The 230,686-nt window shown below is 68.6% G+C and carries 184 protein-coding genes, 7 pseudogenes and 1 riboswitch (2 of these 192 only partly in view); of the genes and pseudogenes, 110 read left to right on the forward strand and 81 right to left on the reverse strand.

What is annotated here, in order from left to right:
• Together AB0H49_RS09590 and AB0H49_RS09595 are read right to left on the reverse strand one after the other, a co-directional pair.
• Nucleotides 1–304: the beginning of a saccharopine dehydrogenase gene (locus AB0H49_RS09590; protein WP_357249300.1), read on the reverse strand. It extends 779 nt beyond the left edge of the window; 304 of the gene's 1,083 nt are visible here — the first part of the coding sequence; the start codon lies at nucleotides 302–304; its stop codon lies off the left edge, out of view.
• Nucleotides 305–371: 67 nt separating this feature from the next.
• A complete protein-coding gene (locus AB0H49_RS09595) occupies nucleotides 372–1,337 on the reverse strand; it encodes a hypothetical protein (protein ID WP_357249303.1) in 966 nt (321 codons plus the stop codon).
• Between the two features lie 406 nt (nucleotides 1,338–1,743).
• Here AB0H49_RS09595 and AB0H49_RS09600 point away from each other — a divergent pair, with 406 nt between their 5' ends.
• From AB0H49_RS09600 to AB0H49_RS09610, 3 genes are all read left to right on the forward strand, one after another.
• Nucleotides 1,744–3,318, forward strand: coding sequence for a hypothetical protein (locus AB0H49_RS09600; RefSeq protein ID WP_357249306.1), 1,575 nt, complete (start codon nucleotides 1,744–1,746; stop codon nucleotides 3,316–3,318).
• Between the two features lie 2 nt (nucleotides 3,319–3,320).
• Nucleotides 3,321–3,956 carry a DUF305 domain-containing protein gene (locus AB0H49_RS09605; protein WP_357250061.1) on the forward strand — a complete coding sequence of 212 codons (636 nt, stop codon included), beginning with the start codon at nucleotides 3,321–3,323 and terminating at the stop codon, nucleotides 3,954–3,956.
• Between the two features lie 88 nt (nucleotides 3,957–4,044).
• A complete protein-coding gene (locus tag AB0H49_RS09610; RefSeq protein WP_357249309.1) occupies nucleotides 4,045–4,770 on the forward strand; it encodes a hypothetical protein in 726 nt (241 codons plus the stop codon).
• Between the two features lie 502 nt (nucleotides 4,771–5,272).
• Here the strand turns inward: AB0H49_RS09610 and AB0H49_RS09615 are convergent.
• On the reverse strand, nucleotides 5,273–5,557 hold the full coding sequence (locus AB0H49_RS09615) for a hypothetical protein (RefSeq protein ID WP_357249312.1): 285 nt from the start codon (nucleotides 5,555–5,557) through the stop codon (nucleotides 5,273–5,275).
• A 17-nt stretch (nucleotides 5,558–5,574) separates the two neighbouring features.
• On the opposite strand from AB0H49_RS09615, the pseudogene AB0H49_RS09620 reads away from it, so the two are divergent.
• Both AB0H49_RS09620 and AB0H49_RS09625 read left to right on the forward strand, forming a co-directional pair.
• A pseudogene (locus AB0H49_RS09620) lies at nucleotides 5,575–6,117 on the forward strand (FAD-dependent monooxygenase); the annotation flags it as partial.
• A gap of 260 nt (nucleotides 6,118–6,377) precedes the next feature.
• Complete coding sequence (locus tag AB0H49_RS09625; protein ID WP_357249313.1) at nucleotides 6,378–6,539, forward strand: LuxR C-terminal-related transcriptional regulator; 162 nt, start codon at nucleotides 6,378–6,380, stop codon at nucleotides 6,537–6,539.
• Here the strand turns inward: AB0H49_RS09625 and AB0H49_RS09630 are convergent.
• Nucleotides 6,490–7,434 carry an SDR family NAD(P)-dependent oxidoreductase gene (locus AB0H49_RS09630; protein WP_357249316.1) on the reverse strand — a complete coding sequence of 315 codons (945 nt, stop codon included), beginning with the start codon at nucleotides 7,432–7,434 and terminating at the stop codon, nucleotides 6,490–6,492. The two genes, AB0H49_RS09625 and AB0H49_RS09630, sit on opposite strands and share 50 nt — an antisense overlap.
• Nucleotides 7,435–7,561: 127 nt before the next feature.
• On the opposite strand from AB0H49_RS09630, the gene AB0H49_RS09635 reads away from it, so the two are divergent.
• The 4 genes from AB0H49_RS09635 to AB0H49_RS09650 all read left to right on the forward strand — a co-directional run bounded on the left by AB0H49_RS09635 (nucleotide 7,562) and on the right by AB0H49_RS09650 (nucleotide 10,810).
• The gene (locus tag AB0H49_RS09635) at nucleotides 7,562–8,737 is read left to right on the forward strand and encodes a histidine kinase (RefSeq protein WP_357249319.1); all 1,176 of its coding nucleotides are present in this window, start codon (nucleotides 7,562–7,564) and stop codon (nucleotides 8,735–8,737) included.
• Nucleotides 8,734–9,378 (forward strand): response regulator transcription factor, encoded by a 645-nt coding sequence (locus AB0H49_RS09640; protein WP_357249322.1) that lies wholly within the window; start codon nucleotides 8,734–8,736, stop codon nucleotides 9,376–9,378. Before AB0H49_RS09635 ends, AB0H49_RS09640 begins: the two co-directional genes overlap by 4 nt.
• Nucleotides 9,379–9,472: 94 nt before the next feature.
• Nucleotides 9,473–9,613 carry a hypothetical protein gene (locus tag AB0H49_RS09645; RefSeq protein WP_357249325.1) on the forward strand — a complete coding sequence of 47 codons (141 nt, stop codon included), beginning with the start codon at nucleotides 9,473–9,475 and terminating at the stop codon, nucleotides 9,611–9,613.
• A 930-nt stretch (nucleotides 9,614–10,543) separates the two neighbouring features.
• Nucleotides 10,544–10,810, forward strand: coding sequence for a hypothetical protein (locus AB0H49_RS09650; protein ID WP_067834619.1), 267 nt, complete (start codon nucleotides 10,544–10,546; stop codon nucleotides 10,808–10,810).
• A gap of 8 nt (nucleotides 10,811–10,818) precedes the next feature.
• Here the strand turns inward: AB0H49_RS09650 and AB0H49_RS09655 are convergent.
• Both AB0H49_RS09655 and AB0H49_RS09660 read right to left on the reverse strand, forming a co-directional pair.
• Nucleotides 10,819–11,005: pseudogene (locus AB0H49_RS09655) on the reverse strand (glycine betaine ABC transporter substrate-binding protein); the annotation flags it as partial.
• A gap of 184 nt (nucleotides 11,006–11,189) precedes the next feature.
• Nucleotides 11,190–11,774: a TetR/AcrR family transcriptional regulator gene (locus tag AB0H49_RS09660; protein ID WP_355003694.1), complete on the reverse strand. Its 585-nt coding sequence runs from the start codon at nucleotides 11,772–11,774 to the stop codon at nucleotides 11,190–11,192.
• Nucleotides 11,775–11,921: 147 nt separating this feature from the next.
• Here AB0H49_RS09660 and AB0H49_RS09665 point away from each other — a divergent pair, with 147 nt between their 5' ends.
• Nucleotides 11,922–12,941, forward strand: coding sequence for an aldo/keto reductase (locus AB0H49_RS09665; RefSeq protein ID WP_357249329.1), 1,020 nt, complete (start codon nucleotides 11,922–11,924; stop codon nucleotides 12,939–12,941).
• 7 nt (nucleotides 12,942–12,948) lie between these two features.
• Here the strand turns inward: AB0H49_RS09665 and AB0H49_RS09670 are convergent, their stop codons facing one another.
• From AB0H49_RS09670 to AB0H49_RS09690, 5 genes are read right to left on the reverse strand one after another with little or no spacing between them, the layout of a single operon-like run.
• A complete protein-coding gene (locus AB0H49_RS09670) occupies nucleotides 12,949–13,965 on the reverse strand; it encodes an STM4011 family radical SAM protein (protein WP_357249332.1) in 1,017 nt (338 codons plus the stop codon).
• A complete protein-coding gene (locus AB0H49_RS09675; protein WP_357249335.1) occupies nucleotides 13,962–15,302 on the reverse strand; it encodes an STM4012 family radical SAM protein in 1,341 nt (446 codons plus the stop codon). Before AB0H49_RS09675 ends, AB0H49_RS09670 begins: the two co-directional genes overlap by 4 nt.
• Nucleotides 15,299–16,135 (reverse strand): STM4013/SEN3800 family hydrolase, encoded by an 837-nt coding sequence (locus AB0H49_RS09680; protein ID WP_357249338.1) that lies wholly within the window; start codon nucleotides 16,133–16,135, stop codon nucleotides 15,299–15,301. Before AB0H49_RS09680 ends, AB0H49_RS09675 begins: the two co-directional genes overlap by 4 nt.
• A complete protein-coding gene (locus tag AB0H49_RS09685; protein ID WP_357249341.1) occupies nucleotides 16,132–17,265 on the reverse strand; it encodes an STM4014 family protein in 1,134 nt (377 codons plus the stop codon). The genes AB0H49_RS09680 and AB0H49_RS09685 overlap by 4 nt, the downstream gene beginning before the upstream one ends.
• A 3-nt stretch (nucleotides 17,266–17,268) precedes the next feature.
• Nucleotides 17,269–18,249 (reverse strand): STM4015 family protein, encoded by a 981-nt coding sequence (locus tag AB0H49_RS09690; RefSeq protein WP_357249344.1) that lies wholly within the window; start codon nucleotides 18,247–18,249, stop codon nucleotides 17,269–17,271.
• Nucleotides 18,250–18,404: 155 nt separating this feature from the next.
• On the opposite strand from AB0H49_RS09690, the gene AB0H49_RS09695 reads away from it, so the two are divergent.
• The 4 genes and pseudogenes from AB0H49_RS09695 to AB0H49_RS09710 form a co-directional block, all read left to right on the forward strand.
• Complete coding sequence (locus tag AB0H49_RS09695; protein WP_355003701.1) at nucleotides 18,405–18,731, forward strand: hypothetical protein; 327 nt, start codon at nucleotides 18,405–18,407, stop codon at nucleotides 18,729–18,731.
• A gap of 24 nt (nucleotides 18,732–18,755) precedes the next feature.
• Nucleotides 18,756–19,784, forward strand: a complete 1,029-nt coding sequence (locus tag AB0H49_RS09700) for a DUF6745 domain-containing protein (protein WP_357249347.1) — start codon at nucleotides 18,756–18,758, stop codon at nucleotides 19,782–19,784.
• 7 nt (nucleotides 19,785–19,791) lie between these two features.
• Nucleotides 19,792–19,884 (forward strand): annotated as a pseudogene (locus tag AB0H49_RS09705) (YciI family protein); the annotation flags it as partial.
• Nucleotides 19,885–20,040: 156 nt separating this feature from the next.
• Nucleotides 20,041–20,446 (forward strand): annotated as a pseudogene (locus AB0H49_RS09710) (hypothetical protein); the annotation flags it as partial.
• Nucleotides 20,447–20,460: 14 nt separating this feature from the next.
• Here the strand turns inward: AB0H49_RS09710 and AB0H49_RS09715 are convergent.
• Nucleotides 20,461–21,378, reverse strand: coding sequence for an AMP-binding protein (locus AB0H49_RS09715; protein WP_357249349.1), 918 nt, complete (start codon nucleotides 21,376–21,378; stop codon nucleotides 20,461–20,463).
• 180 nt (nucleotides 21,379–21,558) lie between these two features.
• Here AB0H49_RS09715 and AB0H49_RS09720 point away from each other — a divergent pair, with 180 nt between their 5' ends.
• The gene (locus AB0H49_RS09720; RefSeq protein WP_357249352.1) at nucleotides 21,559–22,875 is read left to right on the forward strand and encodes a helix-turn-helix domain-containing protein; all 1,317 of its coding nucleotides are present in this window, start codon (nucleotides 21,559–21,561) and stop codon (nucleotides 22,873–22,875) included.
• A gap of 33 nt (nucleotides 22,876–22,908) precedes the next feature.
• Here the strand turns inward: AB0H49_RS09720 and AB0H49_RS09725 are convergent, their stop codons facing one another.
• From AB0H49_RS09725 to AB0H49_RS09735, 3 genes are all read right to left on the reverse strand, one after another.
• On the reverse strand, nucleotides 22,909–23,394 hold the full coding sequence (locus tag AB0H49_RS09725) for a DUF1877 family protein (protein WP_357249355.1): 486 nt from the start codon (nucleotides 23,392–23,394) through the stop codon (nucleotides 22,909–22,911).
• A gap of 298 nt (nucleotides 23,395–23,692) precedes the next feature.
• Entirely contained in the window at nucleotides 23,693–24,178 is a 486-nt protein-coding gene (locus tag AB0H49_RS09730; RefSeq protein ID WP_355002680.1) for a hypothetical protein, read from the reverse strand.
• 162 nt (nucleotides 24,179–24,340) lie between these two features.
• A complete protein-coding gene (locus AB0H49_RS09735; RefSeq protein WP_357249358.1) occupies nucleotides 24,341–24,814 on the reverse strand; it encodes a hypothetical protein in 474 nt (157 codons plus the stop codon).
• A 179-nt stretch (nucleotides 24,815–24,993) separates the two neighbouring features.
• Here AB0H49_RS09735 and AB0H49_RS09740 point away from each other — a divergent pair, with 179 nt between their 5' ends.
• Complete coding sequence (locus AB0H49_RS09740; RefSeq protein ID WP_357249361.1) at nucleotides 24,994–26,928, forward strand: hypothetical protein; 1,935 nt, start codon at nucleotides 24,994–24,996, stop codon at nucleotides 26,926–26,928.
• 150 nt (nucleotides 26,929–27,078) lie between these two features.
• Here the strand turns inward: AB0H49_RS09740 and AB0H49_RS09745 are convergent, their stop codons facing one another.
• Entirely contained in the window at nucleotides 27,079–27,903 is an 825-nt protein-coding gene (locus tag AB0H49_RS09745) for a tachylectin-related carbohydrate-binding protein (protein ID WP_357249364.1), read from the reverse strand.
• A gap of 269 nt (nucleotides 27,904–28,172) precedes the next feature.
• Here AB0H49_RS09745 and AB0H49_RS09750 point away from each other — a divergent pair, with 269 nt between their 5' ends.
• Nucleotides 28,173–29,165 carry an NAD(P)H-quinone oxidoreductase gene (locus AB0H49_RS09750; protein WP_357249367.1) on the forward strand — a complete coding sequence of 331 codons (993 nt, stop codon included), beginning with the start codon at nucleotides 28,173–28,175 and terminating at the stop codon, nucleotides 29,163–29,165.
• Between the two features lie 39 nt (nucleotides 29,166–29,204).
• Here AB0H49_RS09750 and AB0H49_RS09755 read toward each other — a convergent pair whose 3' ends face one another.
• The gene (locus tag AB0H49_RS09755) at nucleotides 29,205–29,786 is read right to left on the reverse strand and encodes a TetR/AcrR family transcriptional regulator (protein WP_355002685.1); all 582 of its coding nucleotides are present in this window, start codon (nucleotides 29,784–29,786) and stop codon (nucleotides 29,205–29,207) included.
• 106 nt (nucleotides 29,787–29,892) lie between these two features.
• Between AB0H49_RS09755 and AB0H49_RS09760 the strand changes: the two genes are divergently transcribed.
• The 4 genes and pseudogenes from AB0H49_RS09760 (at nucleotide 29,893) to AB0H49_RS09775 (ending at nucleotide 34,129) form a co-directional block, all read left to right on the forward strand.
• A complete protein-coding gene (locus AB0H49_RS09760) occupies nucleotides 29,893–31,179 on the forward strand; it encodes an NADH:flavin oxidoreductase/NADH oxidase family protein (RefSeq protein WP_357249370.1) in 1,287 nt (428 codons plus the stop codon).
• A 4-nt stretch (nucleotides 31,180–31,183) separates the two neighbouring features.
• Nucleotides 31,184–31,513 (forward strand): annotated as a pseudogene (locus AB0H49_RS09765) (type 1 glutamine amidotransferase domain-containing protein); the annotation flags it as partial.
• A gap of 94 nt (nucleotides 31,514–31,607) precedes the next feature.
• Nucleotides 31,608–32,525 carry an acetoacetate decarboxylase family protein gene (locus tag AB0H49_RS09770; protein ID WP_357249373.1) on the forward strand — a complete coding sequence of 306 codons (918 nt, stop codon included), beginning with the start codon at nucleotides 31,608–31,610 and terminating at the stop codon, nucleotides 32,523–32,525.
• Nucleotides 32,526–32,536: 11 nt separating this feature from the next.
• On the forward strand, nucleotides 32,537–34,129 hold the full coding sequence (locus tag AB0H49_RS09775; protein WP_357249376.1) for a succinic semialdehyde dehydrogenase: 1,593 nt from the start codon (nucleotides 32,537–32,539) through the stop codon (nucleotides 34,127–34,129).
• A 121-nt stretch (nucleotides 34,130–34,250) separates the two neighbouring features.
• Here the strand turns inward: AB0H49_RS09775 and AB0H49_RS09780 are convergent, their stop codons facing one another.
• Nucleotides 34,251–36,431: a malate synthase G gene (locus AB0H49_RS09780; RefSeq protein WP_357249379.1), complete on the reverse strand. Its 2,181-nt coding sequence runs from the start codon at nucleotides 36,429–36,431 to the stop codon at nucleotides 34,251–34,253.
• 404 nt (nucleotides 36,432–36,835) lie between these two features.
• On the opposite strand from AB0H49_RS09780, the gene AB0H49_RS09785 reads away from it, so the two are divergent.
• The 4 genes from AB0H49_RS09785 to AB0H49_RS09800 all read left to right on the forward strand — a co-directional run bounded on the left by AB0H49_RS09785 (nucleotide 36,836) and on the right by AB0H49_RS09800 (nucleotide 41,164).
• Entirely contained in the window at nucleotides 36,836–37,885 is a 1,050-nt protein-coding gene (locus AB0H49_RS09785) for an alcohol dehydrogenase catalytic domain-containing protein (protein ID WP_357249382.1), read from the forward strand.
• The gene (locus AB0H49_RS09790) at nucleotides 37,882–38,520 is read left to right on the forward strand and encodes a TetR/AcrR family transcriptional regulator (protein WP_357249385.1); all 639 of its coding nucleotides are present in this window, start codon (nucleotides 37,882–37,884) and stop codon (nucleotides 38,518–38,520) included. Before AB0H49_RS09785 ends, AB0H49_RS09790 begins: the two co-directional genes overlap by 4 nt.
• Before the next feature lie 2 nt (nucleotides 38,521–38,522).
• Nucleotides 38,523–39,812, forward strand: a complete 1,290-nt coding sequence (locus AB0H49_RS09795) for an acyl-CoA dehydrogenase family protein (protein ID WP_357249388.1) — start codon at nucleotides 38,523–38,525, stop codon at nucleotides 39,810–39,812.
• A 470-nt stretch (nucleotides 39,813–40,282) separates the two neighbouring features.
• Nucleotides 40,283–41,164: a hypothetical protein gene (locus AB0H49_RS09800; RefSeq protein ID WP_357249391.1), complete on the forward strand. Its 882-nt coding sequence runs from the start codon at nucleotides 40,283–40,285 to the stop codon at nucleotides 41,162–41,164.
• 33 nt (nucleotides 41,165–41,197) lie between these two features.
• Here AB0H49_RS09800 and AB0H49_RS09805 read toward each other — a convergent pair whose 3' ends face one another.
• Nucleotides 41,198–41,890, reverse strand: coding sequence for a helix-turn-helix domain-containing protein (locus AB0H49_RS09805; RefSeq protein WP_357249393.1), 693 nt, complete (start codon nucleotides 41,888–41,890; stop codon nucleotides 41,198–41,200).
• Between the two features lie 93 nt (nucleotides 41,891–41,983).
• Between AB0H49_RS09805 and AB0H49_RS09810 the strand changes: the two genes are divergently transcribed.
• From AB0H49_RS09810 to AB0H49_RS09835, 6 genes are all read left to right on the forward strand, one after another.
• The gene (locus AB0H49_RS09810) at nucleotides 41,984–43,120 is read left to right on the forward strand and encodes an acyl-CoA dehydrogenase family protein (protein ID WP_357249397.1); all 1,137 of its coding nucleotides are present in this window, start codon (nucleotides 41,984–41,986) and stop codon (nucleotides 43,118–43,120) included.
• 72 nt (nucleotides 43,121–43,192) lie between these two features.
• The gene (locus tag AB0H49_RS09815) at nucleotides 43,193–43,735 is read left to right on the forward strand and encodes a DM13 domain-containing protein (protein WP_355002696.1); all 543 of its coding nucleotides are present in this window, start codon (nucleotides 43,193–43,195) and stop codon (nucleotides 43,733–43,735) included.
• 125 nt (nucleotides 43,736–43,860) lie between these two features.
• A complete protein-coding gene (locus tag AB0H49_RS09820; RefSeq protein WP_357249400.1) occupies nucleotides 43,861–43,986 on the forward strand; it encodes a hypothetical protein in 126 nt (41 codons plus the stop codon).
• 121 nt (nucleotides 43,987–44,107) lie between these two features.
• Complete coding sequence (locus AB0H49_RS09825) at nucleotides 44,108–44,653, forward strand: HNH endonuclease (protein WP_357249403.1); 546 nt, start codon at nucleotides 44,108–44,110, stop codon at nucleotides 44,651–44,653.
• A gap of 24 nt (nucleotides 44,654–44,677) precedes the next feature.
• Nucleotides 44,678–44,950, forward strand: coding sequence for a WhiB family transcriptional regulator (locus AB0H49_RS09830; protein WP_355002699.1), 273 nt, complete (start codon nucleotides 44,678–44,680; stop codon nucleotides 44,948–44,950).
• 192 nt (nucleotides 44,951–45,142) lie between these two features.
• Nucleotides 45,143–46,756 (forward strand): substrate-binding domain-containing protein, encoded by a 1,614-nt coding sequence (locus tag AB0H49_RS09835; RefSeq protein WP_357249406.1) that lies wholly within the window; start codon nucleotides 45,143–45,145, stop codon nucleotides 46,754–46,756.
• 112 nt (nucleotides 46,757–46,868) lie between these two features.
• On the opposite strand, the gene AB0H49_RS09840 is transcribed toward AB0H49_RS09835, so the two are convergent.
• Nucleotides 46,869–47,798 (reverse strand): virginiamycin B lyase, encoded by a 930-nt coding sequence (locus tag AB0H49_RS09840; RefSeq protein WP_357249409.1) that lies wholly within the window; start codon nucleotides 47,796–47,798, stop codon nucleotides 46,869–46,871.
• Entirely contained in the window at nucleotides 47,791–49,278 is a 1,488-nt protein-coding gene (locus AB0H49_RS09845; protein WP_357249413.1) for an ABC-F family ATP-binding cassette domain-containing protein, read from the reverse strand. Before AB0H49_RS09845 ends, AB0H49_RS09840 begins: the two co-directional genes overlap by 8 nt.
• A 60-nt stretch (nucleotides 49,279–49,338) precedes the next feature.
• On the opposite strand from AB0H49_RS09845, the gene AB0H49_RS09850 reads away from it, so the two are divergent.
• On the forward strand, nucleotides 49,339–49,923 hold the full coding sequence (locus AB0H49_RS09850; RefSeq protein WP_355002703.1) for a TetR/AcrR family transcriptional regulator: 585 nt from the start codon (nucleotides 49,339–49,341) through the stop codon (nucleotides 49,921–49,923).
• Between the two features lie 64 nt (nucleotides 49,924–49,987).
• Here AB0H49_RS09850 and gcvP read toward each other — a convergent pair whose 3' ends face one another.
• The 7 genes from gcvP to AB0H49_RS09885 all read right to left on the reverse strand — a co-directional run bounded on the left by gcvP (nucleotide 49,988) and on the right by AB0H49_RS09885 (nucleotide 57,340).
• Nucleotides 49,988–52,807, reverse strand: coding sequence for an aminomethyl-transferring glycine dehydrogenase (gene gcvP, locus AB0H49_RS09855; protein ID WP_357249416.1), 2,820 nt, complete (start codon nucleotides 52,805–52,807; stop codon nucleotides 49,988–49,990).
• 182 nt (nucleotides 52,808–52,989) lie between these two features.
• Nucleotides 52,990–53,088: riboswitch (glycine riboswitch) on the reverse strand.
• 132 nt (nucleotides 53,089–53,220) lie between these two features.
• A complete protein-coding gene (locus AB0H49_RS09860) occupies nucleotides 53,221–53,814 on the reverse strand; it encodes a MerR family transcriptional regulator (RefSeq protein ID WP_067778562.1) in 594 nt (197 codons plus the stop codon).
• A 203-nt stretch (nucleotides 53,815–54,017) separates the two neighbouring features.
• Nucleotides 54,018–54,491, reverse strand: coding sequence for a bifunctional nuclease family protein (locus AB0H49_RS09865; protein WP_067778565.1), 474 nt, complete (start codon nucleotides 54,489–54,491; stop codon nucleotides 54,018–54,020).
• Nucleotides 54,492–54,715: 224 nt separating this feature from the next.
• Nucleotides 54,716–55,519 (reverse strand): MerR family transcriptional regulator, encoded by an 804-nt coding sequence (locus AB0H49_RS09870; RefSeq protein ID WP_355002705.1) that lies wholly within the window; start codon nucleotides 55,517–55,519, stop codon nucleotides 54,716–54,718.
• A gap of 145 nt (nucleotides 55,520–55,664) precedes the next feature.
• Nucleotides 55,665–56,150, reverse strand: a complete 486-nt coding sequence (locus AB0H49_RS09875) for an FHA domain-containing protein (RefSeq protein ID WP_067839009.1) — start codon at nucleotides 56,148–56,150, stop codon at nucleotides 55,665–55,667.
• Nucleotides 56,151–56,314: 164 nt separating this feature from the next.
• Complete coding sequence (gcvH, locus tag AB0H49_RS09880) at nucleotides 56,315–56,713, reverse strand: glycine cleavage system protein GcvH (protein WP_355002706.1); 399 nt, start codon at nucleotides 56,711–56,713, stop codon at nucleotides 56,315–56,317.
• Nucleotides 56,714–56,755: 42 nt separating this feature from the next.
• Nucleotides 56,756–57,340, reverse strand: a complete 585-nt coding sequence (locus AB0H49_RS09885) for a CDP-alcohol phosphatidyltransferase family protein (RefSeq protein WP_355003084.1) — start codon at nucleotides 57,338–57,340, stop codon at nucleotides 56,756–56,758.
• A 185-nt stretch (nucleotides 57,341–57,525) separates the two neighbouring features.
• On the opposite strand from AB0H49_RS09885, the gene AB0H49_RS09890 reads away from it, so the two are divergent.
• From AB0H49_RS09890 to AB0H49_RS09905, 4 genes are all read left to right on the forward strand, one after another.
• On the forward strand, nucleotides 57,526–59,220 hold the full coding sequence (locus AB0H49_RS09890) for a GMC family oxidoreductase (protein ID WP_357249422.1): 1,695 nt from the start codon (nucleotides 57,526–57,528) through the stop codon (nucleotides 59,218–59,220).
• Between the two features lie 45 nt (nucleotides 59,221–59,265).
• On the forward strand, nucleotides 59,266–60,657 hold the full coding sequence (locus AB0H49_RS09895; RefSeq protein ID WP_357249425.1) for a DUF2252 domain-containing protein: 1,392 nt from the start codon (nucleotides 59,266–59,268) through the stop codon (nucleotides 60,655–60,657).
• 108 nt (nucleotides 60,658–60,765) lie between these two features.
• Complete coding sequence (locus AB0H49_RS09900) at nucleotides 60,766–61,656, forward strand: nuclease-related domain-containing protein (protein ID WP_355002709.1); 891 nt, start codon at nucleotides 60,766–60,768, stop codon at nucleotides 61,654–61,656.
• A 220-nt stretch (nucleotides 61,657–61,876) separates the two neighbouring features.
• Nucleotides 61,877–62,530 carry a phosphatase PAP2 family protein gene (locus AB0H49_RS09905; RefSeq protein WP_357250064.1) on the forward strand — a complete coding sequence of 218 codons (654 nt, stop codon included), beginning with the start codon at nucleotides 61,877–61,879 and terminating at the stop codon, nucleotides 62,528–62,530.
• Here AB0H49_RS09905 and AB0H49_RS09910 read toward each other — a convergent pair.
• A complete protein-coding gene (locus AB0H49_RS09910; protein WP_355002710.1) occupies nucleotides 62,515–64,449 on the reverse strand; it encodes an acyl-CoA dehydrogenase in 1,935 nt (644 codons plus the stop codon). The two genes, AB0H49_RS09905 and AB0H49_RS09910, sit on opposite strands and share 16 nt — an antisense overlap.
• 86 nt (nucleotides 64,450–64,535) lie before the next feature.
• Here AB0H49_RS09910 and AB0H49_RS09915 point away from each other — a divergent pair, with 86 nt between their 5' ends.
• From AB0H49_RS09915 to AB0H49_RS09925, 3 genes are read left to right on the forward strand one after another with little or no spacing between them, the layout of a single operon-like run.
• Complete coding sequence (locus AB0H49_RS09915; RefSeq protein WP_355002711.1) at nucleotides 64,536–65,192, forward strand: TetR family transcriptional regulator; 657 nt, start codon at nucleotides 64,536–64,538, stop codon at nucleotides 65,190–65,192.
• Nucleotides 65,189–66,121, forward strand: a complete 933-nt coding sequence (locus AB0H49_RS09920) for an ABC transporter ATP-binding protein (protein ID WP_357249429.1) — start codon at nucleotides 65,189–65,191, stop codon at nucleotides 66,119–66,121. The genes AB0H49_RS09915 and AB0H49_RS09920 overlap by 4 nt, the downstream gene beginning before the upstream one ends.
• Nucleotides 66,118–67,803, forward strand: a complete 1,686-nt coding sequence (locus tag AB0H49_RS09925) for an ABC transporter permease (RefSeq protein WP_357249432.1) — start codon at nucleotides 66,118–66,120, stop codon at nucleotides 67,801–67,803. Before AB0H49_RS09920 ends, AB0H49_RS09925 begins: the two co-directional genes overlap by 4 nt.
• Before the next feature lie 186 nt (nucleotides 67,804–67,989).
• Here the strand turns inward: AB0H49_RS09925 and AB0H49_RS09930 are convergent, their stop codons facing one another.
• Entirely contained in the window at nucleotides 67,990–68,847 is an 858-nt protein-coding gene (locus AB0H49_RS09930) for an LLM class F420-dependent oxidoreductase (RefSeq protein ID WP_355003086.1), read from the reverse strand.
• A gap of 232 nt (nucleotides 68,848–69,079) precedes the next feature.
• On the opposite strand from AB0H49_RS09930, the gene AB0H49_RS09935 reads away from it, so the two are divergent.
• The gene (locus AB0H49_RS09935) at nucleotides 69,080–70,504 is read left to right on the forward strand and encodes a threonine/serine exporter family protein (RefSeq protein WP_355003087.1); all 1,425 of its coding nucleotides are present in this window, start codon (nucleotides 69,080–69,082) and stop codon (nucleotides 70,502–70,504) included.
• Nucleotides 70,505–70,611: 107 nt separating this feature from the next.
• Nucleotides 70,612–71,274, forward strand: coding sequence for a biliverdin-producing heme oxygenase (locus tag AB0H49_RS09940; RefSeq protein ID WP_355002714.1), 663 nt, complete (start codon nucleotides 70,612–70,614; stop codon nucleotides 71,272–71,274).
• 11 nt (nucleotides 71,275–71,285) lie between these two features.
• On the opposite strand, the gene AB0H49_RS09945 is transcribed toward AB0H49_RS09940, so the two are convergent.
• Nucleotides 71,286–72,800 (reverse strand): sugar transferase, encoded by a 1,515-nt coding sequence (locus AB0H49_RS09945; RefSeq protein ID WP_355002715.1) that lies wholly within the window; start codon nucleotides 72,798–72,800, stop codon nucleotides 71,286–71,288.
• A gap of 254 nt (nucleotides 72,801–73,054) precedes the next feature.
• On the opposite strand from AB0H49_RS09945, the gene AB0H49_RS09950 reads away from it, so the two are divergent.
• Genes AB0H49_RS09950 through AB0H49_RS09970 form a run of 5 tightly spaced genes read left to right on the forward strand, consistent with a single transcriptional unit; the run spans nucleotide 73,055 to nucleotide 77,075 of the window.
• A complete protein-coding gene (locus AB0H49_RS09950; protein WP_357249435.1) occupies nucleotides 73,055–73,309 on the forward strand; it encodes a hypothetical protein in 255 nt (84 codons plus the stop codon).
• The gene (locus AB0H49_RS09955) at nucleotides 73,290–74,612 is read left to right on the forward strand and encodes a class I SAM-dependent methyltransferase (RefSeq protein WP_357249438.1); all 1,323 of its coding nucleotides are present in this window, start codon (nucleotides 73,290–73,292) and stop codon (nucleotides 74,610–74,612) included. The genes AB0H49_RS09950 and AB0H49_RS09955 overlap by 20 nt, the downstream gene beginning before the upstream one ends.
• Nucleotides 74,609–75,385 (forward strand): glucose-1-phosphate cytidylyltransferase, encoded by a 777-nt coding sequence (locus tag AB0H49_RS09960; RefSeq protein ID WP_355002718.1) that lies wholly within the window; start codon nucleotides 74,609–74,611, stop codon nucleotides 75,383–75,385. The genes AB0H49_RS09955 and AB0H49_RS09960 overlap by 4 nt, the downstream gene beginning before the upstream one ends.
• Nucleotides 75,382–76,032 (forward strand): PIG-L family deacetylase, encoded by a 651-nt coding sequence (locus AB0H49_RS09965; protein ID WP_357249441.1) that lies wholly within the window; start codon nucleotides 75,382–75,384, stop codon nucleotides 76,030–76,032. The genes AB0H49_RS09960 and AB0H49_RS09965 overlap by 4 nt, the downstream gene beginning before the upstream one ends.
• A gap of 2 nt (nucleotides 76,033–76,034) precedes the next feature.
• Nucleotides 76,035–77,075 (forward strand): SDR family oxidoreductase, encoded by a 1,041-nt coding sequence (locus AB0H49_RS09970; protein WP_357249444.1) that lies wholly within the window; start codon nucleotides 76,035–76,037, stop codon nucleotides 77,073–77,075.
• 16 nt (nucleotides 77,076–77,091) lie between these two features.
• Here the strand turns inward: AB0H49_RS09970 and rfbC are convergent, their stop codons facing one another.
• Nucleotides 77,092–77,664 (reverse strand): dTDP-4-dehydrorhamnose 3,5-epimerase, encoded by a 573-nt coding sequence (gene rfbC, locus AB0H49_RS09975; protein ID WP_355002721.1) that lies wholly within the window; start codon nucleotides 77,662–77,664, stop codon nucleotides 77,092–77,094.
• Between the two features lie 34 nt (nucleotides 77,665–77,698).
• Between rfbC and AB0H49_RS09980 the strand changes: the two genes are divergently transcribed.
• The gene (locus AB0H49_RS09980) at nucleotides 77,699–78,838 is read left to right on the forward strand and encodes a methyltransferase domain-containing protein (RefSeq protein ID WP_357249447.1); all 1,140 of its coding nucleotides are present in this window, start codon (nucleotides 77,699–77,701) and stop codon (nucleotides 78,836–78,838) included.
• A gap of 59 nt (nucleotides 78,839–78,897) precedes the next feature.
• Nucleotides 78,898–79,536, forward strand: coding sequence for an MspA family porin (locus tag AB0H49_RS09985; protein ID WP_355002723.1), 639 nt, complete (start codon nucleotides 78,898–78,900; stop codon nucleotides 79,534–79,536).
• A gap of 21 nt (nucleotides 79,537–79,557) precedes the next feature.
• Here AB0H49_RS09985 and AB0H49_RS09990 read toward each other — a convergent pair whose 3' ends face one another.
• Together AB0H49_RS09990 and AB0H49_RS09995 are read right to left on the reverse strand one after the other, a co-directional pair.
• Nucleotides 79,558–80,394: a glycosyltransferase family 2 protein gene (locus tag AB0H49_RS09990; protein ID WP_357249450.1), complete on the reverse strand. Its 837-nt coding sequence runs from the start codon at nucleotides 80,392–80,394 to the stop codon at nucleotides 79,558–79,560.
• A 9-nt stretch (nucleotides 80,395–80,403) separates the two neighbouring features.
• A complete protein-coding gene (locus AB0H49_RS09995; protein ID WP_357249453.1) occupies nucleotides 80,404–81,750 on the reverse strand; it encodes a polysaccharide pyruvyl transferase family protein in 1,347 nt (448 codons plus the stop codon).
• A 233-nt stretch (nucleotides 81,751–81,983) separates the two neighbouring features.
• On the opposite strand from AB0H49_RS09995, the gene AB0H49_RS10000 reads away from it, so the two are divergent.
• The 11 genes from AB0H49_RS10000 (at nucleotide 81,984) to AB0H49_RS10050 (ending at nucleotide 96,881) form a co-directional block, all read left to right on the forward strand.
• Nucleotides 81,984–83,060: a glycosyltransferase family 4 protein gene (locus tag AB0H49_RS10000; protein WP_357249456.1), complete on the forward strand. Its 1,077-nt coding sequence runs from the start codon at nucleotides 81,984–81,986 to the stop codon at nucleotides 83,058–83,060.
• A complete protein-coding gene (locus AB0H49_RS10005) occupies nucleotides 83,057–84,211 on the forward strand; it encodes a glycosyltransferase family 4 protein (protein ID WP_357249459.1) in 1,155 nt (384 codons plus the stop codon). The genes AB0H49_RS10000 and AB0H49_RS10005 overlap by 4 nt, the downstream gene beginning before the upstream one ends.
• Nucleotides 84,204–85,595, forward strand: a complete 1,392-nt coding sequence (locus AB0H49_RS10010) for a lipopolysaccharide biosynthesis protein (protein WP_357249462.1) — start codon at nucleotides 84,204–84,206, stop codon at nucleotides 85,593–85,595. Before AB0H49_RS10005 ends, AB0H49_RS10010 begins: the two co-directional genes overlap by 8 nt.
• Entirely contained in the window at nucleotides 85,592–86,605 is a 1,014-nt protein-coding gene (locus tag AB0H49_RS10015; RefSeq protein WP_357249465.1) for a glycosyltransferase, read from the forward strand. The genes AB0H49_RS10010 and AB0H49_RS10015 overlap by 4 nt, the downstream gene beginning before the upstream one ends.
• Nucleotides 86,602–87,975, forward strand: a complete 1,374-nt coding sequence (locus tag AB0H49_RS10020; RefSeq protein ID WP_357249468.1) for a hypothetical protein — start codon at nucleotides 86,602–86,604, stop codon at nucleotides 87,973–87,975. Before AB0H49_RS10015 ends, AB0H49_RS10020 begins: the two co-directional genes overlap by 4 nt.
• The gene (locus AB0H49_RS10025) at nucleotides 87,966–89,246 is read left to right on the forward strand and encodes a protein tyrosine kinase (RefSeq protein ID WP_355002731.1); all 1,281 of its coding nucleotides are present in this window, start codon (nucleotides 87,966–87,968) and stop codon (nucleotides 89,244–89,246) included. Before AB0H49_RS10020 ends, AB0H49_RS10025 begins: the two co-directional genes overlap by 10 nt.
• Nucleotides 89,243–90,601 (forward strand): glycosyl hydrolase family 28-related protein, encoded by a 1,359-nt coding sequence (locus tag AB0H49_RS10030; protein ID WP_355002732.1) that lies wholly within the window; start codon nucleotides 89,243–89,245, stop codon nucleotides 90,599–90,601. The genes AB0H49_RS10025 and AB0H49_RS10030 overlap by 4 nt, the downstream gene beginning before the upstream one ends.
• Nucleotides 90,602–90,604: 3 nt before the next feature.
• Entirely contained in the window at nucleotides 90,605–91,939 is a 1,335-nt protein-coding gene (locus tag AB0H49_RS10035; protein WP_357249471.1) for a GNAT family protein, read from the forward strand.
• A gap of 125 nt (nucleotides 91,940–92,064) precedes the next feature.
• A complete protein-coding gene (locus AB0H49_RS10040; RefSeq protein WP_357249474.1) occupies nucleotides 92,065–93,432 on the forward strand; it encodes a glutamate-1-semialdehyde 2,1-aminomutase in 1,368 nt (455 codons plus the stop codon).
• A 14-nt stretch (nucleotides 93,433–93,446) separates the two neighbouring features.
• On the forward strand, nucleotides 93,447–94,559 hold the full coding sequence (locus tag AB0H49_RS10045) for a glycosyltransferase (protein WP_357250069.1): 1,113 nt from the start codon (nucleotides 93,447–93,449) through the stop codon (nucleotides 94,557–94,559).
• Between the two features lie 300 nt (nucleotides 94,560–94,859).
• Nucleotides 94,860–96,881, forward strand: coding sequence for an SDR family oxidoreductase (locus AB0H49_RS10050; RefSeq protein WP_357249477.1), 2,022 nt, complete (start codon nucleotides 94,860–94,862; stop codon nucleotides 96,879–96,881).
• Nucleotides 96,882–96,887: 6 nt separating this feature from the next.
• Here AB0H49_RS10050 and sigJ read toward each other — a convergent pair whose 3' ends face one another.
• Nucleotides 96,888–97,805: an RNA polymerase sigma factor SigJ gene (gene sigJ / locus AB0H49_RS10055; RefSeq protein WP_357249480.1), complete on the reverse strand. Its 918-nt coding sequence runs from the start codon at nucleotides 97,803–97,805 to the stop codon at nucleotides 96,888–96,890.
• A gap of 174 nt (nucleotides 97,806–97,979) precedes the next feature.
• Between sigJ and AB0H49_RS10060 the strand changes: the two genes are divergently transcribed.
• From AB0H49_RS10060 to AB0H49_RS10070, 3 genes are read left to right on the forward strand one after another with little or no spacing between them, the layout of a single operon-like run.
• Nucleotides 97,980–99,089, forward strand: a complete 1,110-nt coding sequence (locus tag AB0H49_RS10060; RefSeq protein ID WP_357249483.1) for an amidohydrolase family protein — start codon at nucleotides 97,980–97,982, stop codon at nucleotides 99,087–99,089.
• Between the two features lie 2 nt (nucleotides 99,090–99,091).
• On the forward strand, nucleotides 99,092–99,478 hold the full coding sequence (locus tag AB0H49_RS10065) for a hypothetical protein (RefSeq protein ID WP_357249486.1): 387 nt from the start codon (nucleotides 99,092–99,094) through the stop codon (nucleotides 99,476–99,478).
• Complete coding sequence (locus tag AB0H49_RS10070; RefSeq protein WP_357249489.1) at nucleotides 99,460–101,031, forward strand: multicopper oxidase domain-containing protein; 1,572 nt, start codon at nucleotides 99,460–99,462, stop codon at nucleotides 101,029–101,031. Before AB0H49_RS10065 ends, AB0H49_RS10070 begins: the two co-directional genes overlap by 19 nt.
• A gap of 199 nt (nucleotides 101,032–101,230) precedes the next feature.
• On the opposite strand, the gene AB0H49_RS10075 is transcribed toward AB0H49_RS10070, so the two are convergent.
• The 4 genes from AB0H49_RS10075 to AB0H49_RS10090 form a co-directional block, all read right to left on the reverse strand.
• Nucleotides 101,231–101,893, reverse strand: coding sequence for a cutinase family protein (locus tag AB0H49_RS10075; protein WP_355002740.1), 663 nt, complete (start codon nucleotides 101,891–101,893; stop codon nucleotides 101,231–101,233).
• Between the two features lie 498 nt (nucleotides 101,894–102,391).
• Nucleotides 102,392–103,258 carry an expansin EXLX1 family cellulose-binding protein gene (locus AB0H49_RS10080; RefSeq protein ID WP_357249492.1) on the reverse strand — a complete coding sequence of 289 codons (867 nt, stop codon included), beginning with the start codon at nucleotides 103,256–103,258 and terminating at the stop codon, nucleotides 102,392–102,394.
• Between the two features lie 237 nt (nucleotides 103,259–103,495).
• Nucleotides 103,496–104,749: a bifunctional 3,4-dihydroxy-2-butanone-4-phosphate synthase/GTP cyclohydrolase II gene (locus AB0H49_RS10085; protein WP_357249495.1), complete on the reverse strand. Its 1,254-nt coding sequence runs from the start codon at nucleotides 104,747–104,749 to the stop codon at nucleotides 103,496–103,498.
• A gap of 72 nt (nucleotides 104,750–104,821) precedes the next feature.
• On the reverse strand, nucleotides 104,822–105,457 hold the full coding sequence (locus AB0H49_RS10090; RefSeq protein WP_355002743.1) for a PadR family transcriptional regulator: 636 nt from the start codon (nucleotides 105,455–105,457) through the stop codon (nucleotides 104,822–104,824).
• Between the two features lie 128 nt (nucleotides 105,458–105,585).
• Between AB0H49_RS10090 and AB0H49_RS10095 the strand changes: the two genes are divergently transcribed.
• The 3 genes from AB0H49_RS10095 (at nucleotide 105,586) to AB0H49_RS10105 (ending at nucleotide 109,116) form a co-directional block, all read left to right on the forward strand.
• Entirely contained in the window at nucleotides 105,586–107,220 is a 1,635-nt protein-coding gene (locus tag AB0H49_RS10095) for an MFS transporter (RefSeq protein ID WP_357249498.1), read from the forward strand.
• A gap of 143 nt (nucleotides 107,221–107,363) precedes the next feature.
• On the forward strand, nucleotides 107,364–108,293 hold the full coding sequence (gene hemC / locus AB0H49_RS10100) for a hydroxymethylbilane synthase (RefSeq protein ID WP_355002745.1): 930 nt from the start codon (nucleotides 107,364–107,366) through the stop codon (nucleotides 108,291–108,293).
• 241 nt (nucleotides 108,294–108,534) lie between these two features.
• A complete protein-coding gene (locus tag AB0H49_RS10105) occupies nucleotides 108,535–109,116 on the forward strand; it encodes a polymer-forming cytoskeletal protein (RefSeq protein ID WP_357249501.1) in 582 nt (193 codons plus the stop codon).
• Nucleotides 109,117–109,172: 56 nt separating this feature from the next.
• Here AB0H49_RS10105 and AB0H49_RS10110 read toward each other — a convergent pair whose 3' ends face one another.
• Nucleotides 109,173–110,012, reverse strand: a complete 840-nt coding sequence (locus tag AB0H49_RS10110) for an IclR family transcriptional regulator (RefSeq protein ID WP_355002747.1) — start codon at nucleotides 110,010–110,012, stop codon at nucleotides 109,173–109,175.
• A 241-nt stretch (nucleotides 110,013–110,253) separates the two neighbouring features.
• On the opposite strand from AB0H49_RS10110, the gene AB0H49_RS10115 reads away from it, so the two are divergent.
• The 7 genes from AB0H49_RS10115 (at nucleotide 110,254) to AB0H49_RS10145 (ending at nucleotide 116,179) form a co-directional block, all read left to right on the forward strand.
• Nucleotides 110,254–110,730, forward strand: coding sequence for a flavin reductase family protein (locus tag AB0H49_RS10115; protein ID WP_355002748.1), 477 nt, complete (start codon nucleotides 110,254–110,256; stop codon nucleotides 110,728–110,730).
• 114 nt (nucleotides 110,731–110,844) lie between these two features.
• The gene (locus tag AB0H49_RS10120) at nucleotides 110,845–111,996 is read left to right on the forward strand and encodes a Rieske 2Fe-2S domain-containing protein (protein WP_357249504.1); all 1,152 of its coding nucleotides are present in this window, start codon (nucleotides 110,845–110,847) and stop codon (nucleotides 111,994–111,996) included.
• Nucleotides 111,993–112,235 (forward strand): hypothetical protein, encoded by a 243-nt coding sequence (locus AB0H49_RS10125; protein WP_357249507.1) that lies wholly within the window; start codon nucleotides 111,993–111,995, stop codon nucleotides 112,233–112,235. The genes AB0H49_RS10120 and AB0H49_RS10125 overlap by 4 nt, the downstream gene beginning before the upstream one ends.
• A 64-nt stretch (nucleotides 112,236–112,299) precedes the next feature.
• Complete coding sequence (locus tag AB0H49_RS10130) at nucleotides 112,300–113,307, forward strand: ferredoxin--NADP reductase (RefSeq protein ID WP_357249510.1); 1,008 nt, start codon at nucleotides 112,300–112,302, stop codon at nucleotides 113,305–113,307.
• Between the two features lie 13 nt (nucleotides 113,308–113,320).
• Nucleotides 113,321–114,205: a VOC family protein gene (locus AB0H49_RS10135; RefSeq protein WP_355002752.1), complete on the forward strand. Its 885-nt coding sequence runs from the start codon at nucleotides 113,321–113,323 to the stop codon at nucleotides 114,203–114,205.
• A gap of 31 nt (nucleotides 114,206–114,236) precedes the next feature.
• Complete coding sequence (locus AB0H49_RS10140) at nucleotides 114,237–115,448, forward strand: LLM class flavin-dependent oxidoreductase (RefSeq protein ID WP_357249513.1); 1,212 nt, start codon at nucleotides 114,237–114,239, stop codon at nucleotides 115,446–115,448.
• Entirely contained in the window at nucleotides 115,448–116,179 is a 732-nt protein-coding gene (locus AB0H49_RS10145; protein ID WP_357249516.1) for an alcohol dehydrogenase catalytic domain-containing protein, read from the forward strand. Before AB0H49_RS10140 ends, AB0H49_RS10145 begins: the two co-directional genes overlap by 1 nt.
• A gap of 157 nt (nucleotides 116,180–116,336) precedes the next feature.
• On the opposite strand, the gene AB0H49_RS10150 is transcribed toward AB0H49_RS10145, so the two are convergent.
• Nucleotides 116,337–116,657 carry a cupin domain-containing protein gene (locus tag AB0H49_RS10150; protein ID WP_355002755.1) on the reverse strand — a complete coding sequence of 107 codons (321 nt, stop codon included), beginning with the start codon at nucleotides 116,655–116,657 and terminating at the stop codon, nucleotides 116,337–116,339.
• 63 nt (nucleotides 116,658–116,720) lie between these two features.
• Here AB0H49_RS10150 and AB0H49_RS10155 point away from each other — a divergent pair, with 63 nt between their 5' ends.
• The 3 genes from AB0H49_RS10155 (at nucleotide 116,721) to AB0H49_RS10165 (ending at nucleotide 119,333) form a co-directional block, all read left to right on the forward strand.
• The gene (locus AB0H49_RS10155) at nucleotides 116,721–118,130 is read left to right on the forward strand and encodes a PLP-dependent aminotransferase family protein (protein WP_357249519.1); all 1,410 of its coding nucleotides are present in this window, start codon (nucleotides 116,721–116,723) and stop codon (nucleotides 118,128–118,130) included.
• A 20-nt stretch (nucleotides 118,131–118,150) separates the two neighbouring features.
• Entirely contained in the window at nucleotides 118,151–118,318 is a 168-nt protein-coding gene (locus tag AB0H49_RS10160) for a hypothetical protein (RefSeq protein ID WP_357249522.1), read from the forward strand.
• A gap of 199 nt (nucleotides 118,319–118,517) precedes the next feature.
• The gene (locus tag AB0H49_RS10165; protein WP_357249525.1) at nucleotides 118,518–119,333 is read left to right on the forward strand and encodes an acyl-CoA thioesterase domain-containing protein; all 816 of its coding nucleotides are present in this window, start codon (nucleotides 118,518–118,520) and stop codon (nucleotides 119,331–119,333) included.
• 207 nt (nucleotides 119,334–119,540) lie between these two features.
• Here AB0H49_RS10165 and AB0H49_RS10170 read toward each other — a convergent pair whose 3' ends face one another.
• The gene (locus AB0H49_RS10170) at nucleotides 119,541–120,173 is read right to left on the reverse strand and encodes a glyoxalase (protein ID WP_357249528.1); all 633 of its coding nucleotides are present in this window, start codon (nucleotides 120,171–120,173) and stop codon (nucleotides 119,541–119,543) included.
• A gap of 274 nt (nucleotides 120,174–120,447) precedes the next feature.
• Complete coding sequence (locus tag AB0H49_RS10175) at nucleotides 120,448–121,704, reverse strand: hypothetical protein (RefSeq protein ID WP_357249530.1); 1,257 nt, start codon at nucleotides 121,702–121,704, stop codon at nucleotides 120,448–120,450.
• Nucleotides 121,705–122,258: 554 nt separating this feature from the next.
• Here AB0H49_RS10175 and AB0H49_RS10180 point away from each other — a divergent pair.
• Together AB0H49_RS10180 and AB0H49_RS10185 are read left to right on the forward strand one after the other, a co-directional pair.
• Nucleotides 122,259–124,091, forward strand: a complete 1,833-nt coding sequence (locus AB0H49_RS10180) for a long-chain fatty acid--CoA ligase (RefSeq protein ID WP_357249532.1) — start codon at nucleotides 122,259–122,261, stop codon at nucleotides 124,089–124,091.
• A 90-nt stretch (nucleotides 124,092–124,181) separates the two neighbouring features.
• Nucleotides 124,182–125,039: an NAD(P)-dependent oxidoreductase gene (locus AB0H49_RS10185; RefSeq protein ID WP_355002762.1), complete on the forward strand. Its 858-nt coding sequence runs from the start codon at nucleotides 124,182–124,184 to the stop codon at nucleotides 125,037–125,039.
• Here AB0H49_RS10185 and AB0H49_RS10190 read toward each other — a convergent pair whose 3' ends face one another.
• Complete coding sequence (locus AB0H49_RS10190; protein WP_357249535.1) at nucleotides 125,040–125,507, reverse strand: GtrA family protein; 468 nt, start codon at nucleotides 125,505–125,507, stop codon at nucleotides 125,040–125,042.
• A 147-nt stretch (nucleotides 125,508–125,654) separates the two neighbouring features.
• Between AB0H49_RS10190 and AB0H49_RS10195 the strand changes: the two genes are divergently transcribed.
• The gene (locus AB0H49_RS10195; RefSeq protein WP_357249538.1) at nucleotides 125,655–128,021 is read left to right on the forward strand and encodes a beta-ketoacyl synthase N-terminal-like domain-containing protein; all 2,367 of its coding nucleotides are present in this window, start codon (nucleotides 125,655–125,657) and stop codon (nucleotides 128,019–128,021) included.
• A 12-nt stretch (nucleotides 128,022–128,033) separates the two neighbouring features.
• Here AB0H49_RS10195 and AB0H49_RS10200 read toward each other — a convergent pair whose 3' ends face one another.
• From AB0H49_RS10200 to gmd, 8 genes are all read right to left on the reverse strand, one after another.
• On the reverse strand, nucleotides 128,034–129,383 hold the full coding sequence (locus tag AB0H49_RS10200) for a cytochrome P450 (protein ID WP_357249541.1): 1,350 nt from the start codon (nucleotides 129,381–129,383) through the stop codon (nucleotides 128,034–128,036).
• 11 nt (nucleotides 129,384–129,394) lie between these two features.
• Nucleotides 129,395–130,684, reverse strand: coding sequence for an NAD(P)-binding domain-containing protein (locus AB0H49_RS10205; protein ID WP_357249543.1), 1,290 nt, complete (start codon nucleotides 130,682–130,684; stop codon nucleotides 129,395–129,397).
• Nucleotides 130,681–132,246 carry a glycosyltransferase family 87 protein gene (locus AB0H49_RS10210; RefSeq protein ID WP_357249546.1) on the reverse strand — a complete coding sequence of 522 codons (1,566 nt, stop codon included), beginning with the start codon at nucleotides 132,244–132,246 and terminating at the stop codon, nucleotides 130,681–130,683. The genes AB0H49_RS10205 and AB0H49_RS10210 overlap by 4 nt, the downstream gene beginning before the upstream one ends.
• Before the next feature lie 57 nt (nucleotides 132,247–132,303).
• Entirely contained in the window at nucleotides 132,304–133,482 is a 1,179-nt protein-coding gene (locus AB0H49_RS10215; protein WP_355002768.1) for a nucleotide disphospho-sugar-binding domain-containing protein, read from the reverse strand.
• A gap of 5 nt (nucleotides 133,483–133,487) precedes the next feature.
• Nucleotides 133,488–134,672, reverse strand: coding sequence for a class I SAM-dependent methyltransferase (locus AB0H49_RS10220; protein WP_357249549.1), 1,185 nt, complete (start codon nucleotides 134,670–134,672; stop codon nucleotides 133,488–133,490).
• 1 nt (nucleotide 134,673) lies between these two features.
• On the reverse strand, nucleotides 134,674–135,621 hold the full coding sequence (locus tag AB0H49_RS10225; RefSeq protein WP_357249552.1) for a GDP-mannose 4,6-dehydratase: 948 nt from the start codon (nucleotides 135,619–135,621) through the stop codon (nucleotides 134,674–134,676).
• 1 nt (nucleotide 135,622) lies between these two features.
• Complete coding sequence (locus AB0H49_RS10230) at nucleotides 135,623–136,843, reverse strand: class I SAM-dependent methyltransferase (RefSeq protein ID WP_357249555.1); 1,221 nt, start codon at nucleotides 136,841–136,843, stop codon at nucleotides 135,623–135,625.
• Between the two features lie 96 nt (nucleotides 136,844–136,939).
• The gene (gmd, locus tag AB0H49_RS10235) at nucleotides 136,940–137,962 is read right to left on the reverse strand and encodes a GDP-mannose 4,6-dehydratase (protein WP_141811310.1); all 1,023 of its coding nucleotides are present in this window, start codon (nucleotides 137,960–137,962) and stop codon (nucleotides 136,940–136,942) included.
• Nucleotides 137,963–138,047: 85 nt separating this feature from the next.
• Between gmd and AB0H49_RS10240 the strand changes: the two genes are divergently transcribed.
• The gene (locus tag AB0H49_RS10240; RefSeq protein WP_357249558.1) at nucleotides 138,048–138,806 is read left to right on the forward strand and encodes a glycosyltransferase; all 759 of its coding nucleotides are present in this window, start codon (nucleotides 138,048–138,050) and stop codon (nucleotides 138,804–138,806) included.
• Here the strand turns inward: AB0H49_RS10240 and AB0H49_RS10245 are convergent.
• From AB0H49_RS10245 to AB0H49_RS10270, 6 genes are all read right to left on the reverse strand, one after another.
• Entirely contained in the window at nucleotides 138,784–139,509 is a 726-nt protein-coding gene (locus tag AB0H49_RS10245) for a hypothetical protein (RefSeq protein ID WP_357249561.1), read from the reverse strand. The genes AB0H49_RS10240 and AB0H49_RS10245 overlap by 23 nt on opposite strands.
• The gene (locus tag AB0H49_RS10250; RefSeq protein ID WP_355002774.1) at nucleotides 139,509–139,922 is read right to left on the reverse strand and encodes a hypothetical protein; all 414 of its coding nucleotides are present in this window, start codon (nucleotides 139,920–139,922) and stop codon (nucleotides 139,509–139,511) included. Before AB0H49_RS10250 ends, AB0H49_RS10245 begins: the two co-directional genes overlap by 1 nt.
• A 15-nt stretch (nucleotides 139,923–139,937) precedes the next feature.
• Entirely contained in the window at nucleotides 139,938–141,764 is a 1,827-nt protein-coding gene (locus AB0H49_RS10255) for a thioesterase domain-containing protein (protein ID WP_357249565.1), read from the reverse strand.
• A 51-nt stretch (nucleotides 141,765–141,815) separates the two neighbouring features.
• Entirely contained in the window at nucleotides 141,816–153,644 is an 11,829-nt protein-coding gene (locus AB0H49_RS10260) for an SDR family NAD(P)-dependent oxidoreductase (RefSeq protein WP_357249568.1), read from the reverse strand.
• Nucleotides 153,641–175,189: an SDR family NAD(P)-dependent oxidoreductase gene (locus AB0H49_RS10265; RefSeq protein WP_357249571.1), complete on the reverse strand. Its 21,549-nt coding sequence runs from the start codon at nucleotides 175,187–175,189 to the stop codon at nucleotides 153,641–153,643. The genes AB0H49_RS10260 and AB0H49_RS10265 overlap by 4 nt, the downstream gene beginning before the upstream one ends.
• Nucleotides 175,190–176,292: 1,103 nt before the next feature.
• Nucleotides 176,293–177,237 carry a MerR family transcriptional regulator gene (locus AB0H49_RS10270; RefSeq protein ID WP_357249574.1) on the reverse strand — a complete coding sequence of 315 codons (945 nt, stop codon included), beginning with the start codon at nucleotides 177,235–177,237 and terminating at the stop codon, nucleotides 176,293–176,295.
• A gap of 80 nt (nucleotides 177,238–177,317) precedes the next feature.
• Between AB0H49_RS10270 and AB0H49_RS10275 the strand changes: the two genes are divergently transcribed.
• Nucleotides 177,318–177,953 (forward strand): maleylpyruvate isomerase family mycothiol-dependent enzyme, encoded by a 636-nt coding sequence (locus tag AB0H49_RS10275; protein ID WP_355002779.1) that lies wholly within the window; start codon nucleotides 177,318–177,320, stop codon nucleotides 177,951–177,953.
• 1 nt (nucleotide 177,954) lies between these two features.
• On the opposite strand, the gene AB0H49_RS10280 is transcribed toward AB0H49_RS10275, so the two are convergent.
• Nucleotides 177,955–178,212 (reverse strand): three-helix bundle dimerization domain-containing protein, encoded by a 258-nt coding sequence (locus AB0H49_RS10280; protein ID WP_355002780.1) that lies wholly within the window; start codon nucleotides 178,210–178,212, stop codon nucleotides 177,955–177,957.
• A 152-nt stretch (nucleotides 178,213–178,364) separates the two neighbouring features.
• Between AB0H49_RS10280 and AB0H49_RS10285 the strand changes: the two genes are divergently transcribed.
• From AB0H49_RS10285 to AB0H49_RS10305, 5 genes are all read left to right on the forward strand, one after another.
• The gene (locus tag AB0H49_RS10285; protein ID WP_357249578.1) at nucleotides 178,365–178,841 is read left to right on the forward strand and encodes a nuclear transport factor 2 family protein; all 477 of its coding nucleotides are present in this window, start codon (nucleotides 178,365–178,367) and stop codon (nucleotides 178,839–178,841) included.
• A 127-nt stretch (nucleotides 178,842–178,968) separates the two neighbouring features.
• The gene (locus AB0H49_RS10290) at nucleotides 178,969–180,060 is read left to right on the forward strand and encodes a YncE family protein (RefSeq protein ID WP_355002782.1); all 1,092 of its coding nucleotides are present in this window, start codon (nucleotides 178,969–178,971) and stop codon (nucleotides 180,058–180,060) included.
• 250 nt (nucleotides 180,061–180,310) lie between these two features.
• The gene (locus AB0H49_RS10295; RefSeq protein WP_357249582.1) at nucleotides 180,311–180,487 is read left to right on the forward strand and encodes a hypothetical protein; all 177 of its coding nucleotides are present in this window, start codon (nucleotides 180,311–180,313) and stop codon (nucleotides 180,485–180,487) included.
• A gap of 78 nt (nucleotides 180,488–180,565) precedes the next feature.
• Complete coding sequence (locus AB0H49_RS10300) at nucleotides 180,566–181,612, forward strand: aminotransferase class V-fold PLP-dependent enzyme (RefSeq protein WP_357249585.1); 1,047 nt, start codon at nucleotides 180,566–180,568, stop codon at nucleotides 181,610–181,612.
• Nucleotides 181,613–181,698: 86 nt separating this feature from the next.
• A complete protein-coding gene (locus tag AB0H49_RS10305) occupies nucleotides 181,699–182,652 on the forward strand; it encodes an SGNH/GDSL hydrolase family protein (RefSeq protein WP_357249588.1) in 954 nt (317 codons plus the stop codon).
• A gap of 1,137 nt (nucleotides 182,653–183,789) precedes the next feature.
• Here AB0H49_RS10305 and AB0H49_RS10310 read toward each other — a convergent pair.
• Nucleotides 183,790–184,860 carry a diacylglycerol kinase gene (locus AB0H49_RS10310; RefSeq protein WP_357249591.1) on the reverse strand — a complete coding sequence of 357 codons (1,071 nt, stop codon included), beginning with the start codon at nucleotides 184,858–184,860 and terminating at the stop codon, nucleotides 183,790–183,792.
• Nucleotide 184,861: 1 nt separating this feature from the next.
• Nucleotides 184,862–185,653, reverse strand: coding sequence for an SDR family oxidoreductase (locus AB0H49_RS10315; RefSeq protein ID WP_357249593.1), 792 nt, complete (start codon nucleotides 185,651–185,653; stop codon nucleotides 184,862–184,864).
• Between the two features lie 92 nt (nucleotides 185,654–185,745).
• On the opposite strand from AB0H49_RS10315, the gene AB0H49_RS10320 reads away from it, so the two are divergent.
• Nucleotides 185,746–186,636 carry a helix-turn-helix domain-containing protein gene (locus AB0H49_RS10320; RefSeq protein WP_357249596.1) on the forward strand — a complete coding sequence of 297 codons (891 nt, stop codon included), beginning with the start codon at nucleotides 185,746–185,748 and terminating at the stop codon, nucleotides 186,634–186,636.
• 45 nt (nucleotides 186,637–186,681) lie between these two features.
• Here the strand turns inward: AB0H49_RS10320 and AB0H49_RS10325 are convergent, their stop codons facing one another.
• A complete protein-coding gene (locus tag AB0H49_RS10325) occupies nucleotides 186,682–187,293 on the reverse strand; it encodes a TetR/AcrR family transcriptional regulator (RefSeq protein ID WP_357249599.1) in 612 nt (203 codons plus the stop codon).
• A gap of 140 nt (nucleotides 187,294–187,433) precedes the next feature.
• Here AB0H49_RS10325 and AB0H49_RS10330 point away from each other — a divergent pair, with 140 nt between their 5' ends.
• Nucleotides 187,434–188,321 (forward strand): DUF1295 domain-containing protein, encoded by an 888-nt coding sequence (locus tag AB0H49_RS10330; RefSeq protein WP_357249602.1) that lies wholly within the window; start codon nucleotides 187,434–187,436, stop codon nucleotides 188,319–188,321.
• 34 nt (nucleotides 188,322–188,355) lie between these two features.
• Here AB0H49_RS10330 and AB0H49_RS10335 read toward each other — a convergent pair whose 3' ends face one another.
• The 7 genes from AB0H49_RS10335 to AB0H49_RS10365 form a co-directional block, all read right to left on the reverse strand.
• The gene (locus AB0H49_RS10335; protein ID WP_357249605.1) at nucleotides 188,356–189,111 is read right to left on the reverse strand and encodes a type 1 glutamine amidotransferase domain-containing protein; all 756 of its coding nucleotides are present in this window, start codon (nucleotides 189,109–189,111) and stop codon (nucleotides 188,356–188,358) included.
• Between the two features lie 141 nt (nucleotides 189,112–189,252).
• Nucleotides 189,253–190,248, reverse strand: a complete 996-nt coding sequence (locus tag AB0H49_RS10340; RefSeq protein ID WP_357249608.1) for a TAXI family TRAP transporter solute-binding subunit — start codon at nucleotides 190,246–190,248, stop codon at nucleotides 189,253–189,255.
• Nucleotides 190,245–192,281 (reverse strand): TRAP transporter fused permease subunit, encoded by a 2,037-nt coding sequence (locus AB0H49_RS10345; protein ID WP_357249611.1) that lies wholly within the window; start codon nucleotides 192,279–192,281, stop codon nucleotides 190,245–190,247. The genes AB0H49_RS10340 and AB0H49_RS10345 overlap by 4 nt, the downstream gene beginning before the upstream one ends.
• Nucleotides 192,282–192,350: 69 nt before the next feature.
• On the reverse strand, nucleotides 192,351–192,713 hold the full coding sequence (locus tag AB0H49_RS10350; RefSeq protein ID WP_357249614.1) for a hypothetical protein: 363 nt from the start codon (nucleotides 192,711–192,713) through the stop codon (nucleotides 192,351–192,353).
• On the reverse strand, nucleotides 192,710–193,660 hold the full coding sequence (locus AB0H49_RS10355; protein WP_357249617.1) for an alpha/beta hydrolase: 951 nt from the start codon (nucleotides 193,658–193,660) through the stop codon (nucleotides 192,710–192,712). The genes AB0H49_RS10350 and AB0H49_RS10355 overlap by 4 nt, the downstream gene beginning before the upstream one ends.
• A 10-nt stretch (nucleotides 193,661–193,670) precedes the next feature.
• Nucleotides 193,671–194,447, reverse strand: a complete 777-nt coding sequence (locus tag AB0H49_RS10360) for a glucose 1-dehydrogenase (protein WP_355002798.1) — start codon at nucleotides 194,445–194,447, stop codon at nucleotides 193,671–193,673.
• A gap of 2 nt (nucleotides 194,448–194,449) precedes the next feature.
• The gene (locus tag AB0H49_RS10365; RefSeq protein WP_097243435.1) at nucleotides 194,450–195,583 is read right to left on the reverse strand and encodes an LLM class flavin-dependent oxidoreductase; all 1,134 of its coding nucleotides are present in this window, start codon (nucleotides 195,581–195,583) and stop codon (nucleotides 194,450–194,452) included.
• A 151-nt stretch (nucleotides 195,584–195,734) separates the two neighbouring features.
• Between AB0H49_RS10365 and AB0H49_RS10370 the strand changes: the two genes are divergently transcribed.
• From AB0H49_RS10370 to AB0H49_RS10395, 6 genes are read left to right on the forward strand one after another with little or no spacing between them, the layout of a single operon-like run.
• On the forward strand, nucleotides 195,735–196,484 hold the full coding sequence (locus AB0H49_RS10370; RefSeq protein ID WP_357249620.1) for a glucose 1-dehydrogenase: 750 nt from the start codon (nucleotides 195,735–195,737) through the stop codon (nucleotides 196,482–196,484).
• 16 nt (nucleotides 196,485–196,500) lie between these two features.
• On the forward strand, nucleotides 196,501–198,183 hold the full coding sequence (gene kstD / locus AB0H49_RS10375; RefSeq protein ID WP_357249623.1) for a 3-oxosteroid 1-dehydrogenase: 1,683 nt from the start codon (nucleotides 196,501–196,503) through the stop codon (nucleotides 198,181–198,183).
• A gap of 11 nt (nucleotides 198,184–198,194) precedes the next feature.
• Nucleotides 198,195–198,926, forward strand: a complete 732-nt coding sequence (locus AB0H49_RS10380; RefSeq protein ID WP_357249626.1) for a glucose 1-dehydrogenase — start codon at nucleotides 198,195–198,197, stop codon at nucleotides 198,924–198,926.
• 16 nt (nucleotides 198,927–198,942) lie between these two features.
• On the forward strand, nucleotides 198,943–199,761 hold the full coding sequence (locus tag AB0H49_RS10385; RefSeq protein ID WP_357249629.1) for an SDR family NAD(P)-dependent oxidoreductase: 819 nt from the start codon (nucleotides 198,943–198,945) through the stop codon (nucleotides 199,759–199,761).
• A 46-nt stretch (nucleotides 199,762–199,807) separates the two neighbouring features.
• Nucleotides 199,808–200,224 (forward strand): hypothetical protein, encoded by a 417-nt coding sequence (locus AB0H49_RS10390; RefSeq protein ID WP_355002803.1) that lies wholly within the window; start codon nucleotides 199,808–199,810, stop codon nucleotides 200,222–200,224.
• 53 nt (nucleotides 200,225–200,277) lie between these two features.
• Nucleotides 200,278–201,252, forward strand: coding sequence for a DUF2332 domain-containing protein (locus AB0H49_RS10395; protein ID WP_357249632.1), 975 nt, complete (start codon nucleotides 200,278–200,280; stop codon nucleotides 201,250–201,252).
• A 228-nt stretch (nucleotides 201,253–201,480) separates the two neighbouring features.
• On the opposite strand, the gene AB0H49_RS10400 is transcribed toward AB0H49_RS10395, so the two are convergent.
• Entirely contained in the window at nucleotides 201,481–201,642 is a 162-nt protein-coding gene (locus tag AB0H49_RS10400) for a hypothetical protein (protein WP_355003098.1), read from the reverse strand.
• A gap of 22 nt (nucleotides 201,643–201,664) precedes the next feature.
• Here AB0H49_RS10400 and AB0H49_RS10405 point away from each other — a divergent pair.
• Together AB0H49_RS10405 and AB0H49_RS10410 are read left to right on the forward strand one after the other, a co-directional pair.
• Nucleotides 201,665–201,709: pseudogene (locus AB0H49_RS10405) on the forward strand (hypothetical protein); the annotation flags it as partial.
• Nucleotides 201,710–201,790: 81 nt separating this feature from the next.
• Nucleotides 201,791–202,606 (forward strand): hypothetical protein, encoded by an 816-nt coding sequence (locus AB0H49_RS10410; protein WP_357250094.1) that lies wholly within the window; start codon nucleotides 201,791–201,793, stop codon nucleotides 202,604–202,606.
• On the opposite strand, the gene AB0H49_RS10415 is transcribed toward AB0H49_RS10410, so the two are convergent.
• Both AB0H49_RS10415 and AB0H49_RS10420 read right to left on the reverse strand, forming a co-directional pair.
• A complete protein-coding gene (locus AB0H49_RS10415; protein WP_357249635.1) occupies nucleotides 202,603–203,262 on the reverse strand; it encodes a TetR/AcrR family transcriptional regulator in 660 nt (219 codons plus the stop codon). The genes AB0H49_RS10410 and AB0H49_RS10415 overlap by 4 nt on opposite strands.
• Before the next feature lie 99 nt (nucleotides 203,263–203,361).
• Nucleotides 203,362–204,330 (reverse strand): YafY family protein, encoded by a 969-nt coding sequence (locus AB0H49_RS10420; protein WP_355002806.1) that lies wholly within the window; start codon nucleotides 204,328–204,330, stop codon nucleotides 203,362–203,364.
• Nucleotides 204,331–204,393: 63 nt separating this feature from the next.
• Here AB0H49_RS10420 and AB0H49_RS10425 point away from each other — a divergent pair, with 63 nt between their 5' ends.
• The 3 genes from AB0H49_RS10425 to AB0H49_RS10435 all read left to right on the forward strand — a co-directional run bounded on the left by AB0H49_RS10425 (nucleotide 204,394) and on the right by AB0H49_RS10435 (nucleotide 209,957).
• Nucleotides 204,394–206,673 (forward strand): excinuclease ABC subunit UvrA, encoded by a 2,280-nt coding sequence (locus AB0H49_RS10425; protein ID WP_357249638.1) that lies wholly within the window; start codon nucleotides 204,394–204,396, stop codon nucleotides 206,671–206,673.
• A 264-nt stretch (nucleotides 206,674–206,937) separates the two neighbouring features.
• Nucleotides 206,938–209,187 carry a pyruvate, phosphate dikinase gene (locus AB0H49_RS10430; protein ID WP_357249641.1) on the forward strand — a complete coding sequence of 750 codons (2,250 nt, stop codon included), beginning with the start codon at nucleotides 206,938–206,940 and terminating at the stop codon, nucleotides 209,185–209,187.
• Between the two features lie 5 nt (nucleotides 209,188–209,192).
• Nucleotides 209,193–209,957, forward strand: a complete 765-nt coding sequence (locus tag AB0H49_RS10435; RefSeq protein WP_357249643.1) for a tyrosine-protein phosphatase — start codon at nucleotides 209,193–209,195, stop codon at nucleotides 209,955–209,957.
• A 147-nt stretch (nucleotides 209,958–210,104) separates the two neighbouring features.
• On the opposite strand, the gene AB0H49_RS10440 is transcribed toward AB0H49_RS10435, so the two are convergent.
• Nucleotides 210,105–210,596, reverse strand: coding sequence for a DUF4254 domain-containing protein (locus AB0H49_RS10440; RefSeq protein WP_357249646.1), 492 nt, complete (start codon nucleotides 210,594–210,596; stop codon nucleotides 210,105–210,107).
• A gap of 3 nt (nucleotides 210,597–210,599) precedes the next feature.
• On the reverse strand, nucleotides 210,600–211,073 hold the full coding sequence (locus tag AB0H49_RS10445) for a hypothetical protein (RefSeq protein ID WP_357249649.1): 474 nt from the start codon (nucleotides 211,071–211,073) through the stop codon (nucleotides 210,600–210,602).
• A 320-nt stretch (nucleotides 211,074–211,393) separates the two neighbouring features.
• Between AB0H49_RS10445 and AB0H49_RS10450 the strand changes: the two genes are divergently transcribed.
• Nucleotides 211,394–211,828, forward strand: coding sequence for an NUDIX domain-containing protein (locus tag AB0H49_RS10450; protein WP_357249652.1), 435 nt, complete (start codon nucleotides 211,394–211,396; stop codon nucleotides 211,826–211,828).
• Nucleotides 211,829–211,869: 41 nt separating this feature from the next.
• Here the strand turns inward: AB0H49_RS10450 and AB0H49_RS10455 are convergent, their stop codons facing one another.
• Genes AB0H49_RS10455 through AB0H49_RS10465 form a run of 3 tightly spaced genes read right to left on the reverse strand, consistent with a single transcriptional unit; the run spans nucleotide 211,870 to nucleotide 214,358 of the window.
• Nucleotides 211,870–212,520 (reverse strand): hypothetical protein, encoded by a 651-nt coding sequence (locus AB0H49_RS10455; protein WP_357249655.1) that lies wholly within the window; start codon nucleotides 212,518–212,520, stop codon nucleotides 211,870–211,872.
• A gap of 12 nt (nucleotides 212,521–212,532) precedes the next feature.
• Complete coding sequence (locus AB0H49_RS10460; protein ID WP_357249658.1) at nucleotides 212,533–213,681, reverse strand: radical SAM protein; 1,149 nt, start codon at nucleotides 213,679–213,681, stop codon at nucleotides 212,533–212,535.
• Nucleotides 213,678–214,358: a hypothetical protein gene (locus tag AB0H49_RS10465; protein WP_357249660.1), complete on the reverse strand. Its 681-nt coding sequence runs from the start codon at nucleotides 214,356–214,358 to the stop codon at nucleotides 213,678–213,680. Before AB0H49_RS10465 ends, AB0H49_RS10460 begins: the two co-directional genes overlap by 4 nt.
• Nucleotides 214,359–214,715: 357 nt before the next feature.
• Between AB0H49_RS10465 and AB0H49_RS10470 the strand changes: the two genes are divergently transcribed.
• The 8 genes from AB0H49_RS10470 (at nucleotide 214,716) to AB0H49_RS10505 (ending at nucleotide 222,834) form a co-directional block, all read left to right on the forward strand.
• On the forward strand, nucleotides 214,716–215,936 hold the full coding sequence (locus tag AB0H49_RS10470; RefSeq protein ID WP_357249663.1) for a helix-turn-helix transcriptional regulator: 1,221 nt from the start codon (nucleotides 214,716–214,718) through the stop codon (nucleotides 215,934–215,936).
• 5 nt (nucleotides 215,937–215,941) lie between these two features.
• Nucleotides 215,942–216,823, forward strand: a complete 882-nt coding sequence (locus AB0H49_RS10475) for a phosphotransferase (RefSeq protein WP_357249666.1) — start codon at nucleotides 215,942–215,944, stop codon at nucleotides 216,821–216,823.
• 160 nt (nucleotides 216,824–216,983) lie between these two features.
• Nucleotides 216,984–217,331, forward strand: coding sequence for a hypothetical protein (locus AB0H49_RS10480; protein WP_357249668.1), 348 nt, complete (start codon nucleotides 216,984–216,986; stop codon nucleotides 217,329–217,331).
• A 41-nt stretch (nucleotides 217,332–217,372) separates the two neighbouring features.
• Complete coding sequence (locus AB0H49_RS10485) at nucleotides 217,373–218,254, forward strand: glycosyl hydrolase family 32 (RefSeq protein ID WP_357249670.1); 882 nt, start codon at nucleotides 217,373–217,375, stop codon at nucleotides 218,252–218,254.
• Nucleotides 218,255–218,376: 122 nt separating this feature from the next.
• Nucleotides 218,377–219,795: an L-fucose/L-arabinose isomerase family protein gene (locus AB0H49_RS10490; RefSeq protein ID WP_357249673.1), complete on the forward strand. Its 1,419-nt coding sequence runs from the start codon at nucleotides 218,377–218,379 to the stop codon at nucleotides 219,793–219,795.
• A 25-nt stretch (nucleotides 219,796–219,820) separates the two neighbouring features.
• Nucleotides 219,821–221,305: an FGGY-family carbohydrate kinase gene (locus AB0H49_RS10495; protein ID WP_357249676.1), complete on the forward strand. Its 1,485-nt coding sequence runs from the start codon at nucleotides 219,821–219,823 to the stop codon at nucleotides 221,303–221,305.
• A gap of 63 nt (nucleotides 221,306–221,368) precedes the next feature.
• Nucleotides 221,369–221,821, forward strand: coding sequence for a thioredoxin domain-containing protein (locus tag AB0H49_RS10500; protein WP_357249679.1), 453 nt, complete (start codon nucleotides 221,369–221,371; stop codon nucleotides 221,819–221,821).
• On the forward strand, nucleotides 221,818–222,834 hold the full coding sequence (locus AB0H49_RS10505) for a glycoside hydrolase family 172 protein (protein ID WP_357249682.1): 1,017 nt from the start codon (nucleotides 221,818–221,820) through the stop codon (nucleotides 222,832–222,834). Before AB0H49_RS10500 ends, AB0H49_RS10505 begins: the two co-directional genes overlap by 4 nt.
• On the opposite strand, the gene AB0H49_RS10510 is transcribed toward AB0H49_RS10505, so the two are convergent.
• Entirely contained in the window at nucleotides 222,825–223,277 is a 453-nt protein-coding gene (locus AB0H49_RS10510) for a hypothetical protein (RefSeq protein WP_357249685.1), read from the reverse strand. The genes AB0H49_RS10505 and AB0H49_RS10510 overlap by 10 nt on opposite strands.
• Nucleotides 223,278–223,354: 77 nt before the next feature.
• Here AB0H49_RS10510 and AB0H49_RS10515 point away from each other — a divergent pair, with 77 nt between their 5' ends.
• Together AB0H49_RS10515 and xylB are read left to right on the forward strand one after the other, a co-directional pair.
• Nucleotides 223,355–224,359 carry a zinc-dependent alcohol dehydrogenase family protein gene (locus AB0H49_RS10515; protein ID WP_357249688.1) on the forward strand — a complete coding sequence of 335 codons (1,005 nt, stop codon included), beginning with the start codon at nucleotides 223,355–223,357 and terminating at the stop codon, nucleotides 224,357–224,359.
• Nucleotides 224,356–225,753, forward strand: a complete 1,398-nt coding sequence (xylB, locus tag AB0H49_RS10520) for a xylulokinase (RefSeq protein WP_355002823.1) — start codon at nucleotides 224,356–224,358, stop codon at nucleotides 225,751–225,753. Before AB0H49_RS10515 ends, xylB begins: the two co-directional genes overlap by 4 nt.
• An 86-nt stretch (nucleotides 225,754–225,839) precedes the next feature.
• On the opposite strand, the gene AB0H49_RS10525 is transcribed toward xylB, so the two are convergent.
• Both AB0H49_RS10525 and AB0H49_RS10530 read right to left on the reverse strand, forming a co-directional pair.
• Nucleotides 225,840–227,804: a tetratricopeptide repeat protein gene (locus AB0H49_RS10525; protein ID WP_357250072.1), complete on the reverse strand. Its 1,965-nt coding sequence runs from the start codon at nucleotides 227,802–227,804 to the stop codon at nucleotides 225,840–225,842.
• Between the two features lie 114 nt (nucleotides 227,805–227,918).
• Nucleotides 227,919–228,203: pseudogene (locus AB0H49_RS10530) on the reverse strand (helix-turn-helix transcriptional regulator); the annotation flags it as partial.
• A gap of 314 nt (nucleotides 228,204–228,517) precedes the next feature.
• Between AB0H49_RS10530 and AB0H49_RS10535 the strand changes: the two are divergent.
• Entirely contained in the window at nucleotides 228,518–230,383 is a 1,866-nt protein-coding gene (locus tag AB0H49_RS10535; protein WP_357249692.1) for a GMC family oxidoreductase, read from the forward strand.
• A 104-nt stretch (nucleotides 230,384–230,487) separates the two neighbouring features.
• Here the strand turns inward: AB0H49_RS10535 and AB0H49_RS10540 are convergent, their stop codons facing one another.
• Nucleotides 230,488–230,686 carry the end of a hypothetical protein gene (locus AB0H49_RS10540; RefSeq protein ID WP_357249695.1) on the reverse strand. The gene runs 548 nt beyond the window's last position, so only the last 199 of its 747 coding nucleotides appear in the window; its start codon lies beyond the right edge, outside the window; its stop codon occupies nucleotides 230,488–230,490.

Below are 230,686 nucleotides of genomic sequence, written 5' to 3' on the forward strand. Positions count from 1 at the left end.
GGGTGATGTCCACGAACGGCACCCCACCCGCGATCGCCGCCCGCAGAATACGGTCGTCGGGATCGTTGACCAGGCCCACCACCGCCCGCACATCGGCTCGGAATGGCACCGGATCGGCCAGATCCCACACCGTCAGCGCGGCACCAGTTTCCGTGGCCACTTCCCGGCCCCGTTCCGGCGTGCGCCCGGTGAGCAGCAGCGGAAGCGACCGAGCCGCCATCCGCGCCACCTCGGCACCGACCACCCCGTATCCACCCACCAGGAGAACCGGGCCTTGCGCATCGAACTGCAACGCGTCGCTCATGATCTCAAAAATAGGTCATATGACCTAAAAATGCGAGAGGTCGCCGCGCGTTGCCGGATTCCAGCGGCTATTGCGGAGGGGCGCACCACTCGCGGCGGTAGGTGGCCCAATCCGCCGGTGTCGCAGCGAAATCGACGTACAGCGCCACACCGAAGGCCGGTCGCCGGGGGTCGTTTCGGCTCAGTCCCAATCGGATTCCGCGCACCGCGTTGGCGACGGTCTCCGCCGCGCCGTGATGCCCGGGATCGTCCGCCCAGAAAGCGGGCACCCCCATCAGGAGATCGACACTGGCCGGGGTGACCTCGAGCGCGAGCGCGGTCTGCTGAGCGACGTACCCGCCGTACAGGGAGCCCCACGGCATAGAGGTGTCGTACGACATCAGCGCTACCTGATCCACGCGCCGCGCAACATCGGCGAAATACTCTTGCGACCACCACTTTCCGTGGTCGAACAGGGTGATTCCGACCGAGTGCAGCCCCGGCAGCGGGTCGATCTGCGGAGCCGAGACCGACAGCGGTGCGCCTCGGCTCGCGGTGACGGCGCGCACCTGGTCCAGCAGCGTCAGGTAGCCGGACGTGCCCGACCGTACCGGCTCCAGATCGAGGTGGACGCCGTCGAAACCGAGATCGAGCACCCTGGTGGCGGAAGCGGTGATGCGGTCGCGGACCGCGGCTTCGTCCAGATGGAGGCCGTCGAATTCGGGCGCGACGACGTCGCCGAGCCAGGACTGCACCCGTATCCCGGGCAGCGCACGATGTACCGCGTCGACGAACCACTGTGCGCGCGGGTGTAATTCGCCGCGCAGACTGCCGTCGTGCTCGAGCGGGCCGGTGTGCACGTAGAGGTCCTTGATGCCGGTGCCGGCCAATGTGGTCACCAATCCGGCCACGTCGGCATCGGTCTTGCGGCCGTCGACCCAGGCGTGGCCCAGCCACACCGCGTCCCGCCCTCTGGTGCGCGCGTCCGCGCTGGCTTCACCGGAGAACTCGAGTCGCAGTGCGACCGCTGCCGCTCCCACGGGAAGCAGCAGCATCGCAAGCACCAGCCCTGCGGCTACCGCGGCGCGGCGACGCCGCGACCAACCCCGCCACCGAATTCCTACCCTCAGCCACCAGCCCCACACTTTTCTGTCCCTCCCCGAGCTGAAACCGCGACTCCAGCCGCCCGTCTTGCCGCTCGCCTCGGCCGATTCCGACACTACCAACCCACGTGCCACGACCCGACGACGCGAGATCGACCGAAACACATCGGCTCACCGCCGACTGTCAGTGCTATCGCACGCTCGCGAACATCCGAGAACGAATCAGCACAGGTTTCAGAAATTCTTCCGAACCCACTCCAGAAGTTACCCGCCGTTACTACTATTCAGTCAGATCGCGTCACTGTCCCAGTCAGATGACGCGTCACGACCGCGAACAAGGAAGTGGGGGGTCGCAACGATGCACTCTCTGTCACGATTGCGCCGCATCAGACCGGTCGCACTGCTCACCGCCGCGGTCATCGCCGCGATGATGGCGCCCGGCAGCGCCTCGGCCGATCTGCAATCCGACATCGCCACCGCCGTCCAGGAATTCCTGGATGTCGGACGAAAGTCGGTGCCGCGCGCGGACTGCGGGCCGGATTCGATGCCGGAACCCGGCCTCCAGGGCGACGTGCCCGCCGCCGACCGCGACAGCGGACGCAGCACGCGGGGCTACCGGTGCAACATGTCGATGGTCGGCCAATTCGCCGGGCGCGGAGCCGGAATCACCTCCACCAGCTTCGAACACTGCGCCTACATGGGCTCGTTCTTCCCCGGCGACCTGGTCAGCGAAGGCCGCGGCGTCCAGGTGCTCGACGTCTCGGATCCGGCGAACCCGCGCCCGACGGTCACCCTCACCGAACCAGCCATGCTGGCGGGCACCTGGGAGAGCCTGAAGGTCAACGCCGGGCGCAAACTGCTGGTGGGAACTGGTGTCCCGGTCGGAATCGGCGTCGGCTACCTGTCCGTCTACGACATCTCCGACTGCGCGCACCCACGCCTGCTCAATCCCGGTCCCGGCACGAATCTGCTGATGCCTCTTCCGATTACGACGCACGAGGGCGGCTTCTCCCCCGACGGACGCACCTACTGGGCCTCCGGCATCGCGCCCGGTTTCGTCAGCGCCGTCGATCTCACCGATCCGGCCAACCCGCGCGTCGTCTGGCAGGGCCTGACCGGCATCGAAGCGCACGGCTTCGGCATCAGCCCGGACGGCAACCGCATGTACCTGTCCGCGCTCGGCGGCTTCACCGTGCTCGACATCAGCGCCGTGCAGCGCCGTGACCCGAATCCGCAGGTGCATCACATCGGCCGCACATTCTGGACCGACGGTTGGGCGACCCAGCACAGCATCCCCGTCAGCTACGACGGCAAGCCGTACCTGTTCACCGTCGACGAGGGTGGTTCCGGCGGGGTGAAACTCATCGACGTCTCCGACGACACCGCACCCAAGGTCGCGAACAAGTTGAAGCTCGAGATCAACCTGCCGCAGCACCTGGACGCGAATATCGGCTCCTCCATGGGTGGTTCGGCGTTCGCCTACGAATCGCACTACTGCGCCGCCGACCGGCAGGAGAATCCGACGGCGCTCGCCTGCGGGTGGATCTCCGCCGGAATCCGGGTCTTCGACGTGCGCGATCCGTTCGCGGTGCGCGAGATCGCCTACTTCAACCCGCCCGCGCGCACCGGCCGCAACCTCGAACTGTGGAACTCCCCGCACGCCTTGGCCTCGATCATCGGCGTCCCGCTGATGAGCGCACCGCCCGCGGCGCGCGCGGTGCTGGAGGGACAGTTCGATCCGGCCGATGCGCTCACACCCCGCACCGGGCGGCTCGCCTTCGGCGACGTCTCCACCGACTGGTGCTTCTCCCCGCCCGAATGGCGCGGCAACGATTTGTATGTCGCGTGTTCGGACAACGGCTTCATGGTGTTGCGGCTCGACGAGGCGGTCTACCGCCCGCCCGCCGACCAGCGTTCGATCGTCGGCTCGTGAGCATGCCGCTCGGGGTTCGAATCGCCGCGTTCGCCTCGGTCGCCCTGCTCCTGCTGGCGCTCGGGGCGGCGCTGCGACCGCTGGCGCTACCCGAAAAGCACACTGCCGCAGCCGTACTCGACGCCATCGAGATCGGTTTCGCCCAGGACATGACCGCGCACCATCAGCAGGCGCTGCTGATGACCCAGCGCCTCGACCCGGCCGCGGCGCCGACCGTCCGCCGCGTCGCCGAGCAGCTGGCCGACACCCAGCGCGTCGAGATCGGCACCATGCTGGGCTGGCTGCGTCTCGCCGACGCGTCGCCGCTGTCGCCGCGACCGATGGCGTGGATGGCCGATAGCGCTGCGTCGCACCACCATTCGGCGCGACCATCGGATGCGCCGATGCCCGGCATGGCGACGACGGCCGAACTCGACGCCCTCGCCGCGGCGCGCGGTCGGGACGCGGAAATCCTGTTCCTGCAACTCATGATTCGCCACCATCAAGGCGGCATCGCGATGGCGCAGGCGGCGGACCGGCAGCTGACCGAAGGGCCGGTCAAGGAGGCAGCCCGCGCGATGATCCAGTCCCAAGGTCAAGAGGTCGGGGTGATGAGTCTGTTGCTGACCCAGCTCGGCGGCGGGCTGCTCCCCCGGTGACTCCCGGCCGCTGTCGGCGCTGTCGAGACCTCTCGGTATCGTCGGTGCCGATGAACGGCCGCGGCCGGGAGAGGGTTGGTGCGGTTAGATGATTCAGGTGGACGAGATCACCATTCCCGAACACATCCACGGCTATCCGGACGTCGCCTTCGGCGGTTTCGTCGCCGGTGTGCTCGCGACCCGTTGCCCGGAGCCGACCGCGCGCGTCGATTTCCGCGCCAAGGTACCGGTCGGCACACCGCTGGCGATGACTCCCGCCGCCGTGAACGGCACCGCGCTCACCGACGCGGAGGGCGAAGTACTCGCCGAGATCGGCGGGACCACTTTGTCCCTCGATATTCCGCCCGCGCCGAGCTGGGCCGAGGCCGAGGCCCTCACGACGCGCGTCCTCGCGTCGGGCGAACGTCGCGTCACCCACTGCTACGGCTGTGGCGCGGCGTGCGAACCCGGCCGGGGGCTGCGCCTGTTCCCCTGGGCGCTGCCCGACCGCGAACTCATCGCCGCCGCGTGGGTGCCAGACCCGGCGCTCGGCGCGGCGGACGGCGCCGTCACCACCGAAAACGTCTGGTCCGCGCTCGATTGCCCCGGCGGCCACGCGGGGTTCCTGCTGTCCGGCATGCGCCAAGGCGCGGTCACCGCCGCCCTCACCGCAACCCTGCTGCGGCCGATCCAGGCTGGCGAGCCGCACATCGCTTATGCCTGGCCGATCGGACGGGACGGCCGCAAGTACACCGTGGGTGTCGCGTTGTCGACCGCGGCGGGCGAGCTCTGCGCGGTCTCCGAGGCGCTCTGGATCGAACCGCGCGGCCTGTAGGCGATCGGCGTTACTCGTAGGCGAGCCCGAAAAGGAAGAACCCCCGGCCGAATGGCCAGGGGTCCTCGTACTCGATCAGCGCGAAATCACAGCGGAGGAAAACCCGCCGAACCCGTGGCCAGCCAATTCCAGAAGGCCGCCGCACGGTTGGTGATCAGGGCGACGATGTCGAGAACGGTGCTTCCCATACTTTTCCTTACCTCTCGCATAAACAATTGCTGGTCGACCTGATTCCATCGAGCCAGGTCAGCAGCGTTTTTCACACTCCACGCCGAGCGCCGAGCACTGCCAGTGTGCCAACTGTGTGCCAACGCACGGAAACCCGGCCCCTTCCCGGGGTCTCGGCCGCGATCGACGCAGCCCCACCGGATTCCCCACCGATACCCTCGGTTTCGACCACCGAACTGGCGCCTGCCTCCGCTCACGTCATGCGTAATCCTGCGTACCGATGTCGACCTCTGCCGCTCGCTCGCGCGACGGGGGTACATCCGCCGCATCGGGGTCACTCGTCGGAATGCGGTGTGGCTTCGCCGGATCCAGCCCTCTCGGGCTCGAGGTTGTTGTCGAGCCGAATCAGCAGCTGTTCGAGGGTCTGGATCTCGGCGGGACTGAATCCGGCGACGGCCCGCTGTTCGATTTCGGCCAGTCGCCGTCGCGCTTCGGTCAGTTGCGGAGCGGTGTCGTCGGTCAGCGTGATCGTCTGCCTACGGGCATCGCGGGGATTCGGTGTGCGGCGGATCAGCCCGTCCCGGTCCATCCGGGTGAACAGTTGGGCCATGGTGGCCACAGCGCCGCGTCGCCGTCGCGGGGGCCGGGCCGACCGGCCTCATGCTCGCCGCCGAATTGCGGCTCCGCGGTATCGAAGTCGTCGTGGTGGAGCGGCGGCCTTCCCATGGCCCGAACCGGTTCGATCCGGACTGGCCGACCGCACTGATCGTGCCGCAGCACGAGACCGAGCGGATCCTGACCGCCCGCGCCGTCGAACTCGGCGTCCGGGTCTTGTGGTCGACCGCGATGGTGGACCTGCGCCAAGACGACGCCGGGGTCGAGGTCTTGCCTGACAGGCAGGACGGCCCGGCTTCGATCCGCGCCGAGTACCTCGTCGGCTGCGACGGTGGGCACAGCACCGTGCGTAGGATCTGCGGCTTCGAATTCCCCGGCGACGAGCCGGTCTCGTCCTGGGTGGTCGGCGACGTGCGGTTGGACTGCCCGCCCGACGGCAACGGCGTCTTCGGCCGCAACGAACGGATCGGCACCTACCACCGCTCTGATCGAACCCGGACACCAGAACGACGCACTACGCGACGTCATCGCCGACATCCTCACCGTGCCGGAAGTGCGCCGTGACGGCCTCGTCGCCGTCCGGCTGACCGATATGCCGCCCCGCAGGCTTTCCGCCTGGAACAGCGCCACCGCGAACCCGCTCATCCGGTCGTTCGCAACGGTCGCCACGGCGACCTATCGAAGAGATGCCGTCGAACCGAGACGCACGCCACCACGTGCCAAGTCCTGAACGCTGTTCCGTTTGTGGGTCGATCCGCTCACGCAGTTATCGGTCGCGCGCGAAAGCCACGGCCGCCTCCGCTCGGTTACGGCGCAGTCCTGCGATGAGGAGTTCGAATGCCGAGATCGCCGACCGACTGCACGTCGGCATCACGACCGTGAAGACCCACATCACCAACCTGATGACCCAAACCGGTGCCACCAACCAGGTAGCGATCAGGCGTGCGCCGTCTTCCCACCGTCGATCACCAGTTGCGCCCCGGTGAGGTACTGGTGCTCCGGCGCGGCCAGGGTGAGGGCGAACGCCGCGATCTCCTCCGGCGTCGCAAGCCTACCGAGACCGGGCACGTTGGACTTCGCCCACTGGCGCATCGCCACTTGGTAGGCGTCGTCCGGGAGTCCGCCGATCGGGCTGAGATTGCGTACCAACTCGGTGTCGGTGGTGCCGGGGACGATCGCGTTCACCCGGATGCCCGCGTCGGCGTAGTCGAGCGCGGCGGACTGCACCAAGCCGACCAGGCCGCGTTTGCTCGCGGTGTAAGCGCTGCGCTGGGAATCGGTGGCGATGGCATTCGACGACGAGGTGACGACGATGGTGCCGCCGCCCGCGCGGATCATGTGTGGCACTTGGTACTTCATCGCGAGGAAGGTGCCGCGCAGGTTGGTGTTCACGACTCGATCGAATTCGTCGACACTGTATTCGTGGAGCTGCTTCTGAATCGTGATGCCCGCGTTGTTGAAGGCGACGTGCAGTCCGCCGTATTTCGCGGCTGCCGCGTCCACGAAAGCGCGGAGGTCGTCCTCCACCAGCACGTCCGCGCGATAGTAGGTGGCTTCGCCGCCCGCGTCGCGGATCGCGCGCTCCACCGCGCGGCCACGCTCGATTCGTCTGCCGCAGAATGCCACTCGGGCCCCCTCGGCCGCGAACAACCGGGCCGCCGCCGCACCGATGCCGGAGGTGGCGCCAGTGATCACGACAACTCTGTTCTCGAAGCGGCGCAAGGCGGTCGTCGCGTGCGGCGGATTGGTGTCCGCACCGAGCGCGACCCCGGCGGCCAATCCGGCAGCGCCTGCCGCGACGCCGGTGGCGGCGATGGCGCCGAGTAGCCGGCGCCTGCTCGGCTCTGGGGCAGGAGATGGTGTGATGTCGTCATCGGTCATGCATCGACTGTGTCCGATGCCGCGGTCGGCCGGATCGACCCGCGGGACCGTTCCCGCGGCCGTCGGAACGAGCCGTCTCCTCCTCAGGGAGGAGATCAGCGCGCACAGCGAGGGGCATGATGTGAACGTGAGCAATCCGGACACCGGCGTGGCACGCTCGGAGGCGACCGGCGTGACCCGTGGCATCGAGTGGCTGCTCTCGGTGCGCTCGCTCCCGGTACGGCTGGCCGTGCTCCTGGCGTTGGCAGCCGGGTGCATGATCTGGTTGACCGAATCGGTGACGGTCCTCGATTGGGCGATTGCGGTGGCCGCGGTGGCTGCTACGGCCATCGCGCTGTGGCGACCGCTGGAGGCCTCATTGCTGACGACAGCGCTGTTGGCCGTCGGATTCGAGTTCGGGACGACGGGACCGTTGGCCGTCAAGGTGAGCGCCGCCGTGGTGCTCACGGAATTGGCGGCTCGGCATGGGAGTTGGCGGCCGTGGCTTGGCGCCGCCGCACTCGTCTGCGCCTACCTGCTGCACGATGACGGCGGGCTCGGCGCGACCGGATACCGCGCGCTGGTGATGGCCGGGGTGCCGCTGCTGATCGGCGGGCTGCTCCGCGGTGCGCTCGAAAGCGCCGTCCGAGCGCGCCAGGCCGCCGAGGAGCTCGGAATGCATCGCGCGGCGGAGGTAGCGGCGGCGCGGATGGCCGAGCGCACCGCCATCGCGCGGGAATTGCACGACCTCATCGCGCATCACGTGTCCTCGACGGTGCTGCGGGTGGGAGTGGCGCGGCATGCCATGCCGGGGGCCTCCCCGGCCGTGCGGGAAGTGCTCGACGACATTCACGCCAGCGGAAAGGAGACTCTCGCCGACCTACGAAAGCTGGTGACGATACTGCGTGATCCGGACGCCGACGGTGAATCGTTCGTCGCACCGGGCGATCTGCGCACGGCCATCGAGACAGCGGTGCTGCGCACGCGTCGACTCGGCAACGTGGTGACAAACGAGATCGGCGATGTCGCCACGGTCGACGCGCTGTCGGCGCTCACTCTGCTGCGGCTGACGCAGGAAGGACTGGCCAACGTGGTCGAGCACGGCGGACCCGATGCCTCGGCACGGCTGGTGATCGACACAATCGACGGCGTGGACTTCTCCCTGGACAGCACGATCTCGAACGGCCACCCGAAGTCGCGCCCGAGCGGCGTCGGCCTGATCGGTCTGGCCGAGCGGGTCGAACTACTCGGCGGCAGCTTCACCGCGGGGCCCAGTGCGACCGGTTGGCGGCTCGCGGCCCACCTTCCCGGACGAGCGTCGTGACCATCCGGGTGCTGCTCGTCGACGATCAGCAACTGGTGCGTGCCGGACTGCGCATGCTGTGCGAAACCGCGGACGACCTCGAAGTAGTGGGCGAGGCCGCCACCGGCGCCGACGCCGTACGCTTTGCCGGCCGCACCCGCCCCGACGTGGTGCTGATGGATCTGCGAATGCCGGGAATGGACGGAACCCGGGCCACCGCAACGATACTCGCCGAACGACCGGCCACCCGCGTGCTGGTCCTGACCACCTTCGACGACGACGAACACCTCTATCCGGCGCTGTCCGCGGGCGCCTGCGGATTCCTGGTCAAGGATGCCTCACCGACCGACCTGCTCGACGGCATCCGCCGCGCCGCCGCCGGCGACCGCCCCTTCTCCCCCGGCGTGCTCGGCCGCGTGGTCGATTCCGCGCTGATCGCCCACACTTATCGCGAAACCCCTTCCGCTCCTTCCTTTCTCGGACTGACAGCCCGGGAATCCGAGGTCCTCGAGCTGGTCACCGACGGCCTGTCGAATGCCGAGATCGCCGACCGACTGCACGTCGGCATCACGACCGTGAAGACCCACATCACCAACCTGATGACCAAAACCGGTGCCACCAATCGGGTCCGGCTGGCCGCCCTCGGGCTTCGCGGATACTAGGTAGTGTCTCCCAGCTGGCCCACTACTGCGAGCATCTGCACGGCGACCCGCAGGACCGCTTCGGCGCGCGACGGCCATGGCTGGAAATTGTTGGATGGTGGTTCTGCCGAACCTAGGCTCGCGCAGCCGAGGGATCAACAGCCTCTGGCTGATTCGCCGCGGCCGATCCAACATTGGCAACGAATACGCCAACCCCGTCACCCTGTGCGACATCTTCGAAAACCTCAACGGCTGAAGCGACAGCCCGTACTCGGCGTCGACCCGTTCGCCCAGCAGCCGGAAATTCTCGCCGACGACAGTGGTGCGGGTCGGAAGGTAGCGCTCAGGTGGCGGCTCGGACCGGTACCGCCAGCGGGCACGCACCGCGCTGCGACGTGCGCTCAGGCGGGTGGAACGTAAGGTGCGCAGCCACCAGCGGTGCACCAAGTTTTCCGCGATGATCGACGCCAGCACGCCGACCCGCAGGCTCCCGGCCACCCCGACCTTGGGATAGAGACGCACGATGTGTTGCCGCGGTGGTCGAGACATGACTTCCATTGTGCCGCTGACCGCCACACCCGCCCTGGGCGCTGCTGCCGTTGCTGTTGCCGGATGGTGCGGGGTTGGGGTGGCGTGCGCGTGAACTGGCGACGCTGGCTCAACACACACCGGCCCGAGGCCCCCCTCCACCACACCACCGCCAGCGACCAGCTGGCTGCGGCTGTCGCCGACCGCGGACGCGCGCGATTCGATGACACGGCCACGCTCTCGCATGTCGGTGTTCACGAAGATGTCCCCCCCTTCGGATTCGTTCTGTGAGTTCCACCATTGTTCGCGGTTGTAATGAAATCTTCACGCGCTCAGATGATCTGGAAGCGGCCGCCAGTTGGGCGGCCTCTAGGGCGGAGGAAAATATGACCCGATCTGTTCTGCTCACGACCGCGGCGGTCACCCTTGTGGTGGCTCTCACGGCGTGCGGCGGCGAAGGCGCCTCCGATGCCGCCCCTTCGGCATCGAGCACCGTTTCCACATCCGCTCGGGGCACAGCCCCCGCCCCCGGAACCGTCGCGCCCACGACCGACACCCATCACCTGCCGACGAGGAGCCGGAGCCGGCTACCTCGCCGGCGCCGGAGATCACGGCCGCACCGACCACGGCCGCACCGACCACGGCCGCACCGTGCGCGGTGGTTACCCGCGAATACCTCATCACCACGCTGCGAATGACGGCATCGCCCGACATTCCCTTGGCCGATCTCCAGAATGCGCGGTGCAGCGGGAACTATGCGACGGCGCTGAGCCAACCGAAAGGCACCCTGCACCCGGTCGTGTACATGTTCAAGTACTCCGCACCGGTGGGGTGGCGCCTGATGGGGGTCGACGACGCAATCGACTGTGTGAACAGGCACGGTGTTCCGCTCGAGGATGCCCGTGTGATCGGCTGCGCCCTCTAGCAGCTGCGCTATTCGACCAGCTTTTCGCTGCGGAGCCAGTCGTAGGCGACATCGGCAGGGTCTTCTCCGTCGATGTCGACGCGGTAAGTCGAGATCCTGCATGAGCTGGTCGGTGAGGCGCTCGGAGATGGTGCCGAGCAGAGCGCGCAGTGCCGGGTATTCGCCGATGATCGCGCTGCGCGCGAGTGCGTAACCGACATCTCACCCCAGCTGGTACGCCACTTCCTCGCGCCGTAATCCAGGTACCCGTCGTCGACCGCGGACGCCTTACACCCGGCCACTTCACCCGCCACTCCGGAGCACTGAACGATGTTCCGTTTGCGGGTCGGGCCGCCCACCCATTGCCAGTCGCGCCTCCGGAAATCGCAGCCACCTCGCCTCAGTTACGGCGCAGTCCTGCGATGAGGAGTTCGGCCATGCGTCGCGCGTCGTAGCGGGGGGTGTTGCCCGCGCCGATGCACAGGTTGCCGACGCCGCGCAGGAGTTCGTAGGCCTCCATGTCGGGGCGAATCTCGCCGGCTGCCGCAGCGGCGTCGAGCAACTGGGTGCATACGGGGACGAGACGGTCGAGGAAATAGCTGTGCAGCGCCTCGAAGGTGGGATCGCCGGACTGCAACGCCTCGGCCAAGCCGTGCTTGGTGACCAGGAAGTCGACGAAAAGGTTGATCCACCGCGCCAAGGCCGCGTGCGGCGTTTTGCTGTCGGCCAGCAGTGCCGGACCGGCCTCCGCGCAGGCCTCGACCTGGTGCCGGTAGACGGCGACGATGAGATCCGCGCGTGTGGGGAAGTGACGATAGATCGTGCCGACGCCGACACCCGCGCGTGCGGCGATGTCGCGCACGGGTGCGTCGACGCCGGACGAGACGAAAGCCGCCGCGGCCGCGTCCAACAGCGTCTTTTCGTTACGCCGGGCGTCGGCCCGCTTCCGCGGGGCCGACGATCCCGATCCGCCGGTATCGGCCATTACGCACCTACCTCCATGACTCCGCTTGCCAAGCGGAACAATGTTCCGTATGTTCTTTGACGGAACAAGGTTCCGTTTGTTCAGGATGCCAGCACCGGCGATCCGACACCAATCCCCCTCGCTTCACCTCTCACGGAGGAACACCTCATGCAGTACCGCACCTTGGGCCGCACCGGCGTGCAGGTCAGCACTCTCGTGCTCGGCGCGATGAATTTCGGCAGTTTGGGACGTACCACCCAAGACGAGGCCACCGCCATGGTCGACGCCGCACTGGACGCGGGGATCAACCTGATAGATACCGCCGACTGGTACAGCCAGGGGGAGTCCGAGGAGATGGTCGGCAAGGCCATCGCAGGCCGCCGCGACGACCTCGTGCTGGCCACGAAGGCGGCCATGCCGATGAGCGACGAGCGCAACCACCGGGGCGGTTCGCGCCGGTGGCTGGTCACCGCGTTGGACAACAGCCTGCGCCGTCTCGGCGTCGACCATGTCGATCTCTACCAGATCCACCGCTGGGACCCGAGCACCAGCGACGAGGAGACGCTGTCGGCGTTGACCGATCTGCAGCGCGCGGGCAAGATCCGCTACGTCGGCTCCTCGACGTTCCCCGCGTACCGCATCGTGCAAGGACAGTGGGCCGCCAGGGAGCACCACCTGAGCCGCTATGTCACCGAGCAGCCCGGCTACTCGATCTTGCAGCGCGGCATCGAGACTCACGTCCTGCCCGTGACCGAGCAGTACGGGCTCGGCGTGCTGGCATGGAGCCCGCTGGCCTCGGGCTGGCTGTCGGGCGCGATCCGCGAGGGCCGCGAAATCACCACCAGCCGTTCATCGTTCATGCCGCAACGCTTCGACACGAGCATCCCGTCCAACCGGGCCAAAATGGCGGCCGTCGAACAGCTGGCCGAACTCGCCGATGCGTCCGGTCTGACGCTGATTCAGCTCGCACTCGGTTTCGTCACCGCACACCGCGCCGTGACCAGCGCGATCATCGGCCCCCGCACCATGGACCACTTGCACTCGCAGCTCGCCGCCGCCGACACCGCGCTCTCCAGCGATGTGCTCGACGCGATCGACGCGATCGTCGCTCCCGGTGTCGACCTCGCCCCGGACGAGAAGCACGACACGCCCCCTGCCCTGCTCGACGCCACGCTGCGGCGTCGCTGATCGCCGGTCACGACCGATAGGACGAACCAGCCTTCTCGTGGTCAGCTGACAGGGAAGGCTGTCGGTTGTTTCGCGCCGACGAATGGCTTCGACGCTGTCGGGTGGGCGTTGCCGTCGCGGTTCGCGCCGGGATCGCAGGAAGTCCCAGCGCGGTTTCGGCCAGTACACGGGTAGGCCGACCGGGAATTCGTTCCAGCACTCCGCCCGCGAACACGTCGTAGAGCGGCAGGGTTTCCAGGTGCACGTAGCCGATGTGGCAGTCGCATTCGGTGCGGGGACAGGCTCGCGGGGCGAGGGCGGCTCGGTAGGAGCCGTCGTAGAGGTTGCCCAGTGCGGCCGGAACGAAATGGCAGCGGCGGACGTCGCCGTCGCCGTTCACCGAGATGACCGAGGATCCGGTGCGGCACGGGAGACCGGCCGAGGGATGGGGATGGCGGCTGAACGGGAAGAGCGGGTCGAGAGCGGTCCAGTCGGCCGCCGCGGCGTCGGTGTAGGTGTGCCCTTCGGCGGCGTTGACCCAGAGATAGATGTGTTCGGGTAGGTCCGCGCGCAGACGGCGGGCATGCTCGAGATGTTCTGGGAGCCCGACGATTCCGACACTGAAACGGACACCGGCGCTGGCTGCTCGAGCGGTCTTGTCGAGAAAGCGGTCGTACGGCGTCTGGCCGGGGTGGTAGGTGCACCAGAGTGCGACGGTCTCGAGGTCGGCGTCGGCGAGCCATTCGGTCCGGCAGCTCAGGTTGGTCTGGATGGCGACGCGGTCGATGTGCCGCTGGTGCGACAGTTCGATCATGGCGCGGCGGTACCAGGACCGCACGAGTCCTTCGCCCCACGGGGTGAAAAGGATCGAGAGACGATCACCCGTCTGCGCGCACGCCCACCGGGTGAATCGTTCGAGGGCGGCGCGGTCGGCGCGGAGCTGGGCGGTCGTGTCGCGGCGTTTGGCGAAGGGGCAGTACGGGCAGTCGTAGTCGCAGGAAGCCAGCGGTCCGCGGTAGAGAATGGTGAGATCCACCGCGGTCACCGGTGTTCGTAGGCGGCCATGGCGGCACGTACCGCCGGGGAGAAGAATTCGGGGCCGATGGCGTCGGAGTAGGCCAAACCCTCGGCGGTCAGCCGTAAATGGCCCGATCGCGGGTCGGCCAGCCACCCCCGCTCCGCGAGGGTGTCCAGTTCGGCGGCGAAGCGGTCGTGCGGTTCGTGGCCGAAACGCAGCCGGTAGTCGGCCACCGCGAAACCCTCGGCCTGGAGCAGCGATTGCAGCAGGTAGCGACGCTCGGGCTCGTCGCCGTCGATCACTCGTCCATAGGCGGCGCGGCTGAAATCCGTTGTGGCCGCGTAGGTGTCGATGATCGCGCGCACCTCGCGCGGAGCGACGGCGTAATCGAAGGAGTAGTGCGTTCCCGAGGTGTAGGAGCGCGCTCCGCAGCCGAGGCCGATCATGCCGTCGGTCTGACAGGCGTAATCGTCCGGCCCCTGGGGCGGCGCGTCGCGGCGGCGGAACATGCGCATGGAGACCTGCTCGTAGCCCGCCGCCAGGAGGTGGTCACGCCCCTCGACGTACCGTCGCAGCCGCTGTTCGTCCCAATCACGTTCGGCGACAGCAGGATCGGCGTGCCGGCCGAGCCCGGTCAGCGGGCGGACGTAGAGCGGGTAGAGGTAGATCTCCTCGGGGCGCCACGCCAGTGCGGCGTCGAGCGACTCCAGCCAGGTCGCGGCGGTCTGACCGTCGATGCCGTAGATGAGGTCGATGTTCAGCACCGGGATGGCGGTGTCCCGGATTCGACCGAGCGCGGCCTCGACATCGGCGCGTCGTTGCGGCCGCACGGCGGCGCGTGCCTCCTCTTCGATGAAACTCTGCACACCGAGACTCAGCCGGGTCGTCCCGCGCTCGGCCAAGACCGCGAGGCGATCGGCCGTCGCCGTGCTCGGCGACGCCTCCACCGAGAGCGGGATCGCGCGCAGGTCGGCGCCCATGATGTCCTCGGCGATGTCGCACAGCCGGGTCAGCTCGTCCGCTTCGAGGAAGGTGGGTGTGCCGCCACCGATCGCGGCGGTGGCGAAACGCGGGGGCTCGGCGTCACCCAGTGCCGCACGAACAGCCTCGGCTTGGCGGGTGAGCGCGTCGAGGTAGCGGCCGACGAGACCGTCGGGCGCGCCGACGCGGGTGAACAAATTGCAGAAACCGCAGCGCACCTCGCAGAACGGGATGTGCAGATACAGCGAAAGCGCCTGCCGCGATTGCCCGGCCCATAGATCGGTGAGCGCGGGCGGCGGAGCGAACGCGCGGTAGGCGGTCTTGTGCGGATAGGCGTAGACGTAGTTCTGATACGGCCGGGGCAGGATGATCGTGCGGGTCATGCGGGTGGCTCCAGGAAGAAATGACCGTAGGGGACGGTCCATACCGATTCGTGTCCGAGCCGGTGCCCGGTGAAGCCGTCGTCACCGTAGGCCGTGCCGTGATCGGAACACACGATGGCGAAACAGCGTCGCCGCGAACGCATCACGTCGAACAGCCGGCCTACGTGCCGGTCGATGTATTCCAGCGCTGCCGCGTGGGTGGCGCGGTTGTCGCCCGCCTCGCGGGTCGCGCCGGGCAGGTGGAACCAGTTGGGCTGATGCAGGGCGGAGGCGTTGACGAAGAGGAACAGTCGCCGCTCGGCGGGCAATGCCGCGACCACTCGCTCGGCGCAGGCCACCTGCGCCTCGAAGGAGGTAGGCGAGGCTACGGAAAACACTGGTTCCCAATGACTCTCGGCGAACATCCCCGGCAGGACGCTGCCGAGCGCACCCTGCTTGTTGAAGAAGCCGACGCCGCCGATGCAGACCGTGTGATAACCGCGCGCGGCCAGCGCGGTGACCAGATCGGGCTCGTCGAAGACGAAGGTGCGCTCGGCGGTGGTCTCGCTGCCCGCGAACCGCGCGGCGAACAGCCGCGGGTGCGGGCCCGGCGTCGCCGGTGTCGGCAGGAAGCCCGCGAAGATGGCGTGATGGGCGGCGTAGGTGAAATTGCCTGGGGCGTGGCGTTTCTGCCAGCCGCCGCCGGGGAGGTACGCGCTCAGATTCGGTAACCGCCCCGCTGCCGCCAGTTCGGCCGCGACGTCGTAGCGCAGGGTGTCGAGGGTGAGCAACAGGAGATCGTCCCGGCCGATCACGGCGTTCATATCCGGCTCCGTGGCCTGCGAGATCGTCACAGCGATACTCCTTCGCGCGTCTCCCGCGAATCGGGTTGCCGGGCATGGTGATAGCGAGTTGTCGCGGCGACGACCTGAGCCGTGTAGGTGTCCAGCCCGGCGGCCGGACCCTCCGGCAGTCCGGAGAGCCGGGGCAACAGATCCCCGAAGGCGTTGACCTCGGCGACCATGAACCGCCGCCACCCGACGACGGGCAGTAGATCGACGCCGACACACAGGGTCGCCGGAAAACAGGCGGCCGCCTGTTCGCAGATCGACAGTGCCGTCGCCCAGTGCTCGCCCGCGGCAGCGCGGAAGTCCGCCAGATCGCCGCGCGCGCCGCCGAGGTGCAGGTTGGTCAGCGGCGTGCGGCTCGTCCTGACGACGGCGTGAGTCGCACGCCCGCCGATCACCACGACCCGCAGGTCGGCGGATCGGCCGCCTTGGGAGACCTTGGGAATCCAGCGTTCCATGTGCAGTCCGTCCGGTGCGAGCCGGTCGACGATGTGCGCGATCTCCCGTTCGGCGGTGTAGCGACGCACGCGCAGCGAATTGTGCAGGTGTCCCTCCGGTGTGATCTCCACCGAGGTGGTCGCGCGCAGCCGTCCGTCGCGGGCGGATTCGACGGCCAGCACCCCGGATGCCGACGAACCGTGCGCGAGTTTGACGAACACGCGCGGCATCTCCGCCGCACGCATCAGACTCCGCACATCCGCCCAGCCGCGCACCGAGGCGCGTCCGCCGGAAGTGGGCGAGGACGGCACCGGCACCCCCGCTCGCGCCAGCCACGCGTGGCACCGCCTTTTGTCGAACAGCACGGCCAGATCATCGGTGTCGTCGAGCCGGAAACCGCCGCGCAACGAGCGCGCCGCGTCGAGGAAGCGCGCGTACCAGCGTGCGGAGCCCTCCACTCGCGTCGGCTCGGAACTCCCCCGCAACAGTCGATCGACTTCGAGATTCTCGCCGGGTGACTCGAGCCGCACGATCTCGTCGTCGCTGAAATCGGCGCCGCCCTCGCTCAGCACATCACACCATTCGACCACTCGGATGTCCGCCGACCCCATGGCTCGGGCGGCGTCGGTGAACATGCCGACGCGCCGGTTCTCGCCGTTACCGACGATCACCCAGCGCGGCGGTGTCGAGACGGACACGACTCATTCACCGACGGAGACGAACCGCCAGACGGTTCCGTCTTCCTCGTCGCTGTCCTCTTCCGCGTCGTCGGCGTCGAGTTCCAGGCGGACCCCGGCGGGCTCCAAGGTCTCGCGCAGCCGGGTTCGCATCTCGTCGGACAGATAGTTGTAGTGCATGTCGAGCACGTTCAGATGGCTCAACGGCTGACCGGACAGCAGCGCCGCCACGCCGTCGTCGGTGAGGACGCCCATCGAGATGTCCAGGCTCTCCAGCCGGGCCACCACGGGCGCCGCGGCGAGAGCGGCGCACACGTCGTCCTGGGTCTCGCTGTTGCGCAGGGCGAGATGCTTCAGCGCGGGCAGCCGGTCCCCCGAGAGGATGGGCGCGAGGTCGGCCACCTCGCTGTCTCCGCCGTACTCCGAGGTGCCGAGCCACAGGTCCAGGTGCGCGAGTGCGGGCAGATCGCTGGCCCCGATGCCGCGCACGACGTCGGCGGGCAGGCCGCCGGTCTCCACGACCAGCGTGTGCAGGCGTTCGTGCCGCACGGCGGAGAACTCCAGGTTCTGACCGCCGCGAACGCCGAAAACCTCCAAGCCGGAGAAGGTTTCGAGTAGTGGGGTGACCAGGCCCTGATTGATCCAGGACATCTCGCACTCCTCCATGACGATGTCGCCGAGGAACAGGGCGCGCAGCGCGGGCAGCCGGTCCTTCGCCGCGCACAGCGCGTCGATCACCTCATCGGGCCCGTTGCCGTACACGTCATCCCACGTACCGACGATCAACGTGGTGACCTTCGTCGTATCGACCGCGCCGAGGAAGCGAGCGAAGCACTCGACCCACGTCTCCTGCGCGTCATAGGTTTCCACGCTCAGACGCCACGCGACCGCGTCCGGCTCCGGCAACGCAATGCTTTTCCGCTTCTTCTTCGCGTCGGTCTCGGCATCGGGGAAGGTGAAGGCGGGCAGGCCGCCGAACTCCTGCAAATGGTCGCCGATGGTCATGTGATGTGCCCGCCCCTTCTGGCAGTGCCGTGATCGTCACGAGGTTTCTACCAAGCCGCACCGACACCGCAGCGAGCCGGGCAGTTTGTCGGTGCCCGCCGCTACGGTCTGCGGGGTGAACGGCGCCGGACTCGCGCCGGGACGGGAGGAACTTCATGTATCGGCAAGGCGATGTCCTGATCGCACCCCTCGCGGAAACGGCTGTACCGCAGGAACTTCTGCACGCCCCTTCGGTGGCGCGTGACCCGCGCGGGCGGTTGGTGCTCGCGCTGGGTGAGGTCACCGGGCACGCGCACGCCGTGCAGGGGCCGGGCAAGCTGATCCGCGAATCCGGTGCGACGGGACCGATGCTGCTGCATCTACCCGAGGGCGGACGCGTCGTCCACGAGGAACATGCGGCGATCACCTTGCCGAAGGGGTGGTTCCGGGTGGTGCGCCAGCGAGAATACGTGCCCGGCTCGGTCCGCATTGTCGCGGACTGACACGACGAAGGCGAAAGATATTCGATGACAACAGGATTCAGCGAATACACGACAAAGCGCGACGAATGGCGTTCGGTGTCGGCGGCCACCGGGCCGGGGAACCGGACGGTGACCGAGGAGGCGGTGCGGGCGGCCTACCGGCAGGCCGGGCTCGATACGCCGGAAACCATCGTGTGGGCACGCTCTCCCCTGGAGGCGGTGCGAATTCTGCGGGCCGCGCGCGACATCGGCGCATCGGTGCGCGAGGCGCTGCGCAACGTCCCGCTGGCGGCCGAACGCGCACGCGTCGACGCCGAACTCGGCCCCACGGGTTTCAGTGCGCACTGGCGCGAGACCGGCGCGGATCTCTGGGAGCAGACCGCCACCGTGGTCGACCGAATCCGAGCCGGTGTCATCGAGGAGGTGGCCGGTAACCGCAAGGAGCAGACCGCGATTCGCCTGCTGCTGCTCGATGCCGTCCTCGGTCAGCACGACGCCGCGTGGCTGTCGGCGTATGGCACCGAGCCCGGTGAGCCGTTGGCGGCGGCGGCGAGCATCGCCCGCGAAGCCGGCTGGTGGTGGCCCTACGAGAAGATCGCGGTGATCAGCGAGCGGCCTACCGCACTGCACCGCGACGAAGCGGGACGGCTCGACAATGGTGACGGCCCAGCCCTCGCCTACGCCGACGGATTCGCCCTGTTCGCCTGGCGCGGCATGCCGATTCCCGCCGAATTCCTCGACGATCTGCGCGCACTGACGGCCGAGCGCATCCGCGACGAGGAGAACGCCGAACTGCGCCGAGTGATGCTCGAGTACTACGGCTACGACCGCTACCTCGACGAATCCGGTGCGCGACCGATCCACCGTGACGAGACCGGCGTGCTCTGGCGGATCGAACTCGACGGCGACGAGGACGTGGTGATGGTGGAGGTGATCAACTCGACGCCAGAACCCGACGGCACCAGTCGCACCTACTGGCTGCGGGTGCCGCCGGATACCGAGACCGCGCGCGCCGGCGTCGCGTGGACCTTCGGACTCAGCGCCGAGGAGTACGAGCCCCTCCGGCAGACGTAGAACGCCACCACCGGTGACCGACGGCTCGTTCGCGGAGACCAAGGACCTGATCGCGGGCTGGATGATCATCGACGTCGACTCGTACGAGCGCGCCGTCGAACCTGATTCCCACCGGCGACATCATCATCCCGCCCGCCTCGCAGCGCTTCATGGCGGGCCGCATCGGGGCGAACACCACCGAGATCGCCGCCTCACACACCGTGCTACCGATCGCAGCCGAGACGATCGCCTTACAACGCCGACCCGGCGGACCTGACTGCCGCCGGAGTTGCTCGAGTGGCCGCTGAACGTTGTCGTGGTGCGTAGCGGCGACGGATTGTGCTCATCGACGCTGGGCTAGGTGTACTGACCTGAGAGGTCAGGAACGCGGCTGGCGGGCGGTTGGCCGGGCGACTGGAGGCCGCCGGAATCGCCGCCGCATCCGTGACCGACGTAGTGCTCACCAGGAGGAGTACCGCCGTCGGCTGCGGCCGTTCGAGACCGAGCACGAGGTGGCGCCGGGGGTGGTCGCCTGTCGCACCTGCGGGCACACCCCCGGCCACAGCGTGGTCCGCCTGGCGGCCAGCCGCGAGGCGCTGGTGGCCACTCACCGCCGTCCCCTCCATCTGCCACGTGGCCACCGCAACGCCTTCTGTTGCGTTCCAGCTGTCTGGGACATCTGACCCGACGGGTCGCATTATTTCGAAGGTGCTGTTGGACAGACGGAGCGTGCTCGTGCAGGTACCTCGGTCAGTCCGTGGTCGTGGATGATCGGTATGCCGTAGCGGTGTTCGAACTTGGTCCGCAGTTCGACGCCGGCTCGCGCGGCGCCGCAGATGGCGAACCGCACGGACGAGGTGTTCGGCTGTATCTCGGCGGGCAGATCGGACAGCTGTGAGTACATGATCGGGTCGGCGGTGAAGTAGGTGGCCCTGCTGCATTCGATCCGGGCGAAGAACGTGGTGGGACTGAATGGGCCGGCGACGGTGGTGCGACCACCGGCGAGCAGTGGTGACACGGCGCCCACCGCGATGCCGTTGACATGGAACAGCGGCAGGATCGACAGGCTGTGGTCGGTGTCGGTGAGTGTGAAGATCTCGATCGCCAATCGGCACAGGGCGTTGAGGTTCAGGTGGTCGAGCGTCACGACCTTCGGATCCCCGGCGGCGTTGCCGGTGTGGATGAGTAGTGCCGGTGCGTCGTCCCGAGCCTGGGCGGGCTTGGCGGTGTCGGACTGTGCTGTGGTGAGCCGGTCTGCGGGTATCACGGTTCGGACCGGAAAGGCGTAGGCAGGTTCGTCTACGGCGATGAGGACCTTGGCGCTCGTGCAGGCCATTCGGCGGCTGGCGTCTTCGGCGGGCAGCGCGGGGTCTATGGGTGTGGCAATGGCACCCAGGCGCCAGGTGGCGAACAGGGATACGACGAGGGCGGCTGTGTTGGGCAGCATGATCGCGACGACGTCGCCGGTCGAGACTCCCGCGGCGCGCAGGGATGTGGTGGCCCGCCGGACGGCGGTCAGGAATTCGGTGTTGTTCAGGTCGGCGTTGTCATCGGCGACGGCAGCGGCGTGTGGCGCGGTGGCGGCACGGCAATCCGGGAGGGTCGCGAGGTTCATGGTCGTTCCTCGGGATGGGGTGTCGGAATGGCGCCAACGGTAGGAGTACCGGGGTCGCTCGACACCGTCGTGCGTGGATGAACTTCGCGGCATCTGTTGTCGCTCGAGGACAAGCCGACGCCTTGATCTGCCCGGTGTCGATCGCGACGTAACGCCTCTTCATGGCGGCGCGGTGCCGATGTGGGGTGGGCGGAGATTAGGGTTGAGAGCGTGACCACCGCGCGTCACGACGATGTCGATACAGACCGCTTCATCGCGGCGATAGCCGCCCGGATGAACGACCGGGTGACCGATGTCAGCGCGGTCATCTGCGCCTACCTGCAAGACGGCATCACCGAGCTTCGCGGCAATCCGCGCACCGCTGATCTGCTCGCCGCCAGCGTCGAATCCAACGTCGCCACCATTCTGCGCGCCTTGCGCTACGACCTTCCCTCCGCGGATGTCCGGGCTCCGCTTGCCGCCGTGGAGTTCGCCAGACGCCTGGCCCAGCACGGGGTACCGGTCAATGCCCTTGTTCGCGCCTACCGGCTCGGGCAGCGGCGCATAACCGAGCTGATCTTCGCGGAACTGCAGACACTGGCCATTCCCCCGGCCGAGCGGATCAGCGTGATCGAACGCATCACCGTGACTCTGTTCGACTTCAGCGACCGCATCACCGAACAGGTCGTGGCGATCTACGGCGACGAGCGGGAGCGCTGGATGGAAAGCCAGAACAGCGTCCGAGCGGTGCGGGTTCGCGAGGTACTCGATGGCCGCAAGAGCGTCGATGTGGAAGCGGTGACCGAGGCGATCCGGTATCCGCTGCGCTGGCAACACCTGGCGCTCGTGCTGTGGTACCCCGAGGCTGAGACCGACAGCGATGCGATACCGCGCCTGCAGCGGTTCGTCCGCGAACTCGGGGACGCGGTTGCCGTCGCGTCCAGCCCGCTGGTCGTCGCCGCGGATCAGGTCAGCGTCTGGGCCTGGCTGCCGTACCGGACCGCGCCGGGAGACCTGGTCGCCGATGTACGCACATTCGTGACCGCCCACCGCGACCACCCGAACGTTGCGATCGGCACCATAGCCGCGGGAATCGACGGCTTCCGCAACTCCCATCACAGCGCCCGGCGCGCGTGTTCCGTCGCCCTGGCACGCGAACAGTCCTCGTCCATCGTCGTCGCCGCCGACGACCCCGGTCTGATGACTGCCGCACTACTGGGCGGCGCCGTCGCCGAGACCCGCGACTGGGTGCGCGAGGTGCTCGGCAACCTGGCCGGTGACGACGAGCACGACGAACGCCTGCGTGACACCCTGCGGATATTCCTGGGTACCGGATCCAGCTACAAAGCCGCCGCTACCGAGCTGAATCTGCATGCCAACTCCGTCAAATACCGGATCGGACGCGCCGTCGCCCGACGCGGGCGACCGATCGGCGCCGACCGGCTCGACGTCGAACTCGCGCTGCTGGCGTGCCATTGGTACGGCCCGGCTGTTCTGTGGCCGGACCCGAACCAGTAGGGCGCCCATCGGCGAGCGGCTGTCCCCGCATAGTCAGGTCGTGTACATCACGACACCGAGCTTGGACTCCGCGGTCTTGGCATAGAAAGCAGTGAGTCCCTCGAGTTCGGCGACGATGATTCCCGGACCTTCCTCGGGTGTGATCAGCTCCAGTTCGTAGATTTGGTGCTCGTCGACCAACTCGTCGAAATCGGCTCGCCTGACAGCGGTTTCGACGGCCAGCACGTCGACCGTGGCAAGACGTGCGGCGAGCGCGGTCGCCTGATCCGGCGACACCACCGAGAAAGCCCCGTTCTCCAGGGTCGAGCAGGCGATGCTGTCGGCACCGCCGACCACGGACCACAGCTCGTGGTCCTCGGGGCCGGGCCAAGCCTCCCCGGTGAGGAAGTAATTGAGCGCGGCGGCGTAGTGGGTGCGGTAGTGGCCGGGCTTGTCGAGTCTGTTGATGCTGGTCGGATCCTGCCGGAGTGCGTGGATCTCATCGCTGCTCACCGCTTGCAGCCAGGTCGCCTGTGCCACGGGCTCTCTTCCTCTTGTTCGACAGGTGCACAAGGGTCTTCGGCGCAACGCAACCGTGCCCGGACGGGCGCAGAAGACACTTCTCGCGCATCGTACGGCTGGCCGATGCTTCGGCGTGCGTTCAGGCGCGCCAGATCGAGCTTCTCGACCTGCGGCCAGCAGTCGGGCCCTTCGAGCTCGACAGCCTCCGGGTCCCACTGGAAAAGCGGCTGGGAACTGCGCCACGGCGGTCGATCGCGCAGAGCGATCGACCGCCGAGTGTGCCGTGTCCAGCGATCACCGAACACGGCACGCGTGCTCAGCTCAGGGTGAACGTCGCCGTACCCGAGATCTGCTCCATCTCCCTGTCGTTCGAGTCCAGCGCGACGATCCGCGCCTCCACCCGGCCGACGCCCGGCGCCGTGCCGAATCCGACGATCACGCCGTCCACCGTGTGTTGGACGACACCGTTCACGACGCGGTGCTGCTGCCCGTCCGCGTACCCGGTATCCAGGTTCTTGAAGCGCACGGCGACCTTCCAGTCCGCGCAGGCCTCCCCGGTCTGGGTGACCTTCACCCGCACGCCGAACGTGCCGGACTGCTCCTGCGGCACGGTGACCGCGTCGATGATCGCGGAGCAGCTGGTCGGAACCAGGCGCGTCAGGGTCGGCGTGAACGGAGCGCCTGGTTCGTGCGGAATGGCGGAAGACGGCGCCGCGAGCCCGACCGCCCCGGCGGCGGTCACCGCTGCGATCACACCGACACGGGCCGAAAACTGTTGCAGCTGCTTGCGATTGAGAGTCATGACCGCTTTGTCGGGTCACCGGCAACCGTTGTTACCACAGCAGTTGCGTTAGTGAAATCACTGTAACATTCGGAAGAGACGCTGTTGACGATCTCTCGAAGCAGATCGAAAGCCGTTACAGCTCTGCGGCTCTCAGCTTCAACGCTGATCCGGCGGCATCGGCTACGTCGCGGCGTCCGCGAGCTGCCGATAGAGCCGCGCCAGCTGCACGGCGTCCTTGCGATCGAATCCGATCATCTCGTCGATCTCGCGGGACAAGAGCTCGAGGAGGTCCGCGATCGCCGCGTGCTGCGCGGGGTGGAGGCCGCGCAGGGTCGTCTCGTCGTCGCGTCGCGCACCGCGGAGAAAGCCGCTGAGGTGGATCCAGAGCTCGAAGTCGTACGGTTCGATCAGCATCAGCTTCAGCACCGCCGGGAGGTAGTACTCGACGGCCTGCGCGGTCATGTACGCGAAATCTTCCATGTGCAGACCGGGCAGGAAGCTCTCGCGATCGATGTCCGCCCGCGTGCGGCCGTAGAAATGCGCGATGACGTACGGCGCGTCGATGCTCGGCGGTGCGAGTTCGTCCTCGGTGAGCGGCCGCGAGCCCGCGAACACCTGATCGATTCGGTGCGTGACCTCATCGCGACTCCTCATGGCCGCCAACCTATCCCACCTCACGACAGTCACGTCAGCCGCAGGTCGGCTGGGGTTCAGGCGTTCTCGCTCGTCCGGCAGAACCCCGGTCGCATGCGGCGAATCCGACGCCCGGCGCGCCGCACGAACCCACAGCCGATGTGGCTGCGAAGCTGGGCTGCAGGTGGGACGATCACGTCGTGACAACCGGTGCGGAGGGCGCTGTCGTGCGGCTCGGGGTCAGCGCGGCTCGCCCCGCGTGGAGGTGGATCAGACCGAGTGTTTCCCACTCGTCGCTGGCCGGGTACGCCGACGAACTGGCCGACGACGTCCGGCGGCGGGAGACCGCACTGCGGGATCAATTGCGGGCGGGCCCAACGGATCCCAACTTGGCCGTCGAGATCACCGTGCGAACGAAGACCGACACCACGCCGGTGGCGGTGGCGCGGATCACCGAATGTGTACAGGGACTGCGGGTTCGGCGGGTGTTGCTGCTCGGCGAGGCGGGCAGCGGTAAGACCGTCGCGGCGACCCACCTGGTTCTCGGGCTACTCGATCGCCGCCGGGAACTCGGTGACGCGGCCCGAGCGGCGGAGCCGGTTCCGGTGCGCGTCAACGCCGCAGGGTGGAACGGCGAGCAATTGTTCTCGCGGTGGCTGGCCGAACGGCTCGGCTCGGACTATCGGCTGCACCGGCGCGTGGCGAAAGCTCTGGTCGATGCCGGTCTCATCCTGCCGCTGGTCGACGGACTCGACGAGATGGAATCCGTCGAGGCCGCGCACGCGGCGCTGGCCCGGATCAATGAGGTGCCGTGGCGGCATCGGCCGCTGGTGGTGCTATGTCGCACAGAGGATTTCGAGGAACTGCGCCAGCAGCCCGGTGGTGCTCGCCTCGTCGGCGCGGCCACGATCACGATGGGATCGTTCAGCCACGAACAGATCATCGGTTACCTGAAGCAGCGGCAGACGGATGACGACGTGGCCGACGACGCGTGGAGCGAAGTGATCGGCCAGGTCGAACGGGAGTCCACCGGGCCGTTGGCGACCGCGTTGCGAACCCCTTGGATGCTCGCTCTTGCCGACACCGCCCAGCGGCACGACCCGGAGATCGCCTCTCGGCTCGCGCGGAGCACCGAAGCCGACGACGTTCGCGCCAGACTGCTCGCCGAGCAGATACCCGCGGCCGTGGACGGCAGAGACCGCGACGGACCGTATGAGCACTACGACGTCGACAAGGTCACTCGATGGCTGGCGACTCTCGCGCGGCGTCTAGATGAGCGCGGCGCCACCGGAGGCGACGGAACCACGATACGGCTCGACGAGGTGTGGGAGCTGGCTGGACCGGTCCGCTGTCGCGCCCTCTACGGACTCGTCTGTGGACTGGTAGCGCTTCTCGGCTTGCTTCCGTCGTTTCTGGTCGCGGTCGATGAGGAGCCGTCTTGGCTGGACGAGGGGTGGTGGTCCTGGCTGGGGCTCGCATTCCCTCTGGTGATCGCGATTCCCGTCGGTTGGCTGCCGGATGTCGAGGGGCGTCGGCTGGCATGGCGGATACCGGGACGATCGTGGTGGCGGCACGCACTGTCCCGGCTATGGGAGCCGACCTGGCTCGCGATCATCGTGATGGTGGTGTGTGGTGTGTTCGCGGTGTTCGCCGACATCACCGCTGTCGAAGCGGTGGTGCTGGTGGCGCTCGCTCTTCCGGGGTGTCTGGCCTACGCGCTGGTGCGGGTGTTGTCGGTGGACAGTGCGGACAAGGGCAAGTTGATCATGCACGAGACTCGCCTCGTCCGCGATGACGCGACGGCCGCGGCGGTCATCGGCGCACTCGTCGCGGTGGCGATATGGGCCGGCTTCGCGTCGGCGGACCGACTCGGCGGCGAACCCGATGGCAGCCTCCTCGCGCCGCTGTACTCGGGCGGATATTTCGGGCTGGTCGCCGTCATGGTGTACGGGGTCGCCACTGGGCGCTATCTCACCGCCGCGGTGCTCTTCTCGATCGATGAATCCTTTCCCGACCGTCCCGCTCGTTTTCTCGAGTGGGCGCGGCGCGGCGGCCTGCTGAGCGTGTCCGGTGACGCCTATCAATTCCGCCACGAGACGCTTCGTGAATGGGTGAAGGCCAACACGCCGTCATAGACCGGCACCGAATCCGATGACGTCGGACTGGCCACCTGCTCCGGGAGCGAGCGCTCCCTGGCGGCAAGCGATTTCGCTGAGCCGGTGCGGGTACTGGACAAGGCATCCGAATGACTGGTCGCCTCGGACAGGCCCGTGATCGACGGAGTCTCAGGAGAGCGCGATCATGGGTCCGGGGAAGACGACGTCACGGAATCCGCCGCCGACTTTCTTGCCGCCGTCGCCTGCGGTCCAGCTCGGCTCCCCGGCTTGCCAACCGTCGTGTCGATGCCACTCCAGGTCGTCGTGTCCCTCGATGCCGTAGATCTGGCCGCTGCCGTCGTAGGAGCCGAACACCCGGCTGTACGCGTTCCAGCCGCTACCTACCCGTCGACCACCCTCACCCGCGGTCCAGACAGGCGATCCGTCGGTCCAGCCGTCATGGCGGTGCCAATCCATCTCACCATCGGCGGTGATCCCGTAGATGATGCCGCCACCGACCGAGAACACCCTCGGATACACGTCCCATCCCCCGCCGACGTGCCGACCGCCGTCTCCCCCGGTCCACGCCGGTGACCTATCCGTCCACCCGTCGTGGCGATGCCAATGCAAATCACCCTCGGGCGTGATCCCGTAGATGACGAAACCGTTGGGCTGCCCCGCCACCGCCCGCCTGCCGCCCGCGAAAACCTGGACATACGCGTTCCAACCGCTACCGACCAAAAGACCGCCATCCCCGGCCGTCCAGGCCGCGGCACCGTCCTTGAACCCATCGTGGCTGTACCAGTACATCTCCCCCGCGGGCGTGATCGCGTAGAGGATTCCCTGCGCCCCACCGCAGAAAACGGAACTGTAGGCATCCCAGCCGGAGCCGATGTTCAATCCTCCGCCGAGCCCCGTCCAGCCGTTCGTGCCGTCCGATGTTCCGTCGTGACGGGCCCACTGCAAGCGTCCGTCGAACTTGATCCAGTAGAAGACTTGACCGAGATCACTCATCGATCCTCCATTCGGTTGCCGATTGGGGAACGCGGAGCTGCCAGTCAGCAGAAGTATTCCACGTCGGCCGAGATGCCACGGAAATTCGAGGTGAGCGGCGTTCGGTCGTTTATTCGCCCGGTCGCAGGGCATCCGTCGACGACCCCGTGATTACCCGACGCCGAAGCCGCCGCCAGGGCAGTGACATCGATAACCTTTATGTTGACACCGCTTACACTAGGGTAATGTAAGCGATGCACACATGATTGTCGACGGAAGGGAAATTCGAGATGTATGCGGTGACGCTGGACAGCTTCGGTGGACCGGAGGTCATGAAGTGGGCCCCGGTGGGCGAGCTGCCCGCGCCCGGTCCGGGCGAGGTGGCCATCGACGTGGTGGCCGCGGGGGTGAATCGCGCCGACGTCATGCAACGCTACGGCCTCTACCCGCCGCCGCCCGGCGCGAGCGACATCCTCGGCCTGGAGATTTCCGGTTTCGTCGCCGAAGTCGGTGCGGGCGTGACGGATTGGCAGCCCGGCGATGCGGTGTGCGCACTGTTGGCAGGCGGCGGCTACGCCGAACGGGTGAACGTGCCCGCCACCCAACTGCTTCCAGTGCCCGAGGGCGTGAGCATGACCGCCGCGGCGGCGCTGCCCGAGACCGCCGCAACGGTCTGGTCGAATCTGGTGATGACGGCAGGCCTGCGCAGCGGACACACCCTGCTGATTCACGGCGGCGGCAGCGGAATCGGCACGCACGCGATTCAAGTCGGCCGAGCGCTCGGCGCTCACGTAGCGGTGACGGCGGGATCGCAATTCAAGTTGGAGCGCAGCCGGGAACTGGGAGCGAGCACACTGATCAATTACCGCGAACAGGATTTCGTAGATGTCATGACCACCGAATATCGAGGCGCGGACGTAATTCTCGACATCATGGGCGGAAGTTACCTGGACAGGAATGTGCGGGCACTGGCCGAGGACGGCCACCTGACGATCATCGGACTACAGGGCGGCGCGACCGCGGAACTGAATCTCGGCGTGCTGCTGAGTAAACGAGGCTCCGTTCACGCGACGAACCTGCGTCGCCGTCCGGAACGCGGGCCGGGCTCGAAGGCCGAGATCATCGCCGAACTGCGCAAGCATCTGTGGCCGTTGATCTCCGAAGGAACGGTCGTGCCGGTCGTTTCCGCCGAAGTCCCCATCACCGATGTCGCCGCGGCGCACCCGTTGCTGGACTCCGCCGAGACCGTCGGCAAGGTGGTGCTCACGGTTCGCGAGCCCTGACCCGGCACGCCGTCCGAGCCGCCGCACCCCGGGTGGCCATCAACCGACCCGGGGCCCGAGTACCGCGTAGACCGCCGTGCGGACCCGATCGGCAACCGCCTCGGCGGGCGCGGCCTCGAACTTGCCGTCCATGTGCAGGAAGGCGAGACCGTGCACGAGCGCCCACACCGCCGTTGCCATCCCGTCGATATCGGCAGTGGGAAAGGCTTGCCGCACAATGGCTTTGAGGTACTCGTTGATCGCCTCCACCGCGGCAACCCGCTCGGAGCTGGTCGGATCACAACCCTCGGCGAACATCACCCGGAACAGCCCCGGCCGTGTCAGCGCGAACTGGACGTAGGCGATCGCGGTGGCGGCGAGCCCTTCTTTCGTGGCCGGTTCGGGATGCGCCGCGGCCAGATACGCGGCCAGTTCCCGGTAGCCCACCGCCGCGACGGCGGACAACAGGGCATTGCGGTCGGCGAAGTGCCGATACGGCGCCGCGGTGGACACACCGGCGCGCCGGGCTGCCGCGCGGAGCGACAACTCGGTCGCGCCGCCTTCCTCGAGGAGCTCCACGGCGGCGCGCACCAGCGCGTTGGGTAGATCGCCGTGGTGATACGACGTGGTCGACGTTGCCATGGCTACAACCTAACAAGTGTTGACAGCGCTTACATGCACCTCTTAATGTTAGCGCCGCGCTCACGATGTGAACGATGTATACATTACTGACCGAAGGGAGACCCCCATGGCGAGTGGTTCCGCGGGAGACGAGTTGTTCTCACCACTCCAGCTGCGATCCGGCCAGGTACTGCCGAACCGGATCGCGAAAGCGGCCATGGAAGAGGGCATGGCAGGACGGGCGCAACTGCCGGACGCGCGCCTGATCTCGCTGTATCGACGGTGGGCCGCCGGTGGCGCGGGCCTGTTGATCACGGGCAACGTGATGGTGCACGCCGAAGCGCTGACCGGTCCGGGCGGCATCGTCCTCGACGCCGAGACGCCGCTGGAGCCGTTCGCGGCATGGGCGCGGGCGGGCAAGGCCGCCGGTGCGGCCATGTGGATGCAGATCAGCCACCCCGGTCGCCAGGTCCAGGCGAACATGCCAGGAGTCGTGTGGGGACCGTCGGACATCGCGGTCGACCTAGGCCGCCACTCCAAGCGATTCGGGCGACCCATCGCGATGACCCCCGAACAGATCGCCGCTACCATCACGCGCTTCGCCACCACCGCGCGACGGGCCGAGCGGGCCGGGTTCGACGGTGTGGAAGTGCATGCCGCGCACGGCTATCTGCTGTCGCAGTTCCTTTCTCCGCTGGTCAACAATCGCACCGACGAATGGGGCGGCTCGCTCGAGAACCGCGCGCGGCTACTGCTCGATATCGTGCGCGCCATCCGCGCCGCGGTGTCGTCGAGTTTCGCCGTCGCGGTGAAACTGAACTCCGCGGACTTCCAGCGGGGCGGCTTCGACGCCGACGACGCGCACAAGGTGATCGGCATGCTCGCGACGCTTGGCGTCGATCTGGTCGAAGTGTCCGGCGGCAGCTACGAAAGCCCCGCCATGAACGGTCGCCCCGCCGACGGACGCACCGCGGCCCGGGAGGCGTATTTCCTGGAACTGGCCACCGAATTGGCCCGAACCAGCGCGCTGCCCCTGATGCTGACCGGCGGGATCTCCCGCCGCGAAACCGCCGAACGCGTACTGGCGAACAATGTCGCGGTGATCGGCGTGGGAACGGCGCTCGCGGCTACCCCGGATCTACCGAACCGTTGGCGTGAGGGTTCGGCGGCGACCGGGAGCCTGAAGCCGGTGACCTGGTCGGACAAGTCGCTCGCCTCGCTCGCCGAAATGGCGCGCGTCCGCTATCAGATGCGCCGAATGGCCACCGGGAGCAATCCCGCACTCGGTGTCCACCCGGCGTTCGCGCTGCTCGCGGACCAGCTGGTGCAGGGTCGCGCGCTGCGGCGCTACGCACGATGGCTCGCGTCGAAGGAGCGACAGGAGATCGAAAACCCGAGCGCGGCGGTGCTCTGAACACAAGACTTCCGGCGCGCTGCTGGCCCACCGGCTGACCTCCGGCAAGCCACTCGCCCTGCTGTGCCACGCGCCCGCGGCGATCCTGGCCGCGACCACACCCGAGGGCACCTCACCGTTCGCCGGTTACCGGATGACCGGGCTGTCGAACCGGGAGGAACTGCTCAACCGGTTCGCCACGACGGCGCCATGGCTGCTGGAGGACCGGTTGAAGCAAGCGGGCGTCGAATACTCCAAAGCACTGACTCCGCTGTACACCGGCCAGAATCCACAGTCCTCGGAGCAACTGGCCGAACGGCTGGTCGCCGACGTCGGCGCCCAGTCCGCGAAGTGAGCCACACTGCAGCCCGCGACCAGTGTTGACAGTGTTCACATTCGCGATTAGCCTGATGTTAGCACTGTACACATATGAGCGAGGAGCTTCATCAATGCCATCGACCTACCAGGAAACAGTCGTGGTCGACTTGGGCGGCCACGTGGTCACCGTTCCGAAAGGCGGCCTGTACGACCGGTACCGGATGAACACCGACCTCGACGAAGTCGCCCGCGATCCCCGGGTCAGTAGCGTGGACTTCTTCCGACGGCTGCCCAAGACGAAGGTCGACTCGCGCATCGGCGCCACACTGACCCCGAACTTCTACTACCGCATCTCCACCGCGCGGCTGACGATGCTGGCCCGCTCGCGGGCGATCCGTGCACGCCTGCCCGAGGAGCTGGCGCCGCTCGAGGTCGCGCCCGGGTTCGGGCTGGTCTCGGTGATGTTCTTCCGCTACGAGGTGTGCGACATCGACTTCTACACCGAAGCCGCCGTCGGCATCGCCGTGCGACCGGCACGGCACGGACGCCTGGGATTCTTCGACCTGGCCACCGGCCTGGCCAACGACCACCTGCACTCCTATGTGCTGTCGCTGCCGGTCAGCACCGACATCGCCCAGGTGCGCGGCCACGACGGCTACGGCTTCCCCAAGTGGGTCACCGACATCGATGTCGACATCGACACCGACCGCACCGCCGCCCGGGTGACCAACGACGCCGGCGGAACCGACCTGTCGCTGTCGGTGGCCACCCCCGCCCAGACCGCCCACCCGACCGGCGAACACGTCCCCTCACTCACCTCCTACACCACGATCGACGGCGCCTGGCACTCCACCCTGAGCCAGATCAACGTGCTCTCGGCCGGAACCACCCGCTTCCCACGCAAGATCGACCTCGAGATCGGACAGGGTCGCATGGCCGAGGACCTGCGATCGCTCCAACCGATCAAGATCGTTCGCCTCGACGTCACCACCGAAGGCCAACTCGCCCTGCACATGCCGGTCCCGACCTCGATCCGGAGCCGGAATTGAGGAGCCCTGCCATGCCCACCGATCACACACCCACCCTGGCCCGAGGCTCGGGCCTGCCCGCATCACTGACCTCGGCCCTGATCGAACGTCTGGCCGCACGAGTCACCGCCACCGCGGACGCCGAACGGGTCACCACCAACGCCCCCTACACCGGCGCCCCACTGGCCGACCTGCCCGTCTCGACGCCCGCGGACGTCGAAACCGCGTTCCAGCGGGCCCGCCACGCCCAGGCGGCCTGGGCCGCCACGTCCATGCGTGAGCGGCAGCAGATCATGCTGCGTTTCCACGACCTCCTGCTCGATCGGCAGAACGAGGTCCTGGACCTGATGCAGGCCGAAAGCGGCAAGACCCGCCGCGACGCGTTCCTCGAAGTGACCGACATCGCGATCACCGCCCGGTACTACGCGCGCAGCGCGGCGAAACTCCTTGCGCCCAAACGCCGTCGCGGCGCGATCCCGCTGCTGACCCACACCACCGAACTGCGCCACCCCAAGGGCGTCGTCGCGGTCATCTCACCGTGGAACTACCCCCTGAGCATGGCCGCGGGCGACGCCATCCCGGCGCTCATGGCGGGCAACGCCGTCGTGCAGAAGCCCGACACCCAGACCGCCCTCACCGCGCTGTGGGCACTCGACCTGATGCACGAGGCGGGCTTGCCGCCCGGTGTGTGGCAGATGGTGGTCGGGCGGGGCAGCTCCATCGGCGGGTCGCTGATGGACAACGCCGATTACATGATGTTCACCGGCTCCACCGCCAGCGGACGGCAGATCGCTCGCGACGCCGGGCAACGTCTCATCGGCGCCTCCCTGGAACTCGGCGGCAAGAACGCCATGCTCGTCCTCGACGACGCCGACATCGACCGCGCCGCCGACGGCGCGATCGCCGCGAGCTTCCCCTCGACCGGCCAGCTGTGCGTTTCCATCGAGCGCATGTACGTGGCCGACACCATTCGCGACGACTTCGTCGCCGCGTTCGTCGCCCGCACCCGGAAGCTGCAGATCGGCGCCGCCTACGACTTCAGCCGCGATGTCGGAAGCCTGACCAACGCGGCCCAATTGGAGACGGCCACCGCGCACGTCGAGGACGCCGTCGCCAAGGGCGCGACCGTCCTCGCGGGCGGCAAGGCGCGACCGGATCTCGGTCCCCTGTTCTACGAACCGACGATCCTCACCGACATCACCCCCGACATGACGCTCTACGACCACGAGACCTTCGGCCCGGTCGTCTCGATCTACCCGTACCGAGACCTCGACGACGCGATCGCCCGGGCCAACGCCACGCCATACGGTCTCAATGCCAGCGTCTGGACCCGCGACGGCGCCAAAGGCAGGGCTGTCGCCGCCCGTTTGCACGCGGGCACGGTCAACGTCAACGACGCCTTCGCCGCCGCGTGGGGCAGCGTCGACGCACCGATGGGCGGCATGGGCGACTCGGGACTCGGTCGCCGCCACGGCGCCGACGGCATCCTCAAATACACCGAGCCGCAAACGGTTGCCCACCAACGCATTCAAGGCTTCACCCCACCGAGGGGCGTCTCCCATAGAGCCTGGGCCGCTCTCCTGACGGTCTCGCTGAAGCTCCTGAAGGGAATCGGCGCTCGCTGAGGCCACTGCCGGGCGAACGCCGCATTCCGTCACGCGAAGGCCCGCGAGCGCCACCCGCCCCGCAACGACGAATCCCCCGGTCGACTCGGTCGACCGGGGGATTCGTTCGTCGCTCAGCGCATTACACGCAAGCCAGCGCCTTGGCCTCGCGGCGGCGGCGGTGCAGGATCGGTTCGGTGTAGCCGTTGGGCTGCTTGGTGCCCTCGAGGATCAGCTCCTTGGCGGCCTGGAAGGCGATGCTCCCCGCGAAGTCGGTGGCCATCGGGCGGTAGTTCGGGTCGCCCGCGTTCTGCCGGTCGACGACCGGAGCCATCCGCTCCAGGCTGGCCACCACCTCGTCGGCGGTGACAATGCCGTGGCGCAGCCAGTTCGCCATCAGCTGGCTCGAGATACGCAGGGTCGCACGGTCTTCCATCAGCGCGACGTCCTTGATGTCGGGCACCTTGGAACAGCCGACGCCCTGGTCGATCCAGCGCACCACGTAGCCGAGGATGGACTGCGAGTTGTTGTCCAGCTCCTGCTGCTTCTCCTCCGCGGACCAGTTCGGCTCCGCGGCGAGCGGGATCTCCAGGATCTGGTCGACGGTGGCGCGCGGACCGCCCTTGGCGATCTCGGCCTGCCGCTTGAACACGTCCACCAGGTGGTAGTGGGTGGCGTGCAGGGTGGCGGCGGTCGGCGAGGGCACCCACGCGGTGTTGGCGCCCGCCTTCGGGTGGCCGACCTTCTGGACCAGCATGTCGGCCATCAGGTCCGGCATGGCCCACATGCCCTTGCCGATCTGCGCCTTGCCGGGCAGACCCGCGACCAGACCGGTGTCGACGTTCCAGTCCTCGTACGACAGGATCCACTGCTGGGCCTTCATATCGGCCTTGCGGACCATCGGCCCGGCCTCCATGGAGGTGTGGATCTCGTCGCCGGTGCGGTCGAGGAAGCCGGTGTTGATGAACACCACCCGCTCCTTGGCGGCCTGGATGCAGGCCTTCAGGTTCACCGTGGTGCGGCGCTCCTCGTCCATGATGCCGACCTTGAGCGTGTTGCGGTCCAGGCCGATGACGTCCTCGACGCGGCCGAACAGCTCGTTGGTGAAGGCGACCTCGTCCGGGCCGTGCATCTTCGGCTTCACGATGTAGACCGAGCCCGTGCGGCTGTTCTTCAGCTCGGTGTCGCCGTTGAGCGAGTGCTTGGCGATCAGCGAGGTGATCAGGCCGTCCATGATGCCCTCGGGCACCTCGTTGCCGTCCTTGTCGAGGATGGCGTCGGAGGTCATCAGGTGGCCGACGTTGCGCACGAACAGCAGCGAACGACCGTGCAGCACCAGCTCCGAACCGTCCAGCGCGGTGTAGACGCGGTCCGGGTTCATGGTGCGGGTGAAGGTCTTGCCGCCCTTGGCGACCTCTTCGGACAGCTTGCCCGTCATCAGGCCGAGCCAGTTGTGGTAGCAGAGCACCTTGTCCTCGGCGTCGACCGCCGCGACCGAGTCCTCGAAGTCCATGATCGTGGTGACCGCGGACTCCAGCACGACGTCCTTGACGCCCGCCGTGTCGGTGCTGCCGATCGGCGAGCTCGGGTCGATCTGGATCTCGATGTGCAGGCCGTTGTGCTTCAGCAGCACCGAGGTGGGCGAGGCCGGGTCACCGAGGTAGCCGACCAGCTGCGAGGGGTCGGCCAGACCGATCTCGGTGCCGTCCTCCAGGCCGACCTCCAGCTCGCCGTCGACGATCTTGTAGGAGGTCGAGCCGATGTGCGAGCCGGTGATCAGGGTGACGGAGTCGTCGAGGAAGTTGCGCGCCCACTCGATGACCTTGTCGCCGCGCACCTTGTTGTAGCCGGTGCCCTTCTCCGCGCCGTTGGCCTCGGAGATGGCGTCGGTGCCGTAGAGCGCGTCGTAGAGCGAACCCCAGCGCGCGTTGGCGGCGTTGATCGCGAAGCGCGCGTTCATCACCGGAACCACCAGCTGCGGACCGGCCGTCGACGCGATCTCGGCGTCCACGTTCTGGGTCTCGATCTGGAAGTCGGCGGGCTCGGGGCGCAGGTAGCCGATCTCGGTCAGGAAGTTCTTGTAGGCGGTCTTGTCGTAGTTCGCGCCCGGGTTCTCGGCGTGCCAGGCGTCGAGCTTGCCCTGGATCTCGTCGCGCTCGGCCAGCAGGGCGCGGTTACGCGGAGCGAGATCGTTGATCACCTGCTCGGCGCCGGCCCAGAACGCGGCGGAATCTACGCCGGTACCGGGAAGCGCCTCGTTCTCGACGAACTCGTGGAGAACGCTGGCCACCTGGAGCCCGCCGACCTGAATCCGCTCTGTCATCTACTGCCTCACTTCTGAGAAAGCCGGGTGGAAAAGACGGTCTCATGTTACCCGTCGGTAGGCCCAATCCCTGCGGAGGGCCAGCGCCGACCGAGCGCGTCGGATGAACGCCTCGGCGGCCCAAAGTATTTCGCCACGCCGTAGATCGGGGTGGATCGATCGGCGCGTCTCACGATGTCGGCGGTCGGCCGAACAACCTCTTGATCCTAGCGCCCGGCGCATTTAATGTACTGATCGGAACATTTCTTCGACCAGAAGGCGACCGAAGGTCCGGGTGAACGCGATCGGCGGCGCCGCACTGCACTTCGCCACCGACGCGTCGTCGTTGCGCACCGGAGCCACGCTCGCACTGGACGGCGGTTGGCGAGGTCCGGCGGCACGACCGCCATCAGCAGGAGGTTTTCATGAAGGCGCTCACCTACGCCGGTCCGCAAGCGATCTCGTTCGTCGAGCTGGACGACCCGGTGCTGCCGGGGCCGGACGGGGCGATCGTGCGGGTCACCGCGGCGGGCGTCTGCGGCAGTGATCTGCACATCTACGCGGGCCACGGATTCACGCCCGGCACCGGCTACGGGGTCGGGCACGAAGCGGTCGGCGAGATCGTCGAGCTCGGCCCGCAGGCGCGCGGTCTGTCGGTCGGCGACCGGGTGCTCGTGGCCGCGTCGGCGGGGTGCGACCGCTGCGGCAACTGCAGGGCGGGCGTCGTGGCGGCGTGCGAGCGGCAGCCGCTGCCGGTCGACGCGTGTTACGGGCTGGGCGGTTCGCTGCCGGGAGCGCAGGCGCAGCTGCTCGCGGTGCCGCACGCGGGCGGCAATCTGGTGCGGCTGCCCGACGCGATCGCCGACGAGGCCGCCATCGTGCTGACCGACAACGCGCCGACCGCCTGGTACGCCGCCCGGCGGGCGCGCATCGCGCCGGGCGACACGGTGGTGGTGATCGGGTTGGGCCCGGTCGGGCTGATGGCGGTGCAGGCCGCGTTCGCCATGGGCGCGGCCCGGGTACTCGGCGTCGACCTGGTCGCGGACCGGCGCGCCAGGGCGGCCGAGCTCGGCGCGGAGCCCGTCGAGTCCGACGACCCGAAGACGGCCGTACGCGAGATGCTCGGCGGCGGAGCCGATGTAGCGCTCGAGGCGGTCGGCGCCGATGCCACGATCAAGCTGGCGATCAGCGTGGTCGGCCATCGGGGCCGGGTCAGCGTGGTCGGCGTCAGCCAGAATCGGGCCTACCCGTTCCACATGCCGCTCGCACAAGTAAAGGAGCTGGAATTCCACATCGGGCTGTGCTCCATCCAGTACGAGCTGCCCGCGCTGCTGAAGCTGACCGCGGCGGGCAGACTGCGTCCGGAAGCGGTTGTCTCACATCGTTTGCCGATGTCGCAAGGGCCCGACGCCTACCGCATGTTCGCCGCTCGCGACGACAAGGTCTGCAAGATCGTCCTGGATCCGTGGCAATGAACGACATCGCCCCCGCGCGTCGCCGAGGCCGTCCGCCCGCCTCGGAATCGTCGGCGGGCGACACCCGCGAGCGCATCGTCCGCGCCGCCGTGGAACTGTTCGCGGAGAAGGGTTTTCACGGCACCGGGGTCGCCGAGATCGGTGATCGCGCGGACGTGCAGCGTGGTGCGCTGTACTACCACATCGGGTCCAAGGAAGAACTGCTCTGGCAGATCCTGCGCGACTACACCGAACTCATGCTCACCGACGCCGAACACGTCACCAGCGGTGACGACGACCCGGTCACCAAGCTGCGCAAGCTGATTCACAGCCACGTCGGCCGGATCGTCGAGCACCGCCGCGAGGTCACCATCCAGCTGCGCGACGTGGGTTCGCTCACCGGTGACCGCGCCGCGCAACTACAAGAACTACGGGACCGGATCCAGCTGCACTGGCAGCTGACACTCGACGCTGGACACGCCGCGGGCTTGTTGCGCACCGCCGACCACGTGGTCACCAACGGTGTGCTCGGCATGCTGAACACCGTGACCCTCTGGTACCGCCCGCACGGCGGCCACTCCCCCGATGCGATCGCCGACATCCTCGCCGCCACCGTCCTCGACGGCATCGTGACCGACAACCACACGAAAGGCTGATCATGGCTTGGGATTTCGAAACCGATCCGGAGTTCCAGAAGAAGCTGGACTGGGCGGCGGAATTCGTCCGCACCGAGGTGGAGCCGCTCGATCTGCTCTACCCGAATCCCTACGACCGCGGCAACACCGAGGCCATGGCGCTGATGCGGCCGCTGAAGAAGAAGGTCGAGGAACAAGGCTTGTGGGCCTGTCACCTCGGCCCCGAACTCGGCGGCCAGGGATACGGGCAGATGAAGCTGGCGCTGCTCAACGAGGTGCTCGGCACCTCGGTCTGGGCGCCGTCGGTATTCGGTTGCCAAGCACCGGATTCCGGCAACGCGGAGATCCTCGCGCACTACGGCACCCCGGAGCAGAAGGCGCAGTACCTGGAGCCGCTGCTGGCCGGTGAGATCGGCTCCTGTTACGTGATGACCGAGCCCACCGGCGGCTCGGACCCGACGCTGTTCCGTACCCGTGCGGTGCGCGACGGCGACCACTGGGTGATCAACGGCGAGAAGTGGTTCAACTCCAACGCGCAGTTCGCCAGCTTCCACATCGTCATGGTCGTCACCAACCCGGATGTCAGCCCCTACCAGGGCATGTCGATGTTCATCGTGCCCGCCGACGCTCCCGGCCTGGAGATCGTCAAGAACTTCCACGTGCACGGCTTCAGCGAGCACGAGGGCCACCTACGCTTCACCGACGTGCGAGTCCCCGCCGACCACCTGCTCGGCGCCGAGGGCCAGGGCTTCGTCGTCGCCCAGACTCGGCTCGGCGGCGGCCGGGTGCACCACGCCATGCGCACGGTCGCCTTGGTGCGCAAGGCCTTCGACATGATGTGCGAACGCGCGGTCTCGCGGCAGATGCGCAAGGGTCCCCTCGGTGGCTTGCAGATGACCCAGGAACGCATCGCCGACAGCTGGATCGAGATGGAGCAGTTCCGGCTGCTCGTGCTGCGCACCGCGTGGCGCATCGACAAGGAGCAGGACTATCTGAAGGTGCGCAAGGACATCGCCGCCATCAAGGTGGCCATGCCCAAGGTCATGCACGACATCGCCCAGCGCGCACTGCACCTGCACGGCGCCCTCGGCGTCAGCGAGGACCTGCCGTTCGTGGACATGATGAACTACGCCGAGGTCATGGCGATCGCCGATGGGCCGACCGAGGTGCACAAGATCACCCTCGCGAAGGAGGTGCTGAAGAACTACGCGCCCGGTGATCCGGTGTACCCGAGTGGGTACCGGCCCGCGCTGCGGGAGCAGGCGCGGGAGTTGGTCGCGCGGCGGTTGGAACACGTCGTGGGGAACCTGTAGACGGATGCCTGCGCCGGAACCGTCGTGGCGTGGTCCCGGCGGGGCGCCAGTCTCGGCGATCGGTTCCGCGCGGCGAAGACCCGTGCCACAATTTCGGTGCAGGTTAGGGGTGGGACGGCGAGGGGATTTCCGATCGTGCGTAACGGTTTTTGCATCGCTGCGTCGCTGGCACTGGCCCTCCTCGCGACGGGGTGTGGCGGCAGTGAGTCCGACGCGCCGAGACCGACCGTGACGACCGGCGCGTCTTCGACAGCGCCGCCCACGACCGGCACCCCGCCCACACCCGTGCCGACGCACACGGGGTTGCTGCCGAAGACCGCCACCCCCGTCACTCGACCGACAACGGCCATCTCGACGGTCGGACCGCCTACGACGACGCCGAGCCTCATCGCGCCGCCGCCGGAAACCGGCGAGACGGCTGCTCCCGATGAGTCGACTACACCAGTCGAGCCCACGAACCCGCCCACCCAGTGACGAACGCGAATGATGAGCGCGCGTTCGCGCTGCTTCCACTGCTCGGCGCCCTTGCCTCACAGGTCGCGTTCCTCACCGGTGTTCTCTACTACTTCGGCTGGGCGTACAGCCGCGCCTTCTTCGGATACTTCGGCGTGCCTGCTGGAACGCTCGGGTTTTCGACACAGGACTATGTGCTGTTCAGTGTCGGAACGATGTTCGTGCCCCTGCTCGCCACGCTGCTCGCAATACTCGTATTGCTCGCCGCGCGGCGGCTCCCGGCCTGGCACGCGCTCGTCAGCGGGCGGCCACGCGACACCCTGAGATGGTGGGTCCGCGCCTTCGCCCTGGCCGGCACGCTGCTGATCGTGGCGGTCGCCGTCTTGGTCTACGTCCCGACGCCGTTCGCCGCGCCGCTCTCAGTCGAGGCGCCGTTCCTGCTGATCGCGGGCGCGGCGATGATCGGATACGCGAGCTGGTTGCGGTGGCGATACCCGACCGTGCTGGGTGTCCGACGGACGCCTCGCACCGTCATGCAGGTCAGAACCATCGCCCTCGTCGCCGTCGCCATGATCGGCTATGTCTGGGCCGTCGCCGCCTTCGCCGAACGCAAGGGACACGACGACGCCGTGCACCAGGAGGCGGTGCGGTTCGTCGATCGCCCCGCCATCGTCGTCTTCAGTGTCGACCGCCTCGGTATCGAGGGCTCGGGCGCCCAGGTCGGCGAGCTGACCGAACCCAACGGCAGATACCGATACGTGTACAGCGGACTGTGGCTGCTCGCACGCACTTCGGACCGTTACTACCTGCTCCCGCAGCAGTGGCAAGCCAAGCGCGACCGGGTGTTCGTCCTCGAAGACAACGATTCCATCCGCATCGATATCGCGCGGAATCCTTAGCAATGGGTAGCCGTCGCTACGGACGCGGTCCGTTCAGGCCGACATAGAGGTCAGCTCGGGTCGCGAATCCGCATACGGCGCAACGGGACTCAGTTGCAGCACGGTCGGCATCCGGCGCGTGAGGGCGGAGGGGCCGATGAATTCGAGGCGGCCGGTGCGCAGGGCGTGCAGAACCGGGATCCGGCCCAGCCACACCTGGTAGAGCGAGCCGACGTCGGAGCGAATGGTGACGTTCACCGGATAACCGGGGTCGGTGACGCACACCGAGGGCGCGCCGCGTTCGACGACGATCCAGTAGCGGCGCGGGTCGTCGGTGAACCGCACCGCGAGCACCTGCCGCGGGCCGGGAAACGAAGAGGTGTCGACGCGGGTGTGCATCCACCAGACGAGCAGATCGGCGTCGAGCTCGTCCGGGTCGGGTTCGCCGAAGGTCCAGCGCGCCCCCCAGGCGCCGAGGCCGAACAGGATCGGCTCGAGTTCCCGTCCCGCCTCGGTGAGCAGATATCGGCCGCCCAGCTTCTCGACCAACCCGGCCCGCTCGAACTGGCGCAGCCGTTTGGTGAGCAGGGTGCGCGACAGACCCGGCAGGCCGCGGGCCAGGTCGTTGAAGCGGGTGGTTCCGAGGAGCAGGTCGCGCAGGATGAGCAGCGACCAGCGCTCACCCAACAGGTCGAGTGCCCGGGAGACCGGGCAGTACTGGCCGTAGCTCGCCGTCGCTGTCGTCACACCACACCTCGCGTTCTCGTGGTCCATTTCGTGGACCGGAGGAGTCCACTTTCTGCACTATTCGGTTATCGCGTGGCTTCGTAGCTTCGAAACATGACCACTACCGCTATCCCCGCAATGACCCCCACGGACTGGATCGAGCGCGCCCGCTCGGTCGGCGAGACACTGCGCGCCGAGGTCGCCGACCGCGACCGCAGCGGCGAGATCTCCGCACCCGCCTTCGACCTGTTGCGTGACACCGGCCTGTCGGCCGCCCTGGTACCCGCCGAGTACGGCGGGGGCGGCGCGACGCACCGCGACATGGGCGAGGTGCTGCGCGAACTCGGCCGCCACGACCCGTCCACCGCGGTGGCCTTCGCCATGCACGCGCACTTGGTCGCCACCCAAGTCTGGCGGCACAAGCACGGCGCCGACGCCACGCCGCTGTTCCAGAAGGTGGTCGGCGGTGCGCTGCTGGTCAGCACCGGCGCGTCGGACTGGGTCGGCTCCAACGGCCGCGCCGAGCGGGTCGACGGCGGCTATCTGGTGCACGCGCGCAAAGCGCCCGCCAGCGGCTGCGAGATCGGCACCGTGCTGGTCACCAGCGTCCGTTACGACGAAGGCCCGGACGGCCCGCAGGTGCTGCACTGCGCGGTGCCGCTGAGCGCGCCCGGCATCCGCATCGAAAAGACTTGGGACACTTTGGGTTTGCGCGCGACCGGTTCGCACACGGTGGTACTGGACGGCGTGTTCGTCCCCGACGCCGCCATCTCGCTGATCCGGCCCGCCGACGTCTGGCCGCCCCTGCTGAACGTGGTGATCGGCGCGGCGATGCCGCTCGTCCTCGCCGCCTACCTCGGCATCGCCGACGGCGCCGTCGACACCGCGCTGGCCGTGGTGTCCGGTCGCGGCGATCCGCACATCGTGCAGCTCGTCGGCGAGCTGGCCAACGCCCACACCACCGCGGCCGATCTGGTCGAGGCCATGTTCAGCGGCTCGGCGAACCTGGAGTTCGGCAACACCGACGCCTACGCGGCCCGCACCCTCAGCCGCAAGACGGTCGCCGCGGACGCTCTGATCGAGACCGTGCGGCTCGCCATCGAGACGGTCGGCGGCGTCGGCTACTCGCGCTCCAGCGAACTCGAGATGCGTTATCGCGACGTGCACGGCTGCTTGTTCCACCCGCTGCCGCGCGCCAAGCAGATTCTCTTCAGCGGCCATGTTCTGCTCGGACACACCCCGCTCGACTGAACCGCGTGAACGATTCCCTCGTGTTCGGTGATGATGGAACAGCGACGTGCTTCGCCCGCGGGAAGGAAAACCATGGTGTCCGTGCGCAAGATCGCTCGATCCCCGATCGCCTGGGTGCTCACAGCGCTCGTCATAGTCGGTCTCGGCGCGGCGCTCGCGCTGTTCCAGCCTTGGCGGCTCGTCACCGACACCACCGTGAACGAGGCGGTCCCGACCGCGGCGCAGCCCGGCGGGATGCCGGGGATCGATACCGGGGGGCAGCCGCGCACGCTCGCCACGGGGACATTCATTTCCCATGAACACGGCACGTCGGGCACGGTGAGCGTCCTGCGACTGGCCGACGGCAGCCGGGTGCTGCGGGTCGAAGACCTGGACACCTCCGACGGACCGGATCTGCACGTCTGGCTCACCGACGCCCCTGTGCTGGAAGGCAGGGCGGGCTGGGGCGTCTTCGACGACGGCCGCCACGTCGATCTGGGGCAGCTGAAGGGCAACAAGGGCAGCCAGAACTACGCCATTCCGGCCGATGTCGACCTCACCTCTCTCACCAGCGTCTCGATCTGGTGCGACCGGTTCAACGTGTCCTTCGGCGCGGCCGCCCTGCACGCCGCCTGAGGCGTCCCGCACCCGCGAAAAAATGACCCGACAAACGCGGGTTCCCTGTGCCACCATGTGATTCCACGATGATCGCCCTAACCGACGGGGCGATCAGGCGAGTACCTGGAAGGAGGAGGTGGCCCGTGCATCCGAAGATCGCGTATTCGGCGGAAAGCAAAGCCGTACAGCGGTTCTCGATTATCGAGAACGGACAGCCCATGCGCGGCGGCGACGACGTCGCGGCGAGCCACCTCTCGGCCGACCGCTGACGCTCCGGTTCCGCGAGGAACCGCCCGATCGCTCCGCGAACTCGACAACAGAGCGCCGCGAACCAGACGGCGCCGCGCTTCGCTGAATCTTCCACTTTCTCCACGAAACATGGTGAGCCCCATGATGTTCCGACGTGCCGTCGGCCCGGCGGCGTTGACCGCCGACAACTGGATACACAGCGGCGTCCTCGTATTGAACGCCTCCTACGAGGCGCTCGACGAGGTCGCCGCCGAGCGCGCGGTCGTGCTGTTGATCAGCGGCGCCGCCGAATCCGTCGCCGACCGGGAGCCGCACTTCCCGATCCGGTCACGGAACATGGAGATCGCCCTCCCGGAGACCATTCGACTGCTTCGCTACGTCTACATCGAGCACACCGCCCGGGTGCACGACGAGAGCCGCGCCACCCTGGCGGCCGTGCTGCGGCGCGACGCGCACCGATGTGGCTACTGCGCGGGCTGGGCGCGCACCGTCGACCACATCCGTCCGCGCAGCCGCGGTGGCCCCAACACCTGGAGCAACCTGATCGCGGCGTGCGCGCCGTGCAACACGCTCAAGGCCGACCGGACGCCGGAGGAAGCGGGCATGCGGCTGCTGTGGCAGCCGAAGGCGCCCGATCCGCTGGCCAAGCGGCAACGCCAGATCTGGAAGCAGCTGGCGAGCACCTGAGAACCGAGAAAGGAGTAAGGATCCATGACCGTCCGAACATCACCGACCGGTGCCGAGCTCACGCTCGCCGACCTGCTCCCGCTCTCGGACGCCCGAGGGTGGCATCGGGCCGCGTGCCGCGGTGATCCCAATCACGAGGCCTGGTTCCCGTACCCGTCACAGGACTTCGACTACGCGCGCGGCATCTGCGCGAGCTGCCCGATCCGGTCGGCCTGTGCCGAGTTCGCCGCCGACACCGGCCAGTCCGGTGTGTGGGGTGGGCACGAGTTCGACCGCGGGCGGATGATCCGCGAATAACCGGCCGCCGAGCCGCCGACGCACCACGACGTCGGCGGCTCGCGTACGTCGAGGCGCCCGGCGCCGCGCGCGCCGATCCGGTGGACTCGCCGGGCGGGCGAACCGGCGGTGACCATACACTGTACCGCCGTGGGCACTCATCGCAGCGGGACCAGATCTCGAGGTATCAGCAAAGGTCCGGTTATCGCAGTGGTGGCCATTCTGCTACTCGGCGCCGCGGTTTTCGCCTGGGTCCAGTTCCGCGACCGGGCTGCCGATCGCGACAGCGCGGCGGCCGCGGAGTGCGTGGAGGGACCCTCGACGCTGTTCGTCACCGTCGATCCCGACCTCGAGGCGCCGGTGCGCGCCATCGCCGACAAATACAACGCCACCGAGCCGCAGGTGCGCGATCACTGCGCGCGCGTCTCGGTGACGGCGCGACCCTCGGCCGAGGTGGCCGAGGCGTTCCGTGCGGGCGGCGCGTGGAACCCGGCGCTGGGACCGCAACCCGCACTGTGGATTCCGAGCTCCTCGCGTGCCGTCGAGATCATGCGGGTGCCGGGACTCGTTGCGGGAGAACCGAGTCCGATCGCCGGCAGCCCCATCGCGCTCGGCGTGCCCGAGCAGGTACGCGCCGCGCTGGAGGACGCGCGGATCGCGTGGGGCGATCTGCCTCGCCTGCAACAGGGTTCGCTCGGCGAGCTCGGCCTGTCCGGTTGGGGCGGGTTGCGCATGGCGCTGCCGGACGGCGACGCCACCCTGGCCGCCGCGGTCGCGGTCGGTTCGGCCGTGGCGGGCGAGGAGCCGCTGACCGACGCGGGCGCGCAGTCCGGCCAGGTGGTCGCCGCGGTCTCCGGCTTGGCGTCCGGCGCGCCGGAGGCCGCGGACACCGCAGCCGCCCTCGCCGCGATCGCCGATCCGGCCCATGCCGCGAACTCCGCCATCCACGCGGTAGCCGCTACTGAACAGCACATAGCCGGGCAGCCCGGTGTCGCCGTCTTCCGACCCGCGGGCAACCCGCCGGTGGCCGATCATCCCGCCGCGCTCATGTCGGGCCCGTGGGTCGACCAGACGCAGAACCTGATCGCCGGACTGTTCGTCGATTACCTGCGCAACCCCGAACAGGCACCGTTCTTCACCAGCGCGGGCTTCACCGCGGTGCCCCCGCCCACCGGTCCCGGCGCGTCGCGCGCCGCGCTGGACAAGCTGCGGTCCACCCTCGCGCATCCGGTGCTCGGCGTGCATTCCACGGTGTTGCTCGACGTGTCGGCATCCATGTCGACCGCCGAGGGCGCGAGCACTCGACTGGCGAACACGCTCGGCGCGCTGCGATCGACCATGAACGTCATGCCGCCGGACTTCGGCCTCGGCGTCTGGACCTTCGGCAAGAGCCTCGACGGCGTCAACCCGTACCGAGTGCAGGCCCGCACCGCCGCCCTCGCCGACGGCCAGCGCACCGCGATCGACACCGCGCTGAGCGCTGTGCGCGCCACCGAGACCCGGACCGACCAGGCCTATCCGGCTCTGCTCGCCGCGTACCGCAGCGCCGTCAACGGCTACGCCGAGGGACGGACGAACTCGGTGCTGCTCATCACCGACGGACCCGACGACGACTCCTCGGTGACCGGCGCGCAGCTGCTCGCCGATCTCGCGGCGGCCGCCGACCCGGATCGCCCGGTGCGCGTCGACGTCGTCGTGATCGGCGGCAACGGCACCGACACGCTCCAGACCGCGGCCCAGCGCACCGGCGGCACCTACACCCGGCTGGCCACCTCGAACGACCTCAGCTTCGGCAGCGCGGTCGTCCAGGCGCTCACCACGCCGTAGGAGCGGCGGCACCTGCACCCGGCTCGCCACCTCGAACGACCTGAGTTTCGGCAGCGCGGTCGTCCAGGCGCCCACCACTTCGTAACGCCGGGCACCGCGGTCGATCGGGCGCTCAGCGCTCTGTAGGTGTGCCGGAGCGCGGTTCCGTCGTCGACTCGCCCCCTCGTGCGCGAAGCCGGGCGGCCTGTTCGCGGCCGTCCGGTTCGACACCTACGAGCGCGCCCGACTCCATGGCAACCCAGATCAGGCCGTCCGTGCCGACCGCCAAACCGTGTGGTTCCCCACCGGGAAGGTCGAGCTCGCCGATCTCCCCAGCGGTGGTGACCCAGCCGAGCCGGGAGCTCCCCCACTGCGTAAACCACAGCGCCCCACCGGGTCCCGCGATGATCGCGTGCGGACGCGCGGCGCGATCGGGCAGCGGGAACTCCTCGATCGCCCCGTCGACGGTGATTCGGCCGATCTGTCCCGCGCCGATCTCGACGAACCACAGCGCGCCGTCGGGGGCCGCTGTGATCCCCACCGGGTTCGCTTGCTCGGTCGGCAGCGGATACGTGGTGATCGCGCCGTCCGTGGTAGCGCGGCCGATGGCGTTGGCCTGGTTCAGGGTGAACCAGAGCGCGCCGTCGGGGCCCGGCGTGATCATCGAGGGCATCCCCTCGACCGGGTATCGGGTGATCGTCCCGTCGTCGGACAGTCGCCCGATGTGCCCGGACTGGAGTTCGGTGCACCACAGCGCGCCGTCCGGTCCGAGGCACAGACCGTACGGTGCGTCCGCGGCGACGAAGGACAGCACGCCGTCCGCGCCGATCCGGCCGATCCGGTTCCCGCGAAACTCCGTGAACCAGACCGCGTCGTCGGGCCCCGAGACGATCACCGTCGGCTGCCCGTCGGCCGGGTCGAGGGCGAAGGTCTCGATGCTCTCCCCCGCCCACCGGCCGACCGCACCCTGGGCGGCCATCGTGAACCAGAGCGCGCCCGCCTTGTCGACGGTGACGCCGTACGGCGCACCCGGCGCCTCGATTGTCGTGCGGACCTCAGGCAAATTCGTGCACTTCCTTTCGTTCTCCACGAAACCGGCGGCGCAGCGCCCGGTCGTGGCTGACCACGACCACCGCGCCCGGATACGCACCGAGCGCCTGCTCCAGGTCCTCCACCAGCGCGAGGGACAGGTGGTTGGTCGGCTCGTCGAGCAGCAGCAGATCGTGCTCGCCTGCCAGCACCCTGGCCAGCGCCAGCCTGCGGCGCTGCCCTTCGGACAACGCTCCGACAGGCACGTCGAGCGCGCTCCGATGGAACAGCCCGGTCGACACCAGCGCGTCCCTGCCGTGGCCGTAGGCCTGGGCGACGGTCTGCGCCGAATCGAACGCGACCTCCTGGCGCAGGTAGCCGACCCGGCCCGGGGTGCGGGCGTAGATCGCGTCCAGCAGAGTCGACTTGCCGGAGCCGTTGGGGCCGTCGATCAGCAGCCGGTCGCGCGGGCCAAGGGTGAGTTCGCCGATCTCGAACGACTTCGCCTGTGCCGCACCGAATCTGCCGCGAAATCGCAGCGGCTTCGGTGGCGGCGGCACGGGGTCGTCGGTCAACCTGCGCAACCGCTCGGCCGTCTGCCGCACGCGCGAGGAGATGGAACTCTGCACCCGGCCCGCGTTGCGGTCGTAGGCCATCTTGTTGTTGTCCTTCATCACCCGGCCCACCGCGACCCGGTGCGCGGTGGTCGCCGAGAACTCCTCGAGCCGCCGGATCTCCTCCCGCCACTGCGCGTAGGCCTGCTCCCAGCGCTGCCGCGCCGCGGCCTTCTCGGCGAGGAAGCCGGTGTAGCCACCGCCGAATCGGGTGACGCCGCCCTGGTCGACCTCGATGATCGCGGTCACCACGCGGTCCAGGAAGACCCGGTCGTGCGAGACCACCACGACGGTGCCTCGATGGCCGCGCAGGCGGTCCTCCAACCAGGTCAGTGCCGCTTCGTCGAGGTGGTTGGTCGGCTCGTCGAGCAGCAGGATCTCGGGGGACGCCGCCAGCAGGCAGGCCAGACCGAGCCGCGCCTGCTCGCCGCCGGACAGACTCGCCACCGCGCGGTCGCGCCCGATGCCCGCGAGCCCGAGGCCGTGCATCGCCTTGTCGACCCTGGCGTCGGCGTCGTAACCGTCCCTGGCCTCGAAGGCGGTGAGCAGCTCGCCGTAGGCGTCCACGTCCTGCGCGGCGGCGGCTTCCAGCATTCGCCGTTCGAGGTCGCGCAGTTCGGCCAAGGCCAGATCGATGGCGTCGGCGACGGTCTCACCGACCAGAGTTTGGCCGAGATAGCCGATGCCGCCCGGCGCGTCGACGGTCACGGCGCCGTCGTCGGCGCGCTCGGCTCCGATCATGAGGCGCAGCAATGTCGACTTGCCCGAACCGTTCTCCCCGACGATGCCGACTCGTTCGCCGGGCCGGATCGTGAGCGTGACGCCGTCGAGCACGCGGCGGTCGCCGTAGGACTTCGCGACACCCCGGAGGGTCAGCTGGGTGGTCAGATGGAACTCCAATCGCTACTTGTGTAGCTTTAAGCTAACAAACAGTCCGATTTAACGCAACAGGAGTTGTCTTTGGAGACGCAGAAACGTCCCGGCGGCCGCAGCGCGCGGGTCCGCGACGCGGTGCGCGCGGCCACCCTCGCGGAGCTCGCCGAGCACGGCTACCAGGGGCTTTCGGTGGACGCGGTGGCCCAGCGTTCTGGGGTGCACAAGACCACGGTCTATCGCCGCTGGCGCAGCCCGGAAGGACTGATCGCCGACGCGCTCGACCTGGCCGCCGCCGAACCGTGGCCGATTCCGGACACCGGCACGCTCGCCGAGGACCTGCGCGCGCTGACCGAACTGGTGCGAACCGGCTTCGCCGACCCGGAAGCGGGTCCGGTCGCGAGCGCGTTCATCGCCGCGGCCATGCAGAATTCCGCCGCCGCGACCGCGCTGCACGACTTCTACCAGGCGCGCCACCGGCAGTCGGCCGAACTCGTGCGGCGCGCAGTCGACCGCGGCGACCTCCCGTCCACCGTCGACGCGGAGCAGATCGTCCGCTTCGCTGTCGCGCCGATCTTCTACCGGCTGTTCATCTCCCGCGAACCGGTGACCGCCGAGGACGCGCGCGTGGCGGCCGACGCGGCCCTCGCCGCGGCACGTGCTCTGAGCTGAGTCCGAACACACGAAAGCCGCCGCGCCGAGGTGCTGTCCTCGGCGCGGCGGCTCGCGTCGCGTGTCAGTCGGTGTAGGCGTCCAGCGGCGGGCAGGAGCACACCAGGTTACGGTCGCCGTACGCGCCGTCGATGCGCCGCACCGGCGGCCACACCTTGGCCCTCGCGTGTGCGAGACCCCTTGGGTAAACGGCGATTTCGCGGCTGTAGGGGTGTTCCCAGTCGCCGACCAGGCTGGCCGCCGTGTGCGGCGCGCCGCGCAGCGGGTTGTCCTCCACCGGCCAGACGCCCGCGCCGACCTGATCGATCTCGGCGCGGATGGCGATCATCGCCTCGATGAAATCGTCGAGCTCGGCGAGGTTTTCGCTCTCGGTCGGCTCCACCATCAGCGTTCCCGCGACCGGGAAGCTCATGGTCGGCGCGTGGAAACCGTAGTCCGCGAGGCGCTTCGCCACATCGTCGACGGTGACGCCGGTGCGTTTGGTGATCTCGCGCAGGTCGAGGATGCACTCGTGCGCGACCATGCCGTTCTCGCCGGTGTAGAGGACGGGGAAGTGCTCGTTCAGCCTACGCGCCACATAGTTGGCCGAGGCGATGGCCGAAAGGGTGGCGCGACGCAGGCCCTCGGCGCCCATCATCCGGATGTAGGCCCAGGTGATCGGCAGGATCGAGGCGGAACCGTACATGGCCGCCGACACCGCGTGCGAACCGCGCTCGAGCGGGTCGCCGGGCAGGTACTTCGCCAGGTGCTCGCGCACCGCCACCGGCCCGACGCCCGGACCGCCGCCGCCGTGCGGGATGCAGAAGGTCTTGTGCAGGTTCAGGTGGCTGACGTCGCCGCCGAACTTGCCGGGACGGGCGAGGCCGACGAGCGCGTTGAGGTTCGCGCCGTCCACGTACACCTGGCCGCCCGCGTCGTGGACCAGCGCGCACAGCTCGGCCACCTCGTGCTCGTACACACCGTGCGTGGACGGGTAGGTGATCATGATGCAGGCCAGCCGGTCGGCGTGGTCGGCGATCTTCGCGCGCAGGTCGTCCAGGTCGACGTCACCGTTGTCGCGGCACTTGACCACCTCGACGCGCATGCCGACCATGGCCGCGGACGCGGCGTTGGTGCCGTGCGCGCTGGACGGGATCAGGCAGGTGTCGCGGTGCGTGTCGCCGCGGTCCAGGTGGTAGCGGCGGATGGCGAGCAGCCCGGCGTACTCACCCTGGCTGCCCGCGTTCGGCTGCAGGCTCACCGAGTCGTAGCCGGTGATCTCGCAGAGCCAGTTCTCCAGATCGGCGACGACCTTCAGCAGACCGGGCGCGTCCTCGACCGGCGCGTACGGGTGCACCCTGGCGAAACCGGGCCAGGTGATGGGCTCCATCTCGGCGGTCGCGTTGAGCTTCATGGTGCACGAGCCGAGCGGAATCATGCTGCGGTCCAACGCGATGTCCTTGTCGGACAGCCGCCGCAGGTAGCGCAGCATCGCGGTCTCGGTGTGGTAGCTGGTGAACGCCGGATGGGTCAGGAACTCGGTGGTGCGCGTCTCGACGGAGGCGGCGGGGGCGGCCGCGGCGTCGTCCAGCGACCGTGCGGTGCCGAAGGATTCGAGCACGGCGGCGACGTGCGCCGAGGTGGTCGCCTCGTCGCAGGCGATGGCGACGTGGTCGGCGTCGACGAGGCGCAAGTTGATACCACGCGACTTCGCCTTGGCCACAACGGCTTCCGCGCCACCGGGGACGTGCGCGAGCACGGTGTCGAAGAAGGTGGCGTGCACGACGGCGCCGTCCAGGCCCGCCGCGATGGCCGCCGCGTGGCCGTGCACTCGCCGCGCGATCGCCCGCAGTCCGTCCGCGCCGTGGTAGCTCGCGTACATCGCGGCCACGATGGCCAGCAGCACCTGGGCGGTGCAGATGTTCGAGGTCGCCTTCTCGCGACGGATGTGCTGCTCGCGGGTCTGCAGAGCCAGCCGGTAGGCGAGATCGCCGTCCGCGTCCACCGAGACGCCGACCAGCCTGCCCGGCAACTGCCGCGCGAACTGCCCGCGCACCGCCAGATACCCGGCGTGCGGACCGCCGAAGCCGAGCGGAACGCCGAAGCGCTGGGTGGTGCCGAAACAGGCGTCGGCGCCCTGCTCGCCCGGCGGGGTGATCAGCGTCATCGCGAGCAGGTCCGCGCCCACCGCGACCAACGCGCCGCGCTCGTGCGCCGCCGCGATCACGGCCGTCCAGTCGACTATCCGGCCGGAGGCGCCCGGCGCCTGCAACAGCACGCCGAAGAAGTCGCCCTCGGGCAGCTCGCCGGTCGACAGATCCGCCTCGACGATCTCGATGCCCAGCGGCTCGGCCCTGGTCTCCAGCACGGTGCGGGTCTGCGGGAACAGGTCCGCGTCGACGAGCAGCCGCGCCGACTTCGACCGGCCCGCCCTGCGCAGCAGCGTCATGGCCTCGGCCGCCGCGGTCGCCTCGTCCAACATGGACGCGTTGGCGACTTCCATGCCGGTCAGATCCGAGACCATGGTCTGGAAGTTGAGCAGCGCTTCGAGGCGGCCCTGGCTGATCTCCGGCTGGTAGGGCGTGTACGCGGTGTACCAGGCCGGATTCTCCAGCAGGTTGCGCACCAGCACCGGCGGGGTGAGGGTGTCGTAGTAGCCGAGGCCGATCATCGAGGCGGCCACGGTGTTGGCGTGCGCGAGCGCGGCCAGCTCGGTGAGCACCTCGTGCTCGGTGGCGGCGGGCGGCAGCGCGGCGAGCGCCCCGGCCGCGGAGTCGTCGAGGATGCTGGCGGGCAGCGCGGCGGTCGCCAGGTCGTCCAGCGATCCGACGCCGACGACGGGCAGGATCCGGGCTAGTTCGTCCCGGTCGGGTCCGATATGACGGTCGGCGAATGATCGAGTCACGGCAGCAGCTCCATGGTCGGGCGGGTCGATGCCGTGTCGAGGGACGCGGTGTCGACGGGTACCAGCCCTCCCCCTCTGTCGTGGTGCCTGAGAGATTCGGGCGACCCGGCCGGAGCCGGTCCCCTTTCCCCATGGGCGGGCGGCCCTGCGCACAGCGCAGACCACCGCTTTCCAGAGGCGCCGAAGCCCGTACGGTCCCTGTTGCCTGAGAGATTGACGGGGAGGTGCTGCTCCTTCGGCGCCCGGTCTGCTCGAGACCGGGACTCTCCCGCACGGCGGCGACGCACCGTCAGTTTATGTCGCCGCCCCGCGAAACAAGGTCTCCGCCCCGGTGTCGCCCTCGTCACTCCGCGCGAGCACGCCGAAAAAGGCCACCGTCCCTCGTGGGAGACGGTGGCCTCGATTCGCCGATATCAGCCGGTCGCTCTGTTCATCCGCGCCTTGCGCCGGAACGCCAGCTCGTCCTCCGGACGCTCGGTCGCGCTGCTGGCGCGCTCGGCGGGGAAGTTGGCGATGGCGCCGGTCAGCTCGCGCATGGCGCCGCTGACCGCGATACCGAAGACGCCCTGCCCACCCTGCAGTAAATCGACTACCTCCTCGGGCGAGGTGCACTCGTACACCGAGGTGCCGTCGGAGAACAGGGTGATGCCCGCCAGATCCTGGACGCCCCTGCTGCGCAGATGATCCACGGCGATGCGGATGTTCTGCAGCGAGATCCCCGCGTCCAGCAGCCGCTTCACGATCTTGAGGACCAGGATGTCCTTGAACGAGTACAGCCGCTGACTTCCCGAACCCGCCGCGCTGCGAATGGAGGGGACCACGAGCCCGGTCCGCGCCCAGTAGTCGAGCTGCCGGTAGGTGATTCCAGCGACCTGGCACGCGCTCGGCACACGGTAACCGACTAGTTCATCGGGTACGGAGTCATCCGGGAACAGGCCGGGCTGAACCTCTGAGCCCTCGGTCGGACGAACGTCCGGCCGCCGCACATCCTGCGATTGCTCTGCCACTGACCACTCCCTTGCTCCGCAGACGCCTAGCCTCATCGATGGCCCGGCTCCGGTGATGACCAACAACCCGTCATTCCGGACGTGGCCCAACTATCGAGATTACTCCCGTTGATTCTCTCGGGAGCGACATCGTCGGACCAAACGCGACGCGCGGTAAAAGTCTTCAGCTGTAGTTGAGGTCTAGAAGATTTTCGCGAAACCCTTCAGCTGTCGGTGGCTTTGAAGTCGTCCGGCGACACCGACTCGAGGAACTCCTTGAACTTCTCCACCTCGTCCTCGCGCTCGTCGGGCATCACCAGCCCGGCCTCCTCGAGCACCGACTCCTCGGCGTGGATCGGGCAACCGACCCGCAAGGCGATGGCGACCGAGTCCGACGGACGAGCCGAGATGCGTAGCTCGTTGTCGAAGACGAGATCCGCGTAGAAGGTGCCCTCCTGCAGATCCACGATCCTGACTTCCTTGAGGGTGTGCCCGAGCTCGGTGATCAAGATCTTGATCAGATCGTGGGTCAGCGGGCGGATGGGAGTCACCCCCTCCTGCTCCAGCACGATGGCGGTCGCCTCGGCCTGGCCGATCCAGATCGGCAGGTACCGATCCCCCGACACCTCGCGCAGCAGCAACACGGGCTGGTTCTGCGGCTGCTCGACGCGGATGCCGATCACGCGCATTTCACTCATGCCTGCGCCTCGCTAACGCTCGGCTCCGGCATGCGCGAAGCACGCTGACACATGATTCGCTCGCTGCGCTCGCTCATAGCACTGCCTCCCATATTCGCCGGCCGCCCGACCTGACCGCTGCAGAGCTCGCCGTACCACGAGTCTAGGCGAACCGACAGCGGTGCTGCGATCGGTGTGCACAGCCGAAATCGGCGTGTTGCCGGGGTGGAACACAGGCGCGGAGGTCAGCTTCCGAGAGAGTTGCGTACCGAGGCTTTCACCAGGCAGGTGTGCAGCGTCAGCGACAGTGCCGCGAGTTCGCGCACTGTTTCCTCGGCCCTTGCTCGCGCGCCCGCGTCGCGGCTCTTCGCGATCGGCGCGGCGATCTGGGCGAGCAGCGCCGCCTCCCGGTCCGCGGCCAGTTTGAAGGCGCGCAGATGCCGTGCTTCCAGACCGAATTCGGCCATGGCGCGGGCGGTTCTGGCCAACGTCACCGCCTCGCCGTCGAAGAATCCCGCGGCGCCCGGTGCGATCAGGTTGGCCCGGATCAGATCGTTGAGGAATCTCTCGTCGATCTCGGCCTGCTCCAGCAGATCGGCTCGGGTGAGCCGGATTTCGTGATCGAAGCGCAACTCGTCGGGCGAGACCTCGCCGGGCACCACGCCCAATCGGCGCGGCGCGGCCACCCGCGCGGCACGGCCGCCCTGCGCACCGACGGGGCCGGAATCGGCGGCCGCGACCGGCCCCGACTCCGCACCACCCGGACGACCGGAGTGCGCTCGGGCGCGGGCTTCCCGCACACCGAGCGTGGCCGCCCCGCTGTCGATCGCTTCGAGTTGCTCCTTGATCACCTTCAGCGGCAGGTACTGATCGCGCTGGGCGGTCAGCACGAACCTGAGCCGTTCGCAGTCCGCGACCGAGAACCTGCGATAGCCGGACGGCGTACGCTCCGGCCGGATCAGGCCCTCGGCTTCGAGGAACCTGATCTTCGAGATGGTGATATCGGGGAAGTCGGGTCGCAGCAGGTCGAGAACGGAGCCGATCGACATTCCTCCGCGCGCCCACTGCGCCGCGCCCGTCACAGCGCCGTGCCTTTCACACACATCGGCGCCCGCGGCGCGAGCGAAGGGCCCGGAGGCGGCAGCGGAGCGTGACCACGCAGGGACCCGCGAACACCGCCCTCCGAACCAGTGCTCATAGACTGCCCGCACCCGCCGACGGCTCGTTCACGGAGGCGCGCGGTCCGGTGAGGAACACGAGCCGGAACTTGCCGATCTGGACCTCGTCGCCGTTCTGCAGCTCCGAGGAGTCCACCGGTTCCCGGTTCACGTAGGTGCCGTTCAGGCTGCCCACATCCACCACCTGGAAGGTGTCGTCGTCCTGCCGGAACTCGGCGTGCCGACGGCTGACGGTGACGTCGTCGAGAAAGATGTCACTGTCGGGGTGACGACCCGCCGAAGTGGTCGGCTGATCCAGGAGGAACCGCGATCCCGCGTTCGGCCCGCGCTTGACGACCAGGAGGGCCGCGCCGACCGGCAGACCCTCGACCCCTTGGACCGGCTGTTCGCCGGTCTGCTCACCGGAGCGCGACGCGTCGACCTCGTTCAGGAAATCCGCGCGGAAGACCGACGTCGTCTCGGCCGCGGTCTCCTGGTAACCCGGGTCTTTGTTCTCGCTCACCGTTTCTCTCCTCCTCGAACCTGATTATCCATGCAAGCAGGTGATGCTTCGCCGACACGACCGGTCGTGTCGCTAGAACACCGGCATCGGATGCCGGCACATCTGTTGGCTTTGACCGTACCCTGCCGGGGCGTGCCCGTGCAGGTAGAACTGGGAAGGCCGCGTCAGGCCCCGATAACTCCTTGATAACCTGCCGCATCCAGCAGTTCACCCAGCGTGACATCGAGCCCGTCGGCGTCCGCCGCCTCCAGCTCGAACAACCACCCCGCACCGTACGGATCGGTGTTCAGCAGCTCCGGCTCGCTCGCGAGTTCACCATTCACCGCAACGACTTTCGCGTCCAGCGGCGCGTAGATGTCCGAGACGCTCTTGGTCGATTCGACCTCGGCGATGCTCTCGCCCGCGTTCGCCTCCCGGTCCGCGTCGGGCAGCTGCACGAACACGACGTCACCGAGCTGCGACTGCGCGTAGTCGGTGATGCCGACCCGCACCCGATTCGGGGCGACCCGGCGCACCCACTCGTGCTCTTCGGTGTACCGCAGATCCTCCGGGGTTAGGGGCACTGGGCGTCCTTTCGTAGTGAACGTTGCACGCAACCTTATCCGCTATGGGTGACGGTGCCCCACAGCCGGTATCGCTCGCGCCACCGCAATGGCCTTGCCCGCGTAGAGCACGCCGGTCCACAGATACACCGCCGTGCCCCAGACCAGGAAGGCCCCGCCGAAGGCCCGGCCGAAACCGTCCAGCGCCCAATCCATCTGTCCGGCAAGCAACCAGGGCAGCGCGGACATGAGCGCGAAGGTGGCCGCCTTGCCCAGATAGATGACCTCGGGCGGATCCAGATCGCGTCGTTTGTACACCGAGAGGGTCAGGGTCAGCAACAGGTCGCGCCCGACGAGCAGCAGCGCGACCCACCACGGCAGCAGACCGCGGATCACGAAGGCCAGCAAGGTGGTCACCAGGAAGAGCCGGTCGACGAACGGGTCGAGCAGCGCGCCGAGGCGCGAGCCCTGATCGAGCAGCCTGGCCAGCTTGCCGTCCAGGAAATCGGTGACGCCGCTGGCGACGAGCAGCGCGAAGGCCCAGCCGTCGGCTCGTTCGACGAGCAGCAGCCACAGGAACAGCGGGACGCCGATCAACCGCAGCACGCTCAGCACGTTCGGGACGGTGAGGATGCGGTCGTCGAACACCCCGCCGCCGGTGTCGGCGCGCTCGCCGGGTTCGGTGGTCCCCGATTCCGTTGTCACACGCCAGTGCTTACCGCACGAACCCCGCGGACCGCCATCCGGGCTCGCCGTGGGATTACGCCACAACACCCACCGTGAAAGAATGAGTATGAAAATATCTCATCATCGATAGGTGAGGAGAGGATGTCATGCCCGCATTCGACTACGACGTGGTAGTGATCGGTTCCGGGTTCGGCGGCAGCGTGAGCGCCCTGCGGCTGACCGAGAAGGGGTACCGGGTGGGCGTGCTGGAGGCCGGGCGGCGGTGGACGGCCGACGACCTGCCGAGCACGAATTGGAACGTGCGTAAATCACTTTGGGCCCCGCGCCTCGGTCTCACCGGACCGCAGCGGATCAGCATCCTCGGCAAGTGCGCGGTGTTCTCCGGCGCCGGCGTCGGCGGCGGCTCGCTCATCTACGGCAACACCCTCTACGAGCCGCTGCCGAACTTCTACACCGACCGGCAGTGGGCGCACATCACCGACTGGCAGTCCGAGCTGGCGCCCTACTACGACCAGGCCAAGCGCATGCTCGGCGTGGCAGCCAACCCGCGCATGACGCCCGCCGACGAGGTGATCAGGGAGATCGCCGACGATCTCGGCGTCGGCGACACCTTCCACGCCACGAACGTCGGCGTCTTCTTCAACGAATCCGATCCGGGCGCCGAGGTCGACGACCCCTACTTCGGCGGGGCGGGCCCGCGCCGCCGCGGCTGCGTGCACTGCGCGCGCTGCTTCACCGGCTGCCCGCACAACGCCAAGAACACCACCACGACCAACTACCTCTACCTGGCCGAACAGGCGGGCGCCGAGGTCCATCCGCTGACCACCGCGACCGCGGTGCGCCCGCTGTCCGGCGGCGGCTACGCCGTGCAGACCGAGCGCTCGGATCGCTGGATTCGCAAGCAGCGCAATACCTTCACCGCCGAGCAGGTGGTGTTCGCCGGCGCCGCGCTCGGCACCCAGAAGCTGCTGCACCGGATGCGCGACGAGAAGATCCTGCCCGGCCTCTCGCCGCGGCTCGGTGAACTGACCCGCAGCAACTCCGAAGCAATCCTCAATGTGGTGAGCCGCTCGCGCCGCGACTTCGCCGAGGGCATCGCGATCACCTCCTCCATCCACCCGGAGGCCGACACCCACATCGAGGTCTGTCACTACGGCAAGGGCCAGAACGCGCTGTTCCCCATGTCGGTGCCGATCGTGGACGGCGGCGCGTTCCGCTTCCTGCGTTTCCTGCTGGCGATCCTGGTGCACCCGTTGGTGTTTCTGCGCAGCCTGAACGCCAGGCACGCCTCGGAGAAGTCGGTGATCCTGCTGGTGATGCAGTCGCTGGACAACTCGCTGACCTCGTTCCGCAAGCGCGGGCAGCTCAAGACCAGGCAGGGCACGGGCGAGCCGAACCCGACCTGGATACCGCTCGCGCACGAGGTCGGCCGCCGCTTCGCGGACAAGGTGGACGGCGACACCCACGGCCTGATCATGGACGTCTTCGACATCCCGGCCACCGCGCACTACATCGGCGGCTGCGTCATCGGCGAGAGCGCGGAGACCGGCGTGGTCGACCCGTACCAGCGGGTGTTCGGGCATCCGGGCCTGCACGTCGCGGACGGGTCGGCGGTCACCGCGAATCTCGGCGTGAACCCCTCGCTGACCATCACCGCCCAGGCCGAACGGGCCATGGCCTTCTGGCCCAACAAGGGGCAGGCCGATCCGCGCCCCGCGCTCGGCGAGCCCTACCGCCGCATCGATCCGGTCGCGCCGGTCCGGCCCGCCGTCCCCGCCGCCGCGCCCGGCGCCCTGCGCTTGCCGATCACGCCGGTCGATCCCCCGGTCCCCGCGAGCTGAGGACGATACGCCGGAATCGGCGGCGGCAGGATAGCGTGATCGGTTGTGTCCGACAGTGGTATCGATCTGCGCTCCTACGTCCCCGCCGAGGACGTGCGGGCCAAGGGGCGCGCCCTGCGCGAGCGCGTCCCGGTGACGGCGCGCGACCGCGAAGCCGCGGGCGAGCGGCGTCCGGACGTGCTGGAGTTCCTGCGCGCCGCGCACGCGGACCGGCTGCCGCACCTGGTGCCGCTGCGGGTGGGGCGCATGATGTCCGGGCCGTTCACGTTCTACCGCGGCGCGGCCGGACTGATGGCCGCCGATCTCGCGGGCGGGCCGGTCAGCGGGGTCGACGCGCAGCTGTGCGGTGACGCGCACGCCGCGAACTTCGGCCTCTACGGCACCTCGCGCGGCGAGATCATCATGGACATCAACGATTTCGACGAGACGATCGCCGGTCCGTGGGAGTGGGATCTGGAGCGGCTCGCCGCCAGCCTGGTGCTGGCCGGGCGCGAGTCCGGCGCCGACGAGGACGACTGCCGCACGGCCGCGCGCGACGCCGCCCGCGCCTACCGGCTCGCCATCGACGCGCTCGCCGAGCAGCCGTTCATGGAGTCCTGGAGCGCGCTGCCCGACGAATCGGTGATCAGCAAGGCCAAGGCCGACGACCTGCTCGACGACTTCAAGAAGGCGGCGAAGAAGGCGCGCAAGAACACCAGCGCCAAGGTCGCCGCCAAATGGACCACGCATCTCGACGACCACGAGACCGGCATCAGCAAGCACCGATTCGTCAGCGACCCACCGGTTCTCACCGCGGTCGAGGACGCCGTGGAGCAGGCCGTCATCGACGGACTGGAACGCTACGGCGACACGCTGCGCGAGTCGCGGCGCAACCTGCTGGCCCGGTTCGCGGTGTCCGACATCGCCTTTCGCATCGTCGGCACCGGAAGCGTCGGGCTGCACAGCTATGTCGCGCTGCTGCACGGCAACGACGGCGAGGTGCTGGTGCTTCAGCTCAAGCAGTCGATACCGTCCGCGCTGGCACCGTACCTGCCCGCGCCGCCGGTGCGGCACGAGGGCGAGCGAATCGTCCAGGGCGCCAGGCTCGTTCAGTCCGAGAGCGATATCCTGCTCGGCTGGACGACGCTCGAACTCGGCGAGCGGAAGCTGCCCTTCATCGTCCGGCAGTTCCGCAATTTCAAGGGCAGCATCGATCCGGCCGGGCTCTCCGCGGGCGACCTGGACGACTACGGCAGGCTGGCGGGCGCGCTGCTGGCCCGCGCGCATTCGCGCTCGCTCGACCCACGCCTGCTCTCGGGCTATCTGGACGGCGACGAGCGCTTCGAGGACGCGGTCGCGGCCTTCGCGGTGCGCTACGCCGACCGCACCGAGGCCGATCACGCCGAACTCGAACGCGCGGTCCGGGCGGGCGAACTCGCCGCGGAGATTCCCGAATGAAAGGTGCCGCGCGTCCAACACGCCGTGCGGCACCGTCGGCGCGGCGCGCCCCGCGCCGTTGCTCGTATCCTGTCCACTGTCGAGTGACGACGTGAAGGGCGGTCGCGAATGCTCGTACGAGTACAGAACCCGGCTGGCACGAATGCCGAACGGGCACTGATCGACTGGCTGCGCACCTGGAAGGACCCGGCCAGTCCGCACGGCGTGGCCACCATCAATTGCAGCCTGTTCCACAAGGACCGGCTGCACCAGTTCGACGCCGTCGTCTGGACGCCGACGAGCTGCGTGGTGATCGAGGCCGAAGCGCTCGTCGCCCGCCAGGACGGCGTGCTCGAGATCCCGCTCAACGGACCGTGGACCATCAACGGCGAGACCGCCGCGATGGAGGGCCGCGACCGGCGCACGCCGCTGGAGAAGTCCAGGGAACACACCTTCGCGTTGCAGGACTGGCTGTCGGCCCGCGGCCTCGGGCAGCGCGCGGTGCACGGCGTCGCGCTCGTGGTGCCGCTGCGCGGGGCCGAGCTCCAGATCCAACAGGCTTGGAGCGACCCGAGTTTCGACGTCATCCTCGGCACCGACCCCGGTAGGCTGCGGCACTACTTCGAGACCCTCGCCGACAGCGAGAAGCACCTGTGGACCGCCAACGACGTCGCGGTGGCCTTCCGCGGTCTCGGCATTCTCCCCTATCTGCCCGCGCCGCAGGATCTGCTCAACGAGGGCTTCCTCGGCCCCATCGACATCACGCTGTGGCACGGCGGCCCGCAGCAGGCGCAGGCCGAGGCCTACGCCGAGGAGCTCGCCCAGCTGGAGCGCGACGCGCAGAAGCCCGCCTTCCAGGCGCCGTGGTACAGCCCGTGGAAGCTCTACCCGACCGAGCGCGGCGACATCGACATGGGCCGTGCGCTCATGCGCGCGGTGCTCACGGTAGGCATGGTGGCGGCCATCGCGTGGGTGCTGTGGTTCGTGGTCACCGCGATCCTGACCTACGGGCCGGGCTGATCATCGATTCGGTTCGCCGACTGATCGCGGCCGATCCGGCTGTCCACGCCGACCGGCTCGAACGGCTGCACGGCCGCCGACCGCAGGGGTGATCGACGTCGCGCGCCCAGCTGCTCCGCTCCGCACGCGTACCGGCGCGGCATGTGACGGTCGGTCCGCACGCTGATCGACGATCACCGACCGCGCGGGGGTGACCGCGCCCCGCTATCGTCGACCGGTGATGGACGGACGGCAGGCATCCGGCGCGGTGCGCGCGTACACCGGCGTGCTGTGCGCGGTGATCGCCCTGACGATCCCGTCGTCGTTCCCCGCGGACGGCGGGCGCACGGATCTCGATCGGGCGGTCGAGGAGCCGGTCCGCGCGACGCTGGACGGGTATCGCGGCGTCTACCACGTCCTCGTCGTGCCGAGCAACGCCTACATCCTGCTTCCGCTGCTCTGCGCCGCGACCGCGTGGTTCGCCTACCGCCGCGAATGGTGGCGCGCCGCAACGATGTTCGTGGTTCCGGAAGTGGCCCTCGCGATCAACACCTGGGTGCTGAAACCGCTGTGGGACCGCCCGCTGCACGACTATCTGGCCTACCCGAGCGGGCACACCGTGCACCTGGTCGCGATCGCGGCCACGTTCGTCCTGCTGACGGATTCGACCGGAGCCCGGCGTACGGTCGCGGTGGTGGCCGTCGTCGCGCTCGGTGGTGTGGCGGTGGGCATGATCGGGCTCGACTACCACCTCGCCACGGATGTGCTCGGCGGTGCGGCCGCGGCCGTCGCGATGGTGCTCGCCCTGTGCGCGATCACCGATTCGCTCGCGGGCGCTGTCTCCCGTGACGCGCTCGGCGCGGACCGCACCGCCCCCGATCAGCTCCGCTCGTAGACGCTGGCGTCGTCGAGCAGCGCGGCGCGCAACATGCTCTCCGGCACGCCCATCCCCTCGACGAGGGTCAGCGCGTGCGGGCGCAGCCGGTCCACCAGCTCGTTCACGCCGCGGCGGACCGCCTTGGCTCGCTCCACCGACATGAACCGGTGCATGATGAACCAGGCCGAGTTCTCCTCGAGCATGGTGTAGACGAACAGATCGCACACGAGGTCGGCGAGCGCCTTGGCCTCCGGATCCTCGATGTCGCCGATGCCTTCGATGAAGGCTTCCAGCACCAGCCGGTCGATGTGCGCGGAGCCCGCGGCCAGGATGTGGTCCTGGGCGTTGTTGAACGCCTCGAAGGGACCGGTCTCCTCGGCCCGCGCGCGCAGCCGGTGCGCGGCGGTGCGCACCAGGTAGTCCTCGCGGTCGGCGAACAGCTGCAACTGCACCGCGCGCCGTGACAGATCGCCCTCGTCCACGCCGTCGTCGCCGCGGTCGCGCAGCGTCTGGATGAGCTGACGCACACCGGAACGCTTACGCACCACGTCGCCCGCCATGGTGGCCGCGAAGCGCACCCAGCCGAGCGCGTCCAGATCGCGGATCTCGTCGGCGTACGCGGTCAGCAGTTCCTTGGCGACCAACTGCGTGAGGACTACGTTGTCACCTTCGAACGTGGTGAACACATCGGTGTCACCCTTGAGCGTCACCAGGCGGTTCTCGGTGAGATACCCCGCGCCGCCGCAGGCTTCGCGGCACTCCTGGATGGCGCGGGTGGCGTGCCTGGTCTGGGCGACCTTCAGGCCCGCCGCGCGCTTCTCCAGCGCGCGCTGCGCGTTCGGCTCCAGATCCTGACCGGTCTGCACCAGGTGCATGCGGCGCACCAGGTCGTTCTGCGCGAAGGCGTAGGCGTAGGACTTCGCCAGCAGCGGCAGCAGCCTGCGCTGATGACTGCGGTAGTCCAGCAGCACCGTCTCCTCGCCGGTGTCCGGGTCGGAGAACTGCCTGCGCTTCAGCGCGTAGCGCAGCGCGATGCTCAGCGCGACCCGCGCGCCCGCCGCCGCCGCGCCGCCCACGCTGACCCGCCCGCGCACCAGCGTGCCGAGGGTGGTGAAGAAGCGGCGGCTCGGGTTCTCGATCTCCGAGCTGTAGGTGCCGTCGGGCGCGACGTCGGCGTACCGGTTGAGCAGGTTCTCGCGCGGCACGCGGACGTGGTCGAAGACGATGCGGCCGTTGTCGACACCGAGCAGGCCGCCTTTGAGTCCGTCGTCGGAGGTGGTCACGCCGGGCAGATCGGCGCCCTGCTCGTCGCGGATCGGCACCAGCAGGCAGTGCACGCCCTGGTTCTCGCCCTTGGTGATGAGCTGGGCGAAGACCGCGGCCATCCGGGCGTGCTCGGCGGCGCCGCCGATGTAGTCCTTGCGCGCCGAGGGCGTCGGACTGTGCACCACGAATTCCTCGGTGTCGGGATCGTAGGTGGCGGTGGTCTCGATGTTGGCGACGTCGCTGCCGTGCCCGGATTCGGTCATCGCGAAGCAACCGAGCAGGTCCAGCGAGATCAGCCTGCGGATGTAGTCGCGGTGGCGTTCGGTGCCGAGATTCTCCACCGCGCCGCCGAACAGGCCCCACTGCACGCCCGCCTTCACCCACAGCGAGAGGTCCGCGTAGGCGAGCATCTCCAACCCGGTGACGGCCGCGCCCGGTTCGCTGGTTCCGCCGTTCTCCCTGCGGAATCCGCGCTCGGCGTAGCCCAGGGTCGCGATCACGCGCATCTGGTCGAGCACGCGGGCTCGCGCCGCCTTGTAGTCGAGGTAGGGATCGCCGGTGAATTCCTGTCCGGCCAGTTGGGTTCGGGCCTCCTCGCGGACGGACCCCCACGGTCCGTCGAGTGCCGCACGAAGGTGTTCTGCCGTCGTAGAGCTGCTGCCGGTTGCCATGACTTCGACCATAGTCGCCACGTACCACCCGGTCTCGAGCCAAAACTCTTGCCCTCGATTGAACAGCCGTTTAATATACTGAACATGTGTTCAAGCAACAGCCCGTATCGCAAGGATCCGCCGCAGATCTGAGCACGGCGGCCCGGATCAGAGACGCCGCGATCGAAGTCTTCGGTGAGCAGGGATTCCAGGTCGGAGTCCGCGCCATCGCCGCCGCGGCAGGTGTCTCCCCCGGCCTGGTCAACCACCACTTCGGTTCCAAGAACGGCCTGCGCGCCGCTTGCGACGACCGAGTGTTGCAACTGATCCGGGACGAGAAGGTCAAGGCCATCACAGCGCCGAACGCCGCGTCCGGCACGCTCGCCGCACTGGCCGAGATCGAAACGTACGGTCCGCTCGTCGCCTACATGGTGCGCAGCCTGCAAGCGGGTGGGCCGATGGCCGAGTCCCTGTTCGAGCACATGGTCGCCGACGCCGAGGGCTACATGCAGCAGGGGGTCGACGCGGGAACCATCAAGCCGAGTCGCGACCACAAGGCCCGCGCCCGCTACCTGATGACGCTCAATGTCGGCGCCGTCCTGCTGTGGGTCCAGTTGCACCACCGCGAGGGCGAGAAGATCGACTTCCGCAAGGCGATCCGCGCCATCACCGAAGAACTCACCCCACCGGCCCTCGAGTTCTACACCCAGGGCCTGCTCACCGACACCACCCTGATGGACACTGTCATGAAGGAGCACAGATGACCGAGGTCATCGAAATCGAAGATCTGCGAAAGACCTTCGGACACGTCACCGCCCTGGACGGGCTCGACCTCGCGGTCCGCGAAGGCGAGATCCACGGCTTCCTCGGCCCCAACGGCGCGGGCAAGTCGACCACCATCCGGGTCCTGCTCGGCATCTTGCGCGCCACTTCCGGTCGCGTCCGGCTGTTCGGCCGCGACCCGTGGACCGACGCGGTCGGCCTGCACCGCGAATTGGCTTATGTGCCAGGCGATGTCACGCTGTGGCCGTCGCTGTCCGGCGGCGAGACCATCGACCTGCTCGCCAGGATGCGCGGCGGCATCAACGCCGAACGCCGCGCCGAGCTGATCGAACGCTTCGATCTGGACCCCCGCAAGAAGGCACGCACCTACTCCAAGGGCAACCGCCAGAAGGTCGCGCTGATCTCGGCGCTCGCCTCCGACGTGCGGCTGCTGCTACTCGACGAGCCGACCTCCGGCCTGGATCCGTTGATGGAACAGGTTTTTCGCGAGTGCGTGCACGAGGCGCAGCAGCGCGGTGCGACAGTGCTGTTGTCGAGCCACATCCTGTCCGAGGTCGAGGCGCTCTGCGACCGGGTGACCATCATCCGGGCGGGCCGGACGGTCGAGAGCGGGTCGCTGTCCGACCTGCGGCACCTCTCGCGCACCGCCATCACCGCCGAATTGCTCGGCGACCCAGGCGATCTCAGCCGGATCTCGGGCGTCGAGGATATCGAGCGCGACGGATCCACGCTGCGCTGCCAGGTGGACAGCGAGCACCTCGGCGAGCTGATCCGGGTGCTCGGCGACACGGGCGTGCGCAGTCTCACCAGTGCTCCGCCCACGCTCGAGGAGCTGTTCATGCGGCATTACCACGTCGACGGCAAGGACAAGGACGCCGCGGCGAAGCTCGGGGAGAAGGTGCGGGCATGACAGCATCGCGAAGCGATTCCTCGAGGGGTGGCGGCCGGGCGACGGGTGGGCCCACCGCGGCCGCCCACCGGGCCCCTGCCACAACGCTTTTCGGCGAGTCCGCCGATTTCGCGGGCACCGGGCAGCTGTTGCGCCTGTACCTGCGCCGCGACCGGATCGTGCTGCCGCTGTGGTCGCTGCTGATCGGACTGATGCCCGCCTTCCAGGTGGTCAGCATCAAGGATCTGTACACCACCCAGACCCAGCTCGACGATTTCGCGCGCACCACCGCGGACAGTCCGGCGCTGGTCGCGATGTACGGGCCGGTGTTCAGCACCGAGCTCGGTTCCATCGGTACCTGGAAGGCCGGCGCGATGTACACGATGATCGCGATCGCGACCATCCTGACCGTCATCCGGCACACCAGGGTCGAAGAGGAGACCGGCCGCGCGGAGCTGGTCGGCGCCACCAGCATCGGCCGCTTCGCCGGGCTGACCGCGGCGCTCGTCATGACCTTCGGCGGGGCGTTGATCGCCGGAATCGCCTGCGCCGCATCGCTCTACGCGGCCGATCTGCCCGCGGCGGGTTCGCTGGCGTTCGGTGCGGCGCTGGCCGCGTCCGGCATCGCGTGGGCCGCGATCGCGGCGGTCGCCGCCCAGGTCAGCGCCGGTGCGCGGGTCGCGCGCGGCGTAGCGTTCGCGGCGCTCGGCGCGGCGTTCGCGCTGCGGGCGGTCGGCGACGCGGGCAACGGCGTGCTGTCCTGGTTGTCCCCGATCGGCTGGTCGCTGCAGATCCGACCGTACGCCGACGAGCGGTGGTGGGTACTGCTGCCGCTGGCCACGGTCGCCGTGCTGGCGACGGGCGCCGCCTACGCCTTGCTCGCCTCGCGCGACACCGGCTCGGGGCTGCTCGCCGAGCGTCCGGGTCCGGCCGCCGCCGCGCCGGGATTCGCCGGGCCGGTCGCGCTGGCCTGGCGGCTGCAGCGCGGCACGCTGCTCGCCTGGACCATCGGTTTCGGCCTGTACGGGCTGTTGATCGGCGGCGCGGTGAACAGCGTCAGCGACATGCTCGACGACAGCGGCACCATCACCGATCTGGTCACGCGCATGGGCGGTTCGGAGAGCCTGGAGGAGTCGTTCATCGCCTACGCGATCACCATGCTGGCCGCGGCGGCAGGCGCCTATTCGATCTCGGCGGCGCTGCGCCTGCACGACGAAGAGTCCAGCCAGCGGGCCGAGGCCACGCTGGCTGCCGCGGTGGGCCGGACCCGCTACGCGTTGAGCCACATCGGTTTCGCGCTGGCCGGACCCGCGATCGCCCTGCTGACCGCCGGGCTCGCGATCGGCGTCGTCTACGGTCTCAGCACGGGCGAACTCGGCGAGAAGCTGCCGGAATCGCTGGCCGCCGCGGCGGTTCAGGTGCCCGCGGTGTGGGTCGTCACCGGCATCACCGTCGCGATCTTCGGGCTCGCGCCGCGCTACACGCCGGTCGCCTGGGGCGTGCTCAGCGGGATGATCGTGATCTTCTTCGTCGGCTCGCTGGACGGCCTGCCGCAGTGGACGGTCGACCTGGTGCCGTTCGTGCATCCGCCGAAGCTGCCCGGTGCGCCGTTCGAGGCGACGCCGATCCTGTGGCTGCTCGGCATCGCCGCGGCCCTGCTCGCCGTCGGCATGGCGGCCTACCGCCGCCGCGACTTGCGCTGAACTGCTACCGAATCCGCGCCGCCGCTGCTCCACAGCGGCGGCGCGCGGCATCGCCAGCGCCGTTCGCATTCCGCCCGACGCGCACCTCCGCCTCCGCTTCGGCCAGGCGCAGACAGCCCGATTCCGGCAGCATTCCTCGAGGCGTACCTTCGCCTTCGCTCCGGCTGTGCGCGGGCTGTCGGCGGATTACTTCGGCAGCGTCCCTTTGGACAGCTTGCCCGCCAGCCGCTCCAGGTAGGCGCGGACCTCTTCCGCGCCGCGGTCCGGCAGACCGAAAACCGCTTCGGTGACACCGAGTTCGGCCCACCGCGCCAACTGCGCCGCGTCGTGCCGCCCGGCCAGCGCGATGATCTCCGGGGTCTCGGTGCGCCCATGTTCACGCCAGATCCGGTGCAGCAGTTCGATCTTCTCGCCGAGACCCTCTTCGGTGGGCGTGGTGATCCATCCGTCGGCGTTCTCGGCTAGCCAGGCGAACGACTTCTCCCCGCCCGCCGCGCCGAGCAGCACGGGGATGCGCTTCTGTGCCGGCTTCGGCCACGACCAGCTCGGTCCGAAGTTGACGAACTCGCCGGAGAAGCTGGCCTCTTCCTCGCTCCAGATCGCGCGCATCGCGTCCAGGTGCTCGCGTAGCACCGTGCGCCGCTTGTTCGCGGGCACCCCGTGGTGGGCGAGTTCGTCGGTGTTCCAACCGAATCCGACGCCGAGGCTGACCCGGCCGCCGGACAGGTGATCCAGCGAGGCGATGGCCTTGGCCAGGGTGATCGGGTGGTGTTCGGCGGGCAGCGCGACCGCGGTCGAGAGGGTGATGCGCTCGGTCACCGCCGCGGCGGTGCCCAGGGCGACCCAGGGGTCCAGGGTGCGCAGGTAGCGGTCGTCGGGCAGGCTCGCGTCGCCGGTGCGTGGGTGCGCGGCGGCGCGCACCACCGGAATATGGGTGTGCTCGGGCACATAGAACGAGTCGAAGCCGGCCCGCTCGGCCGCCGCCGCGGCGTCGGCGGGGGTAATGCCCCGGTCACTGGTGAACAACACGATCCCGTACCGCACCGCACGTACTCCCATCGCCAGAAATTAGAACAAGTTCTACCATCTTTCGGCGCGCCGCACCACGGATTCGGGAGGCGGACACACGTGCTGACAGGCGCGGATGCCGGACCGGCGAGCTACGACTACGTTCGCGTGCATGAGTCTTGACGCGCTGTCGGGAGGAGACGACACCAATCGGCGAGCCGATCACCTCGGCTGGCGTAACCGGCTGTGGCCGCGTCGCGGACCGCATCTGCCGGGCGTCAGCCAGGCCGTCGGGCTGCTGGTGGCCGACCGGCAGGCCACCGCCGACACCATCGTCGCCGCGCCGACTCCCCTGCAGCCGATCGACCTCACCGACGACGCGCGGGTCGCCGAGGTGCTCGATCTCGCCGTCCGGGTCGGCGAGGTCGTGCTCGCCTCGGGCACCGGCGTCATGGACACCACCAGCCAGGTGCGTTTCATCGCGGCCACCTACGGCTTGGCCCGCTGCGATGTCGACGTCACCTACGACGCCATCCGCATCTGGGCCGATCGCGGGCCGCTGCTGCCGCCCGCCAGCACGATGCGCATCGTGCAATACCGCGCGCTCGACTTCACCAGGCTCGCCGCGGTGGACCGCCTCACCCGACGTATCCGCACCCAGGTGGTGGCGCCCGAGGACGCGCGCGCCGCGCTCGACGACATCACCTCCGCGCCGCACCCGTACCACCGCTGGACCGCGACGTTCGGCTGGTCGCTGCTTGCCGCCGCCATCGCCGCGCTGCTCGGCGCGGGTGTCGTCGTCGCCGCGCTCAGCTTCGCGACCACCGCGGCGATCGACCGCACGAACCGGGTGCTCAACCGCTACGGGCTGCCCTTCTTCTTCCAGCACATGGCGGGCGGACTCATCGCGGCGACCCCCGCCATAGTGCTCTCCACCCTCGCCGAGCCGCTGGACATCCGGGTCGATCCCACCCTGATCATCGCTGCGGGCATCACGGTGCTGCTCAGTGGTCTGCAACTGGTCGGCTCGGTCCAGGACGCGATCACCGGCGCGCCGATCACCGCGACGGCCCGCCTGCTCGAAGTGGTGATGATGACCGGCGGCATCGTCGCGGGCATCGCGCTCGCCCTGCGGCTGGGCCAAGTGGCCGGCGCCACCGTGCCGTCGATCGAGATGACCTCCGGTCGCGACATCACTAATCTGCCGGTCAAGATCGCGGCGGGCGCGGTCGCGGCGCTGGCCTTCGCGCTCGCCTGCTACGCCGAGAGACGCGCGCTTGCCGCGGCCGCGTTCGGCGGCGCGGCGGGCGCGATCAGCTATCTGCTCGTGCAGTACGCCGGGTTCGGTCCGGTGATCTCCTCCGGGGTGGCCGCCACCCTGATCGGTCTGGCCGGTGGTCTGATGGCCCGTCGCGCGTTGACTCCCCCGCTCGTCGTCGCGGTCGCGGGCATCACGCCGCTGCTGCCCGGTCTCAGCGTGTATCGCGGGCTCTACGCGATGCTCAACGACGAACCGCTGCTCGGCTTCGATCAGTTGCTCTCCGCCTTCGGTATCGGCTGCGCGCTGGCCGCGGGTGTGACGCTGGGCGAATGGTGCGACCGCACGCTGCGCCGTCCGCCGATCCTCAGCCGCTTCGGTTCGCTGCGCCGGCCGATCGTCCGGCGCAGACGGCGGTCGCATCCCGCACACTGATACCGTGCCGCCGCTCCGGTGCGGCGGCGTCGCCGAACCGGGTATGGTTCGGTGCGGTTGGTTAGGGTAGCCAAACAACGGCTGCGCATGACGGTGAGGTGGTTCGAATGTCGGAGGCAGTACCTTTCTCGGCACGTATCCGATCGGCCACGGAGCGTCAGCACGCCGAAGCGGAGAACTCCTCGTTCATCAGCGACATGCTCGGCGGCGCGCTCGGCATCGACTCCTACCACCGCTACACCGGCCAGCTGTGGTTCATCTACCGCGCGCTCGAGGCGCGCTGGCCCGAACTGGCTGGCGACACGGTCGCGGGCCCGTTCATCAAGCCGGAGCTGGCCAGGACCGCCGAGCTCGAACGCGACCTCGCCGCCCTGCTCGGCCCGGACTGGCGCACCGAACTCAGGGCGCTGCCCGCCACCGCCGCCTACGCCGAGCGCATCGAGGAATGCGCGCGCGACTGGCCCGCGGGCTATGTCGCGCACCACTACACGCGCTACCTCGGCGATCTGTCCGGCGGTCAGGTGATCCGCGGCACCGCCGAAAAGCTGTGGGATCTGCCGCGCCGCGGCGACGGCGTGCGCTTCTACGTCTTCGACGACATCGCGAATCCGGCCGCCTTCAAGCGCGAATACCGGGCCCTGCTCGACGACCTGTCGGTGGACGAGCTAGAGCGCCGCCGGGTGCTCGAGGAATGCCAGCGCGCCTTCGACTTCAACTCCGCGATCTTCGCCGAACTCGCCGCCGAGTTCCCGGCGCGCCGACCGTCCTGACGTAGGGCCTACTAGTAGGCGCCCTCCCCGCGCGCGACCGCGCCGATGGTCTTGGCGATCAGCAGCAGATCGAGCACCATCGACCAGTTCTCCACGTACGAGAGATCGAGCCGCACCGAGTCTTCCAGCGACAGGTCGGACCGTCCGCTGACCTGCCACAGACCGGTGACGCCCGGTTTGACCAGCAGCCTGCGTCGCATCTCGCCGTCGTAGGTGTCCACCTCGCGCTGCACCTGCGGCCGCGGGCCGACGACGCTCATCTCGCCGCGCAACACGTTGAGGAACTGCGGCAGCTCGTCGAGACTGAACTTCCTGATCACCCGGCCGACCGGCGTCACCCGCGGGTCGTCCTTCATCTTGAAGAACACCGGATTGCCGCCGTTGGCCTCGATCAGGTCGGTCGCGGTGCGCTCAGCGTCCTGGTACATGCTGCGGAACTTGATCATCCGAAACGGTTTGCCGCCGAGCCCGATTCGCTCCGACAGGTAGAACACCGGCCCGGGGCTGGTCAGTTTCACCGCGAGCGCGATGGCGAGCAGCACCGGCGCGATCGCCAGCAGCACGGCGCTGGCGAAACACGCGTCGAACACCGCCTTTCCGGTCGACTTGGCCCGGTCGTACTGCGGTTTGGCGATGTGCAACATCGGCATTCCGGCGACCAGCCGGTTGGTCAACCTGGTCCCAGCGATGTCCACCACGCCGGGCGCGACGATCAACTCGACCCCGAGCGGATCGAGTTCCCATGCCATTCGGCGCAATTCGACAGGCCCGAGATAGTCGGTCGCGGTGACCGCGACCGTATCCGCGCCGCTGCGCCGCACCGCCTCCAGCACCGAACGATCGTCGCCGACCACGGAGAAAGTGCGCCCGGACGTCCGTAACCCGTAGCGGCCGGTCGCGGCTACGCCGTCCGGAACGCACACGCCCACCACGCGATAACCCGAATCCGGATCACGGGAGAACGCGGTCGCCATCGCCTGCGCGACCTCCGGCGCGCCGACCACGAGCACCGAGGTGAGGTACTCCGCGCGAGCGCGGCGGCGGTGGCGGGTGTGCAGCCGCCAGCCGAGCCTGCTGAACATCAGGCCGAGCAGACCGAGCGGCAGCGCGATCGCCAGATAGCCACGGGCGAACTCGATTCGGACGATCAGCGAGACGATCGCGAGCGCACCGAACAGCCGCAGCGTCGCCGAGACCAACCGGCGGTATTCCTCGGTTCCGGAGCCGACCACCTGCGGCGATCGGGTGTTGCCGACCGCGAGCAGCAGCGCCCAGGTCAGCGCGAGTGCCACCGAGACGACCGTGTAGCCGATCTCGTAGGGCAATCGCCAGGCGAGCGGCGGCGCGACCGGCCCGCCGAACCGGATCACCTGCGCCAGCCCGACCGCCGCGCCGATGACGAGTAGATCCGTTGTGGCCAAGTGCTTTACATAGTCGGCTTGCCAACGTTCCCGCACCGAACGCGGTGCGGTGTGGGACGAGACGGACATATCGAGTTCGTCATCGCCGGTGAGCTCGTAGCTCATGGAACAGACCTCCCCCTGGGAGAATTCGTCGCCCCCGATCCCCGTCGATCGGTCCCCGCGGCACACGCATCGGCCGCCCCGGGGTGTTCGGTCATTCGACGGCCAACAGCAGATTGTTACAGAACACAAAACGTTTCACATATCGAATGACAAGGGCCGCAATGGATTCCAGAAAGTAGCGGGAAACCGATGGTTTGTTTTCCGCCTGCAGCACCGCGCGCGACGCGTTGCGATATCACGCCAGGTCTACGCCGATGAATTACTTTCGATTCGAAACGATCGATGCGGCACCTCGGCTGGATTCCCGGATAGCGAGTCGGATGCCGATGCGCGACACGCCGCGGAAGATGGCCGTAAACCGCTATCTCACAACCGATTTCATCAGCGGCAACCAGGCGGTTCGTTGTAACGTTCCACTGGATCGCGTCCTCGACGACGTGCCGGCCATCCGCCGGGCGATCCGTTCTCTCGGCAGAAGGTGGGGCCTGCATGCGTTGTCGTCTGTGTGATTCCGCGCGCCTTTCGAGCGTGCTCGACCTCGGCGCGACGCCACCGTGCGAGAAATTCCTCGCGGCAGCCGAACTCGATCTCGCCGAGCCCACCTATCCGCTGCATCTGCGGCTCTGCGACGACTGTCTGCTATTGCAGATCCCCGCTTTGATCACACCCGAAGAGACGTTCACCGAATACGCCTATTTCGCGTCGTATTCCGAAAGCTGGGTCCGGCACGCTGAAAGATTCGTTTCCGATGCCGTCGAAAAGCTCGGGCTCGGAACGGAGTCCTTCGTCGTGGAGGCCGCGAGCAACGACGGCTATCTGTTGCGGCACATGGTCGGCGCGGGCATCCGCTGCCTCGGCATCGAGCCGTCGGTGAACGTCGGCGCGGCCGCCCGCGCGCTCGGCGTGCCCACGGAAACCGCCTTCCTGGACGAGGATTCGGCGGCGAAGTTGCGCGCCACACATGGCCCCGCGGACCTCGTGGTCGCCAACAACGTCTACGCGCACGTGCCCGACCTGCCCGGCTTCACCCGGTCGTTGCGCGAGCTGATGGCCGACGACGGCTGGTTGTCGATCGAGGTACACCACGCGGCGAATCTGTTGCGGCTCGGGCAGTTCGACACCATCTACCACGAGCACTTCCAGTACTACACGGTGCTGTCGGCGCAACGCGCTCTCGCCACCGCCGGACTCGTCGTGGTCGACGTGGAACTGCTTGCCACACACGGCGGTTCGATTCGCCTGTGGGCCCGTCCCGAAGCGGCGGCGGGCGCGCCGAGCGAGCGGGTCGCGGAGGTGCTGCGCGACGAGGCCGCGGCCGGTCTGCACCACCCGGACGGCTACCGGGATCTCGCGCCGCGCGCCGCGCGGGTGCGCCAGGAACTGCTGCGCTACCTGCTCGACCGGCGTGCCGAAGGCAAGCGGGTAGTGGGTTACGGCGCGCCGGGCAAGGGCAACACCCTGCTCAACTACTGCGGCATCCGTCCCGACCTGCTCGAGTACACCGTCGACCGAAACCCCTACAAGCACGGCCGTTTCACGCCGGGTACCCGCATCCCGATCCACCCGCCCGAGCGCATCGACGCCGACCGTCCCGACGTGGTGCTCGTGCTGCCGTGGAATTTGGAGACCGAGCTGACCGCGCAACTGCGCCACATCGCCGACTGGGGCGGCGAGCTGGTCTACCCGCTGCCGACCCTGCACCGCGCCGATCTCACCGGCGCGCCACGAGACGACGACGCGGACCCGTCCACCGCCGCGGGGTCCGCGCCCACCGACAACGACGAACACTTCACGGGGAGGCAGGCGCGATGAAAGTTGTGCTGTTCTGCGGCGGCTACGGGATGCGGATGCGTGACGGCTCCGACGACATGATCCCCAAGCCGATGCAGTTGGTCGGTCCGCGACCGCTGCTGTGGCACGTGATGCGCTACTACGCGCACTTCGGCCACAAGGAGTTCATCCTGTGCCTCGGCTACGGCGCAGAGCACATCAAGAACTTCTTCCTCACCTACGAGGAGTCGGTGTCCAACGACTTCGTCATCCGGGACGGCAGGGTGGAGTTGCTGCGCAGCGACATCAGCGACTGGTCCATCACCTTCGTCGACACCGGTGTGGAATCGGCCATCGGTGAGCGGCTGCGGCGGGTGCGGCAGTACCTCGGCACGGACGAGACCTTCCTGGCGAACTACGCCGATGTGCTCACCGACGCGCCGCTGGACGAGATGATCGCCAGGTTCACCGCGTCCGGCGCGGCCGCGTCGATGATGGTGGTGCCGCCGCAATCGTCGTTCCACTGCGTCGATCTCACGCCGACCGGCGAGGTCAAGGACATCATGCCGGTCGCCGCGATGCCGATCTGGGAGAACGGCGGGTACTTCGTGCTCACCCAGGAGGTGTTCGACCTGCTGCCGCCCGGCGGCGACCTGGTGGCCGACGCGTGCGGCACGCTCGCCGGGCAGGGCAGGCTGTTCGGCTACCAGCACCTCGGGTTCTGGAAGCCCGCCGACACGTTCAAGGAACGCGCCGAACTCGACGCGGGCTACCGCTCGGGCGTGCGGCCGTGGATGGTCTGGGAGCCCGCGTGATTCCGCTGATCGCCGCGCCGATCGCGGAGATCGCGGTGCTCGGGGCGCACTGCGACGACATCGCGATCGGGATGGGCGCCACGTTGCTCACGCTGTCGCGCCGCCGCCCTGGGCTGCGCGTGCGCGCGCTGGTGCTGTCCGGCGGCGGTACGGAACGCGAGGACGAGGAACGGGCCGCGCTCGCGGATTTCTGTCCCGGCGCGGCCCTCTCGCTGACCGTCCTCGACATCCCCGACGGCCGCGCGCCCGCGCACTGGGACCGAATCAAGAACGCGCTGGCCGCCTTTCGGGTGGGCTGCGCCGCGGATGTGGTGTTCGCGCCGCAGCGCGGCGACGCCCACCAGGATCATCGTCTGCTCGCTGAGCTGACGCCCACCGAGTTCCGCGATCACCTGGTGCTCGGCTACGAGATCCTCAAGTGGGAGACCGACACGCCGCGCCCCACCGTCTTCCAGCCGGTTCCCGCCGAGCTCGCCGAGGAGAAGGCGCGGCTGTTGCACAAGCACTACCCCTCCCAGACCGGGCGCGACTGGTTCGACGAGGCCGCGTTCACCGGTCTGTCCCGGTTGCGCGGCGTGCAGAGCCGCACCCGGCACGCGGAGGCATTCGTTCTGGACAAGGCCGTCGTCGAGCTGGGAGGCAGCTGAACATGCGGGTACTGGTCACCGGACACCAGGGCTACCTCGGCACCGTCATGGTGCCGCTGCTGCGGGCACAGGGCCACGACGTGGTCGGTCTGGATTCTGGGCTCTTCGCCGACTGCGTGCTCGGCGCGCTGCCCGGTGATCCGCCGGGCCTCTCGGTCGACCTGCGCGACGTGACGGTCGAGCAGCTGGCCGGATTCGAGGCGGTCGTCCATCTCGCGGCGCTGTCCAACGATCCGCTCGGCGCGCTCGCGCCCGAGATCACCTACGACATCAACCATCACGCGTCGGTGCGACTGGCCCGTTTGGCGAAAGACGCGGGCGTGCGGCGATTTCTGTACGCCTCGACCTGCTCGGTGTACGGCGCTGCTGGCGCGGAGCTGGTCACCGAGGATGCGCCGCTGCGTCCGATCACCCCGTACGCGGAGAGCAAGGTCCGCGTCGAGGACGATGTCGCGGCCATGGCCGATTCCGGCTTCTCCCCCGTATTCCTGCGCAACGCCACGGCTTTCGGCTTCTCGCCGCGACTGCGCGCCGACATCGTGCTGAACAATCTGGTCGGCTACGCCGCGCTCACCGGCGAGGTGAAGGTGCTCTCCGACGGCACGCCGTGGCGTCCGCTGGTGCACGCGCGCGATATCGCCGCCGCCTTCGCGACCTGCCTGACCGCGCCGGTCGACGCGATCCACAGCCGCGCGTTCAACATCGGCACCGAGCAGAACAATCTGACGGTCGCCGAGATCGCGGCGGCTGTGGTCACCGCCGTGCCCGGCTCCCGATTGGTCATCACCGGCGAGAGCGGAGCGGACCCGCGCTCCTATCGCGTCGACTTCTCCGCCGCGCGCCGGGCGATCGGCTTCCGCGCCGAGTGGACCGTGCCCGCGGGCGCGACCGAGCTGTACCAGGAGTACACCGCGAGGGGGCTGACCAGTGGTGATTTCTTCCAGCGCTTCACCAGGCTGCCGCACCTGCGGAAGCTGTGCGACTCGGGTGTGCTCGACGCCTCGATGCGCCGGGTCGGCGTCCCGGCCCCCGCGCACCCGTAAGGGGGTACGCGGCGGATCAGTTCGACGCGGGACGTCGCCAGACGGTGCGCAGCAGCTGTTCCCAGCTGCCCGCGCCCGCGTCGCGCGCCGAGACCTCGGTCACCGCGAGGGGCCAGGCGATGCCGAGATCGGGATCGTCGTAGGCGACGCCGATGTCCGCGGCCGGGTCGTGCGGCCGGTCGATCCGGTAGCAGACATCGGCCGTCGCGGTGAGCGCCTGGAAGCCGTGCAGGAAGCCGGGCGGCACGTACAAGTGCCGGAAGTCGTTGTCGTCCAGCCGGAAAGCCTGCTGCCGACCGAAAGTGGGCGAGCTGGGCCGGATGTCGACGAGCACGTCGTGTACCGCGCCGTGCGCGCAGCGCACCAACTTGGCCTCGCCGCTCCCGGAGCGGCCGTGCATGCCGCGGATCACGCCGCGCGCGGAACGGGATTGGGAGTCCTGGACGAACGCGGCCGCGGCGCCCGGCGTGCCGAGTCGCTCGTCGAACAGCTCGGCGTCGAAGGTCCGGGTGAAAAAGCCCCGAGCGTCGTGGTACGGCCGCGGTATGAGCAGCAGGACGTCGGCGAGCTCGGTCTGCTCGATACGCACGGGGTCATCGTGCCATGAGGGAAGGGGATCCGGCATGAGTTCCGAGCCGGGGAACGTCTGCCGCGGCTGCGGGGCCGCTGACCTGCGCGCGATTCTGGATCTCGGGAAAGTCCCTGCGGCCGACTATTTTCCGTTGATCGACACCCCGATCGAGCCCGGTGAGGCCGGACACCCGCTGCGGATGGACCACTGCGCCGCGTGCGGACTGGCCCAGCTCGCCGAGGACGACACCGTCACCGCGGAACCGCGCGGCGTGGAACCGCGTGCCCTGCGCGAGCAGGCGGCCGCGGCGGTGGCCGAGGTGGCGGGAACGGGATTGCTGATCGGACGCACGGTCCGCGAGTTCGGCAGCCCGCACGGCGGCACCTGGCTGCCGCTGCTGGCCGCGCGCGGCTTCACCGAGACCGCGGGGCCTGCCGACGTGGTGCTGGATTGCTTCGGGATCATGCACGAGCCAGACCAGCGGGCCGCCTTCCGTCGGCGCGCCGCGGCGACCACACCGCACGGCGCGCTGCTCGTCCAATACCACTCGCTGGCCGCCATAGTGGCTGGCGGGCAGTGGAACGCGTTGCGCCACGGGCATTTCGCCTACTACTCGCTGGCCGCGCTCCAGGGTCTGCTGGGCGACGTCGGTATGAGCGTCACGCACGCATGGCCTTTCGACCTCTATGGCGGCACCATCCTGGTGCGCGCGGTGCACGGCGCCGCCCCGAGCGACGATTCCGTCGGACTGGCGCTGGACAGCGAAGCGCCGCACATAGCTCCGCACGGACTGCCCGCGCTACAGCGCGCCGCCGACCTGCACGCGCGCACGCTGCGCAGTTGGCTCGACGAACAGGCGCAGCGCGGCCTGCGGGTCTTCGGTTACGGGGCCGCGTCGCGCGCGGTCGCCCTGTTCAGCCTTGCCGGGGCGCACCGGGGTCTGCTCGCCGGGGTCGCCGACGCCTCCCCCGCCAAGCACGGACGACGGATGCCGGGCACCGACATCCCGATCGTCGCGCCGCGTGAACTCGTCTCGGCGCGACCGGATCTCGTGCTGCTCACCCTGCCCGATCTGCTTGCCGAGGTGCGCGCGGCCTATCCGGAACTCGACGGGCGCTGGGTCGTCGACACGCCCGCCGGACCGCGGGAAGGAGGTCGAGAGGCAGCGATGGCGCACCGCGCCGCAACGTGATTCGGCGGCGCCGGATCGCGTTCTTCGGTACGACTTGTTTTCAGACAGAGGGGATTCTGATGAGTGACAGCAACCAGCTAGGCCATCGAGGCGTGCGCGCCCTCGCGCTCGCCGCCGTTGTGGCGGCCGGGCTGGTCTTCGGGAACGGCTCCGCCGCGGCGGTGGTCGACAGCAGCAATACCATCGTGGACCGCGAGAACCGCGCGGTGGAGGCCATCGCGGCCGACACCCGCATCGATTTCGTGCCTCCGCTGGACGGCAATCCGCTGACCAGGGAGTGGTTCCACCATGGGGAGGCGGCCTTCAAGATCTCCGGCCCGCAGGCCGAGGACTGGAAGGGCCGGATCACCATCGGCTACCAGGTCGGGTTTCCCGCCACGCTGAACGGCAAGATCCGGTTCGAGTATTCGACGCCGGGCCTCGGCGTCGATCTCGGCGGCGGTGACGGGGCGCTGCTCAAGATCGACAGCCTGATTCCGCAGCTGGGCGTGGAGGTGGAGGTCGGCTTCGGGCCGGGCATCCGGACGGTCGAATGCGCCAGCGGCGAAATCTCCGGCACCTCGGGCTTCATCCGGATGTCCGGCTTCCACGGCACCGTCACCGGAGTGCTCGGGCCGACCAACATCCGCCCGTTCGTGATGATCGTCGGCGCGACCGGCGACACGGTGATCACCTACGGAAAGCTCTGGACCCTCTGAGCCCGCCGCGGGCCGCCCGGATCAGACGAGCAGATCCGGGCGGTTGCGTACGGTCGCCAGCGCCCGCACTCGCAACCGGTGCAGTGCCGCCCTGGCCAGCCTGGTGTCCCCGGCCAGCACGTCGCCGCGGTGCACCAGGTCCGGGTAGTCGTGCGCGATGCGGTGGTGGAACCGGTACATGTCGGTCAGCTTGCTCACCGTCGAGGTCTGGCTGCACAGGTTGAACGACGAATTGCGCCAGGCGGCAAGAATTTCCGTCATCCCGAAGAAGACGCCGAACGAGCTGACCCTGGCGAACAGATCCACGTCCATCGGAAACACCAGGTCGCCGCGCAGGCCGCCGACCTTGTCGTAGTGCTCGCGGTAGAACATGGCGGCCGCCGTCGGCCCGAAGTCCGCGGGCCCGCGCCGCACGATGGTGCGCGCCAGCGCGCGCGGGGTCTGCCTGCCGAGCAGGCCGGCCAGGCCGAGCCCGGATTCGAGGACCGCGCCCGCCTCGTCGATCACCTCGAACCGGCTCGACGAGATGGCGATCGAGGCGTCCGCCATCACCGCGAGCTGCGCGGTCAGCGCGCCGGGCCGCAGCACGTCGTCGGCGCAGACCACCTTCACCAGCGTTCCGGCCGAGGCGGTGATGGCCTTGTCCCAGTTCGCGCCGATGGGCAGGACGGTGTCGTTGCGCAGCACCCGCACCCTGCGGTCGTCGAAGGAGCGCGCCACCTCCCCCGTGTCGTCGGTGCTGGCGTTGTCCAGCACCAGCAGCTCGAAGTCCTCGTCCTGCGCGAGAATCGAACGCAGCGTGGCGTCCAGCGTCCGCCCCGAGTTGTACGCCGGAACGCACACCGACAGCGATGTCATGACAGCCCCCTAACCGTCGACCCGGGCGACCGGGCCGTTCTCCACCAGTCGAAACACGCGCTCCAGACCCGCCCGGCTCGCGTCGATCTGCTCGACGGCCTTCTGCTGCAACGGGTCCCGCAGACCAGGGGCGGCTTCCCACAGCTCGTCGACCGCCTGCCGCAGCGCCGATTCCAGGTCGGGGTCGTCCAGGTGCACCACCCGCAGTCCGGCGCCGAACATCCCCGCCAAGCCGTGGAACTTGTCGTCGTAGTATTCCGACGCCGTGATCCCGACCGCCGGAATGCCTTGGGACAGCGCGAAAACCGCGAGGTGGTAGGCGCTGGTCACCAGGACGCGGCAGCGGGCCACCTGCCTCGCCACGTCCCTCGGGGTGCCGCCGCGCCCGACCGGGGCCCTGCGCCGCGCCGCGCCCACCAGCAGCGGCAGGGTCGAGCGGCGGTCCTCGGAGGCGTATTCGGAGATGATCAGCGGCTGAAGTCCCGCGTCCAGCGCCGCGGCGCGTTCCCGGACCACGCGGCCGAGCGTCTCCCGCGCGGCCGCGCCGACCGGCGCGTACTCCGCCACCCGCAGGCACAGGCCGAGGTCGGCGCCGATGCGGGCGTCGCGCAGCCGGTAGGCGAATTCCACCGCGTCGTCGCCGGTGACCAGCGTCTGTTCCGCCGCGACGCCGAGCCGCGCCAGCAGTTCCGGTCCGCGCCGGTTCTCCCGCAGCGCCACGAAATCCACCCCGGGCAGCACCTCGGCGGCCCGCTCGACCAAGCGCGGATCGCGCAGCGGGCCGAGCCCCTGGCCGACCAACGCTGTCGGAATGCCTTGGGCGCGTGCCTGTTCCAGGAGGTTCAGGGTGCGATGCGCCTGGTACTTGTCGACATCGGTCAGATACCCACCGCCGAGGGCGAGCACCAGCGACGCGTCGCGGAGCGCCGCGGGAACCTCCGCAGCGGGGACCTCGGCGGCCGCTGGGTCGGCAACCGAGGTCGTGTCCTCGGTGCGCAACCCGCGAATCCGGTCCTTGGGTCCGTCGGTGGCGGCGCGCCAGCGCAACGCGGCGGGGCCGATCAGTTTCGTTGCCGCCGTGCGGGTTACCGCTCCCGTCCAGCCGTCGGAACCCCAGGTCCAGTCCGGACCGTAGACGGGTTCGGTCTCCGGCAGGAGCGCGCGCAGGACGGCGGGTTGGTGGGTGAGGACCCCGATGCGGGCCAGCGGCCAGCGCGCGCGCAGCCGTTCGACGGTAGTGATCATCATGGCGATGTCACCGCGATTGCGCAGCCAGTACTCGCCGTTCTCCACGAGCACACGAATATCGCGCTCGGCGAGGGCGACTCGCTCGGCCACGGAACTACCGATCCCCACTGTTGTCAGTCCTCCCGCCGGTCCCCCGCGGGTCGGCTCGTGCCGGGCACGAACTCGCTGTGCAATCTACCCGACGCCACCCGTGTCGGCTACCGTTCCCGATGCCCCGCCGAGCGCGCCTCGGTGTCCTACACTGTTGCGCGGGAAGCGAGTTCGGCCGGACGGGCTCGCACGACCGTGGCAGGGAGTAGGGGGCCGGGGTGGTGGCAGGCACGGGTTCGTTGCGTGTGCACATGACGGGTTCCGAATGGTTCGCCGCGGAACCCGGGGGGCTCAACCGGTATTTCACCGAGTTGTTCCACGCGCTCGACCGTCGGCCCGAGGTGTCGGTGTCCGCGGTGGCTTGGGGCGCGCCGGGCAGGGAGGAGCCGCCCGGCGCCAGATCATGGGGCGCCGCCGGCGGTTCCACCGCGAAGCGGGCCCGCGTCGCCTTCCTCGATCGCGCCGCGCTGCGCCGAACCACCGTGCTGGACCGTCATTTCTGCCTCTACGGACCCGCCGCGATCGGCAGGCGCGGCAGCCTTCCGCTGGTGGTGCACTTCCACGGCCCGTGGGCGGCGGAGAGCAGGCTGACCGGGCAGAGCGAACTGGCGGCCAAGGCGAAATACCTGATCGAGCGAGTGCGGTACGCGGGCGCGGACCGACTCGTGGTGTTGTCCAGCCACTTTCGCGACGTGCTCGGCGCGGACTACCGGATTCCAGCGGACCGGATCGCGGTGATCCCGCCCGGCGTCGACCTGTCCCGCTTCCGCGCCGCGCCGCTGCCGGTCGGCACGGAGACGCGCACCGTCCTGTGCGTGCGCAGACTGGAACGCCGCATGGGCATCGACACGCTGCTGCGCTGCTGGCCGGGGGTGGTCGCCGAACATCCCGACGCGCGTTTGGTGATCGTCGGAACCGGCACGGCCGAAAGGGAATTGCGCGCCATGGCCGCGGGCGCGGGTCTCGGCGATTCCATCGTCTTCGCCGGGCACGTCGCCGACGACCGGCTCGCCGACCTGTACGAGCAGGCCGCGCTCACGGTGGTGCCGACCACCGCGCTGGAGGGGTTCGGCCTGATCGCGCTGGAGTCCCTCGCGGCAGGCCGGGCGCCGATCGTCACCGACTGCGGCGGCCTCCCGGATTCGGTTCGCGGCCTCGATCCTTCGCTCATCGTCCCGGCGGGCGAGGCAGAGGCGCTCGGCGCAAGAATCACCGCGGCGCTGCACGGCGCGTTGCCCACACCCGAGCGCTGCCGCGCGCACGCGGAGACCTTCTCGTGGGATGTCACAGCGCAGCGCCACGTGGCGATGTACCGGAATATCACATGACGATCCGCGCCCTGTTCCTCGCGCACACCGCGGCGCCCTCCGGCGCCGAACTGGCCACCTCGCGACTGCTGGGCGCGCTGCGCGCCGAGCGGCTCGCCGAGGTCGCGATGATCTACACAGAGGACGGTCCGATGGTCGAACGGACCCGGGCGCGCGGTGTCGAAACACATGTACTCCATGGCACTTTCGACAGCCGCGCCATGACGATCGGTTCCGGTCCGCTGCGGTTGCTGGCCGGTGCGATCGCGCTGCTGCGCCTGGGCTGGGCACTCGGCGGGCACCCCGCGACCAGGCGGGCCGACGTGCTGGTCGCCGAGAGCACCAAGGCGCTGGTGATGGGCACGGTCGCGGCGCGGCGGGCTCGCATCCCGTTGGTGTGGCAAGTGCACGACCGGATCGCGGCCGACTACTTCGGACGCTTGCCCGCGCTGGTCGTCGGGCTGCTCGGACGGTTCGCGGCACAGGGCTTCCTGGCCAACAGCCGGACCACGCTCGCGACGCTGCGCACCGGCGGCCGCCCGGCCGAAGTCGCCTATCCCGGAGTCGAACTCGGGATCGCGCCGCTGCGCGCGGCGCAACGTGATCCCGAGGAAACGGTGATCGCTGTGCTGGGGCGGGTCGCACCGTGGAAGGGCCAAGACGTGCTGCTGCGCGCGGTCGCCGCGACGAAGGTCCGGCCGCGCCGGGTGCTGCTGATCGGCGGCACGTTCTTCGACGAGGAATCCTTCGGCGCCGAAGTGGACCGGCTGGCTTCGGATCTCGCGCTTCCGGTGACCCGCACCGGCCACGTCGACGACCCGCGACCGTATCTGTGCGACGCCGACATCCTGGTGCACTGCTCGGTGCTGCCGGAGCCGTTCGGTCAGGTCGTCGTGGAAGGGATGCACGCGGGCTGTGCCGTGATCGCCTCGGCGCCGGGCGGCCCGGAAGAGATCGTGACCACCGGCGTCGACGGGCTGCTCGTCCCCGGGGGCGACGAGGCCGCGCTCACCGCCGCGCTGGACTCCCTCATCGGCGCTCCCGCACTGCGCACCCGCTTGGCCGTGGCCGGACGCGAGCGCGCGAAGGCTTTCGACGTCGCCGCGACCGCCCGATCCGTCGCCGCCTTCCTCGGCCGGATCGTTCAGCACCGGGGCGCCGCCCATGTCTGAGGCCCCGCATTCCACGGACCGCGCCGCACCAGGCGGCGCGCACCGCAGGGGCGACGGGGCGCGCGGTTCGTCCGGCGGCGGCGCGCACCGCTCGCACGGGCTGTTGGCGGTGCTGCGGGACATCGGCTACGTCAGTTTCGGCAAGTACGGCCAATACGTCATCACGGTGGTGACCGTGCCGCTCATCGCGCGCGTGCTCGGCGCACACGGGCTCGGGCTGCTGGCGATCGGTATGTCCTCCTATTTCATCGGCTCGCTGCTGGTCGACCTCGGCATCACCTCGTTTCTCGCCGCTCGCGTGCACGACACCGGCGAACACCGCGACGACCGGCACGGCTACATCAACCAGCTGCGCGGCGACTACCTGACCATCCGCGCCATGGGCTTCGCGGTGCTCGGCGCCGCGCTGGCCGCCGGACTCGCGATCGGCGTGCCCGACGAGGTCGACATGATTCTGCTCGGCCTGTTCGCGGGCGGATTCTGGTCGGTGTCGGAGGACTGGCTGCTGATCGGCCAGGGTCGCTTCGGCACGTCGACGGCGTACCAGGCGGTGGGCCGGATCGGCTATCTGATTCTGCTGGTCGTGCTGCTGCCCCGGCTGCCGCACGCGCATGTCGCGTTGCTCTGCTTGCTCGTGTCCTCGGTGCCGACCGTCGCGCTGACCTGGTGGGATTCGCTGCGCACCTATGGCAGACCCGCCCGGCCTCGGCTGGTGCGCGCGGTGCTGCGGACCGGCGCGCCGGTGCTGACCTCGCGCCTGCTGATCACGTTGTACGGGCAGGGCGCGGCGGCGGTCTACGCGGCGGTGCTCAACGCGGCCGCGCTCGGCCTGTACTCCGCGGGCGATCGCCTGGTGCGCGCCATCCAATCCATGTTGGACGCCATCGGTTTCGCGCTGCTGCCGCGGATGGCGCGGCGCGGCGCCGACCACCGCTTCTGGCGGAACGCCCTGCAGGCGCTCGCGGCGGCCGTCTGCCTGGCGACGGTCGCGGCCGCGGCGGTGTGGCTGGCCGCGCCCGTGCTCATCCACCTCGTCTTCGGCGACGAGTTCACCGGCGCCATCGGGCTGTTGCGGGTGGAAGTGCTGATGCTGCCCGCCACCACCGTCACCTCGTTCGTCACCACCGCGGTGCTTCCGGTGCGGCAGGACACCACCGGCGTGCTGATCGGCGCGGTGCTCGGCACCTGCGTGGCCGTCGCCGCGCTGGCGATCGCGTTCCGCACGCACTCGGTGTGGACGCTCGTGTACGGCGCGGTGGTCATCGAATTCACGGTCGCCGCCTGGTATCTCGCGCGCGTGCGGTGGCTGATCGTGCGCGAGCGGACCGTACCGGTCGCGAGCGCGCCCGCGGTGGTGCTGATGCGCGAGGAGGGCGGCGCGTGAGAATCCTCTATGTCGGCGACGATTGGATCGGCAGCAATGCCCGGTCGCTCGCCGACGGCTTCCGTCAGGCCGGGCACGAGGTGCTCGTCGTCGACTCGACGCCCGTGACGCTGCCCGCGCGGCTGTCCCCGCCCTGGCTGTACGCCAAGGCGACGCGCCGGCGCGCGCCGTGGACGACCGAGCGCCTGCACGCCGAGATCGACGGCGCGGCAGCGGCTTTCCGCCCCGATCTGCTGTTCGCGTTCAAGTCGGTGCACTTGGACCAGCGCAGGCTGCTCGCGACGCCCGCCGCGCGGCGGGTGCACTACAGCCCCGACGACGTCGCCAATCCGGCCAACATCACCTCCGACTACCTCGCGCACGAGGCGGACTGGGATCTGGTGGTGACCACCAAGCGCCACAACGTTCCCGAGCTGCGCGAGCGCGGCGCCCGCGCGGTCGCCTTCGTGCGCAGCGCCTACGACCCGGCCTGGCACCATCGCGCGGCCCGCCGCGGCGGGCGCGAGTTCCTGGCCGGGTTCGTCGGCGTCTGCCGTCCGGACCGCCGCGCCGACCTCGTCGCGCTGGCCCGAAAGTACGGCGACCGTATGCTGATTCGCGGTCCGGGCTGGCGGCGCGTGCCCGAGCTGCGGACCACCGGCGCGGTGGTGGCGGGACCGGTGTACGGGCAGCACTATTCGGCGGTGATCGCCGCCGTGACCGCCAACCTGGTGCTGCTCAACTCCGACAACCGCGACACCCACACCTGTCGCACGTTCGAGGTGCCCGCGGCGGGCGGGCTTTTCGTCGGCGAGCGCACCGACGAGCACGCCGAACTGCTGCGCGATACGGCCGAGTGCTTCCTGTTCGGCGAGCCCGCCGAACTGCCCGAGATTCTCGACTGGTGCGCCGCCAACCCCGAGAAGGCCGCGGCCGTAGCCGAGGCGGGGCACCGCAGGATCGTCGAAGGCGGACACCGCTACGTCGACCGCGCGCGCGAGATTCTCGCCGCGCTGGAGGGGCTGGCATGAGTGAACTCGCCGCCGTCGCGGGCGCGCTGCTCACCCTCGTCGTGGCCGCCGCCTGGATCCCCGGCGTGGTCCGGGTTTTCGTGATCGCCCAGGCCGCGTTCTGGTCGCTGTCCTACATCGCCCGGCCGCTGGTCCTGCTCGCGGTGCGGCCCGAACCGCACTACGGCGACAACGTGCCCGACCCGCGGCTGGCCGAGCTCGGCTACGACCGCGGCATCGATCTGGCGCTCGACCACGTCGTGTTCGGATTGTGGGTGTACGCGGCGCTGGTGGCGGCCTACGCGGTGTGGGCGCGCAGGCGCCCGCCCGCCGCCGCGCCCGAGCTGGCCGCCGACCCGGATCTGATACCGACGCTGGTCACCATGTACGCCCTCGGCCTGCTGGGCCGCGCCGCCTCGGTGGCGACCGGATCCGTCGGCAGCGCGGGCGACGTCACCAGCGCCAACCCGATCCTCAGCTTCGTCTCGATCCTGGCCACGGTGGCGGCGCTCGGCCTCATCGTGTTCGCGCGCCCGGCGCGCCGGGAGATCGCCGCGCTCGTCGTCGGCGCGATGCTGGCCGGCGAGCTGCTGTGGACCGCGGTGGTGGAGTCCAAGACGCCGATCATGGGCGCGGCCATGGCCGTCGCGATCCGTTTCGCCATCGGCGGGTGGACACGCGCCAAGGCGTTCGGTGTCGCGGGGATCGGCGTGCTCGGCATCGGCGGGTTCGGCTGGCTGCAATCGTTCAAGACCACCGATCTCGCCAAAGCCGAAGCGGCGCTGATCGATTCGGACTATCCGCCCGCCATGCGCCCGTTCCTGAGCATCCTGCGCCGCTTCGATCTGCTCGAGGCCGCCACCGACGCCTACTTCCACGGTCCCGGCTATTGGCTGACGCCGGGCGAAGTGCTGCACAACGCGGCCTTCAGTCTCGTGCCCGCCCAGCTGCTCGGCACCGAGAAGTTCCAGTCCGGCACGGCGTGGGCGCAGGACGTGCGCGGCGCCTCGGTGGACATGAGCACGGTCTCGGTGTCGCTGGCCGAGGGCAACCTCAACGAGGGCTACGTGCTCGGCGGCCAGACCGGCGTGCTGATCGGGGCGCTGTTCACCTTCGCGCTGCTGCTGGCGTGGGCGCGATCGCTGTACTCGCGGATGTTCCCCGTCGTGGTGCTCGGCCTGGCGGTGACCGGCTCCTCGGTGCTGTTCGAACGCGGAATCCTCGGCAGCATGGAGAACCTCGGCAAGTTCCTGCAGGCCGCGGTGCTGGCCTGGCTCGTCCACGCGGCGGTCGTCGAGGTCCGGCGGCGCTTTCGGGTCGGCGCCGCATCACCGCTGTCCGTTCCACCCGTCGTACCGGTAGCGAAAAGAGGGTCCTGGCAATGGGGTTGACCGAATACTGGCGGATCGCGCGCAGGCGCTGGCTCGTCATCGCCGGGGTGGCGCTGGTGTGCCTGGCGGCGTCGGCGGTCTATCTGCGCGGTCAGCCGACCACCTACGTGGCCTCCAGCACCATGTACGTCTCGATGGCGACCGGCACCTCGGTCAACGACTCCTACCAGGGCGGGTTGGCGGCTCAGCAGCGGGTGCGGTCCTATCTGGATCTGGCCACCAGCGCCACGGTGGCCACGCGGGTCATCGACGATCTGAGCATCACCATGTCCGTCGACGAACTGCGCGGCAAGATCACCGCCTCCTCGCCGCCCGCGACCACTCTCATCGTCATCTCGGTCAGCGACGGCAACGCCCAGCGGGCGCGCGACCTCACCAACACCGTCGTCGCCCACTTCCGCAGGCTCATAGACGAATTGGAGACGATCGAGCGCGACGCCGCGCCCGCCGCCCGTGTCGCGGTGGTGGACCGGGCCGAGCTGCCGCGCTCCCCCGCCGGTCCGCAGTCCGGGCGGATCCTGGCCCTCGGTCTGCTGGCCGGGCTCGCGCTCGGCGCGCTCGCCGCGTTCCTGCGCGACCGCACCGACCGCACGCTGCGCACGTCCAACGATCTCGAGGCGCTGCTGCCGGTGCCCATCCTCGGCATCATCGACGAGGGCCGCCCCGGCGCGACCGACGAGACCCGCCGGATGCGCACGAGGCTGCTGCGCGAGGGGCCCGCGCACACCATCCTGCTGACCAGCCTCTCACCGCGGTCCGAGCCGGAAGTCGCGCTGGCGCTGGCGAAATCGTTTGCCGACACCGGTCGCTCGGTGCTGCTGGTCGATGCCGACACCTCCGGCCACGGTGGATCACGACGATTCGCCACCGGCGACGGGCGAGGGCTGGCCGCGGTCCTGCGTGGCGCGCCCGCCGCCGAGTCGCTGACGGGATGGCCGGAGACCGGCATCACCGTGCTGCCGCTGGGCGACACCGACCTGCAGACCGCGGATCTGCTGGCCTCCGACCGGTTCGCGCACGTAATGGCCCGACTCCAAGCCGATTTCGAGCACGTCCTGGTGCAGACCGCCCCGGTCGCCGCGGCCGCGGACGCCATCGCGGTCGCGCCGCTGTGCGAGCACGCGCTGGGCGTCGTCGAGCTCGGCGCCACAACGGCGCCCCAATTGCGCGGGGCCCTGGCCACATTCGGCTCCGAGCGACTCACCGGCGCGGTAGCGTACAGCAGGCCGGGCAACCGCTTGCAGCGGGTAGTGGGGAGGCTGCGGAGATGACCGACGAGGGCGTAGGCCGACGTCGACTGCTCGCCGCGTCGCTGGGCGCCGCGGCCGCGGTCCCGCTCGCGGCGGCCTGCGCCGACCCGGAGCCGCCCGGTATCGGTTTCCGTTCGCCGCACGTCACCGACGCGCCCGCGGCCCGCAACGTGCGCGACTTCGGCGCGGTCGGCGACGGCGTGGCCGACGACACCGCGGCGATCGCCGCCGCCGCGGATGTGCGGGACGAACCGCTGGTCCTCTATCTGCCCGCGGGCCGCTACAAGGTGACGAGCTGGCCGGCCATGGCGGACTACGCGACCGTGCTCGGCGACGGCGGCGACGTCTCGCTGATCGTGTGCGAGACCGACACCACGCTGATCTCGCTGCGCAGGCGCAATCGAGTCCGATTCGCGCGGTTGGGTTTCTACCTCTCCGGGCCGCGCGCGACCGCCGTCGACCTGTCCGAGTGCTTCCGCTGCTCGTTCGATTCGGTGGTGATCCGCGGCAACCATCTCAGCGGCAACCATCCGCGCTTCCTGGAGCAGCGGGGCGTCGTGCTCAGGGACAACACCGGCGGCACGTCCTTCGTCAACTGCGACATCAACAATTTCGGCTTCGGCATCGTCACGTCGTGCATCCAGAACTACGTGACCTCGTCCAAGCTGACCAGCAACTACGTCGGCGTGCTCGGCACCGGCAACGACCACAACGCCGGATTGGCGCTCAGCAACGTGGAATTCGTCTCCGACAGCGATCCGCGCACCACGGTCCGCCACATCGATGTCGACGGCGCGGCCAACGACTGGTGGCTGACCAACGTGTGGTTCGAGGGCGCGGACGTCGCGCTGGCGATCGGGCGGACCGAGCGTGGCGGGCCCGCGCAGTTCGGCATGGTCAACTGCAAGGTGGCGGCGCGCGAGATCTGCCTGGACCTGGCCTACTGCCGTCAGCCCTACCTGGCCAACGTGCAGTTCGACAAGGATCTGGACGAACATCCGGTCGAGGTGCGGGTGGACCGCACCGGCTGTCCGGAGGGCACCGCCGTCAACCTGATCTCCAGCGCCTCCGACGATCTCGAGCCCGGCCTCTTCCCGGACGGCTGGACCGTGATCAGCCGAAACAGTCTGCGCACGCCACGATTCGACGGAACCCTGGTCGGCCGGGCGGGACGCAGCGACGCCGACATCTTCCAGGCGCAGACCGGTGACGGGACCGTCCGGTCCGCGGTGCTCTCCAGCGGCGCGTGGTTGTCCGACCATCCCGACGCCGGTCTCGTGCTCAAGGACGCCGCGGGCGGCTATTGGCGGTTGTCGGTGAGCACCGACGGCGCGCTACGGACGACATCCCTCGGCCGTCGGCGTCCCAAGGAGTGACCCGTGTCCGACCAGCAGACCTCGCTGTCCCGCGTCCGGCTCGGTCCGGTGGTCCTGCACGGGGCCACCGTGGTGCTGCGACCGCCCCGAATCGCCGATCACGGGCAGTGGCGGCGGATCCGGTTGCGGGACCGTCGGCTCATCGAACCGTTCTGGTCGAGTTCGCCGCTGGACTGGAGCGCGCGGCACACCGCGAAAATGTGGGTGCGCGAATGCCTCTCGGTGCGCGGCGAGGCGCGGGCCGGTCGGCGCGTCGCCATGGTGATCGAGGTGGACGGCCGCTTCGCGGGTCAGGTCGAGCTGATCTCCATCGACACCGAGGCGGGCAGCGCGGAACTCGGCGTCTGGGTCGACGCGGAGGTGGCCAGGCACGGCATCGGGGGTCTGGCGGCGGCGATGCTGATCGACTTCGGGTTCGGGCCGGTCGGGCTGCAACGCATCACCGCCCCCATCTCGCCCGCCAACGTGGCGACCGCGAGCGGTGCGGAGCGACTGGGGTTTCAGCGCGAAGCCATGATGACCCGCTACTTCGACGCCGGTGGCGCGCGGCGCGATCACGAGCTGTGGGCGGTCACCGCCGCCATGGCCCCGCCCGAGGGCTTCACCGCCGCGTGGGTGCGCAGACATCGCACCGACCATCCCACGCTCGCACCCGTCCCCGCGCCGGGCCCGCCCGACCCGCCCGTGCCCGCCGGTACCGTGATGGCCGCCGCGGCAAGGTATTACGCGGGCCGCGCGCTGCACCTGCTCGATCCACTGCACGCCACGCAGGTCACGCCGCTCGGCGACCTGGACGACCCCCGGGTGGTGTTGCGCAAACGGCGGCTCACGGACGGGCGACAGTGGCGTGCGGCCCGACTGCGGGCCAGGGCCGCGCTCGATCCCGATCCGGCTGCGCTGGAATCGGAGTGGGCGGCGAAGCACTCGAACAGTCAGTGGTTGCGCGAATCGCTACTGGCCAGACCGGGCTTGCGTTCGTCGGCGGGACTGGTGCTGGCCATCGAGGTGGACGGCGCGTACGCGGGCGAGTGCCGGTTGTTCGACCTCGATATGTTCGACCGCAACGCGCGCATGTTCGTCTGGACCGATCCCGCGCTCGGCGCCGAGGAGGGCCGGGTGCGCACCACGGCTACCCGGCTGCTCGTCGCCTACGCCTTCGGCGCACTGGGGCTGTGCCGCATCGACACCGCGATCGAACCGGGGGACCGCGACGCCGCCGCCGTGGCCGCCGAGGTCGGCATGGTTCGGGAGGGGCGCATGAGCCGATTCGTCGGCGCGACCGGCCGCCGCGCCGACCACGACTTGTGGGCGGTCACCGTTCCGACGGATCCCGCGTGAACGCGACGGAAGCCGCGGGTTCGGAACGACACGACACCGCGCCGGACGTAGAGTTGGCGCAGAGTGCCTCGCGCGCAAGAGTTTTCACCGTGCGCGCGGCCGTACCGCGAAGCCAGGAGATCGGTATGGAACACCGCACGGCTGAGGAACCGACACCACGACATCGCGGGTTCGCGCGCAGCAACGAACTCCAGGCGCGCCTGCACGACCTGGTGCCGGGCGGCGCGCACACCTATGCCCGCGGCGCCGACCAATATCCGGAGTCGATGGCGCCGATCCTGGTGCGCGGCAGCGGGTGCCGGGTCTGGGACGCCGACGGCAACAGCTACATCGAGTACGGCATGGGCCTTCGGTCGGTCACCCTCGGCCACGGCTACCGGCCGGTGCTGGAGGCGGTGGGCGCGGCGATCGCCGACGGCGTCAGCTTCAGTCGCCCCACCGAGCTGGAACTGCTTGCCGCACAAGACTTCCTGGAGCTGGTGCCGGGCGCCGACATGGTGAAGTTCGCGAAGAACGGCTCCGACGCCACCACCGCGGCCGTCCGGCTGGCCCGCGCCGCCACCGGGCGCACCGTGATCGCGGTCTGCGACCAGCCGTTCTTCTCGGTGGACGACTGGTTCATCGGCACCACGCCGATGGCCAGCGGCATTCCCGCCACGACGGTCGCGGGGACGACGCGGTTCCGCTACAACGATCTGGCCTCGCTCGCCGCGGTGCTGGAGACCGAGGCCGTGGCCGCGGTGGTGATGGAGGCGGCCACCGCGCTGGCCGAACCCGAGCCGGGGTTCCTCGAAGGGGTGCGCGACCTCTGCGACCGGCACGGCACCCTGCTCGTCTTCGATGAGATGATCACCGGCTTCCGCTGGTCGGCGGGCGGCGCGCAGGCGGTCTACGGCGTGCGGCCCGACCTGTCCTGCTGGGGCAAGGCCATGGGCAACGGATTTCCCCTCTCGGCGCTGGCGGGCAGGCGCGAACTGATGGAACTCGGCGGACTGCGCACCGACCGGGAACGGGTGTTCCTGCTCTCCACCACGCACGGCCCGGAATTGTCCGCGCTGGCGGCCTTTCGCGCGGTCGCGCGCGAGTACACGACCGGCGACCCCATCGCCCGGATGGAGCACGCGGGTCGACTGCTCGCCGACGGGGTGAACGCCGTCGCCGCCGAACTCGGCATCGCCGACCGCCTCGCGGTCCTCGGCAGACCCTCGTGCCTGATCTTCGCCACGCGCGACGCGGACGGCGAGCCCTCGCAGGCGTTTCGCACGCTGTTCCTGCAGGAACTGCTCGAGCGCGGCGTGCTAGGTCAATCCTTCGTCACCTCGGCCGCGCACACCGAAGCCGATGTGGCGCAGACCATCTCGGCTTGTCGCGAGGCGGCGGTCGTCTACCGCAAGGCGCTCGAGCAGGGCGGCGTCGACGGGCTGCTGCACGGCAGGCCGGTCGCGCCAGCGCTGCGCAAACACGCCGAACCGCGCCGGATCGAAACCGAATGAGCGTGCCACCCACCATGCCCGAACCGCGCGTCGCGATCGTCCACGAACGCTTCACCGAATACGGCGGCTCCGAGGCGGTGGTCGCCGAATTGCACGAAACCTGGCCAGGTTCCGAGGTTTTCGCGCCGATCGTCGATCCGGCGGGTGTCCGTCCCCCGCTGCGCCGGGTGCACGACACCTGGCTCAGCCGCGCCCACGCGGCCACGGGGCGTCGTTCGCACGCTCCGCTGCTTCCGCTGGCGCCGCGCGCGCTGCGCGGGCTCCCCCTCGGCGGACGCTTCGACGCGGTCGTCATCAGTCATCACGCCTTCGCCACCCAGGCCGCCTTCGCGACCGAGGCGCCGGTCATCGCCTACGTGCACAGTCCGGCCCGCTGGGCTTGGGATCCCGCCTTCCGCGCCCAAGAGGCGGGTGGGCGTGCGGGGCGGCTCGCGCTCACCGCGCTCGGCGCACTGGCCCGCCGGTGCGAAACGCGGGCCGCACCGCGCCTGACGCACGTGGTCGCGAACTCGCACGCCGTCGCCGACCGCGTCCGCGACTGGTGGGGCCTGCCCGCGACCGTGATCAACCCGCCGGTTCACATTCACCGCTTCACCCCAGATCCGGCGGTCGAGCGGGAGGACTTCTTCCTCTTCGCGGGCCGCCTCGTCCCGTACAAGCGGCCGGATCTGGCGATTCGTGCCGCGCGCCAGGCGGGCTGCCGCCTCGTCGTCGTCGGCGACGGACGTTTTCGCGGGCAACTGGACGCGCTCGCGGGACCGGAGACCACGTTTCTCGGCGCGGCCCCCGACGCGGTTCTCCAGGACATGTACCGCCGCTGCCGTGCGCTGCTCATGCCAGGGGTCGAGGATTTCGGCATCGTCCCGGTCGAGGCGATGGCGTGTGGCGCGCCGGTGCTCGCCGTCGGGCTCGGCGGCGCGCTCGACACCGTCCGCCCCGGAGTCACGGGCGACTATGTCGAGCCAGGTAACGACGACGCCGTGACCGCCGCGCTCGCCGCGGCCATGACGGACTTCGACCCCGCCGTCTACGACCCCACCGAAATCCGCGCGCACGCCGCCACATTCGCCCCCGCCGCCTTCCGCGCCAGGATGGCCGATACCGTCGCCCAAGTACTGGACAATTGACCAAGTACGCCGAAAGGTTGCCGAATCGTGATAATCACGCGGGGTAACTGGAAAAGCCTGTAACACATACCGTTTGACCTGGGGTGATGGTGAGCAGTCACACACCGTGACGCACGCCCATCGGCTTGCCCCGCCGACGCTGAACCCATTACGGTTTCCTATAAGTCAGGACGAAGGTGTTCCTACTTTCGGCCCGACCGCTGTCACCGGGGGCCGATTCGTTGATGCCCGCATTCACCGCCGCATGTTGGATCAATGGTGCGCGACAACAAGTTTCGAGTGAACAGCAGGAGGGACGCGATGGTTTCCTACATCGTGACGGGCGGAACCGGATTTCTCGGCCGACGGGTCGTACAAGGGCTGCTGGACACTGATCCCGATGCGATCGTCCACGTGCTCGTGCGCGCCGAATCGTTAGCCAAGTTCACGAAATTGGTCGAGGGCTGGCACGGCGGCGAACGCGTCTTCGCCCTGGTCGGCGATCTGACCGCGGAGGGTCTCGGCCTGCGCGACCAGGCGCCCAAGGCCGATCACGTCGTTCATCTGGGCGCGGTCTACGACATGACCGCCGACGAGGCCGTCACCCACGCCGCCAACGTGGCGGGCACCCGCTCGGTGATCGCGCTGGCGCGCGAGCTCGGCGCGGTGCTGCACCACGTGTCCTCGGTGGCCGTCGCGGGCGACCACAAGGGCAAGTTCTTCGAGGAGGATTTCGACCTCGGCCAGAACCTCACCTCCCCGTATCACCGCACGAAATTCGCGGCCGAGCAGCTGGTTCGCGAGTCGCACGGGGTGCGCTGGCGGGTGTATCGACCGGCGATCGTGGTCGGCGATTCCCGCACCGGCGAGATGGACAAGATCGACGGTCCCTACTACTTCTTCTCCGCCATCGCCAAGCTGGCCGGTCTGCCGTCCGAGCTGCCGATGCCGCTGCCCGACCTGGGCGCGACCAACATCGTCCCGGTCGACTACGTCGCGGCCGCGATGGTGGAACTGGTGCGCAAGCCCGGCCTGGACGGCCGCACCTTCCACCTGGTGAACCCGGAGCCGCAACCGTTCGACACCGTCTACAGCGCACTCGCCGCGGCGGCGGGCGCGCCGACCGGCATCGGTCCGGTGCCGGGCAGCGGGCTGGCGCTACACAGTCTCGCACACCTGCCCGGAGTGCCCGCGATTCGCGATTTCCTGTTGTCGCAGTTGGGAATTCCGCCGGAGGTCGCGCCGCACGTGTCCTTCGCCTCGCAGTTCGTCTCGGAGTCGACCCAGGCGCAGCTGCGCGGCAGCGGCCTGTCGGTGCCGTCGTTCGAGAGCTACGCCGAACGGCTGTGGCAGTACTGGCGCGCGCACCTGGATCCGAACCGGGGCCGCCCCGTCGTCAGCGGCGACCCGCTTTCCGGCCGGATCGTGCTCATCACCGGCGCCTCCTCCGGCATCGGCCTGGCCACCGCGCACGCCGTCGCGGCGCGCGGTGCGACGGTGCTCATGGTGGCACGCGGCTTGGCGGATCTGACCGCCGCGGCCGAGTCGGTGCGTGCGGAGGGCGGCACGGCGCACATCTACTCGTGCGACATCACCGATCCCGAGGCCGTCGACGGCCTGGTGCGCGCGGTTCTCGCCGACCACGGCCACGTCGACTACCTGGTGAACAACGCGGGCCGCTCGATCCGCCGTTCGGTGGTGAACTCCACCGACCGGATGCACGATTTCGAGCGCACCATGGCGGTCAACTACTTCGGCGCGGTGCGGCTGATCCTCGGCCTGCTGCCGTCGATGCGGGCGCGCCGCTTCGGCCACATCGTCAACATCTCCTCCATCGCGGTGCAGACCAAGGTTCCGCGCTTCGCGGCCTACGTGGCCAGCAAGTCGGCCCTGGACAACTTCAGCGAGATCGCCGCCGTCGAGAACCGGGACGCGGGCATCACCTTCACCTCGGTGCGGATGCCGCTGGTACGCACCCCGATGATCGCGCCGACCGACCTCTACCGCTCGCTGCCGGTGCCCGATCCCGACCGCGCCGCGGCCATCGTGGTGCGCGCGCTGGAGGACCGCCCGCACCGGATCGACACCCCGGTCGGCACCTTCGCCCAGGCGGTCGACCTCCTGATGCCCTCGGTGAAGCGCACGATCATGCACCAGGGTTTCCGTCTGTTCGGCGAATCCAGTGCGGCGAAGGGCGTTTCGGCCCAGGCCCAGGTCTCCCCCGGCACGACGGAGGACGGCCGCAGCCCGCTGACGCTGCTCGGTCCGGTGCTGATGCCGCTGATGGCGCTGCCGAACCCGGCCGCCAGGGTCGCCAGGGTGGTGCCCGGCCTGCAGTGGTAGCGCCGCTCAGCGGATGTGCGTGAGCTTGTCCGGATTGGTGACCGAGTAGATACCGCGCACGGTGTCCTCGGCGGTCACGTCCAGCACGACGACGGCCAGCGGGGCCTCGCCGTCGAAGAGCACCGCACACGGATCGGTGCTGACGGCCCGGTACCGGACTCGGTAGCCGGGCCGCAGCCCGCGCGCCACCTCGACGAACAGCCGGGCTACCGCGCCCGCGCCGCGCACCGGGCGCAGGCTGGTGGCCGGTCCGCGCTCGCCGCCGTCGGTCCACAGCGTGACGTCGGGCGCGAGCACGGCAAGCAGTTCTTCCAGGTCGCCGCCCATCGCCGCCGCGACGAACCGTTCGGTCACCGCCCGGCACGCCTTGGGGTCGGCGTGCCCGCGCGGACGCCGGGCCTGCGCGTGGCCGCGGGCGCGGTGCGCGATCTGGCGCACCGCCGCCGGGCTGCGGCCGAGGATCTCGGCGATCTCGGTGTGCGGGTAGCCGAACACCTCGTGCAGCACGAACACCGCGCGCTCCAGCGGGGTCAGCGATTCGAGGACGACCAGCAGCGCCATCGAGAACGCCTCGGTGCGCACCACGCGGTCGACGGCGTCCGGCTCGGGCTCGGCGTCGCGCACGACGGGTTCCGGAAGCCACTGTCCGACATAGGTTTCCCGCCGACGGATCATCGCGCTGCGCCGGGCCAGCGCCTGATTCACGGCCACCCGCACCAGGTAGGCGCGCGGATTGCCGATCTGCTCGGCCGACAGCGCCGTAGCGCGCGGCGCCAGCGACAGCCACGTCTCCTGCAGGACGTCCTCGGTGTCGGCGACGCTGCCGAGCATCGTGTAGACGACCGAGAACAGCAGCTCACGGTGTCGCATGAACACCTCGGTCGCGGCATCGGTGTCCACTGCGCCCACGGTCCGGTCTTCCATCACATCTCCCTGTTTCGCCCGCTCGTCTCGAGCATGAGAGTGCTTGGCGTCCTCGCGGTGTGACGCGGCGGCCCCTCGGGGTGATCCATCTCACTCCCGCGTCACACTCGTGCGGCCCCGGCCACTCCTGATCTCCGAATGCGGCGCCCGCCGCCGAGAACGAAGGAGACCGCCATGCGCACCGTAATTCACGACGTCCGCCTGTTCGACGGGGAGAAGACCAGCCGGGACGCCACCGTCCTGATCGTGGACGACCGCATCGCCGATTACGACGGCGGCCCGGCCGATGTCGAGATCGACGGCGCGGGAAAGACTCTGCTGCCGGGACTGATCGACGCGCACACGCACGTGTTCGGCGACAACCTTGCACAGGCGCTGCGCCACGGCGTCACGACCGAGCTCGACATGTTCTGCCTGCCGAGCCAACTCGTCGCCCAGCGGGCACTGGCCGCCGAACGTGAAGACGTCGCGGACTTCCGCAGCGCGGGCACCCTGGCGACCGCACCCGGCGGACACCCGAGTCAACTGCTGGCGGCGCCCGGTGTGGACGCACTCGATGTCGAACCGTTCGACACCATCGAGCGGCCGGACCAGGCCGAGGGTTTCGTTCGCCCCCGCCTCGCCGAGGGCGTGGACTACCTGAAGATCGTCGTCGACGACGGCGCGGTGCACGGCGCCGAACTGCCGGTGCTGGGCGCGGACACCGCGGCCGCGCTGGTGACCGCGGCGCACACGGCCGGGTTGCGGGTCGTCGCGCACGCCCTCACCGCCGCCGAGGTACGCATCGCGCTGGACGCGGGCGTGGACGGGTTGGCCCACGTGTGGACGGAACCGGACACCGCGCTCGTCGACCGGGTCGCGGCGCAAGGCGTTTTCGTCGTCTCGACGCTGGTGTATTTCGCCGCGATCAGCGATCGGTCCGCGCAGACGCCGGACTGCGCCCGGGCCGGAACCCTCGACGGCGCAACGCGCGTCGCACGCGCTCTGCACCGCGCGGGCGTTCCCCTGCTGGCCGGCACCGACGCCACGCCGTTCGTCCCGGCGCACGGCGTCGACCTGCATACCGAACTGCGGCTGCTCACCGAGGCGGGCATGTCGCCGGAGCGGGCGCTCGCTGCGGCGACCAGCCTGCCCGCCGACCACTTCGGCCTCACCGACCGCGGCCGGATCGCGCCGGGCATGCGCGCCGACCTCCTGCTCGTCACCGGCGACCCGACCGCCGACATCGCGGCGACCTCCGCGATCGCCGAAATCTGGCGTCGCGGCGTCCGGCAAGCCCGCTGACCATGACCGAATCCCTTGCGACCCCGGCATTCTGGCCGCTAGCGCTGTTCCGAGCCGTCACCGCGGCGCAAGCGGCGCTTGTGCTGAGCCAAGCCTTTCTGGCGGGCGAGTTCCTGTCCGGGCACTTCGAAGCACTGGCCGCACACGGCCGCAATGGAGGTCTCGTCGCCCTGGCGATGGTCGTGCAGACCGTCGCCGCGATCCTGTTGTGGCGGCGCGGTTCCGGACCGTCCTGGCCGGTGCGGACCAGCCTCGTGCAAATCGTTCTCGCCGGTGCGCTGATCCCACTCGGCGAACAGCGGATCCTCGCGGTGCACGTGCCGCTGGCCGTGGGGCTGGCCATCGGCACCGCGCTGATGACGGTCTGGGCGTGGCGGTGGCACGCGTGAGCCGGATGAGCAGGCGCGGGTTGCTCGCGGCCGGTGCGGGTTTCGGTGTGGCGGCGACCTTGGGCGCGGCCGGTGTTCGGGGTGGCATGCTGCTCACACCGGGCCAACCCGGCCGGTTGCTGCCGAGCTCGGCGCCGCTGCCACCGGCGTTCCGAGTCCCACTGCCAGTTCCTCCCATCCTCGCTCCGGTGCGCACCGACTCGGAGGCGGATTACTACGAAATCATCCAGCGCGAAACGGATTTGGCGATACTTCCGGGCCTGCGCACCCCGGCGTGGACCTACGGCGGCAGCTTTCCCGGTCCGACGATTCGGGCGCGAGCGGGTCGCAAGTCGGTGGTGCGCCACCGCAACGAACTGCCGCATCCGGTGGTGGTGCACCTGCACGGCGGGCATACACCGGCCGACAGCGACGGTTACCCGATGGACGTCATCCTTCCGCGCGGCGACGCCGCGGCGCCGACCGCGCACCACGGCGAGCACGTGGCGACGCAGGTTTCCTACGGCGAGCGCGACTACCACTATCCGAACAACCAACGTGCGGCGACCCTTTGGTATCACGACCACCGGCACGGGTTCACCGGGCCCGCGGTCTGGCGCGGACTCGCCGGATTCCACCTGATCACCGACGACGAGGAAGCCGCACTTCCGCTGCCCACCGGGGAGCGCGACATTCCGCTGCTGGTCGCCGACCGTTCCTTCGCCGAGGACGGCTCGTTCGCCTACCCGCAGGCGGATCCGGCGCTGCGCGTCCCCGGTGTCACCGACGCATATATGAACGGCGTGCTCGGCGACGTCTTGCTCGTCAACGGCGCACCGTGGCCGCGCCTGGAGGTCGACCCGTCGCGCTACCGGTTCCGGCTGCTGAACGGATCCAACGCCCGCCGCTATCGGCTGTCGCTGGATCCGCCGCCGCCCGGCGGTGGCGGACTGGTTCGGATCGGCAGCGACGGCGGGCTGCTCGAAAGACCCGTCGCCGACGACGCGATCGACCTCTCACCTGGTGAAAGAGTCGATCTCGTAGTCGATTTCGCGCGCTACCGGCCGGGAACACTGGTGCGACTTCGCAACGAATTCGGGTCCGGGCGCACCACCGAGGTCATGCGCTTCGACGTCACCGGCTCACCGCGGCGCGACGACACCGCCATCCCGGAACGGTTGAGCCGCATCGACGCGCTGGACCCGAGCACGGCCGTCGCGGTGCGCACCTTCCACTTCCAACTGCGCGAGCACGGGTGGGCGATCAACGGCAAGCTCTACGCACCGGGCGAGCCGCTGGCTCGCCCGAAACTCGGCACGGTCGAGATCTGGCGCTTCCTCACCGATTTCCACCACCCGGTGCATGTCCACCTCGATCCGTTCCAGGTGATCGGCCGCAACAACCGCGCTCCGGGCCGCTTCGACGCGGGTTGGAAGGACACCGTCGACATCCACCCCACGGAGGCGGTCGAGGTCGCCGTCCGCTTCACCGACTACCCCGGCCCGTTCATGCTGCACTGCCACAATCTGGAGCACGAGGACATGGCGATGATGGCCGACTTCGTCACCGAATGACCGGTCAGCGCGGCGGATCCGGTTCGAAGAGGTTCGGCCCCGTTCGGAAACGGCGGCCGAGGAAAGGCGTTTCCAGCGCGTCGATTCCCTCGAATTCCGTTCGTGGACAGCAGCATTCTGCGGTCCACGCCGTCCGCGCACACGGCGATGGGGCCGGCGTCGCCGCCGACCCCACCTCCCGGATTTCCCGGTCCGATGCTCAGACGCGGACGGCCGCGAAGTTCGCGGCGAGCCACATCGCCCATCCGTAGTTGCCGTGCGCCCCCGGATCGAAACCGCCGCCGCACACCGGGTCACCGCCGGTGCAGTAGTTGGCGGTGCGCCAGGCGTACAACCCCGGCACGTTCCATCCGATCAGGCGGACCGGATCACCGAACAGCAGGACCGCGGCGATCCTCGACTCCAATTCGTAAGGCAGCGTGTACATGCCGGGCAGCGCGGTCACGATGCCGGTGCCGAGCACACCGTGCGTGACGACCGCGCCCTGCGAGTATCCGACCAGGATGAACCGCTGATCCGGGCACATCGCCGCCTGGGCCATGATGTGACCGGTCATGTCCCGCGTGCCGTCACTGATCGAGGACGGAACGAGCAGGTCCGCCGGGTAGTTCACTCGGTACGCCGTGGAGTCGACCGGAAGCGCCTGGAGCAGCGTGCCGTACAGTGGATCGCCCACCACACTGCCCAACCACCCCGGTTCCCCGGTGCCTCGGGCGACGACCACGTCCACCGCGGCGCACGCGTCCGCTGACGCTTGCGTGCCGAGACTTGTCGTTGCCCCGACCCCCACCACCAGCAGTAGCACCGCGAATGCCCTTGCCAGAGGTCGCTTTCGGAACAGAATTACCTTCCGGTTCGCCATGACGATCACCCACTCACGCCGTTGTGAGAAACCCGAGTGACGGTTGTCAGTGACAATCACTCGGCTATATCCGCGAAGGTAAGAGCGGCAGTGAGTTGCGTCAAGCAACTCGATCCAAGCGAGACCGAGTCATCGCACAATCGTTGTGCGACTGGGCCGCCCGGCGCATCGGGCACACGACGGCCCCAGAATCGCTGCGTCCGTGGAGGTTCACGGGCTCGATCCGCCCTACCCGAGGGATACCCCGGCGTCGATACGGTTATCCCACGAACTTCGCCCTGGGCCAGGGGTTCTTGCGCATCGCGCTGGGCGCTCGCAGTGCCTGAGCGAATTTTCCGCTCCGGGAGGAGTTGTCGCTCGGTTTCAGCGCGGGACCTCACATCCCCTCGAGGGCACTCGGTCTGCGTCGACCATGATGGTCCGCCATTCTGGGAGCCGCGCCAGGAGCAACTCGGTCCCGCGACGGATGCACGCTAGGGAACGCACAGCGGATGCACGCTAAGGAACACACAGCGCCGACGGGTCGGTGACCGCCGGTTGGCCCCGCACCCACGACGTCGCGGGCGGAACGACGGGTGTGGGCTCGACCGTGGCCGCGGTGTACAACCGCACGCCGGTCCGCTGTGCGCCGGAATCCATTGACACGCCGACGATCTCGGCCTCGTGTCCGTACGCGTCGGTGATCCGCGCGATGAACGGCCCCGATCCGGCCCCCACGAGGGTCCAGTAGTTGTCCTTCCCGCGCGTCAGCTCCCGCCACTGCGCGCCCTCCTCGTCGCGCAGCGCGACCTGACGAATCGGGTTTCCGGTGCCGGTGATCAGCATCGCGAGCCAGCCCGGCGTGGAGTCCGGCTTCACCACATAGCCGAGCTCGGGTGCGGGCTCCGGATTCCGGACCAGCCGATAGCTGACCTGCGCGACGCCGTCTGCGCGGTCGGCGATCCGGTCGAACGCGGCAGCACTCAGATCCAGCTGCCCCGGAGCACATCCCGGGCAACGGTCGGCGATGAGCACACGCACCGCCCCGAGCGGACCGCGCACGTCGAGATGCCCGCCGCACAAGTCGGCGCCGCCGAACTCCGCGGACGACAGGCCCGCGTAGAGCCCGTCGACAGGTAGGTCCTCGTAAGAGCAGGCGACGGTCGAGCTGGACGAGTAGTACCGCGCCTCGCCGGGCATCGGCGGCAGCGGCGGCGAATGCCGCGCGGGCACACCGGAACTGTTACCGGTTACCGGTGACCACGTCGGAAGGACCTGTCCACCGCCCGGCGCCGACTCGCACGAGACCGCCTCCGGCCGCACCGCCCACACCGCGACGCCGACCACCGCGATCACCGCGCCGACGGACGCCCACACCCAGCCCATCCGAAAACTACCCTGCTGTATCGGTATTCGGTGCACCGTCGTCTCCGGCTTCCGGCTCTCCCCACTCGCTGACTGTCGATCCTGTCTCGACTAGGAAACCAGCACATTTCGCCTCGCAGGGCCCGAACGGAAATTCTTCGCCGTGCTCGACTCGCACGCCGGCAATCCGCAAGCTAATAGCGGGCATTCGAGACTGGACGGACGCCCGTCACCGAAAAAGATTCGATCCGGCCTTCGTCAAGAGCTCGCCCGCTCCAGCTCGGCATCCATCTCGGACAGCTGGTGGTCCATCCGATCACGCTTGGCGCGCAGGTATCGGATGTTGTGCTCGGTCGGGGCGGATTGCAGCGGCAGCCTGCGAATCACGGCGATGCCGTGCTCCTCGAGTCCGGCCGCTTTGGCCGGGTTGTTGCTCAACAGGCGCACCGAGCGGATGCCCAGATCGGCGAGCACCTCCGCGCCCGCGGCGTAGCGGCGCGCGTCCACCGGCAGCCCGAGCGCGACGTTGGCCTCGACCGTGTCGGCGCCGCGGTCCTGAAGCTCGTAGGCGCGCAACTTGTTCAGCAGTCCGATGCCGCGCCCCTCCTGCCCGCGCAGGTACACCACCACGCCGCTGCCCTCCGCGGCGACCGCGCGCAGTGCGGCGTCCAGCTGATCGCCGCAGTCGCAGCGCAGCGAGCCGAGCGCGTCGCCGGTGAGACATTCGGAGTGCAGCCGCGCCAGCACCGCGTCCCGTCCCGGTTCGCCGAAGACCATGGCGAGCGATTCGGTTCCGGTGAGCTCGTCGCGGTAGCCGAGGAGCCGGAACTCGCCGTACTTCGTCGGCATCCCGGTCTGCACCACGCGCGTCACGGTCCGCTCGGCTCTGCGGCGGTACTCGATGAGGTCGGCGATCGAGATGATCGGCAGGCCGTGCGCGCGGGCGAACTCGCGCAGTTCCGGCAGCCTGGCCATGGCGCCGTCGTCGCGCACGATCTCGGCGATCACCCCGGCGGGGCGCAGTCCGGCGAGACGGGCCAGATCCACCGCCGCCTCGGTGTGCCCCGGCCTGCCGAGCACGCCGCTCGGGTGGGCGCGCAGCGGAAAGACGTGGCCGGGGCGGGTCAGATCGTTCGCCCTGGTACGCGCGTCGGCGAGCAGGCGAAGCGTGCGGGCGCGGTCGGCGGCCGAGATTCCCGTGCTGACGCCGTGCGCCGCGTCGACCGACACGGTGTACGCGGTGCCCTTCGGGTCCTCGTTGACCGGGGTCATCGGCGGCAGCGACAGGCGGTCCAGATCGGGTCCCGCCATCGGGGCGCACAGCACGCCGCTGGTGTGGCGAACCAGGAACGCGATGGACTCCGTGGTCGCCAGCTCGGCGGCGAGGATCAGATCGCCCTCGTTCTCCCGGTCCTCGTCGTCCACGACGACCGCCATCCCGCCCGCGGCGATCGCGGCGATCGCCGTCTCGACCGGATCCAACGTCCGCTGTCCTGCGAATTCGGTACCCATGACCACCTCCTATATGACTAGTAGAAATATTCCTAATCGATATAGGAAGCGGCAGTCCCGCTCAGTGGGCGCTCAGGACGCGCGGCGCCCCTTGCCCTTGGCGGGACGCTTCGGGCGCTGCCCGGCCGCGAGCTTGTCGACGTCGGCGAGCAGTTCCTTGGCGAAGTCGCGTTCGGCCTCGTAGTGGCGCACACACCAGCGCAGCACGGCACCCGGGTAGGCCCAGTCCGGATTCTCCTCGGCGCCCTCGGCGTCCACCTCGGCGAGCTTGCGCATCCGCTCGGCGTAGCCGATGTGTTCGGTGAGAATCTCGCGCAGCCGCTCCGGTTCGGCGAAATGGCCGAGCCAGGCGCGCAGCATCACGCTGTGCTTGAGGACGGGCGCCTCCACCGGCGCGTGGTTCACCCAGTGCGCGGCGGCTTCGCGACCCGCCTCGGTGATGGCGTACATCCGCTTGCCGCGCACCCCGTCGTCCTGCAGCACCGTCCGCGACGTGGCGTAACCGTGCTTCTCCAGCCGCTTGAGCTCGGCATAGATCTGGCTGAACGACGGGCTCCAGTAGAAGAACTGCAGGCTCCAGTCGGCCCACTTCTTCAGGTCGTAGCCGGACAGTTCCTCGGCGTGCGAGAGCATTCCGAGCACGGCCCAGCTCGTCGTCGGCAGGTCGGGAACCCCGGCGTCGGCGGGGACAGGCTTGGCTTCGGTCACGCTAGGACTATATCGCTTAGGCATATAACGGGTGAGAAATCCCGTTGAGTGGGATTCGCGCGGCATCGATCCACCGCCGATGTGACAGGTTTCACAACACGTATCACCTGAACATCGGAGGGCGATCCATGTCCACCATTCCCCGCGACCCCGCGACTACCGAAAGTCCGGGCGTCGTAACCGAATCCATAGACGACACCGGACGACTCGACGGCGCGTCGCGCGGCCGCATCTTCGCCGTGCTCGCGGTCATCGTGCTGTTCACCGAGGTCGCCCCGATGCAGTACACGATCGTCGCCGCGGCCCTGCAGAAGATCGCGCCGACCTTTCCCGGTGTCGGCGCGAACATCAACTGGGCCATCATCGTTTTCGGCCTGATCGGCGCCGCCGCGTCGCCACTGATCGGCAAGATGAGCGACGTCTGGGGTAAGAAGCGGATGTTCCTCGTCTGCGGCGTGCTGTTCATGCTCGGCTGCCTGCTCGACGCGGTCACCTCGAACTGGGCGCTGTTCCTGATCGGGCGCGGCCTGCAGGCCACCGCCATCGCGACCGCGGTGATCGCCTACGGCCTGATCCGGGACCTGTTGCCGCGCAAGTATGTTCCGCTCGGCCTCGGCATCACCGCCACCGGCCTCGGGCTCTCGGCCATCGCGGGTCCGCTGCTCGGCGGCTTCCTGGTGGACAACTACAGCTGGCGCGCCATCTTCTGGGCCCTCGCCGGGTTCACGCTGCTGATGCTGCCGCTGGTCTGGTTCGTGGTGCCGGAGTCCAAGCTGCGGGTGCCCGAGCGCATCGATATCGTCGGCGCGGTGCTGCTGTCCGCGGGCGCCGGTCTGACCCTGATCTACCTGGACAAGGGCCACGACTGGGGCTGGGGCAGGCCGACCACGCTGGCCTGGCTGGCGGCAGGGCTCGCGCTGCTGGTGCTGTTCGTGGTGATCGAGACCCGGGTCAGCAGGCCGATCATGGACATGCGTCTGCTGTTCCACCCGCGGGTGGCCTTGGTGCTCGCGGGCGCGCTGTTCGCGTCGTTCCTGATCGGCGTGCAGTCCTACGCGCTCGGCTACATGACGCAGACGCCCGACCAGGCCACCGTCACCGCGGGCGTGCAGCAGGCGACGCTGGCCCAGATCCAGCAGCAGACCGGACACCCGATGCCGCCGGAGGCCGTGCAGGTGCTGCTCGATCCCGGGTACAGCTACGGAAACGGTTACACGCTAATGGAATTCGCGGTGCGCATCGCGCTGCTGCAAGCCGTGCTCGCCATGCTCTGCGGCGCGCTGGCCGGTGCGCTGGCCCGCAGGATCGGCGCCAGGATTCCGCTGATCGCCGCGCTCGCGCTGTTCGTCGGCGCGGGAGTCTGCTACGCCGTGCTGCCGCACACCTGGGTGGTGTTCCTGTGGGTCAGCGCCGCGTTCGGCATCGGGTTCGGTTTCTATTACGCGGCCATGCCGATCCTCATGGTCGAGGCCGTCCCGCAGGAACAGCAGGGCATCAGCCTCGGCATGCTCGGGGTCATGCAGTCCATGGGCGTGGCGATCGGGTTGGCGATCGTCACCGCGTTCCTCAACGCCAGTCCGATGCGGGCGCTGGTCACCGTCGCCGGTCAGCCGACGCCGCCGAGCCCGATTCCCGATATCTTCGGTGACCGCGGCTACGAGCTGGGGTTCTGGATCGCGGCGGGCGCCTCGGCGCTCGCGCTGCTGATCGCGCTGGTCATGCGGCACGGCCGCACACCGGCGACCGGCGGCACCGCGTACTGAGTCGCGGGGCGGGGGCTGGGTCACCGGCCCCCGCCGCTCGCGATCAGCCCGGTTGGGTGTTCCCGAGGACGCGATACTCCCGCAGGTCAACCTGCCCCCGCCCTCGCTATCGGGGCGCACACCCCCGGAGTAGTGTGCACGCCATGTCGCGGACGCGCATCATTCGCATCGCCACCCGATCCAGCCCCATGGCGCTCGCGCAGGCCGAGCACGTGGCGGCGCTGCTCGCCGGGCTGGGGGTGGACAGCGAGCTGGTCAAGGTCACCACCGCGGGCGACCGCTGGATGGGGGATCTGTCGAAACTCGGTGGCAAGGGCGCCTTCGTCAAGGAGATCGACCTCGCGCTGCAGACCGACCAGGCCGACCTCGCCGTGCACTGCCTCAAGGACATCCCCGGCGACATCCCGGTGCCGGAGGGCTTGGCCTTCGCCGGATTCCTGGCCCGCGAGGACGTGCACGACGCGGTGATCACCGCGAGCGGCGCGAAGCTCGCGGAGTTGCCGGAGGGCACCGTGGTCGGCACCAGCTCGGTGCGCCGAAAGGCGCAGCTGAATCTGCACTTCCCGCACCTCACCGTGAAACCGTTGCGCGGCAACGTGAACACCCGCCTGGCGCGACTCGAAGAGGGGCACGTCGACGTGCTCATCGCGGCGGTGGCTGGACTGCACCGGGTCGGCCAGGAACACCGCATCACCGAGATTCTCGACCTCGACACCATGTGCCCGCCGATCGGCGCGGGCGTCATCACGCTGGAATGCCGCGCCGACGACGCCTGGCTGCTCGACGTCGGCGGCGAACTCGACCATCCGGAAACGCACCGGCACGCCGACGCCGAACGCGCCATGCTGCACGCCCTCCAGGGCCACTGCAACTCGCCCATCGCCGGTTACGCCACCACCGACCCCACGGGCCGACTCACCTTGCACGGCAAGGTCTTCAACAGCGACGGCAGCCGCTGGCTCGACGCGAAACACTGGGGCGTGCCGGAGGACCCGCAAGCCCTCGGCTTCTTCGTCGGCGCCGACCTGCTCCGCCAGGGCGCCCGCGCCCTCATCGATTCCATCCCGCACTAGGCCCTGTCTCGAAGTCCGGCCGGATACATCCGTGACTCAGATCGTCGCCTGGCGAAACTCGGGACACGTTGGCGGCCAGAGGATTCCAAGGCGGTGTCGTATCACGCGGCGTCGGATCTGTTGCCGGGCACGACATCCGGCGGCCGCGGTGAGGAACTTCCCCGCCCGGCGATGGAAGCGATAGTGTCTTCAACGCATTGGGGTAAGAGGAGTGGCAGTGGCGGACGAGTCGATCGAATCGTTGAGCGAGACCGGGCGCGCGGAGCGGGCGACGGAGGCGGATCTGGAGAAGATACTCGACGAGGATATTCGCTCATGCCTCGATGACGACACCCTGGTGCACCGCGGCGACTTGCGGATCGACGGGGATCTCGGCATCTACGACGGCGCGCTCCTCGTGATCGGAAACCTCTCTGCGACAGGCTCGGTCGCCACCGACGAGACCGGCAGCCTCATCGTGACCGGCTCGGTCGAGTGCAGGCATCTGTACCTCGAGGGCAATCTCGAGATTCAGGGGAACGCGACGATGCGGGGCGTCGTCTACGGCTTCTACGAAGCGGGGATCTCCGGGGTGTACGGGACGACGAAAGCCAAGGTCGGCCTCATCGGGAATCACTGCTGGGAGTGCCCGAACGAGGAGTACGAGGTCGGAGGCACGTTCTCGAACTTCCGCGAGGGAAGCTTCACCGGCGATACGGAAGCGCTCCGCCAGACGGTCGGCGAACGTGCCTTCCAGGGGCTCGGCACGTTGCTCGGCGTGAGCCAGGAGGAACCGAAGGAACGAAACTCCGCATGGGGGCTCTCGCTGTTTCGCGATATGTGACCCGAATCCCGATATCCGCGCGCCGCCGGAATCGGATTGTCCTCACGCCGAACGACTCAGCGCCAGCGCGCGTGCCGCGGGAACAGCGCGCGACCCGCCTCGTGCGCGACCTCCACGAGAACCCGCGCCAGCCGCGCGGTATCCAACGCGGGCCGCTCCCCGCTGACCTGCCCCGACAGCGACAGCGCTGCCACCGCGGCCCCGCGTCCGCGCACCGGCACAGCCACACACGCGATTCCGCTGACCGACTCCTCGTTGTCCACGGCCACACCCTGGCGGTGCCGGATCCGGTTCAGCTCCCGGTGCAATTCGCCTCTGTCGCAGACGGTTCGGGCGGTCAGCTGGGGCATCCGGTCACGGAACGACGCCTCGACGATGCTGGGTTCCAGCGTCGCGAGCAGCGCCTTGCCCAGCGCCGTGCTGTGCGCGGGCATGCGGCCGCCGAGACGGGTGGGGATGGTCGCGGCCAGGCGTCCACCCGCCTTGTCGAGATAGAGCACCTCGCGTCCGTCGAGCACGCCGAGGTGTCCGACCATCCCGGTGCGCTGACACAGATCGTGCAGCAGCGGGCTCACCACATCGCGAATCTCGTTGTGGTCGGCGGCGAGTCCGCCGAGTTCCAGCGTGCGCATGCCGAGGCGGTAGCCGCCGGGGGCGTGCGCGAGCCAGCGCAGGCGGATCATCTGATCGAGGATGCGGTGCACCGTGGAGCGGGGTAGCCCGGTGCGTTCGGCGAGGCCGAGCAGCGTCAAAGTCGGTGTCGCGCCGTCGAACGCATCTAGGATCAGCGTCATTCGTTCGATCATCGACACCGGCGGCTGGGCCGGCTTGGCGGTCGCACGACCCGAACCTGTCCACTCGCCGGACTCGGGATGGGTCAACATCTCGACCGTCATGGCTCACCTCCATTGTGTAGCGAATCAAGCTTAGAAGTATTTCTATTAGGCATGTGCAGTTTCGGCACAAGTGTTTGTGTCTCCCATCACAGTGCCGCGCCATCGTCGACCCTGAATCCCGGAAACTACGGAGATCGGTACGGATCTTCTCGGTAGCCGGAATCCGTGCTTGACACTCCGGGCACCCCGCCGCCTACGGTCATGACGAAACGGAATATTTCTAGTCGAAACTAGGAGCACCATGGCCGTCGATCTCGACTTCAAGGCCGTCCTGGGCCGGTTCTGCACCGGCATCACCGCGATCACGGCACTCGCCGACGATCAGCCGCTGGGCTTCGCCTGCCAGTCGTTCTCCGCGCTGTCGCTGGATCCGCCCGCGGTCGCCCTCTTCCCCGCCCGCACGTCCACCACCTGGCCGCGCATTCGCGAGGTCGGCCGGTTCTGCGTCAACATCCTGGCCCACGACCAAGAAGACGTGTGCAGGCAGTTGGGTCGCAGCGGCCAGGACAAGTTCGCCGATCTGCGCTGGCGCCGCTCCCCCAACGGCTCGCCGCTGCTGGAGGGCTCCATCGCCTGGATCGATTGCACCCTCGACCGGGAGGTCGACGGCGGCGACCACACCATCGTCGTCGCGCACGTCACCGAGCTGAGCGAACACCGCGAGGCCGCGCCGCTGCTGTTCTACCGGTCCGGCTACGAGCGGCTCGCGGTGGTCTGAGCGTCCTCCCGATCAGTGGGACCACGCCTACCGGCGCCGCGAGCGCCGTCACAGCATCGAAATAGCCCGGAACGACATAGGCCTGAGCGAAATACCTCTGGAGGACCCGACATCATGAGCACGGCGAACACCGACGATCAGGTGCGCGTGATCGACACCGGCGCCCCGCCCGCACGCTACGCGCGCGGGTGGCACTGCCTCGGCCTCGCCGACAGCTTCCGCGACGGACAGCCGCACACCATCACCGCGTTCGGCACCGAACTGGTGGTCTTCGCGGGCACCGACGGCACGCTCAACGTGCTCGACGCCTACTGCAGGCACATGGGCGGCAACCTCGGCGACGGCAACATCAAGGGCGACACCATCGCCTGCCCGTTCCACGACTGGCGCTGGAAGGGCAACGGCCGCTGCGCCGCGATCCCCTACGCGCGCCGGGTGCCGCCGCTGGCCCGCACCAAGGCGTGGACCACCCTCGAACAGAACCGGCAGCTGTTCGTCTGGCACGACCCGGAGGGCAACCCGCCGCCGGAGGACATCACCATCCCGCGCATCGAGGGCGCGTTCAGCGACGAGTGGAGCGACTGGACCTGGAACCAGATCGTCATCGACGGCGCGAACTGCCGCGAGGTCATCGACAACGTGGTCGACATGGCGCACTTCTTCTACGTGCACTTCGCCTTCCCGACCTATTTCAAGAACGTCTTCGATGGCCACATCGCCAGCCAGTACATGACCTCCATCGGCCGCGAGGACATGCAGGGCGAGCTGGCCAAGGAGGCGGGCGGCAAGAACGTGCTGCACTCCGAGGCGCACTACTACGGCCCCTCCTACATGATCGACAACCTGGTCAACGAGTCCAACGGCCAGACCGTGGAGGCGGTGCTGATCAACTGCCACTACCCGGTGACCCCGACCAAGTTCGTGCTCCAGTACGGCGCGATCGTCAAGAAGCTGCCCGGTCTCGCGCCCGAGGAAGCCGACGCGATGGCGGTGCGGTTCGCGGGCAGCCTGGGCCGCGGCTTCGAGCAGGACGTGGCGATCTGGAAGCGCAAGACCCGCATCGACAACCCGCTGCTGTGCGAGGAGGACGGGCCGGTCTACCAGCTGCGGCGCTGGTACGAGCAGTTCTATCGGGACGTCGCCGAGGTGGACGAGAAGATGACCGCCCGTTTCGAATTCGAGGTCGACACCACCCGCGCGATCACCGCGTGGGAGGCCGAGGTCGCCGACAACCTGGCCGCCCAGCGCGCGAGCAGCGGGGCGTGAGCGGGAGCGCCATGGACGCTGTCATCTGCCAGGCCTGCGGAAACCGCGTCGCCGTCGTGAAATTCAGTCCGGCGCACACGAGCGTGCAGTGGACCGCCGCCGCCGTCGGACAGTGCGCCGAACTCGGCAGCAACGGTGACGGACCCGTCCCCGGCTGCGCCGCGCTGCGTCGCAGCATCGACAACGCCGTCATCGCGGGCGCGCTGGGGCTCAGCACTCGAGAGGAGGATCTGCTGTGAGGGAGCGAAACCTACTCGCGGCAGCTCTGCCCACGGCCGAGTCGAGCGCTGGCGAGGTGAGGCGGTGAGCGTCCGGTTGCGCGTGGCGCGCGTGATCGCCGAGACCGCCGACGCGGTGTCGCTGGAACTGGTTCCCGAATCCGGCCCGCGGCCCGCGTACCGGCCGGGGCAGTTCCTCACGCTGCGGATCCCGAGCGACCGCACTGGTTCGGTGGCGCGCTCGTACTCGCTGTCCAGCGCGCCCCACGAGGACGGTCCGCTGAAGGTCACCGTCAAGCGGACGGCGGGTGGTTACGGCTCGAACTGGTTGTGCGACAACGCCGCCGAGGGCATGGATATCGAAAGCCTGCCCCCGGCGGGCGTGTTCACACCGGCCTCGCTCGACGACGATCTGTTGCTGCTCGCGGCGGGCAGCGGCATCACGCCCGTGCTGTCCATCCTGAAATCGGCGCTGGCGCGGGGACGGGCACGTTGCACGCTGATCTACGCCAACCGAGACGAGCGCTCGGTGATCTTCGCCGGTGAACTGGCGAAACTGGCCGCGGCGCACCCGGACCGGCTGACGGTCGTGCATTGGCTGGAATCGGTGCAGGGATTGCCCTCGGCGGGTCAGCTGGCGACGCTGCTCGCGCCGTGGGCGGACCGCACGGTCTTCGTGTGCGGGCCGGAGCCTTTCATGGACGCCGTCGAGTCGGCGGCGGCCGAACTCGGCGTCGATCGCGTGCACTCGGAGCGGTTCGTCTCGATCACCGGCGACCCGTTCGCCCCGGTGTCCACCGCAGACACCATCACTGAGGATGCCGCCGCCGTCACCGTCGAGATCGACGGCGAGACACACGAACTCGGCTGGCCGCGCGAGACGGTGCTGCTGGATGTGCTGCTCGCCCGCGGCATCGAGGCACCCTACTCCTGCCGCGAGGGCGCGTGCAGCGCGTGCGTGTGCCGTCTGGCCGACGGCGAGGTGAAGCTGCTGCGCAACGACGTATTGGAGAAAGAAGACCTGGCCGACGGCTATGTGCTCGCCTGCCAGGCGATTCCGGTCACCGACACGGTCCGGATCACCTATGACTGAGGAGAACCACCCCATGGCTGTCATCAGCTCGCTCGGCTATGTGAAGGTCGCCGTCAGCGATCCGCACGCCTGGCGCACCTTCGCCTTCGACGTGATGGGCTTCGCCGAGGGCAGCGGTCCCGACCCCGACGCGATCTACCTGCGGATGGACGAGCGCGGCGCCCGCTTGGTGCTGGTGCCGGGCGATACCGACAAGGTGCTCGCCGTCGGCTGGGAGGTCCGCGATCATCGCGCGCTGACCGCCGCGCGAGACGCGGTACGGGCGGCGGGGATCGAGGTCACCACGCTCTCGGTCGAGGAGTCCGACGCGCGTCGCGTCGAGGAGGCGATCGCCTTCACCGACCCGGCGGGCACGCCCGTCGAGGTGTTCCACGGCCCGGTGCTCGACCACAGTCCGGTGGTCACCCAGCACGGAAACCGTTTCGTCACAGAGGGTCTCGGCCTCGGGCACGTGGTGCTGCCGGTGCCGGATCTGGACGTCGCGTTCCGCTTCTACACCGACGTGCTCGGCTTCCTGCCGCGCGGCGCGTTCCGGCTGCCGACCCCGCCGGAGTACGGACCGATGCGGGTGCGGTTCCTCGGCGTCAACCAGCGCCACCACAGTCTGGCGCTGATCCCTTCCGGCGGGAAGGAGGGCTCCGGACTGGTGCACATCATGGTCGAGGTCGACGCGCTCGACGATGTGGGCCGCGCGCTGGACCGGGTCGGCAAGGCCGGCTACCACCTGTCCTCCACGCTGGGCAGGCACACCAACGACAAGATGATCTCCTTCTATGTCCGCACGCCCGGCGGCTGGGATCTGGAATACGGCACCGAGGGGCTGCTGGTGGACGAATCCACCTACACCGCGGAGGAGATCACCGCGGACAGCTACTGGGGACACGACTGGTCGCGCTGACTCGCGCGAACCCGAAGTCAGGACAACTGAATTGAGCGACACCGCATCGTCCGGACCCTCCCGGTTCGGCTTCTTCCTCGCCCCGTACCACCCGCTGACCGGCAATCCCACGCTGCAACTACAGCGCGATCTGGAGTTGGTGGAGCTGGCCGACCGGCTCGGTTACGCGGAAGCCTGGGTCGGCGAACATCATTCGGCCGGGCTGGAGATCATCGCGGCTCCCGAGGTTTTCCTCGCGGCCGCGGCGCAGCGCACCAGCCGCATCCGGCTCGGCACCGGCGTGAACTCGCTGCCCTATCACCAGCCGCTGATGCTCGCCGACCGGCTCTGCCTGCTCGATCACCTCACCATGGGCCGCACCATGATGGGCGTCGGCCCCGGCCAGCTGGCCACCGACGCGGCCATGCTCGGGATCGATCCGGTGCGGCAGCGGGACATGATGCACGAGTCCATGGCCGTGCTCGTGCGGCTGCTGCGCGGGGAGACGGTGACCGCCGAGACCGACTGGTTCCGGCTCGGCGAGGCACGGCTGCAGCTGCTGCCCTACCAGCCCGGCGGCATGGAAATGGCTGTGGCCTCGACCATTTCGCCTTCCGGTGCGGTGCTGGCCGGTCGGCACGGCGCCGGGCTGCTTTCGCTGGCCGCCTCGGATCCCAGCGGCTACGAGGCGCTGGTGCCGAACTGGAAGGTCTACGAGAAGACCCTGCTCGAGCACGGGCACACCGTGGACCGATCGCGATGGCGGCTGGTCGCCCCGATGCATCTCGCGGAGACGCGGGAGCAGGCGATGCGGGACGCCGAGTGGGGCGTCGGGCACCTGGTCGACTACATCGAAAAGCTCAGCGGCCGGACCGCGCCGTGGGGGCAGTCGCCGCGAGATGCCGTGCGGCAGTGGGTCGGTGAGGGGTTTCCGGCCTTCGGCCGCGCCACCATCGGCACTCCGGACGACGCGATCACCACCATCGAGAAGCTGACCGAGCAGTCCGGCGGCTTCGGGACCTTCCTGCTGCTCGGGCTCAACGTGGCGGACTGGGAGGCGACTCAACGTTCGGCGCGACTGTTCGCCGAGCACGTGATTCCGCATTTCACCGGCGCCAACCGCAACCGGATCGCGTCTTTGGAGTGGGCCGACGCCAACAGCGAGCGCATGATCGGCGGTTTGCAGGCTGGCATCCAGAGCGCCTTCGACAAACACGGGAAGACGCTGGCCGCCGCGCTCGGCGCCGACGAGGAGGGCCGCTGATGCGCGCGGTGGTGATGCGGGATCGCCGCCTGGTCGTCGACGAGGTGGCCGATCCGGTGCCCGGTCCCGGCCAGGTGCTGGTGGAGACGGTGGCTTGCGGGATCTGCGGATCCGACAAGCAGGCACTGGATTGCACCGACGACTTCCTCCAGGCCTCACGGGACAGCGGTGTGCCGACCTTCGAGTTCGATCCGACCCGGGATGTGGTGCTCGGCCACGAGATCGCCGCCCGCGTCGTCTCGGCCGGGCCGAACACGCCGCACGAGCCCGGACAGCTCGTGGTCGCCCTGCCGTGGGCGGTCGACCACGCGGGACGGATCCACGGTGTCGGATTCTCCAACGAGTTCCCCGGCGGTTACGGCGAGCGAATGGTCTTGCAGGCCATGGCCCTCGAACCGATCCCCGAGCACGTGCCGCCGCAAGCCGCCGCGCTGACCGAGCCGCTCGCCGTCGGCTTCGGCAACGTGGCGCGCACCGGGATCGGACCGTCCGGATCGGGCATCGTGATCGGTTGCGGCCCCGTCGGTTTGGGCGCGGTGGCCGCGCTCGCCGAACGCGGCGTCGCACCCATCGTCGCCTCGGATCCGTCGAAACTGCGGCGCGACACGGCCTTACGACTCGGTGCGCACCGCGTCGTCGACCCGGCGGTTTCCGATCCGATCGAAGTCTGGCGCGAGGCCGCATCGCCGACGGCACCATCGACGCAGCCTCCCTCATCACCGCCGAGGTAGGCCTCGACGGCGTACCCGCCGCCATCGAATCCCTCCGCAACCCGGACGCCCACATCCAAATCCTGGTCCGCCCGGATCTGTGAGAGGAACGTGCGTCGGGCCCTCACCTCTGCCCGGGCCCGACGCACGCATGGCCGTACGCAGCCGCCCGTAGTATTCAGTTGCCGTATTGCTTTGTTTCGGGCCGCTCGATCATGATGCCGTGCGCCGGTTCCTCGGCAACCGGCCGATGCTCGACTCCGCGGGGAACGACGAAGATTTCGCCGGGACCGAGCGTCACCGACTCGCCGTCTTGCAATTCGATGCGGAAGGTTCCGCTCCAGCACAGGAACAGCTCGTCCTCCTCGTGGTGGTGCCAGGGGAACGCACCGTGGAAGCGGGCGATGCGCACCACGGCGTCGTTGACCGTGGCCAGGTCCCGCGGTTGCCATGGTCCGACCAGGTCGTCGACGACATCGGTGACGGAGATCTTGTTCATGGGTTCATCCTCACGGCGGCAGGGTCGTGGTCCTAGAGCCAATCGAGGCAGAATGGTTTGCGTATGGAGCCAATTGAACTCGCCGACCGGCTCGGTCGGTGGTCCGCCGACCGCGGGCCGTTGTATCTGCTGCTGGCCGGGCGATTGCGGACGTTGATCGATGACGGTGAGCTGCGGTCGGGCATGCGATTGCCGCCGGACCGCAGGCTTGCGAAAGCACTTGCGGTGGGGCGCAGCACGGTCGTGGCGGCCTACGACCTGCTCAGTATGGAGGGTCGGGTGGTGCGCAGACAGGGCAGCGGCACCGAGGTCGCGGGACCCGCAGCGCTCCCGGCCCGGGAGACCACTCATTCTCCGGCCTTTCTGCAGTTGCTCGAGCCGGAGGCCGATGTCATCGCTCTCGCCTGCGCCGCACCTGCGACACCGCCGCCCGAGGTCGCTGAGGCGTATCAGCGCATCCTGCCCGAACTCGCCGCGGTCGACGGCGACATCGGTTATCGGCCGATCGGACATCCACTGTTGCGCACCATGATTGCCGATCGATATCTGGCACGTGGCGTGCCGACCGATCCGGAGCAGATACTGGTCACCGGCGGCGGACAGCAGGCGCTGTCGTTGCTCGCCCACGCACTGCTCCGGCCTGGCGACCGGGTTCTGGTGGAGGCTCCGACCTATCCCGGCGCGCTGGAGGCGTTTCGGGCGGTCGCGGCGGTGCCGCGAACAGGTCCGGTAGGCCTCGGCGCGGTGACCACTGCGGCGCTCGCCTACGTCGTGGCGACCTACCAGAACCCCACGGGCGCGGTGCTTCCCGCGCTGGCGCGGCGGACACTCGTCGAATCCGCGAGAACAGCCGGGGTGCCGCTGATCGATGACGAGGTGCTGACGGAACTCGGATTTCCGGGAACTGATCCGCCACCACCGCCGTTGGCTGCCCACGACGAGTCCGTGATATCCATCGGTTCGCTCAGCAAGATCGTCTGGGGCGGCCTGCGTGTCGGCTGGGTGCGCGCACCGTCCCCGGTCATCGCCCGGTTGGCTCGGCTACGCGCTGTGCACGATCTCGGCGGCAACATCCCCGCTCAGTTGGCCGCTGCCTGGCTGCTTCGTGATCTGGACGCGCTGCGTGAACGAATCACACAGCAGCGCAAGGAGAGCCACGACATCCTGGTGACCGAGCTGACCGAGCGCCTACCGGAATGGGAGGTTCCTACAGTGTCCGGCGGCCAGACACTGTGGATCCGCCTGCCCCGCGGGGATGGCACCTCGTTCGCCCAGCGCGCCCTGCGACATGGTGTCGCGATCCTGCCCGGCGCCGGTCTCGACGCCTCCGGCGGCAGTATCGATCACTTCCGCATCAGCTTCGTCGCCGACCCCGACAACCTGCGCGAGGCCGCACGACGCTTGGCCGAGGCCTGGCGAACCTACGAACCACCTGACCACCCCTCCGCGGGATCACCCCCACTGGCCGTCTAGACCGTTTCACGCGCGCTCACATGCAGCCGGACACCCGCTGGAGCCGCCAGAATCGCAGAGATGCGTGCCAGATCATCATGCGCCCCGGCATCGGCTGGATCATGCCCTTCGCCCTCCCCCGTGTGATGCAGCGAATGGCCGACGACCTCGCCGACTACGCCGTAGGAGCGCCCGATCCCACACCATGAGCACCGGTGCTACGGCGGTCGATAGCGCATCCGCTCCCCAAACGATCTGGCGCCAGCGAAGTTTCGGTTCAACGAGACGTCTACCCGGCATGTCGGCCAGGACAGGCTGGTGGTGACCATTCCACTTCCGGTGGGCATTCAACCTGTAACGTGTTCCACTTCTGTTCGACCAAACGGTCCAAGAGGGGAATCAACGCGGATGGTGAGTTTCTTCGTCAGACAGAATGACCAACTCGTAGCCGAGAAGCTCGCGGTCAGTCCATGGGCACCGGACAAGCTGAGCGGAACAGGTGTCTGTGGTCTACTCGCCCGCGAGATCGAGACCCACTGCCCCGACGGATTCGTTCCAGCGCGACTCACCGTGGACCTGCACCAGCCGGTCGCCAATGCGGCGTTCGACATGCGTAGCAGGGTGGTCCGCCGGGGTTCGCGGATCGCGGTCGTCGACGCCGCCATGGTGCAAGACGGCCAGGAACGAGCTCGGGCCTCAGCGGTGTACCTGATCACCGGCGACGAGCCTCCCGGGCGGGTGTGGAGTTCGGCCGAAGACCTGCCGATGCCTCCGCAGGGCTGCGTGCTGCCGGAGGGCTCGCCGCCACTGTTCAAAAGCGGTGAGCGCGAATGGACTTCCGATTTCGCGGCGAATCAGAACGCCGAGCGCAAGGTCTCCTGGCACAGCCTGCCGCCGCTGGTGGCCGATGAGCCGATCACCCCGTTCCAGCGCGCCGCGATCCTCGGCGACGCGACGAACCACGTGTGCCACTGGGGATCCGAAGGCGCCGGCTACATCAACGCCGACGTCACCGTGGCCCTCTCGCGCCTCCCGATCGGCTACGAACTCGGCCTTCGCGCCGACAACACCATCGCCGCCGACGGCATCTCCATCGGAAGCGCCACCCTCTACGACCGCACCGGCCCCGTCGGCACTTGCGTGGTGACCACGCTGTCCAACGCACGCCGTCGAATCGACTTCGCGACCACTACCAGCGCGGGACTCGCCGACGAACCGCACTGACTCCATTTTCGTAGATCTTCCACAGGTACTGCTGTTCACCCACCGTAAGCACTCGGCGGCGGTCTTCTTTCGTCATCGCGCGATGCTGTTGCGGGTCCGCGAATCCCGGCTATGCATTTTGTTGAGCGTTGATCGCCGAGACGTGGCGGCCCCGATGCAGCCTGCGCTTCAAGCCAGCAGACGCCGCTCGGCCCCAACCCAATCGGCTCAGGCCGGGGTGGCTTCCCACTCGAACCCGTCCGGGTCGGTGAACGACCCGAGACCGCTGCCGATGACGATGCGGTGCGACCCGGAGCCCTCCGGGGAGACGCCCGCATCCTTGGCGGCGGCACGGCGCCCGTAGAGCGCCAGTTTGACCGACGACGGCGGGGTGTCGAACTCTACGTACTTGCTGCCGAAGCTCTTCCCGACAACCAAGCCGCGGTCGACGTAGAACTGCTTGGTCGCCTTGACGTTGTCCACCCCGAAGAGCACGACGAAATCGTCGATCTCCCGGGTGGCAGGCCCGGTGTCCTTCTTCGCCGACGTCGCGATCTTCCAAATCGCCCCGTCGGGTGCCTGAACGACGCCGCCATACCCCCAGAAGCTCTTCTTGGCCGGCTTCAGCGTCGTCGCTCCTGACTCGAGGGCGGTCCCGATGAGGCTGTCGACGGTACTCGGCTGGGACACCACGAGCGACAGGATGAAGCCACGGAAGCCGGTCGTCAGCGTCTCCGAGGCGCGGAATCGAACTTTGTCGCCGAGACCGAACGCGGCGTCGTAGAAGTTGGCGGCAGCCGCCGGGTCGGTAACCTCGAGGATGACGGCGTCGATGGTGGTCTGATCAATGGTGCTGTTCATGGCGATAACGCTAGTTCCGGCCCGATGACCGGCGCTTCTCGATTCCTGACCGATAAAGCCTCTACCACCGCCGACCTGGGCATTTCTTGGGCACCCCCCTGCCTTCTACGATTTGCACACGACCCACAGCCCGAGTGCCGCTGCCGAACATTTCCGATGCCGACCAGAAACCCGGATCGGGGAGGCATGCGGGCTCGAGTTCGGCCACCATCCGGCAATCGGCCCGGGTTCGCGACCTTCGACGTCGAACCCGGGCCGCGTTACTCGCGCAGAGTCACTGCGGGGAGCGGATTTCGACCGCGGAATGCAGTGTCGCCGTGAGCAGTTCGATGCGACGCTGCTCCTGTGCGGCGGTCTGCGGCTGATGGTGGATTTCGATGCTCAACCGGCCGTCGTAGGTGCTGATGACGCAGGTGTTGGCCGCGGGCCTGCGCCCGGTTCGGTCCGGCTTCGCGATGAAGATCGAGCGGAAGTCGTCGATACGCAGATCCTTCTGCGAGGGCAGTTGCGGCACCCTGCCCCAGTTCGTCGCCACCACCATCCCCGGAATCCTGGGTGGACCCGCCGCCGCCACATCGGGGATCTGCAGGGGCGTCTGCTGCACGAACCCCGAGGCCACGGCGCCCCGCAAGGTATCGCAGACACCGCGGGCCAGGCCGATCAGGGTGGTCCCCGCTTCCGCACTCGGGACATAGTTCGCGAATCCCAGCACGTCGGTGCCGTCGGTCAAGCCGATCGGCGGGCTGACCCTGGCGCGTAGATCGACGGAGTACAAGTACATGAGCTCGGTCAGCGGCAGTGCCCGAACCTCTGCCTCCATCAGCAGGATCGCCGCGGACACCAGCCCGTGCATCGTCACCTGTTCGCGGTGCCCGAGATCGACCAGCCGCGCCGTCGCCTCCTCACTCAGACGGCATCGCGTCGTCTGGGGCATCGGATATCCCGGGGCGATGTCGTCCGGTGCGAGCGCGGCGGGGATTGCCGCGGACTGCGGAGCCGGTGCGGCCGCAGCCGGATTCGGGAACTTCTCGATGCCACGGGCGGCCAGCAGCACCTCCACCGGATCCGGATAGGGATGGACCTCCGCCACCAGTGGACGGCCCTCTGCGGCAGCACGATAGAACGACCACAGATCGCCGAGGATGGCGAGGGAGTGGTACGCATCTGCCACACTGTGATGGATCACCAGCGTGACGCTCGCGGTGTCGCCGTCGCGGACCACACACAGCGCACCGACCGCTACGCTCTGATCGAACTTCGCGCCCGCGAGCAGCTGCTCCGGATCACCGTCGACCACCGAGATTTCCGGCGCAGCCCCCGGCGAAGCCACCAGGACATGCCCGCCGGTCCCGGTGGCTTCGAGACGAGCGCCCAGAATGGGATAGGCGCGAACGACGGCGTCGAATGCCGTCGACAACGCGCTCAGGTCCAATCGGCCGGACACCCGAGTCGAGTAGCCGACGAAGACCTCACCGAAGGCGAACATCTGTTCGCTCGGCGCCAGCGGGCGTATGACGCTTGCTGTGGACATGTAGTTCCCTTCAGATATTGCGTATCTCCCCCGGAGAACCGAGCCACCATCCACATGTCCGAGCCTGTGGTCGCCCCCGCCGTCGCTACCCCGAATCCCCGGGTGCTGCCGAGTCTTTCAGGTCTCGAGGCTCGCCGTTGCGGCAATTCCCACATCCGCTGTAAGCGCAACCCGTCGGCGACAGCGGCGCCACGCGCCGCGCCGCTGTCCCGGACGACACTGTGTCGCAGTGGTTCTCGCGATGGCTGGTCGGTCGCTCGCGATGGCCGGGCGGCGGCTGCGATCACGACGGCACTGGTCTACAGGTCGCGGTGGTCGGCGTTGGTGCGGATGCGTGAAGCCCGAGCTGCCCAGCGAGCCGAAATGGGTTCACATGTAAGACACCTCACCAACCGTGGATCTGGCTACCATGAGTGAGCCGCGCCACTCTTGGCGCGCAGACTCGTGAGAAGCAGGCAGAGGCACCACCGCATTCTGTCGGCATCGAGTCTCGGACCGGACGTGTACGAACGCCGCGACGTTCGGTTCATGCCAGAGATATCGGGAACAGGGATATGACGACAACAGAATTCGGATACACGCACGAATCGGGCAAAACGGTCTACACCGTGCCCGAGGCGTTTCAGGAGACCCTGACGTTGCGGCCCGAGCAGGTCGCGTTGCGGACTGTCGGCGGCACCCAGCAGATCACCTGGCGCGAGTACGGCGAACGCGTGAAGTCGATCGCCGCGGGCCTGGCCCGGCTCGGCGTCGGACACGGTGACACCGTCGGCATCATGCTCACCAACCGTCCCGAGTTCAATCTGGTCGACACCGCCGCACTGCATCTGGGCGCAACCCCGTTCTCGGTCTACAACACCAGTTCATCCGACCAGATCGCGCACGTGTTCACCAACGCGGCCAACAAGGTCGTTGTGACAGAACAGATGTTCCTCGGTGCGGTGACCGGCGCAGGCGTGGACCTCGCGCACACCGTCGTCGTCGACGGCCCGGCCACCGGCGCCATCACGCTCGAGGAGGTCGAGGCGAACCCGCTCGACGACTTCGATTTCGACGCGGCCTGGCGCGCGGTCACCGCCGACGACCTGGCCACCCTTATCTACACGTCGGGCACCACCGGTCCCTCCAAGGGCGTGGAGATCACCCACCGCAATGTGCTCGCCCAGATCATCGCGCTGGTCAAGGGTCCGCTGCCGGTCGGATTCGCCGACCGTACGGTGTCCTACCTACCCGCCGCGCACGTTGCCGACCGCATCTCCGCCCATGGCCTCAACCTGACCACCGGCATCCAGATCACCACCGTCACCGACCCGCGCGAGGTGGCCGCCGCACTGCCCGACGCCCGCCCGACCACGTTCTTCGGCGTGCCACGGGTGTGGCAGAAGATCAAGACGGGCATCGAGAACAAGCTCGCCACCGAGCCGAGCGCGGCCAAGAAGGCGCTCGCCAACTGGGCCATCGACACCGGAATCGCCGCTGCCCGAGCCGATCTCGCGGGGAAGGGCCCCGGCGCGCTACTGGCCGTCCAGCACAAGGTGGCCGAGACGCTGGTGTTGTCGAAGCTGCGGCACGCACTCGGCCTGGACGCGCTGGAGGTCGCGGCCTCCGGCGCCGCACCGGTGCCTCCGGAGACCCTCGAGTACTTCCTCGGCCTCGGCTTCAAGATGACCGAAGTGTGGGGCATGTCCGAGACCACCGGCGTCGGCACCTACACCGAATTGGCCAAGCCGCGCCCCGGCTCGGTCGGCCGCACCGTCGACGGTTTGGAACTGCGCCTGGACACCGACGGCGAAGTCCTGGTGCGCGGCCCCATCATCACCCGCGGCTATCGCAATATGCCGGAGAAGACGGCCGAAGCGATCGATGCGGACGGCTGGCTGCACAGCGGTGACATCGGCACCATCGACGCCGACGGCTACCTGCGCATCGTCGACCGCAAGAAGGAACTGATCATCAACGAGGGGGGCAAGAACATCGCCCCGAGCAATATCGAGAACGCGATGAAGGCCGCCTCCTCACTGATCGGCCAGGCCGTCGCGATAGGCGATGCCAAGCCCTATATCGCCGCGCTGATCGTGCTCGACCCCGACGTCGCCGCCCTGCGCGCCAAGGAACTCGGCGCCACCGACGCCGACCTCGCCACACTCGCCGCCCGCCCGGAGATCGTGGAAGAAGTGCGCGCCGCGGTGCAGGCGGGCAACAGCAAGCTGTCGCGAGTGGAGCAGATCAAGCGCTTCACCATCCTCGGCGCGGTATGGGAGCCGGGCGGCGACGAACTGACCCCGAAGATGTCGCTCAGGCGCGCCCCGATCGCGACCAAGTACGCGGAGGCAATCGCGTCGCTGTACGCGAAGGAGCCCTCGGACAAGGTCATCAGCGTCAAGTAACCACGAGCGTCGACCGGAAGCGACCCCTCGTACACAGAGGTCGCCTCCGGTCGACGCGGGGACGAGCACAGGAGCGGGAGCACGACGACCATGACGAAACCGGAATCCCCGTCGCTGGCGGGCAAGACCATGATCGTGACGGGCGGCAGCCGCGGCATCGGCCGGGCCATCGCACTGCGCGCCGCCGCCGACGGCGCGAACATCACGCTGCTCGCCAGAACCGATCAGCCGCACCCGAAACTGCCCGGCACCATTCACACCGCCGCAGCCGAAATCGAAGCCGCAGGCGCCCGGGTTCTCCCGTTCGTCGGCGATGTCCGCGACGACGACACCATGGCGGCGGTTGTGCGGCAGACGGTCGACCGGTTCGGCGGCATCGACATCGTGGTGAACAACGCCTCGGCGATCGACCTGACGCCCACCGACGCCATGACGATGAAGATGTACGACCAGATGCAAGGCGTGAACGCCCGCGCCGCGTACCTGCTGTCCAAACTCGCCATTCCGCACCTGCGGGCGTCGGCGGCCGCAGGGCGCAACCCGCACATCCTCACGCTCTCCCCGCCGCTCAACCTCAACCCGGCATGGACGGGCTCGTCGTTGGCCTACCTGGTCTCCAAGTACGGGATGAGCCTGACGACACTGGGGCTCGCCGAGGAATTGCGTGACGATGGCATCGCCGTCAACTCGCTGTGGCCGCGGACCACCGTCGCCACCGCGGCCGTGCGTAATCTGCTCGGCGGCGAGGCGGCGATCGCGAAGTCTCGTACCCCCGAAATCTGCGCCGACGCAGCGCATCTCGTGCTCTGTTCGGGGGCGGCCGAGATGACGGGCAATTTGTTCCTCGACGACGAGGTGCTCACCGCGCACGGCGTCACCGAACTGGACCGTTACCGCGTTGTCCCGGGCGGCGGCCCGCTCGAACTCGATATCTTCGTCGACGCCTGACTACTCGGGTGCGCGTTCCACCTGATCCGGGAACACCACCCGTACGAAGGCCCAGAACCGGAACACCATGCCGAGCGCGGTACCGATCAGCTGCGCGGCCACGAAATCGGCGACGTTCTGGGTGAACCGGGAGACCTCGGGCACCTCAAGGTGGAGCATGTAGCGCGACACCCACAGTGGCGCGGTGTTGACAGCGATGGCGAGGAAGCTGACCAGATAGAACAGCGCTGCCTCGTGGTGGCCGCGCCGCCCGCCGCGCGCGGCGAAGGACCATTGCTTGTTCAGGATATAGGACAGCGTGATCGCCGCGAGCACCGCCAGCACCTTCGCGATGATCGGCTGTGCCTCGAGCACAGTGCTTTTGAGGGTCAGAAAGACGGCGGTGTCGAGCGTGAACGCGGCGGCACCCACGGAAGCGAAGCGAATCAGTTCACGACGTCGTGCCTCGCCTCCCAGTGCGGCGGCCACCCGAGCGAAAACGGGGCGTTTGGAAAACAGCACAGGTAGAGTTTCGTCCATATCCCTTTACCCCACAACAAGATCGGCGGATTCACCGGAAGGGACATGTCCGCGGGACACCCGATCGGGCGGAATCCGGGCGGGTGAGTAGGTAACGTGAAACGGAAGAAGCCGCGGCGGCGCGCCGACCTCGAGCAGGCGACGGGCGCACCGAGCGCGCAATCGATCGCCGTGGTAGGCATGAGCTGCCGATTCGCCGGCGGCGCTGATTCACCGGAAGCCCTGTGGCGCTTGCTGATCGACGAGGTAGACGCAGTGGCGGACGCGCCACCGGCAGGCCGGTGGCCGGCAGGGAATTACCACGACACCGAGCGCGGCGCCCCGGGCAAAACCGTCTCGATCGCGGGCGCCTACCTGCCCGATGTCGAGTTGTTCGATGCCGAGTTCTTCGGGATCACCCCGCGCGAGGCCGCCGATATGGACCCGCAGCAGCGGCTCGCGTTGGAATTGTCATGGGAGGCATTCGAGGACGCGGGTATTCGACCCGACGCCGTTCCCGACACCGGCGTGTATTTCGCCAACAAGTTCAACGACTATCGGGCGGTGAAGTTGAGTCGCGGCCCCGCCGCCACGACACCCTTCACCAGCACCGGCGACGTGGAGGGCGTCATCGCGAACCGGGTGTCGTATTTCCTCGGTTTCGACGGGCCGAGCATGACGGTCAACGCCTCCTGTGCGGGTTCGCTGGTCGCGGTTCACCTGGCCTGCCAGGCGCTGCGCGCGGGCGAAAGCGCGGTCGCGATAGCAGGCGGTGTCCAGCTGAATCTCATCCCCGACACCGCGATCGGCCTGTCCAAGCTCGGTGTGCTCTCCCCGGGCGGCCGCTCTCGCGCCTTCGACGCCACGGCCGACGGTTATGTGCGCGGCGAAGGCGGCGCGGTGGTCGTACTGAAACCGCTGACCGCGGCATTGCGCGACGGCGACCGCATCTACTGCACCGTGCTCGGCAGCGCCACCAACAACAACGGCCACCACCACAAGGGGATGGCCGCCGGCGCAGCCGGTGGTGGGGTGGGTAAGTACAGCATGCCCGCCAGCAGCGCCGCCGGGCAGGAACAATTGCTGCGGCGCGCCTGTGCCCGTGCGGGCGTGGACCCGTCGACCGTCGACTATGTCGAAGCCCACGGCACCGGCACCGCCGTTGGCGACCGCGCCGAGTTGACCGCTTTGGGTACCGTCTACGGTGCGGCCAGGAGCGGTGGCACCCCACTGACCGTCGGTTCCGTCAAGACGAATATCGGGCACACCGAGGCGGCCGCCGGGATGGCCGGACTGCTCAAGGTCGCACTCGCGCTGCGGCATCGCCAGATCCCGCGCAGCCTGCATTTCGACCATGCCGCAACGGATCTCGACCTCGCCGGAGCGGGCGTGCAGGTCGCGAACACCCTGCTGCCGTGGCCCGAACGGGACGTACCGGCCCGCGCCGGGGTGAGCGCCTTCGGCTTCGGCGGCTCCAACGCGCACGCGATCGTAGAAGAAGCCCCGCCCGAGATCGCGGATGGCCCGGAGCCGAATACTGGCGCGACCCCGACCGATACGGAGCTACGCTCCGCAGAGCGTTTGATCGTATTGTCCGCACGCACCGAACCCGCACTGCGCGAGCAGGTTCGCCGCCTCCACGACCACCTCTCCAGCCACCCCGGCATCTCGCTCGACGATCTCGCGCACACGCTCTGCCGCACGAGAACTCCTTTCGCGCATCGTCTTTCGCTGGTAGCGAGCACGGTGGCAGAGGTGAGGAGCTTCCTGCACGAGACGCTTCGCGACACCGCGCCGACCGAGATGGAGGACCCATCCCAAGCTTCGGCCTTGATGGTTGCCGCAGCCCTGCGACCGGGTACGGTGCCGCGCCGCGGACTGCTGCAAGCGGTCGGCGCGCTGTTCGAACGCGGTGTCGACCCGGATTGGTCCGCGGTCAACCCACCCGGCCGGGTGGTGTCGCTGCCAACGTATCCGTTTCAGCGGCAACGCCATTGGGCCATCCCCGCGGAGACCGAGCCGGTGCGCGACGATCGCTCCGAAAACACTGCGGTAGCGGGCGATTCGACGCACGTGTGGAGTCATCCGGTCGGCGTCGTCGCGCTGGGGGATACGGTGGCGGGGGAACTGGCCGAGGTCATCGGTGTCGAGTCCGACGGCATCCACCACACCCGGAACTTCGATCAGCTGGGTGTCGGTTCGGTACACGCCGTCGAACTCAGCTCCCGTCTCAGCGCCCGCCTCGGCATCACCGTCCCCGCGGCGATCATCTGGGGCCACCCCACCGTCGAACTGCTCACCGCCGAACTGTCCGCCCGTCTCGAGGCGACGAACCATCCCGCGGCGCCACCGGCAACCGGGGCGCGCGAACTCCCGGACAGTACCGAGCCTGCGCTCCGCGCCCGCCCGCCGCACATCTCGGCGGACGAGGAGGTTCTCTCCACGGCCGAACTGCTGACGCTCGGCCGCGAGCTGCTCGGCTGACCGCGACCGCCGTCAGGCCAGTGCCGGCTGGGTAGCCCTGCGCACGGGTCGGATCCGAATGCCGAACTCCGGGCGCAGGTTCACCGACGCCAGCGGCACCACCGGGTGCGCGCTGTCCAGCTCGAGCCGGAAGCGTTGCACGGTCATGGCCAGGATCAGCACCATCTCGGTCATGGACATGTCCTTGCCGAGGCAGATGCGCGGGCCGCCGGAGAACGGAAAGAACGCGAACTTGTGACGTTCGGCCACTTCCTTGTCGGCGAAGCGCTCGGGCCGGAACTCCGCCGGGTCGTCCCACAACCGCTTGTCGCGGTGAATGTAGTACATGCACAACGTGACCCGGGCGCCCGCCGGTACGTGATACCCGCCGATCTCGTCGTCGGCGATCGGCGTGCGTTCGACGATCCACGCGGGCGGGTACAGCCGCATCGTCTCCTCGATGACCATCCGGCAGTAGCCGAGCTGTCCGAGGTCGGCGAAGGTCGGGGCACGGTCGCCGAGCACGTCGCGGACCTCGCCCGCGAGGCGTTCCTGGATCTCCGGGTGCGCGGCCAGCAGATAGCACGCCCATGACAGCGCATTGGCCGGTGACTCGTGCCCCGCCACGAGCAGCGTCTTGATCTCGTTGAGCAGGTCTTCCTCCCGCATGCCCAGCCCGCCCTCGTCGCGGGCGCGGACCAGCGCGGTGAGCACGTCCGAGGTGTCGCCGCCGCTCCTGCGTTCCGCGATGAGGTGCCGCACGACGTCGTCGAGTTCGCCTACCTTGTGGGCGACCCGCCGCGCTTCCGGCGTCGGGAACGATTGCGGCAGCTTCACCGGGGCGTTGACCCGCTTCATGATGAACGCGAAGGCGGCCCGCATCGCATCGGTGACTTGTGTTGTGTCCGTGGACAAGTCGATGCTGAATAGAATGCGTCCGGTGACCGCGAGCAGCAGCTTGACGTAGTCGTCGTAGATGTCGCGGTATTCGCCCGCCGCGGCATCCCAGCGATCCAGCATGGCCGCCGCGCTGTCGGTGATATCGTCGGCGAATCCCTTGACGTGCGTATGGGAGAACGCCGGGCTGATCAGCTTGCGTTGCTTGCGCCAATAGTCCAGGTTGTTGGTGGTCAGCTGGCCCTCGCCGAGCAGGATACTGAACTCGTCGTAGATCGGGCTCTTGCGATAGTTGGTGTAGTTGTCCTTGAGCACGTATTCGGTCATCGCCGGGTCCGCGACCAGGTAGACCAGCATCGGCCCGGCCTTCACCCGGACCACGTCGCCGTAGCCGTCGAGCAGACTGCCCACCGTCGCCAGTGGGTTCTTCGCCAGTTTCGGCAGCATGCGGCCGGTTTCGACCAGTCCTGGACCGGGTGCTTTCATGGAAGGCCCTTTCACTTCAACAGCTTCGCGTGCTTGCGCAGCTGGTTCACGTAATCCTGTTTCTCCACCACGAGCGGGTACTGCTCCGCGTGGTAAAGACGCAGTCCGGCATACAGATCGGGTTGCGCACCGTGGGTAGCGCGGACGAATCGCTCGATCCGGTGCGCCCCGGCCGCTTTCGCCCGCACATAGTCGGCGACGAGTTCGGCCTGGTGCGCGTAGACATCCCAATGGGAACCGATCGGTCGCACCATCCCGACAACGAACAGGCCGGGCGCGCCAGGCGGAAAGATGTTGAGGTACAGCCCCGGCCGCAGCGACCCCTCGTCCCAGTTGAGGTGGGCGCGGTCGACCACCGGATAGTTGGGCACGAAACCCGTTGCCAGGATGACCATGTCGACCTTTTCCTCGCTGCCGTCGGCAAAGGTCACTCGGTCGTCCTCGATCGAGGCGATATCGGGTTTCGGCGTGATGTCGCCGTGCGTGTAGTAGTGGTGCAGCTGATCGCCCAGCATCGGAATGACGATGCCGTTGTCGAAATCGGGCACCGGCAGCCCGAACGACCGTGATCGGCGACGCAGGTAGGAGAACAGCGTTTGGAAGGCCCGCTTGCGCATGGGCCGCCACATGCGTCCCTGCAGCATGCTGTCCGTGGGCCGCCCGAGCAGATACTTCGGCATGCAGTAGAAACCACGCCGACTGCTGTGCAGGGTCAGCGCCGCGTTCACCGCGCAGTCGGACAGGATGTCGGCCGCCGACTGTCCCGCGCCCACCACCAGGACGCGCTTGCCGATGATCTGCTCCGGATGCCGGTATTCGCTCGAATGCAGCACGGGCACTGTGCTGTTGCCCGGGAAGTCGATACGACGCGGGGTCCGGTCGTGCCCGGTGGCGATGACCACGCCCGCGTACGACTTCCGGGTGCCGTCGCCGAGGGTCACCTCCCATCCGGCGTCCGGTCCGTCCGCGGCGGGCTCGACCCGCCGCACCTCGGTGTTCAATCGGATATGCGGTGCGAGTTCATTGGCGTCGGCGTAGTTCTGCAGATAGCGCAGGACCAGCTCATGTCCGGGATAGTCCGGATAGTCCTCCGGCATCGGGAAGCCCGGAAATGCCTGCACCCCTTTGGAAGCGATCACATGGGTATTGCGGGTGACCGGCGAATCCGAGCGGCGCGCGTCCCAGATCCCGCCGATCCCGTCCGTCGCCTCCAGCACCTCGAACGCGATTCCGCGCGCGGCGAACACCCGAGCCGTCGCCAGTCCGGCCGCACCGGCGCCGATCACACAATAGGTTTTCATGCCGCACCGACCGGTTCGGGCTTCGCCGCGTCGACGCCGGGGGCTTCCTCGGCCTCGGTGCCGCCGCTCGCCCGCCAGGCCACCGCGAAGCAGGCGACGTAGATGATCGTCTGCGCGAGCAGCGTGAAGTACACGTTCTCGTTGTAGACCGCGACAACGAGCCAGGCCACGGTGAGCAGCGCGATATCGCGTTTACTCCCCCGCATCAAACCGGCGTATACCGCGAACATCCACACCGCGCCGACCGCGATGTACACCCACGGCCCGAACGGCGCCCGGAACGAGGCCAGCGTGAGCACCGCCAGCCAGATGGCGAGGTTCTCGGCCCGGAACCTCGCACCCTCCGCTCCGGCCCGCAGCCGCCGGTGGATCCGCACCGCGGTGACCGCGACCAGGATCACCAGCAGCAGCGTGTAGATGTTGGTGACAAGCCGGGCGGGTCCGGTAGGATCGCCGATATCCCAGCCCATGATGTTCGCCTTGTACGGCAGCCCGTAGGGCGAGTAGTTGACCAGCTGATTAGCCCGTTCCACGAGGACGAACTCGTGGAACTCCCCGCTGGCCAACTTTTGCCAGGTGCCGTCGGACAGGAAGTGCCGCCACGGCTCACGTCCGAAGATGAGTAGTGTCGCGAGCGAATAGATTCCGCCGAACGCCGCGGTCCACACCGCGGGTCGCCAGCGTCGTTGTACGAGCAGATACACCAGAAGGATCGCCGGTGACACCTTGGCGATGATCGCGAAAGCCAGCGCCGCGCCGCCGAATACGTTGCGCCGCAGGTGGAACAGCACCATGGCGCCCGCACCGCCGACATACAGGATCAGCACGTGGATATTGCCGATCTGCAAGGTCGCCAGGGTCGGCAGGCTGAGCCACACGACCGGCGTCAACGCGGCGAGCACGCCGCCCTGCTTACCGCCCACCCAGCGGGCGATTCCCAGCATGCCGATCAGCACCATGGCGACGTACAACGAGTAATACAGTGCCCGCAGCGTGCCGAAATCGTGGCTGAACACCAGCAGCAGCCGTGGTAGCAGCAAGAACGGCGGCGGGTACAGATAAGCGTCGCGATCCTGCGGGAGCACGCTCGGCAGCACCGAATCCGCCTGCGGGGACTCGTACCGATGCCGGTTGTACAGGTTGGCCGGGTCGTCCTCGGCGACAAGAGCGCCGCTGATATAGCCGGTCAGATGGGACTTCTTCACCAGGAAGTCGTCCTCGGCCGACAGCGAACTGTCCACATTGTCCGCGTCGAGAATGAACTGCGTCAGCCGAGCGAGCACGAGCACAACTGCGAGGATGGCCACGCTCCACAGCACCCGCACGACGATCGGCTTGCCGCGCATCACGTCCCGCCATTCGACGGGCACCGACGGCACGAACAGAACGAACAGCACTGCCGCGCAGACGATTCCGAGCAGTGCGGTGGCCGCGCCCGGTAATCCGGTGAGCGACAGCGTGATCATCACGACGGGGACGAGAATGCCCACGACGAACACCGCGTACATCGCGGCGTAGTAGTCGAGTGCGCCACGAAACCTGGTCCATGTCCTGGATATCATCTACAACCTGCGGCTTTCCAACATCAGCGAGGTCCTGCCCGAGGAGTCGCGGTGGTCTTATCTGGTCCGCGCGCCGACGCGATCGGCGAGCTGCGGAACGACCTGCGCCACCACCTCGTTCGGCGTCGGCGCGTCACGGATATCGGCCCCCACCTGTTCGGCCGCGGCGCGGAACCCGGGTTCACGCAGCAGCGTCGCGATGGACTCGGCCAGGCCGTTCGTATCGGCTTGCGCGGCCGGGTCTTCGGCCGCCGAGCCCGCGCCTGCGCGCACGATGCCGCGGGCGTAATCGAATTGGTCGAACATCTGCGGCAGCACCAGTTGCGGCAGCCCATACCAACCGGCCGTGAGGCCCGTCGTCGAACCACCATGGTGCACAAGGAGATCGCACCCGGGCAGGAACAATTGCAATGGCACCTCTTCGACGACCCGGACGCGCTCGGGCAACTCACCGACCAGCGCTCGATCGGTGGCGGAGAGCGCGACCACGATCTCGGCGTCCGCGACCTCGGACAGCGACTCGACGATCGCCCGCAGTGGGCGCGGCCCGGTCAGGCTCAGTGTGCTACCGCCGAGACACACCGCGATCCGCCTGCGCCCCTCGTCGTTTCGATGCCAGTGCGGCAGCGAGCCGGTTCCGTTGAACGGAATGAACCGGATCGGCGTGCCGGGTGGAGCGTCCGGCGCCTGCACCCTCGCCGGGCAGATGTCGAGGACGGCAACGGGATCGGCCAGCGCACCACCGGACTCCGCGACCAATGCCGCGGTGCGTTCGGTGAACGGCCCGCCCGTCGGATCGATACCCCAACGGTGCACCAGCACAGGCAGATCCAGTGCGGCACCGAGCGCCCTCCCGACGGTCGCCAGCGGGTCGGTGAGGACGACGTCGGCGCCCCAGTCCCTGGCGACGTCGGCGAACACGTCGAGGTACGCGGTCGCGTGGTTGTGCCAGTTCTGCGCGGCGATATGCCACAGACCTTCACCCGATGCCTGGTCCCGGTCGGCGAACAGCGGTAGCGGGAACATGCTGGGGTTCACCTTGGTACGCAGTTCGTCCATCGGCACGTTCAGCGCGGGCAACTCGACGGCGTTCAACCCGGAACGCCGCGCGGTGGCCGTGACGTCGCCGCGCGAGGCGACCAGCACGTCGTGACCGGCCAGCCGCAACGCCCAGCAGAACGGCACCATCGCCAGCAGGTGCCCGGACGACGGTACCGGGACGACGAGGAATTTCATGCCCTTCACTCCTTCGGCTTCATCCACTCCATCGGATTGGTATGCCGGGGCACCCATGATGGAGCGGATTGCTCACTGTTGCGGCGCTTTTCGACGACGACGATGTTGTGGTAAAAGTGCACCGCGCCGATCCACTCGTCGTGCGGGCGGTTCTGCCGCCCCGCGTCCTTCTCGAATTCCTGGTGATGCAGCGCGTCGACAAGTGTTTTGAGGTAGCCGACCGTGGTCGCCGGAGTGTCGAGTTCGGTGCTGCTGCCGCCCCAGCCGGTCCAGTACGAAGTCTGAGTGTCCTCCACCACGTACAACCCGCCGGGGCGCACGTGGGCGAACAGTGCCTCGAATGAGGCGATCACATCGCCGCTGATATGGCTGCCGTCGTCGATGATGATGTCGAACGGACCGAGCGAACCACCGAGTTCCGCGAGGAACGCCGGATCACCCTGGTCGCCTTGCAGGGGCTGCAACCGCGGTTCGGCGATGCCGGACTTGTCGAAGTAGTCCAGCCCGTACACCATGCCGCGGCGGAAGTACTGCTTCCACATGCGCAACGAGGCGCCGCCCACGTTCGGCGCTTGGTAGCCGCCGATGCCGAGCTCCAGCACCCGCACGCGACTGTTGCGCAGCGGCGCGAAATGCCGCTCGTAGTGCTGGGTGTACCAGTGGCCGCCCCACTTGTCCGAACCGAATCGCAGCGACAGCGCGCCGAGGTCGTAATGGTGTGTGGCGCAGGCGGTCACGATGCCATCGGCGGCACGCGCGGCGGCATCGCGGGCCATCCGCCAGGGGTCGTCCGGTGCGAAACTGCCCGGCCCCGGCTCGTCCTTCAACGCGATCGCGCGGGTGCCGATCTCGGCGTCCGGCGGCCCGTACACCGCGCGCAGCAACTCGACCAGGTCCTGCCGCACCACCAGCCACGGATCCTCCTGGGTGCCGGGGGTGATGGCGGGGTCCTCGGCGCCGAAGGTGACCAGATAATCCAGTTGCTTGCCCTCGTTGGTCAACTCGAACACCGCCGTGACCGGCTGACTCGGCGGCACGCCGTCGCGGGCCCGCCACGCGATTTCCTTCAGCACCGCGTCGATCACGGTTTCGGTGCCGATCTCGCCGAGTCGCGCCGCCGTCTCCTCGTAGACCCCGTCCGCGATGGAGATCAATTGCGCGGCAAGGAGATTTTCGTCGTTCAGCTTCATGTCATCCATCCGTTCCGCCGGTGGCCACCGGCCTCGCTTCGTCGATCAGGCGCACCCCTTCGGCCACGAGCATGGCTCGAACCATGCCGCGGAAATCCACCGAAGGCCGCCATCCCGTCCGCTCGCGCAACCGCCCCGCGTCGCCGACCAGCGGCTGCCGGTGGCGGGTCAGCACGGAAGGGCGTTCGCGGACGTGTTCTCGCCAATCCAGTCCGGCCATGCCGAACGCGGCCGCGCAGAATTCCGCGACCGTGTGATACTCACCGGTCGCGACCACGAAGTCGTCCGGTTCGTCGAGCGCGAGGATACGGATCATCGCCTCGACGTAGTCCGGCGCGTATCCCCAGTCCGCGCCCGCGTCGAGCCGGCCGAGTACCAGCTCGTCCGCCGCACCCCGCTGAATCCGGGCGACCGCTCGCACGATCTTGCGGGTGACGAATTTCTCGGCCCGCAAGGGTGATTCGTGGTTGAACATGATCCCGGTCGACACGAACACACCGCGCGCTCGATAGACCTGGCAGGCCAATAGCCCCGCGGCCTTGCTCACCCCGTAGATCGAATGCGGCCGCAACCCGCTGTCCTCGTCCCGGACCGTGCCGTCGCCGGGTCCGAAGACATGTGAGGAGGCCGCGTAGAAGAGCCGGGTGCCGGTCTCATAGCGTTCGATCGCCTCCGCGAAGTGCTGCACCGAAAGCGTGTTCACCCGGTGTGAGTCGCGGGCCAGCTCACGCGGATCCACCGGCGGATCCTCCGAGGAATGCTGGACAGCCGCGAGCAAGTACACCTGCCGCGGTCGCTCGTCCGCGATCAGCCGCGCGACCGATTGCGCGTCGGTGATGTCGACCGGCCCCGCGCGGCTGAGCGGCAACACCTCGTGGCCACGCGCGCCGAGCAGGTTTGTCAGCAGTGTGCCGTCCTGCCCCGACGCGCCCGTGACGACGACGGTCATCTCACACCACCTCGAGCTCCGGCAGTGGGAATACGAGATGCCCACCGGCGGAGCGGAACTCGCGTTCCCGCTCGACCATCATCGAGCGGAAATGCCAGGGCAGCACGAAGTACTGGTCCGGCGCCTGCTCGCGCGCCCGCGCCTCGGACACGATCGGGATGCCGGTGCCCGGGGTGAACTTGTCGAACTTGTCGTCGTTGACCTCCGCGATGCACGGCAGGTCCGACGGCCCGATCCCGCAGTGCTGCAACAGCACATTGCCCTTGGTGGATGCGCCGTAGCCGAGCGTGCGTAGCCCGGCGTGCTTGGACCGGTCGAAGAACTCCCTGACCCGTTCCCGATGCTGGTCGACCCGCTTCGCGAAGTCGGCGTAGATCTCCGGTGTGTGCAGGCCGAGACCTGCCTCCTCGGTGCGCATCCGCGCCAACTCGCCCGCGTCGGCGACGGTCGGGGCGCCCTGCTTGCCCAGCGTCAGCGCGAAACTGCCGCCGTTGATGGTGTTGCGTTCCACCTCCAACACCACGAAGCCGCACCGGCGCGCCATCCACTCGATCTGGTCGAGGGTGTAGTACTCGAGGTGCTCGTGGCAGATGGTGTCGTAGGACGTGGTGGCCAGCATGGCGGGCAGATAGCTCTGCTCCAGCACCCAGATGCCGTCATCGGTCAGGGTGGCGTGCACGTCGCGCATGAACTCCAGCGGGCTCGGCACGTCGTAGAACATGGCGATCGAGGTGATCACCTTGGCGCGCCTGCCGTTCAAGAGCGAAGCGGCCAGCTCGCGGGAGAAGTAGCCGGTCGACAACCGCACATGCGGGGGGTAGAACTCCCGGAACTTCTCCCCCAGCGGATCGATGCCCACCACGGTCGCGGCGTCGGCCGGGTACCACTTCAGCAGCGTCGCATCGTTGCTGCCGATGTCGATCACCACATCGTCGGGTCCGAGGTCGACCCGCTCCCGGATCCGCGACACCCGACGACCGAGATGATCGATCATCGAGCGATTCAAGCCCGAGCGGTATCCATAACCGGCGGAATACATTTCGTCGAAGTTCGCGGTGTGCCGCAACTGCACGAGTCCGCATTCCTCGGCTCCGGTGCGCACACAGCGCACCAGCTCCAACGGATACCGCGGCACCCCGACCGGGTCCGTGGCCGGAAACACCCCGGTCAAGGCCATCGTGCCGAGATCGACTACCGTTTCCAGCCGGGTGTTCTCACACACCCGGCAGCGTTCGATTCGGCATGATCGGGGCCCTGCGTGGTTACGCACGCTGCCTCCTCCGGGCCTGACCTCTCATGCCGTGTTCAATCTCTTCCGTCACGCGTTCTCCCAATCGTGGGCGACCATCAACTGCACCAACTCCGCGAAACTCGTCTTCGGCTCCCACCCGAGCTTCTCCTTGGCCTTGCGTGGATCGCCGGTCAAGTGGTGTACCTCGGCGGGCCGGAAGTAGGTGGGATCCACTTCGACGAGCACCCGCGAGGTGCGCCGGTCGATCCCCTTCTCGTCGAGCCCTGTTCCCTCCCAGATCAATTCGACACCGGTCGCCGAGAACGCCACTTCGCACAGCTCCCGGACACTGTGCGTTTCCCCGGTCGCGATGACGTAGTCGTCGGGCTCCGGCTGCTGGAGCATCAGCCACATCGCCTCGACGTACTCCTTGGCATAACCCCAGTCCCGTCGGGCGTCCAGGTTGCCGACGAAGAGCCGATCCTGTTTCCCCTGGGCGATCCGCACCGCACCGCGAGTCACCTTCCTGGTAACGAACACCTCTCCGCGCCTCGGGGATTCATGGTTGAACAAGGTCCCGTTGACCGTGTACATCCCGTAGGCCTCACGATGGTTCACGGTGATCCAGTACGCGTAGAGCTTCGCGACCGCATACGGCGAGCGCGGATGGAACGGCGTGTCCTCGCTGAGTGCGACATCGTGCAAGCCGCCGTACAACTCCGACGACGACGCCTGATAGAACTTGGTCGCGATGCCGGTCTTGCGGATCGCGTCCAGGATACGCAGGGTGCCGATCGCATTGGTCTCTGCGGTGAATTCCGGTATCTGGAAAGAGATGTGCACATGCGACTGCGCACCGAGGTTGTAGATCTCGCTCGGCCGGACCCCCTCCAGAATCCGGTTGAGACTGCTGGAATCCATGAGGTCGCCGTAGTGGAGAAACAACCGACGTTGCGAATGCCTTTCGGAATAAAGGTGGTCGATACGATCGGTATTGAAATTCGAGGCACGCCTGACTATTCCGTGAACCTCATACCCTTGCTGCAACAGGAATTCGGTCAGATATGACCCGTCCTGGCCGGTGATGCCGGTTATCAAAGCTTTCCTCATCAAACCTCCAACCAGAGACTAGCGGTTCTCGAAATCACGGGCAATACCTATATTTCGGTCGCCGAACGTACTAAAATTTGGTCGCATGAGTACGGCCTCCGTGAGAACTCTGATAATAATTCCGACGTACAACGAGCGTCGCAACGTCGGGCCGTTGCTCGCTCGAATACTTGACCAGGGCACCGATTTCGATGTGCTCTTCGTCGACGACAACTCCCCCGACGGCACCGGTGAGCTGCTGGAAGAGCTGGCCGAGGAGAACGCCCCGCGCATTCACGTGCTGCACAGGCCGGGTCGTCAGGGCGTCGGCTCCGCACACCAAGCCGGCATTCGATGGGCCTATTCCGAGGGTTACGACGACATCATCACGATGGATTCGGATTTCGCGCATCCGCCGTCGTATCTGCCGGCCCTGCGCGCCGCCGCGGCCGGTTTCGACATCGTGATCGGATCGCGGTATCTCAAAGAGGACAGCCTGGCCGACTGGACTCCCTTCCGTAAGATCCTCACCCGGGTCGGGCATTTCCTCACAGTGACACTGTTGCGGATGCCCTACGATGCCACGGGCGCTTTCCGATACTACCGGCTCGGCACCGTTCCGGTCAGCGCTTTCGACCGCGTGCGGTCCACCGGATACTCGTTCTTCTTCGAAAGCCTCTACATCATGAACGCCAACGGTTTCCGTATCCAGCAGATACCGATTCACGTGCTCAACCGCACGGCGGGTGCGTCGAAGATGCGCACCCGCGACGTGGCGACCAGTGTCCGATTCCTGCTCGTGCTGTGTGCGGAGAAGTACCTCCGGCCGAGCAAGCATCACATCAGTTCGCCTGCCAGCCATTGATCCGCCTCCTCGAAAGCCAGTCGATCACCGCCGCCGCGTCCGGCCAATCGGACTCGGTGGCGGTGGCCGGGAATTGGTCGTCGACGTAGTCCTTGGCGAACTCCGACCGCGACCCCACCGCGTCCCGCACCTCGGCCAGCGTCACGGCGGTTCGCGCGCCCACCTCGCGCAGACCGGTGCCGTTCGCGTGGCCGGCGATCCATTCGGCACACCACTCCACGGGGGCGAAGCTCTGCCGGGATCGCCCGCTGGCGAAGACCGGACGATCGGCCGCCATATCCGCCAGCACACCCTTGCGGTAGTCGCCGCCGTACATCGGGCCGAGCCGGACGATGAAAGTGTCTGCGCCGGTACACAACTGCTCGGCGGCGGCGCGATTGCGGCCGTACACGGTGTCGAGCTGGGTCCGGGCCGAGATGCTGCTGATCTGGACGAACCTGTCCCACGTCCACTCATCGCGCAGCCGCTCGGTCCCGGTGACGGTCCGGTCCCGGTCGGCTGCCGGATTATGTTCTGCCCAAAAGCGTTTCGACGGGCACGCGGCATTGACCAGCACGTCGTAGCCGCCCGCGGTGCGCAGCCGCTCGTGATTCGCGCGGACCACGGGTACCACCTCGTAGTCGCGATGCCTGCCGAATGCCTCGACCAGCACCGCGCCCACATAGCCGGCGGCGCCGACGACGGCCACCCTCAGCCGGGACATCACCCCTTGCCCTCCAGAGTGTGTGGCAGCGGCGCCACCTGGACGATCGGCGGATCGCACTCGTCCCACGGCTTGGTCAACATCGCGATGAACGTCAGCGGCGTGATCGAGTACACCGTGTGCATCACGCCGATCGGCGTGCGCGTGCAGATCCCTTTGGACACGTGGATGAATTCCTCGGGGCAGTTCGGATCCTCGTGGTCGTCCTTGGTGACCAGCACACCATTGCCCTCGACGAACAGCAGGTACTCGACGAAGTGCGGGTGATAGTGCAGGCCGCGCACCTTGCCCGGATGCATGTAGATCAGGTTGAACTCCAGCAGTGGTTCCGGTGGCACCCAGGTGAAGATGCCACCGCGGCCGTCGCGGACCGTGTCGAGATTGCAGGACGGAGTGAGGACTTCGACCTTCATGGAATGATCCCTTCATCAGGCGGGTACCGCGTTGGGACGGACGGCGCGCAGCTTGTCCGCGATGGAGTCGACCAGCGCGTCGCGCTGGTCGACGAGGAAGAAGTGGCCGCCGGGCAGCAGCTCGGTGGAGCGAATCCCGGGCAGCACATCGCGCCACGCCTCGAGTTGCGTGGCCGCCACCTGCCGATCGTCGCGTCCGCCGTAGAGGTGGACCGGACAGGCGGGCGGTGGGTGCGGAACGAACCGGTAGTCGTCGAAGATCTCGAAGTCGCTCCGCAATGCGGGCAGGAACAGTGCCATCACCTCCGGGGTATCCATGACCTCGGGCGGGATCCCGCCGTAATGCCCTACCGCGGAGAGGAATTGATCATCCGACAAGCTCGACAGACGTCCCGGCCGCGGAAGGTGCGGCGCCACCGACGCGGCGAGGAACAACACCTCCGGAGCGACCCCGGCGGGGAGTCGACGCGCGACCTCGAAGGCGGTCAACGCTCCGAGGCTGTGGCCGAAGAAGGCGAACGGCAAGTCGGTGAGCGGAACCACCTGCGCCACCGCGGCATCCACCAATTCCCCGAACCCGCGCATCGGTGTCTGCCCGAGATGCCGGTGTCTGGCGGGCAATTCGACGGCGCACAACTCCACCCAATCGGGCAACCGGGTACGCCACTGCGTGTAAGCCGCGGCCTTGCCGCCCGCGAACGGCCAGCAGAACAGGCGCAACAGCGGGGGCGCGGCCTGCCGCTGGTGCAGCACCAACCGATCCACGGTGTCGCCTCCGGTGAATGTGGCTGGCAGGACGGGCCGTTCAGGTGGTGCGGGCCGCACGCCCGGCGTGGTCGGCATGCTCGCCACCGGCGGCGCGGGCGGAGCGTCGGGCGTTCGTGCCGGGGTCGGCTCCATGCGAGCAGCCAGATGCGGTGGCTCGGACCGGAACAGTGCGAGATCACCGACTGTCACCAGTCGCGAAACCTCGACCCCGACCGACTCGAAGAACTTCGACAGGGGCGCCGAAGGGCCGATCTCGACGATCGCCGTTCCGGTGCGACCGAGCGCCCGCATATTGTCCTGCCACCGGACCGGCGCGCTGATCTGGCGGACGAGATTGTCGGTGAGTGTCTCGGGCCGGTGGAACTCGCCGGTGAAGTTCGAGGTCACCGCGGCCGCACGGTCCGCGCGCAGCCGCGGCGCACAGTCGGCCACGTACCCGGCGAACTCCGATTCGATCGACCGCATCAACCGGGAGTGGAAGGGCGCACTCACCCGCAGCGGAACGAACCGCAGCTCCGGAAGACGCTCGGCGAGTAGCACTCTGGCGGCCGCGACGGCCTCGGTGGCGCCGCTGATGACGAGTTGCTCCGGTGAATTGTCGTTGGCGACCTCGGCGCCGACGCCCGCGACGAGTTCGGCCACTCCGTGCGAGGCGATGTCGGGCAGGATCAGCGCGGCCATCGAACCACGACCCTCCGGCACCGCCCGCTGCATGAGCGCACCGCGGGCCCGCACCAACCGGACCCCGTCGGCGAGCCCGACGACACCGGCCGCGACCAACGCGCTGTACTCGCCGAGGCTGTGCCCACCGAATGCGACCGGGCGCACGCCGCATTCGGCCGTCAGTACCCGGTGCACCGCGATCTCCATGGTGAGCACGCACGGCTGGGTGTACTCCGTGCGATGCAGCCGCTGATCCCGTTCGACGCAGATCCGCAGCAGGTCCTCCCCCAGCGCCTCGGCGGCTTCATCGAAAGCCGCACGCGCGATTGGGAATTCGGCGCAGAAGTCGGCGCCCATCCCGACCCGCTGCGCGCCTTGACCAGGAAAGACGAGGGTGCATTCGGCATTCATCGCACTACCTCCGCGGACTCGTTGGCGAGACGAACGCCGAACATATGTCTCTCATCGCGCCGCCTCGACGGTCGATTCGGCCGCCTTCGGCGCCGGGATGTAGCCGACCTCCGCACAGTGGGCCAAATACACCTGAACCAGTTGCTCGATCGGCGGACAGTCGATGCCCGCCGCGCCGAGCACCCGCCGGGTATACGCGCAATCGGCGTAGGAGCTCTCCTCGTAGTGGATGTAGCCGAAGAGCTCGATGCCGTACTTGAACATCTCCAGGGTCTGGCTGTCGTAGACCTCGTCGGTTCCCCGGCGATAGATCTCCCGTTCGGTGACCCGGCGATGAAATTCCTCGAGCGGCACGAGATCTACGTGGTACCCCGCCTGTTGGACGTTGCGCACGACGTCGTAGTAGCGCCGGATATCCGGGTTGGTCAGGTGGTAGGTCTCCCGATAGGTCGGTCTGCGCAACGCGATGTGCACGATCGCCGCGCTGACATAGTCGACCGGGGAGATGTCCCAGTACACCGGCGTCAGCATGGTCTCGCCGCTCTCGATCATCGTCTTGAGGATGTCGTAGTAGGCGCCCTTGACGCTCACCTCCGAGAATGGGTACCGCCCGGTGACGCTGTCCCCCATGATGTTTCCCGGACGCACGATGTCCCACAGCAGGCCACGCTCGCTCGCGGCCCTGATGAGTTTCTCGGACTCGTACTTCGTCTGCTGATACGGCAGATGGTCGTAGCCCTGGCCCAATTCGAGGTCGCGCTCGGTGAACGGCGGGTTGTTGAAGTTGAGCCGGTCACCCAGTGCACTGAAGCTGGAGACGTACACGAGATACCTGCCCCGGGACTGGAGCGCGAAATCGATAGCGCGCCTGGTGCCTTCGACGTTGATCGGGGCCAGTGCGTCGTAGAAGGTGACGAGCGTGGTCCGGCCCGCGGCGTGAATGGTCAGATCGACCTCTTGCGCGATTCTGTGCCAGGTCGTCTCGTCCAGGCCGAACCGGTCCTTCGATACGTCACCGAGCAATGGCGTGACCCTGGCCGCGAAGGCGGCGTCGAGGGCGCCCTCCGGGTCGTAGGTGGCAAGGAAGTGCTTGATCCGTTTCTCGGCCCCGGCCAAGGAGGTGCCACGCACCAGGCAGGTCACCCGAACGTCGGTGTGCGCCAGCAGATCGTGCAGCACCTTGCCGCCGAGCACACCGGTGACGCCGGTGATGAAGACCGATTCCACCGCGATCGGTGCCTCCATGGTGACGACGGGGATGTCGTCCTGCACATCGACCGCGCGCGCGTCGGCCGTGCCCTGCGGCGCGCCGATCGACGGGGTCGCGGCCGCGATGATCCCTTCGGCGACGAGGTAGTCGGCGAGCGAGCTGATAGTCGGGTACAGCTCGATCGACTCCGCCGGAATCTTGACCTCGTGCAGCTTCATGAGCCGGTTCAGCATCCGCACCGTGGCCACGGAGTCGAAGCCGAAGTCGACGAAATCCGCGTCCAGCTCGAGCTCCGCCGGATCCGTCTTGGTGAGATCGGCGAAGATATCGCGGATCTGCTCCCGCAGTAAGGCGCGCAGCTCATCGTCGGATTCCGCGGGCGCGGCGGGTTCCGGCTCGGCCGCGATCGGGAAGGCGGCCACCATGGCGCCGTCGCCGTCCCCGGTTTCGGTGGTGTTCGCCTCGCCCGCCTCCGAGATACTCTGCGTGGTCGCACCATTCGGCCGGTGGCCATTACGCGGACCGGAACCGGTCAGCTCCGGGCTCTGCGCGACAACCGTCTTGGCGACGAGTTGCGAGGTCCCGGTGTCGTTTCGATCGACCTGCGAGAAGTCGCGAGCGGTGGGCTCGGTGCGGCGTCGGTAGTCCTCGGGCACGATCCAATGCCTGCGCCGCGCGAAGGCGTAGGTGGGCAGGCTGACAATGCGACCGAAGGGGCGCTCGTAAACCCGTTCCCACTCCACGGTCCACCCGCCGGCCCACAATTCGGCCGCGCGCGGCAGGTTGCCGGAGCGCAGCAGGCCGCGCACCTCGGTCCGGTCCGCCTCGGATTCACCGGGTAGCTCGTCGAGCTCGCGATGGGTGCGGGCCACGCCTCGGAACACCAGCAGCCCCGCCGCGGGCACGCGCGCGGCGGGATCGGCCGCACTCTCCAGCAGCTCGACCAGTTCCGCGGTCGAGGTGGCCACCACGGCAAGCCGATGCTCGAACGACACCCGGCCGACGGCCAGTGTCCAGGCCACATCCGCGAGCGGCAGCGGGTTCTCCCGCAGCTGCCGAGCCAATCGGCCGACCGCCTCGGTCAGGCGATCGGCGTCGCGCGCCGACAACACCACGAGCCGCGGCTGGTCATCCGCCTCCGACGGTGGGAGCTGGCCGCCGTCGGTGAGAATCACATGGGCATTGGACCCGCCCGCGCCGAACGAGCTGACAGCGGTGATTCGCGGTGTGCCGTCGTCGGGCCGCGGCCACGCGGTGGGTGTGCCGATGATCCGGAACGGGGTCGCGCCGAAGTCGATCGCCGGGTTCGACGGGTCGCTGTGCAGGTTCGGCGCCATCGTGTCGTGCCGCAGTTGCAGCAGCGCTTTCACCACGCCCGCCGCGCCCGCGGCCGCCTCCAGGTGCCCGACACTCGATTTCGCCGAGCCGATGCCGCAGTAGCCCCGCTCCGCCGTAGACCGGCGGTAGGCCCTGGTCAGCGCCGCTATCTCGATCGGATCCCCCAGTGCGGTACCGGTGCCGTGTGCCTCGACGTAGCCGATGTCGCGGGCATCCACCCCGGCCGTTGTCAGGGCACGGCCGATGAGATCGGCCTGTGCCGTCGGATTCGGCACCGTGAACCCGTTGGTGCGGCCGCCGTGGTTGACGGCGCTGCCCCGGATCACGCCGTAGACCCGGTCTCCATCGGCGCGGGCATGTCGTAAAGGCTTGAGCACCAGGGTGACCACGCCCTCGCCCGGCACGTAGCCGTCACCGCCTGCGCCGAACGAGCGGCAGCGGCCATCGGTGGAGGCCCATCGTCCGTAGCCGAGCAACAAGTACTTCCCGGGGTGAATCGACACATTCACGCCGCCCGCGAGGGCATAGGCGGATTCACCGCGGCGCAGACTCTCGCACGCGAGATGCAGGGCGGTCAGCGAGGCCGAGCAGGCCGTGTCCACCGCCAGGCTCGGGCCGCTGAAACCGAGGTGATACGAAACCCGGTTGGGGATGGCGAAATAGCCGGAGATCGGCACACCGACAAAGGCTTGGTACTCGGCGTACCCGACACCGGCGAAGACACCGGCGTCGACCAGTCCGCGCGCCCGCGCGCCCGCCCGCACCCGGTCCGGCGTGTAGCCCGCGTCTTCCAGAGCAGCCCAGGATGTTTCGAGGAACAGCCGCTGCTGCGGGTCCATCTCCTCGGCATCCTTCGGGGTGATACCGAAGAACCGGGCGTCGAACTTGTCGACGTCATCGATGAAGCCGCCCCAGCGCGCATAGGTGGCGCCGGGCTCGTCGGGGTCGTCGGAGTGGAAGGCGCGGTGGTCCCAGCGGTCCGGCGGCACCTCGATGATGCAGTCGCGGCCGGAAACCAGGTTGGCCCAGAATTCTTCGATATCCTGCGCCATCGGGAACCGGCCCGCCATACCGATGACGGCGATGTCGTCGTCCCGGTCGGGTACGGGGCGAGCGGCCGGGCTGTCGACGGCGACCGTGGGGGTGGGGTCCGCCGGTGCGGTGGCGGAGGCCGGAGCATCGGGCGTGGACGGCCGGCTGGCCTCGGTGTGCAGTGCCACCAGCCGTTCCGGGTGCTCCTCGGCGAGGTAGCCCGCGAGATCCCGGACGGTTTGGTACTCGAAGAACAGGGTGCTCGGCAGTGCGCCGAAGTCCGTCTCCAGTCGATCGTTCATCCTGCTGATCAGTACCGAATCGATCCCGTAGTCCTGCAACGGAATACGTGTGCGAATCCGGTCCGCATCCAGTCGGCAGTACGCGGCGAGCAGGCCCTTCAGATACTCCTCCGCGATCTGCCCGAGGGGAGTCTCGTCGGCGGACCGTGAACTGCCCGCTTCGGCGACGGGCGCCGACCGCGGCGCAGGTGTGGGTCGAAGTACCGGTTCGGCGACTGTCGTCGCCGCGGCGGTGATCTCGGGTGCGGCGCCCTCGGGCACCCAGCACCGTTCTCGCTCGAACTGGTATCCCGGTAGGTGTACCCGCTGTGCGAATCCCGCTGACCAGCCGGTGAATTCGACTCGCTCTCCCGCGATCCATCGCCGCGCCGTCTCGATCGGATCAGCGAGCACCGTCGCGGAATGTTCCGGCACGGCGGTGTCGTGGATCAGCCCGGTGAAAACACCTGCCGGAGTGTCGCCTTCGACGAAGTCGGCCAGCCGAGCGGCGAGGCCGTCGACAGAATCCGCGACGATCGCGAGGCGGTGCTCGAAGTGGGCTCGGCCGAAGGCGAGGGTACGCGCGATATCCGGGAGCATGACCTCCGGATGCGCGGCCACATGCCTGCGCAATGCCCGCGCCGCGCGGCTGAGGCTGCCCGCCGTGCGAGCCGAGAGCACCACCACTTGCGGTCCATGGCTTCCGGTGTACCGATGCGGTGCCCGAACCAACGAGTAGTCGTCTACGACGAGATGGGCATTGGTGCCGCTGAATCCGAAGGAGCTCACGGCGGCGCGCCGCGGCGCGTCAGGCCACGCACGCAGGTCGCTATTGACGAAGAACGGCGAATTCGCGAGATCCAGTAGCGGATTCACCGACTCGATGTGCAATGAGGGTGGAATCTGCCCGGCGCGCATGGCCAACAGCACCTTGAACAGGCTCGCCATCCCGGCCGCGTGCGAGGCGTGACCGATATTCGACTTCACCGAGCCGATCGGGATGGTGCCCACCGTGTCGGTGTAGTGGCGGAAGGCCGACGTGAGCGCCGCCACCTCGATCGGGTCGCCCAATCGTGTTCCGGTGCCATGTGTTTCGATGTAACCGATACTCGACGGATCGATGCCGTTGGTCCGATAGACGTCGAGTTCCAGCTCGGCTTGGGAGCGTGTGCTCGGCGCGGTGATGCCGTTGGTGCGACCGTCGTGGTTCACCCCGATGCCGCGGATCACCCCCCGGATCGGGTCGCCGTCTCGTTCGGCCGCGGCCAGCGGCTTCAATACCACCACGCCGACGCCTTCGGCGATCACGAACCCGTCCGCGGCCGCGTCGAAGCTCGCGCAGCGGCCGTGTGGCGACAGCATCCCCATCGACGAGGCCAGCAGGTGGTACTCGGGCGTCACGAAGACGGCAACCCCACCCGCCAGCGCGAGCTCGGATTCACCGGTGGCGAGGCTGCGGCAGGCCTGGTGCACCGCGACCAACGCCGACGAGCAGGCGGTATCCAGCCCGAGACACGGTCCGGTGAGATCGAGGTGGTAGGCCACTCTGGCGGGCAGAATGGCCGGGCTGTTCCCGGTGAACATATGGTGCGAGCCGAACCCGGCGCGGTTGCGCAGCAGCGTCGCGTAGTCGGATCCGGGCGAGCCCGCGAATACACCACACCGGCTGCGCCGCAATGATCTCGGATCGACCGCCGCGTCTTCCAGCGCCAGCCAGCTGTGTTCGAGGAACAACCGCTGCTGCGGGTCCATATAGTCGGCCTCGGCGGGCACCATATCGAAGAACGTCGGATCGAAGCGGTCGATATCGTCGAGGAATCCGCCCCATTTCGAGTAGGTCCTGCCGGGCGTCACCGGTCCCGGCCGGAAATGGTCGGCGACCGGCCACCGCGACGGCGGCACCTCGGTCACCGCGTCCCGTCCTTCGGCGAGGTTTCGCCAGAATTCTTCGAGATTCGCGGCGCCGGGGAACCGGCCCGACATTCCGATGACAGCGATATCCATCGACTGCGACGCCGTCCTTTCAGAAGGGATCGACGATGCGATCGCGAGGCGGACGGATGCTGCCGTGTCGGCCGGTGTGGCGGTGCCGGGCGCCGAGGTGGCTGCTGATGGCGCGTCCGTGGGTGCCGCGGCGGCGATCGCGCCCTCGTCGGCGATCCGGCGGCTCAGTTGCCGCACCGACGGGTGATCGTAGACCACCGTCGGCCGCAGTGACGACCCGTAGCGGGCATTGACCCGGTCGATGATCTTGACCGCGAGAATCGAGTCGAAGCCGTATTCGGACAGCGGCAGCTCCGGGTGCACTTCGGCGCCCGATACCCCCAGCCCCTCCGCGACCATGCCGGTGACCTCGGCCTCGAGGCGCGAAATATCCACCGCGTCCACGTGATCGGGCGATGCGGACGGGGTCGCGATGCCAACCGCATCCTGCTGCGGCAGGTCGGCCACGAGCGCGGGCACGGAGTCGCTCACTCCCGCCAGCAGGCGGAAGCTCGGCTCCGTGTCGGCGGACAGTCCGGGACCCCAAGCCCGCACGCCGGTGTAGCCCGCGTTGGCCAGTGCGACGCGCCACTGGTCCTCGGAAAGCAACGGCGAGTGCGCGATTCGCAGTTCGGGATCCCGATACCCGTGCCAGCCGTCGAGCAGTCCGAAGGTCAGCGCGAGCACCTCGAGATCGGTGGTCGCCTCGATGAACGCCAGCACACCCGACGGCGCGAGCAGACGGCGGACATGACGCAGTGCGGGTCCGATCGCCCGCACCGCGTGTAAGACGTTGGCGCACACCACGAGGTCGGCGCTCTCGACCGGGAACCCCTGCGTCACCGGATCGGCCTCGATATCCAGCACCCCGAAACGCATTCCGGCTCGGTCGGCGAAGGTGCGCCTGCCGTGCGCGACGAAGCTCTGCGACACATCGGTGTAGTGGTATTCGAACGCCGCACCGGAGGCGACGAGTGCGGATACCACGGCGTGCGTCGAGCCGCCGGTGCCCGCGCCGACCTCCACCACCCGCAGCGGCGCGGCATTGCCGGTCCGCTCCTGCGCGAGGGCCGCCACCAGATCGGCGAGCAGGCCGTTGGTGAAGTCATAGGCCGCGTTTCCCCGGTAGATCGCACCGACCAAATCGAGTTCGCCGCGCGGGAACAGCACCTCGGTCGCCGCCAGCTCGCCGCGCAGCACCCGTGGGTAGGCGGCCAGGCAGGCGTCGACCAGCGTCACATACGGTTCGGTCTGGGGGAATCGGGCGAGCAGGTCCGCGCGCATCCACGTCGTTCCCGGTGGTGGCCCGGTAACCACGATGGCCTCGCCCTCGCCCCGCACCAATCCGTGCCGGAGCAGGATGTCGAGGCAGCTGGTGAGCAGTCGCCGGAAGCGTGGCAGCGCACCGATTCGACCGCGCACCGATTCGACCGACCACTCCCCCGCCGTAAGCCCGAGGTCGGTCAGTACGCCGAACAGTCGCATCGCCGCGTAGCGCCCCAGCTCCGTTTGTCCGGGCTCGACGATCCCGCCCTGGCGCGGGGTGGACTCGAATCGTGCCACCGCCGCGTCGAATCCCGACTTCGGTGGCGCGATGATCCAGTAATCCCGTTGCTCGAATGGGTAGCCGGGCAGCGGTATCCGTCGGGCTGGTTCGGTCCAGTCGATCGCGGCTCCCGCGACCCACTGTCGTGCCACCTGTTCGGGGGACGTCGCCGACCCGAGTTCCGCCGACCGCGTGGAAGCGCCCGGCGCTCCGGTCACCACGGGACTCGCCTGGTCGCCGAGGTATTGCCCGAGCGCGGTTGCCACCGCATGGGCACTGGTGGCGACGACCGCGAGCCGATACCCGAGCGCGGGCCTGCCGACCTGCAGCGTGCGCACCGCATCGGCGAAATCGGCGGGATCCAGCGCGCGGAAATGCCGCGCCATCGTCTCGGCATAGCGCCGGAGCTGACCGGCCGACCGCGCCGAAAGAACGAAGACCTCCGGTTCGTCCGTCGCCGCGGGCCGCGCCCGCTGGTCGATGAACTCCGCGAGCACCACATGCGCATTCGCACCGCCCGCGCCGAATGCGCTGATCCCCGCACGACGCGGCGCCGCGATGCCGTCGACGGTGGCGCGCGGCCAGTCTTCGAGCTGCTGCGGCAGATGGAACGGCACCGTGTCGAACGCGACCGCGGGATTGAGCTGTGCCGCATGCAAGGTCGGCGCGATGCGGCCGTGCCGGAATTGCAGCAGCACCCTGGTGAGGCCCGCGATACCCGCGGCCGCCTCCAGATGTCCGATATTCGATTTGGTCGAGCCGAGCGCACGCTGCCGCCCATCGCCGCCTGCGTCCCCGAATACCGTTGCCAAGCCAGCGATTTCGATCGGATCGCCGAGGGCGGTGCCGGTGCCGTGCGCCTCGAGGTAGCCGATCGTCCCGGGTTCGACTCGGGCCGCGCGTAGCGCCTCGGTGATCACCTCGGCCTGCGCCCCGGGATGAGGCACGCTGTACCCGGCGGTCTGCCCCCCGTGATTCACCGCGCTGCCCAGCACCAAGCCGTGGATGGTGTCGCCGTCGGCGAGGGCGGTGCGCAGCGGTTTGAGATAGACCGCGCCAACCCCTTCGCCGGGCACGTAACCGTCGGCCCCCGCGCCGAACGGCCTGCACCTGCCGGTGTCCGACACCATTCCCAAACTGCTCAGCAGCAGAAACTTGTCCTGGTGCAGCAGCAGATTCACACCGCCGACGATCGCCGCGTCGCACTCGCCATCCAGCAGACTGCGCCGGGCCAGATGCAGCGCGGTGAGGGACGCCGAACACGCCGTGTCCACGGTGAGGCTCGGCCCGCGCAGGCCGAGAGAGTACGACGTCCGGTTGGCAATAGACGACGGAATCGATGCCACTGCGACCGGATCGCCGTGACGCGTGGCCTCCACGCCGAGCAGCCGGTAGTCGCTCCAGGTCGCGCCGACGAACACGCCGACCCGCCGATCCCGGACGGCAGGATCCTCGTGGTGGTAGCCCGCGTGTTCGAGCGCCGCGTACGCCTGCTGGAGGAACAGCCGCTCCTGCGGATCCATGAGCGGGGCGTGTGCGGGCGGAATTCGAAAGAACTGCGGATCGAAACCGGCCACATCCCGCAGGAATCCACCCGTCATCGGCGGGTCGCCCGCCGAGTGCTCGGCGGCGGTGAGCCACCACCGTTGCGCCGGAACGGGTCCGACCGCGTCGTGTCCGTCGCGCAGGTTGCGCCAGAACTCGTCGAGGGTGTCGGCATCCGGGTAGCGGCCGCTGAAACCGACGATGGCGAGGGTGGTTTCGTCCTCTGCTCGGCTACGCTGCGGTATGGGCTCGGCGGGTGTGCCGGAATCCCCCGAGGATATCTCGGTCGGTCTCGCCGCGGGGGTTGTCTGATCCGTACGCAGTCGTGCACGCACGGTGTCCGCGTCGCCCCAGACACAGGCCACTTGGGCGCGATCGGCCGACGCGGACGACATCAGCAGATCGAGTCCGATGTCGGTGGGCAGCAAGCCGATTCCGGCCCGGCGCAGCGCCTCGATCTGCTCGGTGGGCGGGCGCATACCGCCCTCGGCCCACAGCGGCCAATTGATGCTGATCACCCGGGGTGATCCCGCGGTGCGATCGTGCAGTTCGGCGAAGGCATCGAGATACCGGTTCGCCGCCGCGTAATCCGCTTGGCCCGGATTGCCCAGGACTGCGGAGACCGACGAGAACAGCATCAGCAGGCGAGCCTCCGGGACAGCCCTGATCAGCCACTCGGCACCGCAGAGTTTCGGCGCGAGAACGGATCTCGCCGCGGCACCGGGGGTGCTGGCGACCAAACCGTCGCGCAACTCTCCGGCGCCGTGGTACACCGCGTCGATACGTCCGAAGGTAGCGCGTGCGATCGCAACGGCGCGCTCGACGTCGGCGGCGTCGGAGATGTCGGCCCGTACGTGAACGGCTTCGCCGCCGAGGCCGGTGATCTCGGCGAGCAGCCTTGCCCCCGACTCGTCGAGCGGACCGCGCGATACCAATACCAGCCTGGCTCGGTACTCGCGGGCGAGCCTGCGGGCGAGCTGTTTGCCGATGCCACCGAAGCCGCCGGTCACCATCGCCACCAGGCGTTGTTCGAGCTGTGGGGCGGTCGTTCCCGTCGCGGCGACGGAGATTTCGCGTGGCGTCCGGACCTCGCGGCGGCCCGCGCGGTAGCGGATCTCGGTCGCCGGGTCGTGATCTATGGCGAGCTCGGTAGCGATCACGGCGTCGAAATCGGCTGCCGTATCACACAGTACGGCCCGGACAATCGGCCGGGGCAGCTCGAGCCGGACGGTGCGCGCGAATCCACCGATCAGTGCGCTGCTGAGCGTTCCCGGGGTGGACGCTGCCGAAAGGGCCAATACACGGTGCGCAGGTGCGTCCGGCGCATCCGCCATGGCCCGCACCAGCTCGCGCAGCGGGAGGTACACCTGCTCCGTGATCCGGTGCGGGTCGATCTCGGCTCCGGCGAGGCGTTCGCTCCACAGGTACACCGCCGCGTCGAAGGAGAGGCGTCGGGTGGACAGCTCGGTGAGCAGTGACCGCAGGTGCTGTGGGTCGGCGGGATCGACAACGAATTCGGAGGTACCGGAGACGAATTCATCACCGGGCCGGACCCGGATGACCGTTGCCCGTCCCCGGTGCCGATACGGCTGGTCCGCGGTGTCGAAGACGAGCAGGCTGCCGGGTTCCCGCCGCGGATGTGGCGAATCCGCAGGCTGCCAGTCGAATCCGAAGGTGATCAGGCTGTCGCGATGCGGTTCGGTCGGTTGCACTGCCACCGGCTCCGTGGTGGCCGCACGGTATCGCGAGCCGACGGTGTCGGCCAGATGCCCCGCGAGCGCATCGATGGTCTGGTACTCGAACAGCAGAGTCGGGTAGAGCGGTTCACCGACCCGCGCCTCCAACTCCGAGGTCAACCGCAGTAGTCGGCTCGAATCGAGTCCGAGTTCATAGAAACCCACGTCGGTCGCGATGCCGGTGGAGTCGACGGCCATCTCGGCGGCGACGAGCGCCGCCAGGTCCGCGGTGATCACCGCGAGCGGATCCCGCGTATCCGCCCGATGGCTCGGCGCGGATTCGGTGTGGGCCGGTGCCGGTCCGATCGGACCGGTCGAAGCCGCGACCGGTGACATCGTCGCCGTCGGCTGTGCCGCGTCGGACTCGGTCAGCAACCGATGGATATCCGCGCTGCCTCGAACGCGTTTGGAGGTCAGCCGGTATTCCGCGATCGCGCGGCCGGCCTCGTCGTACAGCTGCACATCCGCCCGCAACAGATCCTGCGCGTGGCCGCGGACCGCGGCACGCACGAACACCCGCTCCGGCGTCGGGCGCCACGCCCTTACCTCGCTGAAGTGGATCGGAATGAACGCGCTGTCGTCATCGATGCCCAGTCGACGCGGATCGACGAAGGGCACGATCGTCGACGCGTCCAAGAACGTCGGATGCAGCAGGAATCCGGGCAGGGACGCCGCCCCTTCCGCACCGAGCGTCAACTCCGCGGTCACCACCTCCTCATGGCGACCGAAAACGCCTGCGGCGCACATGAAATCGCGATGCTCGATGCCACGACTACCGCTCTGCCGATACATCTCGTCCAGGCCACGGGCCGCGACCAGCGCGGCCCGGAGCGCACCCGGCTCCGCGGGTTCCGGATCGGAGAATGAATCAGGCTGCGCGACAACGCATTCGGCGACCAACTCGATCGGACCGGTCGGCACGCCCGAGTCGAGCCGCTGCACATCGATGCGAACGCGACCGCTGCTCGCCTCCACCCGGAACGCGACGCGGACCGCGCCGCCGGTGTCCAACGCGACCGGCCGATGGAAGAACGCCTCCCGGATCACCAGGTCCGCCGGTGCGTGGCCGGCCGCCATCGCGGCACGCATAATCATGTCGAGATACACCACGCCGGGCAGGATCCGCACGCCGTGCACCCGATGGTCGCGCACCACGGGATCGTCCGCGAGGACGGTGGTGGCAAAACTGTTCAGCTCGATCCCACTCATACCAGCGGCTCCACACGCAGAAAGGACGTGGTCGGCGCGGGCGTGGTGGGCGCCGAAGGAAGCACGATCCGGGACCCGGGATCGGTCGATCTGCTCGGAACCGTTTTCGGCAGCATGAAGCTCCTCTTGCGGAAGACGGGAGGCGACAACGGGTTACGCACCGGACGGTGCGCCGCAGGGGCCTCTTCGACGATCAGGTGTGCGTTGGTGCCGCCGAACCCGAACGAGCTGACGCCCGCGGCACGGGGCCTGCCGTCGGCGCTGCGCCACGGGCGCAGCTCGCGGTTGATGTACAGCGGTGACCCGGTGAACGCGAAACGCGGGTTGAGGTTCTCGCAATGCAGCGAAGGCGGCAGCGCGCCATGGTGCACCGCGAGAATCGTTTTCACCGCACCGGCGATCCCGGCGGCCGAAAGCAGGTGGCCGATATTGGTTTTCACACTGCCGACCGCGCACGGCTCCGGACCGCGGGAACGGTCGCCGAGCACGGTCGCCAAGGCCTTCAGTTCGATCGGATCACCGATCATGGTGCCGGTGCCATGTGCTTCGACGTAGCTCAGTGCGTCGGGCGACATGCCCGCCGCGTCGAGGGCGGCGGTGATGACCTCGATCTGCGCGTGCATATTGGGGGTGGTGATGCCCATCGTGTGCCCGTCGTTGCCGATCGCCGAGCCGCGCAGCACCGCGTAGATCCGGTCCCCGTCGCGGACCGCGTCGTCGAGTCGCTTGAGCAGCAGCAGTGCCGCGCCCTCGCCCGGCACGAAACCGTCGGCGTGCTCGGAGAAGGTGGCGCAACGACCGTTCGGGGACAGCACGCCTGCCGCGGCCAGCGTCAAGAACGGCGTCTCGTCCAACAGCACCTCGACACCACCCGCCAGTGCCGCGTCGAGTTCGCCCGCGCGCAGCGCCTGACAGGCCAGGTGCACCGATACCAGCGACGACGAGCAGGCGCTGTCCAGTATGAGATTGCCCGCGTGCCAATCGAAGTAGTCGGAGATGCGGGCGGCGATGAAGTTCTGCCCGATGCCGACGATAGTGTGCCGGTCGGCGACCGGGATGCGGTTGAAGTAGTTGGCCGTGCGGCTGCCCGCGTACACCCCGATCCGGCGGCCCGCGAGTTCGTCGCGGCGATATCCGGCATCCGCGGTCGCCAGGACGGACGCTTCCAATAGCAACCGCTGCAGGGGATCCATTTGCCAGGCGAGCTCGTCACTGATCCCGAAGAACTCGGGGTCGAACAGATCGACGCCGTCGACGAAGCCGCCCCACTTGCTATTGGTCAGTCCCTGACCACCGGTCGGGCGGTAGTACCTCGCCGGATCCCAGCGCGCCGGATCGACCTCGCGGATGCCGGATTCGCCGGTGGCGAGCATGCGCCAGAACGCGTTCGGGTCGTCCCCGCCCGGCAAGCGGCAGCCGATGCCGACGACGGCGATCGGTGCCACCGATCCACCGCGCCCCTGGTCCGATGCCGGAAGCCCGCCGGTGCGGTGCGCGCCGTCGCCATTGGTCGCGGCATGGCCGACTGTGCGCGCTGGACCTCGAGCAGCCTGGGGTGCGGTCGGATTCGAATGCGATGTCGCGGCGAACAGTTCCGGATGCTGTTCGGTCAGCAAGTCGGCCAGTGCGTCCAGTGTCGGGTACTCCAGCACCAGTGCGGGGTCGAAGGGCTGTCCGGTCACCTTTTCGATGCGGCGTACCGCGGAGGCGATGAGCACGGAGTCCGCGCCGTACTCCTCGAAGCGCTTGTGCCCCTCGAAGCGGGCGGGAGCCAGCTTCAGCTCGTCGGAGAAGATTTCCAGCAAGTCTTGATATGCCCGGCCCCGCCCGCCGCGTGGAGCGGCGTCGACGGCAGGCGGGGCCGCGGCCGATGTCGACGGCACGGCGGGCTTCGACGGGCGGAGCGAGAGTTGCAGTGGTGCACCGTGATAGGGCAACACGACCGGTGTATCGGCCACGCCGAGGATGCCGTCGAGGAGATCGAAACCCGCCGCGGCCGTCATCGTCGGCAGCCCGGTCGACCGGTACGCCGACGTCGTCACCTCACCGAACCCGGTGCCGCGGAAGGACGGCCACTGGATCGAACGGAACCATGTCCTTCCCTTGGCGTGCTGGGCCTCGGCGAACCGGTCCAGGTGTGCGTTGGCCATGGCATAGTCCGACAACCCGACCGCGAGGCCGGGCAGGACGGCCGAGACCGAGGAGAACAGCACGAAGAAGTCCGGCCGATCCACGGCGAGCGCCTCCGCCAGCACCTCCGTTCCGGAGATCTTCGGCGCCAGTACGTCCGCGACCGCAGGCGCGGTCTTGCGGACGAACGCGGGACTCTCCGCGGAAACGCTTCCCGCGCAATGCAATACCCCGCCGATCGGGCCCAGCTCGCGCCGGACCTCCGCGAAGAATCGGGCCAGTGCCGCCTCGTCGGTGAGGCTGCCGAAATAGGTGCGTATCGCGACGCCTCGGTCACGCAGCGCGGCCAGCCGCCGCACTTTTTCCGCCTGCGGGCCGTCGGTGCCGGCCAGCCGAGACCATTCGGATTCGGGCGGCAGCGGCTCCCGTCCGAGGACGACCAGCCGCCGGGCGCCGCGTTCTACGAGCATGGCCGCGAACTCCGCGCCCAAGCCGCGGGTTCCGCCGGTCACGACATAGGTGCGTGCGGGATCCACGACGAGTCCGGGGCGCGGCGTCACCGATTCGAGCCCGATGGTCTCGCGCCGCCCCGCCAGGTACCGCACGCGCGGAGCACCATCACCGACCGACGCGCATTCCGCACCCAGGATCTCGATCAGCGACTTCGGATCCGCGCAGACAGTGGCACGGTGGTCCACCAGATGCACAGTTCGGGTGTGCACGTCACCGATCTCGTCGGCGAGGGCCGCGACCAATCCGGCGAGCGGCGTGCACTCCGGACCGTCGATGCCCGGGTGCCCCGCTGCCATGTGCAGCAGGATCAGGGCGCCCGCTCGGGCGTCGATCACTGCCTGGTACAGGCCCATTCGGCCGAGATCCGTCGTCGGCCGGTGTCCCGAAGGCAGCGGGACGAGGTCGCAGAGATCGATCACGCTGTCGGTGTCCGGGTATCGCGCCACCAGTGCACGGCCGAGCTGGGCGCCCGCGGCGAAGTCGGCGCGGGCGAGGCCATCGCCATGTGGGGCATCGGTGACCCGGATCAGACGCTGCGGATCGCCGAACGTCGCCATGAGCGTCTCGACCAGGGATGCGGGTGTCTCGGCGTCGTACAGGACCAATGGCCGACGGTCGCGTACATCACCGCGGTCGGGTTCCGCGGGCTGCCACACGGGCGCCAGTGCGCGCTGCTGCTCGCGAGGGGTGCCCGTTTCCAGGACCGCGGCCGAGCCCTCGTCTGCGGCCGCTACGTCGGGGATCCAGTAGCGTTCGCGGGCGAACGGGTAGGTCGGCAGGGGGATGCGGCGATGGGGTCCGTTCTCGCGCACGGTCTCCCAATCGATCTCGCGGCCGTCGAGCCAGCCCGCGACGCGGTCGTCCGCGGCCGCACGCGCCGTACCGCGTGCGCCGGGCGCGTCCTCGACCCAGGCGCGGACCGCCGCGCGGAGCTCGTCGAGATCGCGGGCTGTGAACGCGGTCCGTGCGGTGCCCGTCAGCCTGCCGACCTGCATGGTGTACGCCAGGTCGGCCAGGTTCGGTTGCCGGGTGGAGAGGAAACGGTCCAGTGCGGCAACGTATTCGGTGAGGCGCTCGGTGTCCCTGGCCGACACGGGCACGACTTGATCGCCGTACCACCGGGTGGCGGGCCGCTGATCCACATACTCCTCGAGCACGACATTCGCATTGGATCCCCCGGCGCCGAATGAGCTGATCGTCGCTCGTCGCGGCTGCCCGGGACCACCGGACGGCCACGGCAGCGGTCGATCGGGAATCCGGAACGAAGTGCTAGCGAAGTCGATGTTCGGGTTGGGTGGGGTCGCGTGCAGTGAAGGCACGATGGTCTCGTGGCGCAGCTGGAGCAGCACCTTGGTCAATGCCGCCACGCCTGCCGCGGCTTCCAGATGCCCGACGTTGGACTTCACCGAACCGATGGGCAGCTCGGTCCGCCCGGTGCCACCGAATACCTTTGTCAGACCCGCGATTTCGATCGGGTCGCCGAGGGCGGTCCCGGTGCCGTGCGCCTCGATGTAGGACACGGACTCCGGATCGACGCCGCCGTTGCGCAATGCCGAACGGATCACCGCCGCCTGCACCGTCGGATTGGGCACCGTGAAGCCGTTCACCCGGCCGCCATGGTTCACCGCGGTGCCCTTGATGACCGCGTGGATGGTGTCGCCGTCGGCCTCGGCGTCGGCCAGCGGCCGCAGCACCACCGCGCCGACACCCTCACCGGCCACATACCCGTCGCCGCCCGCCCCGAAGGAACGGCAGCGCCCGTCGGTCGAGGCGAACTGCCCCTGGCTCAACGCCACGAACTTGTACGGGTGCAGCGACAGGTTCACCCCGCCGACCACGGCCAACCGGCACTCCCCGGTCCGAAGACTCTGGCAGGCCAGGTGCAGCGCGGTCAGCGACGACGAACAGGCGGTGTCCACCGCCATGCTCGGCCCCTGGAAATCGAGCGCGTGTGACACCCGGTTGGCGACGCTCCAGAAGGTCGACGCGGGCAAGGTCCCGCGTCCCAGCCGCGATTCCTCCGCGCCGAACATCTGGTACGTGCCCCACATGATGCCGACGAACACCCCGGCCTCCTCGGGACGCAACCCGCCCCGCGCCAGATCCGCCCTCGAATGCCCCGCGTCTTCCAAAGCGGCCCAGGCAGTTTGCAGGAACAGCCGCTCCTGCGGATCCATCACCTCCGCCTCGCGCGGCGAGATCGCGAAGAAGAGCGGATCGAAACAATCGACATCGTCGAGGAACCCGCCCCACTTGGTGTAGGAGGTATGCGGGTTGTGCCGGTCGGGGACGAAGTACCGCGAATGATCCCACCGCTGCCGCGGAATCTCGGTAATGCAGTCGCGTCCCTCGAGCAGCACCCGCCAGTACTCGTCCAACCCGTCCGCCCCCGGATACCGGCCGCTCACACCCACGATGGCGATGTCCCCGACGCCATCGCTCGGGTGCTCCCGCCGGGACGGCGCGGAGAACGAGAGACCGCCTACCCGAACCGTTTCCGAATCCACGTCACTCCTCGCGGCCGCATACGCACCGTTCTCGTCGTGTGCGAGACCCGCCGCCCGATCTTCCCCATGCCGGACACCGTTCGATGCGGGCGCGCCGGGGCCGAAAGTCTCCGCGGGAACGTCGCGCTGTGGTGGTCGCGAAATCGCATCCCGGGCCTGCCCTGCCTGCGAACTCGCCGTGGACGAGTCGCGGTGCCGCGAATCCGGCTGTCGGCCCGCGGGGCCCAATTGCACGAGCAAATCGATGACCGCGCGCGGGGTCGGGTATTCGAAAGCCAGTGTGGCGGGCAGGCGATGCCCGACGGAGCGGGACAGCTCGTCCCGGATCTCGATGGCCGCGACGGAATCCAGGCCGAGTTCGTGCAGTGGACGATCGAGGTCGGCATCGGGGGCAAGGCCGACACAGCGCCGGACCAGTGCCGCCATCTCGGTATCGACATCGGTTCGATCCTGGGTGGGCGGGCGCTGCACCGCGACGGAAGACGGGCCGGGCGGCAGTGTGTCGCCACCGGCGAGACCCGCCAGCACGTCGGGGGGCTCGACGCCGGACCGGTGCAGGGTGGACAGGTCGAGCGGCAGCGCCGTGAGCGCACCGCTGGCCGAATCTATGGTGTGCGAAAGGATTTCGAGCGCACGTCGATCGGAAAGCAGCTGGTAGCCACGGCGGGACAGGCGTCGCACATCGCCATCGCCGAGCCGGTCGACCATGCCGGTTCCGGCCCAAGGGCCCCAGGCGATCGACAGCGCGGGTAGGCCTGCGGCGCGGCGCAGCTCGGCCAACCCGTCCAGGAACGCGTTGGCCGCACTGTAACTCGATTGGCCGGGCAGGCCGACCACCGCCGACGCCGAGGAGAACAGCAGGAAGAACCGCAGTGGGCGCGGTGCGGTCAGCTCGTGCAGATGCCAGGCGCCGTGCAGTTTCGGCGCGAACACCCGGCCCAGTCGCGTCGCGGTCTGCTCGGCGATCACCCCGTCATCGAGCACACCCGCCAGGTGAACCACGCCGGCCAGCGGTGGGAGTTCACGGTCGATCCAGTCCAGTGTGGCCGCGACCGCGGCACGGTCGGCCACGTCGAGGGCGCGGACTTCGACACGCGCGCCACGTGCCCTGAGCTCGGTGATCAGCTGGATCGCCGTGGCGTCCGGTGCGCCCCGACCGGCCAGGACCAGGCTGCGCGTGCCGCGGTCGACCAGCCAGCGGGCCAAGGCCCGGCCGATTCCGCCCAGTCCCCCGGTGATCAGCACCGTCTGCGCGGTGGCCGCGTCGAGGAAATCGTCCCGTCCCGGTCGGTGTCGCTGTGCCGGAACAAGCCGCGGCAGCAGCCGCCTTCCGCCACGCAGCGCGAGTTGCCGGTGCGGTGCGGTCGCGAGTATTTCGGCGACGACGGCGTCCGCGTCTGCTGCCGATTGTTCGTCGAGATCGATGATCCGGCAGCCGATTTCATGCTGCTCTAGTTGCGCGCTCCGGGCAAAGCCCCAGACTGCGGCTTGGTCCGGCGCGACCCGATCGGACGTGTCCACTCGCTGCCCGTTGCGGGTGAGGAACCACACCGCGGCTTCGCCGGTGCGGGCCGCGGCCTGCACGAGGTGCAGTGCGCCGACGACCGCCTGCTGAGCCCGATCCGGCGTCGCGGCATCGGTCTCGACCACCGGTGTCGTGTAGACGATGCCGCGCAGCGGCGTCCGCCCGTCCCCTGCCGCACCGAGCAAGGCCCGCACCGCCGCCGGTACCCCGAGGTCCACGTCGAACTCGTCGTCCGCGCGGAACCCGAACCCGCTGCCGGGCCGCGCCACCGCGCATTGCGCGCCCGAGGCCCGCAGGCGAGCCGCGATAGCGTCGCCCGGTCCGTCCGCGGCGCCGACGACGAGCCAGCGGCCCACCGCGGCGCCGGATGCGACCGGCCCGGCGTCCTGCCAGGCCATCCGGTAGACGTCCCGGAGCGCCGCGTCGCCGCGCGTACTTTCGGTGGCCATCCGCATCACTCGCAGACCGTCCGCGATCAGCACCGGAGCACCCTCCTCGTCGAGCAGTCGAACCTCGGCGACACACAGCTGTGGCGTCTGCTCGAGGACGCGCACCTGAGCGAATCGGACTCGCCCACCCACGGCTCCAACGCTCACCCGATCGATGGCAAGGGGCACCCAGGTGTGCCGCTCCCCCGTCTGCGGCGCCATCGCGGCATAGGTCGCCTGGAAGGCCGCATCGAGCACGGCAGGATGCACCATGTCGGCGCCGGGATCGGTATCGGGATCCGACAGCCTGACCACGGCTTCTCGATCACCGGTCCGGACCTCGACGACGCGCCGGAACGCGGGACCGTAGTGCAGACCGGCCGCGGCGAGCATCCGATAGAAGTCGTCGGCGGATTGCCGTGCGGCGCAACGATTCAGCAGATCGGCGAGGGTGACTTCGGCGGCGGTTCGGATGGCGGCGGCGCTGACCTGCGCACGGGCGTGGGTGCGCCAGCCGTCCGCCGTTCGGCTCGCGACCTCCACGGCGAGACCATCGGGATCGGGCGCGAACCGCACCTGAACGGGATGGTCCTTCGTGATCGTCAGACCGCTGGCGATCACGAGATCCTCGATCGCGACGACCTCGGCGCCGGTCACCTCCCGCGCCGTCGCCACGATGGTGGCGACGAACCAAGCGGCGGGAACCACCACATCGCGATCGACCACGTGATCGGCCAGATAGTGCGGTGCGGCTGGGGCGAGGGTCAGGGCGAAATGCGTGGAATCCCCCGGCAAATCGAGACGACGCGGGACGTAGGGAAGGGGCGTGTTCACTCCTGCTGCCTGCGCGGTAGCGGTCGATCGAAGACCGGCATCTCCGGGGCGGTGTGTGGTCGCGTCGTGTTCGTCCGAGCCGAGCGCCCGCGCCCTCTGCGGCTGATCGGCCCAGTAGCGCTGCCGCTGGAAAGGGTAGGTCGGAGCGAGTATCCGTCGCCGTGCGTGCGGCCGGTGCACGCGTTCCCAATCGATGGTCACCCCGCCGACATAGAGCTGCGCCAGCGCATTCGCCGTCATCTCCCGGTCGTCGCGGCCGCGACGCAGTGCTGCGACAAACCTCGCGGTGCTCTCGATCGCACGACCGCCCAGCGTGGAAAGTGTCGGCTGCGGCCCTATTTCGAGGAATACGCCGATACCGAGTTCCTCGAGGGCCCGCATTCCCTCGGCGAAGCGAACCGGCTGCCGAGCATGTGTCGCCCAGTACTCTGCGGTGAGCTCTCCGGCGCACAAAGGCGCGCCGGTGACATTCGAGATCAGCGGGATCGCGGGGTCCCGCCACACGATGCGCCGGGCGGCGTCGGCCAGATCGTCGAGAATCGGGTCCATCAGCGGTGAATGGAACGCATGCGACACATCGAGGGCGCTCGCGCGAATTCCCGCTGCTGCCACATCATCGCGCAGCAGCTCGAGTGCGCGGCGCGGTCCGGCGACGACGATCTGAGCCGGGCTGTTGAATCCGGCGATCGCCACCGCGGGCTCGTAGCGTTCGAGCAGCCGGGCGATCGTCGCCGGATCGGCCTCGACCGCCAGCATCGCGCCGCCATCCGGCAGGCTCTGCATCAGTCTGCCGCGGACGGCGATCAACCGCAGCGCATCGTCTACCTGCATCGCCCCTGCCGCGCACGCGGCCACATATTCGCCGACACTGTGGCCGAGCACCGCGGCGGGCGTAATCCCCCAGTCGCGCCACATCTCCCACAGCGCCCACTCCACCGCGAACAGCACCGGCTGGGTGAACACAGTCCGGCTGAGGACCTCCGCGGACCCACGGTCGGCGTACAAGGCATCGAGAAGTCCGATACCGTCCGCGATCGGCCCCAGGACATCATCGCAGTGCCGCAGCGCCCGCCGGAACACCGGTTCGGACTCGAACAACCCCCGGGCCATACCCGGATATTGCGATCCCTGCCCGGTGAACAGCAGTGCGACCTTCGGTGCGGCCGAGGTCCGCTCGACCCGGCCGCGCACCGCGGACCGCATATCCGCTGCCGCAGCGCGCAATCGAGCGGCGGCGGCGTCCGCCGTTTCGGCGACCACCGCCAGGCGCTCCTCGAAGTGGGTGCGCCCGCTCGCGGCGGTGTAAGCGAAATCGGCTAGCTCGCCACCGCTCCCACCCAACCGGTCCGCCCAGCGCTTCGCCGACTCGACCAGTGCGACGTCGTCACGTGCCGACAGCACCAGTACCTGCGGCGCCGAATCAGACGGGGTACGAGCCGATTCCGGTGCTGGCTGCCGCAGAATGAGGTGTGCATTGGTACCGCTCATTCCGAACGAGCTGATACCGACCGTGCGGCCATGACCGGTCTCCGGCCACGCACGGGGCTCCCGCACAACCTCCAGCGGCAGCGCCGACCAGTCGATCAGCGGATTCGGCGTGTGGAAATGCAGGCTCGGCGGGATCTTCGCGTGCTGCATCATCAGCACGGCCTTGATCACACCTGCGACACCGGCCGCCGCTTCGGTGTGCCCGATGTTGGTCTTGACCGAACCGATCAGCAATGGCGCGGCGCGGTTCTCGCCGTAGACCTCGGCAAGCGCCGTCGCCTCGATCGGATCACCCAATGGTGTGCCGGTGCCGTGAGCTTCCACGTAGTCGACCTCATCGGGTCGAATTCCGGCCTGTGCCAAGGCATCGCGGATGACCCGCTGCTGGGCCGGTCCGTTGGGCGCGGTGAGCCCATTGGACCGGCCGTCATGATTCACCCCGATGCCGTGAACAACCGCGAGCACCTGGTCGCCGCGCCTGCGGGCCGCGGACAGCCGCGTCAGCACCAGGACACCGCAACCGTCCGCGCGGACATAGCCATTGGCATCGGCGTCGAATGCCCGCGAACGGCCGTCGGGCGACAACGACGCGAGACGGCAGAACCCGATCGTGGTCTCCGGGGCCAGCTGCAGATTGACGCCGCCAACCAGTGCCAGATCGCAGCGCCCCGCCCGCAGGCCGTCCCACGCCGACTGCACGGCGACCAGCGACGAGGAGCACGCCGTGTCGAGGGTGACCGCCGGACCCTGCAACCCGAGCGCGTAGGCCACCCGCCCGGCTGCGACGCTCGGCGCCGAACCGATCACCGAGTAGGCGCCGATCGAGACCGGATCCGTTGCCTGTGTCGGTGTTCCGGCGTACTCACTGAAGCACAAGCCGACGAACACACCGGTCCGGCTGCCCGCCAAACTTCCCGGCGCCCGTCCGGACCGCTCCAGCGCCTCCCAGCTCGTTTCTAGGAGCAGCCGCTGCTGTGGATCCATGGCCCTGGCCTCGGCCGCGCCGATGCCGAAGAAGGCGGGATCGAATTCGTCGGCGCCGTCGACGAATCCACCCCACCGCGTGTACATCGTGCCGAGGGCGGCGGGGTCCGGATCGTAGAAGGCGTCGACGTCCCACCGCTGCGGCGGCACCTCGGTGATCGCGTCCCGGCCCGCCCACAGCATGTCCCAGAACTCCTCCGGGGTACGGACGCCGCCCGGGAACCGGCAGGCCATGCCGACGATAACGATCGGGTCGTCGTCCTCCTCGCCGATGGGCGCGGCGTCAGGGGCGTCTCGGTCGCGACGGACGGCGCTCGCGACCCGGTAACCGCTCTTCGGGCGTTCGGGGTGACCTGCGCGGTCCGAATGATCGAGCTGACCCGCACCGTTGGAGTCGTTGAGCCGGTATTCGCTCTTCGGGCGGTCGAGATGATCCGCACGGTCCGAATGGTCCGCCTGACCCGCACCGTTGGAGTGATCGACCCGGTAGTCAGTATCTTTGTGCTGCAACAACTTCGCGATATCACGCACGGTCGGATAGTCGAAGACGAGTCCGACGGGTAGAGGTGCGCCGATCTCAGCTGCCAACGCGGCGCGCAACTCCATCCCGGTGAGCGAGTCGACACCGATGTCGTGCAACGGCATATCGGGATCGATTTCGGTGGTCCGATCGAGTACGCGCATCGCGACTCGCTGCACGACCGCTATCCAGGGAGCCGTATCGCTCTGCGTATCAGTGCTTCCCGAAGGACTCCGCCCCGCCGTCTGCCGCGAAGTGGTATCAGCATCGGTAGGTTGCGTGTCTCGCATCGACTCCCGTTTCGCTTCCATGGCTGTACCGCGGCCCGGATAAGCGCGGTACCAACGATCGGCCGCGAAATCGAAGACGCCGGGACAAGGACTGTCGACCGTCAGCAATCGGTCCAACGCCGCGGTGGCGTCCGTCGCACGCAGCGGCGGCAGCCCCCGTCGATCGAGTCGCCGCGTGAGCTCGGGTCGCCCCGCGGCCATCCCGACATCGGCAAAGGGTCCCCACGCGATGCTCAGCGCGGGCAGCCCGTCGGCGCGCCGCCGCCACGCCAATGCGTCCAGTGCCGCGTTGGCGGCGGCATAGTTCGCTTGCCCCGGAGTGCCGAGCCAACCCGCGACCGACGAATAGGTGATGAACAGGTCCAGTTCCATGCCGCGTGTCAACTCGTCCAGGTGTCGGGCCGCAAGGTATTTCGGTCCGAGGACGGCCTGGAAACGAGGCCAGGACAATTCGGTGGCGACACCGTCGTCGAGCACGCCCGCGCAATGGACAACGCCACGCAGCGGTGGCAACCCCGATTCATCGATCTCGGCCAGCAGCTCGGCCACCGCTTCCCGGTGCGCGACGTCGACTCGACGGGACACCACGCGAACGCCGTCGGCACGCAGCGAAGCCATGAGCCGTTCACCCGCGTCGTCCGGTCCGCGCCTGCCGACCAGCAGCAGCGTGCGCGCCCCGTGTGCGGCGAGCCACCGTGCCGCTGCCGCGCCGAGTCCGCCGAATCCCCCCGTGACCAGGTAGGTGCCGGTGCCCACGACAGTTCGGGCGCCGTCGGTAGCCTGATGGGTGGTCCTGCCTCGCAGCACAATCGGGCTCGCGTGATGACGCTGCCACATGGCACTGAACGCGGTCTCCGCGTCGTCCGCCTCGTGCACCGCCGGTTGCCAGGCGGCCAACGTACCGTTGCCGAGCAGTTCCAGCACCGTGCGCAAGATCGTGCCCAGACGTTCCGGACCGGCCGAAGCCGGGTCGACCACTCGGTAATCGATGCCGTGCCCGGCCGGTCCCCCGTGCTCTCGCCGAGACTGACCTGGATCATCGATGTCGATGAATCGGCCGCGCGGGCCGACGATTTCCGCGGCACGCGTGGTGAACTCACCGGCGATCGCGTTGAGGACGATATCGGCTCCCCGGCCGCCGGTGAGCGCGTGGAGTTGGTCGGCGAGGCCGTGCACGCGCCAGGTGTCGACCTGCGGGATATCGAGTCCGACGCCCGCCGCCCATCGACCGAGGGCGCGGGTGCCGAGCACGTGCGCCCCCGCCCACGCGGCCAACCGCACCGCCGCCATGCCGATTCCGTCCGCGGGAGCGTGCACCAGCACGTGTTCGCCCGCGCGCAGACCCGCCACCTCGAACAGTCCGTACCACGCGGTCACGAACGCGGCCGGGATGCTCGCGCCTTCGGTGAACGTCATCGCCTCGGGCAGCGGAGCCACCAGCCGGTGGTCCACCGTGACGTAGCGCGCGAAACTGCCACTCGCCAATGCCACCACCCGATCACCGACGCGGAATTCGGTGACGCCGTCGCCCAGCGCGGTGACATAGCCCGAGCATTCCATGCCGAGCGGCGCGGGGGCGTCCGGGTGAGTGCCCAGCGCCAGCCATAGGTCACGGGCGTTCAGACCGGTGGCTTCGACCGCGATTTCCACTTCGCCCGCCTCCGGCGCGGGACGGGCGGTCGAATCCCAGTGCAGTCGGCCGAGATCACCGGATCGGTGGGCCCTCAGGCGGTAGTTGGCCGCCACATCCGAATCCACCACTCCGTCCACCAGGTGGGCGGCGAGCCACCGGCCATCCCGGACGGCGAGTTCACGGTCTTCGATCCCGCTGACCAAGCCATCGATGACCAGCGCCACGTCGACGGCACGGTCCGCCTCCAGATCGACCAACCGACAACCGAATTCGGGATGCTCCGTGGCGAGGGCGCGCCCCAGCCCCCACATCAATGCCTGCTCGGGGTCGGGGCGGTCGGAGTTCGAGACGCGTTGGGCACCCACAGTGAACAAACACAGCGTGGACGGCACGCGACCGACACCGTCCAGCGAGCGAGCGAGTCGCAGCACCGTGCCGACCCGGACCGCCGCGGAACCGGTGGTCCACGCGTAGGCGATGCCACCCAGCGGTGCTCCGGCGAGGAATTCCTCGAGGTTCGCCTCGGCGGGATCGACCGACAGCCCTCGGCCGAGAACATCTTCCGGGCGAACCACGCGTGTCCGGATATTCCGCGCCGACAGCCCGGCGGCGACGGCATCCCCCGCCGGTCCGTCGCTGAACACCAGCCATCGACCTGCCGAGTCCTGGCCTGTGGAGAACTGTTCACCGATCGGTGTCCACTCGAGATGATGGAGCAGCCGATCGACCTGGGCTGCCGCCTGCTCGGGACCAGCGGACTCCACGCGCACGCCCGAGGTTCGCCCCACCCGTGGGGTGTCGGTACCCGCGGCCGCGATGAGGCACGCGCCGCCGATCGTCGCGATCGTGCGTCCGGCACTGTCGATCAGCATCGCGTCACCGGCGATCACTCGCTCGCTGCGATCGGTCACCCGAACGTGGCAGCGGAGACGGTCGCCGACGGCAACCGCACTGCTGGACAGCGTGATTCGATCAATCGAAGCAGGCAGAAACAGCCCGTCCGGATCGGCGGTCAACACGATGCTGTGCAAACAGGCGTCGAGCAGAACCGGATCGAGCGAACCCGACTCGCTCGTAGCGAACGACCGCAGCGAGGTCTCGGATTCGGTGGCGCTGATCCGCCGGAACGCGGCGGCACACCGGTAGTCCTCGCCCAACCACAGACCCAGCTCCGCCACCCGGTCGTAGTAGGAAGGCCAGACCGCGAGAGCCTCCGCGCTGTCGACGTAGTCGCCGCCGCGATACGGAACAGACCCCGCATCGCCGCCGATCGCCCGCAACGCCGCCCGAGCGAAGGTGGTTGGTTCACCGCCGCCGGAGTCACTGAGGAACCGCACTTCGTATCCGCTCGCCGCAGGCTCCATCCGCACCTCGACCGCACCGGCGGACCGGACCGCGAGCGGCGAGGTCAGCCTCAGCCGGGTGACCTCCCACCGATCGGCGCCGGGCAGTTCAGCCGCGATCCCGGCGAGTCGCGCGCCCACCCAAGCGGCGGGAACCGTTGGCACACCGTGCAACCGATGGCCACTGAACATCCCCGGCTCGACCACCAACACCCTGGTCGACAACCCGCCGACCGGCGGTGCAGGCGCAACGTCATCGACCGACCCTGGGCGCGTCGGATTGTCGACCTGGCGCGAAGGGGCGCGGTCATGGACCGACCGCGGGAATGACCGATCGTCGGGCGCGAGGTCATCGACCGGCCGCGAGGCCCCGAGGTCGAGCCAATGCCGCTTCCGCTGGAACGGATACGTCGGCAGTTCGATTCGCCGCCATGGTCGTTCGGAATACAGTGTGTGCCAATCGATATCGGCTCCTTCGACGTACCGACGCGCTGTCGCCGCCGACTCGCCGGAGCCGGTGGCCAGGTCCGCGACCGTGCCTGCGGCGCTGCTCCCGGTCGCCACCGACTCGAGGGCCGCGCGCAGTTGTGCGGCGGTGTCGACGACGATCGCCACTCGGGCGGCGAAATGCGTGCGGCCGGTATTCGCCGAGGCGCAGAGGTCACGAAGTCCGGTGTCGGGGTGTGCGGTCAGGAAATCCAGGTATCGAGTGGCCAGGCCACGCAATGCGTCCGCACTCTTCGCGGACAGGGCCAGCAGGTGCTCGCCCGCATCGTCGGGAGTGTCGGCGTGCGAAACAGCAGGGGGTTCTTCGAGTACCACGTGCGCATTCGTCCCGCTGATACCGAACGCGCTCACCCCCGCCCGGCGTGGCCGTGACGAGCGCGGCCACGCCCGTTCTTCGGCGACGACCCGCACATTGATGTCGTCCCAATCGATGTGCGGATTCCCGGACCGGAAATGCAGGGACGGTGGAATCCGGTCGTGTCGCATGGACTCGACCACCTTGATGATGTTGGCGATTCCGGCCGCGGCCTGGGTGTGCCCGATATTCGATTTCACCGAGCCGATCAATAGCGGTGCGCTGCCGAGCCGTTCGCCGGTCAGCGCCGAGGCGAGCGCGTTCACTTCGATCGGATCGCCGAGCGCCGTTCCCGTGCCGTGCGTCTCGACATAGTCGATATCCGCCGCCGTCAGCGTCGCGTCCGCCAGCGCCGCCCGGATAACCCTTTCCTGCGCGGGCCCATTCGGCGCGCTCAAGCCCTGGCTGCGGCCATCGGAATTGACCGCCGAGCCCCGCACCAGGGCAAGTACCCGATCGCCATCGCGGCGCGCGTCCGACAATCGTTTGAGCACAAGCGTTCCCGCACCGTCGCTCCACACCACACCGTCGGCGCGGGCATCGAAACTCTTACACCGCCCGTCCGCGGCCAGCCCGCGCGCCCGCGCGAAGTAGATGTCGAGCGAGGGTGTCAGCACCACGGTCGCACCGCACGCCAGCGCCAGATCGCTTTCCCCGCGCCGGAGGCTCTGCACCGCCAGATGCACGGTCACCAGCGACGAGGAACACGCGGTATCGATGGTCAGACTCGGACCGTTGGCGCCGAAGAAATACGACAGCCGCCCCGAAGCGACACTCGCCAGATTCCCCGTGCCGAACCAAGCATTCGGCGCCACGTCGGCCCGCGCCATCCGCTCCGCGTAGTCGGTCGACATCAAACCGACGAACACTCCGGTACGACTGCCCGCCAGCCGGTCGGCTGGATACCCCGCGTGCTCCAATGCTTCCCAGGATGTTTCGAGCAACAACCGCTGCTGCGGATCGAGCATCCGCGCCTCGCCGACCGAAATATCGAAAAACCCGGCATCGAACTCTTCGATACCATCGACGAACCCGCCCCACCGGGTATATGTCTTCCCCTCGGCATCCGGATCCGCATCGAAGTACGTCTCGACATCCCACCGATCCGCGGGAACCTCGGTCACGGCGTCGACTTTCTCCGACATCAGCCGCCATAGGTCCCCGGGCGCCCGGACCCCGCCCGGATACCGGCATCCCATCCCGATAATCGCGATCGCGTCGTCGTACTCACTCGATCCGGCGACATCCTGCTCCCGCGGGCCCGCAACCTCGGGCCGCCCGCCCTGTTCCGGCTGCGCACAGGCGGTGCGCCGATCGGCTCCGAGGGTCGCGGTCGTGGTGCGATCCTCGAGTTCATCCGTCGCTGTCGCGGACTCGGCTTCCTCGGCTGCGGCGAACGTCGCGGTGCGGTCGAGGTCGTGCACTGCCACGGCGGTTGCGCGTGACAGGGGCTGTTCGGCGGCGAGCCGGGCGATTTCGTCCGCGACGGCGGCAACAGTCGGGTGGTCGAAGAGCAGTGTGGCGGGCAGCCGGACCCCGAGTTCGGAGGACAAGGTGTTCCGAAGTTCCACTGCCATCATCGAATCCAGGCCGAACTCGCGCAGTGGCGTGCGGTCGGCGACCGGTGTCTTGCGGCCCAGCGCGGTGGTGGCATGGGCGCGAACCACCGTCAGGAAGTCCGGCATCGGGGGGTGCGCGGCTTGCGTGGCCGCCATCGGTCGGGTGGCCGCGGCCGGCTGGGTCGCGTCGGGCGGCGGGCTCGAGGTGGAGGACGGGTAGACCGCTACGACGCCGTCAACGGCCAACAGCGACTTCAGGGTTCGCGCTCCGTCCTCGACATCGAGCTGTGCCACGCCGTGGCGCTCCCAGGCGCGGCGGGCCGCCGCGTTCAGGCCGCGTGCCATGCCGGTGCCTGCCCACGGCCCCCATTGAATGCTCAGGGCCGGCAGGCCACTGGCGATCCGGACTCGGGCGAGTGCGTCGAGATAGGCGTTGGCGGCCGCGTAGTTCCCTTGTCCGGCGATGCCAACGGTGGCGCTGACCGAGGAGAACAGCACGAAAAGGTCGAGCGAATGGGCAGCGGTGAGCTCGTGCAGATTCCAGGCACCCAGCGCCTTGCCCACGAATACCCGGCGCACCCGCTCGGGCGACTGCTCGATCAACAGCGCGTCGTCCAGCGCCCCGGCACAGTGCACGACCCCGGCAAGCCGAGGAAGCTCGCCACCGAATCGGGAAATCAAGGCAGACAGCGCCTCTCGATCAGCGACATCGACCAGCACCGTTTCGACCCGCGCGCCGAGCGCCGCGATATCCGCGATCACCGCCGCGGCCTGCGCATTCGGACTATGCCTGCCCGCCAGCACCACTGTTCCGGCACCTGCCTCGGCGAGTACGCGGCCCGCGAGCAGACCCAACGCACCGAGCCCGCCGGTGATCAAATATGCTGCGGTCCTGTGAAGTTCCGTAGCGCCGCGGAACTCCGGGAGACGCGGCACATAAAGCCCGTTGTCGCGCTCCGCGGCGCCAAGGCCGTCCAGTCCTGTTACGTCGGCGGGCGCCACCACGCGTGGCGAATAGCGATCCCGTCCCCGCAGCGCGATCGCGGGATCGGCGGCAGCGGCGAGGAGTTCCGCGACGAGCCGGCGGTCATCGGATCGAGCGCGATCCGGCAGATCGATCGAACGGCAGCGCAACTCCGGAAGTTCGGTACGCACCACCGCCCCGAGTCCGCACAGCGCGGCCGCGGCCGGACGCACTCGCTCATCCGACGCTACCGCGACGCCAGCGGTGGTGACCAGGTACAGCGGTCCGTGGTGCGCGTTTCGGGCCAGGGCTTGTACGACTTCAAGGGCGAGCTCGGTTTCGATACGCGCGGTGATCGCGCTGTCGTCCGCTTCGGCGTCACCGAGATGGACAACCGCCCGACCGCCATCGGCGAGCATCCCCGCGATGGCGGCCCGGTCGGCCGTCCGCTCGATCGCCACGGCCGGGTGACCCGCCGCGCGAAGCGCCTCGGCCAGCCGATCGGCCTGCTCACCGGTCCCGATGATCAGCCACGAATCCGGTGCGGCCACACCGGGTTCGACCATCGTTCGCTCCCAGCTCGGGAGATGGATCAGGGTGGGCATGACGGCCCGATCGTGCGCCGTTCGACCGAATCCGGTCTTCGCGAACCACACATCTTCGATATCGCAGATGAGGTCGCCGTCGGTATCGAAGACCCGGACCCGATTCGTTCGTCCGGTGCGGGTGGCGAGCGCCAACGCCGTCTCGACCTCGTCCGTGCGGTAGACGCGCAATCTGCCGATACCGACCGGCAATTGGCCGGAATCCCCCTGCCGGGTCACCAACGCGAGGCCGGTTTGCACGGCGGCGTCGAGCAGACACGGCAGCAGCGCCTCAGGTTCGCCGGCCAGCTCGACGGGGCGAGACAGCTCGGCCAGCATGAAATGACCACCGGCGCGCAGCTGTCTGATCCAGCGAAAACGGGGGCCGAACGTCAGGCCCGCCTCGGCGCAGTTCCGATAGAACTCGTCGACGTCCCATTCCGCCGCGTCGCCGCGTTCGGCCGCGGCGAGGTCGTCCATGCTCTCCGGCCGCGGCGGCTCGGCGCGCACCGCCGACGCGGAAACAGCCGCCGCTTTCCCGGTTTCGACGGAGAACCTGATATCGATCCGATCGCCCGTGGCGTCGACCACCGGCGCCGCGAGCTGCTCCAGCGGAACCGGCTGTGCGACAAGGAAATCGACCAGCTCATGGTCTGCTCCCGCAGCCCGCAGTGCCGCCCACGCCAGATATGCCGCGGGCACTACCGGCCGATCCTGGAACCGATGTTCGGCGAGGTACCCGGTGTCCGTCGACGCATCGGCACTCAGCGGCAACGCCAGCCGCTCCCGTTCGAACGGGTAGGTCGGCAGTCCGTTCCGTCGCCGCGCCCCCTCCGGTACCACCGCTGCCCAGTTGATATCCGCTCCGGCACAGTAGATCTCGCCGAGGCTCGTCAGGATCATCGTGTCGTCGGACGAGGAGCGCCGCTGGCTCGGCAGCCACATCGCCTCGGGATCCACCTGTCGCCCGAAGTCCAGCAGCACCGGATGCGGCCCCACTTCGAGGTACGCGTCCACGCCGAAGTCGGCTACCGCCTGTATTCCCTCCGCGAAACGCACCGTTGCGCGCGCATGTTCGCGCCAGTACCCCGCATCCATAGCTGCGGCCTCGATCGATTTTCCGGTCACATTGGACACCAGTGGTATCGAGGTGACCCGGGACGCCCCTGTCACCAGCTCGGCCACCTTCGCTTCGAAGTCGTCGAGAATCGGGTCGAGCACTGGCGAATGGAACGCTGTCGTGCCGGGCAAGGAGACGGTACGGATGACACGCTCGGCAGCCACGTCTCGGACTCGCTGTACGGCGGCCTCCGTGCCCGAGACGACGAACTGCCGCCGCCCGTTGACAGCCGCCACCGACAGGCTCGACGCGAGTTCACCGAGCAGATCTGTGAACTCGCCCTCCGCGGCGAACACCGCGGCCATCGCGCCCCGCCGCGGTACCGCTTGCATCAGCCGCCCACGCTCGGCCGCCAGCCGCAACCCTTCTTCGAGGTCGAGAGCTCCAGCCACCGTCGCCGCCACCAGCTCGCCGAGACTGTGCCCGAGCACCACATCCGGGCGAATCCCCCACGCGGCCCACAGTTCGACGCACGACCACTCGAACGCGAACAGCGCCGGCTGGGCGTACTCGGTGCGCGTCAGCACCTCGTCGCTCACTTCGAACAGCAGCGACCGCAGCCGCAGGCCACCGGGCAGCACACCGAGGATGTCGTCACAGCGATCCACGGCCGCCCGGAAGTCCGGGTGACGGTGGTACAGCGGCGCGCCCATGCCCGCGTACTGCGAGCCCTGACCGGTGAACAGCATGGCGACCCGGGGATTTCGCCGATCTTCGGGCAAACCGGTGCGCCCTTGCGGCGCCGCGAGTCCACGCACCGCCTCGGCCGAGGTCGATGCGACGATCGCACGCCGGTGCGCGAAGTGCGCTCGCCCGAGCGTCGCGGTGGCGCCGATGTCGGTGAGCGGCAGCTCCGTGCGGGCCAGCAGCGAACCGTACCGCGCGGTGAGTGCCTCGAGGGCCGTGGCGGTCCGGGCCGAAAAAGCAAGCACCGCAGGCGTTTCAGCGGTGGTGCCGATTTCGTCGACCGCGGCCGCCGCCTCGAGTACCACGTGCGCGTTCGTCCCGGCGAACCCGAACGAACTCACACCGGCCAGCCGCGGCCGGTCCGCCTCCGGCCACTCGACATCGCGGGTCGGCACCGCCAATGCCGTACCGTCGAGCGCGATTCGCGGGTTCATCGTGTCGAATTCGTGCTGGCGCGGGATCCGGCCCCGCTGCAACAGCAGTACGGTCTTGATCAGTCCCGCGATCCCCGCGGCCGCTTCCAGATGTCCGATCTGCGACTTCACCGAGCCGAGCAGGCACATCGAGTTGTCGGAGCGCGGCGCACCCAGAACCTCGGACAGCGCTTCGATTTCGATCGGATCTCCGAGTGGGGTTCCTGTTCCGTGGGTCTCGACATAGCCGATCCGCGCCGCGTCGCAACCCGCGTCGGCGAGGGCCTCACGCAGCAACTCCCGCTGTGCCACGGGATTCGGCGCGGTCAGTCCCATCGAACGGCCATCGTGGTTCACGCTCGAGCCTCGGATGAGTGCACGTATTTCATCGCCGTCCGCGATCGCCCGCGAAAGCGGCTTGAGCACAATCACGCCCGCGCCCTCGCCGCGCACATACCCGTTCGCCCGTGCGTCGAACGGCCGGCACCGGCCATCGGCTGACAGCGCGCCCATCCGGGACAGCGCCGCCGAAGTCAGTTCGGACTGCAGCAAATTCACGCCACCGGCCAATGCGACGTCGCACTCCCCCGAACGCAGGCTGCGACACGCTTGGTGCACGGCGACCAGGGACGACGAACAGGCGGTGTCGAGAGCAACGGCGGGACCGCGCAAGCCGAGCAAATAAGCCACCCGTCCCGCAACGATGCTCGACATCGTTCCGGTGAGTGTGTGCGCGTCGACCGACCGCACCCAGTCCGGCGTGATGGTCCGCTGGTACTCCTGCCAGCTGACGCCCAAGAAGACGCCGGTTCTGGCCGCCGCTAGGCTGCCGGGCGAAATCGCAGCGTCTTCCATTGCCTCCCAGGCGACTTCGAGCACAAGACGTTGTTGCGGATCCATCGCGGCGGCCTCCCGCGGCGCGATTCCGAAGAATTCGGCGTCGATCGCGTCGATCGACGCGTCGAGCAAACCGGCCCTGCGCAGCCCGCTCGGCTGCGCCGTATCGGTGATCGGCCACCGATCCGGGGGCACGTCGACGATGGCGGCGCGCCCGGATATCACCAGGTCCCAGTAGCTATCCGGACTCTGCGCTCCACCGGGGAACCGGCAGCCGATCCCCACGACGGCGATCGGTTCGTGCGCGTGCTGCTCCGCCTCCAACTCCTGAATCCGACGTAGTGCCCGCGTCAGTAGGGCCCGTAGGCCATACCCATCATCCGCCATATGTGCCGCCAACCAACATCACGCCAAAGTTGTGACGAGCAACATACGACGACCCTGGTTTGGCGTCAATTGCTATGGGCATGCACAAAATTAACCAAAGTTACCGACTGGTAGCTGATTGCTCAGCGAATGATGTTTGCTGAGGTTCAAGATTCGCGTTCGAAAGACTGCGCGAGAGTCGTACCGTGAGCGCGTCTTTCGATGGATCGCCGGCTCCGGACCAGTCGACCGCAGCGCAGAGTCGCTGCCGATTTGCTCAAATCGTCTCGGACAGAGGCGGTTTCGGGTCTCGCCAGTTCGCCGTGTAGTCAAATCTTGAATCATCCATCACAGGGCGCGGTTGGGCGGTGGGAACCATTCGATCTGGCACACAACAGTTTTCGACTCGGATCTACAATTCCTATCCGAATGGACCCTGTTCGAACAGTGCGCTCAGGAGAGGCGGCATGGGGGAGGCCGACGAAGGGCTCGAAGTCACCTACCGCCGCTCATCAGCGTGCGCGCGCCCCGCGGACAACACCGGATGTAGCCCCGAATGCGTTGATGGACAACGGACCAGTAGCCGGAGTCGCCAGGCAAGTGGACCCGAAGTCTTTGGCGCGCATAGGCGAAGGGTCGTCGACCGTCGTTCGACAAACGACATCGAGCCCCTTCCGGCCGCACCGGTGGCGAAGATTGACCACGAGTTAGCAGTACCCCGATAGACGGGCAGGACGGCGGCGCTGACCGTCCCCGCGCGAGTGTGCGCCGCGGTGGCCCAGACGCTGCTCGGGTTCTCCTCCGAGGCCCGTCGGCCGATCTCGGCGCTGCCGATGACCGGGCTCCTCGAGTCTCGGAGCCACCGTCACCCACACGACTCCGGCATCGAACTCGCCGAAGCCCTGGCCACGGTCACCGGTCGACCCCGCCCCCGCTCGTACCCCGCGCCATCCGCTCGCGTCGAGGGTGAGTTCGAGCCGCTGGTGCGGGCGTTGTTGGCGCGATCACCCAATGATGGTGCCGAATGGAATCAGCGGCGCGGATCCGCTTCCGTCCGTCTGTCACGAACCATCGGTCGGGCGCGCCCACCCGTCGGTGGACACCGACTGACGGAGCGCCTCGAACAGCCAACCATGCGCGCGCCCAGTGCTTATGGGTGTGCCGGTCACCGTTTCGGTCAGCGCCCAGTACCGGTCGATGCGCTGATCCGCGTCCGTGGCGCCGACGAGCAACTGCCGCCGAAAAGCCGGGGTGTCGCACACATCGCGCGCCTCGGCGTGGGCGGCGACGAATCGGTCGAGTTCGGCGCCCGGGCGCGGACGATCTCCGGCGGTCAGCACCGCGATCACCGCACCACACGCTTCCCCGACGCCGTCCAGCAGCCCGCGCCGGTCGCGCACGGGACCTGTACGCCAGATCTGTTGCCGCACAGCCCTATACAGCGCGGGGTCCGCGACCAGCGTGGTCATCTCGGCATAGGCGAGTACCTGCTCCACCCCCGGATCGACGGGCGGCGGCGGGATATCCATCGACACGAGCCCGTCGAACTGCTCCACCGCCATCGGAGCGAGAATTCCACGCCAGAAACGCACCAGCGCGTCGTGGGCGGTCCCGCCGTCCGCGGCGCCCGCCAGCATCGCGAGCGTCGCCTCCCGCTCACCGGGAGCCGCCGCCTCGACCGCACGCAAAGACGCACGCCGCCAGGATAGTTCGCGAAACGAACGCTCCACGACGTCCCGCTCCTCGGCCACCGCATCGTCCAACGACCGGCGACCGTTCAAGACATCGCCGATGGCCTCGAGCCCCAGCCCGAGCGCACGCAGCCTGCGGATCGTCGTCACCCGCTCGATCGCCGCGCCCGCCTCGAACAGCCGATGACCACCCGCGCTGCGTCGCGCCTCCACCAGCCCCTCGTCGCTGTAGAACCGGACCGTGCGCACGGAAAGCCCCGTCGCTTCGGCCAATTCGCCGATACCGATCTCACGCCGCCGTGTGTCTCCGCTCACAGTCCCTTGAACCTCCACCCGACTGGAGTTCCTACCGTACGCCCGGGCCGAATCCCGGACCCGTACGGAAGGAGAGAACGATGACGGAGGACATCTGGCGCGCCGTCGCCCGCGAGCGCACCGAACTGGCCGAAATGCTCACGGCGCTACCAGAATCCGCGTGGCAGCGACCATCGCTGTGTGCGGGATGGCGGGTCGCGGACGTCGTGGCGCACGTGGTGCTGTCCAGCAGCGCGACCCTCGGCGCGCTTCTGGTGAACTTGGTCCGTGCCCGCGGCGACATCAACCGCCTGACACACGACACCGCCGTCCGGCTCGCCGACAGGTCGAGCCCGCAGGACTTGCTCGCCGAACTCCGCGGCGCCATCGATTCCCGCTTCACCCCGGTCGGCACGACTCCCGCCGACCGCCTCATGGACCTGTTGGTGCACGGCCAAGACATCGCCGTCCCGCTCGACCTGCACCGGGAGATGCCCGTAGCCGCCGCGCGCTTCTCGCTGGACCGGGTGTGGACGATGGGTTGGCCGTTCCATGCGCGACGGAAGCTGTCCGGCTACCGCCTCACCGCGACCGACACCGGCTGGCACGCGGGCGCGGGACCGGAAGTCGCCGGACCGGTCTCCGCGCTGCTGCTGCTCGCGACCGGACGCGAAGCGGCCTTGGACCGGCTGACTGGTCCCGGCGTCGCGGGGTTGGCCGCTCGGCTACGAGCGTGACCTACGCAGAGGATTTGGCTTCGGCCAACGCCTGCAGCCATTCCCGGGTGTAGCGCTCGGCGAGCAGGGGCAGGAAGTTGTCGAAGGTGGCGTCGTCGGCGATGTGGTCGTAGGCGGCTTGGAGGAACTGCTCGATGGCGGCGTCGGGCGCGACGCCTTCGAACTCCTTCTCCAGGCGGGCCGCGGCGGTCTGCAGCGCATGCCGCTGGTCGACCGACGGTTCGGCGGGGCGATCGGCGGGCACGGGCGTCTCGGTCACGGCTCCTCCTCGTGACGGGGATGTGCACGGCAGTGGGCGCGGATCGGTTCCGCACCCGCATGTCGGTTACCCATTCGGGGAGCGGGAATCACCCCGGCCACGAATGAGAACACGTTCTTGTCCAGCCGGTCGTGTCGTGCCAGGCTGAGCGGATGGATCTCGCCGCCGTCGAAGCCGTGCGCCAGCTGAAGTACCGGTACTTCCGGACCTTGGATCTCAAGCTCTGGGCGGAGTTCGCCGACACCCTCGCCGTCGACGCGGTCGGGCGGTACGGCACGCACGCGCTCGGCGAGCCGCTCGTCCTGGACGGCCGCGAAGCGATCACCGACTTCATGCGCCAGAACGTCGGACCAGCGATCCTCACCGTGCACATCGCCAACCACCCCGAGATCACCGTCGACGGCGACACCGCGACCGGCTCGTGGGCCTTCGAGGACACCGTCATCGCCACCGAATACGGTGTATTGATCCGCGGCGCGGGGTATTACTCCGATCGCTACCGCCGCGACACCGACGGGCGGTGGCGCATCACCGAGACCGGCTACCGACGGATCTACGAGTCGAGCCAGTCGCTCGCCGACACACCGAGTCACCGACTGCTCAGCAACATGTGGGCCGACAAGGCCTGAGGCGCCTCCGAACAACACCGGAACACGCGAAATCCGGACCAATACGCCCCGGTAGCGCGGCAACCGCTTGCGGCGGCGGCGATTACGCGGAATAGTCCGTTCGGATACCCACCAGAAAGGTCCCACGATGGCAAACCGGTTCCGGCGGCGATCGTCGCGCGCGTTGGCGCTCGCCGCAGCCGCTCTGTCGCTGCTCGCGCCGACCGCCGGGGCCGCCGATACCGGGCCGCTGGCCTACATCCCGGTGGCGGGCGAGGGCACGGTGGTCGTGGTCGACACCTCGACCGACCGGATCGTGGGCCGAGTCGAAGGAGTCGGACCGCAGGCCTCCGCGGTGACGGCCTCGCGGGACGGACAGCACCTCTACGTTCAGGCGTTCAACCCACCGTTCATCGGCGCCGACGACATAGCTGTCATCGACCGCGCCACCGACAGCGTTACCGCCCGCATCCCGATCAGCGGCACCGACGGCATGACGCGACCTATCACCGATCCGGTCCGGGACCTCGTCTACGTCGTCACCGCCCGCCCGTCCATCGACGTGCTGAGCACGACATCCAACACCCTGGTCCGGTCGATGCCGCTGCCGTCGCTCGCGCTCGCCGCCGCCATCGCGCCGGACGGTGAACGCCTCTACGCGGTGTTCGCCGACTCGACCGCGGCGGCGTTCGACCCCGAGAGCGGATTCCAGCTCGGCGAACGCATTCAGATCGACGGCTCGGTGCCCGCGTTCGCCGCGGTATCCCCCGACGGCCGCAAGCTGTACGCGATGAACGCGCTCGGCGACAACGTCTCGGTGATCGACACGGCGTCCTGGCAGCGGCTCGGCGCCATCGCGCTCCCGGCGGGCAGCGCCCCGGTCTCGGGTGCGTTCAGTCCGGACGGCGATCGGCTGCTGGTGGCCACGCCGGGCGCGAACGCGGTCCAGGTCGTCGACGTGGCGGCCGATCGCGTGACGGGCACCGTCCCGGTGGACGCGCCGGTCTCGGTCGGCTTCACCGCCGACGGCACCAAGCTCTACGTGGGCAGCCTCGGGCCGCAGTCCGCACCGGTCGTCTCCCCTATCGCCGGGTTCGATCCGGCCTCGCTGCTTCAGCCCCTCGTGCGGGCGAGCAACCGGCCGAGCTCGGTGATCCCGTTCGACGCGGCCGCACTGCGGCCCAGCGGATCGCCCATCGCCACCGGCGCGGCCCCCGGCGCGGGCGCCTTCCCGAGCTGAGTCCGCCTCGCCCGATCGGTCCCTGCGGATAGTCTCGTCGGAGACCATCGAGGAGGCGACGGGTGCCCGCAATCCCGCTGATCGGCCGGGACCATCCGGCGGTCGCTGCTGCGGGAAACGGTGGGCGGCGGTCGACGCGCTGACCACCGCGGCGCTGCTCGGTCGCGAGTTCACCGCTCCGGCCCTCGCCGCCACCACCGGCCGCGCCGATTCCACCGACCTGTTGGCGACCGCCGTGCGGGCTCGGCTCATGATCAACGACGAGGACCGCTACGCCTTCGCCCACGACCTGATCCGCGAGACGCCGCTCGCCCGCCTCGGTCCGGCCGAGGCCAGGGCGCGGCACAGGGCGATCCTCGCGCCCGAACGCCTCCCGGGCCGACTGTGCAACGAGGCGCGGCGGGCACTACTCGCTGACAGGCATTGAGGCTCCCTCGCACAGAACGGTCCACTTTCGGGCTGCTGGCGCTGGACGGAATGGAATCGCCGTCGCATGCTGCACAACATGTCCTCGTTAGCGCCCAATGAATTCCGTTCCGAGACCACCTATCTCAACACCGCCTCGTACGGACTGCCTTCCCGGCGGGCGCTGACCGCGACAGCCGAGGCCAACGCCCGCTGGGCCGCGGGAAGGGGCGGCCCGATGACCGATGACGCGCTGGTGCCCGAGCTGCGCGCGAAGTTCGCCAGGCTGCTGACGGGCGCGCAGCCGGACCACATCGCGCTCGGCAGCGGCGTCGCGGGGCTCGTCGGTCCGGTGGCCGCGGCGCTGCCACCCGGCGCGGAGGTGTTGCTCGCGACGGGCGAATTCGCCTCGGTGTCCATGGCTTTCGTGCATCGCCGCGATCTGGCGGTGCGGGTGGTTCCGCTGGCGGAGCTGGCCGCGCAGGTGCGACCAGAGACCGCGCTCGTGGCGGTCAGCGTCGTGCAGTCCGCCGACGGCCGGATCACCGATCTAACCGAACTCCGCGTCGCCACCGCGGCCAACGGCGCCCGGCTGCTGGTCGACGCCACCCAGGCCGCCGGTTGGCTACCGCTGAATTTCGCCGACGCCGACTACTGGGTCTGCGCGACCTTCAAATGGCTGATCGGCGCGCGCAGCACAGCGTTCTTCGCCGCCACACCCGAGGCCGCCGCCGACGTGCGTCCGATCGGACCGAGCTGGTACGCGGCCGAGGACCGATGGGCCGAGCTCTACGATCCACGCGCGCTGGCCGCCACGACACGCCGCTTCGACGCGACACCCGACTGGCTGGGCGTCGTCGCCGCGTCCGCCGGTCTGAGCCTGATCGAGGAGCTGACCGTCGAGAAGATCAACGCGCACAACCTGGATCTGGCCGACCGTTTCCGTGCGGGCCTCGCCGAGCTCGGCCGGGAACCGGGGCCGGGTCGTTCGGCGATCGTCGTGGTTCCCGGCGCCGCCGATCTCGCGCCGCGGTTGGAGAGGGCGGATGTCGTCGTGTCGGCCAGGGCGGGGGCGTTGCGGTTCGCGTTTCACCTCTACAACGACGAGAGTGACGTGGATCGTGCGCTCGAGGCGCTGGTCATTTGAGCGCGACCCTGGATCGCTGAGAGACGAACTCCAGACGCGCCGGATCCGAGCAGACGATTCCGCCGCCGATTTGCCCGGGGCCGGACATGGTGTCCAGGGAGGGACTCGACGTCACTTGCTCCGGCGCCACAACCGCCAACATCCTGGACGAGCCACAGCGCCTGCCCGTCGGGCCGGTGATGCCGCCGCAGATCGGCGCGGTCACACCGGACACCGAACTGGTCACGATAACCGTCGGCGGCAACGACCTCGGCCTGATCGGCGGCATGATCGCGCGCAGTTGCGGTCCCGGTCTCGTCGGCGCGCTCCCCGCCGTCTCCTTCCTCGCCTCGGAGCTTTGCGCGAGCGTCCTCGGCGATTCCGCCGAGCCCACCGCAGCCGATTTCGAACGGGTACAAGGATCGATCGCCGATGTCGTGCGCGCCGTCCAGTCGAAAGCGCCGAACGCGACCGTCCTGCTCGTCGAATACCTGCCAGTTGTGGATCGTGACGGCACCGTCTGCACGAAAGTGCCTCTCTCCCAATCGGATGCGAAAGCCGCGCGACGCGCCTACGAAGGCCTGGTCGCCGCGTCCCGCGCCGCCGCCCTCGAGACCGGCGCGACGACCGTGGCGGCTCCGAACGCCGACGACCACCATGCCTGCGCCGCGACCCCCTGGACCTACGGCTTCAACAGCCCCCTCGACTCTGACGCACCAGACGTCGGTCTCATCGCCACCATCGCCAGCTCCTACCACCCGAACGGGCATGAGCGCCATCGCCGACCATCTCGCCCGCACTGCGTCAACTCCCCAACCACCATTCGACTACGGTCGATAGGGAAATGGATTCGACGCAGCGGTAGTAGTGTCGCTGTCGCACCGTTCCCACCCGCCCGGCCGGTAGACCCACCGTTCACCGCTGCCGTCTCGGGCAACGTAGGTGGCACCGATGGGGAGGTCTGTGACCTCACCGCTGTAGTACGCCAGCCGGAGCATGTCGACGGCCAGCCAGTACGCATAGTGGGCGGCCATCGATTCCCACTCCGCGCGTTCGAGTGACGTCATGAAATGCTCGTCGCGGCTGAGAGCGTCCCCGTGCTTGCAAGTCCAGTACAGCACCCGTTCCGGGCCGCTGTAGCCGCGTGGCACCAGCTCGCGCGCAGCGCCGCAGGTGGAACACGGAATCACCGGGTGCGGTGCGAATCGGTCCATCATCCAATGCAAGTCGATAATGCTGTGCTCGGTGTCGCGGCTGCCGCTGCCCCCGCCGGGAGTCAGGCAATCTGGACACCGCATGTCCCTGAAACCGTCACCGGTATCCGGCCACCCGGCAGGCCACTGCGCGCCGCATCGCAAGCACCGGAACTTACCGCGCTGTGGTGCGGTCACCGAGAACTGGGTTGTGAATCCCGGCTTGTCGCGCAACGGGCCCGAATAGCCCGGATACGTGCCCAGTTCCCCGCGCGGCCACGCGCCGGCCCGCTCCTGCGGCCACAGCAGCCCGATGACCTCACTCACCGTGCGCCGGTCCCAGACCGCGCCGGGCCGTGCCGGAAGCCCGGCCGCGTTGAGCTGGCTGGCGAGGTCATCGACATCCGCGGCGAAAGACGCGTTCCGCTTAGCGAGTTCCCATACGCCTGCCTCGCTGTATCCGGCGCGTGTCGCCGCTGGTATGTTCGCCCACTGCAACGCGATTCGAATCCGGTGCTGGCGGTAGCGCTCGGTTTCGGCGCGAACCTGCAGCGCTGCCTGTTCGTCCGCACTGCCCGGCCACTGATCGACAGACCGGTCGCCGTACACCCGGCGTGGCATTACCGCCAGCGTGCCCGCGCCTGGCGGAACCAAATCCTCCTCGTGGTAGCGAGCCAGACGACGCCCCGCACGTCTATCGAGCTCGGCGAACGCCGCCTTCGCCTCGGCGATCGACTGCTTGCTCAGCTTCTGCGCGTCTTCCGGCGGCCGGAATTGCTTCCCGCCAACTTCTTTCGACATCGCCTCCCCGCCCTGCGGCATCCTGCCCATCGTGCAACGGTAACGGTAGGCGCCCCTGGCTTCGAGCCCTGCTCAGAAACCAGCGATCCGGAACACAGCGTGTGGATGGCTTTGCTTGGTGAGCAGACTCCGAATCCGACGAACTCGTTCGCGCCCTCGACGGCTGACACCAGACCGAGAGACGTTGGGGCGCAGGAACCTCGATCAGGTCCTCGTAGCCGGTGCGGTGATCAACGGCAAGTCCAGTGCGGTGAGAATTCCCGGAGGGGCCGAGACCACCGCGGGCACCGCGTTCACGATCCGCATGGCGGTCGCGAGCAGTGTCGCGTAGTTGTGGTCGCCGCGCGGGCTGGAGGTCACCAGATCCATTGTGTAGCTGGGGTCGCCGGTGAGTTCTACGCGGTAGGAACCTTCTGGGTGGGCGGGCTGGGGCCAGTCGGGGCAGAGGTCGGGGCGGAGGCGGGTGACGTGCTCCAGTACCGTGACGACTCGGTCGCCGACCATGCCGCGCACCTCGAAACGTAGTGCGGCGGCGGTGCCTTCGGCGATGTGGCCGGTGGCGATGTCGAAGGATTCGGGCGCGGGGACGCGCTCGTAGCTCTCGGTGACGGCGTCGAGCTTCACTCCGACACCCGCGGCGAGCTGGCGCACCACGCTGCCCCACGCCAAGGAGAGAACCCCGGGCTGCAACAACATCGGCGTCTCGTCCAGTGGTTTGCCGAAGCCCATGATGTCGACCATGACCGCGCGGTTGTCGTAGCTGGCGTAGTCGACGATCTCCATGCAGCGCAGCTGGTCGATGCGCAGGCAGGTTCCCGCGAGTGCCAGCGGCAGTAGGTCGTTGGCGAATCCGGGGTCGATGCCGTTCACCCACAGCGACGAATTGCCCTGCGCCGCAGCCTCTTGCACCGGCTTCAGCAGCTCGTCGGGCAGCACGCCGTACGGGTATTGGAAGAACACCGGCGCGCACGCGACAACATTGATGCCCGCTGCGAGCAGCACCCGCAGGTCCTCGATCGCCTCCGGCAGCCGATTGTCGGTCATCGAGCAATAGACGACGCAGTCGGGCCGAGCGTCCAGGATCGCCGCGACGTCGTTGGTGGCGGCGACGCCGACGGAACGGTCCAGCCCGGCGAGGACGCCCGCGTCCGTCCCGGCCTTGTCGGGGCCGGAGACCCACACGCCGGTCAGTTCGAGGTCGGGGTTGGCGATGACGCCCGCCAAGGCGTGGCGGCCGACATTGCCGGTGCACCATTGCACTACGCGATAAGTCATGTCACAGATCCGGGATCGGGAGGTCGAGGTTGGGACTGATCAGGCCGCCGTCGGGTTCGAGCACCTTGCCGGTGAGGTACTTGCCCGCCGGGGACACCAGATAGAGCGCGGCGGCGGCGATGTCCTCCGGCTCGCCGATGCGGTGCAGCGGCGTCTTGGTCTCGAGTTGGCTGCGCATCGCGTCGTTCGCCGCGACCACCTCCAGCGCGGAGGTCAGGATCGAGCCCGGCGCGATGGCGTTGACCCTGATACGGGGGTTCAGGTCCAGCGCGGCGAGCCGGGTGTAGTGCGCTAGAGCGGCCTTCGCGGTGCCGTAGGCGGCGAAGGCCCGGCCGGGCAACCGACCCATGGTCGAAGTGATGTTGAGAATCGAACCGCCACCGGCTGTTTCGAGAATGCGCGGCACTGCGGCGCGCACCAGGGCGTGCGCGTTGCCGACATTGAACACGAACGCCTCGGCCATCGCCTCGGGCGTGGTGTCGAGCAGCGGGCACGGCAGCGCGCCGCCGACATTGTTGACAACGATGTCGAGGCGACCGAACCGGTCCACCGCCGTGGCGGCCAGGCCCGCGGCGGCGTCGGCGTCGCTCAGGTCGGCGGACACCACGTGGGCCTGCCTGCCGACGGCCGCGATCTGTTCGGCGACCTCGTCCAACTGACTCTTGGTTCGCGCCGCGACAAGCACGTCCGCGCCCGCCTCCGCGAACGCGACGGCGATCGCCCTGCCGAGCCCCCGTCCCGCGCCGGTGACGACGGCGACCTGCCCGTCGATGCGAAATCGATCGAGAATCATCCGCTCTCCGATCTCGTGTCGAATATTCGACACTCAATGACTTATATTCGTCATCGTAAGTCGACGACCACACCGGCACAAGGGAATGACCGATGCAGTCCACCGAACCCGGCGACGCGCGCCGTTCGCCGTCCCCGCCGACCCGCCGCGTGGTCGAGATCGTTTCGTTGCTGGCGACCGCGACCGAGCCGCTGCCCGTCGCGACAATTGCGGAACGCCTCGGCATCGCAAGGGCAACGGCGACCGCCGTGCTCGCCGAACTCGACGCCGCGGGCTGGGCGGTGCGCGTCCCGGAGCGCGGCTACCGCGTCGGACCCGCGCTCGTCGCGCTCACCGCGGCCCGGCTGCCGCGCGGGGTCGGCGAACTGCTCACCGACTTGACCGCGAAGACCGGCTGCGGCGCAACGCTGAGCCGCATCGAACCAGACCACCTCACCGTCCTCGACGTGCGGCACGGCCCAGACCGCACGGTGCCCGGAATCCCTGTCGGCCACCGCATTCCGCTGCAATTCCCCGCCGGGGCAGCCGTCATGCCGTGGCGTTCGGCCGCCGAACAGAACACCTGGCTCGCCACCACCGCCGAACCGGACCGCCGCACCGCGAGCGCCTTGCTCACCCTGGTGCGCGAGCGCGGCGTCGCACTGTTTCGACCACGCGCCGACGACGCAGGGCTGGTCGACCTGCTCGCCGATCTGCTCACCGCGGCGGGAAGCGAACTGCTGCAACCGAATCTGCGCGCGCGGGCACTGCGCCAGCTCGCCGCGCTCACCGCACGGCCGTTCACCAGGAGTGAGCTGGACTCCGTCGCCGACCTACCGCTGAGCTACCTCGCCGCCCCGGTCTTCGACGCGAACGGATCGGCCTCCTTCGAAGTACAGCTCGGCCCACTTCGGACCAGCACGACCAAACCGGAGCGCGACGACTACATCGCCGCGACCCTGGCCGCCGCACGAGCGCTGACAGCTGCCATCGCCACGCAGTGAATAGGCCTGCGAGTAGTCGCCGGGCCGACCGGCACCGGAATCCGACTACGACGGTGACGGGAGTGACGCCGTCAGCCGGTCACGGAGCGTGGGCCAAACCAGGTGCGCCTGTTCGGCCCCCGGCACCGCCAGGAGCGCGGTGCCGCGCAACGTGGCGAGGGTGGCGAGCAACCATTCGCGGAAGCCGTCTCGCGCCGCGACCTCGGGAACGAGCTCACCAGCCAGATCGCCGACGGCGGTGGTCGCGAGGTTCGCCAGCATGGCCGCGACGTCGGCGAGTTCCACATCGTTGCGGGCGACGGCGTACAGCTCGAGCAGTGCACGGCTGATCGGCAGGTTGTGGACCTTCCACAGCAAGTCGAGCAGTGCGTCGAACCTCCCGGCGCCCGGCGGCAACGGGCCGACCTCGGCCCGCACATCGGCCACATAGCGTTCGACGATGCGCTCGAGAGCGGCCTTCACCAACGCGGTCTTCGTCGGGTAGTAGTGCTGCATCGCGCCCTGGCTGACGCCGGCCCGAGCGGCCACCGCCGAAGCGCTCAACGCGACGAACCCCTGCTCGACGAGCATCGAGACTGTCGCCTTCAGCAGCCGATCCTGGGTCTCCGCTCGTCGTTCGGCTTGGCTCCGCCGTGGCGTCGTCTTGGCTCTGGTCACCTTCCGAAGGTTAGTACCGACCACTTGCAAGTTACTAACTTATATCTTAGCGTGTGCGCATGCCGTCCCCATCGAGCAATGCGCGAGGACTAGCGAACCGCGCCCTCCCGTCCCTCGCTTCCCTGGTCGTCCTTTGCGTCATGCTCACCGAGCCAGCACTGCGGGACTTCCTGCTGCTGAACCTCGGCGTCCAGCTCGCCATCTTCGTGGGCGCTGCCTGCATCCCGGGGTGGCGCACGCTCCGGATGTCCTATGTCGACATCGCATGGCCCTGGGGGCTGTTCGCCCTCGGCGTCCTGACGCTCGCGATGAGCGACAGATCCCCGCTCGCCATAGCCGTGGCCGTCGTCTTCCTGGTGATGGGCGGACGCATGGGTATCGCGGCACTCGCCCTGTGGCGCCACGGCGAACTCGACCATGAGCTGCCGCGCTATCGGTTCCAGCGAAAGCGCTGGGCGAAGGCGACCCTGGGCAGCGAGCGGCGCGACCTCGTGGCCGAGATCCTGGTCCAGGCCGTCTCGAACGTCACCGTCATGGCCGTACCGGCGGCGCTGGTGATCGCGATCGACGGCGCCGGAATGAGCGCGGTCGCAGTGGCGGGCATCATCTTGTGGGCGGTGTCGTGGGTGCTGGAGTCGGTCGCCGACTTCCAGAAACTCCGTTTCGTCCGGTCGATGTCGAAAACGAATACGCGGGGACATTGCGATGTCGGGCTGTGGAACTACAGCCGCCACCCCAACTACTTCTTCCAGTGGATGCAGTGGAACGCGATCATCGTCTTGTGCTTGCCGGTGCTTGGCCGAGCATTCGACGAATTCACGCCCGTCGCGGCGATCGGCGCGGGCATCGGACTGTTCGCGCTGTCGTTGATCATGTACTGGTGTCTGGTGTTCTACACCGGCGCTGTCCCCGCGGAGTACTACAGCGCGCAGAAGAGGCCGGGCTACCGCGACTACCAGGCGCGGACCAACCGATTCATGCCCGGGTTCCGTCGCGAGAATGCTTCCGCCGGCGACACTGTGAGCTGAGGCGCCGACTTTCGGCTCGGCAGTGGCGGGACTCTCAGCGCTCGGCGCCTTCCAGCAGTGCGAGATACCGGCGTCCGAACAGATAGGCGTCTCCCGGCCAGCGTGCGGAGAGATAGTTGCGATCTTCGACGACGAAGGCGCGGGTGTCGTCGGTGGCGGTGCCGCGTCTGGTGAGTTCCAGTGGGCCGCGCTGGAATTGGGTGTCCGGGTTGTCGAGAGCCGCGCGGACCTCGTCCTCGACGTAGGCCGGGTACGTGCGGTAGTAGCGGCCGAGTCGCCATGCGGTGCTGAAATACGCGATTCGCTCCATGTACTTGGGCAGGCAGGTCGTGCGACGCTGGGCGAGCACGCTACGGCCGGTAGCGGGATCCTCGGACCGGGCGAGGACGAGGACACCGTGGCAGATGGCGCCCACCGGCCGGTCCAAGGTCCAGAACCTCGCGACCTGTCGCTGCAGCGTCTCCGAGCCCAGGTACTGCCGCATGCCGGAGGCGTGTCCGCCGGGTAGCAGCAGTCCGTCGAAGTCGTCCACGTCGACCTCGGACCAGGAGGCGGTGGCGCTGAATTCCGGTGTGCCGGTGAGCTGTTGATAGAAGGCCCGAGGCTCGGCTTCGGCACCCAGTCGACCGAAGACGACTCCGGTCAGCAGCCGCGGATCCGCCGCGGGCACCGTACCCGCTCGCTCGGTGGCGAAGACGACCTCGTGTCCGGCGTCGGTCAGGATCCGCCAAGGCACGGCGACCTCGGTGACGTCGAAGTCGTGGTCGGGAACCGGCATGAGGACGCGCATGCGCACATCATCGCAGCCGGCACCCGTCCGTGTCCGGAAGCGTTGGACGGTGCGGTCAGGCAACCTCCGCCGCCGACACAAGCGGGTGCCTGCTGCGGCGCTGAACGATCAGGCCCGCGAGCGACCTTCAGCGGCGATCGATCAGTTGGCCAGGGCGTGCTCGGCACCCCGGTGCAGCGGTACCGGCGCGGTCTCACGCGCGGTGTCGCGGGTGATCCCCTTGGCGGCCGAATTCGCCTGTTCCAGTTGCTGTTTGCGATCGAACAGCGTCTTCGTGAGCACACAGGCCAGATCGGCATCGAGATCATCGCGCACCAGAAGGACATTCGGAACGACGATGGTCGCCGCGTCCGCGGGCAGCCCGTAGGTCGCGGCCGGAATCTTGCCCGCCTCGTACACCGGGTTCACCTCACGCAAACGCGGTGCCAGATCGGCGATGTCGAGGAAGCGGACCTTGTCCCCCGCCGAGGTGAACAGGTCGGTGATGCCAGGGGTGGGCAGGCCGCCGGAGAAGAACATGGCGTCGATGGAGCCGTCCTTCATGCCGTCGACGGTCTTGGTCAGATCCAGCCGCTGGGCGGAGATGTCGCGCTCGGGGTCGATTCCGGCGGCGGCCAGCACCCGCTGGGCGATGACCTCCGTGCCCGACTTCGGCGATCCGGTGGAGACGCGCTTGCCGCGCAGGTCCGCGACCGAGGAGATGTTCGCGCCGTTGCGCACGATCACCTGGGTGTAGTTCGGGTAGAGCCGCGAAAGCGCCTGCACCGGTTGCTTTTTGCCGTCGAAGCCGCCGGTGCCGAGCACCGCGTCGGCGGCGGTGTCGGCGAGTGAGAAGGCCACCTGGTAGGTGCCCGCCACCAGCTGCTGGATGTTCTGCACCGACGCGCCGGTCTCGGCGGCGGTGGCCTTCACCGTGCCGTCGGTGGCCTGGGCGACCTGCTCGGCGTAGGCGTTGCCCAGCGCGAAGTAGACGCCGGTGGCGTTGCCCGTCGCGATGCCGACGCGCGAATCCTGTTTCACCTCGCAGGTGACCGCGCCGCCCGCGTCGGTGCGCGGTGCGTCCTGGCGACCACCGCAGCCCGCGAGCAGACCGGCCGTCACGGCGGTGACGGCGACAATCGTTGCGACTCTTCTCACTTCGTCCTCCTTCGGGAGAGCAACGTGTACCCGGCGGCGGCCGCGAGCGCGGCGAGCCCGACGATCAACGCGACGGGTTCCAGGTACAGCAGCACCAATCCGCCCGCCCCGGCCAGCACCCGCGCGGCCACCGGCGCCGGTCCGATGCCTAGCAGCCAGCCGCCGGTGGCCGAGGCCAATGCGGCGACACCCACACAGGCCACCACGCTGGTCCACAGCACACCCAGCACGGGCCCGGTGCCGAGCAGGTGTTCGCCGGGCTCGGTGAGCACGAACACGATCGGCACCAGGAACGCGGGCAGCGCGTACTTCAGCGCCTGCCACATGGTCGGCACCGTGCGACCACCGGTCACCGCCGACGCGCCGACAGCGGCCAGCGCCGTCGGCGGGGTGACCTCGGAGAGCACCGAGTAGTAGAAGACGAACATGGCCGCGGCGGGCGCGGGCACGTCCAAAGCGAGCAGGGCGGGCCCGATGATCGCCCAGCCGATGATGAACGAGGCGGTGACCGGCACCGCGAGACCGAGCAGTGCCAGGGCGACCGCGGCGAAGGCCACGGTGCAGGCGAGCACGACGGTTTGATTGTCCGAGAGTGCCGAGGCCCAGCGGACGAGCAGCGCGGCCAGTTGCGCGCCGAGTCCGGTCTTGGTGGTCATCGCGGTGATCACGCCCGCCGCGGTGCACACCGCGACCACCGGCAGCGCGGATCGGACGCCGCTGCTGAGCGCGTGGAACACCTGCCGTGGCGAACGAGCCCGGCCGCGGGTACGCGCGTCGAGGAAGGCGAGGGCGAAGGCCAGAAGAGTCGCGTAGACGACGGCACGGGTCGCGCTGACATCGAGGAGCAGCAGCACGACGATCGCGATCAGCGACAGGAAGTGGTAGCCGAAGCGGGCAAGCAGCCGCCAGGCCGACGTGCCGCCGATCTCCACCGGCCTGGTCCCGAGCCTGCGCGCGTCGATCTCCACGGCGAGCAAGATGCCCAGGTAGTAGAGCACCGTCGGGATCAACGCCCAGCCGAGCACCGTCACATAGGAGACCTCGAGGTACTCGGCGACGATGAACGCCGCGGCGCCGAGCGTCGGCGGCGAGAGGATCGCGCCGACGCCGGCCGCGGCCAGCATGCCGCCCGCCTGCTCCGGCGGATATCCCGCACGCTTGAGGATCGGCCAGGTCACCGCGCCGACGCTGACCGCGGTCGCGGTGCCGGAGCCGGACACCGTGCCGAGCAGGAAACCCGAAGCCACCGCGGTGCGCCCGGCCGCGCCTCGGGACCGGCGGAACGCCGCCACCGACAGATCGACGAAGAACTGTGCGGCGCCGGAGAATTCGAGCACCGCGCCGTACAGCGTGAACAGCACGATGTAGGTCGCCGCGACGTCGAGCGGGGTGCCGTAGAAGCCGCTGCCCGAGTTGTACAGCGCGTCCACGATCTGACCGAAGTCCAGACCCGCGTGCGCGATGGTCCACTGCTGCGGGAGCAGCCCGCCGTAGTAGCCGTAGGCGAGAAACGCCAGACATACCACGGGCAGCACCCACCCGGTGGTCCGGCGGCAGGCCTCGAGCACCAGCACGAGCAGCACGGTGCCCATGGCGACGTCCACCGGGTCGAGCAGCCCCTGCCGGTCCAGGAATTCGTTGTAACCCCCACCGCCCGAACCGATTCCGAACGGCAGCACCGGGTAGAGGCAGACCACCAACGCCAACGCCGCCAGCGCCCAGTCCAGCACGCCAGGCCCCGAGGCTCGGTCGAGCAGCCGAAGTCCCGAGCGGTACGCCAGGAAGATCAGCGGCAGCGTTCCCGCGAGGAACACCACCAGGTAGTACTGACTGCCCTGCGACAGCGGCCGAAACACCTGCCACACCGCGAGGATCGCGATCGCGAACGCCGCGACCGCGACCACCCGCTCGGGCCACCCGCTCAGTTCGCGAGCGGGTCGCTCGGCATCGTCCACTTCGAGCGTGTCGATCGCAGGCCGCTGCTCTGCATCAGGCAGCTCCTCGTCGAGCTGAGGGTCCCGCGTGTCGGACATCGTGCGAAAGTACCAACGCCGTGCGCCCGATTCGCCCGGATTCGCGAAGGTGGTGCGCTCGCGGCGTGCTCAACCCGAAATCTTTGCGGAATCATGAGGTTCGTACAGCACGACCGACCACGGCGTGCCCGTCGCCGCTTCGATCGCGGCGCGCCGTTCGTGCGGACCGATTGCCGGATCCGCCACCGCGACACCCGCCCCGCGCAGGGCGGCGACGACGGCGTCGAGGTCGGCGACCTTGACCGAGAGCGCCGCCGCGTCCCCTTCGCGATCCTTCCCGGCCACCATGACGCGGGCCGGACCGACGTCGAACTGTGCCCACCGGTCGCCGTCGACGAAGGTGGGCGGCCCGCCGAACAGCGCGCTCAGCAGCGCGACGGTGGCGGGCAGATCGTCGGTGGGCAGGATCGTGCCGATCCGCTCGATGCTCATTTCTCGCTCCCGAAGGCACGTCGGACGGCCGAGAACGCGGCAGCGGCGGCTTTTTCGGCATCCGGAAGGTGATCGGCCATGCTCGCGAAGCCGTGGAACATCCCGTCGTAGCGGACCATTTCGGTGGGGACGCGCGCCGCACGCAACCGGGCGGCGTACGCCTCCCCCTCGTCGCGCAGCGGATCGAACTCCGCGGTGAGGACGTGAGCGGGCGGCAGTCCGGACAGGTCGGCGGCGCGCGGCGGCGCGGCGTAGGGGTGGTCGCCGTCGCCGTCGGGGCCGAGGTACTGCTCCCAATACCACCGCAAGTGCGCGGCCGTGGTGAAGTAGCCCTCGGCGTTGTCTCGGTAGGAGGCGGTGTCGCGAGACGGGTCCAGCATCGGATAGATCAGCAGCTGATGCGCCAGCGCGGGCCCGCCGCGGTCCCTGGCCATCAGCGTCGTCACGGCGGCCAGATTGCCGCCGGAACTGTCGCCCGCCACCGCGATTCGGGTGGGATCGCCGCCGAACTCGGCGGCATGGTCCGCGACCCAGCGCAGCACCGCGTAGGCGTCCTCGGCGGCCGCGGGGAACCGATGCTCGGGCGCCTGGCGGTAGTCGACCGAGACCACGATCGCGCCGACGCCGTTGGTCATCGTCCGGCAGAACCGGTCGTGGCTGTCCAGGCTGCAAATGGTGAATCCGCCGCCGTGGCAGAACACCACCACGGGCAGGTCGAGTCCGGCGTCGACGGGCCAGTAGATCCGCACCCGCACCTCCGGCGCCCCGTCCGGCCCTGGCACCGTCCGCTCCTGGACCCGTCCGACCGGGATCGGCTCGACGGCCGCCGCGGGCCGCGCCGCCAGCAGGCGACGAGCCTCGGCGGCGTCGAGTACCTCGGTGCCGAGCTTCGGGAAGGCGGCCGAGGCCAGCTCCACGATGGCGCGGGCTTCGGGTTTCAACGGCACGATCGGCTCCTTACTCCATGCCCGGCAGTTGCGCGCCGGGTGGAATGAACTGCCCGGCCGACAAGCCGCCATCGATGGCGAGTTCCGCGCCGGTGACGAAGGCCGAGGCATCCGAGGCCAGGAAGGCGACCAGGTCGGCCACCTCGCCGGGCAACCCCACCCGACCGAGCGGCAGCGCCGGGAAACTGCCTGGGCCCGTGGCCAATCCGAGGTGGCCGATCATCGGCGTGTGGATCGGGCCGGGGTGCACCGAGTTCACCCGGATGCCCGCGGGACCGAGCTCGAGCGCCGCGGTCTTCGTCAGCCCGCGCAGTCCCCATTTCGACGCACCGTAGGCGGCGTGTCCCATCAGACCCTGGAGACCCGCCTGCGAGGAGATGTTCACGATGGACCCGCCGCCCGCGGCAGCCAGCGGACCCGCCACGGCCTTGATGCCGAGGAAGGAGCCGACCAGGTTGACCCGCAGAATCCGTTCCAGCTCTTCGGCACTGGTGTCGGTGAGCGCCTTGGTCGTGTAGATCGCGGCGTTGTTCACCAGCACGTCGAGTCGGCCGAATTCGCGTTCGGCGGTCTGCACCGCCGTCGCCCACTCGGACTCACTGCTCACGTCGTGCGCCACGAAACGCGCGGCGTCGCCGAGCGATTCGGCCACCGCTTTGCCTTCGTCGGCCAGCACGTCGGTGATCACCACGCGCGCACCGAGTTCGACGAACAGCCGCGCTTCGGCCTCGCCTTGGCCGCGGGCGGCGCCGGTGATGATCGCGACCTTCCCGTTCAAAGTCGTCATCGTCACTCCTCGTTCTTCCGGAAGTGCGGGATCACCGTCTCGCCCCAGTGCCGGATGGTCTCCAGGCAGGCCTCCTGCGGCACGGTGCCCATCTGGATCAGGCACAGGATCTCGTCGGCGCCCGCCGCCTTCAGCCGTTCGACGTAGGCGATGGCGTCCTCCGGCGAGCCGTAGGCGTGCTCGGCGTTGAACACCGAGGTCGCGCCCGCCTTCACCGGGATCTTGGCCTCGTGCAGGTAGGCGACGTGGTCGTCGGCGGCCTGCTTGATGGCGGCCAGCTCGTCGGCGTTGGGGTCGACGGCCTCGTCCGGCACCGGTCCCGCGCCGTACCAGTGCTTGATCGACTGCGCGAAGAACCGCTGGCCGCGCGCGCCGATCTGCTGCGCCTTCTCGCGATCCTCCAGCACGATCGTCGGGCACAGCGCCGCGAAGTGATCGTTGACGACGGTGGAGACGAACTTCTCGCCGGTGCGTTCGGCGATGGCCTGGTCGTAGGTGCGGCGCAGCTCGGCGATCTCCTCCACGCCCGCGAAGCCGAGGACCAGCGCGCCGATGCCGTAATCGGCGGCCAGCTTCAGGGTGTCCTTCTTGGTGCACGCCATGAACAGCGGCGGGTGCGGCAGCTGGATCGGACGCGGCAGCATCGGGTGCGGGTCGATGTCGAGCAGCTCGCCGTGCCATTCGAACTCGCCCTCGGGGTCCTGCCAGGCCTTGCCGATGATGCGCAGCGACTCCTCGACCTCCTGGTAGGTGCGGTCGGGATCGACCCCGCACATGGAGGTTTCCTGCGGGGTGGCGCCGCGGCCCGCGCCCAGGTTCACCCGGCCGTTGGAGAGCACGTCGAGCATGGCGGCGCGTTCGGCGGCGCGCACCGGATGGTTGAAGTTGAACGGCATACAGACCACGCCGTGACCGATCCGGATACGCTCCGTGCGCGCGGCCACCCAGGTCAGGAAGATCTCCGGGGCGCTCATGTGCGCGTACCACTTCAACCCGTGATGCTCGACGGCCCAGACGGTGTCGAAGCCCATCTCCTCGGCCAGCACGGCCTGCTCCACGCAGTCGCGCAGCACCTGCCGTTCGTGCTCGGCCGACGGATCGGTCATCTGCGCCTCGAAGATCATCGAGAACTTCATGCATTGCCTCCACTTCTCAATATGCCTAGTAGGAATATTTCCGATGCTGCCGTGGAGGTCAGGTGCATGTCTCGCTGGCTGAGACTGCGCACCCCGGCGCCGACACCGGAGACCTAGCTTCGAAGCGAGGCAGCAGAAAGGAAGGACCGCAGTGGGTCGACTCGAAGGCAAGGTCGCGCTGATCACCGGTGGCGCGCGCGGGATGGGCGCCGAACACGTGCGCCGCTTCGTCGCCGAAGGCGCGCGGGTGGTGTTCGGCGATGTGCTCGACGAGCAGGGCGCGGACCTCGCGGCCGAACTCGGCGCGGCGGCCCACTACGTGCACCACGACGTGACCAGCGAGGCGGACTGGACCGCGGCGGTGGACACCGCGCGCGAGAGGTTCGGCAAGCTCGACGTGCTGGTGAACAACGCGGGCATCCTGCGCTTCCAGAGCATCGCGGACATGAGCCTCGCCGATTTCAGCACCATCATGAACGTCAACGTGACCGGGACCTGGCTGGGCATCAAGACCGCGGCACCCGCGCTCACCGAGGCAGGCGGCGGGTCCATCGTCAACATCTCCTCGGTCGAGGGATTCATCGGCGCGGCGGGTCTTTCCGCCTACAGCGCAAGCAAATTCGCGCTGCGCGGCGTCACCAAGTCGGCCTCGCGCGAGCTGGGCAAGGCGGGCATCCGGGTGAACTCGGTACACCCCGGCGGCATCGCCACGCCGATGACCGCCAACGCGTCCTCCGGCGTGGACGGAGACAAGTTCTTCGCCGGGCTGCCGATCCCGCGCTGGGGCCGTCCCGAGGAGGTCACCGAGGCGGTGGTCTTCCTGGCCTCCGACGCCGCGGGCTACTGCACCGGCACCGAGGTGGTCGTCGACGGCGGCATGCTCACCGGCGCGGGCTACTGAATCGGAAAGGCAGACGATGTCTGAACAGAAGTCCACGGAGGCCGTCTACGACGTGGTGGTCGTCGGTTCCGGCGCGGCGGGCATGACCGCCGCGCTGACCGCCGCCTATCGCGGCCTCTCGGTGGTGCTGATCGAGAAGAGCCGCACCTTCGGCGGTTCCACCGCGCGCTCCGGCGGCGGCGTGTGGATCCCGAACAATCCGGTGCTGGTGCGCGAGGGTGTGCCGGACAGCCCCGATCTGGCCCGCGTCTACTTGAAATCCGTGGTGGGCGATCGGGTTCCGCAGGCCAAGCAGGACGCGTTCCTGGACAACGGCCCGCGCATGATGACCTACCTGAGCTCGCGCACCCCGCACCTCGAATTCGTCTACGACCGTGGGTATTCCGATTACCACCCGGAACTGCCCGGCGGTCTGGCCCAGGGGCGCAGCATCGAGCCCGCCATCGTCGACGGCCGCCTGCTCGGCGACGACCTGGCGCTGATCAACCAGCCGACGATGTCCGGCCCGAAGGGAATCGCCTTCACCGTCAGCGACTTCCACGATCTCAACATGATCGCGCGCACCTGGAAGGGCAAGCGCACGGCCATGAAGGTCGGCGCCAAGGCGGTCGTGAACAAGCTGCGCGGGCGCCTGCCGCTCAGCCTCGGCAAGGCGCTCGTCGCCCGGCTGTGGCTGGCGCTGCGTGACGCGGGCGTTCCGGTGTGGCTGAACACGCCGCTCACCGAACTGATCACCGAGGACGGCGCCGTGGTCGGCGTGCGGGCCGAGCGCGGCGGCGCGCCGATCGTGCTGCGGGCGCGGCGCGGCGTCGTGCTGGCCGCGGGCGGCTTCGAGCACAACCTGGAGATGCGCGAGCAGTACTTCGCCGCGCCGGTGAGCACCGACTGGACCGTCGGCGCCACCGAGAACGTCGGCGACGGCATCCGCGCGGGCGAAAGCGTCGGCGCCGCACTCGATCTCATGGACGACGCGTGGTGGGGTCCGTCGGTGCGCAACCCCGACGGACCGCCGTTCTTCTGCCTGGCCGAACGCTCGCAGCCCGGCGCCATCATGGTCAACGACGCGGGTCAGCGGTTCACCAACGAATCGGCCAGCTACGTCGACGTCGTGCACACCATGTACGAGCGCCACGAGACCGGGATCGGCCACGTGCCAGCGCATTTCATCATGGACCAGCGCTTCCGCGATCGGTACCTGTTCCTCGGCACCTTCCCGAAGCAGGCCATCCCGCAGAAATACTTCGACGCGGGCATCATCAAGAAGGCCGACACACTCGAAGAACTCGCGGACAAGATCGGCGTTCCGGCCGACGCGCTGACCTCGACGGTCCAGCGGTTCAACGGCTTCGCGGTCGCCGGGCGCGACGAGGACTTCCAGCGCGGCGAATCCGCCTACGACCGCTACTACGGCGATCCGACGGTGAAGCCGAACCCGTGCCTCGCGCCGATCGAGAAGCCGCCGTTCTACGCGGTGGAGATGGTGCCCGGCGATCTCGGCACCAAGGGCGGTCTGCTCACCGACGAGCACTCCCGGGTGCTGCGCGCCGACGGCGCACCGATCGCGGGACTGTACGCGGCGGGCAACAACTCGGCCGCCGTGATGGGCAACAGCTACGCGGGGGCGGGCGCGACCATCGGCCCTGCCATGGTGTTCGGCTACATCGCCGCCAACCACCTCGCCGATCTCGACCGAGCGTGAAAGGACAGGACATGGACAGGGTCAGTGGTAAGACGGTCATCGTGACCGGCGGTGCGCGGGGCATGGGCGCGGCATTCGCGCGCAAGCTAGCGAGTCAGGGCGCGGCGGTGGTGATCACCGACGTGCTCACCGAGGAGGGCAAGGCCGTCGCCGCCGAAATCGGCGAGCGGGCGCTGTTCCTTCCGCACGACGTGACCGACGAAAATGCTTGGCAATCCGTGGTTTCCGAAGCGGAGCGAGCCTTCGGGCCGGTCTCCGGGCTGGTCAACAACGCGGGCATCGTGCACGTCGACCCGATCGAGAAGCTCGCCGAAGCGGACTACCGCAAGGTGATCGACGTCAACCAAGTGGGCGTGTACCTCGGCATGAAAGCCGTTGTGTCCTCGATGCGCCAGGCGGGTGGTGGTTCCATCGTGAACATCTCCTCCATCGGCGGCATCATCGGCCTCCCCAACATCCTCGGCTACGTCGCGTCCAAGTGGGCGGTGCGCGGCATGAGCAAGGCCGCGGCGCAGGAGTTCGGCGCGGACGGAATCCGCGTCAACTCGGTGCATCCCGGCGTCGTCGCGACCGAGATGACCGCCACCTCGGACCGTTCCCACTCGATGGTGCACGACCAGCCGCTGCCCCGCGCCGCCAGCCCCGAGGAGCTGGCCAACGTGGTGCTGTTCCTGATTTCCGACGAGTCGGCCTACTGCACCGGCGCGGAATTCGTCGCCGACGGCGGCTACACGACCAAATGACACGAGGACAACTGCTGTGAAGAACTTCCAGGACAAGGTCGCCGTCATCACCGGCGCCGGGGCGGGGATCGGGCGGGCGCTGGCGCTCGAATTGGCGCGCGACGGCGCGCGTCTCGCGCTGTCCGGGCGCGACCTGGCCAATGTCAGCGAGACCGCCGCGCTGTGCGAGCAGGTGGGTGCGAAGGCGCACGCCTACAAACTCGACGTCACCGACCGCGACGCCTTCTACGCGCACGCCGAGGAGGTGCGCGCCGACTTCGGTCCGGCCAATCTACTGGTCAACAATGCGGGCGTCTCGCTGACGGCCACCGTCGAGGAACTCAGCTGGGAGGACTTCGAGTGGATCGTGAACATCAATTTCTGGGGCGTCATGTACGGAACCAAGGCGTTTCTTCCGCAGGTGATCGCCTCCGGTGACGGGCACATCGCCAATGTCTCCAGCATGTTCGGCCTGGCCGCGTGCCCGAGCCAAGGTGCCTACAATGCAACGAAATTCGGTATTCGCGGCTTCACGGACGCGCTGCGCCAGGAGATGAAGATCGCCGGTCATCCGGTCGGTGTGAGCAGCGTGCACCCGGGCATGGTGAAGACCGAGATCGCCTGGAAGGCCCGCGCGGGCGGCGATCGCGACCGCGACGCCCTAGCCGCCAACTTCGATCGGCTGGCCAAGACCACGCCCGAGGCCGCGGCGAAGATCATCCTGCGCGGCATCCAGAAGGACAAGGCCAAGATCCTCGTCGGCGCCGACGCCCGCGTCATCGATCTACTGCCCCGGCTTTTCGGCTCGGGTTACCAGCGGATCATCACGGCCCAGATGAAGAACGAGGTCAACTGAGCAAACAAGGCGTTACGGGCCCGGCAACCGGTGGCAAGCTGGAACTGTGCGTGCTCAGGATGTCCGGATCGGGGAACTCTACGTAGTCGAGGTGCCCCATCGGCTGCCCGCGCGCACCGCCAGGCTGCGCGCCGGGGAGTGGGAATTGTGGCGGCTGCGCGGGTGTCGGTTCCGCGCCGTCGTCACCGCGCTCGACACCACCGTGCGTCCGGCCACCGTCGAAGCGTTGCGGGTGACACGGCACAGCGTCACCCGCGTCGACCTGACCGCCGAGCAGGCCGCCGGTCTCGGCCTCCCCGACGGCCGATACCACTTGCTCGGCATGATCTTCGACAACGACGGCCACCCCATCGAACTCCCCGACCTCGAACCCCTGCGCGCCTCCGTCCGCTGGCTCTACCCCCTCGCCGAACACCGCCCACCCGGCACCCACCGCGACATCGACTTCCACCCGGCCCTCTGAACACTCGCCTGGTAGCGTCGGCCGTACAGGGTCTAGTACGGCCGGGGGTGAAAGTGAATACCGCGCAACGCTATCTGCGGTTCGCACGATTCGAGGCACACGGCCACTCGCCGTGTTATGCGGACTGGACGCGGCGGATCGCCGACGATATGGAAGTGCTCGCGCTCGTCGAGCGACTACCCACCGCCAAGCGTCAGCCCAATCTCGTTCTGGCCTCCGCGCGGTACGTCGGCGCACGACAGGGGCCGTTCGAGGAGTTCAAGGACTTCCTGATCGACAACTGGCCGCTCGTCCACGACGTCGCCATGACGCACAGCACCCAGACGAACGAACCGGCACGTGCGGCGGTGCTGCTCCCGTTGTTCACCCGGATCGCCGATCCGGAACCGGTCCATCTCATCGAGATCGGCGCGTCGGCGGGATTGTGCCTGTATCCGGACAAGTACAGCTACCGGTACGACGACCGTCCCTGGCTGAACCCGTGGTCGGGGCCATCGCCGGTTCGGTTGTCGTGCAAGACCATCGGCGATCCGCCGATGCCCGAGCGTCTTCCCGCGGTGATCGGCCGGGTGGGCGTCGACCTGAACCCACTGGACGTCGGCGACGCCGAGCACATGCGCTGGCTCGAGTGCCTGATCTGGCCGGAACAGCAAGAGCGGCTCGACCGCCTGCATCGTGCCGCGGCGATCACCCGCGCGGACCCGCCCGAGTTCGTCCGCGGCGATCTCAACGACACCATCGAAGAGCTGGTGCGTGCCGCTCCGGACAACGCGCAGGTCGTCGTGTTCGGCAGCGCCGTCCTCGCCTACCTCGACGCCGACGAGCGCGCTCGGTTCGTCGAAACCATCCGCGGGCTGCGGTGCACTTGGATCGCCAACGAGGGCTGCCGCGTCGTTCCCGTCGGCCGTGGCCTTCTGCCAAAACCGTGCTCCGAGACGCGTGATCGGTTCGTGCTCACCGAAGGCGGTGTGCCGGTGGCCTATTCGGGGCCGCACGGGCAGAGTCTCGAGTGGTTCCGGCGGAACTGAGAACTGGGTCGCCCAGCCGCGCGGCGACCCCTTCGATTTCATGGCACAAGATCGACACTCGTGAAGCTGTTCCGCTGTGTCTCGAGGGAGGGTCGATCTTGGATCAGCGCCGGGTCGACTGAGGTGAATCGGTAACTGCGCGACGGATTTCCGGAAACTCTCCCGAGACGCACCGCTCTGCGACATAGTGGTAGACGCTCGCGTACCCCACTCATACGCGGGCGTACCTTACTCGATGTTCGTGAATTGGATCAGAAACTGCATGAGGACGAGCACATTTCCGGCGGCGGCGAGCGCCGTCGCCATCACAGCCTTGATCGTCGGATCGGCGGGCGGATTTCCCGGGGCGGCCCACGCCGACAACGCACCCGGTTCGCCAACGGTGATCACGGTCGACACCACGGAAGACGGCGTGGCGGCCGATCCACAAAGCGGGCTATGCCGGACTGCCGCTGGCGCCTGCACACTGCGAGCGGCAATTCAGACGGCCAATGCCCGGCCAGGGAGCACAGTGGTGGTGCCCGAGGGGCGCTACATCTTGACGATCCCTCCCGACCCACGGAAGGTGCAGGGCCGCAACCCGGATCCGACCACGGGAGACCTGAACCTCACCGCGCCGACAACGCTGCGTGGCGCGGGCGGTGATCGAACAGTGCTGGACGCCAACGGAATCGACCGGGTACTCAGTATCTCCGCGCCCGTGACGTTGACGGGGCTGACCGTGACCGGCGGAGTTACCGCGCAGCACGAGATCCCGTACTACGACACCGGCGGCGGCGGAATCTCCAATTCGTCGAACCTCGTACTCGACGATGTCGTGGTCCGGGGTAACAGCGCCGGGTACGGCGGCGGGATCTTCAACGTGCCGGGGTCGGACCTGCAGACGAGAAACACGGTCATCACCGGCAACACCTCCGGCGAGGCGGGTGGCGTGCGCTGCGACAATACCTGCACCTTCACCGACTCGACGATCTCCGACAACCGCGTGGTCAATCCCGAAGTCTGGTACCGCCCAGGTGGATTCGCCGGACGCGGCGGCGGCGTCGACGTCCGTGGACGGGGCGTGGTGACCTTCGATCGTTCGACCGTCACCGGAAACAGTGCATCGGACGCGGGCGGCGGCATCAACGTGGCGCCCGCCTACCTCGACACCCTCCCGCGCCTGTTGACGGATGTGATCAATGTTCCAGTGGGAACCGTAGTGTTGCGGAACTCGACCATCAGGGGCAACACCTCCGGCACCGTTCGGGACAACTGCGCGAAGGTGTTCGCGCGGATCGTTTCCGAGGGCGGCAACACCAGCGACGATACTTCCTGCGACCTCACCGGGCCGGGCGACAGAGTCGTTCCTTAGCAGCTAGGGGTCGCCAGCCCGAGCAGCGTGCGGTGGATGTACAGCACGATGTCCTCGAGCTCGAGCAAGTCACCGCCCGCGCGCAGGGTCCTGCGGACGGCCTCGTTGGTCGCATCGGTCACCGCCAGATACGCATCGTCCGGCACCGATGGATCAACGGGGCCTGCCCCCGCACGCCACGATCGGATGAACCCGGCGAACCAGTGTTGGCACCGTTCGAACGACTCGATCGCCCGCGTCCCGGCCGGGGCGGTCTCCAGGTAGAACGAGCGGGCGAACGACGGTTCGTCACGCAACAGGGTGAGATATTCGCGAATTCCGAGCCGCAGCGCCTCGAGCGGCTCCACCGGTTCGGCGAACACCTCCCGCATCACGCGCTCGAGATGCTCGATCATCAGATCCCGACCCGTCTCGGCCGCGGCGAGGAAGCACGCTTCCTTGTCCGGGAAGTGCTGGTAGAACGTTCGGCGCGAAACCTTCGCCGCCGCGGCGATATCCGCTATCGTCGCGGTGAGATAGCCGCGATCCGCGACGACGACCGTCACCCCGTACAAGAGCCGCTGCCGCTGCGACCCGGTCACCAGCTCACGAGCAAGGCCGTGCGGCCCGTGCGGCAACTCCGCCAGGGTCGGCTCCAGCAACTTCTTACGTCCCACCCGCACCTTCATATCAGGCGCGTCCCTGGCGGGAAGAGCCGGTTCGGCGGACCGCAAGCGGACAGATCGGGGTCGCTGCCGTCTCGGGCCTACTGGGCCTCAACTCGAATCACCAGCCGCGTGAAGGAGTTTGGTGGCGAGAGCGCGGAGGTGGGTGGCCATTTCCGGGGGATGGCGAACTTCGAAGGGGAGGTCGAGGTGGGCGATGCGCAGGGCGGTCCATTCGAGGGAGTCGGCGGTGGTGCGGAGCAGGCAGGTGTGGTCGTCGAGAGGTTCGACTTCGGCGGTGCGCACGCGGAAGCGGTCGGCGAGTTCCGCGGCGGAGGCGTGGACCAGCAGTTCGACGTGCTGGACGGGGCGGGCCAGAGCGAGCGAGCGGGTGACGAAGGCGGCGGGGTCGGCGTCGGGCAACTCGCGCGGCGCGAAACGCACCCCGATGGGCAGCGTGGACGCGATGCGGTCCACGCGGAACGTGCGCCAGTCGGCGCGGTCGACGTCCCAGGCGACGAGATACCAGCGGCGCCCGGCCGAGACCAGGCTGTGCGGCTCGACCAGCCTGCGCGACTCGGTGTCGTCTTTGGCGATGTAGGAGAAGCGAATTCGCTCGTGGTCGCGGGCGCAGGCGGCCAGCGCCACCAAGGTCTCGGGATCCACCCGCGGACCCGCGGGCGGTCCGGCCAGATCGACGGTGCTGGTCTGCACCGCGTCCACGCGCCTGCGCAACCGATCCGGCAGCACCTGCTGAAGTTTCACCAGCGCCCGCGCGGCCGATTCCTCGCTGCCCGCCACACCGCCGAGCGCGGCGTGGCGCAAGCCGAGCGTGATCGCGACCGCCTCCTCGTCATCGAGCAGCAGCGGCGGCAGCGCGGCCCCCGATTCCAGCCGGTAACCGCCGACCGCGCCGAGCCCCGAGCGCACGGGATAGTCCAGCTCGCGCAGCCGCTCGATATCGCGGCGCACCGTGCGCACGGTGACGCCGAGCCGCTGTGCCAGCTCGGGCCCACTCCACTCCCGCCGCGTCTGCAACAGCGCCAGGAGTTGGAGAAGCCGGGCGGCGGTATCGGTCACAGCGCCCAGTATGCCGCGCAATGAGGACCGATCCAGACCTCATTCGTGCCTACCGTGGCGCTGGTGAACGCAGAGACCATCGAGATCGTCGGAGCACGGGTGCACAATCTGCGCGACGTGACCCTCCGAATTCCCAAGGGCAAGATCGTCGTCTTCACCGGGGTATCCGGTTCGGGCAAGTCGTCGGTGGTGTTCGGCACCGTCGCGGTGGAGTCGCAACGCCAGCTCAACGAGACCTTCACCTGGTTCATCCGCAACCGGCTGCCCAAGTACGAGCGCCCTGACGCGGACGTCATCGACAACCTGGCGCCCGCGGTGGTAGTCGACCAGAAACCGATCGGCGGCAATTCCCGCTCCACCGTCGGCACCATGACCGATATCCAGTCGATCATCCGCGTGCTGTTCTCCCGGCACGGTGCGCCGAGCGCGGGTGAGGCGACCCGGTATTCGTTCAACGACCCGCTCGGCATGTGCCCGGAGTGCGGCGGACTCGGCCACGTGGTGCGCGCGGATCTGGACAAGCTGCTCGACACTGGAAAGTCGTTGAACGAGGGAGCGATTCGCTTCTCCCCCTTCGCGGTCGGCACCTTTCAGTGGCAGATCTACGCCGAATCCGGCCTCTTCGATCCGGACAAGCCGCTGCGCGACTTCACCGCGGAGGAGTGGCGATTGTTCCTGCACGGCAACGGTTTCCGGGTGCCGCGTCTCAACAAGACCGGCTCCATGGGCCACAACGCCTACGAGGGCCTGCTGGAGCGCTTCGACCGGCTCTACATCAAGCGGGACCTGAGCGCGCTCTCGGAGAAGAACCGGGCGGCGGCGATGGCGGTGGTCAGCGAACAGATCTGCCCGTCCTGCGATGGTGCGCGACTGAACGCGGCCGCGCTGGCGAGCCGGATCGGCGGACTCGGCATCGCCGACTACGGCCGGATGGAGGTGTCGGATCTCATCGAGACGCTCGCCGCGATCGACGATCCGGTGGCCGCGCCCATCGCGGGCGCCGCGATCGCCCGGCTGCGCCGCGTCGAGGACGTCGGCCTCGGGTACCTGTCCCTCGATCGCGAGACGTCCACGCTCTCCGGCGGCGAGGCACAGCGGCTCAAGGTCGTCCGCCACCTCGGGTCCAGCCTCACCGGCATGACCTACATCTTCGACGAACCGAGCGTCGGCATGCATCCGCGCGACGTGCACCGGCTGAACGAACTGCTGATCCAGTTGCGGGACAAGGGAAATTCGGTGCTGGTGGTGGAGCACTCCCCCGACGTCATCGCGGTCGCCGATCACGTGGTGGACATGGGTCCCGGCGCGGGCGCCGACGGTGGCACGGTGGTTTTCCAGGGCAGCGTCGAGAAGCTGCGCGCCTCCGGGACGCTCACCGGGGAACGGCTGCGCGAGACGCGACCGGTCAACAAGCGTCCGCGCACGCCCGCAGGCTGGCTCGCGGTGACGGGAGCCGACCGGTACAACCTGAAGAATGTGACCGCGCGGTTTCCGGTCGGCGTGCTCACCGCCGTGACCGGGGTGGCCGGGTCGGGCAAGAGCACGCTGGTGTCGGGCGCGTTCCTCGCGGCGCATCCGGACGCGGTGGCGGTCGACCAGTCGCCCATCGGCGGCTCGCGGCGGTCGAGTCCCGCGACATATCTCGGCATCATGGATCAACTGCGGCAGCTGTTCGCCAAAGCGCACGGCGTCAAGCCCGGGCTGTTCAGCTTCAACTCCGAGGGCGCGTGCTCCGAATGTGGCGGGGCCGGAATCATTTTCACCGACCTCGCCTATATGGATCCGGTGACCACGGTGTGCCAGACCTGCCACGGCCGCCGTTACCGGCCCGAGGTGCTCGGCTACCAGGTGCGCGGGGCGTCGATCGCCGATGCGCTGGACATGACGGCGTCCGAGGCGCTGGAGTTCTGGCACGAGCACGACGACGCGCGCATCCTGACGCCGCTGCGGGCGCTGGCGGACGTCGGCCTCGGCTACCTCCCCCTCGGCCGCGCGCTGAGCTCGCTCTCCGGCGGCGAACGGCAGCGCATCAAGCTGGCCGATCACCTGCACCGCCGCGGCGGGGTGTACGTGCTGGACGAGCCGACCACCGGGCTGCACATGGCCGACGTGGACACCCTCGTGACGCTGCTGGACCGCCTGGTGGACGGGGGCAACACGGTGATCGTCATCGAGCACGACCTGGAGGTGGTCAAGCGGGCCGATTGGATCGTCGACCTCGGGCCGGACGGCGGCAAGCACGGCGGTGAGATCGTCTTCGCCGGGACGCCGACGGAGCTCTTGGCGGATCGACGGTCCATCACCGCGGACTACCTGCGCCGCAGCCTGACCGACGCGACATAGGCGTACCTCCGCATTCGCTCCGGCCATGCGCGGGCAGGGACGGACATCGGACCTGCTGGCCGCGCCCGGCAGGTCCGATGTCGTCCTGCTGACCGGGACGACGGGTACGCACGTACCGACACCCGCGGGCAGGCTGAAAGTCGCGCCGATCCCGTGCCGTTCGCCGGGCACGCCGGTGTGCCGTTCCGCTGGCACGCCGGTCATCGGCCCGCGTCCCCGCCGACCGCGGTGGTGAGTCGAGAACGTGAACCCAGAAGGAGTGACATGACGATCGGAGTGGAGCCCGTGGAGCGACCCGAACGCGCCGCCCCGGAGAGCACCGCACCGTCCGTTGCCGAACTCGACGGCACCTGCGGCCTGAGCCGCGACCGCATCGGAGGCAAGGCGTGGAGCGTCGACCACATGCGGGCGCTCGGCCTGCCGGTGCCGCCCGCGTTCGCCGTCACGACCGAGGGCTGGGCCGACTTCCGCGCGCGCGGCTCTCTCAGCGAGGAGATCTGGCTCCAGGTGCGAGCGGGCGTCGCGGCGCTGGAGCGCGGCACCGGCCGACGTTTCGGCGACACCGAACGTCCGCTGCTGGTGTCGGTGCGCTCCGGCGCTGCGGTGAGCATGCCCGGCATGATGGACACGGTTCTCAACCTCGGCATCAACGACGACGTCGAGCGCGCGCTCGCCGCCGAGACGCGCAATCCCGGGTACGCCGCCGACACCCACGGCCGGTTCCGCTCGCAGTACCGCGAGATCGTGCTCGACGATCCGCTGGGCACGGTCCCGCGCGATCCGTGGGAACAGCTGCGCGGCGCCGTCGCCGCGGTCTTTCGATCCTGGGATTCCGCGCGCGCCAGAACTTATCGCCGCAGCCGCGGTGTCTCCGACGATCTCGGGACCGCGGTCACGGTGCAGGCCATGGTGTTCGGCAACCTGGACGCGCTCTCCGGCACCGGCGTGCTGTTCACCCGCAATCCGAACACCGGTGAGCGCGCCGTGTTCGGCGAATGGCTGGTCGGCGGCCAAGGCGAGGACGTCGTCTCCGGCCGCACCACCCCGCGGCCGCTGGACGACCTCGCGGTCACCATGCCCGACGTGCACGGGCAGCTGCTCGCCGCCGCGAACCTGCTGGAACGGGACGGCCGCGATATCCAGGACATCGAATTCACCGTGGAGTCCGGCAGGCTGTGGCTGTTGCAGTCGCGGCCCGCGAAGCGGTCGGCTCGCGCGGCGGTGCGCGCCGCTGTCGCCATGGCGGGCGAGGGACTCATCGATCCGGCGACGGCGCTGTCGCGCGTCGACGCCGAGCAGGTGCGCACCGTGCTGCGACCCGCCTCGGGCATCGAGACCGATCAGCCGCCGCTGGCCCGCGGTGAGTCGGCCTGCCCCGGACTGGCCTCCGGCATCGTCGTCACCGATCCCGACGAGGCCGAAACCCGCGCCGCCGCAGGCGAAGACGTCGTCCTGGCGCGACCGACCACCAGTCCCGACGACCTGCACGGCATGATCGCGGCGCGGGCCATCGTCACCGAACTCGGCGGAGCCACTTCGCATGCCGCGCTGGTCAGCCGGGAACTGGGCAGGCCGTGCGTGGTCGGCTGCGGGCCGGGCGTGGTGGCGGCGCTGGCCGGACGAGTGGTCACCGTGGATGGCGGTGCGGGCGCGGTGTGGCCTGGCGAGGTCACCGGAAAAGCGGTGGAGGACACTGTGCTCGAGGACGTCGCGCAGCTCGCGCGCTTGGCCGCGGTTCATCCGGACGAACTGGTCGGACTGCTCGCCACACGGGACGGCGAAAACGCCTTCCCGGCAACCGGTTCGGCCGAAAATGGACACATGACAGCAGGGACTTCGCCTGCGTCCGACGAGGCTCTGCCGCACACCACCCCGCGCGGCAGCCGGACGCAGCAGCACACCACCCCCGACCTCGACCTCCTTCGCCTGATCGGCATCAAGGGCCGGGTCGCCCCCGACGCCGTCGCGGACAGCCTGGCGGGTGACGCCACCGAAACCGGAGAGCGCTGTGCGGATCTCGTCGCTCGTGGTCTGTGCGCGAGCACTCCGGTCGGCGTGCGTCTCACGCCGGAGGGACGCGCCGAACTCACCCGCCTGCTCGCCGCGGAACGACAGACGGTGGATCCCAGCGTGATCGCCACCGCCTACGACGAATTCTGCGCGTTCAACGCCGAACTCAAGGAGATCATCACCGCCTGGCAGATGAAGGACGCCGCGACCGTCAACGACCACGCCGACGCCGCCTACGACGCCGCGGTGCTGGATCGGCTGCGCACCGTGCACGGCCAAGTCGTGCCACTGGTGCGCCGGATCGGCGAGATCGCGCCCCGGTTGTCCCGGTATGCGGGCCGCTTGTACCGGGCGGTCGAGCGCATCGACGGCGGCGACCACACCTGGGTGGCGCGTCCGATCATGGACAGCTACCACACCGTGTGGTTCGAGTTGCACGAAGACCTCATCGCTCTGTGTGGGCTGAGCCGCGCCGACGAGGCCGCGGCGGGCCGGGCCCACTGACCGCCATGCACACCGACAGCTCCCCGCGGCGATGGGTCGACTTCGCCGAGATCGACAATGTCCGCGACCTCGGCGGGCTGCCCGTGTCGGGCGGCGGCGTCACCCGGTTCGGCACGGTGTACCGGGCAAGCACTCCGCAGCATCTGACCGAGGACGATCTGATCCTGCTGACCGGGCAGGTGGGCCTGCGCACGCTGATCGACCTGCGCAATCCCGACGAGGTCGAGCGGGAGGGCTACGGCCTGCTCGGGGCCGCGGCCGTCCGGCTGGTGAACCTGCCCGTGCGCAAGGCGGCCGCCACCACGGCCACCCCCGCCGACCTCGTGCCCGACGCCAAGCACTACGACCTGGTCGCGCTTTATCGCGAATTACTGGACGGCAGTGTGGAATCCGTCTTGTCCGCTATCCGGCTGATCACCGACACCGAACAACATTCGGTGGTCTTCCACTGCGCCGCGGGCAAGGACCGCACCGGTGTGCTCGCCGCGGTGCTGCTGGACGCCGTCGGCGTGCCCGCGGAGTTCATCGCCGCGGACTACGCCCTCTCCGGCGAACGGATGGCACGGGTGCGTGCCCGCCTCGACGCCCTCCCGTCGTACCACGGCCTACCTCCGGTGCGCACCGGAATCCTCGCGGTGGAACCGACCGTGATGAGCCAGTTCCTGACCCGGCTGCACGCCGACCACGGCGGCGCGGCGGGCTGGTTGCGCGCCCACGGCCTCACCGACCGCGAACTGACCGACCTGCGTCGGGTGCTGGTCGAGGACTGACCAGCACCGGACGAGCACCACTTCGAAAGCCGCGCGCTCGCGACCGCTTTCGGTGAACGACACGATTGTTGTCCACCCTTGGTTAGTACATGCGTTCTGGCGCAGCGATTCCCAGTAGGCCGAGCCCATGCTGGAGCGTGCGGGACATCAGCGGCGCCTCGCAGGGGCGGGCAGGCGGCGTGCGCGTCGGGTCACCTCCTTGGTCAGGTCGGTGTAGCCGTCGACCAGCTCCGCGAGTCGATACCAGGCCGCGTGCACGCTCGGATCGGCTGGATCGACGGTCATCAGCAGGTGGTAGGCGCGCACCTGGGCTTCGGCGAGTCGGTTGATGACCGCGCCGAGCGTTTCGGTGTGCAGGGTTGAGCTGGGATGCGGCACCGGCAGGTGGTCGGCGACCCACATATCCACTGCAAGGATGAATTCATCTCTGCTGCAGTTCGATTCATTTGTCAGGCCCGCGAGACGGCGCTGATACAGCAGACCGAACTGGTGGGCTGACTTCGCCAGCGGGTGAACGCCGACGTTATGACCACGGATCGCCGACAACAGCGTTTCGCCTGAGGGAAACAACACCGCAACGGCCCGCTCGGTGCCGGTTAGCTCCCTGGCGGTTGCGGCTGGATCCGATAGGCCGCGCATCGGTCACCACCACGCTATGGCGGGTTCGGGGCGGGCGATGAACTGGCGGGCCACGGCAATCACCGAAGTCCGCGGCGGCAGCGACTGGGCGTTCTCCGGCCGCGAAACCCAGTACCACCCAGTCGGGTGATCGGCTATCGGAAGCCACACCCGCTGCCCGGATTCCAAGATTCGAATCCCGTCTTCATCGAGCTGGGTCAGCGTGTGTGCACCGAGCTTGCCGCCCCACGCGGGACCGACCAGGAACACCCATTCGCGTTCAGGCCGTGGATATCTCAGGATCGGTATCGCCGCCCACCGGTCCGCCTCCTGTAGGGCGGCACGCACCTGGGCGCCCAGCCCGGCGGGCATCGTCACTGCGGCCAGGGCGGGCGTCGCGATCAACGACACCCGCCCGTAGATGCACGACACCGCGAACCCCAGCTCGCGATAGACGTACGCCACCTCGTGAGCGGAATGGCAACGCTCGAACATCACCGCGCCTCCCTGTGACGACCACCCGACCCCGGCACAACCTGCACACGCGATCTGTAGCCGCGGCGTTTCGACTCCGGCAGTTGGGCGTCAGCGCGGCCAGCTTTCGCCGCGGCGCTGAACGCGATGATGTCCAGTAGCCAGCCGGGCGGATGCGGCTGAACTCTGAGATGGCCGTCCTGTCGGTAGAGGACAGCGGGTGTGGTCATGCGTGCTCCTGGACTATTCGATATTGGAATAGGGACAGTGCGGGCTGTGGCGTACGGTCGGCGCGCGCCAGTCGGCGTGCACCGGAAAGAGAGGAGGAGGCTGTGAGCGCGACAGTGACCCAGCGGCACAAGCTCATCGGGGACGTACACCTGGTGCTGGTCGACGAGCAGGGGCGGTACCTGTTCGGGCGCCGGGCCAACACGGGATACGAGGACGGGGCCTGGCACTTACCGTCAGGTCACCTAGAGTCCGGCGAATCGATCGTCGACGCGCTCGTCCGTGAGGCCGGTGAGGAGATCGGGGTGGTGATCGCTACCGAAGACGTGCGATTCGCGCATGTGATGCACAACTCCAGCTCCGGCGGCCGGGCAGCGTTCTTCTTCATGGTCAGCACCTGGGCCGGCACTCCGGTCAACCAGGAACCGGACAAGTGCGATGCGCTGGGATGGTTCGCGGCTGCCGAGCTGCCTGATCGGATGATCGAGTATTGCCGGGCGGCGCTGAGTTCGATCGCCGTCGGCGAACCGTTTTCGGTGTACGGCTGGTAGGCGGGCGGGTGCCGACCGCGGCACCCGTGTCCGGTCCTGAGCTAGAGGACCATCCAATCGATGAGCTGGTCGATCACCTCTCGCATCCGTTCGCGCGACATCCGCTTGTTTCGCGAATCATCTTCCGATTCCAGAGCGGCGCCGTACTGCCACCAGGCCGCGCCGGTGGCCGCGTCCATCACGAGGAATCGGTCAGCCACCGCAGGCCCGCGCACCACCAACGACACCGTTCCGGGATCGGCGACAACGGCGTGGATGGCTTTGTGACTCAGCGTGTAGGACGAGCCGACGACCTCCTCGCGAACCTGCACCGCGTGCAGTGTTCCGGGATGGAGCGAGGAGTCGAGTTCGGCGTCTCCATAGAGCCGGTGCAGGTACCGGCCGCGGAGGATGCGGCTCGAGTAGGTCCAGCGGTGGTTGTGCGGGCGGTCGTAGTAGCCGGGCTGGAAGACGTGCAGGCGCAACCGGATTCCGCTTGGATCGCTGGACAGCACGATCTTGTCGAGGATGTCGTAGTGCTCGCACAGTGACAGCAACTTCTGGTCGTCGAGTGGGGCGAGAGCCGATGTCCGGAGCAGCTGGCGGTCGGTGGCGAGTTCGTCGAGTATGGGCCGTGTTGCGGTGTGGACGGCTTCGGTGTTGTTCCAGTCGAGGTCCCGCAGCGGCTTGATGATCTGTTCGATGGTGTTCACTTCGTCTGACTCCTAAGCGGTTTCAGGCTTTGCGTTGGACTTCCACAACCGGCATACGGGCACGATGTCGGGGTAGGTGGCGCAGGAGGATGCGCCCATGACGATCTCCTCTGCCGGGCAGCCGCCCAGGCACGCGGTTTCCTTGCAGCCGCCGCACGAGCCGCCGACCAGCGGCAGAGTGAACAGGTCGAACTCGTTGTTCGCAGTCTCCCGGTTGAGCACTACCTGATCTCCCTGCATCCGCGCGAAGTACATGTCGGTGTCGAACAGGTACGAGCAGACGTAAGCCCTTCCGTCGGGGAAGATGCTGATTCGGTCCAGCGTCCGGCCGATGCAGCCCTGATAGCCCTCGCCTGCATACCGTTCCATTTGGTCGCGACGGGCGTAGGTCGGCTGGAACCAGACCCTCGTCCTGTACTCGGGCGCGGCTTGGCCGAGGCGGTCGCAAAAGGCGACCCATTCCGGCGGCGTCATCGCCATTTCCGGATTCCCGTGGCCCATTCCAATTGTGCTGAACACGTGGTATTTCACGAGTGAGGCGCCGATGTCGTCCGCGATGTCGAGCAGGTTCAGCACGTCCAGCTCGTTGGCTTTGTTGACTGTGCAGATGATGCGCGTGTCGAAGCCACGGTCGCACAGCTCGGCGCTGGTTTCCATCGCGATGTCGAAAGTGCCTTTGCCGCGCACGGTGTCGTGGGTGTCTGCGCTGCCACCGTCGAGGCTGACCTGCACGTAGGCGAAGTCCGACGGCTCGAGTTTCCGGAATTTCTTGCGTGCGGGCTGCTGGGCGTTGGTGGTGGTGATGATGTGGCCGTAGCCGATCTTGCTTGCCGCGCGGATGGAGTCGACGTAGAACGGGTGCAGCGTCGGCTCGCCGCCGAGGATGGTCAGCTTGTCACCGCCCATCTTTCGCCACACCGTGAGCGTGTCGATGATCTGCTGCGGTTGCATTTTCAGGGCCCGGTCCAGCCGCTCACCCATGTAGCAGTGTTCGCATCGAAGTTGGCAGGCTTCGGTGATGTAGAGGTAGACATTCCTGAATCTGCCGTAGGCGATCTTGTCGACACGTTCGGGTTCGGGAGCGGTGAAGTTTCGGGGCATCCGGGCGTGGCCGTAGCGGTCGGCGCGGACGGCCGGGGTCGACAAAGGAATGGAGGTCATGAGATCGGGCTCCTGGAGTTCAGCATTGGTTCGACCAGTCCGACGGCATGGTCCGCAGGGAGAGTGGCGTCGAGGAGGGCGATGTCGACACCGTTGGCTGTGAACGCTGCTCGGATCTTGTCGATGGAACTGTCGAATCGTTTGGTCCGGGCCTCGAGCAGCCTCGGTGCATCGCCACGACGGAAATGAAGAAGCGCACCGCATTTGCCGCAGAGCCAGTCATCGAACAGTGATGGTTTGGCCGGTATGCGGGGGTCGGCAACTGGATCCTTCTCGCAGCGTTGGCACACGCGGCGTTGACGTGCGCGATTGCGCAGAACCTTGCTGTCCGCGTGCAGCTCGAGAGGCTCGACCCTGGCCATCGGCGCGGAGTGTGCAACGGCTTCCAACAGCAGCGATACCTGTCCAGCGGAGCCCGGAAAGTTGTCCATCAGAACGACATCGACATCGCGCTGAACTACGAAATCCAGGTAGGAATGCAGCGCCTGATCGACGATGTCCGTGCCGATCCACCCGAGATGTGCGGCTGTTCCAGCGGTTGCGGCGAGGACATCAGCCGGGACCTGGTCGCGCAATCTGAACGTGTGTCTCCGGGCGCGGTTGCCGAGAGCGAGCGTGAGTGTCGTTTTCCCGACTGCCGGTGGGCCTAGGATTGGTACCACGAGCGCGAGCGCCATGGCGACTCCTTCGTGAGATGTCTTGTTGGACATCTCGACGATCGCGCCAGGCGGTCAAAACTGGTACTGCGGAAGTGAATACAGCTATTCCGCTGTGGAATAGTGCTCTCGCGGCAGAATGGTAGCGTCGAAAAAACCTGTCTCGGGCCTCTACCTCACCAGTTGGAGTGGCAGATAATGGCGCGTTCGACCATGAGTTCACGGAACTGTTCGCGATGCGGGAGCCCGCTGAGCGGGTACAACACCGGAGCGCTGTGCCGATCCTGCGAGACGAGTCGCTCGGTCGTGGAAGCTCCTGATCTCCCGCCGGAGTTTTGGCAGTCGACCCATATGCTCGACGCTCTGGAATCGTGGCATATGGGTCGAGTCGTCTACGCCTATCGCACTCATCCCTATCACGGCACACCGTTGCCGCAGGAGAGCGTCTCCAGCTGGCTCAACATCTCCCAGAGCGCGCTGTCGAAGCTCGAGAAAGGTCCTGCCCCGGAACGACTCCGCCAATTGATCGGGTTCGCGACCGCGTTGAAGATCCCACCCGAGCTGTTGTGGTTCAAACTCCCGGGCCGGTCTAGCCTCGACGAGGTGGACCGACACAGCTTCCTTCGGGCCGCCGCAGCTGTCACCGCCACGGCCGCCATCTCACCCGCCGGCCTTCTGCGGATGCTCGACCACATTCGGGTATCCGAGACTCCGACCAGGGTCGGGCTCGTCGAGATCCGCCAGCTGAGCGCAGCGGCCGATCTCTTCGCAGGTTGGGATGCCACTTACGGCAGCGGCCTCGTGCGCGATGTCGTCGCGGCCCAAGTCCGCACCGCGATTTCCTACCTCAATGCGGAGTGCGCCCCGAAGTACCGGCCCGATCTGCTCCTGGCTGTCGGAGCGCTCACACATACCGCCGCGTTCATGGCGTTCGATGCCTGCGAACATGCCGATGCCACCACGATGTTCGAGGTCGCGCTCGCCTGTGCCGAAGAGGCCGACGCCTGGAACCTGCGAGCCAAAGTACTCAGCTCGATGGGCCGCCACATGATCTGGACCGGCAACATCGAACAAGGCTTGGGCCATATCGACCGCGCGTTCCAGCACTCGGACCGGCTGACGCCAACCGAGCGAGCGATGCTGTTCACCGCGCAAGCACGCGGTCACGCCAAACTCGGGCGCATTCAGGACACCCTCACCGCGGTCGGCCACGCCGACGAGAACTTCGCCAACCGTGAGCCGCGGAACGACCCCAGCTGGATGGCGTACTACGACTCGGCACAACACGCCGGCGATACCGGCCACGCTCTGTTCGACCTGGCAGTTCGCGGCAGCTTCGCCAGTGAAGCCCGGTCGCGGCTCGCGGCTGCAGTGGCGGGTCACGGCGATGAGGCAGTCCGATCGCGAACAATATCGACGATCAAGCTGGCTTCACTGGTGATGGCGACCGGTGACAGGGACGAGGCGGTATCCATAGGCGCCGCAGCGATACAGCGAGCTAGCGCGGTCAAAAGTAAACGGGCAGCGCAGGATATCCAGGAGCTGCGAACGTTCGCACGTCATGTTGGTGTCCAGATCCCCGCGGTCACTGAGCAGTGAGCGGTATGACCCGAACGCCCGATGACACAGTCCGGGCGGCATGTGCGTTGGCCGGGGTCGCGACGACCGGCTTAGCGCCCATCAAAGTTGCCGAGAACGCTACTTACCGGCTGCCCACCGAACAGATCGTCGCCAGAGTAGCCAAGCCCGGCCAGCAGGCCGCCGCACAACGTGAGCTGAAGGTGGCAGCATGGCTCGAATCCTCTGGAGTACCAGCGGTCCGACCTGCGCATACGAAAAGCGATCTCGTTATGGTTGGCGACCGGCCCGTGACGTTCTGGAAGGAGCTACCCGCGCACAAGGGAGGGACTGAGCAGGAGATCGCCGTTGCGCTGCGACAGCTGCATGCATTGCCACCTCCTCCGTTCCTCACCGAGGTCGCGCCGTTCGTGCGACTGTCCGAGCGAATCGACGCTGCGCACACGCTGCCCGACCGAGATCGACATTGGATGCGCGACCACCTGAACGAACTCCGTTCGGGGTGGGAGAATCTTCCGGAAGGGTTGCCCTGGGGACCAATTCACGGCGACGCATGGGAGGGCAATGTAGTCACAACGGTCGACGGGGTGACGCTGTTCGTCGACCTGGAACGCGCTTCCGTCGGCCCGCCGGAATGGGACCTCACCTCCACTGCGATCAAGCACAGTTCATTCGGCTGGATCACCGGCGAGCGGTACGCCGCTTTCCGCGACGCGTACGGACACGATGTCACCAACTGGTCGGGATTCGCGCTACTCCGTGACATTCGTGAGATGCGGATGACGTGCATGGCCGTACAGGTCGCCGGTATGCATCCTGATCATGCACGCCAGGCACAGCACCGCGTCGATTGCCTCCGCGGACGATTTGGCCCCCGTCCTTGGTCTGGATGGGAACCAATCGCCTAGCCCAGCGACCGATGGCGGGAGACAGCGCTCGCACACCACTGCATGTGTTCCTTGCTCGTAGTCCGAAACGATGCTCACCCGTTGACGAGATACTTCGCCGCTTCAGTTCTACGGTGTGGGGAACAATCGAAGTGTTCGAGCTTCGAGGGGCGGGAATATCATGCAAGCCTTCATCATCAGCTTGATCTTCGGTTCGGTGGCGATCGCCTGCGCCTACGCTGCCTCGAAGGGATTCCGGGGAGTCGCCACCAGCCCAACCGAGGGATACGGCGAGGGCATTCCCGATGCCACTCTCGTGGATACGGTGCGCCGCAGGAAAGCCAACAGGCTCGTTGCCTGGTGCGAAACCACTGCGGCGGTCCTATGCGTGCCGCCGGCAGGCTACGCACTCTGGGTCGCCTTCGATCCTGACGGACAGATCCCACTCTCGGTGCTGCTCGGCATGGCGGTCTACTCGATCGCCGTGTTCTCCCTGGCCCACTATCCCTTGGACAAGATCAGGCAGTGAGGCGACCGCGGCAACCGGCCTGTCTGCGGGATCATGGTCGTATGGCGACGCGGGAAGTGGTCCGGGCGGGCCGGTTCACGAACATCTACGACCCGAGCGCGGGTGCGGCGCACCCGTGGTACATCAACGACCACACGATCGTGCGGGATCGCGATGGCGGATGGCACCTGTTCGGCATCACCCACCCCGAGCCCGCCGATCCGTTCCACGAGATCGAGTTCGCGCATGCCACCGCGCCCGATCTGCTCGGCCCGTGGACGAAACAGGAGCCCGCGCTGACGGTCGATCCCGGGTACCACGGCGAGACCCATCTCTGGGCGCCGTACGTGATCCGTTCCGGCGCAACGTACTTCATGTTCTACGCGGCGGGTGGACCGGACCGCACCCGGGCGGCGATCAACCTCGCCACCTCCACCGACCTGGTCCACTGGGAGCGCGCACCCGGCGGGCCGCTGTTCCGCGACGGCTACGACGCCCGCGACCCGATGGTGCTGCGCATCGGCGAGAAGTGGGCCATGTACTACTGCGCGACGAGCGCGCCGGAGGGCGGTCACCACGTGGTCGCCTACCGGCTCAGCACCGACCTGTGGCGCTGGGGCGAGCGGCACATCGCCTACGCCGATCCGACGATCGGCACCGAGGCGGGCAACACCGAGTCGCCGTTCGTGGTGCGCCACGACGACCGCTGGTACCTGTTCATCGGCCCGCGGCCCGGCTACGTCGGCACGGATATCTTCCGCAGCGACAACCCTTTTCGCTTCCGTATCGGCGACAAGATCGGGCACGTGGCCGCGCACGCCGCCGAGGTCGTCCGGCACGCGAACCGCTGGTGGGTCAGCAGCGCGGGCTGGGGACAGGGCGGTGTACACCTGGCGCCGCTCACCTTCCCGCCGCCGCCCGCGGGCATCGCCGTGCCGCGCTGAGCCCGGTGCCTTTGTGACGATCCCGGCTCCGTTACGCCGAAAAGGCGCCGATCCGGCTGGGTCGCCTGGTATCTGTTGAGCGAGTCGACTATCCGCCCACCCACCCGCGGGGAGGTAACGGCATGGCCCGTATCGGCGTGATCAGCATTTCCGACGGCCGCGACTATGTGCACACCGGCATCGCGGACTTCATTCGCACCACCGAGGACCGTCTCGTCGCCGCACTGACCGAGGCGGGCCACGAGGTGGTGCGCGGCGCGGACATCATCAGCGACAACGCGCTGGCCGGATCGGTGGCGCGTGAGGTGGCCGCGGCGGGCGTCGACCTCACCGTGCTGCACTACGCCGTCTGGGCTTTCCCGCACTTCAGCATGCTCGCCGCGGGCGCGACACCCGGTCCACTGCTGTTGCTCTCGAACATCGACCCGGTGCAGCCGGGGATGGTCGGAATGCTCGCGGCGGGCGGTGCGCTCGATCAGATCGGTCGCGCGCACACCCGATTGTGGGGCGACCCGGAGGATGCCGCGCTGATCGAGGCGATCGGGGTGCGCGCCACGGCGGCCGCGGCGGTCTCGGCGTTGCGCGGCAGCACTTTCGGGCGCTTCGGCGGGCGACCGATGGGCATGAACACCGCCGTCGCCAACACCGATCAGTGGCAGCGGCTGTTCGGCATCGACGTCGAGGAGATCGACCAATGGGAGATCGTGCGCCGGGCCGAGCGCGCCGACGCCGGTGAGGCCAAGGCCGCGCGGGAGTGGCTGGAACGCCACGCCACCGTGCACTACGACGGCGCGAAACTCACCCCGGAACTGCTGGAGCGACAGATCCGCTCGTACCTGGCCGTGCGTGAGCTGATCGCGCAGTGGCGGCTGGATTTCTCCGGGATCAAGGGCCAGCCGGAGCTCACCCAGTACTTCGCGACGATGGACGTCACCGAGGCGTTCCTCAACGACCCCTACGACTGGAACGGCCCCAAGGAGACCCACGTCTGCGCCACCGAGGCCGACATGGACGGCGCGCTCACCATGCAACTGCTCAAGCACCTCGCGCGGACCCCCGTGCTGTTCGCCGACGTCCGGCACTATCACGCCGATCGCGACATCTGGGACCTGTGCAATTCCGGTCAGCACGCGACCTGGTTCGCCGCCCGCAGCGCCGATCCGGCGGAGAACCTCGCCCGGGTGCACCTCTATCCGGAGGTGTTCTTCTTCCCGGCGGGCGGCGCGTCGGTGCACCACCTCGCCGCGCCGGGCACGATGACTCTGGCCCGGCTGACCCGCAAGGACGGCGACTACCGAATGCAGCTGATGCTCGGCGAGTTCGAGACCTACGACGAGCAGACCAACGAATCGCTGATGAAACAGTCCACCAGGGAGTGGCCGCACGCGTTCGCCCGGCTCGACGCGCGCGCCGAGGATTTCCTGTCCCACTTCGGCGCCAACCACATTCACGGTGTGCCGGGCGACCACCGTGCGGCGGTGCGTGCGACCTGTGAGTTGCTCGGCGTCACGCTCGACGAGTTCACCCGCGACCCGCGATGACCGCGCCCGGTCACCAGGAAGGGTGGTGAGCGTGTTCCTCGGCATCGATATCGGCACCTCGGCCTCCAAGGGCGTGCTGGTGCGCGCGGACGGCACGGTGGTCGCGAGAGCCGAGCGCGCCCATGCCGTCTCGACGCCGCGTCCGGGGTGGGTGGAGCACGACGCGGAGACGGTGTGGTGGTCGGATTTCATCGCGATCACCACCGAACTGGTGGCGGCGGGCGTGACCGGCATCGACGGTCTCGCGGTGTCCGGCATCGGGCCGTGCATGCTGCCCGCCGACGGCGCCGGAAATCCGTTGCGGCCTGCCGTCCTCTACGGCGTCGACACCCGCGCAACGGCCGAAATAGCCGAACTGACCGCGGAATTCGGCGCGGACGCCGTGCTGGAGCGAGCCGGTTCGCCGCTGACGAGTCAGGCGGTCGGACCCAAACTCCGCTGGCTGAGGCGGCACGAACCGCAAGTGGCCGACCGGACCGAGCTGCTGCTGATGGCGAGTTCCTTTCTCGTGCACCGCCTCACGGGCCGATACGTGCTCGATCACCAATCCGCCAGCCAGTGCGTGCCGCTCTACGATCTACGCAAGCGGGAGTGGGCGGCGGACTGGGCCGAGGCGGTCGCGCCCGGATTGGCGCTGCCCGAACTGGCCTGGCCCACCGAGATCGTCGGCCGGGTGAGCACGGCGGCCGCCGCGGCGACGGGCCTGCCCGCGGGTCTTCCGGTCACCACCGGAACCATCGACGCCTGGGCCGAAGCCGAGAGCGTCGGCGTGCGCGCGCCCGGCGACGCCATGATCATGTACGGCACCACCATGTTCCTGGTGCAGGTGCTGACCGAGCCGGTCCCGCATCCGGGCCTCTGGGGAACCTGTGGAACATGGCCGGGCACATACACTCTCGCGGCGGGCATGGCCACCTCCGGCGCGGTCACCGAATGGCTGCGCGATCTGGTCGGCGGCGACTACACCGAGCTGGTGACCGAGGCCGCAGCGGTGCCCGCGGGCAGCCGCGGGCTGCTGGCGCTCCCCTATTTCGCGGGCGAGCGCACCCCGCTGTTCGATCCCGACGCGCGCGGCGTCGTGGCGGGGCTGACGTTGCGCCACGGCCGCGCCGAGTTGTACCGCGCGGCGCTGGAGTCGATCGCCTACGGCGTCCGGCACAACCTGGAGGCGATGACCGAGGCGGGCGGGCAGGCGCGGCGGCTGGTCGCCGTCGGCGGCGGCACCAAGGGCGGACTGTGGACGCGGATCGTCTCCGAGGTCACCGGACTGCCCCAGCAGCTGCCCGCCGACACCGTCGGCGCGTGCCTGGGCGACGCCATGCTGGCTGCCACCGCGGCCGGTCTCGACACCTCGGCGTGGAACCCGGTGGCCGACACCGTCGTCCCTGATCCGGCGCGCACCGCCGGCTACGAGCCGTACTACCGGCGCTATCGCGAGCTCTACACCGCGACGGCCGAGATCGCGCATTTCCTGGCGGCCGAGCAACGCCGGGCGCACCCTCCTTCCTGATCCTCGGACGTCGTGCCAGGATGCATGAGGCAGAACCGGCAGGGAGGACCCGAATTGCCCACAGTGACCTTGACAGAGCAGAACTTTCACCAAGTCGTCAACGGCAACCACATCGTGCTGATCGACTGGTGGGCGGGCTGGTGCGGCCCGTGCCGCCACTTCGCGCCCGTGTACGAGGCGTCGTCCGATCAGCATCCCGACATCGTGCACGGCAAGGTCGACACCGAGGCCGAAGTGGCGCTGACCGCGATGGCGCAGGTCGACCGGTATCCGACGCTGATGGCCTTCCGCGAGGGCCTGCTGGTGTACTCCGAGGCCGGGTTCCTGCCCGCCGCCGATCTCGAGGAGGTCGTGCAGCAGGTGCGCTGGCTGGACATGGATCAGGTCCGCCGCGAGATGGCCGCGCAAGGCGCCGTCCCGCAGCAGGCCGAGCCCATGGCGGCGTCCGTGGGCGGATCCGCCCGCATGGCCGGACCGGCGCGCGGACCCGTCCAGTACGGCTGGCCCGGGCTGTGACCGCGGCCGGGTCGCCATCGGAATTGTGGCGGCTCGATGCCGCGCGTACCCGGTCGATCAGCGCGGAGAATCCCACCGGCGCGCCCGGCATGGGGGCCCGCGCGACCGATGGCACCGGCGCACACGCCGCCCGTGATCTGGGCGTCGGATGGAAGGTCTCGCCGTCGATCCTGCTCGAGCCCGGCGACACCGCGATCCTGGCCGACGTGCCCGGCCCGGGAGTGATTCGCCACTTCTGGCTGACGACCGACCGCACCGCACTGCGCGAGCTGACCCTGCGTATGCACTGGGACGACGCGGCGCGACCCGCCGTCCGGCTGCCGCTCGGCGACTTCTTCTGCAACGCGTGGGACGAGCTCGCACTGGTGAACTCGGAGATGATCGTGGTTGCCCCGGCGGGCGGCCTGAACAGCTACTGGCCCATGCCTTTTCGCCGAGGCGCGCGGATCACGTTGCACAACGGCTCCGACCGGGCGGTGCCCGTCTACTACCAGATCACCTACACCGAAGAGGACGTGCCCGACGAGGCCGGTTACCTGCACACCACGTGGCGCAGCAGCGCACCGCTGGGGAACCCCGCAGTGCACACCATCCTCGACGGCGTCACCGGGCGCGGGCGTTACGTGGGCACCTATCTCGCCATCCGGCCCGGCGACCCGGGGTGGTGGGGCGAGGGCGAGCTGAAGTTCTACCTCGACGGCGACACCGACCACCCGAGCATCTGCGGCACCGGCACCGAGGACTACTTCGGCGGCGCGTGGAACTTCGACATCGACGGCCGCTACCGCACCTACTCGACGCCGTATCTCGGCCTGCCCCAGGTGCTTCCGCCCGACCGATGCTACGAGGCCGACCAGCGGTTCGGCATGTACCGGTGGCACGTGCGCGACCCGATCTGCTTCCACAGCGAGCTGCGCGTCACCGTGCAGGCGCTCGGCTGGTCGGATCCGGGGACCTACCTGCCGCTGGAACGCGCCGAGATCGCCACCACCGCATGGTGGTATCAGGACTGATCCAGCGCGGCGGCGTCCAGATCGCCCATCAGCTCGTCGGCGCGCGCCAGCGCCAGATCCAGTCCCGCCCCGAGGTCGTCGAGCATCGTCAAACCGCCGAGCAGCTCGGATAATTCGCTGCGCACCCGTTCGAGTTCCTCGATCGCCGGATCGACCGGAGACCAGACCGCGGCCTCGGACCATCCCGGAGCGTCGTCGAGCCAGGCGCACAGCAGGTCGCGGACCAGACAGTGATCGGAGGTGTAGAGCTCGAAGCTGCGCGGATCTTCACCGCCGCGGTGTTGGAGTTCGTATATTCCGTCGGGTAGGCGGCGGGCCCGGATCCAGTCTCCTGTGCCCCTGGCGAGTTCCAGGAACGGATGCTGGGGAACCGCCGCGCCGAACTCGGTCCGAACCTGGGTCGGGTCGGGATCGTCGGCTGGTCGACTCGGGTCCTCACGCACCGGGTCAGTCTGCCCGATCGCGAGCGCGAATACGCGAAATGCGACGCCGCACGACCCTCCGGGTGCAAGGTAGAGGGATGCGCGCGGTGGTCATCGAGACGCCAGGTCGTTGTTCCGTGCAGACCGTTCCGGATCCGGTCCCCGGTCCCGGCGCGGTGGTGGTGCGTGTCGCCGCGGTGGGTATCTGCGGCACCGACGCGCACATCGTGGACGGCGAGTTCCCGCCGACGCCGTATCCGATCGTGCCGGGGCACGAGTTCGCGGGCGAGGTGGTCGCCGTCGGCAACGAGGTGGTGGGCGTCGCGACGGGCGATCGGGTCGCGGTGGATCCCTCGCTGTTCTGCGGGGCTTGCCACTACTGCGCGATCGGCCGCGGCAATCTGTGCGAGCGCTGGGGCGCGATCGGCGACACGGTGGACGGGGCGATGGCCGAGTACGTCGCGGTGCCCGCCGCCAACTGCCACCGACTGCCGGACTCGGTCTCGCTGAGCCACGGCGCGCTGGTGGAGCCGCTGTCCTGCGCGGTGCACGCCTTCGACGTGCTGCCGCGTGCGCTCGGCGCCCACTATCTGCTCTACGGCGCGGGCACGATGGGGCTGTTGATGCTCCAGTTGGCGCGGGTGGCGGGCGCGGCGTCGGTGTCGGTCGTCGATCTGAACACCGCGCGGCTCACCGTGGCCGAGAAACTCGGCGCGGACGCGGTCGGGACCGAGGCCGAGAGCTTCGACCGTCCGCAGGGATGGGAGGTCGTCATCGACTGCACCGGCGCGATCCCCGCGATCGAGGACGGCTTGACCAGGGTCCGGCGCGGCGGGGTGTATCAGCAGTTCGGCGTCGCGCCCGGCGCGGCGACCGCCGCCTTCTCCCCGTTCCGCGTCTACAACGACGAGATCACCATCGTCGGTTCGATGGCGGTGCTGCACAGTTTCGGACGAGCGGTGGAGTTGATGGCCAAGGGCGTGATCGACGCCGACACCATGATCACCCACGGCTTCGCGCTCGACGAATTCGCCGACGCGCTCACGGCTTTCCGCGAGGGCGTGGGTCGCAAGATCCAGATCCGGCCGGACCGGTCCGGATGACGCGGGTGGCCGGGGTGGACAGCTCCACCCAGTCGTGCAAGATCGTCGTCTGCGACGCGGCGACCGGTGCGGTGCTCGAGCGAGGTACCGCACCGCATCCCGACGGCACCGCGGTGCCCGCCGAGGCCTGGTGGGACGCGCTGCGCGCCGCGGGCGACGGGCTGCTCGATCGGGTCGACGCGATCGCGGTGGCCGGGCAACAGCACGGCATGGTGGCGCTGGACGCCGACGGCGTGCCGCTCCGAGACGCGCTGCTGTGGAACGATATTCGCTCGGCAGCGGCGGCCGAGGACCTCGTTCGCGAGTTCGGCGGTCCGAGCGCGTGGGCCGATGCCGTGGGCAGCGTGCCGGTCGCCGCGTTCACCGTCACGAAGTTGCGCTGGTTCGCCGATCACGAACCCGATCTGGCCGACCGGGCCCGGCGAATCCTGCTGCCGCACGACTATCTGACCTGGCGGCTGCGTGGCCGCGACGCCGAACCCGTCACCGACCGCGGCGACGCCTCGGGCACCGGCTACTGGTCGCCCGCGGCGGAGAGCTACCGAGAAGATCTGGTATCTCTCGCTTTTCGTGAGCGCACACCGCTGCTGCCGAGGGTGCTCGGGCCCGCCGAATCCGCGGGCCGCACCGCCGCGGGCACACTGGTCGCGGCGGGCACCGGCGACAATGCAGGTGCCGCACTGGGATTGGGACTCGAACCGGGCGACGTCGTGATGTCCCTCGGCACCAGCGGCACCGTCTACGCGCGCGGCAGCGCTCCCAGCGCCGACCCCTCCGGAGCCATCGCGGGGTTCGCCGACGCGACCGGTTCGTTCCTCCCGCTGGTCTGCACGCTCAACGCGGCGCGCGTGCTCACCGCCTCCGCGCGACTTCTCGGTGTCGACCTGGCCGGACTGGAAGCCCTTGCGGCCCAGGCTCCCCCGGGGGCCGATGGACTCGTCCTGCTCCCCTACCTCACGGGCGAACGCACCCCGAACCTGCCGCACGCGGCGGGCAGTCTGCACGGTCTGCGTCCACGCACCATGCATCCCTGGCACCTGGCCCGCGCCACCTACGAGGGCATGCTCTGCAACCTGGCCGACGCCCTCGACCGCCTCGTCGCCACCGGCATCGCACCGCGCCGCATCCTCCTCATCGGCGGCGCCGCCCGCTCCTCCCTCGTCCGCGCGATCGCCGCGCAGATCCTCGGCCGTCCCATCACGATCCCCGAACCCGAGGAATACGTCGCCCTCGGCGCGGCCCGCCAAGCCGCCTGGGCCCTCGCGGGCACGCCCGCTCCTCCGCGGTGGCCGAGCCGCAGGGCCGTGGAAATCCACGTCTCCGCGGCGGGCGCGGCCACGGGGCAGGCCATCCGCGACACTTATGCCCGCGCCAGGGACGCCCTCTACGGTTGAGCGGTGCCCAGGGCCAAGTCGCGCCGCGCCCCTGTCCAATTCGTCGGACACAACACAAGGCCTGCACTTTCACGCACCCCCTGGAGTCAACTCGTTTCCGGGTAGTGCACGGACATCTCATCCAGGTGAGCTCGGACTTCCACGGCACCGGGAAGGTCGAGGTCGTCCAGCAGCGTCAGCGCAGACGACCAGTGTGCGTAAGCCTCGCCCCGCCGTCCCTGAACGATCGCCGTATCGCCGAGTCCGCGGAAGGCACGGGCCTCCTCGGCGCAGCTGCCACACATCCGGGCGACGCCTGCGGCCTCATGGAACCGAGCTTCCGCCGCGTCGACATCGTCGGACCGAAGATGCACCTCCGCGAGGGTATTGAGGGCCATTGCCAGATCGAGATCCAGCCCGAGAGAACGAAATTCGGCGATCGCCGATTCGAGATGGCTGGACGCCTCCGGCATGCGGCGCAGGGACGCCAGAGATCCGGCGATCTCACGCAGCATGATCGCCGCGTTTCGGCGCAGTGACGTCCGGCGGTATACCGCCAGCGCAGTCCTGCCCTTGTCGACCGAGGCGACGTAGTCCCCTTCCAGGTGGTGGATCCACGCCTGATGCCCCAGGGTGTGGCTGGCGCTCACCTCGTCGTCGAGTTCGGTGAAGAGCTCGAGCGCCAGCTCGTACTGGTGGGACGCCGGTTCCAGGTCCCCGCGCATCGCGTAGGCCAGTCCGAGGTTGTTCCGGGTGGTTGCCTCCCACCAGATGTTTCCGGAGCGGCGCGCGCATTCGAGTGCGTACTCGTGGGTCGAGATCCACGGTTCGAAGCGGCAAGTGAGGAAGAAGTATCCGCGCAGGATATGCGCCAAGTGCCAACAGTACTCGTCGTCGCAGCGTTCGAATGCCGAGCGGACCAACGAGACCAACGCGGTCTCCTCTTCTTCGAACCATTCGAGCGCCGACGTCGCGTCGGCCATCGGGCTCACCCGCTCGAAGCGGTGCAAGTGGTCGGGCAACGGCATCCGATTGCGGTGCGGCGCGACGACGCTGTCCGCGGCATCGGCGAGACCGATATAGAGCTCGGTGAGTCGCCTCGACGCAGCATCACGCTCGTCCGACGACACCGCGGCCGCCAACTCGTGGGTGCCCAAATCACGAAGCAAATCGTGCATACCGTAGCGCTCCCCGCCGCCAGGTGTCAGAAGGTGCACGTCCCACAGCTTGTCGAGTTGGCGCTCGGCCTCGACTACCGAGGTATCGCCGAGGGCCGCCACCGCCGCCGGTGTGAACCTTTGCCCGGGATGCAACGACAGGAGCCGGAACGTGCGGCGTTCCGGCTCGCCCAGCTCTCCGAGCGCGGCGCGCAGAACCACATCCACGCTCCGCTCCCCGTCCGTCAGCGCGCGAAGACCACCGGGTCGCGCTGTGAGGTGTTCACGCACGCCGCTCAGACCGAGATGCGGCTTACGCCGATACATCCCTGCCGCAACGTGAATCGCGAGCGGCAGATCGCCGCATCGCTCGACGACCTGCTCGACATCACGATCATCGCGCGGCTCACCCGCCGGATTCTCCGGCGGCACCAATTCCCGCAACAGATTCTGTGCGTCGTGGCGTTGCAGCGGAGGGAGGTCGATGTGCAGAGCCGCATCCAGAGCCGCGAGCCGGTGGCGAGTGGTGATGATCACCGCGCACTCGGGTGCGGACGGGATGGCTTGTTCGACCTGATCGGTGCTTCTGACATTGTCCAGCACCAACAGAATTCGTTTCCCTCGCATCCGCCCCTGGTAGAGCGCCGCGCGTTCGGCCATGGTCGCGGGCATCGTCTTGCAGTCGACCTGCAGGTGGCGAAGGAGCCACTCCAAGAGGTCTTCGCCGCGCGTCGGTCTCAGGCCGACCGTATCGCCGCCGAGATCCCGGTAGACGCAACCGTCTGGGAACGTCGAAGACAGTTCGTGGGCCGCGCGAAGAGCAACAGCAGTTTTGCCGACGCCCGCCATACCTCGGACGACGCCGACTCGCGCCGTCCTTTCCCGACGTTCTCTCGGCGACAGCGCCGCGATCATCGCGGATACCTCGGTGTCGCGACCGACGAGCAGAGGGGCCGGTGGTAAGCCGAGTTCCGCGAGTGACACCGTCCGTGCGGCGCTGACCGGTGGCTGCGGAATCGCTTCGAGCAAGGCGCCGCCGGTGCGGAGCACTTTCTCGCACGCCGCGGCGAACTCCGGGGAAACCGGTCGCTTGCCCGCCTCGATGCGGCTGACAACCGACTTGTCGCGATGGATGAGTTCGCCGAGCTTCTCCTGGGAAATCCCCCGCCGCTCACGCCACCGTTTGAGTTCGAGACCGAATGCCTGGCGTGGCGTCGGCGTCGCAGGACCGGCATCTCCCGATAGCGGCTTTCGGGGCGTGCTGCCACCTGTTTCGCGCCGTGACGATGTTGCGCGTTGCGGTTCGACTGGCATAGCGCAACCCCTCCTGTTCGCCGTCCGCACTACTCAAAATTGGCAGTTGCCAAGCGCATCCATTGTCGCCAACCGATCAGCGGCGGCCAAGACCCGAAGGGGAGCAGAGCAGTGCGAACAACGATCGACGCGTTACGACGGCGGGGTAGCTGCACCGTAAGTAGCGGTGTAGACGGAAAGTACCTTCTCGGTCGAATCACCGCGCTGCTGGCCGGATTGGTTCTCGCCGTGGGGATGGTGCTGGCCGCGAGCCCGGAGGCAGCTGCTCAGCCGCACCCGACCCCCGCGGCACCGGTCGCCTGGCAGCCGAATGGATGCAGTTCCCCCTTGGGGGACAGGCCTTTCGGTGGACCGAGCTTTCGTTCTGCCTGCAACCAGCACGACGCGTGCTATCACTACCATTCCGCCGACTTCTTCACATGCAACGACCGCTTCGAACGGGACATGCTGCGAATCTGCGGCAACAACAGCGGATGCCGCTTCTGGGCTTTCGCCTACTCGGGCTCGGTCAAGACCCTCGGGTGGCCCTTCTACGCCTGCCGCTGCGATCCGGCCATCTGGCCCCACCAACGGTAGCCAGGCCCGCAAAACGCTTCTCGCACCATTCTTTTCATCGAGACGGACAGCTGAACATGGTCGAATCCTCTGCACGCGCGAAGTTCGATGTGGTCGTCGTCGGTAGCGGATTCGGCGGAGCAATGGTCGCGTATCGGCTGATCAACGCTGGTGCACGGGTACTGATGATCGAGCGAGGCGACTGGGTCGACCGAGGCCCGGCCTCCTGGCGACACGAGGCAACGCTCGAGATGACACCGAGCTACGCGATGGACATCCCGTATCGCTGCGAACGTGGCGGGCACGGTACGAGAATCGGCAGCTACGCATGCGTTGGAGGGCCGTCGGTGTACTACGGCTGCGTCGCGATACGGTTTCGTGAGAAGGACTTCACCGGCGATCCCGAGATCGTGTCGACCTCCGCTGCCGCATGGCCATTCGACTACGACTGCATCGAGCCGTTCTACGGGGAGGCCGAGGAACTGTTCGGCGTCAGCGGCGACGACCGCGGAGACCTGACCGCGCCGCGACGGTCACGACCGTTCCCCCATTCCCCCGGTCGACTGGCGCCCATTTCGAGGCAATTGGCGGACGCGTCCGGCTCGATGGGCCTTTCACCGTTCCGTCTGCCGCTCGCGATCAACTACACAGCGACGACAACACAGGCCGGCTGCATAGCCTGCCGGACCTGCGACACCTACGCGTGCGCGATCTCTGCGAAGAACGACGTCGCGACGAGGATCATCGCGCCGCTGCTGCAGCGTGGGCTGACGTTGTGGACCAGAAGTGTCGCTGTCCGCTTGGTCGCGGACCGTGACCGGGTGCGACACGCCCTGGTGGTGCACCGCGACAAGCCCGAACGAGTCGCCGTCGAGGCCGACCGATTCGTACTCGCCGCAGGCGCTCTGGGCTCGCCTCATCTCGTGCTGGCATCGGAACTCGACAAGTTGTCACCGGCGCGTGCCGCCGTCGGCCGCTATCTGATGCGCCACGCGAACGCCATGGTCTATGGAGTGTTTCCACGACGTCCCGACCCGGAGCGCCGCTTCCACAAGCAACTCGCATTGCACGACTGGTACTTCGGCGATCCGAACGCCGCACGGCCGTTGGCCAAACTCGGCAGCGTCCAACAGATCATGACCCCGCCGCGACCACTCGTTCGGGCGTATCTTCCGGTGGGGACGAAGCGCGTGCTCGGCGCTATGACCGAACAGTTGACCGGTCTGCTGTGTATCGCCGAGGATCAACCGCGCCGGGAGAACGGCGTCCGCGTCGACTGGGCCACGCGGGACATCTACGGGTTGCCTCAGCTCGTCATCGATACGAGCTACTCGCCGCGCGACGAGCTCGCCCTCGGCACGCTTACCAGGCGGGCCCGCGCAGTGCTCGAGAAGACGGGCGCGACTTTCTCCTATACACACCGGGTGCGTACGTTCTCGCATGCCGTCGGCACGCTGCGTATGGGAATCGACCCGAAGACATCGCCGCTCGATGAGCACTGCAAATTCCGCGGTCTGGCGAACCTTTGGGTGACCGACAGCAGCTCTCTGCCCATGTCGGCGGGAGTGAACCCCAGTCTGACGATCACCGCGAACGCGCTGCGCTCTGCGCAGTCGATCGTCTGACGTACCGAGCCGGCCACAACAACGACGCCCGTATTCGTCGGAGTGTTCAGTGGCCGGTCGCGTTGTGGTCCGGTCGGCGAGCCGAGTAATACATTGCCACCGGATCAGTGCGACTCGAAATGGATCAACCGACCACCCTGCAGGTAGCCGTTGTTGAAATGCGCGGAGAACACCATCAGCGTCACGACGCTCTTGCGGATCGCCTTCTTCTGTCGACGGTCGAAACCCTTCTCACCGATCCTGTCCAAGAACAACTGCGGCGCAGCTCCCGTACCGTACGTGGTGAGGCCAGCGAAACAAAAG

The organism is Nocardia sp. NPDC050713 (genome assembly GCF_040654315.1).
In the GTDB taxonomy this organism is placed as follows: domain Bacteria; phylum Actinomycetota; class Actinomycetes; order Mycobacteriales; family Mycobacteriaceae; genus Nocardia.

What these genes read in the sequence shown, in the direction of transcription:
- AB0H49_RS10135 (WP_355002752.1), top strand. Translation starts at nt 113,321, where the DNA reads ATGGCTGTCATCAGCTCGCTCGGCTATGTGAAGGTCGCCGTCAGCGAT.
- AB0H49_RS10475 (WP_357249666.1), top strand. Translation starts at nt 215,942, where the DNA reads ATGACCCGAACGCCCGATGACACAGTCCGGGCGGCATGTGCGTTGGCC.
- AB0H49_RS10220 (WP_357249549.1), bottom strand. Translation starts at nt 134,672, where the DNA reads ATGAAGCTGAACGACGAAAATCTCCTTGCCGCGCAATTGATCTCCATC.
- AB0H49_RS09865 (WP_067778565.1), bottom strand. Translation starts at nt 54,491, where the DNA reads ATGAGTGAAATGCGCGTGATCGGCATCCGCGTCGAGCAGCCGCAGAAC.
- AB0H49_RS10170 (WP_357249528.1), bottom strand. Translation starts at nt 120,173, where the DNA reads ATGAACAGCACCATTGATCAGACCACCATCGACGCCGTCATCCTCGAG.
- AB0H49_RS10150 (WP_355002755.1), bottom strand. Translation starts at nt 116,657, where the DNA reads ATGAACAAGATCTCCGTCACCGATGTCGTCGACGACCTGGTCGGACCA.
- AB0H49_RS10000 (WP_357249456.1), top strand. Translation starts at nt 81,984, where the DNA reads ATGACGGGTTCCGAATGGTTCGCCGCGGAACCCGGGGGGCTCAACCGG.
- AB0H49_RS10010 (WP_357249462.1), top strand. Translation starts at nt 84,204, where the DNA reads ATGTCTGAGGCCCCGCATTCCACGGACCGCGCCGCACCAGGCGGCGCG.
- AB0H49_RS10480 (WP_357249668.1), top strand. Translation starts at nt 216,984, where the DNA reads ATGCAAGCCTTCATCATCAGCTTGATCTTCGGTTCGGTGGCGATCGCC.
- AB0H49_RS09980 (WP_357249447.1), top strand. Translation starts at nt 77,699, where the DNA reads ATGAGTTCCGAGCCGGGGAACGTCTGCCGCGGCTGCGGGGCCGCTGAC.
- AB0H49_RS09815 (WP_355002696.1), top strand. Translation starts at nt 43,193, where the DNA reads ATGGTGTCCGTGCGCAAGATCGCTCGATCCCCGATCGCCTGGGTGCTC.
- kstD (WP_357249623.1), top strand. Translation starts at nt 196,501, where the DNA reads ATGTCTGAACAGAAGTCCACGGAGGCCGTCTACGACGTGGTGGTCGTC.
- AB0H49_RS10040 (WP_357249474.1), top strand. Translation starts at nt 92,065, where the DNA reads ATGGAACACCGCACGGCTGAGGAACCGACACCACGACATCGCGGGTTC.
- AB0H49_RS10045 (WP_357250069.1), top strand. Translation starts at nt 93,447, where the DNA reads ATGCCCGAACCGCGCGTCGCGATCGTCCACGAACGCTTCACCGAATAC.
- AB0H49_RS10115 (WP_355002748.1), top strand. Translation starts at nt 110,254, where the DNA reads ATGGCCGTCGATCTCGACTTCAAGGCCGTCCTGGGCCGGTTCTGCACC.
- AB0H49_RS09960 (WP_355002718.1), top strand. Translation starts at nt 74,609, where the DNA reads ATGAAAGTTGTGCTGTTCTGCGGCGGCTACGGGATGCGGATGCGTGAC.
- AB0H49_RS10360 (WP_355002798.1), bottom strand. Translation starts at nt 194,447, where the DNA reads ATGACGACTTTGAACGGGAAGGTCGCGATCATCACCGGCGCCGCCCGC.
- AB0H49_RS09690 (WP_357249344.1), bottom strand. Translation starts at nt 18,249, where the DNA reads ATGACCATCGGCGACCATTTGCAGGAGTTCGGCGGCCTGCCCGCCTTC.
- AB0H49_RS10095 (WP_357249498.1), top strand. Translation starts at nt 105,586, where the DNA reads ATGTCCACCATTCCCCGCGACCCCGCGACTACCGAAAGTCCGGGCGTC.
- AB0H49_RS09955 (WP_357249438.1), top strand. Translation starts at nt 73,290, where the DNA reads ATGCGTTGTCGTCTGTGTGATTCCGCGCGCCTTTCGAGCGTGCTCGAC.
- AB0H49_RS10260 (WP_357249568.1), bottom strand. Translation starts at nt 153,644, where the DNA reads ATGAGTGGGATCGAGCTGAACAGTTTTGCCACCACCGTCCTCGCGGAC.
- AB0H49_RS10330 (WP_357249602.1), top strand. Translation starts at nt 187,434, where the DNA reads ATGCTCACCGAGCCAGCACTGCGGGACTTCCTGCTGCTGAACCTCGGC.
- AB0H49_RS10350 (WP_357249614.1), bottom strand. Translation starts at nt 192,713, where the DNA reads ATGAGCATCGAGCGGATCGGCACGATCCTGCCCACCGACGATCTGCCC.
- AB0H49_RS10185 (WP_355002762.1), top strand. Translation starts at nt 124,182, where the DNA reads ATGACGAAACCGGAATCCCCGTCGCTGGCGGGCAAGACCATGATCGTG.
- AB0H49_RS10485 (WP_357249670.1), top strand. Translation starts at nt 217,373, where the DNA reads ATGGCGACGCGGGAAGTGGTCCGGGCGGGCCGGTTCACGAACATCTAC.
- AB0H49_RS09610 (WP_357249309.1), top strand. Translation starts at nt 4,045, where the DNA reads ATGATTCAGGTGGACGAGATCACCATTCCCGAACACATCCACGGCTAT.
- xylB (WP_355002823.1), top strand. Translation starts at nt 224,356, where the DNA reads ATGACGCGGGTGGCCGGGGTGGACAGCTCCACCCAGTCGTGCAAGATC.
- AB0H49_RS10065 (WP_357249486.1), top strand. Translation starts at nt 99,092, where the DNA reads ATGACCGAATCCCTTGCGACCCCGGCATTCTGGCCGCTAGCGCTGTTC.
- AB0H49_RS09790 (WP_357249385.1), top strand. Translation starts at nt 37,882, where the DNA reads ATGAACGACATCGCCCCCGCGCGTCGCCGAGGCCGTCCGCCCGCCTCG.
- AB0H49_RS10225 (WP_357249552.1), bottom strand. Translation starts at nt 135,621, where the DNA reads ATGACCGTCGTCGTCACGGGCGCGTCGGGGCAGGACGGCACACTGCTG.
- AB0H49_RS09905 (WP_357250064.1), top strand. Translation starts at nt 61,877, where the DNA reads ATGGACGGACGGCAGGCATCCGGCGCGGTGCGCGCGTACACCGGCGTG.
- AB0H49_RS10285 (WP_357249578.1), top strand. Translation starts at nt 178,365, where the DNA reads ATGGATCTCGCCGCCGTCGAAGCCGTGCGCCAGCTGAAGTACCGGTAC.
- AB0H49_RS10030 (WP_355002732.1), top strand. Translation starts at nt 89,243, where the DNA reads ATGACCGACGAGGGCGTAGGCCGACGTCGACTGCTCGCCGCGTCGCTG.
- AB0H49_RS10525 (WP_357250072.1), bottom strand. Translation starts at nt 227,804, where the DNA reads ATGATCGCGGCGCTGTCGCCGAGAGAACGTCGGGAAAGGACGGCGCGA.
- AB0H49_RS10315 (WP_357249593.1), bottom strand. Translation starts at nt 185,653, where the DNA reads ATGATTCTCGATCGATTTCGCATCGACGGGCAGGTCGCCGTCGTCACC.
- AB0H49_RS10080 (WP_357249492.1), bottom strand. Translation starts at nt 103,258, where the DNA reads ATGGGCTGGGTGTGGGCGTCCGTCGGCGCGGTGATCGCGGTGGTCGGC.
- AB0H49_RS09920 (WP_357249429.1), top strand. Translation starts at nt 65,189, where the DNA reads ATGACCGAGGTCATCGAAATCGAAGATCTGCGAAAGACCTTCGGACAC.
- AB0H49_RS09745 (WP_357249364.1), bottom strand. Translation starts at nt 27,903, where the DNA reads ATGAGTGATCTCGGTCAAGTCTTCTACTGGATCAAGTTCGACGGACGC.
- AB0H49_RS09775 (WP_357249376.1), top strand. Translation starts at nt 32,537, where the DNA reads ATGCCCACCGATCACACACCCACCCTGGCCCGAGGCTCGGGCCTGCCC.
- AB0H49_RS10200 (WP_357249541.1), bottom strand. Translation starts at nt 129,383, where the DNA reads ATGAAAGCACCCGGTCCAGGACTGGTCGAAACCGGCCGCATGCTGCCG.
- AB0H49_RS10205 (WP_357249543.1), bottom strand. Translation starts at nt 130,684, where the DNA reads ATGAAAACCTATTGTGTGATCGGCGCCGGTGCGGCCGGACTGGCGACG.
- AB0H49_RS09945 (WP_355002715.1), bottom strand. Translation starts at nt 72,800, where the DNA reads ATGAGCTACGAGCTCACCGGCGATGACGAACTCGATATGTCCGTCTCG.
- AB0H49_RS09665 (WP_357249329.1), top strand. Translation starts at nt 11,922, where the DNA reads ATGCAGTACCGCACCTTGGGCCGCACCGGCGTGCAGGTCAGCACTCTC.
- AB0H49_RS10250 (WP_355002774.1), bottom strand. Translation starts at nt 139,922, where the DNA reads ATGAAGGTCGAAGTCCTCACTCCGTCCTGCAATCTCGACACGGTCCGC.
- AB0H49_RS10240 (WP_357249558.1), top strand. Translation starts at nt 138,048, where the DNA reads ATGAGTACGGCCTCCGTGAGAACTCTGATAATAATTCCGACGTACAAC.
- AB0H49_RS10245 (WP_357249561.1), bottom strand. Translation starts at nt 139,509, where the DNA reads ATGTCCCGGCTGAGGGTGGCCGTCGTCGGCGCCGCCGGCTATGTGGGC.
- AB0H49_RS10300 (WP_357249585.1), top strand. Translation starts at nt 180,566, where the DNA reads ATGTCCTCGTTAGCGCCCAATGAATTCCGTTCCGAGACCACCTATCTC.
- AB0H49_RS09985 (WP_355002723.1), top strand. Translation starts at nt 78,898, where the DNA reads ATGAGTGACAGCAACCAGCTAGGCCATCGAGGCGTGCGCGCCCTCGCG.
- AB0H49_RS10290 (WP_355002782.1), top strand. Translation starts at nt 178,969, where the DNA reads ATGGCAAACCGGTTCCGGCGGCGATCGTCGCGCGCGTTGGCGCTCGCC.
- AB0H49_RS09795 (WP_357249388.1), top strand. Translation starts at nt 38,523, where the DNA reads ATGGCTTGGGATTTCGAAACCGATCCGGAGTTCCAGAAGAAGCTGGAC.
- AB0H49_RS09785 (WP_357249382.1), top strand. Translation starts at nt 36,836, where the DNA reads ATGAAGGCGCTCACCTACGCCGGTCCGCAAGCGATCTCGTTCGTCGAG.
- AB0H49_RS10380 (WP_357249626.1), top strand. Translation starts at nt 198,195, where the DNA reads ATGGACAGGGTCAGTGGTAAGACGGTCATCGTGACCGGCGGTGCGCGG.
- AB0H49_RS10465 (WP_357249660.1), bottom strand. Translation starts at nt 214,358, where the DNA reads ATGGCGCTCGCGCTCGTGGTACCAATCCTAGGCCCACCGGCAGTCGGG.
- AB0H49_RS10430 (WP_357249641.1), top strand. Translation starts at nt 206,938, where the DNA reads ATGACGATCGGAGTGGAGCCCGTGGAGCGACCCGAACGCGCCGCCCCG.
- AB0H49_RS10110 (WP_355002747.1), bottom strand. Translation starts at nt 110,012, where the DNA reads ATGACGGTCGAGATGTTGACCCATCCCGAGTCCGGCGAGTGGACAGGT.
- AB0H49_RS09645 (WP_357249325.1), top strand. Translation starts at nt 9,473, where the DNA reads ATGGTGGTTCTGCCGAACCTAGGCTCGCGCAGCCGAGGGATCAACAGC.
- AB0H49_RS10075 (WP_355002740.1), bottom strand. Translation starts at nt 101,893, where the DNA reads ATGGCGAACCGGAAGGTAATTCTGTTCCGAAAGCGACCTCTGGCAAGG.
- AB0H49_RS09825 (WP_357249403.1), top strand. Translation starts at nt 44,108, where the DNA reads ATGATGTTCCGACGTGCCGTCGGCCCGGCGGCGTTGACCGCCGACAAC.
- AB0H49_RS09625 (WP_357249313.1), top strand. Translation starts at nt 6,378, where the DNA reads ATGAGGAGTTCGAATGCCGAGATCGCCGACCGACTGCACGTCGGCATC.
- AB0H49_RS09870 (WP_355002705.1), bottom strand. Translation starts at nt 55,519, where the DNA reads ATGTCGATCGGCTCCGTTCTCGACCTGCTGCGACCCGACTTCCCCGAT.
- AB0H49_RS10275 (WP_355002779.1), top strand. Translation starts at nt 177,318, where the DNA reads ATGACGGAGGACATCTGGCGCGCCGTCGCCCGCGAGCGCACCGAACTG.
- AB0H49_RS10155 (WP_357249519.1), top strand. Translation starts at nt 116,721, where the DNA reads ATGGAGCCAATTGAACTCGCCGACCGGCTCGGTCGGTGGTCCGCCGAC.
- AB0H49_RS10490 (WP_357249673.1), top strand. Translation starts at nt 218,377, where the DNA reads ATGGCCCGTATCGGCGTGATCAGCATTTCCGACGGCCGCGACTATGTG.
- AB0H49_RS09950 (WP_357249435.1), top strand. Translation starts at nt 73,055, where the DNA reads ATGAATTACTTTCGATTCGAAACGATCGATGCGGCACCTCGGCTGGAT.
- AB0H49_RS09750 (WP_357249367.1), top strand. Translation starts at nt 28,173, where the DNA reads ATGTATGCGGTGACGCTGGACAGCTTCGGTGGACCGGAGGTCATGAAG.
- AB0H49_RS09715 (WP_357249349.1), bottom strand. Translation starts at nt 21,378, where the DNA reads ATGAACCTCGCGACCCTCCCGGATTGCCGTGCCGCCACCGCGCCACAC.
- AB0H49_RS10050 (WP_357249477.1), top strand. Translation starts at nt 94,860, where the DNA reads ATGGTTTCCTACATCGTGACGGGCGGAACCGGATTTCTCGGCCGACGG.
- AB0H49_RS10025 (WP_355002731.1), top strand. Translation starts at nt 87,966, where the DNA reads ATGGGGTTGACCGAATACTGGCGGATCGCGCGCAGGCGCTGGCTCGTC.
- AB0H49_RS10335 (WP_357249605.1), bottom strand. Translation starts at nt 189,111, where the DNA reads ATGCGCGTCCTCATGCCGGTTCCCGACCACGACTTCGACGTCACCGAG.
- AB0H49_RS09990 (WP_357249450.1), bottom strand. Translation starts at nt 80,394, where the DNA reads ATGACATCGCTGTCGGTGTGCGTTCCGGCGTACAACTCGGGGCGGACG.
- AB0H49_RS10255 (WP_357249565.1), bottom strand. Translation starts at nt 141,764, where the DNA reads ATGAATGCCGAATGCACCCTCGTCTTTCCTGGTCAAGGCGCGCAGCGG.
- AB0H49_RS09735 (WP_357249358.1), bottom strand. Translation starts at nt 24,814, where the DNA reads ATGAGGAGTCGCGATGAGGTCACGCACCGAATCGATCAGGTGTTCGCG.
- AB0H49_RS10345 (WP_357249611.1), bottom strand. Translation starts at nt 192,281, where the DNA reads ATGTCCGACACGCGGGACCCTCAGCTCGACGAGGAGCTGCCTGATGCA.
- AB0H49_RS09630 (WP_357249316.1), bottom strand. Translation starts at nt 7,434, where the DNA reads ATGACCGATGACGACATCACACCATCTCCTGCCCCAGAGCCGAGCAGG.
- AB0H49_RS09755 (WP_355002685.1), bottom strand. Translation starts at nt 29,786, where the DNA reads ATGGCAACGTCGACCACGTCGTATCACCACGGCGATCTACCCAACGCG.
- AB0H49_RS10320 (WP_357249596.1), top strand. Translation starts at nt 185,746, where the DNA reads ATGCAGTCCACCGAACCCGGCGACGCGCGCCGTTCGCCGTCCCCGCCG.
- AB0H49_RS10145 (WP_357249516.1), top strand. Translation starts at nt 115,448, where the DNA reads ATGCGCGCGGTGGTGATGCGGGATCGCCGCCTGGTCGTCGACGAGGTG.
- AB0H49_RS09600 (WP_357249306.1), top strand. Translation starts at nt 1,744, where the DNA reads ATGCACTCTCTGTCACGATTGCGCCGCATCAGACCGGTCGCACTGCTC.
- AB0H49_RS09970 (WP_357249444.1), top strand. Translation starts at nt 76,035, where the DNA reads ATGCGGGTACTGGTCACCGGACACCAGGGCTACCTCGGCACCGTCATG.
- AB0H49_RS10005 (WP_357249459.1), top strand. Translation starts at nt 83,057, where the DNA reads ATGACGATCCGCGCCCTGTTCCTCGCGCACACCGCGGCGCCCTCCGGC.
- AB0H49_RS10180 (WP_357249532.1), top strand. Translation starts at nt 122,259, where the DNA reads ATGACGACAACAGAATTCGGATACACGCACGAATCGGGCAAAACGGTC.
- AB0H49_RS10175 (WP_357249530.1), bottom strand. Translation starts at nt 121,704, where the DNA reads ATGTCCACAGCAAGCGTCATACGCCCGCTGGCGCCGAGCGAACAGATG.
- AB0H49_RS10160 (WP_357249522.1), top strand. Translation starts at nt 118,151, where the DNA reads ATGCAGCCGGACACCCGCTGGAGCCGCCAGAATCGCAGAGATGCGTGC.
- AB0H49_RS10535 (WP_357249692.1), top strand. Translation starts at nt 228,518, where the DNA reads ATGCAGTTCCCCCTTGGGGGACAGGCCTTTCGGTGGACCGAGCTTTCG.
- AB0H49_RS10305 (WP_357249588.1), top strand. Translation starts at nt 181,699, where the DNA reads ATGGTGTCCAGGGAGGGACTCGACGTCACTTGCTCCGGCGCCACAACC.
- AB0H49_RS10365 (WP_097243435.1), bottom strand. Translation starts at nt 195,583, where the DNA reads ATGAAGTTCTCGATGATCTTCGAGGCGCAGATGACCGATCCGTCGGCC.
- AB0H49_RS09730 (WP_355002680.1), bottom strand. Translation starts at nt 24,178, where the DNA reads ATGACTCTCAATCGCAAGCAGCTGCAACAGTTTTCGGCCCGTGTCGGT.
- AB0H49_RS10440 (WP_357249646.1), bottom strand. Translation starts at nt 210,596, where the DNA reads ATGCGCGGCCTATCGGATCCAGCCGCAACCGCCAGGGAGCTAACCGGC.
- AB0H49_RS10515 (WP_357249688.1), top strand. Translation starts at nt 223,355, where the DNA reads ATGCGCGCGGTGGTCATCGAGACGCCAGGTCGTTGTTCCGTGCAGACC.
- AB0H49_RS09830 (WP_355002699.1), top strand. Translation starts at nt 44,678, where the DNA reads ATGACCGTCCGAACATCACCGACCGGTGCCGAGCTCACGCTCGCCGAC.
- AB0H49_RS09675 (WP_357249335.1), bottom strand. Translation starts at nt 15,302, where the DNA reads ATGACCCGCACGATCATCCTGCCCCGGCCGTATCAGAACTACGTCTAC.
- AB0H49_RS09700 (WP_357249347.1), top strand. Translation starts at nt 18,756, where the DNA reads ATGACAACAGGATTCAGCGAATACACGACAAAGCGCGACGAATGGCGT.
- AB0H49_RS09595 (WP_357249303.1), bottom strand. Translation starts at nt 1,337, where the DNA reads ATGCTGCTGCTTCCCGTGGGAGCGGCAGCGGTCGCACTGCGACTCGAG.
- AB0H49_RS10310 (WP_357249591.1), bottom strand. Translation starts at nt 184,860, where the DNA reads ATGACTTATCGCGTAGTGCAATGGTGCACCGGCAATGTCGGCCGCCAC.
- AB0H49_RS10020 (WP_357249468.1), top strand. Translation starts at nt 86,602, where the DNA reads ATGAGTGAACTCGCCGCCGTCGCGGGCGCGCTGCTCACCCTCGTCGTG.
- AB0H49_RS09605 (WP_357250061.1), top strand. Translation starts at nt 3,321, where the DNA reads ATGCCGCTCGGGGTTCGAATCGCCGCGTTCGCCTCGGTCGCCCTGCTC.
- AB0H49_RS10470 (WP_357249663.1), top strand. Translation starts at nt 214,716, where the DNA reads ATGGGTCGAGTCGTCTACGCCTATCGCACTCATCCCTATCACGGCACA.
- gmd (WP_141811310.1), bottom strand. Translation starts at nt 137,962, where the DNA reads ATGAGGAAAGCTTTGATAACCGGCATCACCGGCCAGGACGGGTCATAT.
- AB0H49_RS10460 (WP_357249658.1), bottom strand. Translation starts at nt 213,681, where the DNA reads ATGACCTCCATTCCTTTGTCGACCCCGGCCGTCCGCGCCGACCGCTAC.
- AB0H49_RS09660 (WP_355003694.1), bottom strand. Translation starts at nt 11,774, where the DNA reads ATGGCCGATACCGGCGGATCGGGATCGTCGGCCCCGCGGAAGCGGGCC.
- AB0H49_RS09890 (WP_357249422.1), top strand. Translation starts at nt 57,526, where the DNA reads ATGCCCGCATTCGACTACGACGTGGTAGTGATCGGTTCCGGGTTCGGC.
- AB0H49_RS09900 (WP_355002709.1), top strand. Translation starts at nt 60,766, where the DNA reads ATGCTCGTACGAGTACAGAACCCGGCTGGCACGAATGCCGAACGGGCA.
- AB0H49_RS10060 (WP_357249483.1), top strand. Translation starts at nt 97,980, where the DNA reads ATGCGCACCGTAATTCACGACGTCCGCCTGTTCGACGGGGAGAAGACC.
- AB0H49_RS10435 (WP_357249643.1), top strand. Translation starts at nt 209,193, where the DNA reads ATGCACACCGACAGCTCCCCGCGGCGATGGGTCGACTTCGCCGAGATC.
- AB0H49_RS09910 (WP_355002710.1), bottom strand. Translation starts at nt 64,449, where the DNA reads ATGGCAACCGGCAGCAGCTCTACGACGGCAGAACACCTTCGTGCGGCA.
- AB0H49_RS09780 (WP_357249379.1), bottom strand. Translation starts at nt 36,431, where the DNA reads ATGACAGAGCGGATTCAGGTCGGCGGGCTCCAGGTGGCCAGCGTTCTC.
- AB0H49_RS09810 (WP_357249397.1), top strand. Translation starts at nt 41,984, where the DNA reads ATGACCACTACCGCTATCCCCGCAATGACCCCCACGGACTGGATCGAG.
- AB0H49_RS10085 (WP_357249495.1), bottom strand. Translation starts at nt 104,749, where the DNA reads ATGGGTACCGAATTCGCAGGACAGCGGACGTTGGATCCGGTCGAGACG.
- AB0H49_RS10215 (WP_355002768.1), bottom strand. Translation starts at nt 133,482, where the DNA reads ATGAAATTCCTCGTCGTCCCGGTACCGTCGTCCGGGCACCTGCTGGCG.
- AB0H49_RS09695 (WP_355003701.1), top strand. Translation starts at nt 18,405, where the DNA reads ATGTATCGGCAAGGCGATGTCCTGATCGCACCCCTCGCGGAAACGGCT.
- AB0H49_RS09770 (WP_357249373.1), top strand. Translation starts at nt 31,608, where the DNA reads ATGCCATCGACCTACCAGGAAACAGTCGTGGTCGACTTGGGCGGCCAC.
- AB0H49_RS10120 (WP_357249504.1), top strand. Translation starts at nt 110,845, where the DNA reads ATGAGCACGGCGAACACCGACGATCAGGTGCGCGTGATCGACACCGGC.
- hemC (WP_355002745.1), top strand. Translation starts at nt 107,364, where the DNA reads ATGTCGCGGACGCGCATCATTCGCATCGCCACCCGATCCAGCCCCATG.
- AB0H49_RS09925 (WP_357249432.1), top strand. Translation starts at nt 66,118, where the DNA reads ATGACAGCATCGCGAAGCGATTCCTCGAGGGGTGGCGGCCGGGCGACG.
- sigJ (WP_357249480.1), bottom strand. Translation starts at nt 97,805, where the DNA reads ATGGAAGACCGGACCGTGGGCGCAGTGGACACCGATGCCGCGACCGAG.
- AB0H49_RS10165 (WP_357249525.1), top strand. Translation starts at nt 118,518, where the DNA reads ATGGTGAGTTTCTTCGTCAGACAGAATGACCAACTCGTAGCCGAGAAG.
- AB0H49_RS09760 (WP_357249370.1), top strand. Translation starts at nt 29,893, where the DNA reads ATGGCGAGTGGTTCCGCGGGAGACGAGTTGTTCTCACCACTCCAGCTG.
- AB0H49_RS10210 (WP_357249546.1), bottom strand. Translation starts at nt 132,246, where the DNA reads ATGATATCCAGGACATGGACCAGGTTTCGTGGCGCACTCGACTACTAC.
- AB0H49_RS09940 (WP_355002714.1), top strand. Translation starts at nt 70,612, where the DNA reads ATGTCGGAGGCAGTACCTTTCTCGGCACGTATCCGATCGGCCACGGAG.
- AB0H49_RS10295 (WP_357249582.1), top strand. Translation starts at nt 180,311, where the DNA reads ATGATCAACGACGAGGACCGCTACGCCTTCGCCCACGACCTGATCCGC.